The organism is Bradyrhizobium lablabi, from assembly GCF_018129385.1.
GTDB classification, from domain to species: Bacteria; Pseudomonadota; Alphaproteobacteria; order Rhizobiales; family Xanthobacteraceae; genus Bradyrhizobium; species Bradyrhizobium lablabi_C.
In genome coordinates, this window is record NZ_JAFCLN010000004.1 from 227,606 (window position 1) to 451,261 (window position 223,656).

General features: G+C 62.6%; 232 protein-coding genes and 2 pseudogenes (2 of these 234 only partly in view). 119 read left to right on the plus strand and 115 right to left on the minus strand.

Annotated features, from left to right (window positions below; genetic code table 11):
* On the plus strand, window positions 1-534 hold the final stretch of the coding sequence (locus JQ628_RS10595) for a tripartite tricarboxylate transporter permease (protein ID WP_212222486.1). Its footprint begins 972 nt before the window's first position; the window shows 534 of its 1,506 coding nt (coding positions 973-1,506); its start codon lies beyond the left edge, outside the window; its stop codon occupies window positions 532-534.
* A gap of 120 nt (window positions 535-654) precedes the next feature.
* Here the strand turns inward: JQ628_RS10595 and JQ628_RS10600 are convergent, their stop codons facing one another.
* Window positions 655-1,026: a DUF1330 domain-containing protein gene (locus JQ628_RS10600; protein WP_212222487.1), complete on the minus strand. Its 372-nt coding sequence runs from the start codon at window positions 1,024-1,026 to the stop codon at window positions 655-657.
* A gap of 198 nt (window positions 1,027-1,224) precedes the next feature.
* On the opposite strand from JQ628_RS10600, the gene oxlT reads away from it, so the two are divergent.
* The 6 genes from oxlT to JQ628_RS10630 all read left to right on the plus strand — a co-directional run bounded on the left by oxlT (window position 1,225) and on the right by JQ628_RS10630 (window position 6,855).
* Window positions 1,225-2,520, plus strand: coding sequence for an oxalate/formate MFS antiporter (gene oxlT, locus JQ628_RS10605; protein ID WP_212222488.1), 1,296 nt, complete (start codon window positions 1,225-1,227; stop codon window positions 2,518-2,520).
* 264 nt (window positions 2,521-2,784) lie between these two features.
* Window positions 2,785-3,216 carry a CBS domain-containing protein gene (locus JQ628_RS10610; protein ID WP_212222489.1) on the plus strand — a complete coding sequence of 144 codons (432 nt, stop codon included), beginning with the start codon at window positions 2,785-2,787 and terminating at the stop codon, window positions 3,214-3,216.
* Between the two features lie 104 nt (window positions 3,217-3,320).
* Window positions 3,321-4,343: a 2-dehydropantoate 2-reductase gene (locus JQ628_RS10615; protein ID WP_212222490.1), complete on the plus strand. Its 1,023-nt coding sequence runs from the start codon at window positions 3,321-3,323 to the stop codon at window positions 4,341-4,343.
* On the plus strand, window positions 4,340-5,113 hold the full coding sequence (locus JQ628_RS10620; RefSeq protein ID WP_212222491.1) for a fumarylacetoacetate hydrolase family protein: 774 nt from the start codon (window positions 4,340-4,342) through the stop codon (window positions 5,111-5,113). The genes JQ628_RS10615 and JQ628_RS10620 overlap by 4 nt, the downstream gene beginning before the upstream one ends.
* 430 nt (window positions 5,114-5,543) lie before the next feature.
* Complete coding sequence (locus JQ628_RS10625) at window positions 5,544-5,867, plus strand: hypothetical protein (protein WP_349628046.1); 324 nt, start codon at window positions 5,544-5,546, stop codon at window positions 5,865-5,867.
* Window positions 5,868-6,060: 193 nt separating this feature from the next.
* Window positions 6,061-6,855 (plus strand): response regulator transcription factor, encoded by a 795-nt coding sequence (locus JQ628_RS10630; protein WP_249127730.1) that lies wholly within the window; start codon window positions 6,061-6,063, stop codon window positions 6,853-6,855.
* Window positions 6,856-6,898: 43 nt separating this feature from the next.
* Here JQ628_RS10630 and JQ628_RS10635 read toward each other — a convergent pair whose 3' ends face one another.
* The 7 genes from JQ628_RS10635 to JQ628_RS10665 all read right to left on the minus strand — a co-directional run bounded on the left by JQ628_RS10635 (window position 6,899) and on the right by JQ628_RS10665 (window position 14,634).
* Complete coding sequence (locus JQ628_RS10635; RefSeq protein ID WP_212222492.1) at window positions 6,899-8,404, minus strand: HlyD family type I secretion periplasmic adaptor subunit; 1,506 nt, start codon at window positions 8,402-8,404, stop codon at window positions 6,899-6,901.
* Between the two features lie 50 nt (window positions 8,405-8,454).
* Complete coding sequence (locus tag JQ628_RS10640; protein WP_212222493.1) at window positions 8,455-10,245, minus strand: type I secretion system permease/ATPase; 1,791 nt, start codon at window positions 10,243-10,245, stop codon at window positions 8,455-8,457.
* Between the two features lie 118 nt (window positions 10,246-10,363).
* Window positions 10,364-10,873, minus strand: coding sequence for a hypothetical protein (locus JQ628_RS10645; protein WP_212222494.1), 510 nt, complete (start codon window positions 10,871-10,873; stop codon window positions 10,364-10,366).
* Window positions 10,874-11,164: 291 nt separating this feature from the next.
* A complete protein-coding gene (locus JQ628_RS10650; protein WP_212222495.1) occupies window positions 11,165-12,364 on the minus strand; it encodes a hypothetical protein in 1,200 nt (399 codons plus the stop codon).
* Between the two features lie 248 nt (window positions 12,365-12,612).
* Window positions 12,613-13,218 carry a hypothetical protein gene (locus JQ628_RS10655; RefSeq protein WP_212222496.1) on the minus strand — a complete coding sequence of 202 codons (606 nt, stop codon included), beginning with the start codon at window positions 13,216-13,218 and terminating at the stop codon, window positions 12,613-12,615.
* On the minus strand, window positions 13,215-13,883 hold the full coding sequence (locus JQ628_RS10660; protein WP_212222497.1) for a hypothetical protein: 669 nt from the start codon (window positions 13,881-13,883) through the stop codon (window positions 13,215-13,217). The genes JQ628_RS10655 and JQ628_RS10660 overlap by 4 nt, the downstream gene beginning before the upstream one ends.
* Window positions 13,873-14,634 (minus strand): MotA/TolQ/ExbB proton channel family protein, encoded by a 762-nt coding sequence (locus tag JQ628_RS10665; protein WP_212222498.1) that lies wholly within the window; start codon window positions 14,632-14,634, stop codon window positions 13,873-13,875. The genes JQ628_RS10660 and JQ628_RS10665 overlap by 11 nt, the downstream gene beginning before the upstream one ends.
* A gap of 211 nt (window positions 14,635-14,845) precedes the next feature.
* On the opposite strand from JQ628_RS10665, the gene JQ628_RS10670 reads away from it, so the two are divergent.
* From JQ628_RS10670 to JQ628_RS10705, 8 genes are all read left to right on the plus strand, one after another.
* Window positions 14,846-16,216 (plus strand): sensor histidine kinase, encoded by a 1,371-nt coding sequence (locus tag JQ628_RS10670; RefSeq protein WP_212222499.1) that lies wholly within the window; start codon window positions 14,846-14,848, stop codon window positions 16,214-16,216.
* Window positions 16,217-16,228: 12 nt separating this feature from the next.
* Complete coding sequence (locus JQ628_RS10675; RefSeq protein ID WP_212222500.1) at window positions 16,229-16,882, plus strand: response regulator; 654 nt, start codon at window positions 16,229-16,231, stop codon at window positions 16,880-16,882.
* Window positions 16,883-16,994: 112 nt separating this feature from the next.
* Window positions 16,995-17,318: an ArsR/SmtB family transcription factor gene (locus tag JQ628_RS10680; RefSeq protein ID WP_212222501.1), complete on the plus strand. Its 324-nt coding sequence runs from the start codon at window positions 16,995-16,997 to the stop codon at window positions 17,316-17,318.
* Window positions 17,315-17,749 (plus strand): SRPBCC family protein, encoded by a 435-nt coding sequence (locus JQ628_RS10685; RefSeq protein WP_212222502.1) that lies wholly within the window; start codon window positions 17,315-17,317, stop codon window positions 17,747-17,749. Before JQ628_RS10680 ends, JQ628_RS10685 begins: the two co-directional genes overlap by 4 nt.
* Complete coding sequence (locus JQ628_RS10690; RefSeq protein WP_212222503.1) at window positions 17,746-17,952, plus strand: hypothetical protein; 207 nt, start codon at window positions 17,746-17,748, stop codon at window positions 17,950-17,952. The genes JQ628_RS10685 and JQ628_RS10690 overlap by 4 nt, the downstream gene beginning before the upstream one ends.
* A 98-nt stretch (window positions 17,953-18,050) precedes the next feature.
* Complete coding sequence (locus tag JQ628_RS10695; RefSeq protein WP_212222504.1) at window positions 18,051-18,530, plus strand: DUF1801 domain-containing protein; 480 nt, start codon at window positions 18,051-18,053, stop codon at window positions 18,528-18,530.
* Window positions 18,531-18,549: 19 nt separating this feature from the next.
* Window positions 18,550-19,290 carry a DUF695 domain-containing protein gene (locus JQ628_RS10700; protein WP_212222505.1) on the plus strand — a complete coding sequence of 247 codons (741 nt, stop codon included), beginning with the start codon at window positions 18,550-18,552 and terminating at the stop codon, window positions 19,288-19,290.
* Window positions 19,291-19,333: 43 nt separating this feature from the next.
* On the plus strand, window positions 19,334-19,813 hold the full coding sequence (locus JQ628_RS10705; RefSeq protein WP_212222506.1) for a DUF1801 domain-containing protein: 480 nt from the start codon (window positions 19,334-19,336) through the stop codon (window positions 19,811-19,813).
* Window positions 19,814-19,881: 68 nt separating this feature from the next.
* Here JQ628_RS10705 and JQ628_RS10710 read toward each other — a convergent pair whose 3' ends face one another.
* Window positions 19,882-20,619: a carbonic anhydrase gene (locus JQ628_RS10710; protein WP_212222507.1), complete on the minus strand. Its 738-nt coding sequence runs from the start codon at window positions 20,617-20,619 to the stop codon at window positions 19,882-19,884.
* A gap of 275 nt (window positions 20,620-20,894) precedes the next feature.
* On the opposite strand from JQ628_RS10710, the gene JQ628_RS10715 reads away from it, so the two are divergent.
* From JQ628_RS10715 to JQ628_RS10730, 4 genes are all read left to right on the plus strand, one after another.
* Entirely contained in the window at window positions 20,895-21,890 is a 996-nt protein-coding gene (locus JQ628_RS10715; protein ID WP_212222508.1) for an NAD(P)H-dependent flavin oxidoreductase, read from the plus strand.
* A 23-nt stretch (window positions 21,891-21,913) separates the two neighbouring features.
* Window positions 21,914-22,882, plus strand: a complete 969-nt coding sequence (locus JQ628_RS10720; protein WP_212222509.1) for a zinc-binding dehydrogenase — start codon at window positions 21,914-21,916, stop codon at window positions 22,880-22,882.
* Between the two features lie 173 nt (window positions 22,883-23,055).
* Entirely contained in the window at window positions 23,056-24,444 is a 1,389-nt protein-coding gene (locus tag JQ628_RS10725; protein ID WP_212222510.1) for a cation-efflux pump, read from the plus strand.
* 218 nt (window positions 24,445-24,662) lie between these two features.
* Window positions 24,663-26,984 (plus strand): sensor histidine kinase, encoded by a 2,322-nt coding sequence (locus JQ628_RS10730; protein WP_212222511.1) that lies wholly within the window; start codon window positions 24,663-24,665, stop codon window positions 26,982-26,984.
* A gap of 5 nt (window positions 26,985-26,989) precedes the next feature.
* On the opposite strand, the gene JQ628_RS10735 is transcribed toward JQ628_RS10730, so the two are convergent.
* Entirely contained in the window at window positions 26,990-29,158 is a 2,169-nt protein-coding gene (locus JQ628_RS10735; protein ID WP_212222512.1) for a VCBS domain-containing protein, read from the minus strand.
* A gap of 356 nt (window positions 29,159-29,514) precedes the next feature.
* Between JQ628_RS10735 and JQ628_RS10740 the strand changes: the two genes are divergently transcribed.
* Window positions 29,515-30,159 carry a FecR family protein gene (locus JQ628_RS10740; RefSeq protein WP_212222513.1) on the plus strand — a complete coding sequence of 215 codons (645 nt, stop codon included), beginning with the start codon at window positions 29,515-29,517 and terminating at the stop codon, window positions 30,157-30,159.
* A 3-nt stretch (window positions 30,160-30,162) separates the two neighbouring features.
* On the plus strand, window positions 30,163-31,005 hold the full coding sequence (locus tag JQ628_RS10745) for a tetratricopeptide repeat protein (RefSeq protein ID WP_212222514.1): 843 nt from the start codon (window positions 30,163-30,165) through the stop codon (window positions 31,003-31,005).
* Between the two features lie 12 nt (window positions 31,006-31,017).
* Here the strand turns inward: JQ628_RS10745 and JQ628_RS10750 are convergent, their stop codons facing one another.
* Window positions 31,018-31,908: a LysR family transcriptional regulator gene (locus JQ628_RS10750; RefSeq protein ID WP_212222515.1), complete on the minus strand. Its 891-nt coding sequence runs from the start codon at window positions 31,906-31,908 to the stop codon at window positions 31,018-31,020.
* A gap of 378 nt (window positions 31,909-32,286) precedes the next feature.
* On the opposite strand from JQ628_RS10750, the gene JQ628_RS10755 reads away from it, so the two are divergent.
* Genes JQ628_RS10755 through JQ628_RS10775 form a run of 5 tightly spaced genes read left to right on the plus strand, consistent with a single transcriptional unit; the run spans window position 32,287 to window position 38,253 of the window.
* A complete protein-coding gene (locus JQ628_RS10755) occupies window positions 32,287-32,775 on the plus strand; it encodes a formate dehydrogenase subunit gamma (protein ID WP_212222516.1) in 489 nt (162 codons plus the stop codon).
* Window positions 32,772-34,328 (plus strand): formate dehydrogenase beta subunit, encoded by a 1,557-nt coding sequence (locus JQ628_RS10760; RefSeq protein WP_212222517.1) that lies wholly within the window; start codon window positions 32,772-32,774, stop codon window positions 34,326-34,328. The genes JQ628_RS10755 and JQ628_RS10760 overlap by 4 nt, the downstream gene beginning before the upstream one ends.
* Before the next feature lie 10 nt (window positions 34,329-34,338).
* Window positions 34,339-37,212 (plus strand): formate dehydrogenase subunit alpha, encoded by a 2,874-nt coding sequence (fdhF, locus tag JQ628_RS10765; protein WP_212222518.1) that lies wholly within the window; start codon window positions 34,339-34,341, stop codon window positions 37,210-37,212.
* 2 nt (window positions 37,213-37,214) lie between these two features.
* On the plus strand, window positions 37,215-38,051 hold the full coding sequence (fdhD, locus tag JQ628_RS10770) for a formate dehydrogenase accessory sulfurtransferase FdhD (RefSeq protein ID WP_212222519.1): 837 nt from the start codon (window positions 37,215-37,217) through the stop codon (window positions 38,049-38,051).
* Window positions 38,035-38,253, plus strand: coding sequence for a formate dehydrogenase subunit delta (locus tag JQ628_RS10775; protein ID WP_212222520.1), 219 nt, complete (start codon window positions 38,035-38,037; stop codon window positions 38,251-38,253). The genes fdhD and JQ628_RS10775 overlap by 17 nt, the downstream gene beginning before the upstream one ends.
* A 137-nt stretch (window positions 38,254-38,390) precedes the next feature.
* On the opposite strand, the gene JQ628_RS10780 is transcribed toward JQ628_RS10775, so the two are convergent.
* The 13 genes from JQ628_RS10780 to JQ628_RS10840 all read right to left on the minus strand — a co-directional run bounded on the left by JQ628_RS10780 (window position 38,391) and on the right by JQ628_RS10840 (window position 54,350).
* Complete coding sequence (locus JQ628_RS10780) at window positions 38,391-41,342, minus strand: bifunctional [glutamine synthetase] adenylyltransferase/[glutamine synthetase]-adenylyl-L-tyrosine phosphorylase (RefSeq protein WP_212222521.1); 2,952 nt, start codon at window positions 41,340-41,342, stop codon at window positions 38,391-38,393.
* Window positions 41,339-42,805: a sensor histidine kinase gene (locus JQ628_RS10785; RefSeq protein ID WP_212222522.1), complete on the minus strand. Its 1,467-nt coding sequence runs from the start codon at window positions 42,803-42,805 to the stop codon at window positions 41,339-41,341. Before JQ628_RS10785 ends, JQ628_RS10780 begins: the two co-directional genes overlap by 4 nt.
* A gap of 3 nt (window positions 42,806-42,808) precedes the next feature.
* Window positions 42,809-43,489 (minus strand): response regulator transcription factor, encoded by a 681-nt coding sequence (locus JQ628_RS10790; protein ID WP_212222740.1) that lies wholly within the window; start codon window positions 43,487-43,489, stop codon window positions 42,809-42,811.
* 393 nt (window positions 43,490-43,882) lie between these two features.
* Window positions 43,883-45,472: a Do family serine endopeptidase gene (locus tag JQ628_RS10795; RefSeq protein ID WP_212222523.1), complete on the minus strand. Its 1,590-nt coding sequence runs from the start codon at window positions 45,470-45,472 to the stop codon at window positions 43,883-43,885.
* A gap of 171 nt (window positions 45,473-45,643) precedes the next feature.
* Window positions 45,644-46,153 (minus strand): cytochrome c-type biogenesis protein, encoded by a 510-nt coding sequence (locus JQ628_RS10800; protein ID WP_212222741.1) that lies wholly within the window; start codon window positions 46,151-46,153, stop codon window positions 45,644-45,646.
* A 105-nt stretch (window positions 46,154-46,258) separates the two neighbouring features.
* Entirely contained in the window at window positions 46,259-48,241 is a 1,983-nt protein-coding gene (locus tag JQ628_RS10805; protein WP_212222524.1) for a heme lyase CcmF/NrfE family subunit, read from the minus strand.
* On the minus strand, window positions 48,238-48,726 hold the full coding sequence (ccmE, locus tag JQ628_RS10810) for a cytochrome c maturation protein CcmE (RefSeq protein ID WP_212222525.1): 489 nt from the start codon (window positions 48,724-48,726) through the stop codon (window positions 48,238-48,240). The genes JQ628_RS10805 and ccmE overlap by 4 nt, the downstream gene beginning before the upstream one ends.
* A 6-nt stretch (window positions 48,727-48,732) precedes the next feature.
* A complete protein-coding gene (ccmI, locus tag JQ628_RS10815) occupies window positions 48,733-49,836 on the minus strand; it encodes a c-type cytochrome biogenesis protein CcmI (protein ID WP_212222526.1) in 1,104 nt (367 codons plus the stop codon).
* Between the two features lie 123 nt (window positions 49,837-49,959).
* Entirely contained in the window at window positions 49,960-50,265 is a 306-nt protein-coding gene (locus JQ628_RS10820) for a hypothetical protein (protein WP_433996123.1), read from the minus strand.
* A gap of 26 nt (window positions 50,266-50,291) precedes the next feature.
* On the minus strand, window positions 50,292-51,698 hold the full coding sequence (locus JQ628_RS10825) for a hypothetical protein (RefSeq protein ID WP_212222527.1): 1,407 nt from the start codon (window positions 51,696-51,698) through the stop codon (window positions 50,292-50,294).
* Between the two features lie 115 nt (window positions 51,699-51,813).
* Window positions 51,814-53,190 (minus strand): sensor histidine kinase, encoded by a 1,377-nt coding sequence (locus tag JQ628_RS10830; protein WP_212222528.1) that lies wholly within the window; start codon window positions 53,188-53,190, stop codon window positions 51,814-51,816.
* A 167-nt stretch (window positions 53,191-53,357) separates the two neighbouring features.
* Window positions 53,358-54,029: a response regulator transcription factor gene (locus JQ628_RS10835; protein WP_212222529.1), complete on the minus strand. Its 672-nt coding sequence runs from the start codon at window positions 54,027-54,029 to the stop codon at window positions 53,358-53,360.
* A 168-nt stretch (window positions 54,030-54,197) separates the two neighbouring features.
* Window positions 54,198-54,350 carry a hypothetical protein gene (locus tag JQ628_RS10840; RefSeq protein ID WP_212222530.1) on the minus strand — a complete coding sequence of 51 codons (153 nt, stop codon included), beginning with the start codon at window positions 54,348-54,350 and terminating at the stop codon, window positions 54,198-54,200.
* Window positions 54,351-54,627: 277 nt separating this feature from the next.
* On the opposite strand from JQ628_RS10840, the gene JQ628_RS10845 reads away from it, so the two are divergent.
* Window positions 54,628-55,599 (plus strand): Ku protein, encoded by a 972-nt coding sequence (locus JQ628_RS10845; protein ID WP_212222531.1) that lies wholly within the window; start codon window positions 54,628-54,630, stop codon window positions 55,597-55,599.
* 62 nt (window positions 55,600-55,661) lie between these two features.
* On the opposite strand, the gene JQ628_RS10850 is transcribed toward JQ628_RS10845, so the two are convergent.
* A complete protein-coding gene (locus JQ628_RS10850; protein ID WP_212222532.1) occupies window positions 55,662-55,826 on the minus strand; it encodes a Flp family type IVb pilin in 165 nt (54 codons plus the stop codon).
* Window positions 55,827-56,051: 225 nt separating this feature from the next.
* On the opposite strand from JQ628_RS10850, the gene JQ628_RS10855 reads away from it, so the two are divergent.
* The gene (locus JQ628_RS10855; protein ID WP_212222533.1) at window positions 56,052-56,219 is read left to right on the plus strand and encodes a hypothetical protein; all 168 of its coding nucleotides are present in this window, start codon (window positions 56,052-56,054) and stop codon (window positions 56,217-56,219) included.
* Window positions 56,220-56,228: 9 nt separating this feature from the next.
* On the opposite strand, the gene JQ628_RS10860 is transcribed toward JQ628_RS10855, so the two are convergent.
* Together JQ628_RS10860 and JQ628_RS10865 are read right to left on the minus strand one after the other, a co-directional pair.
* Window positions 56,229-57,857 (minus strand): porin, encoded by a 1,629-nt coding sequence (locus JQ628_RS10860; RefSeq protein WP_212222534.1) that lies wholly within the window; start codon window positions 57,855-57,857, stop codon window positions 56,229-56,231.
* 74 nt (window positions 57,858-57,931) lie between these two features.
* Entirely contained in the window at window positions 57,932-59,554 is a 1,623-nt protein-coding gene (locus tag JQ628_RS10865) for a porin (RefSeq protein ID WP_212222535.1), read from the minus strand.
* Window positions 59,555-59,925: 371 nt separating this feature from the next.
* Here JQ628_RS10865 and JQ628_RS10870 point away from each other — a divergent pair, with 371 nt between their 5' ends.
* Both JQ628_RS10870 and JQ628_RS10875 read left to right on the plus strand, forming a co-directional pair.
* Window positions 59,926-61,560, plus strand: a complete 1,635-nt coding sequence (locus tag JQ628_RS10870) for a thiamine pyrophosphate-requiring protein (RefSeq protein WP_212222536.1) — start codon at window positions 59,926-59,928, stop codon at window positions 61,558-61,560.
* A gap of 146 nt (window positions 61,561-61,706) precedes the next feature.
* Entirely contained in the window at window positions 61,707-65,846 is a 4,140-nt protein-coding gene (locus tag JQ628_RS10875; RefSeq protein ID WP_349628047.1) for a GAF domain-containing protein, read from the plus strand.
* Window positions 65,847-65,934: 88 nt separating this feature from the next.
* Here JQ628_RS10875 and JQ628_RS10880 read toward each other — a convergent pair whose 3' ends face one another.
* From JQ628_RS10880 to JQ628_RS10915, 8 genes are all read right to left on the minus strand, one after another.
* On the minus strand, window positions 65,935-66,939 hold the full coding sequence (locus JQ628_RS10880; protein ID WP_212222537.1) for an ABC transporter substrate-binding protein: 1,005 nt from the start codon (window positions 66,937-66,939) through the stop codon (window positions 65,935-65,937).
* A 285-nt stretch (window positions 66,940-67,224) separates the two neighbouring features.
* The gene (locus tag JQ628_RS10885) at window positions 67,225-67,845 is read right to left on the minus strand and encodes a TorD/DmsD family molecular chaperone (RefSeq protein WP_212222538.1); all 621 of its coding nucleotides are present in this window, start codon (window positions 67,843-67,845) and stop codon (window positions 67,225-67,227) included.
* Window positions 67,846-67,886: 41 nt separating this feature from the next.
* The gene (locus tag JQ628_RS10890) at window positions 67,887-68,576 is read right to left on the minus strand and encodes a DUF3306 domain-containing protein (RefSeq protein ID WP_212222539.1); all 690 of its coding nucleotides are present in this window, start codon (window positions 68,574-68,576) and stop codon (window positions 67,887-67,889) included.
* The gene (locus tag JQ628_RS10895) at window positions 68,573-69,061 is read right to left on the minus strand and encodes a DUF3305 domain-containing protein (RefSeq protein WP_212222540.1); all 489 of its coding nucleotides are present in this window, start codon (window positions 69,059-69,061) and stop codon (window positions 68,573-68,575) included. Before JQ628_RS10895 ends, JQ628_RS10890 begins: the two co-directional genes overlap by 4 nt.
* Window positions 69,058-70,065, minus strand: a complete 1,008-nt coding sequence (locus JQ628_RS10900; protein WP_249127732.1) for a formate dehydrogenase subunit gamma — start codon at window positions 70,063-70,065, stop codon at window positions 69,058-69,060. The genes JQ628_RS10895 and JQ628_RS10900 overlap by 4 nt, the downstream gene beginning before the upstream one ends.
* Window positions 70,066-70,242: 177 nt before the next feature.
* A complete protein-coding gene (gene fdh3B, locus JQ628_RS10905; RefSeq protein WP_212222541.1) occupies window positions 70,243-70,839 on the minus strand; it encodes a formate dehydrogenase FDH3 subunit beta in 597 nt (198 codons plus the stop codon).
* Window positions 70,840-70,850: 11 nt separating this feature from the next.
* Window positions 70,851-73,805, minus strand: coding sequence for a formate dehydrogenase subunit alpha (locus JQ628_RS10910; protein ID WP_212222542.1), 2,955 nt, complete (start codon window positions 73,803-73,805; stop codon window positions 70,851-70,853).
* Window positions 73,806-73,816: 11 nt separating this feature from the next.
* Complete coding sequence (locus JQ628_RS10915) at window positions 73,817-74,026, minus strand: hypothetical protein (protein ID WP_212222543.1); 210 nt, start codon at window positions 74,024-74,026, stop codon at window positions 73,817-73,819.
* A 543-nt stretch (window positions 74,027-74,569) separates the two neighbouring features.
* Between JQ628_RS10915 and JQ628_RS10920 the strand changes: the two genes are divergently transcribed.
* Entirely contained in the window at window positions 74,570-74,923 is a 354-nt protein-coding gene (locus tag JQ628_RS10920; protein ID WP_212222544.1) for a DUF3551 domain-containing protein, read from the plus strand.
* A gap of 39 nt (window positions 74,924-74,962) precedes the next feature.
* Here the strand turns inward: JQ628_RS10920 and JQ628_RS10925 are convergent, their stop codons facing one another.
* The 3 genes and pseudogenes from JQ628_RS10925 to JQ628_RS10930 form a co-directional block, all read right to left on the minus strand.
* Window positions 74,963-76,234: a tetratricopeptide repeat protein gene (locus JQ628_RS10925; protein WP_249127734.1), complete on the minus strand. Its 1,272-nt coding sequence runs from the start codon at window positions 76,232-76,234 to the stop codon at window positions 74,963-74,965.
* A gap of 153 nt (window positions 76,235-76,387) precedes the next feature.
* A pseudogene (locus JQ628_RS34940) lies at window positions 76,388-76,642 on the minus strand (winged helix-turn-helix domain-containing protein); the annotation flags it as partial.
* A gap of 170 nt (window positions 76,643-76,812) precedes the next feature.
* Window positions 76,813-77,682: a VOC family protein gene (locus JQ628_RS10930; RefSeq protein ID WP_212222546.1), complete on the minus strand. Its 870-nt coding sequence runs from the start codon at window positions 77,680-77,682 to the stop codon at window positions 76,813-76,815.
* 243 nt (window positions 77,683-77,925) lie between these two features.
* On the opposite strand from JQ628_RS10930, the gene JQ628_RS10935 reads away from it, so the two are divergent.
* The 3 genes from JQ628_RS10935 to JQ628_RS10945 all read left to right on the plus strand — a co-directional run bounded on the left by JQ628_RS10935 (window position 77,926) and on the right by JQ628_RS10945 (window position 82,321).
* Entirely contained in the window at window positions 77,926-78,414 is a 489-nt protein-coding gene (locus JQ628_RS10935) for a hypothetical protein (protein ID WP_212222547.1), read from the plus strand.
* A gap of 141 nt (window positions 78,415-78,555) precedes the next feature.
* Window positions 78,556-80,802 (plus strand): TOMM precursor leader peptide-binding protein, encoded by a 2,247-nt coding sequence (locus JQ628_RS10940; protein WP_212222548.1) that lies wholly within the window; start codon window positions 78,556-78,558, stop codon window positions 80,800-80,802.
* A gap of 142 nt (window positions 80,803-80,944) precedes the next feature.
* Window positions 80,945-82,321: a SagB/ThcOx family dehydrogenase gene (locus tag JQ628_RS10945; protein WP_212222745.1), complete on the plus strand. Its 1,377-nt coding sequence runs from the start codon at window positions 80,945-80,947 to the stop codon at window positions 82,319-82,321.
* A gap of 658 nt (window positions 82,322-82,979) precedes the next feature.
* On the opposite strand, the gene JQ628_RS10950 is transcribed toward JQ628_RS10945, so the two are convergent.
* Together JQ628_RS10950 and JQ628_RS10955 are read right to left on the minus strand one after the other, a co-directional pair.
* Window positions 82,980-84,560, minus strand: a complete 1,581-nt coding sequence (locus tag JQ628_RS10950; protein WP_212222549.1) for an MDR family MFS transporter — start codon at window positions 84,558-84,560, stop codon at window positions 82,980-82,982.
* Between the two features lie 159 nt (window positions 84,561-84,719).
* Window positions 84,720-85,238, minus strand: coding sequence for a YcgN family cysteine cluster protein (locus tag JQ628_RS10955; RefSeq protein WP_212222550.1), 519 nt, complete (start codon window positions 85,236-85,238; stop codon window positions 84,720-84,722).
* 307 nt (window positions 85,239-85,545) lie between these two features.
* Here JQ628_RS10955 and JQ628_RS10960 point away from each other — a divergent pair, with 307 nt between their 5' ends.
* The 3 genes from JQ628_RS10960 to JQ628_RS10970 are packed head-to-tail and all read left to right on the plus strand — an operon-like array spanning window position 85,546 to window position 89,026.
* Window positions 85,546-87,834: a transglycosylase domain-containing protein gene (locus JQ628_RS10960; protein ID WP_212222551.1), complete on the plus strand. Its 2,289-nt coding sequence runs from the start codon at window positions 85,546-85,548 to the stop codon at window positions 87,832-87,834.
* Window positions 87,835-87,839: 5 nt separating this feature from the next.
* The gene (locus JQ628_RS10965) at window positions 87,840-88,418 is read left to right on the plus strand and encodes a DUF1214 domain-containing protein (RefSeq protein ID WP_212222552.1); all 579 of its coding nucleotides are present in this window, start codon (window positions 87,840-87,842) and stop codon (window positions 88,416-88,418) included.
* Entirely contained in the window at window positions 88,415-89,026 is a 612-nt protein-coding gene (locus JQ628_RS10970) for a DUF1254 domain-containing protein (RefSeq protein ID WP_212222553.1), read from the plus strand. The genes JQ628_RS10965 and JQ628_RS10970 overlap by 4 nt, the downstream gene beginning before the upstream one ends.
* A gap of 41 nt (window positions 89,027-89,067) precedes the next feature.
* Here the strand turns inward: JQ628_RS10970 and JQ628_RS10975 are convergent, their stop codons facing one another.
* The 3 genes from JQ628_RS10975 to JQ628_RS10985 form a co-directional block, all read right to left on the minus strand.
* Window positions 89,068-90,924, minus strand: a complete 1,857-nt coding sequence (locus JQ628_RS10975; RefSeq protein WP_212222554.1) for an FG-GAP-like repeat-containing protein — start codon at window positions 90,922-90,924, stop codon at window positions 89,068-89,070.
* A gap of 146 nt (window positions 90,925-91,070) precedes the next feature.
* Window positions 91,071-91,838, minus strand: coding sequence for a hypothetical protein (locus JQ628_RS10980; RefSeq protein WP_212222555.1), 768 nt, complete (start codon window positions 91,836-91,838; stop codon window positions 91,071-91,073).
* A gap of 16 nt (window positions 91,839-91,854) precedes the next feature.
* On the minus strand, window positions 91,855-92,055 hold the full coding sequence (locus JQ628_RS10985) for a hypothetical protein (RefSeq protein ID WP_212222556.1): 201 nt from the start codon (window positions 92,053-92,055) through the stop codon (window positions 91,855-91,857).
* A gap of 247 nt (window positions 92,056-92,302) precedes the next feature.
* Between JQ628_RS10985 and JQ628_RS10990 the strand changes: the two genes are divergently transcribed.
* Window positions 92,303-93,277, plus strand: coding sequence for a DUF2336 domain-containing protein (locus JQ628_RS10990; RefSeq protein WP_212222557.1), 975 nt, complete (start codon window positions 92,303-92,305; stop codon window positions 93,275-93,277).
* Here the strand turns inward: JQ628_RS10990 and JQ628_RS10995 are convergent.
* From JQ628_RS10995 to JQ628_RS11005, 3 genes are read right to left on the minus strand one after another with little or no spacing between them, the layout of a single operon-like run.
* Window positions 93,274-93,618 carry a DUF1491 family protein gene (locus JQ628_RS10995; protein ID WP_212222558.1) on the minus strand — a complete coding sequence of 115 codons (345 nt, stop codon included), beginning with the start codon at window positions 93,616-93,618 and terminating at the stop codon, window positions 93,274-93,276. The two genes, JQ628_RS10990 and JQ628_RS10995, sit on opposite strands and share 4 nt — an antisense overlap.
* A gap of 34 nt (window positions 93,619-93,652) precedes the next feature.
* Window positions 93,653-94,339 (minus strand): peptidoglycan-binding domain-containing protein, encoded by a 687-nt coding sequence (locus JQ628_RS11000; RefSeq protein ID WP_212222747.1) that lies wholly within the window; start codon window positions 94,337-94,339, stop codon window positions 93,653-93,655.
* Between the two features lie 28 nt (window positions 94,340-94,367).
* Complete coding sequence (locus JQ628_RS11005; RefSeq protein ID WP_349628048.1) at window positions 94,368-96,191, minus strand: PAS domain-containing sensor histidine kinase; 1,824 nt, start codon at window positions 96,189-96,191, stop codon at window positions 94,368-94,370.
* A 421-nt stretch (window positions 96,192-96,612) separates the two neighbouring features.
* On the opposite strand from JQ628_RS11005, the gene JQ628_RS11010 reads away from it, so the two are divergent.
* Together JQ628_RS11010 and JQ628_RS11015 are read left to right on the plus strand one after the other, a co-directional pair.
* Window positions 96,613-97,104 (plus strand): DUF5330 domain-containing protein, encoded by a 492-nt coding sequence (locus JQ628_RS11010; protein WP_212222559.1) that lies wholly within the window; start codon window positions 96,613-96,615, stop codon window positions 97,102-97,104.
* A gap of 84 nt (window positions 97,105-97,188) precedes the next feature.
* Window positions 97,189-97,614 carry a SufE family protein gene (locus tag JQ628_RS11015; protein WP_212222560.1) on the plus strand — a complete coding sequence of 142 codons (426 nt, stop codon included), beginning with the start codon at window positions 97,189-97,191 and terminating at the stop codon, window positions 97,612-97,614.
* A gap of 1 nt (window position 97,615) precedes the next feature.
* On the opposite strand, the gene JQ628_RS11020 is transcribed toward JQ628_RS11015, so the two are convergent.
* Both JQ628_RS11020 and JQ628_RS11025 read right to left on the minus strand, forming a co-directional pair.
* Entirely contained in the window at window positions 97,616-98,029 is a 414-nt protein-coding gene (locus tag JQ628_RS11020) for a MucR family transcriptional regulator (RefSeq protein ID WP_212222561.1), read from the minus strand.
* A gap of 134 nt (window positions 98,030-98,163) precedes the next feature.
* Window positions 98,164-99,021 (minus strand): DUF308 domain-containing protein, encoded by an 858-nt coding sequence (locus JQ628_RS11025; RefSeq protein ID WP_212222562.1) that lies wholly within the window; start codon window positions 99,019-99,021, stop codon window positions 98,164-98,166.
* Window positions 99,022-99,349: 328 nt separating this feature from the next.
* Between JQ628_RS11025 and JQ628_RS11030 the strand changes: the two genes are divergently transcribed.
* From JQ628_RS11030 to JQ628_RS11065, 8 genes are all read left to right on the plus strand, one after another.
* Window positions 99,350-100,999, plus strand: coding sequence for a glycosyltransferase family 39 protein (locus JQ628_RS11030; RefSeq protein ID WP_212222563.1), 1,650 nt, complete (start codon window positions 99,350-99,352; stop codon window positions 100,997-100,999).
* 217 nt (window positions 101,000-101,216) lie between these two features.
* Complete coding sequence (locus tag JQ628_RS11035; RefSeq protein ID WP_212222564.1) at window positions 101,217-102,611, plus strand: ABC transporter substrate-binding protein; 1,395 nt, start codon at window positions 101,217-101,219, stop codon at window positions 102,609-102,611.
* Between the two features lie 16 nt (window positions 102,612-102,627).
* Window positions 102,628-103,539 (plus strand): carbohydrate ABC transporter permease, encoded by a 912-nt coding sequence (locus tag JQ628_RS11040; protein WP_212222565.1) that lies wholly within the window; start codon window positions 102,628-102,630, stop codon window positions 103,537-103,539.
* Window positions 103,536-104,375 carry a carbohydrate ABC transporter permease gene (locus JQ628_RS11045; RefSeq protein WP_212222566.1) on the plus strand — a complete coding sequence of 280 codons (840 nt, stop codon included), beginning with the start codon at window positions 103,536-103,538 and terminating at the stop codon, window positions 104,373-104,375. The genes JQ628_RS11040 and JQ628_RS11045 overlap by 4 nt, the downstream gene beginning before the upstream one ends.
* Entirely contained in the window at window positions 104,372-105,424 is a 1,053-nt protein-coding gene (locus tag JQ628_RS11050; protein WP_249127737.1) for an ABC transporter ATP-binding protein, read from the plus strand. Before JQ628_RS11045 ends, JQ628_RS11050 begins: the two co-directional genes overlap by 4 nt.
* 4 nt (window positions 105,425-105,428) lie before the next feature.
* Window positions 105,429-106,193, plus strand: a complete 765-nt coding sequence (locus JQ628_RS11055) for a GntR family transcriptional regulator (RefSeq protein ID WP_212222567.1) — start codon at window positions 105,429-105,431, stop codon at window positions 106,191-106,193.
* A gap of 33 nt (window positions 106,194-106,226) precedes the next feature.
* Entirely contained in the window at window positions 106,227-107,867 is a 1,641-nt protein-coding gene (locus tag JQ628_RS11060) for an arylsulfatase (protein WP_212222568.1), read from the plus strand.
* Window positions 107,868-107,934: 67 nt separating this feature from the next.
* On the plus strand, window positions 107,935-108,846 hold the full coding sequence (locus JQ628_RS11065) for a formylglycine-generating enzyme family protein (RefSeq protein WP_349628049.1): 912 nt from the start codon (window positions 107,935-107,937) through the stop codon (window positions 108,844-108,846).
* Here the strand turns inward: JQ628_RS11065 and JQ628_RS11070 are convergent.
* The 3 genes from JQ628_RS11070 to JQ628_RS11080 are packed head-to-tail and all read right to left on the minus strand — an operon-like array spanning window position 108,843 to window position 113,228.
* On the minus strand, window positions 108,843-110,237 hold the full coding sequence (locus tag JQ628_RS11070) for a M20/M25/M40 family metallo-hydrolase (protein WP_212222570.1): 1,395 nt from the start codon (window positions 110,235-110,237) through the stop codon (window positions 108,843-108,845). The genes JQ628_RS11065 and JQ628_RS11070 overlap by 4 nt on opposite strands.
* Before the next feature lie 10 nt (window positions 110,238-110,247).
* Window positions 110,248-111,585 (minus strand): glycosyltransferase family 87 protein, encoded by a 1,338-nt coding sequence (locus JQ628_RS11075; protein WP_433996124.1) that lies wholly within the window; start codon window positions 111,583-111,585, stop codon window positions 110,248-110,250.
* Complete coding sequence (locus tag JQ628_RS11080) at window positions 111,585-113,228, minus strand: helicase HerA-like domain-containing protein (RefSeq protein ID WP_212222571.1); 1,644 nt, start codon at window positions 113,226-113,228, stop codon at window positions 111,585-111,587. Before JQ628_RS11080 ends, JQ628_RS11075 begins: the two co-directional genes overlap by 1 nt.
* 333 nt (window positions 113,229-113,561) lie before the next feature.
* On the opposite strand from JQ628_RS11080, the gene JQ628_RS11085 reads away from it, so the two are divergent.
* From JQ628_RS11085 to JQ628_RS11130, 10 genes are all read left to right on the plus strand, one after another.
* Window positions 113,562-113,927 (plus strand): DUF2267 domain-containing protein, encoded by a 366-nt coding sequence (locus JQ628_RS11085; RefSeq protein ID WP_212222572.1) that lies wholly within the window; start codon window positions 113,562-113,564, stop codon window positions 113,925-113,927.
* Window positions 113,928-113,974: 47 nt separating this feature from the next.
* Entirely contained in the window at window positions 113,975-114,382 is a 408-nt protein-coding gene (locus JQ628_RS11090; protein ID WP_212222573.1) for a DUF4332 domain-containing protein, read from the plus strand.
* 155 nt (window positions 114,383-114,537) lie between these two features.
* Window positions 114,538-115,395: a dihydropteroate synthase gene (gene folP, locus JQ628_RS11095; RefSeq protein WP_212222574.1), complete on the plus strand. Its 858-nt coding sequence runs from the start codon at window positions 114,538-114,540 to the stop codon at window positions 115,393-115,395.
* Complete coding sequence (folB, locus tag JQ628_RS11100) at window positions 115,392-115,772, plus strand: dihydroneopterin aldolase (RefSeq protein ID WP_212222575.1); 381 nt, start codon at window positions 115,392-115,394, stop codon at window positions 115,770-115,772. Before folP ends, folB begins: the two co-directional genes overlap by 4 nt.
* 4 nt (window positions 115,773-115,776) lie before the next feature.
* Window positions 115,777-116,268 (plus strand): 2-amino-4-hydroxy-6-hydroxymethyldihydropteridine diphosphokinase, encoded by a 492-nt coding sequence (gene folK, locus JQ628_RS11105; protein ID WP_212222576.1) that lies wholly within the window; start codon window positions 115,777-115,779, stop codon window positions 116,266-116,268.
* Window positions 116,269-116,443: 175 nt separating this feature from the next.
* Window positions 116,444-118,309 carry a methylmalonyl-CoA mutase family protein gene (locus JQ628_RS11110; protein ID WP_212222577.1) on the plus strand — a complete coding sequence of 622 codons (1,866 nt, stop codon included), beginning with the start codon at window positions 116,444-116,446 and terminating at the stop codon, window positions 118,307-118,309.
* 2 nt (window positions 118,310-118,311) lie between these two features.
* Window positions 118,312-118,776 carry a GFA family protein gene (locus JQ628_RS11115; protein WP_212222578.1) on the plus strand — a complete coding sequence of 155 codons (465 nt, stop codon included), beginning with the start codon at window positions 118,312-118,314 and terminating at the stop codon, window positions 118,774-118,776.
* Between the two features lie 30 nt (window positions 118,777-118,806).
* Window positions 118,807-119,166 carry a hypothetical protein gene (locus tag JQ628_RS11120; protein ID WP_212222579.1) on the plus strand — a complete coding sequence of 120 codons (360 nt, stop codon included), beginning with the start codon at window positions 118,807-118,809 and terminating at the stop codon, window positions 119,164-119,166.
* Window positions 119,163-121,319 carry a methylmalonyl-CoA mutase gene (scpA, locus tag JQ628_RS11125; protein ID WP_212222580.1) on the plus strand — a complete coding sequence of 719 codons (2,157 nt, stop codon included), beginning with the start codon at window positions 119,163-119,165 and terminating at the stop codon, window positions 121,317-121,319. Before JQ628_RS11120 ends, scpA begins: the two co-directional genes overlap by 4 nt.
* Window positions 121,320-121,363: 44 nt before the next feature.
* Window positions 121,364-122,140, plus strand: coding sequence for a DUF3298 and DUF4163 domain-containing protein (locus JQ628_RS11130; protein WP_212222581.1), 777 nt, complete (start codon window positions 121,364-121,366; stop codon window positions 122,138-122,140).
* Window positions 122,141-122,146: 6 nt separating this feature from the next.
* On the opposite strand, the gene JQ628_RS11135 is transcribed toward JQ628_RS11130, so the two are convergent.
* Window positions 122,147-122,617 carry an SRPBCC family protein gene (locus JQ628_RS11135; protein ID WP_212222582.1) on the minus strand — a complete coding sequence of 157 codons (471 nt, stop codon included), beginning with the start codon at window positions 122,615-122,617 and terminating at the stop codon, window positions 122,147-122,149.
* 204 nt (window positions 122,618-122,821) lie between these two features.
* Here JQ628_RS11135 and JQ628_RS11140 point away from each other — a divergent pair, with 204 nt between their 5' ends.
* The 6 genes from JQ628_RS11140 to JQ628_RS11165 all read left to right on the plus strand — a co-directional run bounded on the left by JQ628_RS11140 (window position 122,822) and on the right by JQ628_RS11165 (window position 129,167).
* Entirely contained in the window at window positions 122,822-123,817 is a 996-nt protein-coding gene (locus JQ628_RS11140) for a tripartite tricarboxylate transporter substrate binding protein (protein ID WP_212222583.1), read from the plus strand.
* A gap of 47 nt (window positions 123,818-123,864) precedes the next feature.
* Window positions 123,865-124,347, plus strand: a complete 483-nt coding sequence (locus JQ628_RS11145) for a tripartite tricarboxylate transporter TctB family protein (protein ID WP_212222584.1) — start codon at window positions 123,865-123,867, stop codon at window positions 124,345-124,347.
* 4 nt (window positions 124,348-124,351) lie between these two features.
* Window positions 124,352-125,857 (plus strand): tripartite tricarboxylate transporter permease, encoded by a 1,506-nt coding sequence (locus JQ628_RS11150; protein ID WP_212222585.1) that lies wholly within the window; start codon window positions 124,352-124,354, stop codon window positions 125,855-125,857.
* A gap of 47 nt (window positions 125,858-125,904) precedes the next feature.
* Window positions 125,905-126,897: a methylmalonyl Co-A mutase-associated GTPase MeaB gene (gene meaB / locus JQ628_RS11155; protein ID WP_212222586.1), complete on the plus strand. Its 993-nt coding sequence runs from the start codon at window positions 125,905-125,907 to the stop codon at window positions 126,895-126,897.
* On the plus strand, window positions 126,894-127,547 hold the full coding sequence (locus JQ628_RS11160) for a pyroglutamyl-peptidase I (protein ID WP_212222587.1): 654 nt from the start codon (window positions 126,894-126,896) through the stop codon (window positions 127,545-127,547). The genes meaB and JQ628_RS11160 overlap by 4 nt, the downstream gene beginning before the upstream one ends.
* Before the next feature lie 249 nt (window positions 127,548-127,796).
* Window positions 127,797-129,167, plus strand: a complete 1,371-nt coding sequence (locus tag JQ628_RS11165) for a TIGR03808 family TAT-translocated repetitive protein (RefSeq protein WP_212222588.1) — start codon at window positions 127,797-127,799, stop codon at window positions 129,165-129,167.
* 148 nt (window positions 129,168-129,315) lie between these two features.
* Here JQ628_RS11165 and JQ628_RS11170 read toward each other — a convergent pair whose 3' ends face one another.
* Window positions 129,316-129,804, minus strand: coding sequence for a TIGR03809 family protein (locus JQ628_RS11170; protein WP_212222589.1), 489 nt, complete (start codon window positions 129,802-129,804; stop codon window positions 129,316-129,318).
* A gap of 426 nt (window positions 129,805-130,230) precedes the next feature.
* Entirely contained in the window at window positions 130,231-130,392 is a 162-nt protein-coding gene (locus JQ628_RS11175; protein WP_212222590.1) for a hypothetical protein, read from the minus strand.
* A gap of 119 nt (window positions 130,393-130,511) precedes the next feature.
* Here JQ628_RS11175 and JQ628_RS11180 point away from each other — a divergent pair, with 119 nt between their 5' ends.
* The 13 genes from JQ628_RS11180 to JQ628_RS34710 all read left to right on the plus strand — a co-directional run bounded on the left by JQ628_RS11180 (window position 130,512) and on the right by JQ628_RS34710 (window position 134,599).
* Window positions 130,512-130,691, plus strand: a complete 180-nt coding sequence (locus JQ628_RS11180; protein WP_212222591.1) for a hypothetical protein — start codon at window positions 130,512-130,514, stop codon at window positions 130,689-130,691.
* Window positions 130,692-130,779: 88 nt separating this feature from the next.
* Complete coding sequence (locus tag JQ628_RS11185; protein ID WP_212222592.1) at window positions 130,780-130,986, plus strand: hypothetical protein; 207 nt, start codon at window positions 130,780-130,782, stop codon at window positions 130,984-130,986.
* Window positions 130,983-131,204 (plus strand): hypothetical protein, encoded by a 222-nt coding sequence (locus JQ628_RS11190; protein ID WP_212222593.1) that lies wholly within the window; start codon window positions 130,983-130,985, stop codon window positions 131,202-131,204. Before JQ628_RS11185 ends, JQ628_RS11190 begins: the two co-directional genes overlap by 4 nt.
* A 237-nt stretch (window positions 131,205-131,441) precedes the next feature.
* Window positions 131,442-131,756, plus strand: coding sequence for a hypothetical protein (locus JQ628_RS11195; protein ID WP_212222594.1), 315 nt, complete (start codon window positions 131,442-131,444; stop codon window positions 131,754-131,756).
* A gap of 20 nt (window positions 131,757-131,776) precedes the next feature.
* A complete protein-coding gene (locus tag JQ628_RS11200; RefSeq protein WP_212222595.1) occupies window positions 131,777-131,989 on the plus strand; it encodes a hypothetical protein in 213 nt (70 codons plus the stop codon).
* A gap of 12 nt (window positions 131,990-132,001) precedes the next feature.
* The gene (locus tag JQ628_RS11205; RefSeq protein ID WP_212222596.1) at window positions 132,002-132,241 is read left to right on the plus strand and encodes a hypothetical protein; all 240 of its coding nucleotides are present in this window, start codon (window positions 132,002-132,004) and stop codon (window positions 132,239-132,241) included.
* 268 nt (window positions 132,242-132,509) lie between these two features.
* Entirely contained in the window at window positions 132,510-132,728 is a 219-nt protein-coding gene (locus JQ628_RS11210) for a hypothetical protein (protein ID WP_212222597.1), read from the plus strand.
* A 1-nt stretch (window position 132,729) separates the two neighbouring features.
* Window positions 132,730-133,038, plus strand: coding sequence for a hypothetical protein (locus JQ628_RS11215; RefSeq protein ID WP_212222598.1), 309 nt, complete (start codon window positions 132,730-132,732; stop codon window positions 133,036-133,038).
* A 24-nt stretch (window positions 133,039-133,062) separates the two neighbouring features.
* The gene (locus JQ628_RS11220; RefSeq protein WP_212222599.1) at window positions 133,063-133,281 is read left to right on the plus strand and encodes a hypothetical protein; all 219 of its coding nucleotides are present in this window, start codon (window positions 133,063-133,065) and stop codon (window positions 133,279-133,281) included.
* A gap of 23 nt (window positions 133,282-133,304) precedes the next feature.
* Window positions 133,305-133,520 carry a hypothetical protein gene (locus tag JQ628_RS11225; RefSeq protein ID WP_212222600.1) on the plus strand — a complete coding sequence of 72 codons (216 nt, stop codon included), beginning with the start codon at window positions 133,305-133,307 and terminating at the stop codon, window positions 133,518-133,520.
* A 257-nt stretch (window positions 133,521-133,777) separates the two neighbouring features.
* Window positions 133,778-134,032, plus strand: coding sequence for a hypothetical protein (locus JQ628_RS11230; protein WP_212222601.1), 255 nt, complete (start codon window positions 133,778-133,780; stop codon window positions 134,030-134,032).
* Window positions 134,033-134,264: 232 nt separating this feature from the next.
* The gene (locus JQ628_RS11235; RefSeq protein ID WP_212222602.1) at window positions 134,265-134,474 is read left to right on the plus strand and encodes a hypothetical protein; all 210 of its coding nucleotides are present in this window, start codon (window positions 134,265-134,267) and stop codon (window positions 134,472-134,474) included.
* Window positions 134,471-134,599, plus strand: a complete 129-nt coding sequence (locus JQ628_RS34710; RefSeq protein WP_283815784.1) for a hypothetical protein — start codon at window positions 134,471-134,473, stop codon at window positions 134,597-134,599. The genes JQ628_RS11235 and JQ628_RS34710 overlap by 4 nt, the downstream gene beginning before the upstream one ends.
* Before the next feature lie 66 nt (window positions 134,600-134,665).
* Here the strand turns inward: JQ628_RS34710 and JQ628_RS11240 are convergent, their stop codons facing one another.
* Window positions 134,666-134,947, minus strand: coding sequence for a DUF6378 domain-containing protein (locus tag JQ628_RS11240; protein WP_212222603.1), 282 nt, complete (start codon window positions 134,945-134,947; stop codon window positions 134,666-134,668).
* An 80-nt stretch (window positions 134,948-135,027) separates the two neighbouring features.
* Here JQ628_RS11240 and JQ628_RS11245 point away from each other — a divergent pair, with 80 nt between their 5' ends.
* Window positions 135,028-135,342, plus strand: a complete 315-nt coding sequence (locus tag JQ628_RS11245; RefSeq protein WP_212222604.1) for a hypothetical protein — start codon at window positions 135,028-135,030, stop codon at window positions 135,340-135,342.
* A 271-nt stretch (window positions 135,343-135,613) separates the two neighbouring features.
* Here JQ628_RS11245 and JQ628_RS11250 read toward each other — a convergent pair whose 3' ends face one another.
* From JQ628_RS11250 to JQ628_RS11440, 39 genes are all read right to left on the minus strand, one after another.
* Entirely contained in the window at window positions 135,614-136,561 is a 948-nt protein-coding gene (locus JQ628_RS11250) for a metallophosphoesterase (protein ID WP_212222605.1), read from the minus strand.
* Between the two features lie 374 nt (window positions 136,562-136,935).
* Window positions 136,936-137,289 (minus strand): hypothetical protein, encoded by a 354-nt coding sequence (locus JQ628_RS11255; protein WP_212222606.1) that lies wholly within the window; start codon window positions 137,287-137,289, stop codon window positions 136,936-136,938.
* Between the two features lie 112 nt (window positions 137,290-137,401).
* Window positions 137,402-137,599 (minus strand): hypothetical protein, encoded by a 198-nt coding sequence (locus JQ628_RS11260; protein ID WP_212222607.1) that lies wholly within the window; start codon window positions 137,597-137,599, stop codon window positions 137,402-137,404.
* Complete coding sequence (locus JQ628_RS11265) at window positions 137,596-137,970, minus strand: hypothetical protein (protein WP_349628050.1); 375 nt, start codon at window positions 137,968-137,970, stop codon at window positions 137,596-137,598. Before JQ628_RS11265 ends, JQ628_RS11260 begins: the two co-directional genes overlap by 4 nt.
* Before the next feature lies 1 nt (window position 137,971).
* The gene (locus JQ628_RS11270; protein WP_212222609.1) at window positions 137,972-138,175 is read right to left on the minus strand and encodes a hypothetical protein; all 204 of its coding nucleotides are present in this window, start codon (window positions 138,173-138,175) and stop codon (window positions 137,972-137,974) included.
* Window positions 138,175-138,312 carry a hypothetical protein gene (locus tag JQ628_RS11275; protein WP_212222610.1) on the minus strand — a complete coding sequence of 46 codons (138 nt, stop codon included), beginning with the start codon at window positions 138,310-138,312 and terminating at the stop codon, window positions 138,175-138,177. Before JQ628_RS11275 ends, JQ628_RS11270 begins: the two co-directional genes overlap by 1 nt.
* Before the next feature lies 1 nt (window position 138,313).
* Complete coding sequence (locus tag JQ628_RS11280; protein WP_212222611.1) at window positions 138,314-139,036, minus strand: hypothetical protein; 723 nt, start codon at window positions 139,034-139,036, stop codon at window positions 138,314-138,316.
* A gap of 312 nt (window positions 139,037-139,348) precedes the next feature.
* Window positions 139,349-140,407: a tail fiber protein gene (locus tag JQ628_RS11285; protein ID WP_249127741.1), complete on the minus strand. Its 1,059-nt coding sequence runs from the start codon at window positions 140,405-140,407 to the stop codon at window positions 139,349-139,351.
* 3 nt (window positions 140,408-140,410) lie between these two features.
* Complete coding sequence (locus JQ628_RS11290) at window positions 140,411-141,109, minus strand: hypothetical protein (RefSeq protein ID WP_212222612.1); 699 nt, start codon at window positions 141,107-141,109, stop codon at window positions 140,411-140,413.
* A 147-nt stretch (window positions 141,110-141,256) separates the two neighbouring features.
* On the minus strand, window positions 141,257-143,269 hold the full coding sequence (locus JQ628_RS11295) for a hypothetical protein (RefSeq protein WP_212222613.1): 2,013 nt from the start codon (window positions 143,267-143,269) through the stop codon (window positions 141,257-141,259).
* Window positions 143,269-144,609 (minus strand): hypothetical protein, encoded by a 1,341-nt coding sequence (locus tag JQ628_RS11300; protein WP_212222614.1) that lies wholly within the window; start codon window positions 144,607-144,609, stop codon window positions 143,269-143,271. The genes JQ628_RS11295 and JQ628_RS11300 overlap by 1 nt, the downstream gene beginning before the upstream one ends.
* An 8-nt stretch (window positions 144,610-144,617) precedes the next feature.
* The gene (locus JQ628_RS11305; RefSeq protein ID WP_212222615.1) at window positions 144,618-145,508 is read right to left on the minus strand and encodes a tail fiber domain-containing protein; all 891 of its coding nucleotides are present in this window, start codon (window positions 145,506-145,508) and stop codon (window positions 144,618-144,620) included.
* Window positions 145,508-145,915, minus strand: a complete 408-nt coding sequence (locus JQ628_RS11310; protein ID WP_212222616.1) for a hypothetical protein — start codon at window positions 145,913-145,915, stop codon at window positions 145,508-145,510. The genes JQ628_RS11305 and JQ628_RS11310 overlap by 1 nt, the downstream gene beginning before the upstream one ends.
* Window positions 145,916-146,209: 294 nt before the next feature.
* The gene (locus JQ628_RS11315) at window positions 146,210-147,685 is read right to left on the minus strand and encodes a hypothetical protein (RefSeq protein WP_212222617.1); all 1,476 of its coding nucleotides are present in this window, start codon (window positions 147,683-147,685) and stop codon (window positions 146,210-146,212) included.
* Window positions 147,686-147,688: 3 nt separating this feature from the next.
* The gene (locus JQ628_RS11320) at window positions 147,689-148,129 is read right to left on the minus strand and encodes a hypothetical protein (RefSeq protein ID WP_212222618.1); all 441 of its coding nucleotides are present in this window, start codon (window positions 148,127-148,129) and stop codon (window positions 147,689-147,691) included.
* 15 nt (window positions 148,130-148,144) lie between these two features.
* Window positions 148,145-150,142: a hypothetical protein gene (locus tag JQ628_RS11325; RefSeq protein WP_212222619.1), complete on the minus strand. Its 1,998-nt coding sequence runs from the start codon at window positions 150,140-150,142 to the stop codon at window positions 148,145-148,147.
* A complete protein-coding gene (locus JQ628_RS11330) occupies window positions 150,143-150,325 on the minus strand; it encodes a hypothetical protein (protein ID WP_212222620.1) in 183 nt (60 codons plus the stop codon).
* 17 nt (window positions 150,326-150,342) lie between these two features.
* A complete protein-coding gene (locus JQ628_RS11335; protein ID WP_212222621.1) occupies window positions 150,343-150,996 on the minus strand; it encodes a phage adaptor protein in 654 nt (217 codons plus the stop codon).
* On the minus strand, window positions 150,984-151,304 hold the full coding sequence (locus tag JQ628_RS11340) for a hypothetical protein (protein ID WP_212222622.1): 321 nt from the start codon (window positions 151,302-151,304) through the stop codon (window positions 150,984-150,986). Before JQ628_RS11340 ends, JQ628_RS11335 begins: the two co-directional genes overlap by 13 nt.
* On the minus strand, window positions 151,304-151,600 hold the full coding sequence (locus tag JQ628_RS11345; protein WP_212222623.1) for a hypothetical protein: 297 nt from the start codon (window positions 151,598-151,600) through the stop codon (window positions 151,304-151,306). The genes JQ628_RS11340 and JQ628_RS11345 overlap by 1 nt, the downstream gene beginning before the upstream one ends.
* 1 nt (window position 151,601) lies before the next feature.
* Window positions 151,602-151,982 (minus strand): hypothetical protein, encoded by a 381-nt coding sequence (locus JQ628_RS11350; protein WP_212222624.1) that lies wholly within the window; start codon window positions 151,980-151,982, stop codon window positions 151,602-151,604.
* Between the two features lie 61 nt (window positions 151,983-152,043).
* Window positions 152,044-153,006 (minus strand): DUF5309 domain-containing protein, encoded by a 963-nt coding sequence (locus JQ628_RS11355; protein ID WP_212222625.1) that lies wholly within the window; start codon window positions 153,004-153,006, stop codon window positions 152,044-152,046.
* 9 nt (window positions 153,007-153,015) lie between these two features.
* Window positions 153,016-154,089: a hypothetical protein gene (locus JQ628_RS11360; RefSeq protein WP_212222626.1), complete on the minus strand. Its 1,074-nt coding sequence runs from the start codon at window positions 154,087-154,089 to the stop codon at window positions 153,016-153,018.
* A gap of 14 nt (window positions 154,090-154,103) precedes the next feature.
* A complete protein-coding gene (locus tag JQ628_RS11365) occupies window positions 154,104-154,400 on the minus strand; it encodes a hypothetical protein (RefSeq protein WP_212222627.1) in 297 nt (98 codons plus the stop codon).
* Window positions 154,397-156,088 carry a portal protein gene (locus tag JQ628_RS11370; RefSeq protein WP_249127742.1) on the minus strand — a complete coding sequence of 564 codons (1,692 nt, stop codon included), beginning with the start codon at window positions 156,086-156,088 and terminating at the stop codon, window positions 154,397-154,399. Before JQ628_RS11370 ends, JQ628_RS11365 begins: the two co-directional genes overlap by 4 nt.
* Window positions 156,089-156,123: 35 nt before the next feature.
* Window positions 156,124-156,672, minus strand: coding sequence for a portal protein (locus JQ628_RS11375; protein ID WP_249127743.1), 549 nt, complete (start codon window positions 156,670-156,672; stop codon window positions 156,124-156,126).
* An 8-nt stretch (window positions 156,673-156,680) separates the two neighbouring features.
* Window positions 156,681-157,994 carry a PBSX family phage terminase large subunit gene (locus JQ628_RS11380; protein WP_212222629.1) on the minus strand — a complete coding sequence of 438 codons (1,314 nt, stop codon included), beginning with the start codon at window positions 157,992-157,994 and terminating at the stop codon, window positions 156,681-156,683.
* A complete protein-coding gene (locus JQ628_RS11385; protein ID WP_212222630.1) occupies window positions 157,960-158,229 on the minus strand; it encodes a hypothetical protein in 270 nt (89 codons plus the stop codon). The genes JQ628_RS11380 and JQ628_RS11385 overlap by 35 nt, the downstream gene beginning before the upstream one ends.
* Before the next feature lie 6 nt (window positions 158,230-158,235).
* Window positions 158,236-158,460: a hypothetical protein gene (locus JQ628_RS11390; protein ID WP_212222631.1), complete on the minus strand. Its 225-nt coding sequence runs from the start codon at window positions 158,458-158,460 to the stop codon at window positions 158,236-158,238.
* Window positions 158,457-158,741 (minus strand): hypothetical protein, encoded by a 285-nt coding sequence (locus tag JQ628_RS11395; protein ID WP_212222632.1) that lies wholly within the window; start codon window positions 158,739-158,741, stop codon window positions 158,457-158,459. Before JQ628_RS11395 ends, JQ628_RS11390 begins: the two co-directional genes overlap by 4 nt.
* Window positions 158,741-158,929: a hypothetical protein gene (locus JQ628_RS11400; protein WP_212222633.1), complete on the minus strand. Its 189-nt coding sequence runs from the start codon at window positions 158,927-158,929 to the stop codon at window positions 158,741-158,743. Before JQ628_RS11400 ends, JQ628_RS11395 begins: the two co-directional genes overlap by 1 nt.
* A 1,449-nt stretch (window positions 158,930-160,378) precedes the next feature.
* A complete protein-coding gene (locus tag JQ628_RS11405; RefSeq protein ID WP_212222634.1) occupies window positions 160,379-160,972 on the minus strand; it encodes a DUF6456 domain-containing protein in 594 nt (197 codons plus the stop codon).
* A gap of 1 nt (window position 160,973) precedes the next feature.
* On the minus strand, window positions 160,974-161,747 hold the full coding sequence (locus JQ628_RS11410) for a hypothetical protein (RefSeq protein WP_212222635.1): 774 nt from the start codon (window positions 161,745-161,747) through the stop codon (window positions 160,974-160,976).
* The gene (locus JQ628_RS11415) at window positions 161,731-162,102 is read right to left on the minus strand and encodes a GIY-YIG nuclease family protein (RefSeq protein WP_212222636.1); all 372 of its coding nucleotides are present in this window, start codon (window positions 162,100-162,102) and stop codon (window positions 161,731-161,733) included. The genes JQ628_RS11410 and JQ628_RS11415 overlap by 17 nt, the downstream gene beginning before the upstream one ends.
* Window positions 162,065-162,499, minus strand: coding sequence for a RusA family crossover junction endodeoxyribonuclease (locus tag JQ628_RS11420; RefSeq protein ID WP_212222637.1), 435 nt, complete (start codon window positions 162,497-162,499; stop codon window positions 162,065-162,067). Before JQ628_RS11420 ends, JQ628_RS11415 begins: the two co-directional genes overlap by 38 nt.
* A gap of 169 nt (window positions 162,500-162,668) precedes the next feature.
* Entirely contained in the window at window positions 162,669-162,980 is a 312-nt protein-coding gene (locus JQ628_RS11425; protein WP_212222638.1) for a hypothetical protein, read from the minus strand.
* The gene (locus JQ628_RS11430; protein ID WP_212222639.1) at window positions 162,977-163,405 is read right to left on the minus strand and encodes a GcrA family cell cycle regulator; all 429 of its coding nucleotides are present in this window, start codon (window positions 163,403-163,405) and stop codon (window positions 162,977-162,979) included. The genes JQ628_RS11425 and JQ628_RS11430 overlap by 4 nt, the downstream gene beginning before the upstream one ends.
* Window positions 163,406-163,461: 56 nt before the next feature.
* A complete protein-coding gene (locus JQ628_RS11435) occupies window positions 163,462-163,719 on the minus strand; it encodes a hypothetical protein (RefSeq protein ID WP_212222640.1) in 258 nt (85 codons plus the stop codon).
* An 11-nt stretch (window positions 163,720-163,730) separates the two neighbouring features.
* A complete protein-coding gene (locus JQ628_RS11440; RefSeq protein ID WP_212222641.1) occupies window positions 163,731-164,099 on the minus strand; it encodes a hypothetical protein in 369 nt (122 codons plus the stop codon).
* A gap of 69 nt (window positions 164,100-164,168) precedes the next feature.
* On the opposite strand from JQ628_RS11440, the gene JQ628_RS11445 reads away from it, so the two are divergent.
* Window positions 164,169-164,396 (plus strand): hypothetical protein, encoded by a 228-nt coding sequence (locus JQ628_RS11445; RefSeq protein ID WP_212222642.1) that lies wholly within the window; start codon window positions 164,169-164,171, stop codon window positions 164,394-164,396.
* A gap of 170 nt (window positions 164,397-164,566) precedes the next feature.
* On the opposite strand, the gene JQ628_RS11450 is transcribed toward JQ628_RS11445, so the two are convergent.
* Window positions 164,567-164,779 carry a hypothetical protein gene (locus tag JQ628_RS11450; protein WP_212222643.1) on the minus strand — a complete coding sequence of 71 codons (213 nt, stop codon included), beginning with the start codon at window positions 164,777-164,779 and terminating at the stop codon, window positions 164,567-164,569.
* A gap of 304 nt (window positions 164,780-165,083) precedes the next feature.
* Here JQ628_RS11450 and JQ628_RS11455 point away from each other — a divergent pair, with 304 nt between their 5' ends.
* Complete coding sequence (locus tag JQ628_RS11455; RefSeq protein ID WP_212222644.1) at window positions 165,084-165,341, plus strand: hypothetical protein; 258 nt, start codon at window positions 165,084-165,086, stop codon at window positions 165,339-165,341.
* Window positions 165,342-165,343: 2 nt separating this feature from the next.
* Here JQ628_RS11455 and JQ628_RS11460 read toward each other — a convergent pair whose 3' ends face one another.
* On the minus strand, window positions 165,344-165,604 hold the full coding sequence (locus JQ628_RS11460) for a transcriptional regulator (protein WP_212222645.1): 261 nt from the start codon (window positions 165,602-165,604) through the stop codon (window positions 165,344-165,346).
* A 42-nt stretch (window positions 165,605-165,646) separates the two neighbouring features.
* Between JQ628_RS11460 and JQ628_RS11465 the strand changes: the two genes are divergently transcribed.
* From JQ628_RS11465 to JQ628_RS11550, 18 genes are all read left to right on the plus strand, one after another.
* A complete protein-coding gene (locus JQ628_RS11465) occupies window positions 165,647-166,333 on the plus strand; it encodes an XRE family transcriptional regulator (RefSeq protein WP_212222646.1) in 687 nt (228 codons plus the stop codon).
* 558 nt (window positions 166,334-166,891) lie between these two features.
* Entirely contained in the window at window positions 166,892-167,107 is a 216-nt protein-coding gene (locus JQ628_RS11470; protein WP_212222647.1) for a hypothetical protein, read from the plus strand.
* 39 nt (window positions 167,108-167,146) lie between these two features.
* Window positions 167,147-167,491: a hypothetical protein gene (locus tag JQ628_RS11475; protein ID WP_433996125.1), complete on the plus strand. Its 345-nt coding sequence runs from the start codon at window positions 167,147-167,149 to the stop codon at window positions 167,489-167,491.
* 5 nt (window positions 167,492-167,496) lie between these two features.
* Window positions 167,497-167,796: a hypothetical protein gene (locus tag JQ628_RS11480; protein WP_212222648.1), complete on the plus strand. Its 300-nt coding sequence runs from the start codon at window positions 167,497-167,499 to the stop codon at window positions 167,794-167,796.
* Window positions 167,797-167,801: 5 nt separating this feature from the next.
* The gene (locus JQ628_RS11485; protein ID WP_212222649.1) at window positions 167,802-168,023 is read left to right on the plus strand and encodes a hypothetical protein; all 222 of its coding nucleotides are present in this window, start codon (window positions 167,802-167,804) and stop codon (window positions 168,021-168,023) included.
* A gap of 16 nt (window positions 168,024-168,039) precedes the next feature.
* A complete protein-coding gene (locus JQ628_RS11490) occupies window positions 168,040-168,240 on the plus strand; it encodes a hypothetical protein (protein WP_212222650.1) in 201 nt (66 codons plus the stop codon).
* Window positions 168,237-168,464 carry a hypothetical protein gene (locus tag JQ628_RS11495; RefSeq protein WP_212222651.1) on the plus strand — a complete coding sequence of 76 codons (228 nt, stop codon included), beginning with the start codon at window positions 168,237-168,239 and terminating at the stop codon, window positions 168,462-168,464. The genes JQ628_RS11490 and JQ628_RS11495 overlap by 4 nt, the downstream gene beginning before the upstream one ends.
* Entirely contained in the window at window positions 168,461-168,658 is a 198-nt protein-coding gene (locus JQ628_RS11500) for a hypothetical protein (protein ID WP_212222652.1), read from the plus strand. Before JQ628_RS11495 ends, JQ628_RS11500 begins: the two co-directional genes overlap by 4 nt.
* Window positions 168,655-169,062 (plus strand): hypothetical protein, encoded by a 408-nt coding sequence (locus tag JQ628_RS11505; protein ID WP_212222653.1) that lies wholly within the window; start codon window positions 168,655-168,657, stop codon window positions 169,060-169,062. The genes JQ628_RS11500 and JQ628_RS11505 overlap by 4 nt, the downstream gene beginning before the upstream one ends.
* An 8-nt stretch (window positions 169,063-169,070) precedes the next feature.
* Window positions 169,071-169,529, plus strand: coding sequence for a hypothetical protein (locus JQ628_RS11510; protein ID WP_212222654.1), 459 nt, complete (start codon window positions 169,071-169,073; stop codon window positions 169,527-169,529).
* On the plus strand, window positions 169,526-169,954 hold the full coding sequence (locus tag JQ628_RS34840) for a putative HNHc nuclease (RefSeq protein WP_212222655.1): 429 nt from the start codon (window positions 169,526-169,528) through the stop codon (window positions 169,952-169,954). Before JQ628_RS11510 ends, JQ628_RS34840 begins: the two co-directional genes overlap by 4 nt.
* Window positions 169,951-170,247, plus strand: a complete 297-nt coding sequence (locus JQ628_RS11520; protein WP_212222656.1) for a hypothetical protein — start codon at window positions 169,951-169,953, stop codon at window positions 170,245-170,247. Before JQ628_RS34840 ends, JQ628_RS11520 begins: the two co-directional genes overlap by 4 nt.
* A 46-nt stretch (window positions 170,248-170,293) precedes the next feature.
* Complete coding sequence (locus JQ628_RS11525; RefSeq protein WP_212222657.1) at window positions 170,294-170,626, plus strand: hypothetical protein; 333 nt, start codon at window positions 170,294-170,296, stop codon at window positions 170,624-170,626.
* A gap of 253 nt (window positions 170,627-170,879) precedes the next feature.
* On the plus strand, window positions 170,880-171,287 hold the full coding sequence (locus JQ628_RS11530; RefSeq protein WP_212222658.1) for a hypothetical protein: 408 nt from the start codon (window positions 170,880-170,882) through the stop codon (window positions 171,285-171,287).
* Complete coding sequence (locus JQ628_RS11535; protein ID WP_212222659.1) at window positions 171,284-172,723, plus strand: hypothetical protein; 1,440 nt, start codon at window positions 171,284-171,286, stop codon at window positions 172,721-172,723. Before JQ628_RS11530 ends, JQ628_RS11535 begins: the two co-directional genes overlap by 4 nt.
* Before the next feature lie 312 nt (window positions 172,724-173,035).
* Entirely contained in the window at window positions 173,036-173,569 is a 534-nt protein-coding gene (locus JQ628_RS11540) for a hypothetical protein (RefSeq protein ID WP_212222660.1), read from the plus strand.
* 37 nt (window positions 173,570-173,606) lie between these two features.
* Window positions 173,607-174,260, plus strand: coding sequence for a hypothetical protein (locus tag JQ628_RS11545; protein ID WP_212222661.1), 654 nt, complete (start codon window positions 173,607-173,609; stop codon window positions 174,258-174,260).
* A gap of 163 nt (window positions 174,261-174,423) precedes the next feature.
* Complete coding sequence (locus JQ628_RS11550; RefSeq protein ID WP_212222662.1) at window positions 174,424-175,470, plus strand: tyrosine-type recombinase/integrase; 1,047 nt, start codon at window positions 174,424-174,426, stop codon at window positions 175,468-175,470.
* 190 nt (window positions 175,471-175,660) lie between these two features.
* Here JQ628_RS11550 and JQ628_RS11555 read toward each other — a convergent pair whose 3' ends face one another.
* Genes JQ628_RS11555 through JQ628_RS11565 form a run of 3 tightly spaced genes read right to left on the minus strand, consistent with a single transcriptional unit; the run spans window position 175,661 to window position 178,690 of the window.
* Window positions 175,661-177,397 carry a S8 family serine peptidase gene (locus tag JQ628_RS11555; RefSeq protein WP_433996126.1) on the minus strand — a complete coding sequence of 579 codons (1,737 nt, stop codon included), beginning with the start codon at window positions 177,395-177,397 and terminating at the stop codon, window positions 175,661-175,663.
* A 28-nt stretch (window positions 177,398-177,425) separates the two neighbouring features.
* Complete coding sequence (locus JQ628_RS11560; protein WP_212222663.1) at window positions 177,426-178,124, minus strand: hypothetical protein; 699 nt, start codon at window positions 178,122-178,124, stop codon at window positions 177,426-177,428.
* Entirely contained in the window at window positions 178,121-178,690 is a 570-nt protein-coding gene (locus tag JQ628_RS11565; RefSeq protein WP_212222664.1) for a sigma-70 family RNA polymerase sigma factor, read from the minus strand. Before JQ628_RS11565 ends, JQ628_RS11560 begins: the two co-directional genes overlap by 4 nt.
* A 409-nt stretch (window positions 178,691-179,099) precedes the next feature.
* Between JQ628_RS11565 and JQ628_RS11570 the strand changes: the two genes are divergently transcribed.
* The gene (locus JQ628_RS11570) at window positions 179,100-180,248 is read left to right on the plus strand and encodes a GGDEF domain-containing protein (protein WP_212222665.1); all 1,149 of its coding nucleotides are present in this window, start codon (window positions 179,100-179,102) and stop codon (window positions 180,246-180,248) included.
* A gap of 65 nt (window positions 180,249-180,313) precedes the next feature.
* On the plus strand, window positions 180,314-181,423 hold the full coding sequence (locus tag JQ628_RS11575; RefSeq protein ID WP_212222666.1) for a DUF2336 domain-containing protein: 1,110 nt from the start codon (window positions 180,314-180,316) through the stop codon (window positions 181,421-181,423).
* A gap of 114 nt (window positions 181,424-181,537) precedes the next feature.
* On the opposite strand, the gene JQ628_RS11580 is transcribed toward JQ628_RS11575, so the two are convergent.
* Entirely contained in the window at window positions 181,538-182,176 is a 639-nt protein-coding gene (locus JQ628_RS11580; protein WP_212222667.1) for an NrsF family protein, read from the minus strand.
* A gap of 2 nt (window positions 182,177-182,178) precedes the next feature.
* Entirely contained in the window at window positions 182,179-182,724 is a 546-nt protein-coding gene (locus JQ628_RS11585; RefSeq protein ID WP_212222668.1) for a sigma-70 family RNA polymerase sigma factor, read from the minus strand.
* A gap of 347 nt (window positions 182,725-183,071) precedes the next feature.
* Here JQ628_RS11585 and JQ628_RS11590 point away from each other — a divergent pair, with 347 nt between their 5' ends.
* Both JQ628_RS11590 and JQ628_RS11595 read left to right on the plus strand, forming a co-directional pair.
* The gene (locus JQ628_RS11590; protein WP_249127744.1) at window positions 183,072-183,773 is read left to right on the plus strand and encodes a hypothetical protein; all 702 of its coding nucleotides are present in this window, start codon (window positions 183,072-183,074) and stop codon (window positions 183,771-183,773) included.
* 107 nt (window positions 183,774-183,880) lie between these two features.
* On the plus strand, window positions 183,881-184,660 hold the full coding sequence (locus JQ628_RS11595) for an enoyl-CoA hydratase (RefSeq protein ID WP_212222669.1): 780 nt from the start codon (window positions 183,881-183,883) through the stop codon (window positions 184,658-184,660).
* 310 nt (window positions 184,661-184,970) lie between these two features.
* On the opposite strand, the pseudogene JQ628_RS11600 reads toward JQ628_RS11595, so the two are convergent.
* Window positions 184,971-186,820 (minus strand): annotated as a pseudogene (locus JQ628_RS11600) (acetyl-CoA hydrolase/transferase C-terminal domain-containing protein).
* A gap of 230 nt (window positions 186,821-187,050) precedes the next feature.
* Here JQ628_RS11600 and JQ628_RS11605 point away from each other — a divergent pair.
* The 6 genes from JQ628_RS11605 (at window position 187,051) to JQ628_RS11630 (ending at window position 191,724) form a co-directional block, all read left to right on the plus strand.
* A complete protein-coding gene (locus JQ628_RS11605; RefSeq protein ID WP_212222670.1) occupies window positions 187,051-188,469 on the plus strand; it encodes a TolC family outer membrane protein in 1,419 nt (472 codons plus the stop codon).
* Between the two features lie 118 nt (window positions 188,470-188,587).
* Window positions 188,588-189,556: an alpha/beta fold hydrolase gene (locus JQ628_RS11610; protein WP_212222671.1), complete on the plus strand. Its 969-nt coding sequence runs from the start codon at window positions 188,588-188,590 to the stop codon at window positions 189,554-189,556.
* A 32-nt stretch (window positions 189,557-189,588) separates the two neighbouring features.
* On the plus strand, window positions 189,589-190,008 hold the full coding sequence (locus JQ628_RS11615; protein ID WP_212222672.1) for a hypothetical protein: 420 nt from the start codon (window positions 189,589-189,591) through the stop codon (window positions 190,006-190,008).
* Window positions 190,001-191,101 (plus strand): hypothetical protein, encoded by a 1,101-nt coding sequence (locus tag JQ628_RS11620; RefSeq protein WP_212222673.1) that lies wholly within the window; start codon window positions 190,001-190,003, stop codon window positions 191,099-191,101. The genes JQ628_RS11615 and JQ628_RS11620 overlap by 8 nt, the downstream gene beginning before the upstream one ends.
* Entirely contained in the window at window positions 191,091-191,429 is a 339-nt protein-coding gene (locus JQ628_RS11625) for a hypothetical protein (RefSeq protein WP_212222674.1), read from the plus strand. Before JQ628_RS11620 ends, JQ628_RS11625 begins: the two co-directional genes overlap by 11 nt.
* 43 nt (window positions 191,430-191,472) lie before the next feature.
* Complete coding sequence (locus JQ628_RS11630; protein ID WP_212222675.1) at window positions 191,473-191,724, plus strand: hypothetical protein; 252 nt, start codon at window positions 191,473-191,475, stop codon at window positions 191,722-191,724.
* A 102-nt stretch (window positions 191,725-191,826) separates the two neighbouring features.
* Here JQ628_RS11630 and JQ628_RS11635 read toward each other — a convergent pair whose 3' ends face one another.
* Window positions 191,827-193,422 (minus strand): FAD-binding protein, encoded by a 1,596-nt coding sequence (locus tag JQ628_RS11635; protein ID WP_249127745.1) that lies wholly within the window; start codon window positions 193,420-193,422, stop codon window positions 191,827-191,829.
* Between the two features lie 100 nt (window positions 193,423-193,522).
* On the opposite strand from JQ628_RS11635, the gene JQ628_RS11640 reads away from it, so the two are divergent.
* Window positions 193,523-194,236, plus strand: coding sequence for a 3-keto-5-aminohexanoate cleavage protein (locus JQ628_RS11640; RefSeq protein WP_212222676.1), 714 nt, complete (start codon window positions 193,523-193,525; stop codon window positions 194,234-194,236).
* Window positions 194,237-194,294: 58 nt separating this feature from the next.
* Entirely contained in the window at window positions 194,295-195,263 is a 969-nt protein-coding gene (locus tag JQ628_RS11645) for an amidohydrolase family protein (protein WP_212222677.1), read from the plus strand.
* Between the two features lie 130 nt (window positions 195,264-195,393).
* Here the strand turns inward: JQ628_RS11645 and JQ628_RS11650 are convergent, their stop codons facing one another.
* The 5 genes from JQ628_RS11650 to JQ628_RS11670 form a co-directional block, all read right to left on the minus strand.
* Window positions 195,394-196,257 carry a hypothetical protein gene (locus JQ628_RS11650; protein WP_212222678.1) on the minus strand — a complete coding sequence of 288 codons (864 nt, stop codon included), beginning with the start codon at window positions 196,255-196,257 and terminating at the stop codon, window positions 195,394-195,396.
* A 15-nt stretch (window positions 196,258-196,272) separates the two neighbouring features.
* Window positions 196,273-197,703, minus strand: a complete 1,431-nt coding sequence (locus tag JQ628_RS11655; protein WP_349628051.1) for a hypothetical protein — start codon at window positions 197,701-197,703, stop codon at window positions 196,273-196,275.
* Between the two features lie 124 nt (window positions 197,704-197,827).
* A complete protein-coding gene (locus JQ628_RS11660; protein ID WP_212222679.1) occupies window positions 197,828-200,953 on the minus strand; it encodes an efflux RND transporter permease subunit in 3,126 nt (1,041 codons plus the stop codon).
* Window positions 200,954-200,978: 25 nt separating this feature from the next.
* Window positions 200,979-202,223, minus strand: a complete 1,245-nt coding sequence (locus JQ628_RS11665) for an efflux RND transporter periplasmic adaptor subunit (RefSeq protein WP_212222680.1) — start codon at window positions 202,221-202,223, stop codon at window positions 200,979-200,981.
* Between the two features lie 143 nt (window positions 202,224-202,366).
* Window positions 202,367-203,764 (minus strand): CoA transferase, encoded by a 1,398-nt coding sequence (locus JQ628_RS11670; RefSeq protein ID WP_212222756.1) that lies wholly within the window; start codon window positions 203,762-203,764, stop codon window positions 202,367-202,369.
* A gap of 112 nt (window positions 203,765-203,876) precedes the next feature.
* Here JQ628_RS11670 and JQ628_RS11675 point away from each other — a divergent pair, with 112 nt between their 5' ends.
* Window positions 203,877-204,164, plus strand: a complete 288-nt coding sequence (locus JQ628_RS11675; protein WP_212222681.1) for a hypothetical protein — start codon at window positions 203,877-203,879, stop codon at window positions 204,162-204,164.
* Window positions 204,165-204,255: 91 nt separating this feature from the next.
* On the opposite strand, the gene JQ628_RS11680 is transcribed toward JQ628_RS11675, so the two are convergent.
* The 3 genes from JQ628_RS11680 to JQ628_RS11690 are packed head-to-tail and all read right to left on the minus strand — an operon-like array spanning window position 204,256 to window position 210,027.
* Window positions 204,256-207,717, minus strand: a complete 3,462-nt coding sequence (locus JQ628_RS11680; RefSeq protein WP_212222682.1) for an error-prone DNA polymerase — start codon at window positions 207,715-207,717, stop codon at window positions 204,256-204,258.
* Complete coding sequence (locus JQ628_RS11685) at window positions 207,714-209,339, minus strand: Y-family DNA polymerase (RefSeq protein ID WP_212222683.1); 1,626 nt, start codon at window positions 209,337-209,339, stop codon at window positions 207,714-207,716. The genes JQ628_RS11680 and JQ628_RS11685 overlap by 4 nt, the downstream gene beginning before the upstream one ends.
* Window positions 209,230-210,027, minus strand: a complete 798-nt coding sequence (locus tag JQ628_RS11690; protein WP_212222684.1) for an ImuA family protein — start codon at window positions 210,025-210,027, stop codon at window positions 209,230-209,232. Before JQ628_RS11690 ends, JQ628_RS11685 begins: the two co-directional genes overlap by 110 nt.
* A 160-nt stretch (window positions 210,028-210,187) precedes the next feature.
* On the opposite strand from JQ628_RS11690, the gene JQ628_RS11695 reads away from it, so the two are divergent.
* The 6 genes from JQ628_RS11695 to JQ628_RS11720 all read left to right on the plus strand — a co-directional run bounded on the left by JQ628_RS11695 (window position 210,188) and on the right by JQ628_RS11720 (window position 218,589).
* Window positions 210,188-211,426 (plus strand): putative DNA modification/repair radical SAM protein, encoded by a 1,239-nt coding sequence (locus JQ628_RS11695; protein WP_212222685.1) that lies wholly within the window; start codon window positions 210,188-210,190, stop codon window positions 211,424-211,426.
* A gap of 130 nt (window positions 211,427-211,556) precedes the next feature.
* Entirely contained in the window at window positions 211,557-213,002 is a 1,446-nt protein-coding gene (locus JQ628_RS11700) for a UdgX family uracil-DNA binding protein (RefSeq protein WP_212222686.1), read from the plus strand.
* A 464-nt stretch (window positions 213,003-213,466) separates the two neighbouring features.
* Entirely contained in the window at window positions 213,467-215,107 is a 1,641-nt protein-coding gene (locus JQ628_RS11705) for an inorganic phosphate transporter (protein ID WP_212222687.1), read from the plus strand.
* A gap of 259 nt (window positions 215,108-215,366) precedes the next feature.
* The gene (locus JQ628_RS11710; RefSeq protein WP_212222688.1) at window positions 215,367-216,104 is read left to right on the plus strand and encodes a GntR family transcriptional regulator; all 738 of its coding nucleotides are present in this window, start codon (window positions 215,367-215,369) and stop codon (window positions 216,102-216,104) included.
* Window positions 216,105-216,143: 39 nt separating this feature from the next.
* Window positions 216,144-217,112, plus strand: coding sequence for a Bug family tripartite tricarboxylate transporter substrate binding protein (locus tag JQ628_RS11715; RefSeq protein ID WP_212222689.1), 969 nt, complete (start codon window positions 216,144-216,146; stop codon window positions 217,110-217,112).
* Window positions 217,113-217,122: 10 nt separating this feature from the next.
* Window positions 217,123-218,589, plus strand: a complete 1,467-nt coding sequence (locus tag JQ628_RS11720; protein WP_212222690.1) for a sulfatase family protein — start codon at window positions 217,123-217,125, stop codon at window positions 218,587-218,589.
* Window positions 218,590-218,631: 42 nt separating this feature from the next.
* Here the strand turns inward: JQ628_RS11720 and JQ628_RS11725 are convergent, their stop codons facing one another.
* Window positions 218,632-219,804: a M20 aminoacylase family protein gene (locus JQ628_RS11725; protein WP_212222691.1), complete on the minus strand. Its 1,173-nt coding sequence runs from the start codon at window positions 219,802-219,804 to the stop codon at window positions 218,632-218,634.
* A 176-nt stretch (window positions 219,805-219,980) separates the two neighbouring features.
* Between JQ628_RS11725 and JQ628_RS11730 the strand changes: the two genes are divergently transcribed.
* Both JQ628_RS11730 and JQ628_RS11735 read left to right on the plus strand, forming a co-directional pair.
* Window positions 219,981-221,600, plus strand: a complete 1,620-nt coding sequence (locus JQ628_RS11730) for a GMC family oxidoreductase (protein WP_212222692.1) — start codon at window positions 219,981-219,983, stop codon at window positions 221,598-221,600.
* A 4-nt stretch (window positions 221,601-221,604) separates the two neighbouring features.
* Window positions 221,605-222,501 (plus strand): alpha/beta fold hydrolase, encoded by an 897-nt coding sequence (locus JQ628_RS11735; protein ID WP_212222693.1) that lies wholly within the window; start codon window positions 221,605-221,607, stop codon window positions 222,499-222,501.
* 16 nt (window positions 222,502-222,517) lie between these two features.
* Here the strand turns inward: JQ628_RS11735 and JQ628_RS11740 are convergent, their stop codons facing one another.
* The 3 genes in view from JQ628_RS11740 to JQ628_RS11750 are tightly spaced (at most 51 nt apart) and all read right to left on the minus strand, a layout consistent with a single transcriptional unit that may run on beyond the window.
* A complete protein-coding gene (locus JQ628_RS11740) occupies window positions 222,518-222,931 on the minus strand; it encodes a DoxX family protein (protein ID WP_212222694.1) in 414 nt (137 codons plus the stop codon).
* Window positions 222,931-223,416, minus strand: a complete 486-nt coding sequence (locus JQ628_RS11745) for a tetratricopeptide repeat protein (protein WP_212222695.1) — start codon at window positions 223,414-223,416, stop codon at window positions 222,931-222,933. Before JQ628_RS11745 ends, JQ628_RS11740 begins: the two co-directional genes overlap by 1 nt.
* Before the next feature lie 51 nt (window positions 223,417-223,467).
* On the minus strand, window positions 223,468-223,656 hold the final stretch of the coding sequence (locus JQ628_RS11750) for an MBL fold metallo-hydrolase (protein WP_212222696.1). The gene runs 783 nt beyond the window's last position; the window shows 189 of its 972 coding nt (coding positions 784-972); the start codon falls outside the window, past its right edge — the gene reads right to left on this strand; the stop codon is at window positions 223,468-223,470.

Below are 223,656 nucleotides of genomic sequence, written 5' to 3' on the forward strand. Positions count from 1 at the left end.
CCGGGCTCGCCAACCGCAGCCGTGCTGCTCGGCGGCCTGTTGATCTGGGGCCTACAGCCCGGACCGATGCTGTTCGTCGAGCAGAAGGAGTTCGTCTGGGGCCTGATCGCCTCGATGTATCTCGGCAACCTCGTCGGCCTGCTCGTCGTGCTGACCTGCGTGCCGGTGTTCGCCGCGATCCTGCGCGTGCCCTTCAGCATCATCGCGCCGCTGATCCTGGTGCTGTGCGCGATCGGCGCCTATTCGGTGCACTCCTCCACCTTTGACGTGGTGTTGATGCTGGTGTTCGGCGTGATCGGCTATCTCCTGAAGAAGTGCAACTATCCGCTCGCGCCGCTGGTGCTGGCGATCGTGCTCGGCGACAAGGCGGAAGAAGCCTTCCGCCAGTCGCTGCTCGGCTCGGGCGGCTCGCTCGGCATCTTCTTCTCGAACGGGCTGGTCTCTTCGATCATGGTGCTCGGCCTGATCGCCCTGTTCTGGTCGGCGATCCAGGAAGGTTGGAGCCGCCTGCGTCCGCCGGCGGCTGTGGCCTGACGGGCATTGGCCAAGAAGCCAGGAGCGCGATGACTGTTACCGGTCATCGCGCTCTTTCTTTTTGTGCGGGCGAGATTTCGCATATCGAGATTTCGCAAATGAAGGCCGCCAACGGCGCAGCTACGTGCACCCGTCGGCGAGCACCAGCTTGCTCGTCGTCGTAGCGTGTCGCACCCTGAACAGGTCCTGCGTTTCAGGGTCGCTCAAAAACGCTTCTGCGTTCTCACGTTCCGGAAATTCGATGATGACCATGCGTTCGGGTTTCCAATCGCCCTCAATGGCCGTCGGCTGAACTCCTTGAACGATGTATTTCCCTGAATGCTTTGCAATGAAAGCGGGGATCTCGGCGATGTATTTTCTGAAGCCCGCAAAATCATTCACCGACAGGTCGAGCACCAGGTACGCTTTCATCCCTTGAACCTCGCGAACCAATCCGCGCTGATCTTCGAAGGCTGCGCGCTCGCGCGCTGATGCCGCCCTGGCGAACCGCATCACGCACTTACGTCAGGTCAACCCACCACAATCACGACATTGCGCACGGCGAAATTTACTTGGCTTTGCAACACTTTCGGTCTTAAAGCGACGTGCCTGCGACATTTTGGCAAAAATTCTCTTGTCTGCTGGCATATAATATACCAGACTGCCTCCCGGCTGTCAGATCTAGATAGAGCAGCGCTTTGGGAGAAGATGATGACTGATACGGTTCAAGGAGCGGCGCCGACGAGTGCGGCGCGCGTCAGCGATACCTTTCGCTGGACGCAGCTGGCGATCGGCGTGCTCGCGATGGTGATGATCGCAAACTACCAATATGGCTGGACGTTCTTCGTTCCTGACATCCAGAAGAAGTTCGGCTGGGATCGCGCCTCGATCCAGTGGGCCTTCACCCTGTTCGTGCTGTTCGAGACCTGGCTGGTGCCGATCGAAGGCTGGTTCGTCGACAAATACGGCCCGCGCATTGTGGTGCTCGTTGGTGGTATTTTGTGTGCCATCGGATGGGCCATCAACGCCGAGGCGACGTCGCTGAGCGGTTATTACCTCGGCATGATCATCGCGGGCATCGGCGCCGGTGCCGTCTACGGCACCTGCGTCGGCAATGCGCTGAAATGGTTTCCCGACAAGCGCGGCCTCGCCGCCGGCATCACCGCGGCCGGATTCGGCGCGGGCTCGGCGCTGACGGTCGCGCCGATCCAGGCGATGATCAAGGATTCCGGCTTCCAGGCCACCTTCCTCTATTTCGGTCTCGGCCAAGGCATCATCATCGTGATCCTCGCCTTCCTGATGTTCTCGCCGAAGCCCGGCCAGGTGCCCGCCGTCGTGCAGAATGCCAACATCGTCCAGAGCCGGCGCAACTACCAGCCGACCGAGGTGATCCGTCAGCCGATCTTCTGGCTGATGTACTTCATGTTCGTGATCGTCGGCGCCGGCGGATTGATGGTCACCGCCAACCTCAAGCCGATCGCGGCCGACTGGAAGATCGACAACGTACCCGTGACGGTGATGGCCGTGACGATGACCGCGGTAACGTTCGCCGCCACCATCGACCGCGTCCTCAACGGCCTGACACGTCCGTTCTTCGGCTGGATCTCCGACATGATCGGACGCGAGAACACGATGTTCATCGCCTTCGGCATGGAAGGCATCGGCATCTGGGCGCTCTACATGTTCGGCCACGATCCATTCTGGTTCGTGATCCTCTCCGGCTTCGTGTTCTTTGCCTGGGGCGAGATCTACTCGCTGTTCCCCTCGACCTGCACGGACACCTTCGGTGCTAAATTCGCAACCACCAATGCCGGCCTGCTCTATACGGCCAAAGGCACAGCGGCGCTGCTCGTGCCGGTCGCCAACTACATGCAGCAGTCATCGGGCAGTTGGGACTCGGTGTTCCTGATCGCCGCCGGCGCGAACATCCTCGCCTCGCTGCTCGCGATCGTGCTGCTGAAGCCCTGGCGCAGAAGCGTGGTGACGGCCGCACAGACCTCCGCCTGATACGGACCTCCCTGAAGACTTGAAGACGCGCCCATTCCTCCCGGATGGGCGCGTTTTTTCATGCGCTCTCTGGCATACCTGAGCGCTTCCGATGGCCTCTATCCCGTTGCGCCGCGTTCATCACTCGGAGCGCAGGAATTCAAATAACGTCAGTATTACTGGCATTTCTTGCGATACCTGCTCGCAAAAATTAGCCTCTGGCCCGTTGACAATTGGCATATTGTATACCAGACTTGCGCATCGATTGAGCCCATGGAGGTTGCGATGCAAGTCGGAGATATCCTGCGCAAGAAGGCTGCACGTGTTGCAACGGTTCGGATGAACGAAACGGTCGCAATCGCCGCGCAGCTGATGCGCTCCAGCAATATCAGCGCGCTCGTGGTCAAGGACGTGGTGCGCACCGAAGGCAATACGCCGGTCGGCATGTTCACCGAGCGCGACGTGGTCCGCGCGATCGCGCAATACGGCGCGGCCGGCGTGCACATGAAGGTGTCGCAACTGATCTCGGTGCAGCAGCTCGTCTCCTGCTCGCCGACCGACACGCTCGAGCATGCGCGTCACCTCATGAACATGAATCACATCCGCCACCTCCCCGTGATCGAGGAATACAGCCTGATCGGGGTGGTCAGCATCCGCGACATCGCGACCGCGTTCGATGAAGAGGCAACTGCCACCAGGCAGAAGGTGCCGGCCTGACGAAGATATCGTCGGGTGCGCTACCCGCGCCTGCCTGAGACCTCCCGCTTCAAGCGCAGGCGCGCCCCCTTCTGCATCTTCATTTTTCGCGTTCGAGAGATTCCATGAAAATCTGTATCTACGGCGCCGGCGCGATCGGCGGCTATCTCGGTGTGCAGCTTGCGCGCGCCGGCGTGGACGTGAGCCTGGTGGCGCGTGGCGCGCATCTGGCCGCCATGAAGGCCAACGGCCTGAAACTCCTGATCGGCGACGAGGAGCGCGTGGCGCATCCGCGCTGCACCGATAATCCCGCCGAGCTCGGCGTGCAGGACTTTGTCGTCATCTGCCTGAAGGCGCATTCGATCACCGGCGTGCTCGACCAGATGCAGCCGCTGCTCGGGCCGCACACACGCGTCGTCACCGCCGTCAACGGCATCCCCTACTGGTATTTCCACAAGCACGGCGGCGCCTATGAGAATTCGATGCTGGAAAGCATCGATCCCGGCGGCCGGCAGTGGCGCGAACTCGGCGCCCATCGCGCGATCGGCTGCATCGTCTATCCCGCAACCGAGATCGAGGCGCCCGGAATCATCCGTCATGTCTATGGCGACCGCTTTCCGCTCGGCGAACCCTCGGGCGAAACGACCGACGACGTGCAACGCTTGTCGGAAATTTTCACCAGGGCCGGCATGCAGGCCCCTGTCCTCGACCGCATCCGCGACGAGATTTGGCTAAAGCTGTGGGGCAATGTCTGCCTCAACCCGGTCAGCGCCCTCACCCACGCGACGCTCGACGTGATCTGCTCCGATCCGGCCACGCGCGCGCTGTCGAAGGCGATCATGCTGGAGGCCCAGTCGATCGCGGAGACTTTTGGCGTCAAGTTCCGCGTCGACGTCGAGCGCCGCATCGAGGGCGCGCGCAAGGTCGGCGCGCACAAGACCTCGATGCTGCAGGATCTGGAACGCGGCCGTCCGATGGAAATCGATCCGCTGGTGACCGTGGTGCAGGAGATGGGTCGCCTGACCGGCATCCCGACGCCTGCGCTCGACACGGTGCTGGCGCTGGTCGCGCAGCGCGCCAAGATCGCCGGGTTGTATGACGGCACGGTTCGTCCCGCCACTCAAACGCAAGCGCCCGCTTTCGCATGACCGCCTGGGTACGTTTCCAACATCATGGCGAGAGCGGCTTTGGCACGCTCACGCCATCGGGCATCGCCGTATATGACGGCGAAATGTTCGGCGCTGCTACGCCGATGGGCCGGACGCTGGCACTCGAGGATGTCGAGTTGCTGGCGCCGACCGAGCCGAGCAAGATCGTCGCGCTGTGGAATAATTTTCACGCGCTGGCCGCCAAACTCAATCAGCCGGAACCGCCGGAGCCGCTGTATCTCCTCAAGGCCACCACGACGGTCGCCGCACCAGGCGCCGTGATCCGGCGCCCCGCCTCCTACAATGGCAAGACCACCTATGAAGGCGAGCTCGGCATCGTCATCGGCAAGACCTGCAGCGAAGTCTCTCCCGGCGAGGCCGACGACTTCATCTTCGGCTATACCTGCGTCAACGATATCACCGCCAACGATATCCTCACCCGCGATCCCACTTTCGCGCAGTGGGCGCGCTCCAAGGGCATCGACGGCTACGGGCCGTTCGGCCCGGTCATCGTTTCCGGCATCGATCCCGCAAAGCTGGTGGTGCGCACCATCCTCAACGGTGTGGAGCGCCAGAACTACCCGATCTCGGACATGATCTTTTCCGCGCAAGAGCTCGTCAGCCTGATCTCGCGTGACATGACGCTGTTGCCGGGCGACCTGATCGCCTGCGGCACCTCGATCGGCGTCGGCGTCATGAAGGAGCCGGTCAACACGATAACGGTCGCCATCGACGGCATCGGCGAATTGACCAACGAGTTCCGGCAATAGGCGGCCCGCCGCGCTTGCAGCAAAAGTTCGGGGCGGTCGCGCGTTTAACATGCAGTTAATACTTTTGCGCAAAGGATAAAGAACCAGCGCAACATTGTTAGATCGCCGCAAGAAGTGCGGGCGGAACTCAGGCTCCTGATGAGGGATTCGCATGAGAACGCTAGTCGTTGGTACTCTAGCTGTGACCCTGGTTGGCTGTAGCTGCCTTTTACCGCCACAAGAAAACGCGGACATATGCACGGACCCGAGCGGTTTCGGCTGTTTCAACAGGACGGCGGCCAGTCGGCCGATTGAACCGACGCCGGCGTCAACAAGAACCAGCTCCGCGACAACAAGAGCCAGGCCCGCCGTTGCGGCGAAGGCGGAAGAGCCGTCGACTGCCCGTGTCCGCGACAAGCCCCAGCTCGCTGCAAAACAAACAAAGCCCGCCGTGGTCGAAGCGAAAGCCGAGACTCCGGCATCAGCTCGACCCGCCGAGGATCCGGTCATTATCAAGGCGAAGACCACGATTGCCGCAAAGCTGGAAGACCCAACGTCTGCGGAGTTCGTTGAGATGAATCGGGCCATCCGCAAGAATACGCTCGGAAAGTCCGTCGACACGATTTGCGGCCTCGTCAAAGGAAAGAAAGCGTCAGGCGAAGATACCGGAGACAGGCCATTTCTGTATCTCGTCAAGGACGACGATGCATACGTCGTCGATGGCTCCGCGAATTCGGCGGCGGCGAGCGCGTATCGCAATATTTGCAGCAGCTAACCCGGCACGACGGAACCGCTGCCAGGATCCGCTGCAACAGACCAGAAGGTCCCTCGACGACGTTCCTGCGAACGAATTTGAAAGTCGGAAGCACGTCGCGATCAGCAGCAATTCGCTGTGACAGACTTCGCTCTATGGAAATGGAAATCAAACTGGTGGGGTGACTGAGCTATTCTCTGAATTCGGGGATATCATGGACGATTTTACCAATACCGCAGAACCAGGCCAAGCATCACAGAACCTGAGATCACAGAAACCACCGGTTCTCGTGATCATCGAGCAACATGTCCTGGCGCGCACCTGCATCATCAATATCCTCAAGAGAGAACTCACCGGGTTCGAAATCGTCGAGATGGCAACGACGAGTGGTCTGAGCTGGTTCTCGGGCAGGGATATCCGCCTGATCGCGCTGAATGTCGGAGACAAGGAGATCACCGACCCTGTGATTGAGGTCAGTCTCGCGTTTCTCGCAGAATTCTGTCCGAAAGCGTCCGTTGCCCTGCTATCAAACCGTGACGACGAGCCGACGATTTCAGCCGCGATGCGGCGGGGGGTCCGTGGCTTTTTCCCGAAATCGATTCCGGTCGAAGTAGCGATCGCCGGATTGCGCCTGGTTCTTGCCGGTGGGGTCTACCGACCCTTGCCGATCGTTGGGCAAAACGGTTCATCGAGTCCCAAGACGCTTTCGGAACACCTCGACGTTGCCGAAGTATCCGAAATCCACGAAGGCAACGGCGCAACGACGCCTGCGCCGGAGCGGACGATGGTCGACCTTACGCCACGCGAACAACACGTGCTCGACGCGCTGAAGCTCGGTCTACCCAACAAATTGATTGCTGTCAGGCTCAACCTTTCGGAAAACACCGTAAAAATGCATATCCGGCGCATCATGCGAAAATGTTCCGCGCGCAACCGCACCGAGGCGGTGATTCGCTGGAGCCGACGCACTAACGGTCATGCGCCACCCGCACGAGTGCCGTCATCTTGAGGTTGTCTGCGCTCGCCGGGCAGGTCTTCGTTCGAAACGCGCGCTAATCCTCGCGGAACGCACTGTTGAAGCTGTCGAGCAGAGGGCTGAGGGCGTAGAGCGCCACTGTCCCGCGACCAGTCTTGATGAACACCTGGGCCGGCATTCCCGGAACTATCTGGACTCCATGGATGCCGGCGACCGCCGTATCCTGCACGCGGATCTTCGCTGCGTAATAAGGTTGATCCGTGCGCTTGTCGACCAGACGGTCGGCAGAAACATGCATCACAATCCCGCGGCGCGGCGGTACCCGGCGTTGATTGTAGGGCAGAAGATTCACATCGGCGCTCAGTCCGGGACGAACCACATCGATGTCCTCGGGCCTGACGCGTGCAATCACGATGAGCCGATCATGCCGGGGCACCAGATCCACGAGAGGTGCGCCAGCGCCGATCACGCCGCCTGGTGTATGAATCCTCAGATCGGTTACCACGCCGTCCTCAGGCGCCTTGACCACCGTTCGTGAGAGTTGGTCCTCGGCCGCCTGTAGTCGCTCGCGCAACTGAAAAATCTGGTTTTGTACCTCGCGCAGCGACTGCGCGATCTCGTTTTGACGGTCATTCTCCAGTTTGAGGAGAAGTGCCTGGGATTCGTTGATGACCTGCCCGGCGCGCGAGATCTGCGCGACGATCTCGCCCCGCCGTCCCTCGATGTCGGCGATTTCTCGCTCGAGGTTGAGAAGCCGCGGGCGCCGCTCAAGCCCTTTGTTGACGAGCATGGCGACGGTCGCAGCTTCGTCGCGAACGATTTCGATGCGCCTCGATGCTGCGCTTTCCTGCGCCTGGAGACCTTCGATCTCCTTTTCCACCTGCGACCTTTTTTCCCGGTTCACGGCCGCTTGCGATTGAAAGACCTGCCGGCGCGTTTCGAAGATGGCTAGCTGGCCGGCAAGAATATCCGTGACCGATCGATTGGCGCGCTGTGCCGTCTCCAGCCTCGCCGGAAACGACACCCGCTCTTCTCCGTGCTGTTCCGCCTGTAGCCGCGCTTCTCGCGCCATCGCCTCCCACAACTGGCCCTGGAGGCTCTGGGCTTCGGCACGGGCCTTGGTATCCTCCAGCACGATCAGTGTTTGTCCCGTGCGGACAACGTCGCCGTCCGCGACCAGAATTTCCCTGATGATGCCACCCTCGAGGTGTTGAATCGTCTTGCGGCTCGACTCGGATTCGACGGTGCCGACAGCGATGGCGGCGCTCTCGAGGGGGGCATAGGTTGACCAGGCGCCGAGACCAACGACAAAGCCGAAAACCAGCAGATTTCCGGTCCAGGTGACACCGCGAAGCCGGTCGCGGAGCGCCGGCGGTGCCGATCTCAACCACCGTGGGGCCTCCCAAACCTCTGCGTGAGCGAACGCAATTTTCACACGATCCCAGCCTCTTTGGGCAATGAGATCAAAATGCCTGGTGTGAATCCAGATGATACGGCGCCACCGATCGCAGAACGCCGGCGCCCCCAATCTCAACCATCGTGAAGCCTTCCGAATCCAGATCCGGGCGAATGCAATTTTCATGCGATCCCGTTCCCTTCGGGCAAAGCGATAGGGAGAAGGCGTGCCGCCACTCATGGCGAGATCGGTTGCGGCGAGGCGCCAAGGCTGCCTTCGCTGTTCTGGTCCGAACGACCACACACCGGTTCGCGCGAAGCAACTTGCGCGCGGGCCAAACACCTCTCGAAAACTTCCCTGCTCTCGCCGAAAGCCGTAACCGCGCCGTCCTGCATGATGGCGATCTTGTCCGTTACGCCGAGGATCCCGATCCGGTGAGTAATGATGATGACGGTGATATTGGCCGCCTTCAGCCATTCAATGGCGTCGAAAAGCATGCGCTCGCCGAGCGCGTCGAGGCTGGAGTTCGGCTCGTCGAGGACCACGAGGTGCGGGTCGCCAAAGAACGCCCGTGCAAGGCCGAGCCGCTGGCGAAGCCCGCGCGGCAGATTGGCGCCTCCGCCAACGACGACCGTATCGTATCCCTGCGGCAGCCGGACGATCGTCTCGTGAATGCCGGCCAGCTTCGCCGCTTCAATGACCTTCTGCAAATCGGCGTCGTCCAGCCGTGCAATGATGTCCTTTATGGTTTCCCCGAAGAGATCGATATCCTGCGGCAGATATCCAACGCGCCGGCATTCGCCCGAATCCCGGATGGCTGAAATGTCGACACCATCGAGCAGGATAGAGCCTGCCGTTGGAGCGGAGATCGCAGTGATGACCTTGCCAAGCATGGATTTGCCTGAGCCGGATGGACCGATAATGCCCAGGCATTCACCGGGCGCGAGACGGAACGACACATCCTTCAGGAACATGTGGCTCGATCCCGGCAGTACGGCGCCGACATTGCTGACGATAAGATCGCCCCTTGGCCGGTCCGGGACGGCCTTGACGTACCTGACCGGGGTGACAGCGGACAGGATGTCGTTGAGCCGGCGGCAGGCGGCGAGAGCCATCGCGAATGCTTTCCAGCCCACGATCGCCCCTTCAATAGGCGCGAGCGCGCGTCCGAACAGCAAGCTCGTGGCAAAGATGATGGCGGGACTTCTGCTCTGTTCCAGGACAAGCCAGGCGGCAGCCCCCATGATCAGCACCTGCGCCAGCGCCCGCGCCGGTTTGGAAATCATCATGATGGTCTCGTGGCGGCGCTGGACCGTCCCTTGCTCGCTCCTCGCGTCCTGCGCAGCCTGGCCGATCAGGCGCGCGGCAGCGTCGAGCATTCCCATGGCCCTGATCACGTGAAGGTTTCCGATGGTCATGCCGAACCATCCCTGGCTCCTCGTTAGCGCGGCCGCCGACCGCGCCCGCGGGCCTTCCGTGAGCCAATCACCGGCAAGCCCCAGTCCGAGCAGGAAAAGCGCACTGAGCGCACCTATCGCTCCCAGCAAGGGATGTACGAGGAAAAGAACGCCAAGGAAGAGCGGCGTCCAGAGCGCGTCAAACAGGGTTGAACAGGCCCCGGACTGAGCGAACTGACGCAGGGCCGTGAGGTCGCGATAGGCCTCCGACGCCCGCACCCGATCGGCTTCATAGGCATATTTGAAGCTCGCCGAGAGCGCTGCCGGATGGAGTTCTTCTTCAAGCCACTCGCCCATGCGGCCCAAAGCAGCGCGGCGCAGTGCATCAAGCACGCCGCCGACCACGACGGCAAAAGCAACGATGAGCGTCAGCATCAGCAGCGTATCGCCGCTGCGGCTCGACAGCACGCGATCATAGATCTGAAGCAGATAGATGGAAGGCGCGAGCAGAAGAAGATTGTAGCTACAGCTATACGCGAAAACGAGTCCGAACGATCCCGCGCAAGCCCGCAAGGCTGCCTTCAGCGGCGTTCGCGGTGGTGACATCGTTTGCAGGCGAAGCGGTGGCATTGCGTTCCCGCCAGATATCTGAAGTCCGATCCTTCCCGTCCCGTTGTTCGCCGACTTCGCCGGCAAAGTGAGAACCGGCAGCCCCCGGCCGCCGGTTCTCTACTCTCGGAGGCGTCGATCAGCCGTGCCCCATGCCTGAATCGTCGATATAGTAGGTCTCGTGACTGTTGAGCGAGTCGCTCAGGATATTGACGTCAACGTCGCCGCCTTTCGCGGTGTTGTGGTCTCCGCCATTGCCGCCGACGCCGGCCCACACGTTCTGGCTCATGTCGGCCTTGAGATAGTTCTTCTGATAGGCCGACGTATCGGCGTCCACATAGGACTTGTTGTGGCCGCTGTCCGAGTCCTGGTCGCCATTCGATACGGCCTTTCCACCCTCTGCCTTGGAATACTTCTCCGCCTTCGCATTCGCGCCGCCGGCGTCCCAATAGGCCTTCTGATGAACCTGATCGCCGGTCTTGACGTCGACGTCGGCGCCATCAGCCTTGTTGTAGGGGTTGAATTCGATACTGGGCTTGCTGGTGATGTCTCCCTTGTTGACGCCGTCTCCGCCGTTTCCTGCGCTGTTGCCGCCGGTCGAAATCTTGAGCGCGATCGTGTCGGAAGGAAATGCCTTTGCCTTTGTCATGTCAGTCTCCCTGAGCTGGTTTGCACACTGTGCGTCCCAATGTGGACAGCAACGATTTTGGATTTCGATGCCGGATCGATCTAGCTGCCAAAGCTGATGCCATCCTTTGCGTACGGTGTACGCCTGAAATGCTGCCGCTCTCGCCGCCGGGATCTGGCGAACGCCAATGCCGCCAGCGCGTTTTCAAGCGAAAACCCACCCCGGGGCCTGGTCCGGGGTGGGTTCGGTCAAGAAAACGCGTCAAACAAGAGTCCGAAGGCCTCGCTTCGATTCTATCGAGACGGAAAAGCGCTAGGCATGATCGAGCAAGTGAAGGTCCGACAGCAACTGCATGGCGAAATCGCCGCCGAACGCGGCGTTGCCGTGGCCGCCGTCGCCACCGATTCCGGCCATCTGGATCGTGCTCTGATCGAACTGGACGTCGTTGGTCTGATGTGCGTCGGCGGTCGAATTGTAGCCGGCGACTGCAATGTTGATCGGGGCGTAGATGATCACATCGATATCGACGAGGCTTCCTGCGAAATGGCCGTCGCCGCCGTGGCCGGCGCTGTTGTTGCCGGTCTCGATGGCGTCAGAGCCAATCAAGTCGAGGAAAGAGAAGCTGCCCGCGGCCCCGCCACTCGCGGCGTTGTCGTTCCCGCCATCACCGCCGACGCCGGCCATCTGAACAGCGGATTGATCGATCACCACATTGTTTGTCTGATCAGCGTGAGCAGTGGAATTGTATCCCGCTATTGCGATGTTGATCGGATAGTAAAACGCAAACGTCGCGTGAACGAGGCCCCCATATGCGTATCCGTCGCCGCCATTTCCGGCGCTGTTCTCACCTGTACTGATCGCACCCGAAGCGCGAGACTCGAACGCGCCGACGCTTCCGCCTGATGCGGCATTGCCATCGCCGCCGTCACCGCCAACGCCCGCGATCTGGGTCGCGGACTGATCAAAATACGCGATGTTCGTCTGATGCGCGTCGGCCGTCGCATGGGAGCCCGCCACCGCAATGTTGATCGGGTTATAAACCGCGACAGGAGCATGCACCATGGCTCCGGAGAAATGGCCATCGCCACCATTACCAGCGCTGTTGTCACCAGTACCGATCGCGCCCCAGAGGCCGGGGAGGCCGAACCCGGGGACGCCAGCTCCGAACGCGCCGACGTTTCCTCCCGATGCGGTATTCCCATCGCCGCCATCACCACCAACTCCCGCGATCTGGGTCGCGGACTGATCAAAATACACAATGTTCGTTTGATAGGCGGCGCCTTTTGCATGGACGCCCGATTGCGCCACATTGAGTGGCTCGAAAGCAATATGGCGGCTGTCGATCAGGCTTCCGGAAAAATAGCCGTTGCCGCCATCGCCGGCGCTATTACCTCCCGTGTGGGCCGCGACTCTTGAGATCGGGTCCGCTAAGAACCACCAGCCTGGCACATCGTGCTTGAGCAGATGCTCACCCTCCATGCGGCCGCCGTCCCACACACTCCGATGATTCATGGCTGTTGTCCCACCGAGATCGCTTCGCGCCGACTGGACGGACGCCTCCCGCACTCGAGAAAAGAATGTGACCTCGGCAAGCGAAAAAGCCGAGTCGCCAATTCGGATCGCAATCGTTCGGACGTCAGACGCGATTTCGTCTACGTCCGTTCGGGTGTAGATGCCTCGCCCGGGCGGTCAAATGGGACTAGCAACCAGAGCACCCGCAAGGATCAAGACGCGGCCTCCAAAACGCGCAAGCCGCAAGATTACTGCTCGTCCTTCGGCGGCATCCGCGGCGGCAGTAATGGGGTGAACGAAACGGCCTCGCCGCTGCGCGGGGCGCTCAATCCTCCCCCCGTCGAGGGATCGCCCCCCGATGTGTCGATGATCGCGGTCGGCGTGATGTACTCCCTGACCGCTTCGAGCAGAGTGCCCTCGCCGGCGCCAAAGTCGGCGGCGCGGCCGCCTTGCGGGCGTCCTGCTGCAATTTCTCCGACGGCCCTGTCGGTCTTCTCGGCCAGAGCGCTGTTGTAGGGAAGCCGATAAGCCCTGGGAAGTCCGCTCGGCCGATTGCCGTCGTCGAGGGTTTCGACCCAGAGATAGATCGAACCGGGGTCCCCTTCGAGCGAGTGCGGCTCGACAATGCGCGCCTGCAACAGCTTGAAGGCCGCGGGCAACCTGTCTTCGCTGGCCCAGCCCATCAGGCTGCGCGCGCCGACGAAGCTGGCGATGTAAAACGCACTCGTCACCACCACCGCCACGGCTTTGACCGGCCAGGGCAAGCGGGCATAGACCAGAACGGCGAGCAGCAGCGCGCCGATCAGCGCATAGCCCACTGACAATGTAACGACGACCGATTGCAGGTTACTCACCGCGACATCCTGACGCCTGTCTTTGGATCGAGATCCGCCCCGTTGGATCGGGCGTTGCGGAAGGTTTCCAGCAGGGATTTCGGCCGCTGGTGCACATCGACCACCTTGCCCTCGGCATCGATCACGAAGCGCATTGCCGTCTTCTCGTGGCCGGTGTGATCGACCATCACCTTGTTGTCGAAGATCACCTGCGCCGTTGGATTGAGTTTCTGAACTTTCACCGATGCCGCCACCGGCTGTCCGGTCGTCGCCTGAAAGTGCGAAACATTGACGGTATACTCGCCGGCGACGATGCCGCGCACGGTGACGATTTCCTCGCGGATGGGAGTTGCAATCTTCTTTCCGTTGACGACGATGAAGTCGTTCGCGCCACCGCGGTCATCGCGGTCGAGCGTCAGGAAGCCGGCCTCGCGGCGGCGATACCAGGCGACGTTGCCGGCGGGATCCTGCACGAACAGGTCGAGGTCGTCGGGATGATTGTCGGGCCAATCCATCGTGATGATGAATTCCGCCTTTGAATCGATCTTGCCCTCCTTGGCATCCGGCGCGACGGCGAGCAGCGCCAGAAAGAACAGGAACGCGACGACCTGCAGCGCCTTGAACAGCATCACGCCGAGCGGATCGAACGCCTCCTCGCGCGGGTAAAGGCCGAATTCATCCATCATGGCGGCGTTCCAGTGCCGGCGTGACGTAGGTCTCCGTCATCATGACAGCGTCGGAAAACACCCGCTGGGTCGCGACATCGAGCATGTAGTACTGAATTCGGATCAGGATGGAGCCGGCCAAACCCGCCAGCGTCGTGTACATGGCGACCGCCATGCCATCGCTCATCAGCCCCATCGAGGATTTCATGGCGGCCTTGTCGGCCGCATCGAGCGTGGCGATCGGAGCCAGCATGATGATGAAGCCGATGATCGTTCCGAGCAGGCCGAGTTTCATCAGCATGTCGGAAACAAAGGCGCCAAAGCCGTTCGAACCGCGCAGCCGGTCGGCCAGCGCCCGCAGCAGCAGCGTCTGGTCGATCTGGCCAAAACCCTGCGCGGCGGCCTTGGTCACGAGGCTGCGGATATGATCCGGCACGAGGCCTTTCGGCATATTTGCCACGTCGCGATCGAGCGCCGCATCGGCGCCTTGTGCCGACAACAGTACGCGGCACCGCCTTGCCACCTCATCTTCCCGCGCGATCGCACGGGTGCGCCAGAAGCAATGGCCGCACGTGACGAGATAAAGCGCGACGATGACGCTCGAAATGTAGGTACGATCCGAGACCGCCATCAAATGGATCAGCCCATATCGCCACAACAGGACAACCGCAAAGATGGAAAGCCCGGTGAAAATCATCCACCGCAACAGGGCGCCGCGCTCGGGCGCGTTGATGTCAAGCACCGCGGCGCCAGCGCCGTTCGGGGAACCCATGCTGCTTCCTCCCTGGCGGGCGGCCTCATTGCGGCAGCCGCAAGGCTGCCGCCTGACTTGAGCAGTAGAACAGAGCCGGCCGGCGCGGTCTCAGGAGACCCGCCTGCGGTGGGCCGGGAAATCTTCCCGATCTTGCCCCCATGCAAGCTTGCGATTGGCAACCATTGACGCTGTTGCTACTGTGATGCGCTCGTCGTGGAGAGGTGATCGCATGCGCCTCGTGCTTCAGCTCGTCGGCCGTCTGATTCTGATCGTCGCTCTCTGTCTGGGCGCGACGACGCTCTGGGCCACGATCGATGCCTATCGCAGCGTCGATCGGGCGACCGAGGCTTCCGCCCAACGGGTCGCGCTGGCCATGGAGGCGCTCTACTGGCGCGAATTGCTGCTGCGCAGCAACCGCACGCGCGAACGTCTCCTGCCGGTGCCCGAATGGCGCACCATCGAAACGATGAAACTGATTTCGCCGGGCATTTGCGTTCAATTCGAACCGATGGGTGCGTTCGAGAAACCGCTCTGCGGCCAGAGCAAGGGCATCGGCCTTTCGCCTCCGCGCTGGTTCGCAGCCGGCGTGCAGACGCTGCTCGGAAACCATCCGCCCGTCGTCGTGCCGATCAGCGCCCGCGCTGCCGACGCGGGCACGGTATCGGCGACCGCCGATGCCGATGCGGCGATCGCGCTGGCGTGGGAACGCATCCTCGATAACATCGGCGTGGCATTGCTGATGGCGGTCGCCATCGCCCTGCTCGCCTCGCTCGTGATCGCGCATACGCTGGCACCCGCACGATCGATCGTCGCCGCCCTGCAGCGCATGGCGCACGGCGAATACAGGACACAGCTTCCGGCCTTCCGATCCATGGAGCTTGCCATGATCGGACGGGCCGTCACCGATCTCGGAGACCGCCTGACGCAGGCCATGGAAGAACGGGCGGCCCTGACCGAACGTATGCTAGAAATCCGCAACGATGAACGGCGCGCGCTGGCGCGCGAACTGCACGACGAATTCGGGCAGAACCTCTCGGCCATTCTCGCCTTTGCCAATACGATCGAACTTGCCAGCGCGCGGCATCCGGATCAGAGCGGCATCAAGCAGGACGCGCGGATGATTTCGCAGGCCACCCATCGGATCATGGCGTGCCTGCGCGGCACACTGAACCGCTTGCGCCATCCGCCCGCCGAGGAACTCGGGCTGGAAGCCAGCCTTATCAATCTGGTCGAGAGCTGGCGATCGCAGAATGCGGCGCGGCCATCGATACAGCTCGACCTCCAGGGCGACCTTGCCGGCGTACATGGCGTCGTTGCCGTGACAGCCTATCGGATCGCGCAGGAGTGCCTCACCAACTCGCTGCGCCACAGCGCAGCACGCGAGATCCTGCTGCGGATCGAGCGGCGCGCCGGCGCCGAGAACGCGCTTCTGATCCGCGTCGAGGATGATGGCGGCGGCGATGCCGCCAAAGTCATGCCATCCGAAGGGATCGGCCTGATCGGAATACGCGAACGAGTGGCCGCGCTCGGCGGGTCCGTTTCGATCGCGCGCGAAACGCGCGGCGTGAGCGTCGCGGCAACGATTCCGCTCGCAGCCTGAGGCCATTGCTGCATGACGGCTTCACAGACAAAGGGCATCTCGATTCTGCTGGTGGACGACCATCCGGTCGTTCGCCAAGGCTATCGCCGGGTGCTGGAAACCCAGAGCGACTTCGATGTAACAGCGGAAGCCGAAGACGCGACCAGCGCGTATGCCGCCTTCAAGGCGCACTTGCCGGATGTCGTGGTGATGGACATATCGATGCCGGGTGCCAGCGGCCTCGAGGCTATCAGGAATATCCGCCTGCGCGCGCCCCGCGCCCGCATTCTCGTCTTCAGCATGCACAGCGAAGCTGTGCTGGTGAAGGCGGCATTCAAGTCGGGGGCGAGCGGCTACGTCACCAAGAGCAGTGAGCCGATGGTGCTGGTGCAGGCGATCCGTTCGGTTGCGCGCGGAGAGCGCGCCATGAGCGACGACGTTGCCCACGTTCTGGCGCTCGAAAGCCTGAGCCCGTCGGCGTCAGTGTTCGAGCAGTTGGGAGAACGGGAAATCGAGATCTTGCGGCAACTGGCTGCCGGCTCGACGCAGGAACAGATCGCTTCAAATCTCAATATCAGCATGAAGACGGTTCAAAATTATCAGTCTCTGATCAAGACCAAGACCGGCATGCGGACGGACGCGCAGCTCGTTCGTCTGGCCGCCGAGTACGGGTTGACCAGTCTCTAGAGCCCGATGAGCTTCGCCAGTTCCACCCCTGCCCTTTGTCGTTTTCACCGGTTGACTCACGCATAACTCTGCGGTTATACGTCGATCAATAACCAATGGGTTATTGATCGAGATGGCAAACGCTCACGATGTGCTCTTTCGAACGCTGGCCGATCCGACGCGGCGGGCGATCTTCGAGCGGCTGTGCCGCGACGGCGAGCAGACGGTCGGCGCGCTGACGGCGCGGGCCGGCGTCTCGCAGCCGGCTGTCTCAAAGCACCTTGGCGTTTTGAAGGAGGCCGGCCTGGTGCGCGACCGCCACGAAGGCCGCCAGACCCACTACAGCGCGCAGCTCAGCGCGCTGGCGCCGCTGATCGACTGGACCAGCCGGATGACCGGCTTCTGGGAAAAGAGGTTCGACGACCTCGAAAATTTGCTCAAGAGGATGGATCAATGACTGCAACAGCAACCGAAACGCGGACCGTCGTCGTTGAACGCGAGATGCCGCATCCACTGGAAAAACTCTGGCGCGCGCTCACGCAGCCGCATCTGATGGAGGAATGGCTGATGAAGAACGATTTCCGGCCCGTGGTCGGCCACCGCTTCAATCTTCGCGGCGAATGGGGCGGCGTGCTGGACTGCGAGGTGCTGGAGGTCGAGCCGAACAGGACACTCTCCTACACCTGGAATTTTGAGCACGAGGATGCGGCCTTCAGTCTCAAAAGCGTGGTCGTTTTTACGCTGACACCGACTGCTGCCGGAACCCACCTGCGCATGGAGCAGTCGGGCTTCCGGCCGGATCAGAAGCAGGCTTTTGGCGGCGCGCATGCCGGTTGGAAACAGTTCTTCGAGAAGCTGGACCAACTGCTGGCGAAGGAGGCTCCATGAACTGGAATATGTTGATCCGGCGGGTTCACCGCTGGCTGTCGATTGCGTTCACCGTCGCCGTCATCGCCAACGTCGTCGCGATGGCGCAAGGTCAGCAGATCGTGTGGGTGGGCATCCTCGCTCTGATCCCGCTCATACTGTTGTTGCTCTCCGGCCTCTACCTGTTCATGCTGCCTTGTGCCGCCAGATGGCGCAGTCCGTAGGGCGGGTTAGGCGAAGCCGTAACCCGCCGAATGGTGGCGCGAAAACGGCGGGTTACGCTCCGCTAACCCGCCCTACGCAGCGGTTGAGAAGGAGGGCCATGGCCGTCAAGAAATCCACCAAGTCAAAAGCTGCGAAAAAAGCTCCCGCGAAGAAAGCCGCAGCCAAACGCGCCGGCGAGCCCGTCCTTCTCTCGGGCGGCAATCCGCAAATTCCGAAGGGATATGGCGATGCGCCCGTGCAGGCCTACATCGCGGCAATGCCGGGCTGGAAGCGCGACGTCGGGCGAGAGCTCGATGCGCTGATCGTGCGCGCCGTGCCCGGCGTGCGCAAGGCTGTGAAATGGAACTCGCCGTTCTACGGCATGGACGGCGAGAGCTGGTTTCTCGCCTATCATTGCTTCACGAAATACGTCAAAGTGACATTCCTGCGCGGCGCCTCGCTGCGCCCTCTCCCGCCCGGCGAGTCCAGGCACAAGGATGTGCGTTATCTCGACATCTACGAGGACAAGCCGCTTGATGAGGCCCAATTGGCCGACTGGATCAAGCAGGCCAGCCGGCTGCCCGGCGAGCGCATGTGAGTAAACGAGATCCGCAGAAATGAGCGACTACTGGGACTTCTATCTTCAGCGGGTCGATGATCGGCCGGCGTCGATCTTTGTCGATTTGGGGATTAAAAAAGAGGCGCCCCTCGGAACCCATCCGACGATGGGCTACCTGCGGGTCCTGATGCGTCGTCCGCGGGAGGACGGCCTCTCCAGTCAGGAGGAATTCGACGAACTCATTGCCTTGGAGGACCGAGTTACCGAAAAGATCGCCGGAGTTGGAACGGCCATCTTCGTTGGCCGAAACACATCGGATGGAAACAGAGACTTCTACTTCTATGTTACCGACCCGGCCAAATTCGAGCAGGCTGCCCAGGCCGCAATGCGAGACTTTCCGGCCTACCGGTACGAAACCGGGACGCGAGAGGATCGGGATTGGCGCGTGTATTTCGATTTCCTGCATCCGTCGAAGATCGACTTGCAGCGCATCCTGAACCGCCGCGTCTGTGAACGGTTGCAAGAGCAGGGCGACAATCCGAACAACCGGCGCAAGATCGCTCACGTTGCCCTGCTTCCGAGCGCGGAAGCACAGGCAGCTCTTGGCGGATACGTCAGGGCCAACGGGTTCGCCGTCGAGAGCGCTCCGCGCGAGGCGGACGCTAAAGGTCGCTTCAGTGTGGAGTTCTCCAGAAACGATCAGCCCGCCCGCATTGACGAGATTGTTGAGCCCCTGTTTCAAAAAGCGGTTGAGCTAGGTGGCGTTTACGACGGCTGGGGCTGTCACGTTTCGCCCTGAAGTAAACGTGGCCAGCATCATGAGAACATGACCGACAACAACCATGAAGCAAGCGACAACGGCAAGACCAAAGAGCGGTGCGAGCGAAGGCAAGGCGGCAGAGAACCCGTCAAAGCTGATCGATGCCAGAATTAAGAAGATGAGCGACTGGCGCGGCGAGACCCTCGCCCGCGTCCGGGCGCTCATCAAGGCGGCCGATCCTGATGTGGTCGAGGAAGTGAAATGGAGGAAGCCGTCGAACGGCATGCTCGGCGTTCCCGTGTGGGAGCACGAGGGAATGATCTGCACGGGCGAGACCTACAAGGCCGCCGTGAAGCTGACATTTGCACATGGCGCTTCGCTGAAGGACCCGTCAGGTCTCTTCAACGCAAGCCTCGACGGCAATGTCAGGCGCGCGATCGATTTCCACGAGGGCGACAAGATCGACGAAAAGGCGTTCAAGGCGCTCATTCGATCCGCTGTGGCGCGCAATATCGAGCAAGCGGCTGCCCGCCCTGCCCGCTCGAAGAAAAAGACTGCCTAGAGTGCGCTGACGCCTCAAGGGAATGTGAGGAAGTCAGGGACGCCCGGTGCGTCCCGACTATCCAGAATTCAATTTAGAAGCTCCACCCTGCCGGTGCTGAGCCGGTAAATACCGCCGACGACCTTCAGCTTGTTCTGCTCGACGGACGCACTGAGGATAGGCGTCGCCGATTTCAGCTTGTTGACGTTGTCGACCACGTTCTGCTTGATGGCATTGTCCAGCGCGTTTCCGCTCTGTTGCGCTGAGGCCTTCACCGCAGGTGCGATGGCTGCGACCAATGACGGGATGTGTCCCGGCGGCGGCTTGTTGTCCTTCAGGGACTTGATTGTCGCATCGACCGCACCACAGCTGTCATGCCCCAGCACCAGAATCAGCGGTGAGCCCAGGACCGCGACGGTATATTCCATGCTGGCGATCGTATCGTCATTGGCGAAGTTGCCGGCAACGCGGCAGACGAAGAGATCGCCGCGCCCGCTATCGAAGGCATATTCGGGCGCGATGCGCGAGTCCGCGCAGCTCAAGACGGCCGCAAAGGGATTTTGACCTCCGACCAACGCTTCCCGTTCGTGTTTGAAATCGTGGCGCCGCGACACGCCCTCGACGTACCGCTTGTTTCCCTCCATCAATCGCTTCAGCGCGGCATCCGGCGACAACACGTTTTCCGGCTTCGGCGGAGCTTTTGCTTCCTTGGCGCTGGCGGCGGCACTACCGAGCATCAGGCCGAGCGCCGATGCGCCGAGCAAAACAAACGAACGCCGGGAAGGCGCGAGCGGTTGAACGATATCTCGGGCGCACTTTTCGCACATGTCACTTTCCTGCCTGCGTGAGCGACGTAAAGCGCCGTGATACGCTACTTTAGGTTAAGTTTCGGTTGGCGCGCGCGGCGGGCGGTCCGTTGGCGGGCTGTTGCCGTACCGCATCCAAAAATGTCCGCGCTGCGGAAACAAAGCCCCGCTTTTGCATGAGGGCGATGCCTTGGCCTCCGGCGCCCCCCGTGGACATTTGCGGGGGGTGACGGCATCCTGACCGGCGAAATCTTCAGAAAATCGGGCGCATGGCGCCGGGAAACAGAGGGCAGGAAATGTTCAAGACCAGGTTCACCGAACTCGTCGGCGTCGAGCACCCGATCGTCCAGGGCGGCATGCAATGGGTGGGACGCGCCGAGCTGGTGGCCGCGGTCGCCAATGCCGGCGCGCTCGGCTTCATCACCGCGCTGACGCAGCCGACGCCGGAAGACCTGACGAAAGAAATCGCCCGCTGCCGTGGCATGACCGACAAGCCCTTTGGCGTGAACCTGACCATCCTGCCCGCGATCAAGCCGCCGCCCTATGCGGAATACCGCCAGGCCATCATCGAGAGCGGCATCAAGGTGGTGGAGACCGCCGGCAACAAGCCGCAGGAGCATGTCGACGAATTCAAGAAGCACGGCATCAAGGTCGTGCACAAATGCACCAGCGTGCGCCACGCGCTGTCCGCCGAGCGCATGGGCGTCGATGCGATCTCGATCGACGGCTTTGAATGCGCCGGCCATCCCGGCGAGGACGACACGCCCGGCCTGATCCTGATCCCCGCCGCCGCCGACAAGGTCAAAATACCGATGATCGCCTCCGGCGGTTTTGGCGACGGCCGCGGCCTCGTCGCCGCGCTCGCGCTCGGCGCCGAAGGCATCAACATGGGCACGCGCTTCATGTGCACCAAGGAAAGCCCGATCCATCAGCTCGTGAAGGAGCAGATCGTCGCCAATGACGAGCGTCAGACCGAGCTGATCTTCCGCACCATGCGCAACACCTCGCGCGTCGCCAAGAACGCGATCTCAACCAAGGTGGTGCAGATGGAAAAGGAAGGCGCCAAATTCGAGGACGTGCGCGAGCTCGTCGCCGGCGCCCGCGGCAAGATGGTCTATGCAACAGGCGATTCCGACGAGGGCATCTGGTCGGCCGGCCAGGTGCAGGGCCTGATCCACGACATCCCGACCTGCGCTGAACTCGTCTCGCGCATCATCCGCGAAGCCGAAGCGATCGTCCGCGAGCGGATGGAAGGCATGCTGTCCGGCGCGCGGCGTCAGGCCGCGGAGTAACTGCAAACAAAGAAGAGCTGTCCATGAAAGCCTATGTCTACGGCGCCAACGGCGCTGAAATATCCGATGTCGCAAAACCCTCGCCGAAGGGCACGCAGGTGCTGGTCAAGGTTCACGCCTGCGGGCTGAACCGCGCCGATCTCGGCATGACCAAGGGCCATGTCCACGGCTCGGCCGGCGGCGTCGGCACCGTGCTCGGCATGGAATGGGCCGGCGAAGTGGCGGAGCTCGGCCCCGATGTGAAAGGCGTCAAGGTCGGCGACAAGATCATGGGCTCGGGCGCTGCGGCGTTCGCCGAATACACGCTGGCCGATCACGGCCGGCTGTTCCGTGCGCCCTCCAACATGAACTTTCAGGAGGCGGCGACGCTACCCGTCGCGCTCGCGACCATGCACAACGCCGTCGTCACCAACGGCGCGCTACAGGCGGGCCAGACGGTGCTGATCCAGGGCGCGAGCTCCGGCGTCGGGCTGATGGCGATGCAGATCGCCAAGCTCAAGGGCGCCAAGCTGGTGGTCGGCTCCTCCACCGATGCAATGCGCCGTGGCCGCTTGAAAGAATTCGGCGCCGACCTTGCGATCGACTCCTCCGATCCGGCCTGGGTCGACGAGGTGCTGAAGGCGACCGGTGGGGAAGGCGTCGACCTGATCGTCGACCAGATCTCGGGCCCGGTCGCCAACCAGAATCTGAAGGCGACGAAAGTGCTCGGCCGCATCGTCAATGTCGGCCGGCTCGGCGGCACCCATGGCGACTTCAACTTCGACCTGCACGCCGCGCGCCGCATCAGCTATATCGGCGTCACCTTCCGCACCCGCAGCATCGAGGAGATCCGCGAAATCTTCGACGAGGTCCGCAAGGACATCTGGAGCGCGGTGGAATCGCGAAAGCTGCAATTGCCGATCGACAAGGTCTACAATTTCGCCGACATCGGCAAGGCGTTCGAGCACATGGAAGCCAACAAGCACCTCGGCAAGATCGTGGTGACGTTGTAGCCCCCGCTCTCGTGTCCCCGGACGCGGTACGGCGCGTAGCGCGGCGCCGCAGAGCCGGGGAACACCGGCTTTAATCATAACAATTCGCAACACACCTGCTTCTGCGAGCGAGTTGCGACTGCGCCTGTGGATGGCGGCTTGATGTTGCCGGTCGGCCTGCTAAACCGCCGCCCATGACCGCTACCCACGCGCACAAATCCAGCACCAAGACATCGGTCGCGGCGATCTCGATCCTCGCGAGCGGCAGCATGGCCGTGGCCAAGCTGGTGGTCGGCATCGCCATCGGCTCGCTGGCGCTGATCTCCGAGGCGCTGCACAGCGCGATCGATCTGGTCGCCACCATCATCACCTGGGCGGTGGTGCGGGTTTCCGACCAGCCGGCGGATGCCGAGCACCATTACGGCCACGGCAAGTTCGAGTCGCTTTCGGCGCTCGGCATCACCGCCCTGCTCTACGTGCTGGCCGGCGGTATTTTGGTCGAGGCCTATGGCCGCCTCAGCGAAGGCACGCCGCCGCCGACCATTTCGGCAATCCCGTTCATCGTGCTGGTGATCGATATCGCCATCAACTTCTGGCGGGCCCGCGCGCTGCACCGCGCCGCGCGCGAAACGCGCAGCCAGGCGCTGGCCGCCGATGCGCTGCATTTCGCCTCCGACGTGCTGGGCTCCACCGCCGTCATCGCCGGCCTCATTCTGGCCGGGCTCGGCTTCTGGTGGGGCGATGCGGCAGCCGCCGTCGCGGTGGCCGTGATGATCGGTTTTCTGGGCCTGAAGATGACGCGCGCGACCGTCGAAACCCTGCTCGACCGCGCGCCCGAGGGCATTACCGAAAAGGCGGAAGCTGCGATCCGCTCGGTGAGCGGTGTCGTGGATGTGGACCGCATGCGCGTGCGAATGGTCGGCCCCACCTATTTCATCGACGCCATCGCAAAAGTGCCGCGCACCTACCCGATCGACCGCGTCGAGGAGATCAAGCGCAAGGCGCAGGCCGCCGTCAGCGAGGCGCTGGGCGATGCCGACCTCACCTTCACCGCAGTGCCGGTCGCACGCGACAACGAGACCGTGCGCGACCGCGTGATGGTGATCGCGCGCAATTCCGGCCTCGCGGTCCATCACGTCACCGTGCACGATCTCGGCAGCAAGCTGATCGTCAGCCTCGACCTCGAGGTCGACGGCGAGATGCCGCTGACATCTGCGCACGACATCGCCCACAACCTCGAGCGCAGCATCCGGGAAGAGTTCGGCGAGGACGTCGAGGTCGATACCCACATCGAGCCGCTGGAACCGGAATTGCCGCACGGCACCGACGCGCCGGCCGAACGGGTCGAGGCGATCAAGAAGGCGCTGACCGGATTTGCCGCCAACGGCGCCATCCATGACATCCACAATGTGCGGGTACGCGACACCGACGCCGGCGAGATCGTCAACTTCCACTGCCGCGCCGCGCCGTCGATGAGCGTCATCAAGGTGCACGAATGCGTCGACGAGATCGAGCGCGCACTGCGCCGCGCGTTCCCCTCGATCAAGCGCGTCATCAGCCATGCCGAGCCGCCGCGCGCGTAGTGCTTCGTCAAACCGAAAAGGCGTAAATCCACGGGCGCGTTCCTGTTTCGGACTCGTCCGTTGAATCACGATTCCGCGTTGGACAAGATTTATTTCGCATTAACGAATCGTTGACTCTCGACACCACGGGAAAACTGGATTCAAATCGCTGTGATTCGGAAGCACGTGGGGTACTTCCGAAAGACGGTGCAAACAGATTTCGGCGGGGGTCTAAAGGCATGGCGCGTGCGCATGCGGCGAACGCGTGCGTCCAATCCGATTCGATCAAGGGATTGGCGCAGTCGATCGCGAAGCCGGCCTATCTCAGGCTCCTGACTGCCGAGCCTGCGCTGCGACGCGCTGTGCCAACGCTGATCATCGCCTTCCTCGTCACCATCTGTCTCGGCGCCTTTGTGCAGGTGATCGATCATAGCCGGCAGAAGCGCGCGGTGATGAAGCGCGACATCTCCGCGCTCGCGGACATCATCGCCGATCGCATCGATCGCATCACCTCGGTCCGGCAGGATCGCGCCATCAGCATCGAGCGGCTCCAGGCCATCCTGCCGGGCCTGATGCCGTCCTGGGGCGGCGCGGCTGGCCGGCACGTCATCGTCGTCAGCGCCGACCAGCGCGTCCTCGCCCGCGTTCCGCTCGAGACCGGCCTCGAGCCCGACCGCGTTCTCGACGTGATCTCGACCGCGCAGTTGCTGGCGACGCCCGGCTCGCAGAATGCCGTCACCGACATGACCCTGCCGGGTGGAGGCGGCGCGCTGGCCACCCAGCGCATGATCAAGTCGCTGCCCGGCCAGGTCATCGTGATCCAGGAGAAGAACGAACCGATCTGGGGATCGGATGCGGCGCTCTCGGTGACGCTGTCCGCCACGACAGGCTTTGTCGTGCTGATCCTCGGCTTTGCCTTCCACTGGCAATCCACCCGCGCGCGCGAAGGCGACCTGATCAACGATGCCGTGCGCGGGCGCATCGACACCGCGCTCAACCGCGGCCGCTGCGGCCTGTGGGACTGGGACCTGTCGCGCGGCCGCATCTTCTGGTCGCAGTCGATGTTCACCATGCTGGGGCTGGACAGCCGCAGCGACCTCCTCACCTTCGGTGAGGTCAACGCGCTGGTGAACTCCGACGACATCGACCTCTTTGCGATCGCCGACCAGCTTATTTCGGGCAAGATCGCCCACATCGACCATTCCTTCCGCATGCAGCACAGCGGCGGCCACTGGATCTGGCTGCGCGTCCGCTGCGAGCTCTCCAGCGGCGCCGCCGATGCCGGCCTGCACCTGATCGGCATCGCGCTCGACATCACCGAACAGAAGAGCCTTGCCGAAAAGTCCGTGGAAGCCGATCTCCGCCTGCGCGACGCCATCGAAACCATCCCGGAAGCATTCGTGCTGTGGGACGCCGACGATCGCCTCGTGCTGTGCAACTCGCACTTCCAGCGCCTGCACCGCCTGCCCGATTCTGCGGTGGCTCCCGGCACCTCCTACGAGACCGTGATCGAGGTCGGCAGCATGCCGGAGGTGCGCACCCGCCTACAGGACGCCGGCAACCAGGCGCCGGGCGCGCGCACTTTCGAGGCGCAGCTCGACAGCGGAAGCTGGCTGCATATCAGCGAGCGCCGCACCAAGGATGGCGGCTATGTTTCGGTCGGCACCGACATCACCCGCATCAAGGAACATGAGCAAAAGCTGGTCGACAACGACCTGCGCCTGCGCGCTTCCGTGATCGACCTGAAGCGCTCGCAGACCGAGCTCGAGCGTCAGGCCATCGAGCTCGCCGACCTCGCCGAAAAATACTCCCAGGAAAAGAACCGCGCCGAGGAAGCCAACCAGGCCAAGTCAAAATTCCTCGCCAATATGAGCCACGAGCTGCGCACCCCACTCAATGCCATCATCGGCTTCTCCGAGATCATGGGCAGCGGCATGTTCGGCGCGCTCGGCTCGGAAAAGTACCGGGAATACTGCCATGACATCCTGACATCAGGAAAATACCTGCTGGAAGTCATCAACGACATTCTCGACATGTCGAAGATCGAGGCCGGCCGCATGAAGCTCGACCTCGAACCGCTCGACCTGTCGAAGATATTGGCGGAATCTCTGCGCGTGGTCTCGGGCCGTGCCGAGGACAAGAATTTGACGCTCGATGCCGATATCGCCAATACGATTTCGGTGATCGCCGACCGCCGCGCGGTCAAGCAGGTCATCGTCAATCTCTTGTCGAACGCGGTCAAGTTCACGCCGGAGGAAGGCAAAGTGGTGGTGCGCGGCCAGATGCTGAACGACTCGATCGTGCTGATGATCGCCGACACCGGCATCGGCATCGCGCCGGAATCGCTGCGGCGCCTCGGAAAACCGTTCGAACAGGTCGAGAGCCAGCTCACCAAGACCTATCAGGGTTCCGGGCTCGGTCTTGCGATCGCCCGCTCCCTCACCGATCTGCATGGCGGCACGATGAAGCTGCGCTCAAAGCTCGGCGCCGGCACCGTGGTTCGCGTCACCCTCCCGCTCGATGCGCGGCATATCAAGCCGCGGCTGCCGACGGCGGCGTAGCGCCCTCACACCATCAGATCATGCGTAACGGGACCGGCAGCCGGCCTGGGATCTGACACCGCGTTTGCATCGACGTGAGCAGCGGCTGCTTCGTGCTCCCAATCCCAGTGATCGTGATGCTCGTGGTGGCTGTGGTCGTCGGCGCCGTAAATGGTGATCTTTATGACCTGCTCGGTGCCGTCTTCCGTCGTCACCGTAAAGCTGTCGGTGAGCGTGTCGCAATCATCGAGCGACTGCACGGCGCAATTGTTGTTGTCGAGCGTATAGGTCCACTTGCCGTCCGCCGTCATCGTGAAGGTGCCGTAGCCGCCATCGCTCGCCTGGCATTCGACCGGTGTGAACGTGTCGGACGGATTGTCGATGTCCGTGCTGATGAGGCATCCTCTCGCAGTCGGGATACCCCAATCCTTGCAGCCGGCCTCGACCACTGCGCCGCGCTTGTCGCCGGAAATATCGGCGGCATCGTTGGTGCCGCCGATGATGATCGTCACCTCCTGCTCGGTGCCGTCGACGGTGGTTACCGTGAAGGTGTCGATGAGCTGGTCATCGACATTGAGCGCCTGCACTTCGCAGTTGTCGTTGTCGAGCGTGTAGGTCCACTTGCCGTCCGCCGTCATCGTGAAGGTGCCGAAGCCGCCATCGCTCTGCTGGCATTTGACCGGCGTGAACGTATCGGACAGGTTGTCGATATCGGCGGCGGTAAGGACGCCCGTCGCGGTCGGGATACCCGGATCCTTGCAGGCGGCCTCGACCACCGCGCCTTCCGTGTCGCCGGAAATGATCGCGGCATCGTTGATGCCGCCGATGACAATCGTCACCATCTGCTGTGTGCCATCCACGGTGGTCACCGTGAAGGTGTCGGTGAGCCGGCCGCCGACATTGAGCGCCTGCACCACGCTGTTGCCGTCATCGAGCGTGTAGGTCCACACGCCATCCGCCGTCATCGTGAAGGTGCCGTAGCCGCCATTGCTCGCCGTCGGCGTATCGACGGCCGTGAAGGCATTGTGCGGATCGTCGACGTCGGTGCTGGTGAGCGTGCCACTCGCGCTGCGCGGGGCTGGTGCCGCCGGTGCGAAAGCCATGGCAAGGCGGGCGCCGCCGCCGCTGTCGCCGCCCCCCTCGGTCAACGAGCCGGAGGCATTGCCGGAAATGACGGCATCGTCATTGACGCCGTCGATGTCGATCGTGAAGGTCTGGTTGGCCGAGATGGTGCCATCCGACACCGTAACGAGAAAGTTCTGCTCCGTGGGTGTCTTGAGCGCATTGATCGCATCATCATCCGGCACGAAGGTATAGGCGCCGGTCGCGCTGTTGACGTACAGCGTGCCGAACTGGCCCGCCTGCGATACGTTATAGGTTATCCCGTCCAGCACCGTCGCGCCGGGCATTCCCCCGCTGATGCCGTAGCTCAGTGTGGCCGCGTTGTTGGAGCTGCTGGCCGAAAAGATTCCGCTGGTCGAGCCGAAAGTATCGAACGCGAACGTATCGATTTCGGTCGGCCCCGTGCCGAGGGCCAGCGTCAACGTCGGCGTCGGCTCCGGAAGCGACGCGCGTATGAAGGTGAACTCGGGTATCGGCTGAATCGATGGCAGCGCGGGAAGCGCGTCCTGCGCCTCCGCAGAGCCCGGCGGGACGAAATTGATCGGTTGCAGCACCGTCGGATCGATGAAGGTAGGGGCGCCCGAGCCGTGCGTGCCGTACCCTTCCGTCAGGTTGGCGTACACTTCCTTTTGCGCCGCCTGTAGCTCTTCCATGCGCGCGGCATTGTTGGTGAACTGGCTGACGCTGACCGAGGAGCCGGTGCGGCTCAGGACGATGGTCTCTCCGGGATCCCCGACAATGATAGAGCGGGGGACCGCTTCCTTGGTCACAAGCTCGAACGTGCCGTGCTGCAAATCCTTGAATGCGATGCTGTCGTCGTCGAGCAACGTGAGATTCGCATCCGATGCCCACGCGTCCTTCATGGTTGCGAACGTCAGGGCCGTGAGCGACAGCAGGCCAAACCGGTTGCCAACGGATTTGCGAGCCAGCCGCCCCGCAGCACCGCTCCCATGGTTGAGGGTGTCGATCGCGGCTCTAATGTTGCCAGTGGCCTGGTCGCCAGCGGGTTGCGGATGCAGGGTCGCGGCGGCCCCGCCTTCATCCCCGGACTGTAAGCGGGGTTCCCTGAACATTGGTATCGACCTCGCCTGGCGAATATTCAGGCTCGCCCCGCCAAAAATCCCTGATCCAAATAAGCCAACCCATTCCGGACGTAGGCGCATCCAGCGACACTCAACCAGACGGTGATGCCGTCGCCGCGCCGTAAGACAGGCCCTCTCCCTTGGAAAGCCTCTTTGATTATTCAAGGGCGGAACAGTGACCCTTTCGTCGCCGCCAATCAGCCAATAGGATTAGGCCGGCATACCCGGTTGGCTGAAATGGCCTGCGGTCTCCGGTCTGACATTATGCGCGAAGGCAGACCGGACAATTGCTTTGGCAAACCATCGGCCGGGCCGGAACAACGAGATCTTCTCAGAAGGAGGGGATCATGCGCGCACATGCGATTAGCGTGTTGGTGACGGGACTTGCCCTGGCGCTGGCCGGTTTCTCGCCCGGCCGGGCCCAGACACCGACAGAGCCGGCACGGCCTGCCGTTCAGAACGTCGAAGCAAAACCCATCGGGAAAGTCGTGACCGTGTCGGGCTCCGTCACGATCGAGCATGCCGGTGCGGTCGTCGTGCAGGCCGCCGTTTCCGCCGGACAGACCAAGGTCGGCGATCTCGTCTACCTCGGCGATGTCGTCAAGACCGCAGCGGATGGCAAAGTAGGCCTCAACTTCACCGACGGCAGCTCGTTCAATCTGTCGAGCAACGCCCACATGGTGTTGAACGAGTTCGTGTACGACCCGAACGGAAAATCCAACTCCACCTTGTTCAACCTGACCAAGGGCACGTTCACCTTCGTTGCCGGCAACGTCGCCAAGACCGGCGACATGAAGATCGACACCCCCGTGGCCACCATGGGCATTCGCGGCACCACGCCGCGCGTGGAAATCTCCGACGACGGGTCAGTCAGATTTTCCACCCTGATCGAGGAGACGGCCAGGGTTGCGAAGAAGGCCGCAGGCCCCGCCCCCCGGCAGCCCGAACAGGTAACACCGCAGCCCAATCTCAAGATATGCCGGGGGTGCTAGCGCATGATCCGGACCCGGCTGGCTGCATTGGCGTTCGCGCTGCCGTTGCTTGCAACACCTGCGGCGGCGCAGGATGCGAAGAACGACAGCTATCTGAAAAATATTGAACTGTGCAACAGCATGGACCGCACGGCGCTTGACGCGCGGATCGGCGGCTGCACCGCGCTGATTGATGCCGGCTACGGCACGACAACCGCCCTCGCCATCGCCTTCAACAATCGCGGCAATGTCTATGTCGCGAAGGGCGACTTCGACCGCGCCATCCAGGACTTTGAGCGATCAATCACGCTCGATCCGGCCTACATCAAGCCCCACAACAACCGCGGGGTGGCCTACATGAAGAAAGGCGAGCACGACCTTGCCATCGAGTCGTTCGACGCGGCGATCAAGCTCAATCCCAACTACGGCGGCGCCTTCGCCAACCGGGCCGCAGCCTATGTCAAGAAAAACGAATTTGCTCGCGCCGCGCAGGATTATGACGAGGCCCTTCGTCTCAATCCGGGCCTGGAGCACGTCTGGCACGGGCGCTGCTGGGCCCGCGCCGTCCTCGGCGAGTTGCAGGCGGCGCTGGAGGCCTGCAACAGGGCGCTACAGTCGGGATTGCACAATGCGGCGACCTACGACTCGCTTGGATTGATCCACCTGAAGATGGATCAGCACCAGGTCGCCATCGATCACTACAATTCGGCGCTACGGCACGATCCGAAACTGGCGGCTGCCCTTTACGGACGCGGGCTTGCCCGGCTCAAGGCCGGCGATCAAGCGGGCAGCGATGCCGATATCCTGCAAGCCCGGACCATCGCGGCCGGGATCGGCGACGACTTCGCGCGCTATGGCGTGAAGTAGCGCCCTGCTCCACTACTGAAGCGTCGGCGCAACCTCGCGGGCCGTCTGCACCAGGGCGGCCATCAAGGGCGTCATCGGATCGCGCTGGGGCAGCACGAGGCCAATACTGTACTCGACCACAGGATCGACGATCGGAATGCTGCGGACGGTATCGGCAAGTCCGAGCGTTTCGGCGAGCTTGGCCGGCATCACGCTGGCCCAGCGCCCGGTCTTCACGTGGGTGTAGAGCACCAGCAGCGAATTTGACGTCAGCGTCGGCGTTGCCTCCCCTCCGACCGATAGCAGAGCGCGATCGATGATGCGGCGGTTCTGCATGTCCGGCGTCAGCAGGCACAGAGGCACCTGCGCGACTTCCTTCCAGGTCACGGTCTCGCGATCGCCGAACATCGCATCCGGCGCGGTCAGCAGGCGATAGCTCTCATTGTAGAGCGGGATGGTGCGAACCTTGCCGATCGGCTCGTTCTCGATATAGGTCAACCCGACATCGACCTCGAGGTTTTCCAGAAGGCCCAGCACGTCGACGGAAGTGCAGGACTGGATGCGAAAGCTAACGTCGGGGTGACGGGCCCGAAACGGCGTCGTGAGCTGCGCCACCATGCCGAGCACGGTTGGAATCGCCGCGATCCTGATCTCGCCGGAAAGCTTGTGCTTGAGGCTGTTGATCTCCTGCTTCATCGCGCGGGCATCGCCGACGATGCGGCGCGCCCAGTCGAGCGTGCGCTCGCCCTCGGGCGTAAAGCCCTGGAAGCGCGAGCCGCGCTGCACCAGCATGACGCCCAGAATTTCCTCGAGCTGCTTGAGGCTGGTCGACATGGTCGGCTGGGTGACGCCGCAGGCTTCGGCCGCCCGGCCGAAATGACGCTCCTTTGCGAGCGCCAGCAGAAGTTCAAGCTTGTCGATCAAGAAGAAAACCTCAGGAAAATAGCTGTTCCGGTTGCGTTCAATTGGCTGCCACAAGTAGCACGACCGCCAACGAACCAATACGCCAAAAGCGGCGCCGGCCTGAGGCTAATTTCATTTTCGTATCGTCCAATTTTGCGCGCCTATGGATCACTTTTTCGGCGGTAAAGGGAGCCTATGGACTATGCGGAACTGGGGCCGCGCGTTGATCGCAGCACGGATAGCAGAAACCGTCCCGTTAACAGCGCCATCGCACCCATAGGCTTTGCCTATGCAGAGTTCTGATCACCATACGCTATCGCAGCATGAGACAGCTTTATTGATGTTTTGAAGAATTCCAAGTCTCTTCGGGGACAAGAAAATCTCTGAATGAGAATGCGAATGACAACCGCCTACGATGCGCCTTACGAACCCTGGGATTCCAAACGCGCCACCGAAATCATTTCAGAGCATAGCGGCATCGAAGGCGCGACGCTGGTGATTCTGCATGCGCTTCAGGAGGCGTTCGGATATGTGCCGGAGCCGGCGATTCCGATGGTTGCCGAAGCGCTCAACCTGTCGCGCGCCGAGGTGCACGGCGTCTTCACGTTCTATCATGATTTTCGCAAGGAGCCCGCCGGCCGGCATGTGCTGAAACTGTGCCGCGCCGAGGCCTGCCAGGCCGCCGGCGGCGACGCACTGGCCGCGCACGCGGAAGCCAGGCTTGGCGTCGCGATCGGAAATACCAGCGCCGATAATCGCGTCACGCTGGAGCCGATCTATTGCCTCGGCCTGTGCGCCACCGCGCCGTCGGCGATGCTCGATGGCCGCGTGGTCGGGCGATTGGACGAAAAGCGGCTCGATGCGCTGCTCGCGGAGGCACAACGATGAGCCTTCGCGTTTTCATTCCGCTCGATGCGGGTTCTGTCGCGGTCGGTGCCGATGACGTAGCGCTCGCACTGGCTCAGGCCGCAAAGGCGGGCAACATTGCGATCGATATCGTCAGGACCGGCTCGCGTGGCCTCTATTGGCTGGAGCCGATGGTCGAGGTCGCGACGTCAGCCGGCCGCATTGCGTTCGGTCCGGCTACCCCCGCAGACGTGCCTTCCCTATTGGATGCTATCACCGGCAACGGACAACATCCGCTGCGCCTCGGCATCGCCGATGAGATCCCGTGGTTGAAGCGGCAGACCCGCCTCACCTTCGCTCGCTGCGGGATCACCGATCCGCGCTCGGTCGAGGATTATCGCGCCCATGGCGGTTACAAGGGCCTCGAACGGGCGCTGACACTTTCCTCCGACGACATCCTCGCTGACGTCACAGCCTCCGGCCTGCGCGGCCGCGGCGGCGCGGGATTCCCGACCGGCATCAAGTGGAAGACGGTGGCGCAGGCTCAGGCCGATCGCAAATTCATCGTCTGCAACGCCGACGAAGGCGACAGCGGCACATTTGCCGATCGGATGATCATGGAAGGCGATCCCTTCGTCGTGATCGAAGGCATGACGATTGCCGGCATCACTGTCGGCGCCACCAAAGGCTACATCTACATCCGCTCGGAATATCCGCATGCGGTGATCGCGATGAACGCGGCGATCGCGGCCGCCAAACGCGCCGGCTATCTCGGCACGAAAGTTGGCGGCTCGGCGCATAGCTTCGATCTCGAAGTCCGCGTCGGCGCCGGCGCCTATGTCTGCGGCGAAGAGACGTCGCTGCTGGAGAGCCTCGAAGGCCGCCGCGGCATCGTGCGCGCCAAACCGCCGCTGCCGGCGCACAAAGGCCTGTTCGGCAAGCCGACCGTGATCAACAACGTGCTGTCGTTCGCGGCCATCCCCTTCATCCTCGACAACGGCGCCAAAGCCTATGCCGATTACGGCATGGGCCGCTCGCGCGGCACCATGCCGATCCAGTTGGCCGGCAACATTCGCTATGGCGGCCTGTTCGAGACCGCCTTCGGCATCACGCTCGGCGAACTCATTGACGATATCGGCGGCGGCACCTTTACCGGCCGTCCGGTTCGCGCGGTGCAGGTTGGCGGTCCGCTCGGCGCCTATTTCCCCCGCGCGCTGTTCGATACACCATTCGACTATGAGGCCTTTGCCGCGCGCGAGGGCCTGATCGGCCATGCCGGAATCGTCGTGTTCGACGACAGCGTCGACATGGCAAAGCAGGCGCGCTTTGCGATGGAATTCTGCGCGGTGGAATCCTGCGGCAAGTGCACGCCGTGCCGGATCGGCTCCACCCGCGGCGTCGAGACCATCGACAAGATCAGGCGCGACGAGCGCGTCAGCGAGAATCTCACCGTGGTCGAAGACCTCTGCAACACCATGAAGTTCGGCTCGCTCTGCGCGCTCGGCGGCTTCACGCCCTACCCCGTCATGAGCGCGCTAAAGCACTTCCGGGAAGACTTTGGCCCGGCACCGGCCCGCCTGCAGGCCGCGGAATAAGGAGATCAAGATGTCGTTGATCCAGGAAATCGATTTCGGCACGCCGCGTTCAAAGTCCGAAGCGATGGTGACGCTTACCATCGACGGGCAGAGCGTCACTGTGCCCGAGGGCACCTCGATCATGCGCGCGGCGATGAAAGCCGGCACGCAGATCCCGAAATTGTGCGCCACCGATATGGTCGACGCCTTCGGCTCGTGCCGGCTATGCCTCATCGAGATCGAGGGCCGCGCCGGCACGCCGGCCTCCTGCACCACGCCGGCGATGAACGGCCTTGTGGTTCACACCCAGAGCGAGCGGCTGAAGAAGCTGCGCAAGGGCGTGATGGAACTGTACATCTCCGACCATCCGCTGGATTGTCTCACCTGCGCCGCCAACGGCGACTGCGAATTGCAGGACATGGCCGGCGCCGTCGGCCTGCGCGATGTGCGCTACGGCTATGAGGGCGAGAACCACGTGTTCGCCAAATCGGGCGGCGCGCCCAATGCGGCGTGGATGCCGAAGGACGAATCGAATCCCTACTTCACCTACGATCCCTCAAAATGCATTGTCTGCTCGCGCTGCGTCCGCGCCTGCGAGGAGGTGCAGGGAACGTTTGCGCTGACGATTTCCGGCCGCGGTTTTGACAGCCGCGTTTCGCCCGGCATGAGCGAGAGCTTTCTTGGCTCCGAATGCGTCTCCTGCGGCGCCTGCGTGCAGGCCTGCCCGACCGCGACGCTGACCGAAAAGTCCGTGATCGAGATCGGCCAGCCCGAACACTCTGTCGTCACGACTTGCGCCTATTGCGGCGTCGGCTGCGCTTTCAAGGCCGAAATGCGCGGCGAGGAAGTCGTGCGCATGGTGCCCTACAAGGACGGCAAGGCCAATCGCGGCCATTCCTGCGTCAAGGGCCGCTTTGCCTGGGGCTATACTACCCACAAGGAACGCATCCTTAAACCCATGATCCGCGAACGGATCGAGGACCCCTGGCGCGAAGTGTCGTGGGACGAGGCCTTCAACTTCGCCGCGGCGAAGTTCAAGGGCATCCAGGCCAAATACGGACGCGATGCCGTCGGCGGCATCACCTCCTCCCGCTGCACCAACGAAGAAACCTATCTGGTGCAAAAGCTGATCCGCGGCGGTTTCGGTAACAACAACGTCGACACCTGCGCACGTGTCTGTCATTCGCCAACCGGCTACGGGCTGTCGCAGACCTTCGGCACCTCGGCCGGCACCCAGGATTTCGACTCGGTCGAGGATACCGACGTCGTCATGGTTATCGGCGCCAATCCGGCCTCCGCGCATCCCGTGTTCGCTTCCCGCCTGAAGAAGCGGCTGCGCCAGGGCGCAAAACTGATCGTGGTCGATCCGCGCCGCACCGAAATGGTGGAATCGCCGCATGTGAAGGCGCTGCATTTGCCGCTGATGCCGGGCACCAACGTCGCCGTCCTGACGGCGCTGGCGCATGTGATCGTCACCGAGGGCCTCGTCGATGAAGCCTTCGTGCGCGAGCGCTGCGACTGGAGCGAGTTCGAGGACTGGGCGGCCTTCGCAGCGCTACCCCAGAACAGCCCGGAAGCCACCGCGATCATGACCGGCGTCAATCCGAAGGATCTGCGCGAGGCGGCGCGGCTGTTCGCCATCGGCGGCAACGGCGCGATCTATTACGGGCTCGGCGTCACCGAGCACAGCCAGGGCTCCACCACCGTGATCGCGATCGCCAATCTTGCGATGGCGACAGGCAACATCGGACGGCCCGGCGTCGGCGTGAACCCGCTGCGCGGCCAGAACAACGTGCAAGGCTCCTGCGACATGGGCTCGTTCCCGCACGAATTGCCGGGCTATCGCCACATTGCGGGCGATACGGTGCGCGAGCAGTTCGAGGCGATGTGGAACGTCAAGCTCAACCCCGAGCCGGGCTTGCGCATCCCCAACATGTTCGACGCCGCCATCGAAGGCACCTTCATGGGCCTTTACGTGCAGGGCGAAGACATCCTGCAGTCCGATCCCAACACCAAGCATGTGGTGGCGGCGCTGTCGGCGATGGAATGCGTGATCGTGCACGACCTCTTCCTGAACGAGACCGCCAACTACGCCCACGTCTTCCTGCCCGGTTCCACCTTCCTGGAGAAGGACGGCACCTTCACCAACGCCGAACGCCGCATCCAGCGCGTGCGCAAGGTGATGACGCCGCTCAACGGCTACGCCGACTGGGAAGTCACCATCATGCTCGGCAAGGCGCTTGGCTTCGATATGAAGTACAATCACCCCTCCGAGATCATGGATGAGATCGCGGCGCTGACGCCGACTTTTGCCGGCGTTTCCTACGCCAAGCTCGACGAGCTCGGCTCGGTGCAGTGGCCGTGCAACGAGAAGGCGCCGGAAGGCACGCCGGTCATGCATATCGGCGGCTTCGTGCGCGGCAAGGGCAAGTTCATCATCACCGAATATGTGGCGACCGATGAGCGCACCGGTCCGCGTTATCCGCTGCTGCTCACCACGGGACGCATCCTCAGCCAGTACAATGTCGGCGCGCAGACCCGCCGCACTGGGAATGTCGTCTGGCATGCCGAGGACCGGCTGGAGATCCATCCGCACGATGCCGAGCAGCGCGGCGTGCGCGACGGCGACTGGGTGCGGCTGGCGAGCCGTGCCGGCGAGACCACCCTGCGGGCACTGATCACCGACCGAGTCGCGCCCGGCGTGGTCTACACCACGTTCCACCATCCGGACACGCAGGCCAACGTCATCACCACCGACTTTTCGGACTGGGCGACGAACTGTCCGGAATACAAGGTCACCGCCGTGCAGATCTCGCCCTCGAACGGACCGTCCGAATGGCAGAAGTCGTATGAGGAGCAGGCGCGCCACTCGCGGCGCATTGCGCCGGCGGAAGCCGCGGAGTGACGATGCGCGATCCCGTATTCAAGGCTGAGCGGCAGCTCTGGCGCGACGGCCATTTGAGCCGTGGCGCACGCCTGATCCCCGAGGAAACGGCGCTGGCGCTCACCTACAATGGCGGCACCTATGCCGTGATGATGGGGACGCCGGAAGACCTCGGCGATTTCGCCATCGGTTTCTCCCTGAGCGAAGGCATCGTGCAGTCGGCGGACGAGATCGAGACGCTCGACATCGTCGAGCTCGATGACGGCATTGAGCTGCGGATGTGGCTGGCGCCGGGCAAGGCCAGGACGATCAGCGAACGGCGGCGGCACATCGCCGGCCCCACCGGCTGCGGCATCTGCGGCGTCGAGTCGATTGCAGCGGCGGTCCGACCGGCGGCGATCGTGCCAAGGGGACGCGCCTTCTCGCCGCGCGAGATCATGACGGCGATGGCGGCGGTGGCGCCGCTGCAGGAAATCAACCATCAGACCCGCGCGGTGCATGCCGCCGCGTTCTGGACGCGGGGGCGCGGCATCGTCGCGCTACGGGAGGATGTCGGCCGCCACAACGCGCTCGACAAGCTTGCCGGCGCGCTGGCGCGGGACAAGGTTTTGACCGCCGACGGTATGGTGCTGCTGACCAGCCGCGTCTCGGTCGAGATGGTGCAAAAAACCGCCGCGATCGGCGCGCCCTTGATGGTGGCGGTCTCGGCGCCGACCGCGCTCGCGGTGCGGATGGCGGATGCCGCCGGCATCACGCTTTGCGCCATCGCGCGCTCGGACGGGTTTGAAGTGTTCACGCATCCGGAGCGGATTGCCGCCCAAACGGAGCTACAGGAAGCCGCCCATGTCGTCGTCGCCTGAAAAACTGGTCTACATGGCCAACCAGATCGGAAAATTCTTCCAGAGCCAGGGTCACGACAAGGCCGTGCCGGGGATTGCCGAGCATATCAAAAAGTTCTGGGACCCCCGGATGCGCAAGCAGATTTTTGCCCATCTCGACACCGGCGGCGCCGGGCTCGATCCCAATGTGCTCGAGGCGCTCACGACGTTGAAGAAGGCGTAGCCGGTTCGGTGGCTTCATCCTTCGAGACGCGGCCAAGCGGCCGCTCCTCAGGATGAGGTCTTAGACCCTCATGGTGAGGAGCGCGGCAACGCCGCGCGTCTCGAACCACGAGGCCACTGAGCTCGCCGCCCGAACTCTCACCCCACCAGCGCGCGAAACACCCGCCGCACCTCGCTCTGCGTCTCCCGCACCCGTGCCTCCAGCGCGGAAAAGTCCGGGGTGTCGCCGGCGCGGGCCATCACGCGGCGCAAGTCTTCGCCTGCGGTTTCCGGATTGAACTTCCCGGTGACGCACAGCCGCAGGATTTGCGTCAGGTCGTGATAGAGCCGCGTCGCGGAGCGCAGGATCTCGGCTTCCGATTGCGGCAGCACGCCGAGCTTTGCGGCGTTGTCGAGCACAGCAAGCGTCGAGACATTGAGGATGTCGGGCTTCTGCGCGGCGTGCACGAGCTGGAGATATTGCGCGATGAAATCGATGTCAGTGATGCCGCCAGCGGCGTTCTTCAAATCCCAGATGTCGTCCTCGCCCTTCTCCTCGGCGATCGCGCAGCGCATGTCGGCAACGTCGACCGCGGTAGCTGCGGCATCGCGCGGCCGCATCAGCACCGTGCGGATGACGCCCTCGATTTGCTTGCGGAAGTCAGGCGATGAGGAAATGACGCGCGCCCGGGTCAGCGCCATGTGCTCCCAGGTCCAGGCTTCCCGCTCCTGATAGTCGGCAAATGAATCGAGCCGCGAAGCCAGCGGACCGGCGCGGCCGGAGGGCCGCAGGCGCATGTCGATCTCGTACAACACGCCGTAATTGGTCCGCGTCGTGAAGGCGCTGATCAGGCGCTGGGTGAAACGCGCGAAATATTGCGCGCCGTGCAGCGATTTTGCGCCGTCGGAATCCGGTTGCTCATGGTCGTAGTCGTAGAGCAGGATCAAATCGAGATCGGAGGAGGCCGTCATCTCGCGGCTGCCGAGCCGGCCCATCGCGACGATCGCAGTCTCCTGATCCCTGATCCGGCCATACTGCGCGGCGAACTGATCGGTGACGAGGCCGTGCACGGTGTGCACGATGCCCTCGGCGACGTCGGCAAAGGCGATGCTGGCCTGCTGCGCCGTAACCGTGCCGGAGAGGATCCGCGTGCCGATCAGGAACAGGCTTTCCTGCCCGAACAGCCGTAGCCGGTCGAGAAAATCCTCGTAGGAATCGGCATCCTTCAGCGTCGTTGCGAGGCGCTCGGACAGTTCCTTCTGATCGGGCATCGCGCCGAAAAAGCGCGGGTCGATCAGCCCGTCCATGATCTGCGGCTTCCGCGCCAGCATGTCGCCGAGCCGGGGCGCCGCGCCCAGGATCAGCGCCACCAGGGCGACGAGATCGCGGTTCTGGCTGAGCAGCGAGATCAGCCGCCCGCCACGCTGCAGCGCTTGCAGGAAACGGTCGAATGCGGCGACTGCATCGTCCGGCTCCTCGGCATGTGCCAGGCCGTCGATCAGCCCGGGCACGAACTCGACAAAGGCGTTGCGCGTGGCTTCAACGCGCAGCGCGCGATAGTCTTCAGTCAGCCATTGCTTCACCGTGGCGGCGACCACGACCGGCTTCTTGAAGCCGAGCGACGCAAGGTGCTTGAGCAGGCGCTGGTCGTCCGGGCCGGCGCCGTAATCCACCTCAGGCAGTTTTGCCGTGCCGGTCGGATCGCCCTCGAACAGCCGGCCATAGTGCCCCTGCACGATGTTGAGATGGCCGATCAGCTCTTTGGCAAAGGCGTCGCGGCTTTCATAGCCGAAGAAGTGGGCAAAGCGCTCGACGGCGGCAATGTCCTCGGGCAACGAATGGGTCTGCTCGTCCGCGATCATCTGCAAGCGGTGCTCGACCCGGCGCAGAAATTCATAGGCCGCGGTCAGTTCATCGCAGGCCTGATAGGTGATCCAGTTACTGCCGGCGAGCACGTTCAGCGCCTGCAATGTCGGGCGCACCCGCAATTCGGGGTGGCGGCCGCCCGCGATCAGTTGCTGGGTCTGGGCGAAGAACTCGATCTCGCGGATGCCGCCGCGGCCGACCTTGACGTTATGGCCCTCGACGGAGATTTCGCTCTGGCCGCGATAGGTCTGCATCTGCCGCTTCATGTCATGAACGTCGGCGAGCGCGGCAAAATCGAGGTGCCTGCGCCAGACGAACGGCGCGATCTCCGCGATGACGGCTTCGCCCGCCTTCAGATCGCCCGCGCAAGGCCGCGCCTTGATCATGGCCGCGCGTTCCCAGGTCCGCCCTTCCCGCTCGTAGTAATGCAGCGCAGCTTCGGTCGAGATCGCTACCTGCGTGGATGCCGGATCAGGACGCAGGCGCAAATCGACGCGGAACACATAGCCCTCGCCGGAGCGCTGCTGTAGCAGCCGTGCGATGCCCTGCGTGACCCGCACGAAGAACGGTTGCGGCTCGATATCCGACGCCAGCGACGTCGCATTGCGGTCGAAGAACACGATCAGGTCGATGTCGCTGGAATAGTTGAGCTCACCCGCGCCCATCTTGCCCATGGCCAGCACGATCAGGCCGCTGCCCTCCTCCGGCCGGTCCGGATTCGGCGCATGCATCCGCCCGCGCGAACTCTCCTGTCGCAACATGAAGCGCAGCGCCATCTGCACCGAGGCGCCGGCCAGGTCGGTGAGCGCCGCCGTCACCCGCATCACCGGCCAGACGCCGCCGATGTCGCACAGCGCGATCAGCAGCGCAGCCTCGGCCTTCAGGCGGCGGAGCAGGATCATCACGTCGGCTTCGCTGGAGGCCGCCATCACCTCCATGGAGGCTTTTTCGATCAGCCCTTGGAGATGCGGCTCCGGATCGCATGCGAGCAGCCGGATCAGGCGTGCCGCGTCGGCACGGGCGAGGTCGAACAGGTAGGGAGAAAATTCAGCGATGCCGAGCAGGATGTCTTTGGCTCGGGATTGACCGATCAGCTCGCTGATCGCAGCCGACTGCGCGGGCTCGATGTCAGCGAGCCAGTCCTTCAGGCGTTGTTCGGCGTTGTCGGGCGTAGGGACGTACGGTCCGTCCACGAAGCGCGCGGCCAGACTCCTGTCCGCGTTGCCCGGCGCGGATGAGATCATGCCGCCTTCTGTGGCACATCCTGTGTTTGAGCCGCAAGCCTGTCGCTGGAACCGGCCCGCGCCGGGATCGCCAGCGTCGCAACCAGTCCCGGATGCGCATCGCCGAGCCGCAGCTCGCCGCTATGCAGGGTCGCAACGGCCGACGCGAGACTGAGCCCAAGCCCGGAACCGGGCAATGTCCGGCTCGCTTCCAGCCGCACAAAGCGCTCGACCGCATGCTTGCGGTCGCTCTCGGGGATGCCCGGGCCGCGATCGGTGACGCTGAGCAGCACGGTGTCGCCCTCGCGCCGCGCCTCGATCAGGATTTCCCTGGCAGCGCCGGCGGCGTCCGCGTCGAGCGGCTGCACGACCGGATTGGGCTTGCCGTACTTGATGGCGTTCTCCACCAGGTTGGCGAGCGCCTGGCTGATCAATTCGCGGTTGCCGTGCAGCGGCGCTGGCGCGGTCTTGACCCTCAAGGTCATGCCGTCGTCTTCGGCAAGCGGCTCATAGAGCTCGTAGATGCCATTCGCGACGTCGGCGGCGTCGAAATCGTCCATATTGCCGCGCGCCTGCCCGGACTCCGCGCGCGCGATCATGAGCAGCGCGTTGAAGGTGCGGATTAGCCCGTCGGACTCCTCGATCGTCCGTTCCAGCGCGGCGCGGTAATCGCCCTCGCTCCCGGCGCGCGCCAATGCCTCCTCCGCGCGGTTGCGCAGCCGCGTCAGCGGCGTCTTGAGGTCGTGGGCGATGTTGTCGGACACCTCTTTCAGGCCGTTCATCAGCGCTTCAATGCGCTCCAGCATGGCGTTGAGGTTTTCCGCGAGGCGGTCGAGCTCGTCACCGCTGCGCCCGACCGGCAATCGGCCCGACAGGTCACCCGCCATGATGCGCTGGGTCGTGCCGGTCATGGCGTCGATCCGGCGCAGCACGCGGCGCGAGACAAAGATGCCGCCGCCGATGCCGAGCACGATCACGACCAGGAAGGACCATTGCGCGGCCTTGGCGACGATGCCGAACAGCCGCCGCCGCTCGTCGAGGTCGCGTCCGATCAAGAGACGAAAGCCGTTGGAGAGTTCCGAAACCTTCACCAGCGCGCGGTGCTCGGCGTTGTCGCCCTCGTCGAGCCGCCGGTAGGCGGTCTCCGACCAGCCGGTCGTCCCCATCACACCCGGCGCAAGCGAACCGACGTTGCCGCCGAACGCCACGCCGTTCGGTGCGGTGAGAAGATATAGATTGGCGCCCGGCCGCAGCGCGCGGCGACCGATCGTCCAGGTAAGCCCGCTCAGGCCGCGCCGCAGATAGATCTCGTTGATCTCCGAGGCTTCGGCATTAACCGTGGAGGTGATCTGTTCGGTGATCAGCCGCCGCGTATTCCAGGCGAAATAGCCGAGCAGCGAGGCGGCAAACAGCGAAAACAGAAACAGATAGACCAGCGTCAGGCGAAACGCCGTGGTGCGGATCAGTTTGCCGAACGCTGTCACAGCTTACCGGATGCCGTCGCGGATCATGTAGCCCGCGCCGCGGATCGTGTGCAGCAGCGGACGGTCGAATCCCTTGTCGATCTTGGAGCGCAGCCGCGAGATATGCACGTCGATCACGTTGGTCTGCGGATCGAAATGATAATCCCAGACGTTTTCCAGCAGCATCGTGCGCGTCACCACCTGGCCGGCATGCTTCATCAGATATTCGAGCAGACGGAATTCGCGCGGCTGTAGCGTCAGCTCTTCCTTGCCGCGGACGACGCGGTGCGACAGCCGGTCGAGCTCGAGGTCGCCGACGCGGTAGACGGTCTCTTCCGCAGGTCCTCCGTGGCGGCGCGACAGCACCTCGACGCGGGCCAGCAGCTCGGCGAACGAATAGGGCTTTGGCAGGTAGTCGTCGCCGCCGGCGCGCAGGCCCTTGATGCGGTCGTCGACCTGGCCGAGCGCGGAGAGGATCAGCGCGGGCGTACGATTGCCCTTTTCACGCAGCGTGCCGATGACGGACAACCCGTCGCGCTTGGGCAGCATGCGGTCGATCACCAGCACGTCGTAGTCGCCGCTGTCGGCGAGCGCGAGGCCCTCCTCGCCGTCGCCGGCCAGATCAGCGACATGGCCGACCTCGCGAAACGCCTTCACGAGGTAGTCGGCGGATTCGCGGTCGTCTTCGATAATCAGAAGGCGCATGTTGGGGTGGTTGGTGGTGGCGGTAACGGGATTGAGATTTTCGGTCACCATGGCGCGACTGTCACTTTCGTGCAAGGCAGGCTGCCACCCTCTCGATTAAGTGAAAAAAGCGGGCGGTGAAGCTGGGGGACTTCACCGCCCTTAGACCCTTCCGACGGAGGGGGGCGTTTTCCACCGGAAGGAAGGCTAAGGGAGCGAGCTTTGGACCCGCCCCCCGGAAAGCGCCGTCGGCGGGGGCGACTGATGCCGGCGACACCTTCCATCCCTTCGGTCCTGATCCGATCCAATCGGATCACGACCTCATCTCTCGTGGGCATGATCCCGGCGCAAACGCTTCGCGTTTGTCGCATGGAAAACCGGTTTCCACTTTTCCGGATCATGCGGACTCCTCAGTTAACCCTTGGCAATCGGCACCGCCACGAACCGCGACGAACCGCCGCTCTTCACGCGCATCAGCACGCTGTTCTTGTTGTCGGTGCGCGCCGCGTCGATCGCCTCGCGCACTTCGCCGGCGGTGGTGACGCTTTTGCCGCCGACTTCGAGAATCACGTCGCCTTCCTTGAAGCCGCGTTCCGCAGCCGCGCTCTTCGGGTCGACGTCGGTCACGACGACGCCTTCCTTGCCGGCGCCGGCCACGCTGTTGGCGGGGGCAACCGTCATGCCGAGCTTCGGCACGTCGACACCCTTCTTGGTGGGGCCGCCTTTGTCGTCGTCGGTCGAGGCCTTCGCCTCAACCGTGTTCGGCAACTGGCCGAGCGTCAGGTTGAGGACCTTCTCCTGGCCCTTTTGCAGCACGTTCAGCTTCACCGCATTACCCGGCGCGAGACCGCCGATGGTGCGGGCGAGTTCGCGCGCATCCTTCACGGGCTCGCCGTTGACGCCGGTGATGACGTCGCCGGACTGGATGCCGGCCTTGGCTGCCGGGCCGTTGGCCTGCGGTTCCGCAACCAGCGCGCCTTCCGCCTTCTTCATGCCGAGGCTGTCGGCGATGTCAGCGGTCACCGGCTGAATCTGGACGCCGATCCAGCCGCGGCTGACCGTGCCCTTGTCCTTGAGCTGGGCGATCACGCTCTTCACCGTCGAAGCGGGGATCGAGAACGCGATGCCGACGCTGCCGCCGGACGGCGAATAGATCGCGGTGTTGACACCCATCACCTCACCCGACACGTCGAACGCCGGACCGCCGGAGTTACCCTTGTTCACGGGCGCGTCGATCTGGATGAAATCGTCATACGGGCCGTTGCCGATGTCGCGGCCGGAGGCCGAGACGATACCGGCGGTCACGGTTCCACCGAGGCCGAACGGATTGCCGACCGCGAGCACCCAATCACCGATACGCGGCTTGGCGTCGGAAAGTTTCGCGAACGGGAAGTCGGTGCGGCCAGAGACCTTGATCAGCGCCAGATCGGTGCGCGGATCGGTTCCGATCACCTTCGCGGAGTAGGTCTTGCCGTCGTCGGTCGTCACCTCGACCTTGTCGGCGCCATCGACCACATGGTTGTTGGTCACGGCAAAGCCGTCCGGCGAAATGAAGAAGCCGGAACCCTGGCCCGTCACCGGACCGCGGCCGCCGCGCGGACCCTTGAAGCCCGGCATGCCATCGGGGCCGCCGAAGCGACGGAAGAAGCGCTCCATCGGCGAGCCCGGCTGGAACGGCGAATCGTCGTCCTTGTTGGCGCTGTCGTCCTTGGCGAGCTTGTCGCCGATATTGACCTTCACCGAAATCACAGAAGGCTTTACGCGCTCGACGATGTCGGCAAAGCCGACCGGCTGCGCGACCTTGCGGACTTCATTGTTGACCTGCGCGTGTGCCGCGCTGGAGAAGACATCGACCGGGCCTTGCGGCGCGAAACCATAGACTGCCGCGCCCAGTCCGGCGACGACGGAAGCCATCAGTGCGAACTTGCGCGCCGAAAACAGCGAGCGCTTCGGGGTGCCGGAGCCATAGGACGGAAGGGACGAGAGGTCGGGGCGTTCGGTCATTGAGCAAATCTCCAAGAGAGCCAGAATGAGAGCAGAACTCGGGGTGCGGGGGCTGCACCAGACAATGCAGAACATGGGGTTTGTCGCCTTACAGCGCGCTGGCGACGGAGTTAAACTTTTGTAATGAATCGCAATCCGGATGCGGCAGTTTAGCGCAGCCGGTTCAAACACTTAGCCGTGCGGATCCTTCGGTGCGACCGACGGGTCGGATTCCAGCAGCCGTTCCAATCGTGCTTTTTCGTTATCGGTAAGCTGCAAGCCGGCATCGCCAACCCCTGCCGCCGCGATTCGGCGTCGGCTGTAGGCCCACAGCGCCGCCCCTCCCCCGATCAGGATCAGCGGCGGCAGCAGCCACAGCAGCAGCGTGTGCGGGCTGAAGCGCGGTTTCAACAGCACGAACTCGCCATAGCGCGCCACCAGGAAGTCGATGACCTGATTGTCGCTGTCGCCGGCCGCGATCCGCTCGCGCACCAACAGCCGCAGGTCGCGCGCCAGCGGCGCATCGGAATCGTCGATCGACTGGTTCTGGCACACCATGCAGCGCAGCTCGCGCGACAGCTCGCGCGCGCGGGCTTCCTTCGCCGGATCGGCCATGATCTCGTCCGGCTGCACGGCATAGGCCGATGCGCCCGCAAACGCCGCGCATGCCACCACAACCAAAATCGCAATCAGCTTCCGCATATTCATCCCTCATCCTGAGGAGCATCCGAAGGATGCGTCTCGAAGGATGGCCAGATACTCATCCTTCGAGACGCCGCTACGCGGCTGCTCAGGATGAGCAAAGAGTTATTCCGCCGCCTGCAACGCACGGGCGGCTTTTGCCGGCTTCGGCGCGCCGACGCGCAAGCGCCGGTCCGACAGCGACAGCAGGCCGCCGAACGCCATCAGCACCGGGCCGAACCAGATCAGGAGCACCAGCGGCTTGTGATAGATGCGCACGGCGATGCCGCCGTCGGCGCTCGCCTCGCCGAGCGAGATGTAGAGCTGGCTCACCCCGCGCGTCAGCAGCGCCGCTTCCGTGGTCGACATGCCGCGCGTCGTAAAGCTGCGCTTGGACGGGGTCATGACCTGCAACGGCCTGCCGTCGCGGCTGACGGAAAACTGCGCGATCATCTCGCGGAAATTCGGGCCTTGCCGCTGCGAAATGCCGTCGAGCTTCAATTCGTAACCCGCGACCTTTGCGACCTGATCGGGCTTCATGGTCGCGATGTACTCGCTGTTCCAGGTGGTCTCGCAGACGACGCCGATCAGCGCGACGCCGACGCCGGCATGGGCAAACGCGCTGCCCCAGGCCGAGCGCGGCAATCCCTGCGCACGGCGGAACGACACCGCCAGCGGAAGGCGGAACAGTCCGGTGCGTTCGGCGAGATCGGTGAGCGCGCCCGCAATCACGAATACCGCAAGGCCAATCGCCAGCGGGGCCAGCGTGGCGCCGCCGCGCGTCCATGCCCACAGCACCGCAATCGCGACCAGCGCAGCGATGCCGGCCGCGGTCAAACGCTGCGCGGCGCCATAGAGATCGCCGCGCTTCCAGGCCAGCAGCGGCCCGAACGGCACCGCCAGCATCAGCGGCACGAACAGCGGGGCAAAGGTCAGATTGAAGAACGGCGCACCGACCGAGATCTTGTCGCCGGTCAGGACCTCCAGCGCCAGCGGATACAGCGTGCCGATGAAGACGGTGGCGCAGGCCGCCGTCAGGAAGAGATTATTGAGCACCAGCGCGCCCTCGCGCGAGATCGGCGCGAACAACCCGCCCTGCTTCAGCGAAGACGCCCGCCAAGCATAGAGCGACAGGCTGCCGCCGATGAAGATGCAGAGGATGAGCAGGATGAACACGCCGCGCGCCGGATCGGTTGCGAACGCGTGCACCGAGGTCAGGACACCCGAGCGCACCAGGAAGGTGCCGAGCAGCGACAGCGAGAATGTCAGGATCGACAGCAGGACGGTCCAGACCTTCAGCGCATTGCGCTTTTCCATCACGACGGCGGAATGCAGCAGCGCGGTGCCGGCAAGCCAGGGCATCAGCGAGGCGTTTTCCACGGGGTCCCAGAACCACCAGCCGCCCCAGCCGAGCTCGTAATAGGCCCAGTACGAGCCCATCGCGATGCCGAGGGTGAGGAAAATCCATGCCACCAGCGTCCATGGCCGCACCCAGCGCGCCCATGCCGCATCGATGCGGCCCTCGAGCAGCGCCGCCACCGCGAACGAGAACGAGATCGAGAAGCCGACATAGCCGAGATAGAGCATCGGCGGATGCACGGCGAGGCCAATGTCCTGGAGCACCGGATTGAGGTCGCGCCCCTCGATCGGCGGATTGGCGATGCGCAGGAACGGGTTCGACGTGAACAGGATGAACAGATAGAAGGCGCTGGCGACCCAGGCCTGCACCGCCAGCACATGGGCGCGCAGCGACAGCGGCAGATTGTTGCCGAAGGCGGCGACCAAGCCGCCGAACAGCGCCAGGATCGATACCCACAGCAGCATCGATCCTTCGTGGTTCCCCCAGACGCCGGTGATTTTGTAGATCAGCGGCTTGAGCGAATGCGAATTCTCGAACACGTTGACGACGGAAAAGTCCGAGATCACGTGCAGCGCCACCAGCAGCGCGAACGAGGCGCCGGTGAACAGAAGCTGCGCCAGCGCGGTCGAGCGCGCCACGTTCATCAAGGCGACATCGCCGCGGCGCGCACCGACCAGCGGCACCGTCGACTGGATCAGCGCCAGCGCCAGCGCCAGCACCAGCGCGTAGTGTCCGGTCTCCGCGATCACTTCGACGCCCCCTGCATCGGCTTGGCGGAAGCTGCGGAAGGCTTTGCGCCGTAATCGTCCTTCCAGTGCCCCTGCTTCTTCAGGGCATCGGCGACTTCCTTGGGCATGTACGTCTCGTCGTGTTTTGCGAGCACGGTATCGGCCCTGAACACGCCGGATGCATCGAGCGCGCCCTCGGCAACAACGCCCTGCCCTTCGCGGAACAGGTCGGGCAGAATTCCCTTGTAGGCGACCTCCAGCGTCTTGCTGCCGTCAGCCACGGCAAACGTCACCGCCAGATTATCGCCGCGCACCAGCGAGCCTGGCTGCACCAGGCCGCCCAGCCGGAAGCGTTTGCCCGCCGGAATCTGCTTTTCGGCCGCCATCGACGGCGTCGAAAAGAACACAATCGAATCGCGCATCGCATTCAGCACCAGCGCGGCCGCCACCGCGAGCACGGCCAGCGAACCGCCGATCATCGTCAAACGCCGTTGCTTGCGCGTCATCGGTAATTATCCATCCAGCCCGAGGTTCTTCAGGCCTTCGTTCAATTGCTTCAACCGTTCGGCATTGTTGGCGACCGCCTGCCGCGCATCCGACTGCGCGCCCAAAGCCTTGTCCCGCTCACCCATCACCATATAGGCGCGCACCAGCCGCAGCCATCCTTCGACGTCATCGCCGTTCTGCTTCAGCCGTGTGGCAAGCCGGTCCACCATGCCGCGGATCATGGCGTTGCGATCGGTCTCGTTCATATCCTTGGCCGCAGCCATCGTCTCGTTCGAGAGCGCCGGCGCGACCGTCACCCCGACCCGCGACAGTGCGTCCTGCACCAGCGGACGCCACGGTGCATCGGCCGGCGCCTTTGCCAGCATCGTTTTCCAGATCGAAGCAGCGTCGTCCGTGCGGCCATCCTGCTCGGCGGCAAGCCCCAGGAAATAGTTCGCCTTGGCATCGTCAGCGTTCATGGCCGCCGCGCGTTCGAACTCGGCCTTGGCTTCAGTGGTGACGACGCCGCCGGCGGCGGCCGTCAACGCCTCGCCGAGATCGGCGCGCCGTTCGGAACTGTCGCCGCCATAGGTGATCGCGTTGCGCCAGGCCCTGACCGCATCGTCATAGCGGCCGAGACGCGCGAGCACCGGCGCCAGCACAGTCCAGCCGCGGCCATCGGTCGGGTTCTTCTCCAGGTGCGCCTCGACCTGGGCAACCAGATTGTCGAGCGGCTGCGTCGCATCGGCGGTTCGCGAGCGCGCGGCAAGCGGGAAATCAGCGAGGCCGGGCGATCCCAGCGGCAGGTAAATCGCGACCGCCGCCAGCGGCAAACCGACCAGCGCAACAATGGAGGCGACACGGCGCAATCCAGGGCTCGGCTGGGCAGGCATATCGCGCTGCTGGTCGGCGGCAGCCAGCAGGCGCCGGCCGATCTCGACCCGTGCCGCTTCCGCTTCGGTGGCGCCGATCAGGCCGCCGGCGAGATCGCGGTCGATCTCCGCGAGCTGATCGCGATAGACCGACGCCTCGCTCCCGCCGCTTTGCAGCGCGCTGCGCCGGCCAAGCGGCCACAACACGGCAAACACCGCCGCGACCGTCATCAGCGCGAACACAAACCACAAATTCATCAAGCGGGTTCCGGGTGGAGCGGCACAAAGGGGCGCCGCTCGCGCCGCTTTATACTACCGGCCGCGACCCCGGCAATTGACATTTGTCATGGCAAAATGGCGCAAAAATCGACCAAATTCCGCTCAAGCCACGCAAAATTGAATGCTCTGAGCGGCCTCCTTGCCGTGCCCATTGAGCGCACGCAGGAAATACGCGCCAGGTTTTACCGAAGCCGGCAGCCTGATCCGCAGCGAACCACTGGGCACGGGCGAGGTAATCCTGGTGACGGGATCCGGCAGTTGATCGCCACTGGCCACGTCGACCAGTACCACCTGGGCTCCGATCATCAGATTTCGATATGTCGCCGAAATAACCTGGTTCTCAAATTCAATGAAATTGATCATCGACTTCATGACCAAAGCAATATGGTCGGCGGCGAGTCCCGTCAACCAAAAATTGCATATCTAAAATTTTATCACTTTTGCGCGGCACGCGCCGGCTTGCGCTCGCCGGTCACGGCATTCTCGGCCGCCCGGCTCATCAGCGAGGCATAGTCGGAGCCAAACAACACTTCGCAGAAGCGGATCGCGGCCTGCACCTGCTGCTGCCGGTAGGCGCGCGCCTTGGCATCGCCGCCGCGCAGCGACTGCACCAGCGCCTCGGTGGATTGCTCGACGTAATGCTGGAGGTCCGAATAGGTCCGTAAGGTAACCTCGTTGATGGCGAGCTCGCTCGCATAGGTGCGGCACACCGCCACGAAATCGATCAGCGATGCGGTCTCGTCGACCTCGGACATATCGACCTTGGAGACGGCGGAAATGTCCTTGTCGGCGCGCTGACGCAGGATGCGGCGGACGCGGCCCGGCACGCTGTCGATTTCCGATTGCAGCGAGTTGGAGATGTCGGCCCGGATCGAGGCCAGTTGCCTGCCCCACGTCGAATCCTGGCGCAGGTCGAGCTCGGTGCGCAGGCCGCGCACGCCGTCATGCAGCGACTTGAGCTGCTCGGCCACATTCTCGAAGTGCCCCCGCCTGATATCGGTGCGCAGGCAGGCTGCGAGGTACGACAGGTCGTGCAGCGCGATGGTGACGGCAACGCCGTACGGCGTCGCGGCGACGCGGATCTCGTCGTCGGAGGCCGCCATCTTCAGCGCAAGGCGGATGATCTGCCAGGGCGCGGTCAGGCGCTGCATGATCAGCGAAAGCACGAACGGCAGCAGCAGCGGCGTCTGCAACGAGGGCACGTTCAATGACGCGATGGTCGAGGCCACCTGGGGCTCGCCGAACATCCGAAGGTAGCCCGGCAGCTTGCCATTGAAGGTTTCGAACGCTTCGCGCGCCATCAGCACCGCACCGATCGCCGGCAGGTCCTCGACGACATTGGGCGGACCGACCCGGGCAAGGGCGCGCTGATTGTCCTGGCCGGGCACCGGCGTCACGAGCTTTGTGATCGCGTTGGCTGCCGCGAGCTGGAGCTTGCGCACCGCCGGTTCGATCGCACTGTCGCTGTCGCGGGCGGCCGACAACGCCGCCTCGAATTCGCGCGCCGCGTCCGGCACCCCGTCGCGGTTCAGCCATTGCCAGACCGGCGACAGCGACGCGCGCCTGACCTGCCCCGGCCGGATCGGAAAATTGCCATCGACCAGAAACGGCTCGAGCGGGCGGAACAGTAGCCGCGCCGGATCGTCGGTCCGGGGCCTTGCCGGATCGTCGTCCGCGGCGTTGCGCACGATCTTGCGCAACTGCTCGAGCACCAGGGTCGCGACCGCGGTGTCATCGCCGCGTTCGATCGCGCGCTCGAACTCGCGCATCAGCAGCGCCTGCGATTGCGGCGGAAGCTGAGCGAGATAGTCGCGTAGACGTTCTGTCGGTGTCTGGCTCATGCCCCGGTATGCATGCGTGCGTGATCGGCGGACGGCGAACGCGTCCACCGCGCATGATATGGGCGCCCGCGTTAAGAACTCGTTTAGGAAACTTCGCGGCGGCCTGCGACGGCTCTTACACACCCGGCAGCGCCAGTTCGGCCCTGAGGCCGCCAATGGGAGCGCTGCCAAGCTTGAGGCTGCCGCCATAGAGCCCGGCGAGATCGACCACGATCGCAAGGCCGAGCCCCGAGCCTGGCTTCGACTCGTCGAGCCGCTGGCCGCGCCGCGCCACCTTGGCGCGCTCCTCTTCCGACAGGCCTCGCCCGTCATCGTCGACCACGATCAGCAAGCGGTGTCCTGCGCCCGGCTCGGGCGGCTGCTCCACCAGCACCGCGACAAGGACCTGCGAGGCCGCCCATTTGCAGGCGTTGTCGACGAGATTGCCGACCATCTCCTCCAGATCCTGCCGCTCGCCGCGGAATTTTGCCCGCGCGTCGGCCTTGACCTCGATCGCGATGCCGCGGTCGCGATGGATTTTTTCCATGGTCCGGCGCAGCGCCTCGATCGCAGGCGCCACTTCCGTGACCGTTGCGACGACCGTGACGCGGGCGGCGATACGGGCGCGCTCCAGATGATGGGCGACCTGGTCGCGCATCACGCCTGCCTGCTCCAGCACCTTGCCCGAGATCGACTCGCTGCGGTGCGCGGAGGCCTCATTGACGATCACCGATAGCGGCGTCTTGATGGCATGGGCGAGATTGCCGACATGGGTGCGCGCGCGCTCGACGATTTCCCGGTTGGCATCGATCAGCGCGTTGGTTTCGCGCGCCAGCGGCGCGATCTCGACCGGGAATTCACCCTCCAGCCGCTCGGCGCGGCCGGAGCGGATATCCGCGATCGCCTCCGAAATCCGCTTCAGGGGGGCAAGCCCGAACCGCACCTGGAAGATGGTGGTGAGCAGCAGCACGATGCCGAGCCCGGTGAAGGTGACGCCGAGATAGAGATCGAAGCCGCGGGTCTCGTCGAAAATCTCGGCGGCATCGCCCGCGACGCTCACGAGATATTTGCCGTCGGCGCCGAGATCGACCGGCCGCTCGACCATTCTCAGCGTCTGGCCTTCGGGACCGTCGACATAGCCGATGCGAATGCCGGCCGCGGTCAGTTCGGCACCCGCGTCCTCCAGCTTCGGCAGCTTCTTGTCCCACAGCGAGCGCGAGGCGCGCGTCTCCGGCTTTTCCTGGTCGGTCCGTGTGATTTGCCAGTACCAGCCGGACAGCGGCAGCTCGAACAGGGGCTCGCCAAGCGACTGGAACTGACGGTCGGCCGGCTCGTCCGGGGTCGCGACTTCGGCGATCAGGGTGCGCAGGTAAAGGTTGAGACGGCGGTCGAAGGCGCGCTCGGTGGCGTCGCGATAGACCGAGGAAAGCACGAAGCCGGTGACGGCGAGGATTACGACCAGCCACGCGGTCGCCGAGAGAAACAGTCGGTTGGCGAGCGAGCTGCCGCGCATCAGGGCGCGATCCCGAATGGCGCGCCCTCGGGCGCCGAGCCGATGGAGGCTTGCCGGTTTCCGGACACGGTCATGCCATGACAAAAGATCAAGCGTCGACACAGGTCAACGCCTTATATCCAGCTCGTACATGATCTTATCGGAAAACCTTCGGATCACGCTTGAGTTCAGGTGCCGGCCGTGGGCGGCGTCAGCAGATAGCCGAGCCCGCGCACGGTCTGGATGATGTCGACCTCGAGCTTCTTGCGGATGCGGCCGACGAACACCTCGATGGTGTTGGAGTCGCGGTCGAAGTCCTGATCGTAGAGATGCTCGACCAGCTCGGTGCGCGAGACCACGCGGCCGACATGGTGCATCAGGTATTCGAGCAGATTGTATTCGTGCGAGGTCAGCTTGACCGGGTTGCCGCTGACCGACACGCGCTTGGTGCGGGTGTTGAGCGTCACCGGCCCGCAGGTCAGCTCGACCTGGGCGTGGCCGGTCGAGCGGCGCAGCAGCGCGCGGATGCGCGCCAGGATTTCCTCGAGGTGAAAGGGCTTTGCGACATAGTCGTCGGCGCCGGCGTCAAAGCCCTGCACCTTGTCGCTCCAGCGGTCGCGCGCCGTGAGGATCAGCACCGGCATCACGCGCTTGTTGCGGCGCCAGGCTTCCAGCACCGAGATGCCGTCCATCTTGGGCAGGCCGATGTCGAGCACGACGGCGTCATAGGGCTCGCTGTCGCCGAGAAAATGCCCCTCCTCGCCATCGAAGGCGCGGTCCACGACATAACCGGCATCGGTCAGCGCCGTGGTGAGCTGACGGTTGAGATCCGGGTCGTCCTCAACGACGAGCAAACGCAAGCTGGCCTCCGATGGTGAGCGTCACGATAGCTACATCATGGGGCTCACCGGCGTGAACCGGTCATGAACAGACGCAAGCCGAAACGTTACTTTTTGTTCATCACCGCGGAAGGCCGATGCCTAGCACGGGGAATCGAAAGGCCAAAATTGCCCCCACCCAGCGCGTCCTTAGACGCGGAAAAATGCGAACCAGACCACGCCCAGGATCAGCACCGCGAGGCTGGTCGATGCTGTCAGCAACGCGAGCACGGAGGGGCCCGGTTCGGCCTGGCGCGCTTCCGTCGGCGTTTCGACGATGCGGCCGTCTCGATGTGTCGCCATGGTAACCTCTTTCGCTAAGTCCCTGTATTGCCAGCCAATGACTGCGGCACCGGCTGTGCAGGGCCAACGCCGGATCGGGAATGATTGTTCCGGCTCGCCGAGGCTATCGACAGCCCGAAATGGCCCGGAAAGTCGCAAGTTTCCGGTCGTAAACGCCGAGAACCAATGCGACGTGGAACGGTTAACGCCGTTGGGAGATTCCCCGGGCCCTCGCGTTCAAAACGGGCGGCCAGCGTGGTATCCTTAACGGTCGCTGTTGCGTTTTCGGAGTTTTTTCATGGCCCCCCGCGCCAACTGGAAGGGTTTTTTGCGCCTTTCACTGGTGACCTGCCCGGTCGCGCTCTATCCGGCTACCTCGGATACCGAGAAGGTCTCGTTCAACCAGATCAACCGCAAGACCGGCCACCGCATCAAATACCTCAAGGTGGATGCCGACACCGGCGAGGAAGTCGCCAACGACGACATCATGAAGGGCTACAAGGTCGACACCGACACCTATCTCGAGGTGACGAAGGACGAGCTTGACGACATCGCGCTGGAATCGACCCGCACCATCGAGATCGACGAATTCGTGCCGCGCAGCGACATCGACAGCCGTTACGTGATCCGCCCCTATTATCTCGTGCCCGACGGCAAGGTCGGCCACGACGCCTTTGCGGTGATCCGCGAAACCATCCGCAGCATGGACAAGGTCGCGATCGGCCGCGTGGTGCTGACCAACCGCGAGCACATCATTGCGCTCGAGCCGCTCGACAACGGCCTGATGGGAACGCTGCTGCGCTACCCCTACGAGGTCCGCAGCGAAAAGGAATATTTCGATGACATCCAGGATGTGAAGATCACCAAGGACATGCTGGATCTGGCTAAACACATTGTTGAGCAGAAATCGGCCGACTTCGAGCCCGAGAAATTCGAGGACCGCTACGAGGACGCGCTGGTCGAACTGATCAACAGGAAGCGCAACGGAATCAAGATCGCACCAAAGGCCGCGCCGAAATCCGACGGCAACGTCATCAACCTGATGGATGCGCTCAAGCGCAGCCTTGCCGGCGGCAAGCAGGCGGCCCCTCCGGCCCAGAAGGCTGCCAAAGGCAAGAAGCCGAAGAAGCGCGCCGAAGGCCAGCGCGAGATGCTGCTGCCGATCAGCGGCTCCGGCAAGCGCGCCGCCAAGGAAACTCCAAAGGAAGCGCCCAGAAGGGCCGCAAAGCCGGCGCGTGCGCCCGCTGCCCGCAGCCGGAAGGCCGGCTAATCGTCAGGACATCCGGCGGCCGCTGTTCGATCCGCCGCCAATATCATGCCGGCCGCGTCGCGCTATTTGAGTGAGCTATTCACCGAGGTGAAGCTGGCATTCAGCGTGCTGCCGATGCCGTTGACGGCCACCACGATCACGATGCTGATGCCGGCCGCGATGATGCAATATTCAATGGCGGTCGCGCCGGATTGATCGCCCAGAAATCTCGAAATCAAATTTCGCATTATTGAAAACTCCTGTCGACGCCCGCGAGCTTCTCCCGCACCGATGCCTGCCGGCGGAATTTAGGTTTTGGCTGGTTACCGGCCGGTTCAGGAACAATCTGAACGATTGGTTAAACCGGCCCGCCCCCTGTTTTCACGGCGGTATTCATACGGAGCGAAAAATTAACCCTCGATTGGGGACACCACTCCATGCTGCCCGGGTCGGCGGCCTCGGAGTGAGCGCAAATGCCCGCGCAGAAGCGTGAAACAAAGAGAAACTACATCGGCCTCCTCAGCGACGAGGCCGAACAACAATTCTCCGCCAAGACGCAGCCGCAGGGAGGCCCGCCGATGAAGGATTACCTGCGCGTCCTGCTCGCGGCGATGCTCGGATTGCGCCGCGAGTTGCGCTAACCGCCGCCGTCAGAAGTTGCGCTGCGCCCGCAATTGCAGATGCACCGAGTCCTGATCCTTGAACTCGTACAGCGCATTCGGTTTCGGCGCGGTCGCGGTGAAGATCGAACTGCCGGACATTTTCTGGTCGAGATGGAACCACTGCACTTCGGCCGAAAACGTCAGGTTCCTGACGGGGGACCATTTGGTCACGACGCCGAGCTGTGAGGCGTTGTAGTCGGGGTTGCAGGTGTAATTGCCGACGGTATTGCCGGCCGCGGCCTGCCCCGGATGAGAGGCTGCGAAGGCGGCGCAATAAGCGCCCTTGGCGGTGGTCGTTCCAAGACCGTTGATGTTGTCGTTGGTGCCGCCGTCATAGCGGATCTGTGCGTAGCCGCCATAGAGGCTGGTGGTCCAGTACGCATCCCAGTTGTGATTGAATGCGCCGCGAATGCCCCAAGCCTGCGTCAGGATGATTCCGTTGGTGCCGCCCAGGCCCGGCATGTAGAGGCCATCGGCCGTGGCGCCAAAACCGACGCTCTGGTAACCGAAGCCGCTGCCCGAGAACAACGCAAAGTTCGGCGAGGTCGAATCGGTCGCGATGATGTATTTCGAGGCGCCCTTGGCGTAGCTCACGTCCAGCTTGATATCGTCGCCTTTGCCGGTCGGCAGGTTCTTGATCTGCAACGCCGCCATCACGGCACCGCCCCATTTGGTTTCGGGATGGCCGCTGATCTCGGAGAGATTGGTCGGCGCCGCGCTGGCGCCGAGGGTGTTATAGGAGCCGCTGACCTCGTGCGCGGCACCCGAAAGCTGGAACAGGCCCCAGGCCTGATCGACCTTGATGTTGCCGACGACGTCGGGCGCACGTGTGCCGGCATAGGCACTCGCGCCGGTGCCGTTGGCGCCGATCGCGCCCGGGATGCCGAGATTGTAGACCGCGGTGCGGTCCCACACCGTCGGCTCGTCGAGGCCGATGCTGGCTGAGACGCCGTCGCCGAATTCCATCATGTACTGGATGTTGTTCGGCCCGCTGTTATCGCTGGCATGGCCACCAATCAGGAATGAGGAGAGGTTGCCGCCCGGATTGCCCTGCCAGGGCGTTGCGTAGGCGGAAGCCGACTTGCCGAAAGTGAATCCCGCAAACTGGATGAACAGATCATAGATGGCGACATAACCGCCGCCTGCGGTGCTGAGCAGCGACCCGTTGAGGCCGCCGGGGCTGCCGGCCGACGGCGAGGCCGGAGCTGCGCCCAGAGCCGCCGGATTGCTGGTGTTGAAGCTGTTGAACTGGAATTTGGCCGAACCGAAGGTACGGACCACACCGTATTCGGTCTGGGTACGGGTATCGACCGAAAGCAGCATGCGCGAGCGGTCGATGAAATAATCGCGAAAGCGGTTCTGCTGGCCGGAATCGCCGCTCCACGCCGGCTGGCCATGGGCGCCGCCGGTGTTGAAGCCCACGTCGGCTCGCACATAACCACCGAACTTGATGCAGGTATCGGTGCCGGGAATGTAGAAGAAGCCGGCACCGTAGCCGGTGCAGATCTTCATGTATTCGATCGGTTTGGCCTTGACGGGAAGGTCCGCCGCCTGCGCGCCGCCGGCGATGACCAGGCCCGCCGCCGAGCCCAGGATAAAAGTGCGAAGCGATTTCATGTGAGTCCCTGCCCCGATTCATTCCGGCCTGCCTGCCGCCGTGCTCGAAAGGCGCGGCGCGCCGGTTGCCACCGTCAAAAATTACGCTGCGCCCGCACCTGTAGATGCACTGTGTCCTGATCCCTGAACTCGTAAAGCGCATTCGGCTTCGGCGCGCTCGCGGTGAACACCGAACTGCCGGACATCTTCTGGTCGAGATGGGTCCACATGATTTCAGCCGTGAACGCCAGATTCTTGATCGGCGTCCAGCGGGTGAGGAAGCCAAGCTGGGAGACGTTGAAGTCGGGGTTGCAGGTGTAGTTGCCGGCGGTGTTTCCGGAAGCGGCCTGACCCGGGTGGGAAGCGGCGAAGGCGGCGCAATACGCTCCCTTGGCAGTGGTGCTTCCGAGGCCGTTGATGTTGTCGTTGGTGCCGCCGTCATAGCGGACCGACGAATAGCTGCCGAACACGCTGCTGGACCAGTACGGGTCCCAGTTGTGGTTGAAGGCGCCGCGAATACCCCAGGCCTGCGTCAGGATGATCCCGCCGGTGCCGCCGAGGCCCGGCAGGTAGATGCCATCCGTGGTCGCGCCAAATCCGACGCTCTGGTAGCCAAAGCCGCTGCCGCCAAACATCGCAAAATTCGGCGAGGTGCCGCCTGTCGCGATCACGTTCTTGGTGTCGCCTTTGGTATAGCTGACGTCGACCTTGATGTCGTCGCCGGGGCCGGTCGGCAGGTTCTTGATGTTTAGCCCCGCCATCACCGCCCCGCCCCATTTGGTTTCGGGGTGACCGCTGATTTCGGAGAAATTGGTCGGCGCGGCGGACGCGCCGAGAATGTTGTAGGAGCCGCTGACTTCATGCGCGGCGGCCGAAATCTGGAACAGGCCCCAGGACTGATCGACCCGGATTCGGCCGACGATGTCGGGGGCATGCGTGCCGGCATAGGCATTCGCGCCGGTGCCGTTGGCACCGATCGCGCCGGGGATGCTCAGATTGTAGACCGCCGTTCGGTTCCACACGGTCGGATCGTCGAGGCCGACGCTGACGGTCCAGCCGCTGCCAAGCTCGGCGGTGTACTGGATGTTGTTGACGCCGGTGTCGGTGTTGTGGCCGCCGATCAGGTTCGACGAGATGTTGCCGGGAAACATCTGCCAGGGCGTCGCATAGGCCGACGCGGATTTGCCGAAGGTGAAGCCGGCGAACTGGAGGAAGATGAACTCGAGCGCGACATAGCCGCCGCCCGCCGTCGAGAGCAGGTTGGAGTTGAGGCCGCCGGGACTGCCGCTCGACGGGCTCGCGGGAGCAACGCCGAGCGCTGCCGGGTTGGCCGTGCCGCCGCCGACATTGTTGAACTGGAAATAGGCCTGCGCGTAGGTGCGAACCACGCCGTATTCGGTCTTGGTGCGCGTATCGAAGGCGAGCGCCATGCGCGAGCGGGACACGAAGTAATCGCGGAAGCGATTGCCCTGGCCAAAGTCGCCGCTCCAGCCCGGCTGGCCGTGGACGCCCGCGTTGAAGGTCGTGTCGGCGCGCAGATAACCGCCGATCCTCATGCAGGTGTCGGTGCCGGGAATGTAGAAGAACTGCGTGCCGTAATCGGAGCAGATCCTCATATATTCGATCGGCTTGGCCTTGACCGGAAGGTCGGCCGCCTGCGCACCGCTGACGATCAGCAAGGCCGCCGATCCCAGCATGAGGGTACGAACTGCCTGCATCTGAGCCTCCCGCCGCGCGATTCATGCAAATGCATGTCTCGATTCTTAACTAGCGCAAAAGATGAACACGGTAACGGCAAGGCCCCGTGATCCCATCATTTTCGGCCGGCGATGTGATGTTTCCGCAACGCCCGGTTGGCCAAATCCGGCAGGGCCGGTGATTTTCGTCTCTGACGCAGATCGCCGGCAGCAAATCATTTCCCGGGCCAGCCCTCGTCTGCCGCGCCGCCGTGGCAGTCGACCGCCGGCCAAACGCATATCAGCATTCCACCCGCAGGCGCCCGCCTCGGCTTTACCGGGCCGGGAAATCCTGTTCCAACTTCCTGTCAAATCGGCCGGACCAACCGGCCTGCACAGGGAGAAAGACCGCCATGAAGCTCGGCACTGCGATCGCGGAAATCATGAAGCGCGAGGGAATCGAAATCCTCACGGGCTACCCGGTCAATCATCTGATCGAACATGCCGCCGCTTCCGACATCCGCCCGATCATGGTGCGTCAGGAGCGCATCGGCGTGCATATGGCGGACGCAATTTCCCGCGTCACGTCAGGACAGAAGATCGGCGCCTTCTGCATGCAGCATGGCCCCGGCGCGGAAAATGCAATGGGCGGCGTTGCCCAATGCTACGGCGAATCCGTGCCGGTGCTGGTGCTGCCGATGGGTTACGCCCGCCGGCTCTCCAACATCGACCCCAACTTCAACTCCAGCCAGGCGATGAAGGCGTTCTCGAAGTCCTCCGAGCCGATCATCCTCGCCGCCGAGGTCTGCAACATCTTTCGCCGTGCCTTCACAAAACTGAAGAACGGCCGCGGCGGGCCGGTGATCGTCGAAATCCCCGCCGACATGTGGAACGAGGAAGTGCCGGAGCCGCTGAACTATACGCCGGTGCTGCGCACCCGCTACGGCGCCGATCCCGTGCACGTGAAGGAAGCGGCAAGCCTGCTGCTCAACGCCAGGCGCCCGGTGATCTATGCCGGCCAGGGCGTGCACTATGCGAAGGCGTGGCCGCAGCTCAGGCGTCTTGCCGAACGGCTGGCGATCCCCGTCACCACCAGCCTTGGCGGAAAGTCTTCATTTCCCGAGACGCATCCGCTGTCGCTCGGCTCCGGCGGTCTCGCCGTGCCGCGCGCGGTGCCGAAATTTCTGGGCGAATCCGACGTGATCTTCGGCATCGGCTGCTCCTTCACCGAGACCTCCTTCGGCATCGCCATGCCCAAGGGCAAGACCATCATCCATTCGACGCTCGACCCCAACCATCTCAACAAGGATGTCGAGGCCAAAGTCGGCCTGGTCGGCGATGCGGCCCTCGTGCTCGATGCATTGCTGGAAGAGATCGGCAAGACCGTCACATCGGACCGCGATGCTTCGGCGGTTACCGCCGAGATCGAAGCTTCCCACAAGGAATGGCTGGCAAAGTGGATGCCAAAGCTGACGCACAACGATGCGCCGCTCAATCCCTATCGCGTGCTCTGGGATCTTCAGCACACCGTCGACATCAAGAACACCATCATCACCCATGACGCCGGCTCACCGCGCGATCAGCTCTCGCCGTTCTGGAAGGCGGTCGAGCCGCTGTCCTATATCGGCTGGGGCAAGACCACGCAGCTCGGCTATGGCCTTGGCCTCGCCATGGGCGCAAAGCTGGCAAAGCCGGACAAGCTCTGCATCAACGTCTGGGGCGATGCCGCGATCGGCTTCACCGGCATGGATTTTGAGACCGCGGTGCGCGAGCGCATTCCGATCATGTCGATCCTGCTGAACAATTTTTCGATGGCGATCGAGCTCAAGGTGATGCCGATCTCGACCGAAAAATATCGCTCGACCGATATTTCCGGCGACTATGCCGCGATGGCGCGCGCCTTCGGCGGCTATGGCGAGCGGGTGACCAGGCCTGAAGACATCATCCCCGCGATCAAGCGCGGCATCCAGAAGACGCAGGAAGGAATTCCGGTGCTGCTGGAATTCATCACCAGCAAGGAGACAGAGGTCTCGCGTCCGGGAACCTGATTCGGACCGATTCTCAACGCAATATCAGCAGGAAAGCGCCCGACGGTGCTGGCTCGGACGCTCCGGAGATGAAATAATCGAAGCCAAGAGGCCGGGCGGCGAGACAGCTCGCCCGCCTGCCCGCGCTTTGCGCATGGATTCTCTGAATGGCGCTGCTTCCCGAAGATATATCGGTCGATCTCAAGGCCGCGATCGATGAGCTGGAATCAGCCATCACGGACATGGAGTCGCGCCTTGAATCCACCCGCGCCGAGCGCGACGAGGCGAAGGCGCGCGAGGTCGAACTCGAGATCGAGAATGCCAATCTGCGGCGCGGCCTCGCCCTCGCCCGCGAGCAGCAGAGCGCCAGCGCCGACATCCTCGGCACGATCGCCCATTCCTCCGACAATGCCGAACACGCGCTGCGGCAGATCGCCGAGACCACCATGCGCCTGTTCGGCGCGCCGAGCGCGACCATCCATATCGCGGAAGGCGATGGCTGGTCGCAGGTCATCCGCGTCGGCGACAGCTCAATGCGAGTCGGTGCCGGCGTGCCCGAATCGCAGCTCAAGATCGGCGGCCGCAACATGCCGGGCACGATCGTCGGGGATAACCGGCAGGTTCACGTGCCCGATCTCGACAATGTCGACCCTGACATCGCGGATTGGCCCGGCCTTCCCTATGTCCGCGCCGCCGGCACACAATCGATGTCGGGCTCTCCTCTCAGGAGTGAAGGCGAGGCAATCGGCGCGCTGATCGTCTATCGCGACCGGCTCTGGCCCTTCACCGATGCGGAACTCGCGCTTCAGCAAAGCTTTGCGGACCAGGCCGCGATCGCGATCGAGAATGCGCGGCTGTTCACCGAGACGCAGCAAGCGCTGGCGCGGCAGACCGCCACCTCCGACATCCTGCGGGTGATCGCCGGTTCGCCGACGGACGAACAGCCGGTGTTCGACGCCATCGCCGAAAACGCCAGACGCCTCTGCGGCGGCCTCACATCGACCGTCACCCGGATCGCGGGCGACATGGTTCATCTGGCTGCCGCCAGTTCCGAGAGCGACGCCGGCGTCGAAGAGATGCAGGCTTCATTCCCCTCCCCGCTTTCATCCGAAGGCATTCACAGCCGGGTCGTGCGCAGCGGAGAGCTTGCCTTCCGCTACGACATGGAAAACGAGCCTGACCTCACGGAAGGCATGAAGCAGACGGCGCGCGCGCGCGGCTATCGCAGCATCCTGGTGGTCCCGATGATGCGGGAGGGTGTCGCCATCGGCACGATCGGTGTGACGCGGCCGGAAGCCGGGCAGTTTCCCGATAAATTCATCGAATTGCTGCGCACTTTTGCCGACCAGGCCGTGATCGCGATCGAGAATGCCCGTCTGATCCGGGAGACGCAGGAGGCGCTGGAGCGGCAGACCGCGACGGCCGATATTTTGAAAGTGATCGCCTCCTCGCCCGCGGACGTGCAGCCGGTGTTCGAGGCGATTGCGGTCAGCGCCAAACATTTGCTCGGCGGGTTTTCCGCCACCGTGCTGCGCTTCATCGCCGACGAGCTTCATCTGGCCGCGTTCACGCCGACCAATCCGGCGGCGGATGAAGGCCTGAAGGCGTCGTTTCCGCGGCGCGTCGGCGAATTCCCGATCTTCGGGATGGTTCGCAGCGGCGCGACCATCCAGTTTCCCGATACGGAAGCCGATAACGTACCACCGATGAACCGCGATCTCGGCCGGCTGCGCGGCTTTCGCAGCGTGCTGTTCGTGCCCTTGATGAACCAGGGCAAGCCGGTCGGCATTCTCAGCGTGACCCGCACGGCTCCCGGCGCGTTCGCCGAGCACCATGTGCGGTTGCTCCAGACCTTTGCCGACCAGGCGGCAATCGCGATCGAGAACACGCGTCTGTTCAACGAGACCCGCGAAGCGCTGGAGCGGCAGACCGCCACCGCCGAGATATTGAAAGTCATCGCCGCCTCGCCGTCCGATGTGCGGCCGGTGTTCGATGCCATCGTGCATAACGCCAACCGTCTGATCGGCGGCTTTTCCGCTGCGCTGTTCCGCTATATGGACGGCAGGATTCATCTGGCGGCCTTCACGCCGACCGATCCGGAAGGCGACGCCGTCCTGCAATCCTCGTTCCCGGTCCCGCAGGATCAGTTTCCGCCCTACCAGCTCACGCGCGAGGGAGCGCACGCGGAGCTGCCGGACACCGAGTTGGAGCCCGCGGCACGCGACATTGCGCGGGCGCGCGGCTATCGCAGCATGCTGTTCGCCCCGCTGATGAACGACGGCGAGGCCGTCGGCATCATCACTGTCACCCGCACAGCTTCTGGCTCGTTCGGCGAACAGCATGTCCGCCTGCTGCAACTGTTCGCCGATCAGGCGGTGATCGCCATCGAAAATGTCCGGCTTTTCAACGAGACGCAGGAGGCGCTGGAGCGCCAGACGGCGACGGCCGACATCCTGAAAGTCATCGCCAGCTCGCCGTCGGATACCACGCCGGTGTTCGAAGCCATCGCAAGCAGCGCCAACCGTCTGCTGGGCGGGTTCTCCACAGCCGTCTTCCGCTTCGCCGATGAAGCCGTCCATCTGAGTGCGTTCACGCGGGTCAATCCGGACGCCGACGCAGTTCTGGAATCGCACTTCCCGAGGCCAATCGCCGGTTTCGAGGCAGCCAGGCTCGCGCAGCGGGGGAGACCTGTTCAGATACCCGACACGGAAGATGCCGAGGACGCACAGGTCAGGCAAACCGCTCGCTCGCGTGGCTTCCGTAGCCTGCTGTTCGCACCTCTAATGAGCAACAGCGTACCGATCGGGGTAATCAGCGTTACGCGCGCCATGCCGGGTTCGTTTGCCGAGCATCACATCCAACTGCTTCAGACTTTCGCCGACCAGGCGGTGATCGCCATCGAGAACACGCGGCTGTTCAACGAATTGCAGCAGCGCACCGAAGATCTCGCCGAATCGTTGCAGCAGCAGACCGCCACCGCCGATGTGCTCAAGGTCATCAGCCGCTCGGCCTTCGATCTACAGAAGGTGCTCGACACGCTTTCGGAGTCGGCGGCCGGCCTGTGCGAAGCCGATATCGTCATCATCCATCGCAGGGTCGGCGAAGGTTTTCCGGGTGCATCGAGCTTTGGCTTGCCGGAACAGCATCACCGCGCCGTCACCGCGCTCGATCACAAGCCGGGACGCGGGTCGCTTGGCGCGCGCGTCCTGCTCGAAAATGCACCTGTGCTGATCGAGGACGCCGAAAGCGACCCCGAATATGACCTGGCCTTGGCGCGGCAGGTCGGCGTACGAAGCATGATGGGCGTGCCGTTGCTGCGTGAGGGCGCCGCAATCGGCCTGCTGCTGATGTTCCGCAGGACCGTGCGGCCTTTTACGCAGCGGCACGTCGAGCTCGCCCTGACTTTTGCCGACCAGGCCGTGATCGCGATCGAGAACGTCCGCCTGTTCGACGAAGTGCAGGCGCGCACCCGCGAGCTTTCCAGGTCTCTTGACGACCTGCGCACTGCGCAGGATCGTCTGATCCAGACCGAGAAGCTCGCTTCGCTCGGTCAGCTCACGGCGGGCATTGCGCACGAGATCAAGAACCCCCTCAACTTCGTCAACAACTTCGCCGCGCTTTCGGCCGACTTGACCGACGAGCTGAATGACGCGCTGAAGCAGGCCGAAATCGCCGACAAGATCCGCGCGGATGTCAATGAAGTGACCGGGCTTTTGAAGGACAATCTTCAAAAGATCGTCCATCACGGCAAGCGCGCCGATTCCATCGTCAAGAACATGCTGCTGCATTCGCGCGAGGGCACCGGCGATCACCGGCCGGCGGATATCAACGCGCTGGTCGATGAAAGCCTCAACCTCGCCTATCACGGCGCCCGCGCCGAGAAAGCCGACTTCAACGTCACGCTGGAGCGCGATTTCGATCCGGACGCCGGCCTGATCGAGGTGTTTCCGCAGGAAATCACCCGCGTGTTCCTCAATCTCGTTTCAAACGGATTTTATGCCGTCACCAAGCGGCGAAAGGAGAATGTCGAGGCTGGCTTCGAGCCGACGCTGCGCGCGGCCACGAAAAATCTTGGTGAAACCGTCGAGATCCGCATCCGCGACAACGGCACCGGCATTCCGCCCGAGGTGAAGGACAAGATGTTCAATCCCTTCTTCACCACCAAGCCGGCGGGCGAAGGCACCGGGCTCGGGCTTTCGATGAGCCACGACATCATCGTGAAGCAGCATGGCGGCACCATCGACGTCGATACCGAGCCGGGCCGTTTCACCGAGTTCCGCATCGTGCTGCCGCGTTCTAGAGCATAATCCGGACAAGCAGGGCCGGTTAGCGCAACGTGGACACCGGTCTTCCAAAAAAGGTCATGCTCAAAACAAAAGATGACCTGCACTCCGTTCACTCAATCATCTTGTCTGCACCGACAACGAGCGCGGGAGGTACGGTAAGTCCCAATTGTCTCGCTGTCTTGAGGTTGACGGACAACTCGAATTTGGTCGCCTGATAGAACGGGATCTCGCCGGGCTTTGCTCCCCGGAGAATGGCGTCAATGTTGTTGGCCGCGCGCTTGTATAATTCGATCAGATCGACGGAATAGGCCATCAGGCCTCCAGCCTCGACACCTTCCGCAAAGGGAAACATCGCCGGAAGTTTCTTCTCGCTGGCCAGCTTCGCGATCGTAGCGAAGTTCTGGAAAAGCTCAGGCGAGTCGACGACCATGACGGCGCTAGCAGCGTCGCTCGAGATGCGCTCGATCGCCGTCCGGTAGCCGGCTTCGCCGGCGCCGTGTTCCACCAAGGCTACTGCGAGTGCAAGCCCCGCCATCTCGGCCGCCGCGCGAATTGTCGGAGCATAGTGTCCCTGCTCCCACTGCGACCGAAGAACGAGGCAGCCAAGTTTCGACATCGCAGGAACGATCTCGCGCAACAATTCGATCCGCTTGGCATGAATGGATGAACCGGCGTCTATGCTGACTCCCGTGAAATTGCCGCCGGGGCGAGCCAAGCTCTCGGCGATTCCTATTTTGACGGGGTCGGCAGCTATCGTAACAATCGGAATTCGCGGCGTCAGCTTCTTAAAGACAAGCGGATAAGGGCCAACGATGAAGATGACGTCCGGGTTGCTCTGAACGACTTCCGCCGCCAAAGCCTCGGGGCCGGACGTGCTTTGCTCCCGGGCGTACCGCTCTACCTTGAGGTTTTGTCCTTCCACTTGGCCCAACCGACGAAGCTCGGCAAACAGGGCCCGGTTGAATTTGTTTCCACCTCGCTCATACAAATTCGCGCCTTGCTCTGACGGGCTGAAGATAGCAAGACGCTTGCTCCGGGCGCCCTGCTGCGCCGCGCCGGCGAACGACCATGCCAGAACGCCACCTGCAACGCTGAGAAAAACCCGCCGCTTCATGCACGCACCGGGGCAAGGAACCACAAGTTGCGTGACAGAAGCTAGCACACCGACGGCGAGCCTTACACAATTTAATTGCCGCCCAGTCTCGCCGCCGTGTCAGGTTCGCTTTGGCACAACCGGCAACAACAAAAATGACTCGCCGTCCGGCCCCGTATGATTGTCGTTGTCCCGGCAAAAACGCTTGCTGGTCGGACGGATCATCGTGCAGCCACGAAATCCCGGCCTCGGCTGCCACATCGTCAGGGGTGATGTCGCTGGCTCTCGCACCGCGATCGGTCGACGTCAGACGCTCAAAGCCGACCGGGCAAAGGCCTCTCTTTCAACCTCGACGAAAACGCGGCCAAGCAAGCCCACGCTCGCATAAAACGGAGCCCGGTCAGCCCGTTCGAGATCGGCAAAGAAACGTCCGATCCAGGGGTCGAGATGCTGTTCGAAGAATTCACGATCAGCGCCGGACGGACTTGAAAAGGTTCCGATGATGAGACCGGTCATGACCTCGCACAGGATCGCGGCGTGATCTTCCGGCTCCGAATTACCTTCGGTTTTTTCAATGCCAAGAAGCCCGAGGGTTTGGCGCAGTCTCGCGAGCGGCCGTCCGTAAAGCGTGCCCGCCAGATAGTGCGACGCGTACGGCAAGAGCAAACCCCTTCCGGGACCGGCAAACAGATCGAAATATTCCCGGCCTGCCTCCTCTTCATTCGTCCGCGCCGCGGCTTCGCCAAGTGCGCGGTGCGCCAGTCCGATCGGGCTTGCATCGCCGTCGAGCCGGGCCAGATGCGAGAGCAACCGCTCGTCCGGGCTGCGCGAGAGCAAGGTTGCCAACAGCGCATATTGCTGCGCGCGGCCGAGGTCGGTCTCGTCGACGACCCGTTCGGAAGGACTATGGTTACTCAACTCCAGCATGATCTGCACCCATCACAGCCAGGCAACGGCAGTGCCGTCATTCAACGCGGCAACGCGCTGCCGTGACGACGGCGGTTTCGGCTATTGTCGTGACCGTCAACAGGTACCGCCGGCTCCGTCTCCGGATCTGTTGCGCGCGGCTGGTTCGATAAACGGCAGGCGTCCGTATCGGCCGAAGCCAATTCCACGACCTTCTGCTCCCCATGCTCCGCGGGATATGAGGCGACAGTCTCGCGCGAAGGGGCCAACGCTTCAGACGTCGACGGTTGCGACGACGCCTCAGGAAGCTTCTCAAACTCGCCGAGGATTTGCGTAAGACGAGCCGGTTTGTCGCCCGCGGCCCCCAGGGGACCGAAGCCGGGAATGGAATTCGGATCGTTGAAATCCCATTGATTCTCCGCGATGCCGATGAAGTCACGAATGGCCGGATCGCTGGTCCAGGCCCGGCGCAGCGCCGCTATCGATAATTCGAGGGGCACCCCGCTTTGCAGAAATCCCCTTATGTCCGTTTCAGCGGTAATGGCTTCGATCGATGGCAGGGTGGATGGATCAAAAGGCTCGCCAGCAGCCGCGTCGGTTGATGGCTGCGCAGCGGCTGCTTCGGAACGGGCCGGAGCCGTTCCTTGCGGCGCTGAACCCATTGGAGGATGACCATCGTCGATTTCATGGCGCGCGTTCGACTCGCGCTTCAATCGCGCCCAGCGCAAGAGAAAATTGTCAGTCCCGGTCATCCTCCGTTCTCCCTCTCCGGTGCGGAGGCCTTCCGGTCACGTTTGACGAAGGGGCGCTCGACATGATGCTGGGCGATGAAACGAGCAACGGTTTCCATCACCTCGGGCGGCATCGGCACAGCTTCGACCACATTACTGCCGGCGTCGGTGAACGCCTCGCCCTCCGCCGGATCTGCGGTCACGGCGAGAATCTCATATGGCTGCTCCGAGGAAACGGGGCACAATGCCACCCACAAAGCGGGCGCGCCCGACGCGAGATTCTCCCGATAATTCGCCGTCTCGGTCCGGTGCAATTCGATCGTGGCCTCGCCCGCAAAGAACAAGGCCGTTTCCGCGTCGGCTGCGAGCGGTGTCCAGGGAGCGGCAGATGGAGTTCCGGCCAGCACCGAGACCGGTCGCCACAGAAAATCAACCCACTTGCTCCTGGCCTTGCGGCGCTCGACAACGACGCCAACCGGAATCTGCGCAAGCGCTGTCGATCTCAATTCACCGCCTCCTGCCTGGATTGCACCCGCCGTCCTTCGCGTTCGAGCTGGGCAAGCCACTGATCGTGATGTTCCTTCGCCCAGTTGAGATCGACATCGCCACGAGCCATCGCCTCGAACGCGCCCTCCATTCCGAGCGTACCGATGTAGATATGAGCAATGATCACCGCGACAAACAGCAGGGCGATCACGGCGTGCACGACCTGCGCGATCTGCATCCCCTCGATATCAGTCACGTAGAACGGGAACATCAGCAGCCCTCCCGAAATGATGACTGCAATTCCGGCACCGAGGGCAAACCAGAAGATCAGCTTCTCGCCGGCATTGAAACGTCCGGAAGGCGCATGCTTCGTCTTGATGAAGCCGCCGCCTTGCCTGATCCAGTCGATATCGACTTTTCGCGGGATGTTGTCCTTTATCCAGAGCGCGACAATCAGTATCAGGCCGATGACGAATGCGACGCTGACGAAATTGTGCACGTACTTCGCCGCCTGTGACAGGCTGCTGAACGCCTCTGGTCCGACCACCGGCAGCAGCAAGATCTTCCCGAACGTGATGTTCAACCCTGTCAGGCCAAGCACCACAAACGACACCGCCGTCAGCCAATGGGAGAAGCGCTCGAAGGAATTGAAGCGCGGCACCTTCTGCCCGGAGCGCCCCTTCGAAATCCGAAGTCGCCCCATGATCAGGTAAGCGGCGCCCAAAGCTGCGATCATGCCGAGAATTGCGATCGCGCCGAGCCAGCGCAACGTGATTTCATGGAAATGATCCCAAAGCCGCCCGGCGGGCTGCATCAGGACACGCTCCCTCTCGTTTGGCTGGGCGATATGTCCGACGATTCGCGGCACTTGTTGAAGAAGCTGCTGCTCGCTCGCAACGCTCGCGGTTGGATTGGGCGCACCGTCGGGGCCGAGTTGCTGTGCGAGCAGCGGTGGTGCGGCGGCCATCAGTATTGTCGAAGCGAGGATCGCGACGGAGCAAATGCGGGCAAGGCGCCTCATCATGGTCATTCTCTCGTTGGCTCGCATGTAAAGCCTCCCGGCTTCTCGAAGGCTGCTAGAGCATGATCCGGAAAAGTGGGCACCGGTTTTCCCAGCGACAAACGCGCAGCGTTTGCTCGGAGATCATGCTCAAACAAAAAGATAGAGCGGGATGACGATTCGAAGAAAAGTCATCCTGCTCTAGACTGCAATGCCCTCGTGATAGGCTGTGGTCCAACCCCAGGCGCCCGACCCGTAGCCGCGCTTCATCACGCGCTCCTTGTAGATTTCGGCGATGATCGCGCCGTCGCCGGCCAAGAGCGATTTGGTCGAGCACATCTCGGCGCAGATCGGCAGCTTGCCTTCGGCGAGGCGGTTGGCGCCGTATTTGGCGTAGTCGGCCGGCGTCGAGCCGTCGTCCGGCCCACCGGCGCAGTAGGTGCACTTGTCCATCTTGCCGCGCGAGCCGAAATTGCTGACCTTCGGATATTGTGGGGCGCCGAACGGACAGGCGTAGAAGCAATAGCCGCAGCCGATGCAGAGATCCTTGGAGTGCAGCACGATGCCGTCAGCGGTGGTGTAGAAGCACGACACGGGGCAAACTGCCGCGCACGGCGCGTCGGTGCAGTGCATGCAGGCCATCGACACCGAACGCTCGCCGGGCTTGCCGTCATTGATGGTGACGACGCGGCGGCGATTGATGCCCCACGGCACCTCGTGCTCGTTCTTGCAGGCGGTGACGCAGGCGTTGCATTCGATGCAGCGATCGCCATCACAAAGGAATTTGACGCGAGCCATGTCGTTCTCTCTCACGCCGCTCTGACTTGACAGAGCGTTGCTTTGGGCTCCTGCATCCCTGTGGCAGGATCGAACCCATAGGTCGTCAGCGTGTTGACGCTTTCGCCGAGCACGATCGGATCGGAGCCTTTCGGATACTTGCTGCGCAGATCGGCGCCTTCGTAATAGCCGGCGAAGTGGTAGGGCATCCAGACCACGCCCTTGCCGACCCGTTCGGTCACGAATGCCTTCACCCGCGTCCTGGAATTGCTTTCGGCGCCGGTGACCCAGACCCAGCCGCCGTCCTTGATGCCGCGTTCACCGGCATCGGCGGGATTGATCTCGACGTACATGTCCTGCTTCAACTCGGCGAGCCAGCGGTTCGAACGGGTCTCCTCGCCGCCGCCTTCGTATTCGACCAGCCGGCCCGAACTCAGGATCAGCGGAAACTGCCTGACGATGCCCCTGTCGACGGCGGACTTCTGAACGGTGAAACCGATATTCGGGACCCGGAACTGTTGGGCGTCCGGACGCGTCGGATATTTTCCGACGAGATCGGGCCGCGACGTGTAGATGACTTCGCGGTGCACCGGGACCGGATCCGGCAGATTCCAGGCGATCATGCGCGCCTTGCCGTTGCCGTAGGGACTACAGCCGTGCTCGATCGCCACGCGCTGGATACCGCCGGAGAGATCGACCGCCCAGGAAACGGCATCGGGATTGGCTGCGTTCACGCGCTCGATGATCGCCATCTCCGAAGCGGTGAGGTCCTTGTCCCAGCCGAGCTTCTTGAGGACGCCAAGGGTGAACTCGGGATAACCATCCTTGATTTCCGAGCCGAGCGAGTAAGACCCTTCCGAGAGCAGATTGTCATGCTGTTCTCTTTCCACTTCCTGCCCGTTCTGCATCACCTTGCGCTTGACGACGCGCTCGACGCCGAAGCGGGCCCGGAACGTCCCTCCTCCCTCCTTCACCGGCAGGCCGGTGTTGTACAATATGCCGCTCCCGGGATGCCGGAGCTCCGGCGTTCCCCAGCACGGCCACGGCAGGCCGTAATAATCTCCGCCAACTTCGGGATCGTCCTTTGGCGCGCGCAGGGTAACCAGGTCGAACTTTGCCTGGTTCTTCATGTGCGCCTTGAGGCGCTCCGGGGACTGACCGCAATATCCGGTCGACCAGCCGCCGCGATTGATCTCGCGCAGGATGTCCTCCGCCGAGACCGCGCCGTTCTCCACCTTGATGTTCTTGAACATCCTGTCGGCGAAGCCGAACTTCTTTGCCAGCATGTACATCACGTCGTAGTCGTTCTTCGCTTCGAAGATTGGCTCGACGATTTTCTCGCCCCATTGCAGCGAGCGGTTCGATGCCGTGCGCGAGCCATCCATCTCGAAGCTGGTACAGGCCGGCAGCAGATACGTGCCGTTCTTGCGCTCGGAGAGCACGGACCATGCCGTCGGGTAAGGATCGCACACGACCAGCAGCTCGAGCTTTTCGATTCCGCGAACGGCCTCCGGCATTCTGGTGATGGTGTTGACGCCGTGCCCCATCACGAACATGGCCTGCAAGCTGTCGGGCTGGCTGACCTGCGCTTTCGGCAGCAGCGTGGCGTCAAACCAGCGCGTGCTCGGGATCCCCGGCGCTTCCATCAGCGTCTTGCTGGCGAAGCGGGAGCGCATCCAGTCGATATCGACTTCCCACACCCGGCACCAATGCTGCCACGCCTCTTCGGACAGACCGTAATAAAGCGGCAGCGTCGTTACATCGAGACCGAGATCGGTGGCGCCCTGCACGTTGGTGTGGCCGCGGAAGATGTTGGCGCCGCCGCCGGCATGGCCCACATTGCCGGTCGCAAGCACCAGAATGCAGCTTGCCCGTACGTTTGCCGTGCCCGTGGCGAACTGCGTCTGGCCCATGGCCCAGATCAGCGTGGCGGGCTTCTCGTGGGAAAAGAGATAGGCGATGTGCTTGACCTGGGCTTCCGGCAGGCCGGTGACGCGCTCGACCTCGTCAGGCGTCCATTTCGCAACTTCCTTGCGGATTTCCTCGATGCCGTACACGCGCTGATGAATGAATTCCTCGTCTTCCCAGCCATTCTCGAAGATGTGCCAGAGCATCCCGTAGATCGTGGGGATGTGAACGCCCGGCCGCACCCTGACATATTCGGTGGCGTGCGCCGCCGTTCGCGTCATCCTGGGGTCGACGACGATCAGGTTGGCGCGGTTGAGTTCCTTGCCTTCGAGAATGTGCTGCAACGAAACCGGATGCGCTTCAGCGGGATTGCCACCCATGATCAGGATGGTCTTGGAGTTGCGGATGTCGTTATAGCTGTTGGTCATCGCACCGTAGCCCCAGGTATTGGCGACCCCGGTGACCGTGGTGGAATGACAGATGCGCGCCTGATGATCGGAATTGTTCGTTCCCCAAAAGGCCGCGAGCTTGCGGTTGAGGTAGGCGGCCTCGTTGGTGAATTTGGCGGAGCCCAGCCAGTAAACCGAATCCGGTCCTGCCTTCTGACGGATATCCAGCAGCTTGTTGCCGATCTCCTCGATGGCCTCGTCCCAGGAAACACGTTTCCACTGGCCGTCCACCAGCTTTTGCGGATAGCGCAGGCGGCGGTCACTCAGCACGTCGTCTCGAACGGCCGCCCCTTTGCAACAGTGCGATCCGCGATTGATCGGGCTGTCATAAACCGGTTCCTGCCCGATCCACACGCCGTTCGCGACTTCGGCGATGACCGAGCAGCCGACCGAGCAATGCGTACAGACATTCTTGCGGTTCGTAACTGTCGCACCGGCCGGAGGCGGAGGACCGGCCTCTGCCTTCCTCAGGCCGCCAAGCGGCAGATTGCCGAGCATCGCCAGGGCGCCCCCGGCTATGCCGGAGCGCTTGAGGAAGGTGCGGCGATCCAGGCCGCCGGCCGGGCTCGCCTCCTGGGCGGCAGCGGCGCCGCCGCGAACCCGACGACCTTGCGACTTTCTTATCAGCACGAGTGTCTTCCTTATGGTCGGGGATAAGAGTTGACGCGATAGAAATTCCGAACCTCGGGCGAATCCGCTTGAAAGCGTGCCTTGCGCTTGTCCGCCGGCTCGTCGCGTTTCGCGCCCCTCCGTTCGGCCACCACGGCGCCCGCGGTCGCCGTTGCGAGGCCGGCCACGGCAACGCCGAGCAGGTGGCGCCGGCGAATAATCAACTTGGCGTGTTCCTTCATGGAAGCCGGTTCCTCAATTGAATTACCGAGCCATCGACGGCGCGCAGCCTGTCTGACCGCTATTGTCTTGCTCAAGCTGCGCATCACGGATGCGACAAATTTCAATCACTCAATCGGGCGCGACTTGCGCAACGCTGAATGAGGACCATGCATTCCGGAATGCCGGGAGCAGAATCCAACCGGCAATCCCGGCATTCGTCCTTCGAAAAGATCAACCCATTTTCGAAATTGCACGCTGCCTTGCGTTGCCATGCGCATATCGGCGCGCCCGGCAGGCAGACGTGCGAACGCAAAAGGCGCATTCAAAACGGGAAGAACCCTCCGTTCGAAATATTAGGGTCATCCGCCCGGAAGGTTTTCGACATGACGCAAGCCGCAACGGCGCGGACAAAGGCCAACCCGATGACGCGGCAGGCGCGTCCGTGATCTCATCATGCAAGATGGCACAGCATCCGGGCCGTGCCCCACACCGCTGGTCGACGACCGAAGGCGATAGTCTGAGCAGCTCCCCCGGAACTGAACAAGTCAATGTTGGAGAAATCCATGCCCACAGCTTACAAGGCCGCGACAGTCGCCGGACTCGCGCTTTCAGCATTCGCACTCGCCATGACGGCGGCGTCTTCGGTGCAGGCTGGACCGATCGTCCCTTCCGGCCACTACTGTATGACCTGGGACATCGGCGGTTCCGATTGTAGCTTTACCAGCTATGAGCAATGCCTGGCGACCGCGGCAGCCCTCGATGCGGAATGCTACGGCCTTCGCGATGACAGGGATTCGCAGGACGAAAGCCATCGCGGCTACAATTCCCGAGCCCAGATGCGCCAACCTGGCCAAAAAGCGCCTGCTGCCGCGAAGCGGGTGGTCGGGAGTTCATACCACGCGAAGTATCCGAGTTGATCGCCCACACCCTCGCGATTTCATGCGACCGTTGTCCGTTCACTGTTGCGAAAGACTGGCCAGCCGCAGGCCTCGAACAAATCGCTCCAGAAGATCGGCATCGTTGCAGTAGAACAGCTCCTGCCGGGCGGTATCGGCGTTGTAGTTCGGCTTGCGCTGGAGCAGTTCGGCAACCGCCGCCTCGGCCTGCGCCTTCTCGCCGAGAAGGCCCAGCGAAGCGGCAAGCGGCGCAAATGCCTGATAGGTGGCGTTGCTCTGCCGCGTTGCCCGTCGGGAAAACTCGACCGCTATGTCATATTCGCCCAGGGAAAAGTGTGTCCAGGCGCGCACATGATGAAAGCTCCAGAGATGGTTGTCGCGCGGACTGAGAACGGTTGCGCGGTCGAGCAGGGTTTCAGCCTCCGTCTCCCGGCCATGCCACAGCATGTTGAAGCCTTGTGCGAAATAGGCTTGCGCGAAACTCGGGTTCAACTCCAGAGCCACATCGAGAGCCGCCAGCGCTTCGTTATTCTGATGCGTCAGGCACAGAACCCGTCCAAGCGCGCATTGGCAAAAGCAGTCAAGTTCATCCAGAGCCACGGCCTCTCGCGCCTGCCGCAGGGCCGTTTGAAGCCGCACCGCGCGAACCTTTGGTTCGTCCAGGAACGAGCGTTGCAGATTGACGTAACTGAGAGCTCCGTGTCCACGAGCGAACTGAGAATCCTCCGCGATGGCGCGCTTGAAATATTCCTCGGCGGAGTCGAAACCGGGCGTGGTAAATCGCCACAGATTCCACAGGCCGCGCTGGTAGCAGTCCCAGGCGTTCAGGTTCTCGGGCGCCTTGCGCGCGGCGAGTTGCTGCTCGACCTTGGATAATTCGGGTTCGATCGTCGCGGCGATCTGCCTCGCCATCTCATCCTGGATGTCAAAGATGTACTCCAGATGCAGATCGTACTTGTCCGACCACAATTGCTGTCCATCGGCTGTCCGGACCAGTTCCGCCGTGATGCGCACAGCGTCACGATTTTTGCGGACGCTTCCGAGCAACACATATTTTACACTCAGCTGTTCGCCGATTTCCCGGGCATCCATCGCTCGCCCCTGGAATGCGATGGTCGAATGCCGCGAGATCACCGACAGCCACCGATTGCGTGCGAGAAGTCGAATGATGTCCTCTGTCAGACCATAGCTGAAGTAATCGTTCTCCGGATCATCGGACATGTTTTCGAACAGCATGACGGCGATCGACAACCGCGCAAGAGCCTCTGCCCTGACGGATTCCGAGACGATGTTCTCGAGGCTGGATACTTCTGCCGCGACGGAGAAGTTCACGGGGGTGCCTCCGGATGTGCTGCCGGGCTCCGCAACAATCGGACGCCCTTCGTCGTCCGATTTCGCCGCTTCGTCGACATGAACGTCCCCGATGAAGCGAAAGCCGCGCTTGTGCAGCGTCCGAATGAGCGCCTGGTCGTTCCCATTGTCGCCGAGCGCGCGCCTCGCAGCGTTGATCCGGCTGCTGAGCGCAGCTTCCGAGATGATTCGACCGTGCCAGATCGCCTCGATCAGCTCATCCTTGCTGACGATCCGGTCGTGGTTGCGCACGAGATAGGCAATGAGGTCGAAGACCTGAGGTTCGACATGAACGAATTCGCCTCGCCTGCGCAGCTCTTGCTGGCCGAGGTCGATTTCGAACCCGCCGAACCTGTATTTCAGCAATTCCTTCGGTAATGCCGATACCACGCTGAAGCCTCATTGCGAGAGATCGCAAAAAATACGCTGGATCGATTTTATCAACGCCGCCGTTGTCGTTCAAATGATAGACGACTTGAGCGGAAAATTGGGGCTTGCTGAAACGGTTGGCGTTTCCGAGCCCGAGCACGGACAAGGCGGCAACCAGCGAATGCGCCAGTCTAGCGCTTCGTCTTGGGAAGCAGCATCCTGCCCTGGGACGCAATATCACCCCACTTGGCCGACCAGGTGACTTCCGAGGCGGAGGGTTGCTCGGCGTCATGGTGACCCCCGGCGCCCTGGAGCGCGAACAGGCCTCCCTGCGGATCGACGCACCGGGCGATCCAGCAACCATCGGTCAATTCGATGGGACCCTGGAGGACCCGGCCGCCGGCCTTATGGACGCGATTGGCCGCCGCGCCGATATCGTCGACATTGAAGTAATAGAGCCAGCACGGCTGCGGCACGCTCGGAAGCTTGGTGAGCATGCCGCCGACCGTCTGCCCGCTTGCGGAAAACAATTGATACAGGTCCTCCGGATCGGTCTCGCCGGAGTCCTTCTGCCAGCCAAAAAGCGCGCCGTAAAAGTCAAAGATCTTGTTCCGGTCCTCAGCCAGCAACTCGTGCCAGCCCACGCGCCCGGGCTGATCCAGCCCGCCGGGTTGCGCATGGCGATAGGTGAGACCTGAGACCAGCGCAAACGTCGCCTTTTGCGGATCGGCGACCACGGAAACCCGGCCGATATTGCTGTCGGTCGGCGGGAGCAGCACGGCGCCTCCAAGACGCCTGATCCGTGCGGCCGTCGCATCCATGTCATCGACCGCGACGTAGCCCAGCCACCTCGGCGTTGCCCCCAATCGCCGCCCCTCTTCCGGGAGCTCCATGAGCCCGCCTACCGGAACGTCGCCGGCACTGAGCACCGAGTAGGTCAATTTCGAAGTCGACGCATCCTGCACGCCCCAGCCGACAACCTCGCCATAAAAGGCGCCTGCTGCCGCAAGGTCAGTGGTCAGTAGTTCGTACCAGGCGAACTGTCCGAGCTGATCGGCCAACTATTTACTCCGCACACGCCCGGACTGGATTGCGCACTGCACCAAGTCGCACGCGGCGCAATCGCTCTACGGGCGCGGGTGATTGTTGCCATGGAGTAAAATGCGGCAAAAAACGTTCATGAAGATGAATGCTATTCAGACGAGCGTTACATTTTCGTGTGCGCATGAATCTTGCCTGCCTTGTTTGGTCGGCGTAGCATCCGCCCGATAAATATCCTTCTTGCAATGTTGGAGGATGCGACCATGGCTCGGTTGAAGCAAGCGTCGAAAAAGAAGCGGATAACCAAAACCGCCGTGCCGGTGCTCGGAGTTGCCGGACTGACTTTCTCGGCGGCGGGAAGCGCATTGGCATCGGCCGTACCGACCGGCGACGTTCAGCAGCGGACGAATTTCGCACCCGGCATGATGATCACGCTCGGCGAAGAGGAGCTTGCCGACGTCAGCCTCGCCACCTTCCGCCTCTTCGATGACGACGATATCTCCGCCGCGGGCATCCAGCTCGCGCGCGGATGCGGCGGCTGCCGGGGATGTGGCGGATGTGGTGGCTTCCGCGGATGCGGCGGCGGCTTCCGTGCATGCGGTGGTTGTCGCGGCTGTGGAGGCTGCGGATGCAGAGGCTGCCGATGCGGCGTCGGTTGCGGTGGCTGCGGCGTCGGCTTTATCGGGCTCGGAGTGCCTTGGGTCGCATGCGCCGGTTGCTGTGCGTCGTGGGGCGCCTGCCGCTGGTGTTAGGCCGCGGCGCCTTCTGACTGTGTACGACAAGGCACGATTTCATTGGCCGGGCTCGCGATCGACCCGGCCACTTTCTTGTTTCTTCGAAAACGTCGGCCTGCCGGCAAGGGCGATAGGCAACAGGATACGCGTGCTGACCCGATGACAGCCAATCGCAAGAGCCGCGTCGTGAAGCAGACCCGCAAGGATATTTTGCGATTCGCGCCGAACTTCACGGCCTATGTGCTGCCTCCCGATGTGGTCTGTCTCTATTCCGAGGACCGCAAGTTTTTCCTGCACGGCGAATTGTATTGCGCGCTGGCTACAGTGATCGGCAAGGATGGAAAGGCTGCCCCGGAGATCGTTCGCCGGCTTTCGAAGAATTTTCCCGCCGACAAGATCGAGGAAGCGATCAAAAGGCTGGTGGAGCGCCGATACGTCGTTAGCGGAGCATCGCACGCATTCCCGGGCGCCGTTGCCGGATATTGGGCAAGCCTCGGCCTGCCTCCCGCCGTTGCGGAACAGAATCTTCGCGATTGTCCCGTGCAGGTGGAATCCATCAACGTCAAGGGCGCAAGGCAACTTGCTGCTGCCTTGAGCCAACTCGGCGTTCAAACCGCCAAGCGCTCGCCGAAGCTCGTGATCACGCTGGTGAACGACTATCTCGACCCGCGGCTGATCGAGATCAACCGCAAGCGCGTGGCCGATGGAACACCGTGGCTGCTCGTGCAGCCGTCCGGCGTGTTTCCGCTGACAGGCCCCGTCTTCAAGCCAGGCGAGAGCGCATGCTGGACGTGCCTGTTCGATCGCATGATCCGTAACAGGGAGATCAAGGGATTCCTCAACCGCGGACCGGCGCAGCCGGTCGCCATATCGCCTCTGGTCCAGGACTCCGTCGGACAGACCGCCATCCACTTCGCCGCCGTCGAAATCACGAAAGCGATCGCCTCCGGTTTTCGCACCGACCTGCGCGATCACATTGCAAGCTTCGACCTGACCGGTGCGGTCATCGCCAAGCATTACGTCGCCAAGCGTCCGCAATGTTCCACTTGCGGCAGCAAGAAGCTACAGAACCCGCGCCGGACGGCAACGCCGATCGAGATCGCCGAAGGCCGAAAGCTCATCATGACCAGCGGCGGATACCGCACCGTGACGTCGAGGGCCACCGTCGCGCGCTTCCGCAAGCACGTCAGCCCGTTGACCGGCGTGGTCACGCGGCTCGAGCGGATCGAGGCCGATCTGCCGATGAACACCAATTTTTTCGCTCACCACAATTTCTCCGCGCCCGCCTTCAGTGTCGATCAGCTCCGATCGGGACTGAGCGGCGGCAGCTTCGGCAAGGGCTCCACCGCCGAGCAGGGAGAGGCCAGCGCGCTGATGGAGGCGATCGAGCGCTACTCCGGCATTTTCCAGGGCGACGAGATCAGGGCGGAGCGCCGCTTTACCGATTTCGCCCCCGGCGATGCCCTGCTTCCGAACGACGTCCAGCTCTTCAGCGACACGCAGTTTCAGAACAGGCATGCGCCGCAGCCGGACGATATGCATCCGGTTCCCGAACCGCTCGATCCCTCGAGCAGGACCGAGTGGTCGCCGGTCTGGTCGTTGCGCGACCGGCGTTTCAAATATCTTCCAACCGGCGTGCTGTACTTCTTCTACGGCGGCTTCCACACCGATTCCAACGGATGCGCGGCCGGCAACACGCGCGAGGAAGCCATCGTGCAGGGCTTCCTCGAACTGGTCGAACGCGATGCCTACGCCATCTGGTGGTACAACCGGGTGCAGCGTGCCGAGGTCGACCTCAGCCAATTCCAGGATTCCTACGTCCAGGACCTGCAAGCCCAGTTTGCCGATGCCGGGCGCAGGATCTGGGTGCTCGACATCACCAGCGATCTCGGCATCCCCGCTTACGTGGCGATCACGCACTGGATGCAGAACGGACACGAGAATATCGAGTTCGGCTCCGGTGCGCATTTCGATCGCCGCATTGCCCTGCTGCGTTCCCTCACCGAGCTGACCCAGTTCATGTCGATCGGCATGATGGGCGGCGGAAGCGGCGAGAAGCCGACGCTCGACGGTGTCACGCCGCTCCGGCTGGAGGATTATCCGTTCCTGATCCCCAGCGACAATCCGATCGTGCCGCCGGCGCCGAGCCTCAAGGTTCCCGACAATACCAGCGGCCAGGTCAATGCCTGCATCGAGATCGCCACCGGCGCAGGGTACGATTTCCTCGTGCTCGACCAGACGCGGCCCGACGTCGAGGTCCCCGTCGTCAGGGTGCTCGTTCCGGGCTTGCGGCATTTCTATCGCCGCTTCGCACCGGGCCGGCTTTACGACGTTCCGGTGAAGCTTGGATTGCTGGATCGCCCGCGAACGGAGAGCGAACTTACGCCGTTCCTTCCGCACACCTGAAGGCGGGTCTTCCGTGAGCGCTCCCAGGAAAAAGCTGAAGAAAAAGCTGAAGAAAACGCACACGAAGACGCAGACGAAAAAGCAAACCAGCAAGGTGTCCTCGGTCCTCGCCGTCCGATTGAACGGCCGTTTTTCCCTTCACATCCAGGCAGACGGAAGTATCGCCGCCACGCTGGGTGCCTATTCGGCCAGTTTGGGACAGTTCAGTGCGGCCGCGATGGACCGTGCGAGACATCTGACCACAGGCCTGCCGCTCGCCTCCTTTGCAGGCAAGAGCGCCCTCGCAAGGCAAGTGCAGGTCCTGGTGCACCGATTGGCGCAGAACGGGCTCCTCGAATACCGCCTGTCCTCTCCGCGCGGCGAGACGGATGTCGTGGTGATCGAGCCGCAGATCCCCGAGTACTGGCCGCAACCCGCAAAGCTCGGGAACGGCGATACGATCGTGCTGTCGCGCTTTGCCTATCTGCGCCGGCGCGGTAACGAGATGGTGCTGGAATCGCCGCGCGCCGGTGCGCTGTTTCGGATCGGCGATCCCGCGATCGCTGCCACCCTCGCCACCCTGTCGCGGCCGCAAAAAATCAGCACGCTTCGCCGCCAGTCCGCCTCCCTCAACCTCGATCTGCTGGGGTTGCTGCTCGACAGCCGGATTCTGCTCAAACTCGACGCGAAAGGCGGCGACGGCCTCCGGCCGAACGAAGGCGACGGCGATCTTGTTCTCTGGGATTTTCACGATCTGATGTTTCACACGCGAAGCACGGAGGGCAGGCACGCCAATCTGCTTGGCGGCACTTACGCCAATGCGAGCGCGGTTGCACCGCTCCCCGCGGTGCGCCCGCATTGGCCGGGCAAGAAGATCGACCTTGGCAAATTCTCCGCGCGGGAGCCGATCTCGCCCTTCGCAAACTTGTTGCGCGAACGTCATTCGATACGGGATTTCGACGACGAGCATCCGCTCACGCTCGCCGAACTCGCGCAGTTTCTCGAAACCTCGGCCCGCGTGCTGTCGGAATGGAGGAGCGAGGCGAATTTCGACGGCGGCCCGGAAGTCGCCTACAGCACGAGGCCCTATCCCGCGGCGGGCAGCGCCTACGAGCTGGAATTGTACCTTGCGGTTTCAAACTGTGAGGGACTTGTGCGCGGCTTCTACCACTACGACGCAGGCGGCCACGCCCTGACAGAGATTGATGCCTCCCCGCAGCAGCTCCAGGCGCTGTCGACGGCGGCCGTGTTTGCCATGGACGCGTCCGGTCCGCCGCAGGTCCTGATCACGATCGCCGCGCGCTTTGGGCGGATCTCCTGGAAATACAGCTCGATCGCATATTCGCTGATCCTGAGGGACGTCGGCGCCCTGATCCAGACGTTCTATCTGGCGGCAACCGATATGGGCCTCGGCGGCTGCGCCATCGGCATCAGCAACATCGATCTCTTCGCAAAAATGACGAAACTCGAATTTCACGTCGAGGGCCCGGTCGGCCAGTTCGCGCTCGGGCGGCCCAGAAAGGCGCCGGCCGCCGGCTAGAGAGCGGGCCCGCTGGCCCGACGTGCAAATCCGATTCTGATTTTCAGAATCAATGTCAAGCCCTCAAATCAAAAATATTCCTCTTGTCAATTTCGGCAAATCAGAATTATAACAACGGCACCTCATCCCCGAGGAGGGGCGTTGGCCGTCGCCACCAAACGTTGGGATGGGATGCGGTGGACGCGCTTGTTCAGCAGACGACTGAGCAAGGGCGTACGGCGAAGTCGTGTGGTCCTGGCGCCGCGACGCTGGCGTTAAGTCGGTGGGAGCAATCCCGCAGGCGATGGTGACAACAAGCCCGCTCACCAGGGAGAGCGCGATATAAGTCGTAAAACCATTGCGCAGGGGATGTCGGACTGCCTCCGCTCACCTGTATGCTCGTGTGCATTTCTTTTTTGCGCAAGCAAAGCACACGAGACCGCGGGTGCAGCGCGCACCCGGCATTCCCTGCGCCCTCTATCGTTAGAGGCGCGATTAGGTTTGCAAAGCTCGGATGCAAATTGCACCGCGAGAACGCTGACACATATTCAGTCGTCGTCCCCCCGGCTTGACCGGGGGACCCAGTATTCCAGAGACGCCAGTGATTGAACCGATAAGCCGCGGCGTACTGGTTCGCCCGGTCAAGCCGGGCGATGACGACGGTGGGTGTTTGACCGCCCTACTCCGCCAACTCAGCCGGCGTCGCGGGGCCGGCCAGCGGCCGTTCTTCCATGATGGTCAGGCACAGCACGGCGCCCGCCATCAGCGCGGTGGCCGCGCCGAACACGAAGCGGAACGCCGTGACCATGTCGGCGGCCGGGATCGAGTTCACGGGGCCGCGGTGCTCGCCGACCGCAGCGGCGATGTCGGCTCCAAGCACCATCAGCAGGATCGCGGTGAAGGCGGCGACCGTAAACGACGCCATCAGCGCGCGGAAAAAGTTCATCGCGCCGGTGACGGTGCCGATCTGCGGCCGCGCCACGGCATTTTGCAGCGACACCACGCTGACCGGAAACGTCGTGCCGAGCCCGAGCGCAAACAGCGACAACAGCAGCAAGAGGCCCCAGAGCGGCAATGTGGTGAACGTGAGCCCGGCGCCGCAGATTGCGGCGAGCGACGTGCCTGCTATCGCAACGCGCTTGTAATGTCTGGCGCGTGCCATGGTACGCCCGGCGATCGCCGCGCCGCAGGTCGAGATCGCCGCCAGCGGAATCAGCGCGAGGCCGGCCTCGCTGGCGGACAGGTGGTAGACCACCTCGTAGTAAAGCGGCAGATGCACGGTCAGCCCGACGATGACGCCGAGCGCGCAGCCGCCGGCGGCCATCGCAAAGGGCACCACGGTGCCGCCGAGCAGCGGCAGCGGCAAAAACGGCTCCTCGGCATTGCGGGCGTGCCAGATGAAGGCGAACACCAGCGCCACCGAGGCGCCGATCATCGACATGATCACCGGCGACAGCCAGGCATAGTGAGTGCCGCCCCAGCTCAGCACCAGCATGAACACCACGGCCGAGGCCATCAGCAAGATACCGCCGAGCCAGTCGACCTTGCGCCGGCGATGATAGACCGGGATCCTCTTCATCTTGGGCAAGAGCAGCGCGAGCGCGGCGAACGACAGCGGCAGGTTGATCCAGAAGATCATCGACCAGTGCAGGTGCTCGGCGAACACGCCGCCGACCACCGGACCCAGAATGCCGCCGGCCATCCACACGCTGCTGAAATAGGCCTGGTATTGTCCGCGCTCGCGCGGGCTTACCACGTCCGAGATCACGGTCTGCACGACCGGCATGATGCCGCCGCCGCCAAGGCCCTGGAGGCCGCGCGCCAGGATCAGCACCGGCATGTTCGGCGCGACCGCGCACAGCACGGAGCCGGCCACGAACAGGCTGAGCGAGGTGATGATCATCGCGCGCCGGCCATAGATGTCGCTCAGCGTGCCGAACACCGGCGCCACCGCGGTGGAGGCGAGCAGATAGGCCGTGATCACCCAGGACAGGTTGGTGACGTCGTTGAACTGCCGGCCGATGGTCGGAAGCGCGGTCGCGACGATGGTCTGGTCGAGCGCCGCCACGAACATCGTCAGCATCAGGCTGATGACGATGGTGCGGACTTCATCCTTGGCAAGCGGCGCCGGCGGCGCAAGCGGCGGCGCATCGCCGATATCGATGACCTCGGTCGGGAGGCGGCAAATCTCTTCGGCGATCGTGTCGGACGAATCGTCCTGGTCGGCGGACCGGCGGCCCTGCCGTTCGAAATCGTTCATCTCTGCAATTTGGTCATAAGCCCGGGAGGACCCGGAGGTGATTCATTCTCTTCATTCGATACATTAAGGGACAATTTCGCACTGCGGCACCCGGCCCCCTGCATGGGAGCATCCCGCGAGCGTATCCTCGCATGCGCAGCGATCCCGAAATCGAAACGATCAGAGCTTCGATGGCCGCTTCTTCAGCCGCGCCCGCTTCGGCAACAGTGCCGGCCATTGCACAATGTGGTCTTCCAGCTCGGCGTCGGGAATCTCGTCCTCTGTTCCGTACACCCGTCCCCGCACCGAAACGCCGGCTTCATGCACCGTGTTGGGATCGCCCGATATCAGCGGATGCCACCAGTAAAGATCGCGCCCCTCGGCAACCAGCCTGTAGCCGCAGCTCGGCGGCAGCCAGTTCAGGGTGCGGACGTTTTCCGGGGTCAGGCGGACACAATCAGGAACCTTGTCGGAGCGGTTCGGATAGTCCTTGCAGGAACAGAGCCCGGCATCGAGCAGCTTGCAGGAAACATGGGTGAAATAGATCTTGCCGGTGTCCTCGTCCTCCAGCTTTTCCAGACAGCAACGGGCGCAGCCGTCGCACAGGCTTTCCCATTCCTCGTTGGACATCTCTTCCAACGTCTTGGTTTTCCAGAAGAATCCTTCCTGGCCCGAAGGTCGTTTGAGCGGTGCGGTCATCGGCTTTCGGCTGGTTCGGAATTGTTACGGTACTGCCCTAATAGGGGGTGCGATGGCACCGGCGCAACCCGCCCTCGTCCGGAAGCCACAATCCTCATGTGGAGCATTAGGCCTGTCGTCCAAAATAGCAGCAACAGCATTGGTTTATGGCCCTCGCTCGGCTAGAACAATGCCTGAGTCCCCAAACGCGCAAAAGCGCCTTGGGTTTGCCGCAACACTCCCGCAAGACGTCCCGATGGCGCCCCCTGGGGGCGCCGGGGCGCTGTTGAACCGGCCAAAGAATAGCCAAGGTTAGCCAAGGGTCCTCGTGCGCAAGATCTTACCACCGGCCTGGAAGAAGAAGATCCAGAACACGATGCTGGATATCGATGCGCGCATCGATTCCACGCTGTTCTCGTCTGCCAAGGGCCTGCGCGAACTCTACGAGCGCTACTCGACCTTCATGGACCGTTTCTATGTCGGCCGCTGGAAGCGCTGGGTCTTCATCGAGCCGGCCTCGGAAGCCGCCACCATCGGGCTCGGCGGCATGGTGCTGATGCTGGCGCTGGCGATCCCCGCATTCCGCGAAACCGCCGACGACGACTGGCTGAAGAAATCGGATCTCGCCGTCTCCTTCCTCGATCGCTACGGCAACCCGATCGGCAGCCGCGGCATCAAGCACAACGACTCGATTCCGCTGGAGGATTTTCCGGATCATCTGATCAAGGCGACGCTCGCCACCGAAGACCGCCGCTTCTACGATCATTTCGGCATCGACTTCCCCGGCACCGCGCGCGCGCTGGTCACCAACGCGCAAGCCGGCGGCGTGCGCCAGGGTGGATCGTCGATCACCCAGCAGCTTGCGAAAAACCTGTTCCTCAACAACGAACGCACCATCGAGCGCAAGGTCAAGGAAGCGTTCCTCGCGATCTGGCTGGAAACGCGGCTGACCAAGAACGAAATCCTCAAACTCTATCTCGACCGCGCCTATATGGGCGGCGGCACCTTCGGCGTCGACGGCGCCGCGCATTTCTACTTCAATAAGTCGGCGCGCGACGTGAACCTTTCGGAATCAGCGATGCTGGCCGGCCTGTTCAAGGCGCCGACCAAATACGCTCCCCATATCAACCTGCCCGCGGCGCGTGCCCGCGCCAACGTGGTGCTGGACAACCTTGTCGATGCCGGCTTCATGACCGAGGGTCAGGTGTTCGGCGCGCGGCGCAATCCCGCCTACGCCGTCGACCGCCGCGACGAGAACTCGCCGAACTACTATCTCGATTGGGCCTTCGACGAGATGCGCCGGCTGGTCGACACTTTCCCGAAATCCTACACCGAGCGCGTGTTCGTCGTGCGCACCTCGATCGACATGAACGTGCAGCGGGCGGCGGAAGCAACGGTGGAAAACCAGTTGCGCCAGTTCGGCCGCGACTACCACGCAACGCAGGCGGCAACTGTGGTCGCCGATCTCGATGGCGGCGTGCGCGCGATGGTCGGCGGCCGCGACTATGGCGCCAGCCAGTTCAACCGCGCGACCGACGCCTACCGCCAGCCTGGCTCGTCGTTCAAGCCATACGTCTACGCCACCGCGCTGATGAACGGCTTCACGCCGAACTCGAAAGTCGTCGACGGCCCGGTCTGCATCGGCAACTGGTGCCCGCAGAACTACGGCCATTCCTATTCAGGTGCGGTGACGCTGACGCAGGCGATCACGCGCTCGATCAACGTCGTGCCGGTAAAACTGTCGATCGCGCTCGGCGGCAAGGCGCCGAACCCGGCCAAGGTCGGCCGCCAGAAGATCACCGAAGTGGCGCGCCGCTTCGGCCTTACGGCGCCGCTGCCGGACACGCCGTCGATGCCGATCGGTTCCGACGAAGTCACGGTGCTCGAACACGCGGTCGCCTACGCGACCTTCCCCAACAGAGGCAGGTCGGTCAAGCCGCATGCCGTGCTGGAAGTGCGCACCGGCGCCGGCGATCTGGTCTGGCGCTTCGACCGCGACGGCAAGAAGCCGGTGCAGGCGATCCCGGCCTCGGTGGCATCAGACATGGCCGAGATGATGAGCCACGTCGTCACCGAAGGCACCGCGCGGCGCGCCGCGCTCGACGGCATTCCGGCCGCCGGCAAAACGGGAACCACCAACGCCTATCGCGACGCCTGGTTCGTCGGCTACACCGGCAACTTCACCTGCGCGGTCTGGTACGGCAATGACGACTATTCGCCGACCAACCGCATGACCGGCGGCTCGCTGCCGGCGCAGACCTGGCACGACATCATGGTCGTCGCCCATCAGGGCGTCGAGGTGAAGGAAATCCCCGGCGTCGGCATGGGCCAGAAACTGCCGCCGACGGCGCAAAATGCCGCCGCGATGGCGGCCGGCGCACCGAAGATCATCGACACCAAGCCGGGACCGCCGCCGGTGCTGACCAAGCGCGGCGCCGACATCCTGGTGCGGGTGGAGAAGCTGCTCGACGAAGCCGGCAAGACCGCCGCCAAGACATCGGCGAGCGAACCGCCGAAGCCGGCAAGGCCGTCGTCATCGAGCTCCCTCGCCTTTCCTGAAAGCTTTGCGGCGGCGACGCCTGGCGATCAGCCCGCCCCCGCCCCTCGCAAGAACTAGCTCCCGTGCGGCTCGTCTTCATCACGCTGCTGGCGCTGATCATCGCCTCGGGCATCGGGCTCGGCTCGACCTACATGACCGCGACCCAGGGCACCGATCTCGGCACGCTCAAGATCGGCGCCTGGACAGCACGGCCGAAGTCCGGCACCTCTGATATCGATCCCTACTCCCGCGCCACGATCGCGCGTAACGGCGAGCTGCCGATCGGCACCGGCGACGGCGTGGCGTTCACCGCCAACACCGACGACAAGGACAAGCCGCTCGACGGGCGCTGCGACGTCGTCGTGTCGGGCGTGACGCCGGCCGCACGATTCTGGACGCTCACGCTGTACGACACCAAGGGCCAGCTCGTCGCCAACACGCTACAGCGCTACGGCTTCACCAGCCAGGAAGTGATCCGGGGCGCCGACGGCACGTTCGAGGTGCGGATGGCCTCACGCTCGCGCGCCGGCAACTGGCTGCCCACCGGCGGTATTGAGCGCTACACGCTGATGCTGCGTCTCTACGATACGCCGGTCGGCGTCGCCACGCGCACGCAGCGCGACGCGCCGATGCCGCAGGTCGCCACGGTGGGCTGCCCATGATCCGCCTGCTGTTCACCATCATCGCAGGCGTGCTGCTCGGCGGCATCGTGCATCTCGTCGCCGTGCTGGCGCTGCCGCGCATCGCAACGCAGGACGCCTATTCGCGGCTGACGCCGATGACCAAGCTCAATGCGGTGACACCGCTGGCGGTCGCCGAGCCCGGCAATACGCCGATGCCGTTCATGGATCCGGCCTTTGCGGTCGCGGTCTGCCGCTACGACCTGTCGGGCGGCCCGATCAAGCTCACCGTGCCGGTGAGCCAGGCCTACACCTCGGTGTCGTTCTACACCCGCAACGAAGTCGCCTATTACGCCATCAACGACCGCTCGGCCGGCCGCCGGGTGATCGAGCTCGACCTGATGACCGAAGCGCAGCATTCCGAACTGCCGGAGGAGGAGGACGTCACCTCGGCGGACCGGCTGATCATCGACTCGCCGACCACCACCGGCCTGATCGTGATGAAGGCGCTGGCGCCCGAGCCCGGCCTGATGCTACAGGCGCAAGCCTCGCTCGCGGCCTCGAAGTGCAGCGTGCAGACCGAGCCGCCCGCCCCGAAGCAGGCCGAAGCACCGCCGCCCCCGCCGCCACCGGCGAAGAGCAAGCGCTGAGCGGCGCTAGTCGCCATGAGCCTGTTCGCTCGGCGGATTCGCTAGGCGATGATGTGCCAGTTGGCCGGTATCACACCGAGCGAATTGGCGTGCAAAACGGCGCCGTCATTCATGGCCCATATCTGGGCGGCGCTGGCGGTCTCGTTACGCCACAACAGGTCGCTCTTGTCGTCGCCGTTGTAGTCGCCGGTGCCGGCAAGCGTCCAATTGGTTGGTATCGTTCCCAGCGGACTGCTGTGAAGAATCGTTGCATCGTTCATGGCCCAGATCGACGTGGCGCCGGCGTCGTTGCGCCAGACGATGTCGCTCATGTGGTCGCCGTTGAAGTCGCCGACACCGAGGACATGCCAGCCAGCCGGAATAATGCCCAGCGAATTGGCGTGTAAAATGGCGCCGTCATTCATGTCCCAGATCTGGGCTGTTCCGGCGGCCTCGTTACGCCACAGCAGGTCGCTCTTGCCGTCGCCGTTGAAGTCGCCGGTGCCGGCGACCGTCCAGTTGGTCGGTATCGTGCCCAGCGGACTACTGTGAAGAATCGTTGCATCGTTCATGGCCCAGATCGACGTTGCGCCGGCGTCGTTGCGCCAGACGATGTCGCTCATGCCGTCGCCGTTGAAGTCGCCGACTCCGAGCGCATGCCAGTTGGACGGGATGATGCCCAGCGAGTTGGCGTGCAGAACGGCCCCGTCGTTCATGTCCCAGATCTGGGCGGCGCCGGCGGCCTCGTTGCGCCACAACAGGTCGCTCTTGCCGTCGCCGTTGAAATCGCCGGTGCCGGCGAGCGTCCAGTTGGACGGTATCGTGCCGAGCGGACTGCTGTGAAGAATTGTGGCGTCGTTCATGGCCCAGATCGACGTGGCGCCGGCGTCGTTGCGCCAGACGATGTCGCTCATGTGGTCGCCGTTGAAGTCGTTCGGCGTCGCGCTGGAGCCGCCAACATTCACCGTCCGGTCCACGAACTGGAATGACTCGACGTTGAGCACCGTGTCCGTGCCGTCGGGACCGACCACCCGGATGCCGCCTGCGATATTGGTCAGCGTGTAGGACGCGTAGTAGCCGGAGAAAATCGCGGTATCTCGGCCTCCTCCACCGTCGATGGTGTCGTTGCCGAGCTCGCCACGCAGCGTGTCATTGCCTTCGCCGCCGTTGAGGATGTCGGTGAGCTCGGTGCCCAGGACCCACTCGGAAGCCGCGGTGCCCGTGCGCGTCACCGTCAACGTCGCCGGGTCCCAGGTTGTCGTCAGGTCCTGGACGCCATAGTAGTACTGGCTCGCCTCGACATCGACGGTACCGAGCGTCGTCGTGGAGTTCGGGCGGTTGTATGACAGCACCGTATAGCTGCTATTGTCATGCGATGGATCGATCGTCGGCGTGCCTTCAAACGGATGCTTGAAGCCGATTGCGTGTCCAAGTTCATGCAGCAGGATCGAGTAGCCGCGCTGCCCGGGTGCCATGCTCGCATCGTTGCCGGCGTAGATATTCGCGTTCAGGAACACGTCGCCGCCAAGGCTATTGAAGTATGGCGAGTAGGTCGTCACGCCACCGACGGTCCACCCCGAATAATATGGCAGGTAGGCAAAGCCGCTCGCTTGCTGGCCGACCGAATTCAGGACTCCGGTCATGTCGTAGAGACCCAAACGGATCTGGCCACCGACCGCCTCGGGCACCTCGACGAACGAGATTCCGGAGACGGCGGCCCAAGTGGCAAGCGCCTGCCGTGCATAGCTTTGCTGGGCCGCCGAAAAGCCTGTGAACCCCGGCCGTGCCGTGGAGTCGTAGGAGGCTTGCGTGGTCGAAAAGCTGTAGGTTACGACAACCGAGGTACCGACCGGAGCCGCCACATTCCAGCGGGTGAGTTGCGTCGTCCCTGTCAGGGCCAAAACATCCGGCGATGGCATCTATCCGCAATCCATTGTCAAAAATAAATTGCCGCAGCGCTGACTGCTATCAATATCGCTGATTTACGTGAGACATTCCCTCAGGTCAAGAAATGGTCTGTCGGTGTCGGTAGCTCGGCGACGGCGGATATTCCCGCAGCCCAGGATCAGCCCTTCACCACCACCGCGCGCCCGCCGCCCGGGTCCACCGGCGGATTCGCCGTAAGCACGGCGAGCTCCTTGATCAGCCGATCGGCGTCGGCGGCAATGCTGTCCGGCGCCTGGATCACCAGCCGCTCCAGCGCCCAGCGGTAGGACGAGATACGCCGCTCGAGGCATTGGTGCACCCACTGCACGATCAGGCTGTTCTCCTGCATGCGCGCGACTGCGTCAGCGCGCTCGCGCGGTGACAGTTCGGACACCAGCTTCATGCTGGCGTCGCGCTTGCGGTCGAGTTCGATGACACGCGCGGCGGAGGCGTAAAACGGCTCGAACCGGGTGATGTCGTTGCGCACGTCGTCGATCAGCACGGCGTAGCGCGAGGTGTGCGAGCGGTGCGGCTCGTCGATCAGGTTGCGGCCATAGGCGGTGCGGTCGAACACGACCACCTGACGCCAGGGCGACGGCAGCGGCTTGTAGTCGCCCCACACGCTCTTCCATGCCGGGCGCGACAGCGGCGGCTCGATGATCGGATAGGCGAGATCGCGAAGCTGGCGTTCGTTGTCGGTGAGCTGGAATTGCGAGGCCTTGACGCCGACGCTGCCGGTCACTTCGGCGCCCAGCCAGCGATGCATGTCGTCGCTGCGCATGTCCTGTCGGGTACGTCCGAAATCGCCGCCGCTACAGCCGCCGAGCGCAGCGCCAATCAAAAAGACAGCCAATGCCGGGAAGGATCGCCGAATCCCGGATGCCCGGATCGGAAGCGTCTCCGGCATGTCAAAAATCCGCGGGTCAGGTGCGCCGACGACGACGGCGGCCGGGAGCTGTACCTTCCGCCGGTCCGCGGCCGTCATTCGTCTCGTCGCCCTCGCGCTCGATCCGCACAACAGGAAGGATCAGGATGGTCCCCATGCCATCGTGTGATGCGCCATCCATGCCCAGTGCCGGCCGCCGCGAAGCCGCATCCGCCGGAAAATCGATGATGGTGCCCATGTTCCGTTCTCTCTGGCTGCCGCGCGGCGATGATCTTGCCGGCGACACGATGATTAAGAACAAACGTGGTTAACGGCATCTTAACGCGCAGGGATACGTCGTACTGCTACGGAGAACCGCGACCGCAAAGGCACACTCTTAAAATGCGACCGAGAATCTTCACGGGCCGTTTTCCTTAACCGCGTCTTAAAACGATCCATCCTAGGCTGGCCGGCAAGGATTCTTACGAAGTCGCGTACCGCCAGACATGACCGCAGCTCCATTGTTTCCGGGTTTCGACGGGCTGATGACCCTGTCGCGCCGCGAGGGCGTCGATATCCGCCCTACGCTGCTGCGCGTGCTGACCGATCTCTATGTGCAGGCGCACAAGCATACGCCGGACGAAGAACGGCAGTTCGTCGAGCTGACTTCGCGCCTGATCGAGCAGGTCGATGACGCCACGCGCGCCGCCGTGCGGGCGCGGCTTGCGATCTATCCGGGTACGCCGCTGAAGACCATGATCCAGCTCGGATTGAAGCCGGCGCATCCCGGTGATCGCGTGCCGCTGGCCGAGGAGATCCCCGCAGCGCCCCTGCCCGAGCGGCCGGCGGCGCCCCCGACCGAAGCGCAACTGCGGATGCAGGCAAGTCTCTCGATGCGTCCCAATGACGCCGCGGAGATCAGCGACATGTTCTTCGCGGCCAGTGCGAGTGAGCGCGCGCTGATCCTGCACAATCTGGATGACACGCCGCTGAAAGCGTCGGCGCGCATCCCCGCCCATCGCGCCAACCGCGCCATCCATATCCTCCAGATGGCCGCGTTCGCGCAGGACGCCGAGAATTTTGCGCTTGAGCTCGGCGAAGCGCTGATCCTGCCCTCGCGCATCGCCATTCAGGTGACCAACGACCCTGGCGGCGAGCCGCTGGCCTGTGCGATGAAGGCGCTGGAGATGCCGAGCCCGGAATTCCAGCGCGTGCTGCTGTTCCTCAATCCCGAGTTCGGCTCATCCGTGAACGACGTCTATCGGATTTCGCGGCTGTACGATCGGCTGACGGAGCGCTCCGCGCTGGTGATGCTGACCGCCTGGCGCGGCTCCACCATGGCGGTGACGCGCGCGAAATACCGTCCCGCACTCCATGACGATGAGCGTTATCGCGCCCGCGCCGCGAGCGGCGAGCGGCGCCCCGCGCCGCAGCCGGGCACTGCGCCCGTGCACACGGGCACCGAGCGCAAGAGCGGCTAGGCCTTCGCAAGATCCAGAAAGTGCCGCCCTGCCCGGTCCTCGGTCTCGACGATCCAGGCGTCGGGATCGAAGCGCAATTCCTTGGCAAGGCGCTCCTCGACCTTCTGCTCCGGCACGGGCTCCGGCGACATCGCCGCGAACACACGCTCGGCCGGGCGGCTGTCATCATAGGCGGTCTGCGGCGCGGGCGCGTACAGCATCGCATTGCCGTCCATCAGCGCCACCTTAACGAACACAGCACCGGCCTCTTCCGCGCCGCGCTTGCGCACGGCGCCGAAAATTCCTTCGGTCTGGCAGCGGCGCAGATAGGCCGCCACCCATATAGCCGATTTCAGTCGCATGGCCGGACGATATAGGCCAGCCGCAGAAACGAAGCTAGTCGATCGGACGTCCCGTCATCGCCGCGAGCTCCTTCACCAGGCGGTCCGACATCTGGCCGGTAACCGGAAGCTTGCGGTCGCGCTCGAATTTGGCGATTGCGGTCTGCGTGTCGGCACCGATGGTGCCGGTCGGCTTCAACTGGCCGTATCCATTCTCGGTGAGCGCGCGCTGGACGCCGGCGATACGGCGGGCGGCGGTCGATTGCGGAATCGGCGCCGGGGGACGCGTGACATGCTGGTTGGGCGTAGCGGCAGCGGGCGCAGGCGCAGGCGTCGTGGACTTCACCACCAGATTGGTCATCGCGTCATTTTTCGAATCGGTGTGCCTGGCCTCGCTCCTGGGCTCGGCGCTCTTCTCGGCGCTCCTGGCCTCGACCGGCTTCACCGGCTCCGGCGGCGCCAGCGGCTCGATCAGGCGTGCGGCCTCGGCCGGGCGCGGACGCGGCAGCGGATTGGCAAGCACGGGCGCCGGCATCGCGGTGACGGTGCCGAACATCGGCGACGGATGGCGGCCGGCCTGTAGGAACAGCGCATTGGTGATGATGGCGCTGACCGCGGCAGCCGCAAGCATACCCGCGATCATGTCCTTCGGGCTGTGCAGCAGCATCCGCATGACGAGGCCGCGCTCTTCCTCGGGCTCGACCGCAGCCGCCTTGCTGCTGCGGCGCCGGCGGCGCGGCATCTCGTCGTCGTCGTCAAGGTCGATCCGTCTAGGCACGCTTTTTCACCTGGTAAGATTGCACTTCGGAGGCGGCACGCGGCGCGGGCGCCAGCGTCGCGATGTTGCTGGCGGGCAGCCGCAAGGCGGGCGGCGTGAACACCATCGGCAGCGCAATCGCAACCGTGGTGCCCTCGTCGACCCTGCTCTGCACATTCATCTCGCCGCCATGCAGGGCGACAAGGCTTTTCACGATCGAGAGGCCGAGGCCGGTGCCTTCATGGCGGCGCTCATAGGTCTTGCCGGCCTGGAAGAAGGGGTCGCCGATCCGCTTGAGATCGTCGGCGGCGATGCCGACACCGTTGTCGCTGACGCGCAGCACGAGCCGCGCGCCCTCGATGCCGGCGGACGCCGTCACGGTGCCGCCGCGCTCGGTGAACTTGATGGCGTTGGAGACGAGGTTGAGCACGATCTGCCTGAACGCGCGCGGATCGCCGGTGATTTCGGGCAGGTCGTCCGGCACGCGCGTGACGAGCTCGACGCCGTTATCGCGCGCCTTCAGTGCCAGCAGATTGCAGCAATTGACCAGTGCCGCGCTCGGTGCGAACGGCTCCGCCGCAAGCTCGTAATTGCCGGATTCCATCTTCGACATGTCCAGAATGCCGTTGACGACCGACAACAGATGCTGACCGGAATCGTTGATGAGCTGGGCATATTCCTTGCGTTTGGCGCCGTCCACCATCAGCACGTCTTCCTGCACGATCATCTCGGAAAAGCCGATGATGGCGTTGAGCGGCGTGCGCAGCTCGTGGCTCATGGTGGCGAGGAAACGGGTTTTCGAGGCATCGGCCCGCTCGGCCGCCAGTCGTGCTTCTTCGAGCGCCTGCTCCTGGAGCTTGCGGTCGGTGACGTCGCGCATCACGGCGACCACTTCGGCTTCCGACAGCAGCGTCATCTCATCAAGCGGACGGCAGCGCATTTCAACCCAGATGAAATCGCCCGTATTGTTCTGACCGCGTGAACTGTCGCGGCGCAGGCGGAATTCAACACTGCGGGATTCGCCGCCGCGCCCCGCGTCCGATAGCGCGGTCAGATAGGCCGGGCGATCGGCGACATGGACGCGGTCGAACAGCCCGTGGCCGAGCAGACGCGATGCGGGCGCACCCAGCATCCCCTCCGCGGCCGGCGAGATGAATTGGACGGCGCCGTTCTTGCGATGGCGCGAGATCACGTCGCTCATGTTGCGCGCCAAGAGACGATAGCGGTCTTCCTCAAGATAAAGCAGCGAGACGCTGGTGCGCGCCAGCGACTCTGCGCCGAAAGCAAGGCCCGCGGCATAGAGCGTCGCGGAAGCCACGCCAAATCCCATCAGCGCCTCGCTCATGTCGATGCCGGTTTCCTGCGGCGGCAACATGTCGAAATGTCCAAGAGTGATCAGAAGCGTGGCGCACGCCAGGGCAAGGCCACAGGCAAATGCCACTACGCGGCGCGAGGCAGAGAGCGAGGCTTCCAGCGGCACGACCACCAGCCAGATCGCGGCAAAGGATTCGATGCCGCCGGTGGTCAGCGCGACCATCATGATGAGGCTTGCCAGCGCCAGCGACGACAATACATGCGCGGCCTCATAGCGGCCGGTGCGCGAGAGGAACCAGGACAACAGGATCGGCGCGATCAGCCAGGCGAAGGCCGCGACCTCGAGCGCTGTCGGCGCGCCGCGCAACGCAAGATACACCGGAAAGGCTGCAAAGGCCGCGAGGCTGCCGAGCAGCCGCGGCGCCATGAAGGCCCGATGGCGCGCCCGCGTCAGCGCGTCATAGCGCGCGGAGGGATGCAACAGTGCATCGAGACAGTCACGGATGATACTCAAAACACTCACAGTACTCGCGCTTCGGCTTGTTCGTCGTGAAGACGCGCCGGAACGCCCCCTTTATCTTTGGCCCAAAGTGTCAGAGCGGAATTAAATGAACGCTAAGGCGCGGCTGGTTGCAGGCCTGGTCGCTGGTTTGTGCGGCTTTTCGCATGCACGCGGCGGCCGAATTGACGCGGATGGTGAACACCGGGTTTCCAGACCGGTGCGGCTATGGTTTCGAAATCGTGCACGCGCTTTCCGGCGGTTCCGAAGCTCCGAATCGGTCATCAATCGAAAATTTACGGCGAATCGAACCGGCAGAATTTTCCGCCAAATTTCGTCGAGTTAATCTCAATGCAAACACTTGCGATTTATCACAGGCCAGTAGTCGTGAGCCGTGCGCGTTTTCGGGCCGCAATGGCCGCGAACGGACGACCGGGTTTGCGAGATGTGGTTCCTGCTGCGTTTGACTTTCTGGCTCGGGCTGGTGCTGGTGCTCCTGCCCAGAGACAAGACTCCCGAATCGGAGAAGCTGCCGCAGATCAGCACCTCCGAGGCGGTGCAGGCTGCGACTGCGGCGGTGTCCGATATGAGCCAGTTCTGCAAGCGTCAGCCCACGGCCTGCGAAGTCGGCGGCCAGGCCGCGACCGTGATCGGCCAGCGCGCAGCCGACGGTGCGCGCAAGGTCTACGGCATCATTACGGACAAGACCGAAAAGGCCGATCAGCCGGACAAGCCCGATAAGGTCGAACAACCCGAGAAGATTCAGAGGATCGACAAGAAAGCACCGGCCGCCGCAAAGCCCGACAAGAAGGCTCCCGACCATACCGGCTCGATCGGCAATCTCGCAGATGCCGAGCAGGCGATCAGCCCCGAGGCCCCGCGCGACACGCTGACGGCGGATGACCGGACCTTGGAGTGGCGCGTGCCCGAAAATTAGGACTGGAACCAGGCCCGTATTTTCATCGTATTTGGCCGCCCGCCACCCTATATAGGGCTCATGGAGGACGGGATTCCGACACCGATGACGATCGACGAGATCAGGGACAATTTCGAGTTGCTGGAGGAGTGGGACGACCGCTACCGCTACGTGATCGAGCTCGGCCGCACGCTAAAACCGTTGCCGGAAGAAGAGCACAATTCCGAAAACAAGGTGCAGGGCTGCGTCAGCCAGGTCTGGCTGTCCAGGCAGATCGATCGCGCGGGCGGCGAGCCGCGGCTGAACTATCTCGGCGACAGCGATGCGCATATCGTGCGCGGCCTGATCGCAATCCTGCTCACGCTGTATTCGGGCCAGACGCCAAAGCACATTCTTGAAACCGATGCGATCAAGGTGTTCGACGAATTCGGCTTCCGCGATCATCTGACGCCGCAGCGCTCCAACGGCCTGCGGTCGATGGTGGAGCGCATCCGCAACGATGCGCGCGAGGCACTGGCAACAGCGTCCTGATCTACTTGCGCCGCCGGCGTTGCTGGCCGAGGCCCATTTCCTTGGCAAGCTGCGAGCGCGCCACCGCGTAGTTCGGCGCCACCATGGGATAGTCCGCCGGCAGGCCCCATTTCTCGCGATATTGCTCCGGTGTCATGTTGTACTGCGTGCGCAGATGGCGCTTCAGCGATTTGAAGCGTTTGCCGTCCTCGAGACAGACGAGATAATCGGGCGAGATCGATTTCTTGACGGACACCGCGGGCTTTGCCGGCTCCATCGGCGTCTCGGGGCGGCCGGACGAGACCCGCACCAGGGCGGCATGGATCTGGCTGATCAGGCCGGGAATTTCCGCGGCCGGCGTCGGATTATTGGACAGATAAGCCGACACGATGTTGGCGGTGAGGTCGATGAAATTCTTGCCGGCCGTATCGCTCATGATCCGCGTCCCAACGTCGCCCGTACGAAAGTACAGATAGTATCCGTACCACCCCAATACATCGGGGAATGCCGAACTACTTGGCGAATATGAGCGGATTACCGGTGGCCTGACAAGAACGGCGGCGCTTTATTTCACGGCCGCTGGTCGAGGTGAGCGCGCAGTTCGTCGATCGAGGCAAAGCGCATCATGCCTTCCGGCATCTGCGCCTCGATCGAGCCGTCGGAATACAGCGAATAGGCCATGCCGTCGACGACGCCCGATTTGAGCACCGTCACCTGCGGCGTGGGTTCACGCGGCGCAGGCGGAGGGACGCTGCCTTCCGCGGCGGCCGGCGGCGGCATGCGGGTGCGCCGCGGCGGCGGCGCTTCGCCGGGACGTGCGGCGCGTTCCGGCTTTGGCCAGGCATCCTCGAAGGTCGGCGGTGCAGGAGGCACAGCCGGTTCGATTGCGGGCGGCGCCGCCGATGGCGGCGGTCGAAGATCCGGCGAAAGCAGGTCGGGCGCCAACGGCTCGCCGGCGCGCGATGCCGCGCGCTCGCGGTCCTTCCGCGACGTCGAGGTGAACAGCAGATTGCGCCGTTGCCTTAGCTGCGGCGCACCCTCGGCCGGCGGTGGCGGCGCGTCGGGTGTTGCCTCCATCGGCCATGGCGGGGGCACCGGCCCGGCGGCCGGCATTTCCATCGGCGGGGCCTCGCGGCCTGGAATCAGATTACCGGGTTCGGCACGCGGCGCCGGTGGCGCAACGCTTGCTTCCAGCGGGTGCCCAAGCGGCGCAACCGGGAATTCCCCACCCAACCTTCTGGCAATGCTCTGTAGTTCGCGCCCGACCACCCCCAGGGCGAATATGATCAAGCCCGAACAAGCGGTCACCGCGCCCGAGATGATCAAGGCGTTGCCGAAGCTGAAATCCTTGATCAGGATGCCGTAGGCAAGCGCAGCCAGCCCTGCCAACAGCAGGCCGACACCAGCGCCCAACAGCACAACCATCATCGCAGCTACCCCAGGGACCATCGGCCCGCAACCGCCGATGCCACGATACCGTCATATTGTGGACAGCGCCAACCACGAAGTGCGCGCCCTTTGGAAAACTATCCGGATTTCTACGGAATTGCTCCCGATCCTTGGGATGTTAGTTCAAGACACCGGCGCAAGTGCGGCCAGTTTTCCGCCAAGCAACCCTTTGCTGCGTTGCACTAGGTGAATTACGCCACAATTGCCAATTACTTGGAAAGGGAACTGCGCTATATGGAAGCCGGGGAATGAGGCTCAGAGGCGCTACTCACGCTTGGGCCATAGGGACGCCGGGTTACCAGTAGCCATGACTTCCATCACGACTTCGGCCATCGATACGCCCGCGCGGCGCTCGGTGGAGCGGACTTGCGATGACCTCGCCGCCATTGTGCTGGGCGCGGTCGCGCTGATCGCTGCGCTCACATTCCGCGACTATGGGCTCGGATGGGACGATTATACCCACGCCGAATATGCCGATCTCCTGCTGCGGATGTTCGGTTCCGGTTTCAAGGACACCGCCGCGCTGTCGTTCGCCAATCTCTACATGTATGGCGGCGGCTTCGACATGGCGGCGGCGCTGCTGCACAAGATCATTCCGCTGGAACTGTTCGAGACGCGCCGGCTGCTCGGCGCCATCGTCGGCATCATCGGGCTGGCTGTGACCTGGCGACTCGGCCGCCGTGTCGGCGGTCCACTCGCAGGCCTTGCGACGCTCCTGATGCTCGTGCTTTGCCCGACCTTCTACGGGCACATGTTCATGAACCCGAAGGACGCGCCGTTTGCGGTGGCGATGGTCGTTCTGTTGCTGGGCCTCGTGCGTCTGGTCGAGGAATATCCGGCGCCCTCGCCGCGCACCATCCTGATCATCGGCATCGGCGCGGGCCTCTCGATCGGCTGCCGCATCCTCGGCGGCCTTGCCATGGTCTACGCGCTGGTCGGCTTCATGCCGCTGCTGCTCGAGGAATTCCGCAAGCAAGGCGCGCGCGAGGCGACGCGCCGCTTTGCGCATGTCGTCTATGTGCTGCTGCCCGGCCTTGCCTTCGGCTACCTGCTCATGGGCCTGGTGTGGCCATGGGCGATCATGGAGCCCGGCAATCCCTTCAAGGCGCTGACCTACTTCTCGCACTTCTTCGAAAAGCCGTGGAAGGAGATGTTCGAGGGCGCACTGGTGTCCGTGCCGGATATGCCGTGGTCGTATCTGCCGACGCTGTTTGCGCTGCAATTGCCCGAGGTGCTGCTCGGCCTTCTGCTGGCGGGCGTTGCCGGCACGTTCATCGCGCTGCCGCGCAAGGACGTCACCGCACGCCGCAAGACCATTCTGCTGATGCTGACGCTGGCGGCTACGCTGCCGCTTGTCATTGCGATGGTGAAGCGGCCAGCGCTCTACAACGGCATCCGCCACTTCATCTTCGTCATTCCGCCGATGGCGGTGCTGGCCGGCGCTGCCTTCGCCAAGGGCATGGATTGGCTGAAGGATAACGGCCGCATCTGGCAACCCGCCGCGCTGGCGGTATTCATCTTCGGCCTGCTGCTGCCGCTTGCCGAGATGATCCGGCTGCACCCCTATCAATACACGCACTTCAACCACATTGCCGGCACGGTTCGCACCGCCGACAATCTCTTCATGCTGGACTATTGGGGGCTTGCGCTGAAGCAGGCATCCGACGGACTGCGCGAGGAACTGGTGGAGCGGCAGGAGGTCCCGCCGCAGGGGCGCAAATGGAAGGTGGCCGTCTGCGGCCCGCAGCGTCCCGCGCAGGTCGCGCTCGGCCCCGACTTCACCATCGGCTGGGATTCCAATGCGGCCGACTTCGCCATGACGCTCGGCGAATTCTACTGCAAGGGCCTGACCGCGCCGGTCATGGTGGAGATCAAGCGCGACGACGTGGTGTTCGCCCGCGTCTACGACATCCGCGGCCGCAGCATTTCGAGCCTGCTGGCGATCCCGGCGCCGTAAGCGTCATTGAAATTTGACTGAAACGGCTTAGTCTCTTCACCAACAACCTCTGCACTACCGAATCAAACGCCGCCCAATCCCGGGCGGCGTTTTTGCGTTTGGGCCTGCCGGTGTGCACAGGCGGAACCGCCGGTTTGACATGTTATAACATTTGCGCAAATGTCCTAACTAACCGGCCAAAGCCGGAGCCAAAGGGGAAGCCAAGGGAGGACAGGAAATGCAGTCATTCAAACCCACCAGACGGACATTCCTAAAGACCGGCACGGCGGCCGCGGCGCTGATCGGATTTGGTCCGGCGGTGCTGCGCGGAGCGGCGGCACAGGAAGCGGATCTTGCGCCCTACAAGTCCGCCAAGATCGACTGGCAGCAGGCGTCCGGCGAGACCATCACGGTAGCGGTCATCCCCGCGAGCTATTTCGAGAACCTGATTACGCTCGCGCCGCAATTCAAAACGCTGACCGGCATCGACGTCCGCTTTGAAAAGATTCCGCCGGCGCAGATCCGCCAGAAATGCGTGATCGACCTGACCTCGAAGACCGGCACCTACGCCACCCACGCCGCCGATCCCATGTACTATTCGCTCTATGCCGCGAACAAATGGGTCGAGCCGCTCGACGGCTATCTCAAGGACAAATCGCTGACCGATGATGCCTGGTTCAAGTTCGACGACATCATTCCGGCCTGGCGCGCCGCCGACAGCATCGACGGCAAGCTCTATGGCGTGCCCTATGACGGCGAAGTCACCATTCAGGTCTATCGCAAGGACCTCTACGACGCGAAGGGTCTGAAGCCGGCCGATACGCTCGAGGCCTATGTCGCCAACGCAGCGGCGCTGAACAATCCGAACGACCGCATCTGGGGCGCCGCGCTCCGCGGTGTCGCCGGCGCCGGCCAGAACATGTACATCTATCCCTCGATCTTCCGCGAGTTCGGCGGCGAGTGGTTCAAGGGCGGCAAGCTGACCGTCAACGGCCCGGAGGCGGAAGCCGCGCTCGCCTGGTATGTCGACCTGATGCGCAAATACGCGCCGACCGCCGCGGCCAACTGGAACTGGCCCGACATCGCGGACGCGTTCTCGCAAGGCACTGTGGCGAACTACATCGACGCGCATTCATCCGCGTCCGTCGTCAACAATCCCGAAAAGTCCAAGGTGATCGGCAAGGTCGCCTATGCGCGCTGGCCGAAGGGACCGTCCGGCAAGCGCGTGACCTCGATCTGGAACTGGGGCTTTCCGATCAACGCCGCGCTTCCCGAAAAGCGGAAGAAGGCGACGTGGCTGTTCATCCAATGGGCCGCCAGCGCCGAGACCCAGGCTCGCACCGCGCACCGCTTCGCGGGTCCCACAAAACGTTCCGGCGTCAATCGCACCTCGATCTGGAAGGATGCGGACTACGTCAAGCTGATGAACGGTTTTGGCAGCAATTTCGTCGAAGCCACCATGCAAGCACTCCAGGAGGACACCGACGTCGATTGGCGGCCGCGCGTGCCGCAATGGCCGGCGATCGGCGACACGATGGCGACCGCCATCCAGTCCGCCCTCTCCGGCCAGGCGACCGTGAAGGCTGCGCTGGACGATGCGCAAAAGCGCATCGAGCCGATGATGCGCGGCTAGGTCGTTCGGCCGAGCGATGACGCAGGCGGCAACAACCACCGCAAGAGACTTCGGCCGCGTGCTGGCGCAGCGCGAGCGCCGGTTCGCGGCCGCACTGCTGGCGCCTGCGTTCCTCGCTCTTATGGCGACGACCACGTTTCCGCTGTTCTTCCTGATCTGGACCAGTGCGTTCCGGATGGATCTGGCGATGCCGTTCACCAACGGTTTTGTCGGATTCGAGAACTACAGCGTGTTGCTTGCGGATGAGCGGTTCTGGACCTCGCTGGTGGTCAGCCTGGTCTACACCGTCTCGACGGTTGTCCTTCAGGTCGTCATCGGCCTCGCGCTGGCCCTGCTCGTGATGGACATGAAACGCGGCCAGGGCCTGTTTCGCCTGATCGCGATCCTGCCGGTGGTGCTCTCGCCGGCCGTCGTCGGCATGATCTGGCGCACTTTCATGCTGGCGCCGGAATTCGGCATCGTCGACTTTCTCGCCATCAATGCCGGGCTCGGCAGCAAGAACTGGCTCGGCGATCCCCTGCTGGCGATGATCTCCGTCATCGTCATCCACACCTGGCAGTGGACGCCGTTCGCCTTCATGGTGCTGCTGGCCTCGCTCGCCTCGCTGCCGGAGGATATCTACGAGGCCGCGCGGCTCGATCGTGCCACTGCGTGGCAGCGTTTCCGCCGCATCACCCTGCCCTTGCTACGCCCTGCGATCGTCATGGTGATCATCATGCGGACCATGGTGGCGCTGACGGCGTTCGCCGCGATCTTCACGGTCACCGGCGGCGGGCCGGGCACTGCAACGGAAATTCTCAACCTGTATGCCTACCGAAAATCCTTCACGGAGCTTTCGATCGGCTATGGCTCGGCGCTCGCCGTCGCGCTCTTGATCGTGACGATCCTTATCTCCGCAATCCTGTTTGCGATGCGGAGGGCGAAATGACCGGCAAGCGCCTTCGCGTCTTCGCGCTGCTGGCGATCTCGCTGGTGTTCCTGCTCGCCTGGGCGTTTCCGGTGCTCTGGAGCGTGCTGAATTCCCTCAAGACCGATCGGGACGCCCTGGCCTATCCGCCAAAACTGATCTTCACGCCGACCTGGGAAGCCTATCACGACGTGCTGTTCGGCTCGGCGTCGATCCTGCCCAACCTCGTCTCCAGCATGGTGATTTCGGTCGGCACCACCGTCGTCACCATGCTGATGGCGATCCCCGCCGCCTATGCGCTGGCGCGGCTGCGTTTCCGCGGCAAGAAGTTTGCCGGCTTCTACGTGCTGGCGACGCAGATGCTGCCGCCGGTCGGCATCATCATCCCCTACTTCCTGGTGCTGCGTAACATCGGCTGGATCGACACCTATCAGGGTATCATCCTGATCTACCTTTCGTTCTCGCTGCCATTCGCGATCTGGCTGCTGGTCTCCTACTTCGAGGACATCCCCTTCGAGATGGAGGAAGCCGCCTATCTCGATGGCGCGAGCCGCCTGCGCACGCTCTGGCGCATCATCATCCCGCAGGTGCGCGGCGGCATCGCCGTGACCGTCGTGTTCGTGTTCCTCAATGCCTGGAATGAATTTTTGTTCGCCGTCGTGCTGAGCGGCAACACCGTGCGGCCGGTGACGGTTGCGATGTTCAATTTCGTCTCGGTCGAGCAGACGCTGTGGGCGAAGCTTGCAGCGGTTTCCGTGCTGGCGATGCTGCCCGTGGTCGTGCTCGGGGTCGTGGCGCAGAAGCATATCGTCAAGGGCTTGACGGTGGGCGCAGTCAAAGGCGGAGGGCGCCGATGAGCGGCCGCGGTCAAGTCCAGTTCAGGGATATCGTCAAGATGCACGGCGACTTCGCTGCGCTGAAGGACGTCAGTTTCGAAATCAAACCGGGCGAGTTCTTCGCCCTGCTCGGCCCGTCCGGCTCCGGCAAAAGCACGACCTTGCGCATTTTAGCCGGGCTCGATGCGCCGACCAGCGGCCGCGTGTTCATCGACGGCAAGGACGTCACCTCGACCGACGCGCGCGACCGCGACATCGCGATGGTGTTCCAGAGCTACGCGCTCTACCCGCACATGACGGTCGCCGAAAATATCTCCTTCCCGCTCGAAATGGCCAACATGCCGAAGGCGGAGATATCAGCCGCGGTAAAGGACGCCGCGCGAAAAGTGCGGATCGACCATCTGCTCGACCGCAAGCCCGGACAATTGTCCGGTGGACAGCAGCAGCGCTGCGCGCTGGCACGCGCTATCGTCCGCAAGGCCCGCCTGTTCCTGCTCGACGAGCCGCTCTCCAATCTCGACGCAAAACTTCGGCTGGAAACCCGCGCGGAACTGAAGAAGTTGCAGCGTTCGCTTGATGTGACCGCCGTCTACGTCACGCACGACCAGGAAGAAGCGATGACGCTGGCCGACCGCATGGCGGTGTTCATGGCCGGTGAAATCCAGCAGGTCGGCACCCCGGCGGAAGTGTTTGCCCGGCCGAACTCGATCGAGATTGCCGGCTTCATCGGCAACCCGCCGATGAACCTCGTGCCGGCCCGCTATAGCAACGGCGACGTCATCATCGCCGGCCACCGCTTCAAGACAATCATGCAGGCCAGCGGCGAACGCGACGTGGTCGCCGGCATCCGTCCCGGCGCGCTTCGCGTCGCGCCGAGCGGGCTGTCCGCGCGGGTCGAACTCGTCGAGGACCTCGGCGATACTGCCGTGCTCGATCTGGATTGCGCCGGCACACTAATCCGCGTGCGCGTCAGCGACGAAAACGTTCCGCGCGAAGGCGACACGATTTCCATCACCGCGCGCGCCCAGGACATCCATCTGTTCGATCCGACGACAGGAAAGCGGCTGTAAGGTCATGGCCCTCCCCACCCGCAAGAAGAGCGAGACTGTGAACGGCGCCGAGCCGCCGGCCGTGCCGCTGCATATCCAGGTCCGCGAAACCATCCGCCGCCAGGTCAAGGAAGGCGCGCTGATCGACAAGACCGGCCGCCTGATGACCGAGGCTGAACTCGGCAAGCACTTTGGCGTCAGCCGCATCACCATCCGCAATGCCATCGCGCCGCTGGTCAGCGAAGGCATGTTCGCGCGCGAGCGCGGGCGCGGCACGTTTCTGCGCTCCAACCAGCCGGAAAACTGGGTCGGCCGTCTGATGGGCTTTTCCGAAACCATCCGGGATGCCGGCTATCACGCCGGCGCGAAGGTGTTGCAGCAGGGCATGACCAACCGGCACGATGCCGAGGTGCGCGAACAGTTGCAGGAACGTGCGGTGTGGCAGCTCAAGCGGCTGCGCCTCGCCGACGACACGCCGATCGCGATCGAGCATGCTTTCTATCCGCCCGATATCGGCCTCGAACTGGAGAAGCGCGATCTGACCTCGATCATCATGTACCGCGTATTCGAGGAAGAACTCGGCCACCCCATCAAGGAAGCCAAGCAGACCATCGGCGCATCGCTTGCCGATTCCGCCAGCGCCAAATTACTCGGCGTGAAAGCCGGCAGTCCCCTGCTCGCCATCGAACGCCTGACGCTCGGCACCGGGGGCCGTCCGCTCGAACTGCTGCGCTCGGTTTATCTCCCCGACTATTTCCGCCTCAGCATCAGCCTGACGCGGCATTCCTGATCACTCGCGACGCGACCAAAGGACAACAACACCATGGCAAATGGCAAGGCATCCGACAGCCCGAACATCCTGATCATCCTCAACGACGACATGGGCTTTTCGGATATCGGCTGCTACGGCGGCGAGATCGAAACGCCCAACCTCGATCGCCTCGCGGCCAACGGCCTGCGCTATTCGCAGTTCTACAACACCGCCCGCTGTAGCCCGTCGCGCGCCTCACTGCTGACCGGCCTGCATCCGCACCAGACCGGCATCGGCATCCTCACCTACAGCAACGGTCCCGAAGGCTACGCCGGCGACCTCAACAAGAGCTGTATCACCATTGCCGAGGTGCTGAAGCAGAAGAAATACAAGACCTATCTGTCCGGCAAGTGGCACGTCTCCAGCAACCTGACTCAGCCGACCGATTCATGGCCGATGCAGCGCGGCTTCGATTACTTCTTCGGCACCATCATCGGCGCAGGCAGCTTCTATCACCCAAGCACACTGACCCGCGGCAACGACAATATCGAGCATGAAGCGGAGAAGGATCCATCCTTCTTCTATACTGACGCGATCAGCGATCAGGCCGCCACCTATATCCGCCAGCACAAGAAGGACAATCCGAACGCGCCGTTTTTCCAGTATGTTGCCTACACCGCGCCGCACTGGCCGCTGCATGCGCATGACGAGGACATCGCAAAGTACAAGGGCCGCTTCGACGCCGGCTGGGACAGGCTGCGCGAGCAAAGACTCCAGCGGCTGATCGACGACGGCATCATCCATCCGAACTGGCAACTCACCGATCGCGATCCGACCCAGCCGCCGTGGACGGAAGCGCAGCATCGCGAATGGACCCTGCGCTGCATGGAAGTCTATGCCGCGCAGATCGACCGCATGGATCAGGGCATCGGCCGCATCATCGCTGCGCTCGAGGAGACCGGCCAGCTCGACAACACGCTGATTATCTTCCTGTCCGACAATGGCGCCTGCGCCGAGGACATTCCGGAAGGCGTGACCGCCAAGGAGCTGGTCGACCAGTTGATGATCGCCAAGGCAAAGACCCGCAAGGGCGAGCCGGTGCGGTTCGGCAACGATCCCTCACTGATGCCCGGCGGCGAGGATACCTATCAGAGCTACGGCACCGCCTGGGCCAATCTCTCCAACTCGCCGTTCCGGCTCTACAAGCACTGGATCCACGAAGGCGGCATCGCAACGCCGTTCATCGTGCACTGGCCGCGCGGCATCAAGGAAAAGGGTGGCTTGCGGCACAATCCCAGCCAGTTGCCGGACATCATGGCGACCATCGTCGACGTCACCGGCGCCACCTACCCCAAGGAATACAACGGCAACGCCATCCTGCCGCTGGAAGGCGAGAGCCTGGTGCCATCATTCTCGTCGGCCTACGGCGGGCGCGGGCCGCTGTTCTGGGAGCATGAGGGCAACGCCGCGGTGCGCATCGGCAAGTGGAAGCTGGTGCGGAAATATCCAGGCCCGTGGGAGCTCTACGACATGGAGACCGACCGCACCGAGATGCACGACCTCGCCGCGGAGCATCCGGAGCGGGTCCGCGAGATGACCGAGCAGTACAACGCGTGGGCCAACCGCTGCGGTGTCATCCCGCGCGAGAAGATCCTGGAGCTCATGAAGGCCGAAGGCGGCACGGCATTCTGGGAAGAAGAGAAGCAGAAGTAGCCGTAACGCCGAGATGACCGAGAGCAAATCCCGTTGCTGCATCCAGCGTCCCGCCGGAGATTCTTCGGTGGACGCTGGCGTGGTGCGCGGGATCGTGCCGAGCCCCGTAGAAATCCCTCGACGCTGGAGCCCGCTGATCGGCGGCTCCTTCCTGATGGGATCGAACGACAAGCGCTTCCCCGAGGACGGCGAAGGGCCGGTGCGGTCCGTTACCGTGACGACCTTCGCCATTGCCTGCCATGCTGTCAGCAATCTGGAATTCGGCGACTTCGTCCGCGCAACCGGCTACACGACCGACGCCGAGCGTTTCGGCTGGAGTTTTGTATTCGAAGGTCTGCTGCCAGACAATGTCAGGCAATCGATCGGCAGCCGCGCCGCCGAAACACCATGGTGGGTGCCGGTGTCGCACGCCTACTGGGCTCAGCCGGAAGGCCCTCCCAGCACGGTCCTCGATCGCCTCGATCATCCCGTGGTTCATATTTCCTGGAACGATGCCAAGACCTACTGCCAATGGTCGCGCACGCGGCTGCCGACCGAAGCGGAATGGGAAATAGCCGCAAGGGGCGGTCTCGAGCAGGCGCTCTATCCCTGGGGCGACGAACTCACGCCCGCAGGACAACACCGCTGCAATATCTGGCAAGGCAATTTCCCTGACCTCAACGCCGCCGATGACGGTTACACCGGCACCGCGCCGGTCCATGCGTTCCCGGCAAATGGATATGGCCTGCACAACATGGCGGGCAACATCTGGGAATGGTGCGAGGATTATTTCTCGCCTCGCTATCATCTCGCTACCGCCGCGGAGGATCCGCTGAACCGCGAGCCCGCCCCTCACCGCTCACTGCGCGGTGGCTCGTTCCTCTGCCACGACTCCTATTGCAACCGCTACCGCGTCGCCGCCCGCAGCTCGAACACGCCGGAAAGCTCGACCAGCAATATCGGTTTCCGCGTCGTGCGAGCAACGCAAGCCGCGCGTTAGCCCTCCGCGAACGCCGCCAGGATCCGCGCCCAGGAGCGGATGCCCTTGTGAAAGCTCTTCAGGTCGTACTTTTCGTTCGGCGAATGGATGTTGTCGTCGTCGAGGCCGAAGCCGACCAGCACGCTGTCGAGGCCGAGCGTGTTCTTGAAGTCGGCGACGATCGGGATCGAGGCGCCGGAGCCGATCAGCAGCGCCTCCTTGCCCCATTCATCGGTGAGCGCGCGCTTGGCGGCAGCGAGCGGCTTCATGTTCCAGTCGAGCGCGATCGCCGCGCCGCTGGAGTGCTCGGTGAACACGGCCTTGCAGTCGCCGGGCAGCCGCGCTGTGACGTAGTCGCGGAACGCCTTCTTGATTTTTTGCGGGTCCTGTCCCGGGACAAGGCGGAATGACACTTTTGCCGAGGCCTCCGCGGGGATCACCGTCTTCGAGCCCTCGCCGGTATAGCCGCCGACGATGCCGTTGATGTCGCAGGTCGGCCGAGAAGATATCTGCTCGATCAGCAAACGGTCCTTCTCGCCGGCGGGAATTGAAAGCCCGATCGGCTTGAGGAACGACTCCGGCGTCAGATTGAGATTCTTCCACTGCGCCAGGATGTCCGGTGGCAGATCCTTCACGCCGTCATAGAAGCCGGGAATGGTGATGCGGCCGTTGTCGTCGAACAGGCCGCCGAGGATATGCGTCAGTACCCGGATCGGGTTGCGCGCGCCGCCGCCGAACACGCCGGAATGCAGGTCGCGGTTGGCGGCCTTGATGGTGACTTCGTCATACATCAGCCCGCGCAGCGAGGTGGTGATGGCCGGCGTGTTCTGGTCCCACATGCCGGTGTCGCAGACCAGCGCGAAATCGGCTTTGAGTTCGTTCTTGTTGGCTTCCATGAACGGCACGAAATTCTTCGATCCGACCTCTTCCTCGCCCTCGATCAGGATGGTCACGTTGACCGGCAGTGATCCCGTCACCTTCTTCCAGGCGCGGCAGGCCTCGACGAAGGTCATCAACTGTCCCTTGTCGTCCTCGGCGCCGCGCGCAACGATGATCTTGCGGCCGTCGGCGTGGTCGGTGACGACAGGCTCGAACGGCGGGCGGTGCCAGAGATTGAGCGGGTCGACGGGCTGCACGTCGTAGTGCCCGTAGAACAGCACATGCGGCTTGCCGGCTTTGCCATTGGCCTTGGCGACGATCGCGGGATGGCCGGCGGTCGGGCGCACCTCGGCCTTGAAGCCGAGCGTCTCGATATCCTTGGCCAGATGATCGGCTGCCTTCTTGCAGTCTTCCGCAAAGGCCGGATCGGCCGAGATCGACTTGATGCGCAAGAGGTCGAACAGCCGCGCAAGGCTGTTGTCGAAATCGGCATCGATATGGTCGAGGACCGGCTGGAGCTGCGCGTTGGCCATGGCGGTTTCCTTAATTTGAGGCGCTGACGGCGTCAGGTTGTAGCGCGCCGGACGGCGGAGACAAGACCGGCGGCGGATTGCGCAGGTGCCAGGCGAGCCCCACCGCCAGCACGGCCGTGGCGGCGAGATTGTTGCCATAGGCCTGAATGTCGGTCGGGAACAGCGGCAGCGACAGCAGCATCAGCCCGCCGGCAAGCGCCATCAGGATCCATGTGCCGGCCTGCACACGTGGCCGTGGATCGTAAGCGGCGCGATGGGCGAGGATCGCGATCGGAAAGAACAGCCACATGAAATAGTATTGCCGTGCGAGTGGCGAGGCCACCGTCATCAGGCAGAACAATATGCCGAGCTCTTCTGCGTCCGACCGTTCGGTCCGCCGCGAGGCCGGCGGCATCACCGCGATGAAGCCGAGCCCGATCAAAAGCGAAATCGCGACCACCACATAGTTCGCCGTCTTGAAATCGAAATTGGCGATGTTCATCGTCCGCGGCGGCTTGTTCGGATCGTCCTGATTGTAATTGACCGGCCGCGTCAGGCGGTGCGTCACCGCAATGATCGACTGGTTCACCCACGACCAGTTCTGCTCGTCGCGCTGGCCAAAGCCCTTTTCGGAACTGCTGCCGACCATGCCGCGATACCAGGTCTTCAATTCAGCGGCATTGTGCTCAAAACCGCGAAACGGCGCCGGCACCACGAACAGGAACAGGCCGAGGAACACCAGCGTGCCGGCCGTTGCCTTCCATTGCCGCCGCCACACCAGGTACGGCAGCACCGCGACCGGAAACACCTTGATCGCGGTGGCAAGCGCAAACATGCAGCCGGCCATCCACGGCCGCGCGCGCTGCAACAGCCAGAAGCCGTAGAGCATCATCGCAAGCAGCATGAGGTTCGGCTGGCCGAGATCGAACTGGTCGAAGATGAAGGTGATGGTGGCAAAGCTCGGCAGCGCGAACAGCCATGGCCCCGGGATGCGGCCGGAACCGGTCATCGCATTGGACAACTGGCCGACCATCCACCACGCCGCGGCGTTGAGCAGCGACAGGCTGAGATAGAGCGGAATTTTTCCGAGCCATGCCGGCGGCGCGAGCAGCACGGCCGGCAGGGGCGGATAAATGAACTCAAAGATCTTGCCGAGGTTGGCGGGATAGAGGTCGCCGCCCGACAGCACCTGCTGACCCGCCCAGTACCACAGCGGATAGTCCTTGGTCTTGCCGTGGCCCCAGATTTCCGGAACCAGCACGTCGGCGGTCAGCGCGATGCAGCAGACGATAAAGAGAACGTCGAGCGGATTTCGCAGCGACGGCCACCTCAGCGCAGCCTTTTGGGAGTCGGGAGAAGCGCGCAACACTACCGCCGCAAGATCCCGCCGAGCGCGCCGCGCACCAGCGCGCGGCCGATCGAACCGCCGAGCTGGCCGCCCACCGACTTGCCGATATCGGCCACCACGCCGCCGACCACCTTGTTGGTGACCGAGCGCGTGACATTGCGCGCGATCACCTGGCCGGTGGTCAGCCGGCCGCGCCGGGTGCCGGGGCCGGTACCGAAGATGGTGCCGACGATCGCGCCGAGCTGTCCGAGGATGCCGCCGCCCCCGCCCGCGGCAGCGCCGCCGGCGCCGACTTCATCGGCATCGGCCGCCGTGCCGTCGATCCGCTTCTGAATCATCTCATAGGCGGACTCGGCATCGACAGCGGAATCGTATTTACCTTTCACGGGGCTCTTGCCTATGATCGCCTTGCGCTCCTCCGGCGTGATCGGCCCGATCCGCGCCGACGGCGGCCGGATCATCACACGCTCAACCATGGTCGGTGTGCCGCCGCCTTCGAGGAATGAGACCAGCGCTTCGCCTTTGCCCAGTTCCATGATGACGCGGGCGGTATCGAGCTTCGGATTGGGCCGAAACGTTTGCGCGGCGGCCGCAACCGCCTTCTGGTCGCGCGGCGTGAAGGCGCGCAGCGCATGCTGCACGCGGTTGCCGAGCTGGGCGAGCACCTTGTCCGGCACGTCGATCGGGTTCTGCGTAACGAAATAGACGCCGACGCCCTTGGAGCGGATCAGCCGCACCACCTGCTCGATCTTGTCCATTAGCGCCTTCGGCGCATCGTTGAACAGCAGGTGCGCCTCGTCGAAGAAGAACACCAGTTTCGGTTTCGGCAGGTCGCCGGCCTCCGGCAGTTCCTCGAACAGCTCTGACAGCATCCAGAGCAGGAACGTGGCGTAAAGCCGCGGGCTCTGCATCAGCTTGTCGGCGACGAGGATGTTGACGTAACCGCGCCCGTCGCTGTCGGTCTTCATAAAGTCCTTCAGCGTCAGCGCGGGCTCGCCGAAGAATTTTGTGCCGCCCTGGTTCTCCAGCACCAGAAGCTGACGCTGGATGGTGCCGACCGTCGCCTTGCTGACATTGCCGTAGCTTTGCGCCGCCTTCCGTATCGCTTCCAGCGGATCGTCTTCGTCGTCAGGGCTTTTCTTGCCACCGCGGGGAACGATCGCATCGAGCAGCGAGCGAAGATCCTTCATGTCGATCAGCGTCAGGCCGTTTTCATCCGCGACGCGGAATGCAACGTTGAGCACGCCTTCCTGGACGTCGTTGAGGTCGAGCATGCGCGACAGCAACAGCGGTCCCATTTCCGTCACGGTGGCGCGAACCGGATGGCCCTGCTCGCCGAACACGTCCCAAAACACCGCCGAAAACTGATCGGGCTCGAATTTGAGGCCCATCTCGGTCGCCCGCTTGACCAGAAAGTCCTTGGCCTCGCCCACTTCGGCGATACCGGAGAGGTCTCCCTTGATGTCGGCGGCGAACACCGGCACGCCGGCGCGCGCAAATCCTTCCGCCATCACCTGCAACGTCACCGTCTTGCCGGTTCCCGTGGCTCCGGTGACCAGCCCGTGCCGGTTGGCAAGCGCCAGCGTCAGCCAGGCTGCCTCGTCGCCCTTGCCGATGAAAATCTTGTCTGCTGTATCGGCCATCGTGCTGTCAGACTTAGCCATCGCATCGCCTCTTCGCGCGCCTTAGAAAGGTTCGAACGTCACCTAACACACTTATACTGCATTCCGTCAGTCGATTGAAACCGCCGGAAGGCGTGCTCATCCTGGCGGTCGCGAACGACGCCGCATGCCTACTTTCCTCCAATTCAAGCGAAAAAATCGCCGAGCATTGGCACAATCGCGTGTTCACTCTTGCATTGCTGCAACACTTTGCAATCGATGTAGGGCGATTCGTGATGTTCAAACCCGCCATCGCTTGTAATTCCAAACGCGCAGGCTCAAGATAATTTTCTAAGCAAGGAGCCGGAAAAAGAAGTCGGCTGAGGCGGGGCCAATATGGACGAACTGACGGGGCGGCTGGCCGTGCAGGCCGGCATCGATGGTGCCGTGGCTGAAAAGACCGTCGGCATTATCCTGGATTTCCTTCGCCGCGAAGGTCCTTCCGACAAAGTCCAGGCCTTGATCGACACGATTCCGGGCGCCGAAGCTGCGATCGCGGCTTCAAAAGAAGGCGGCGGCTTCTCCCGGCTGATGGGCGGCGGCTTGATGGCCGTCGGCACGCGGCTGATGGCACTCGGACTGAGTGTCGGCGAGATACAGAACATCGCGCGTGAACTTTTCAGGTTCGGCCGCGACAAAATCGGAGCGGATCAAATGGGCGAGATCATTTCGGGGACGCCGGGGCTCAGCCAGTTCGCTTGACATCCTTGCAGCGCACGCACCTTTTGCATCGGCATTATCGAGTACCCATGACATATTCCCTTTCCGAGATTGAAGGCCTTGGCGCCTACGCTGCTTCGAAATTGAAATCGCTGGGGATACGCACGACGGACGCACTGCTGGAAGCCGCCCGCACCGTGCGGGGGCGAAAAGAACTCTCGGCAAAAACCGGAATCAGCGAGCAGCAACTGCTCGAATGGGCGAACTTTGCCGACCACATGCGGATACCCGGCATGGGCAAGGGCAAGATCGGGCTGATCCGCGCCGCCGGCGTCTCTACCGTGCGCGAGCTCGGCCTGCGCAACCCGGTCCGCCTGGCGCAGAGCATGAAGGAAGCCAATACGAGGCGCAAACTGGTCCACGTGCTTCCTTCCGAAAAGTCGGTCGAGCAGTTGATCGAACGGGCGCGCAAGCTGCCGCCGAAAATCAGCTATTAAAGCATTTTCGAGCGAAAGGCTGCCCCGCACTTGATGCGGGGTGGATACCGGTTCGCGTCAAGAAAACGCGTCAAAAACAATACCCCCGGCCAGACCGCCGTTCGGGACTCTTCCTCCACCTTGACTTGCCGTCACGGACCGCGCAAAGCGACCGCATGATGGCGACCACTTCCAGAACCGCCCCGGCGGGCTCAGTCGGTCATCCGCTGCTGCCGGCCTTGCTGGCGCGGCCCTACCCGGCCGTGATGGGGGTGCTCAACGTCACCCCGGACTCGTTCTCTGACGGCGGCGCTTTCATCGCGCCGGAGAGCGCGCTGGCGCAGACGCGCCGAATGATATCCGAAGGCGCCGACATCATCGATATCGGTGCGGAGTCCACCCGCCCCTATGGCGGCGCGGAGGCGGTCTCGGCCGAAGAAGAAATGCGGCGATTGCAGGGGGTGCTGTCCGAGGTCGTCTCGCTCGGCGTTCCCGTCTCCATCGACAGCATGAAATCGTCTGTTGTGGCCTGGGCGCTCGACCATGGCGCCGTCATCGTCAACGATGTCTGGGGTTTGCAGCGCGACGCGCGTATGGCGCCTATGGTGGCCGAACGCAAGGCGCCCGTCGTCGTCATGCATAACCGCGAGGCTGCCGATCCGACCATCGACATCATGCAGGATATCGCCGCCTTCTTCGCTCGCTCGCTCGAGATCGCGGCGAAGGCCGGCATCGCCACCGACAACATCGTGCTCGATCCCGGCATTGGCTTCGGTAAGACGCCCGAGCAGAGCATGATTGCGCTGGCGCGACTCTCGGAGCTTCGCTCATTCGGCCTGCCCCTTCTGGTCGGCGCGTCGCGAAAACGCTTCATCAGCACGGTGTCGCCATCCGAGCCGCAGCAGCGCCTGGGCGGCTCGATCGCGGCTCATCTGATCGCTGCGCAAGCCGGCGCAAGGATCATCCGGACCCATGACGTGGCCGAAACCGTGCAGGCGCTGCGTGTCGCAGCGGCAATCGAGGAACAGGGATGACCGATACCATCTTCATCAAGGGTCTCGTCATCCATGCCCGCCACGGCGTGATGGAGCACGAGACCGAGGTCGGCCAGCGCTTTGTGATCGATCTCGAGCTCATGTCCGATCTCACGGAATCCTCGCGCTCCGACCACCTGTCCGACACGGTCTCCTATGCGAATGTGGTGACGACCGCGGTCGCTGCCTTCAAGAATACCAACTACAAGCTGTTGGAGCGCGCGGCGGGCGCCGTGGCCGACGCTGTCCTGGCGGCCTTTCCGCGCATCCGCGCCGTCAAGGTCACCGTGCACAAACCGCACGCGCCGATCGCCGCGATCTTCGAGGATGTCGGCGTGGTGCTGACGCGCTCACGGCACCCGCCCGCCCAGGGCTAGCCAAATGGCCAGCGTCCTGATCGCGCTCGGCGGCAATGTCGGCGATGTCCGCGGCACCTTTCCGAAGGCGATCGCAAATATCTGCGGCATGACGCAAGGCGCGCTGGTGGCGCGGTCGTCCGACTACGCCACGCCGCCCTGGGGCGAGGAGAACCAGGCCCGCTTCATCAACGCCTGCATCGAGATCGAGACCCGCCTCGATCCGCATGCGCTGCTGTTCACGCTTCACAAGGTCGAGAAAAAATTCGGTCGCGACCGCGCTGCCGAGACGCGCTGGGGCCCGCGCACCCTCGATCTGGATATGCTGGCTTATGACGACGTCAAACTCGACAAGCCGGAACTGACGCTGCCGCACCCCCGCCTGTTCGAGCGCGCCTTCGTGCTGGTGCCGCTGGCGGAAATTGCGCCGGACCGTGTCATTGCGGGACGCCGTGTCGCAGACGCGCTGGCCGGGCTTTCGACCGACGGTATCGAGCGGCTCCCCGACGTTCCCTAGCGGTGCACCGCAGGGGCTAAACACAAAATCGCGAAAACAACCCCATGCACAGTAGAAAGAGCCCCCGGGGTCGCGGCCGATCTGGCCCGGAAATGGGCCAAAACAGGGTTTGGCTTGGCCGCCGCCACGTGGCAATTTCCGGCCGCAACAAAGAAGATAAAAGCTTTAGGAAACGATGACCTCCACGACTGAAGATCTGGCCCTCGCAGCGGATTTCGCGCCGGCGACCTACGACGACTGGCGCAAGCTGGTCGATGGCGTGCTCAAAGGCGCCCCGTTCGAAAAGCTGGTCGGCAAGACCTATGACGGGATCAGGATCGACCCGATCTATCCGCGCGCAAAGGGCGCCTCTCCTGTCGTCGGCCGTGCGGCTGCGGCGCCCTGGCAGATCATGCAGCGGATCGATCATCCGGACGCCACTCAAGCCAATGCGCAGGCGCTGCACGACCTCGAAAACGGCGCGACCGGGCTGACGCTGGTCTTTGCCGGCGCCAATGGCGCGCACGGCTTTGGGCTCGACCCATCGGCGGAAGCGGTCGAAAAAATCCTCGACGGGATCTTTCTCGATGCCGGCATCGGGATCGAGTTGCAGATCGGCCCGCAATCGCGGATGGCCGCCATCCATGTCGCCGAATATGTCAAGCGCAAGGGCATCCCGCCCGCGGCCTGCGATATCCGCTTCGGCCTCGATCCGCTCGGCGCCGGCGCTGCCTGGGGCTTTAGCCCCTATGCCTGGGCCGACATCGTGCCCGCGGTGACGAGCGCGGTGAAGGGCCTCGCGGCCGCGGGCTTCAAGGGACCGTTTGCCGCCGCCGACGGCCGCGTGATCCATGATGCCGGCGGCTCGGAAGTGCAGGAGCTGGCCTTCGTGCTCGCCTGTGGCCTCGCCTATCTGCGCGCGATCGAACAATCCGGCATTGCGCTGGAAGACGCGCAAGGCATGGTCTATGCGCGACTTGCCGCGGATGCCGATCAATTCCTGACGCTGGCCAAATTCCGCGCGTTGCGGCTTTTGTGGGCGCGGATCGAGAAGGCCAGCGGCCTTGCACCAAAGCCGCTGTTCATCGCGGCCGACACGTCGTGGCGGATGCTGACCCAGCGCGATGCCTATGTGAACATGCTGCGCGCGACCATGGCGACGTTCTCGGCCGGCCTCGGCGGCGCCAATGCGATCACGGTGCTGCCGCATACGCTGGCGCTCGGCCTGCCCGACCCGTTCGCGCGGCGCGTGGCGCGCAACACCCAGCTCGTGCTGCTGGAAGAATCCAATCTCGCCAAGGTCGCCGATCCCGCCGCCGGCTCCGGCGGCATCGAGGCGCTGACGCGCGAACTCTGCGAAGCGGCGTGGGCGCTGTTCCAGGAGACCGAAAAGGCCGGCGGCATTTTTGCCGCGCTGGAGCAGAACCTGCTCCAGCCAAAGGTTGCCGCGACCCGCAAGGCGCGCGAGGCCAACATTGCCAAACGCCGCGACGTGCTGACCGGCGCCAGCGAATTTCCGAACCTGCGCGAGGCCGATGCTCCGGTGCTGCCGGCCAAGCCGATCGAGCTTGCGCCCTATGGCAAAGCGAAATTCAAGTTCGATCCGCTGCCGCCGATGCGACTCGCCGCCCCCTTCGAGGCTCTGCGTGACAAGTCCGACGCGATGCTGAAGAAATCGGGCGCGCGGCCAAAAGTGTTTCTCGCCAATCTCGGCACTGCCGCCGACTTCACCGCGCGTGCCACGTTTGCAAAAAGCTTCTTCGAGACCGGCGGCATCGAGGCGATCGACAACGAGGGATTTTCTGATGCCGGCACGCTCGCTGCCGCCTTCAAGGCGTCCGGCGCGGGCGTGGCCTGCCTGTGCTCGTCCGACAAAGTCTACGCCGCGCAGGCAGAGGCCGCTGCGCGGGCCCTTCAAGGCGCGGGCGCAAGGCATATCTATCTGGCAGGCCGCCCGGGCGAGCAGGAACCGGCGTTTCGTGCCGCGGGCGTGAACGATTTTGTCTTCGCCGGCGGCGATGCGCTGGCAGCGTTGCAGGAAGCCTGGCGGCGAATGGAGTGAGCATGAGCGCGGACCGAAAGCCTGTTCTCACCGGAGGCTGCCAGTGCGGCGCCGTGCGCTTTGCGGTCTATGCAAGCCCGGTGCGGATCGGGCTTTGCCATTGCCGGATGTGCCAGAAGGCGGTCGGCGGTCCCTTCATTTCGCTGGCCGAAGTCAAGCACGAGGATTTTGCCTGGACCCGCGGCAAGCCAGGATCGTTCCGTTCGTCGACCATCGCCGAGCGCGATTTCTGCGCCGCCTGCGGAACGCCGCTGAGCTACCGCCAGATCGGCGGCCCGGTGATCGAGCTCACCACCGGCAGTTTCGACCGCCCCGACCGCGTCGTTCCGACCTACGCCACGGGAACCGAATCCCATCTTTCGTGGGTCGGCCGCATCGCCAGCCTGCCCGGCAAGAGCACGCTGGAACTAGCAGGCGCCGAAACGCTCGGCCGTATCGTCAGCCACCAGCATCCGGACCATGAATGAGGATTGGCGCCAACCTCGTGAGCACGCACCATGCCCGACCAGAACGAACTGGCTCAACTCGAAGCGGAGCGCGACCGGCTGCTGTCCATGATCGCGTACCACAACGGGCCGTTCTATCGAATGAGTTCAGCGGCGCAGACGCCGGTATGGTTTTTCGTCATTGCGGCGATCATCATCTGCGCGGTCGGAATTGCCATGGTCGCGGGGGTTTTCGCCGGCCAGATTTCCGCTTCCGACTTCCTTTTGCTGGTAGTGTGCCTGCCACTGTTGGCGTACTTTGCATCACGGCTGACAGGGGTGTTGGACCAGCCGGCTGGAGAGCCCCAGGTCCGTCAGCGTCTTGCCGAATGTGAGGCCCGAATAATGAAATTGAAGGAAGGCCGCCCGTGAGCAGAATTCCCAATTTCGCCGATATCGCGTTTGAGCACGTTGCCGCGGCTATGCCCGCCGGCAGCGCCGAGCCGTGGCTGACGCCTGAGGGTATTCCGGTCAAACCCGGCTACAGCGAAACGGACCTCGGCGGCATCGATTTCCTTGAGACCTGGCCGGGCACGGCGCCCTATCTGCGCGGCCCCTACCCGACCATGTATGTCAACCAGCCCTGGACCATCCGGCAATATGCCGGCTTCTCCACGGCGGAAGATTCCAACGCGTTTTATCGCCGCAATCTCGCCGCCGGGCAAAAGGGCCTGTCGGTCGCCTTCGATCTCGCCACCCATCGCGGCTATGATTCCGATCATCCGCGCGTCTCCGGCGACGTCGGCATGGCAGGTGTGGCGATCGATTCCATCTACGACATGCGCACGCTGTTTGCGGGTATCCCGCTCGACCAGATGAGCGTGTCGATGACCATGAACGGCGCGGTGCTGCCGATTCTCGCGCTGTTCGTCGCGGCCGCCGAGGAACAGGGCGTGCCGCCGGAAAAACTGTCGGGCACCATTCAGAACGATATTCTGAAAGAGTTCATGGTGCGCAACACCTATATCTATCCGCCCGCGCCCTCGATGCGGATCATCTCCGACATCTTTGCGTTCACCTCGCAGCGGATGCCGAAATACAATTCCATTTCCATTTCCGGCTATCACATGCAGGAGGCCGGCGCGACGCAGGACCTCGAGCTCGCCTATACGCTGGCCGACGGCGTCGAATATCTCCGCGCCGGTCTTGCCGCCGGGCTCGACGTCGACCGCTTTGCCCCGCGACTGTCGTTCTTCTGGGCGATCGGCATGAACTTTTTCATGGAAGTCGCCAAGATGCGCGCGGCGCGGCTGCTGTGGGCAAAGCTGCTAAAACCGTTCAATCCGAAGGACCCGCGTTCGCTGTCGCTGCGCACGCATTGCCAGACTTCCGGCTGGTCGCTGACCGCGCAGGACGTCTTCAACAATGTGATGCGCACCACCATCGAGGCGATGGCGGCGACGCAAGGCCACACCCAGTCGCTGCACACCAATGCGCTCGACGAAGCGCTGGCGCTGCCGACGGATTTTTCCGCCCGCATCGCCCGCAACACGCAGCTCTTCCTCCAGCAGGAGAGCGGCACCAACCGGATCATCGATCCCTGGGGCGGCTCCTACTATGTCGAGCGGCTGACGCGCGATCTCGCGCAAAAGGCCTGGGGCCATATCCAGGAAGTCGAGGAGCTCGGCGGCATGGCGAAAGCCATCGAGGCCGGGGTGCCAAAGCTGCGCATTGAAGAGGCGTCCGCCAAGACGCAGGCGCGGATCGATGCCGGCAAGCAGGCGGTGATCGGCGTCAACAAGTACAAGCCGACAGACGAGGCGCCGATCGAAATCCTGAAGGTCGAGAACTCTACCGTGCGGCGCCTACAGGTCGACAAGCTGAAGCGGCTGCGCTCCGAGCGCGACCAGAAGGAAGTGGATCAGGCGCTCGCCGCGCTGACCCGCAGCGCCGGCGAAGGCAACGGCAACCTGCTGGCGCTGGCGATCGACGCGGCGCGCGCCAAGGCCACGGTGGGCGAAATCTCCGACGCGATGGAAAAGGTCTTCGGCCGTCACCGCGCCGAGATCAAGTCCATCACCGGCGTCTACAAGCGGGAGGCGTCCGCCATGTCGGACAAGGTTGGAAAAGTGCAGGCGCTGATCGATGCCTTCGAGGAAGCGGAAGGCCGCCGCCCGCGCATCCTCGTCGCAAAAATCGGCCAGGACGGCCACGACCGCGGCCAGAAGGTGATCGCATCGGCCTTCGCCGATGTCGGCTTCGACGTCGATATCGGACCGCTGTTTGCCACTGCCGAGGAAGCCGCGCGCCAGGCCGTCGAGAACGACGTGCATATTCTGGGCGTCTCGTCGCTGGCCGCCGCCCACCTCACCGCGGTGCCCGAGCTGAAGGCCGCGCTGAAAAAGCATGGCCGCGAGGACATCATGATCATCATCGGCGGCGTGGTGCCGCCGCAGGATTACGATGCGCTCTACAAGGCCGGCGCCGAAGCCATCTTCCCGCCCGGCACCGTGATCTCGGACGCCGCCGAAGAGCTGATCCACAAGCTCAACGCGCGCTTGGGGCACAGCGAGGCGGCGGAGTAGTCCGGCTCTTTTTCAAAGGATCCTCCTTGCGCAACTCTGTGTTCATGACAGCCCGGAGCGCTGGCTTTGCGGGCGCGATTGCGTGCGCGGCGGCGCTCAGCAGTGCCCTCGCCGCCGAGACCAAGCCGGACTTCGCCATCACGACCAAGATTGTCGAGATCGGCGTCACGCTCGATCCTAAAATCAAGGCTGATCCGGCGCTGGCAGCCGATTGCCTTGCGGAAGGCAAGAGGTGGGCTGCCGCACGCCGGGCCGAGGCCGAGAAGGAGCGCAAGCAGGACCCCGAAATGTTTCGCAAAGCGTGGGCGTATGATCGAAAATACGAAACTCGCTCGGTGGTGGATGGCCGCTATGTCAGCATCATCAGGGGCGACTACCAATATATGGGCGGGGCGCATCCCAACACTTCGTCCAACACGATCCTGTGGGACAGATCGCTGGGCAAGCGCATCAGCATCCGTCCGTTCTTCACCGAAACAGCCGACAGCGGCCCGACGCTGAAAGCGATGCGGCAAGCCGTCATCGCCTCGCTCAAGGAAGAGAAAAAGGCGCGCGGCGCGGAAGGCCTCGATACGGACGCCATCGAAGGCATCGAGCCAAAACTGCTCAAGATCGGGCCGGTTGCGCTGGCGCCGTCGACCGAGGAAGGCAAGAGCTCCGGCCTCAACTTCTACTACGATCCTTACGCGGTCGGCTCCTACGCCGAAGGCGCGTATGTCGCCTTCGTGCCTTGGGAAATGCTGAAGCCGTATCTCACGCCGGAGGGGGCCAAAATCTTCGGCGGCGCGCGGCCAAAGGACGATGTCGAAGCGACGCGGTGAACGCCCTCACCCCGCCCGCCGCGCCAATGCCCTCGCCAGCGAATTCGTCCACTCCGGAATCCATGACTGGAACAGCGTGCGCCAGCGCTCGGCATCCTGCGGCGCCGGATCGAGTGCAACCGACCATTCGATGAAGGTGCGGTTGCCGTCGGTGATGCGCGTGAGCTGCATGGTGCCTTCGTAAGGCGTCGGCGACACCGCGCCCTGCGCATCGCCTGTCGGAAACGGCAGCGGCTCGATGCCGGCATAGGTCAGCAGATGGTCGTCGTCGGAATGCACGGCGAGGCGCTGGCGCACCCAGTTGCCGAGATAGCAGAAGCGCCTGATGGCGCCGACCTCGTCGCCACGCCTGTCGTCCTCGATCGCACTTTCGCTGACGCCTTCGATATAGGCGGGATAGTTGTTGAAATCGCGGATCAGCGACCACACGGCCTCGATCGGGTGGTCAAGCACGGTGCTGTAGCAGGCGGTGGTCATGGTGCTCTCCAGATTTGCTTGCTCCGATATGCAGCCGCTAACGCAGAAAACCCACCCGGTTTCCGATCAGGCGAAAGGAGCCGATGCGCACCGATTGGGCATCGGCTGCCTGCGACACCGTGCCTTGCGAGCCCAGCACAAAGCCGCCTAGAATGACGCATCACAAGAGCGCCCGACGTCACGGGCGCCGCAGGGGAGAACGCCATGTCCAGGAAGATTTCGCGCCGCGCTTTTGCGGCTTCATCCGCAGCCGCGGCGGCCGTCGCAGGACTGGGTCTCAAGCCGGCATCCGCGCAGGCCTATCCGTCGCGCCCCGTCACCGTGATCGTGCCGTGGGGCGCGGGCGGCGGAACCGATGCCACTGCGCGCATTGTGGCGGCACTGCTGGAGAAGGACCTCGGCCAGCCCTTCAACGTCGTCAACCGCACCGGCGGCTCCGGCGTGGTCGGCCATTCCGCGATCGCGACCGCCCAGCCCGACGGCTACACCATCGGCATGCTGACGGTGGAAATCTCGATGATGCACTGGCAGGGCCTGACCGAGCTTGCTCCCAAGAGCTACACGCCGCTTGCGCTGATGAACGAGGACCCGCCGGGCATCCAGGTCTCTTCGACCTCGCCCTACAAAACGGTGAAGGAACTCGCCGACGCGATCAAGGCCGCGCCTGCCGGCAAGCTGAAGGCGTCCGGCACCGGCCAGGGCGGCATCTGGCACCTCGCGCTGGTCGGCTGGCTACAGGCGATGGGGCTCCCCGCCAACCATGTCGCCTGGGTGCCGTCGAACGGCGCCGCGCCCGCCATGCAGGATCTCGCCGCCGGCGGCCTTGACCTGACCACCTGCTCGGTGCCGGAGGCCCGCGCGATCATCGAGGCCGGCAAGGCGCGCAGCCTCGCCATCATGGCGCCTGCGCGCAATCCCGCCTTCCCGGACGTACCGACGCTGAAGGAATCGATGGGCATCGACTATGCGACCGGCGCCTGGCGCGGCATCGCCGGCCCCAAGGGCCTGCCCGCCGACGTCTCCGCAAAGCTGACCGCATCCCTGAAGAAGGTTTACGACTCCAAGGAATTCAAGGATTTCATGAGCAACCGCGGCTTCGGCACCGTGTGGGGCAACGCGGCCGAGTTCGCGGCCTTCATGGACAAGGGCGACGCCCAGATGGGCGTGGCGATGAAGGCGGCCGGCCTGTCGAAAGTATAAATCCGTTTCGGCGGCTTTCTTCTCTTCGAAGCGGACAGGATTCCTTCATGCGTCTTCCCGATAGCGTCACGGGATTGTTTCTCGTTGGCCTCGGTGCGGCCGCCGCCTATGGCGGCTGGCAGTTGCCGCCCGTGCCAGGCCAGCCGGTCGGCCCCAATGTCTTTCCGCTGGTGATCGGCAGCGGGCTCGCACTCTGCGGGCTCGCGATCGCCTTTGGCATCGGCCGCACCTTCGAAGAGGAAGAGGAGATCATCCCGGTCGAGGGCGAGAAGCCCAAGCCGCAGAGCAAGCTTTATGGGCTGCGCGCCCTGCTGCCGCCGGCGCTGCTGCTCTTCTACGTGGCGGTGGCCGAACGCGTCGGGTTCATCATCACGGCAGCGATTATCGTCTTTGTCACCTCGACGGCGCTTGGCGCACGATGGCGGCTGGCACTTCCGCTCGCGGTGCTGGCCCCGATCGTCGTCCACCTCATCTTCAGCAAGCTGTTGCGCGTGCCGCTTCCGATCGGGCTGCTGCCCATGCCCTGGTGAAACGATGTTCAACACCCTGATGCAGGCGTTCAGCCTGATCTCGACATGGGAAGTCATTATCGCGATGCTGGCGGCATCGGTGTACGGGCTCGTGATCGGCTCGCTGCCCGGGCTCTCCGCGACGATGGCGACGGCGCTGCTCGTCCCCGTCACATTCTACCTTTCTCCGATCGCCGCGATTGCCGTGATCGTGGCGGCGTCCACGATGGCGATCTTTTCCGGCGACATTCCGGGCGCGCTGCTGCGCATCCCCGGCACGCCCGCCTCGGCGGCTTACGCGGATGAAGCCTATGCCATGACCCGCAAGGGCGAGGCCGAACTCGCGCTTGGCGCCGGCGTCTGGTTCTCCGCGGTCGGCGGCATCGCCGGCACGCTTTCGCTGATGATCCTGGCGCCGCCGCTCGCCGAGATCGCGCTATCGTTCTCGACCTTCGAATATTTCTGGCTCGCCTTCCTCGGCCTGATGTGCGCCACGCTGGTGGCGCGTTCCTCGCCGGTAAAAGCCATCGCCAGCATGTTCATCGGCCTTCTGGTGGCGTGCGTCGGCATCGAAAATCCCGGCGGCGTCCCGCGCTTCACTTTTGGAGTTACTGATCTGTTCGGCGGCATCGAGCCGATCCCGGCGCTGGTCGGCGTGTTCGCGGTCGCGCAGGTGATGCGCGCGATGCTGACGCCGGAGCCGCCGCCGATCCCGCGCCGCAAGTTCGGCAGCATCCTGGCGGGGCAATGGACGCTGACAAAGAAATATCACTGGCAGATGACGCGCGGAAATATCATCGGCATCATCATCGGCGTGCTGCCGGGCGCCGGCGCCGACATGGCTGCCTGGGTCAGCTATGCCATGTCGAAGCGCTTTTCCAAGGAACCTGAGAAGTTCGGCACCGGCCATGTCGAGGGTCTGGTGGAGGCCGGCGCCAGCAACAATGCCAGCATCGCCTCGGGCTGGGTGCCCTCGCTGCTGTTCGGCATTCCCGGCGACACCATCGCCGCGATCGCGATCGGCGTGCTCTACATGAAGGGCCTCAACCCCGGCCCGACGCTGTTCACCGAAAAAGCGTCGAGCATGTACGCGATCTATCTGATGTTCATCATCGCCAACATCCTGATGATCCCGCTCGGCATCGTCATGATTCGACTCGCAGCGTTCGTGCTGCGCGCACCGCGCTCCAGCGTGATGCCGGTCATCATGCTGTGCTGCGCCGTCGGCTCGTTCGCGATCGGCAACAACACGTTCGGCGTCGTGACGGTCGCGACCTTCGGCGTGATCGGCTACGTCATGGAGGAGAACGGCTACCCGGTCGCCGCCATGGTGCTCGGCATCGTCATGGGCACCATGGTGGAGCAGGCCTTTGTCACCTCGCTGATCAAATCCGACGGCAGCATTTTGCCGTTCTTCGAGCGGCCCATTGCGGCGATCCTCGCCGCGATGGCGATCGGCGCGTTGATGTGGCCCGTGCTGGTCTGGATCGGCCGGCGGCTGAAGCGGCCGTCGCCGGCCCCGGCGGAGTGAGGGCGCGGCCCCTCGCCTGCCGCGCCCAGCCGTTGTAAACGGAAGGCATGCCCTCGCCAAAAAGCTCTTCCGCCGACATCAAAACCCTCGCCAAGGACCTCCGCGCCGGCAGCCGCGCGGCGCTGGCGCGGGCGATCACGCTGATCGAGAGCCGGCGCGCCGATCACCAGGCCGCAGCGCGCGAACTGGTGCAGGCGCTGCTGGCCGATACCGGCAAGGCGATCCGCGTCGGCATCACGGGCTCGCCCGGCGTCGGCAAGTCCACCACCATCGATGCGCTCGGCATGTTTTTGATCGAGCGCGGCCACAAGGTGGCGGTGCTGGCGGTCGACCCTTCGTCCGCGCGCACCGGCGGCTCGATCCTCGGCGACAAGACGCGGATGGCGCGGCTTTCGGCTTCCGACCACGCCTATATCCGCCCCTCGCCTTCGTCCGGCACGCTCGGCGGCGTCGCCGCAAAAACGCGCGAGGCGATGCTGCTGTGCGAGGCCGCCGGCTTCGACGTCGTGCTGGTGGAAACCGTCGGCATCGGCCAGTCCGAAACCGCGGTCTGCGACATGACCGATTTCTTTCTGGCTCTGATGCTGCCGGGCGCCGGCGACGAATTGCAGGGCATCAAGAAGGGCCTCGTCGAGCTCGCCGACATGATCGCGATCAACAAGGCTGACGGCGACAACGTCAAGCGCGCCAACCACGCGGCCGCCGACTATCGCAGCGCGCTGCACATCCTCACGCCGCGGTCGGAGCACTGGCATCCGCCGGTCGTCACCTATTCTGCGCTGACCGGCAAAGGCCTGGATGAGCTCTGGCAAAAAATCCTGGATCATCGCACGGCGATGAATGCTTCCGGAGAGTTCGCTGCACGGCGGCGTGAGCAGCAGGTGAAATGGATGTGGTCGATGCTGGAGCAGCGGATGATGGCCCGGCTGCGCTCGGACGCGGCGATCCGCGCCAAGGTGAAGAAGGCCGAGGCCGACGTCGCCGACGGCCGCATCTCGCCGGCGGTCGCCGCCGAGCAGCTCGCGGAGATGCTGCGGTGAGCGGCAAGCTACGCGTGCTCGTCACCGGCTTCGGCCCGTTTCCCGGTGCGCCCTTCAATCCGACGCAGCCGCTGGTGGCGCGGCTGACAAGGCTGCGCCGGCCGGCGTTCGACGACATCGAATTCTCAAGCCACATCTTTCCGGTGACTTACAAGGCGGTCGACCGCGAATTGCCGGGGCTGCTGAAACAGCATCGCCCGCAGGCGCTGTTGATGTTCGGCCTTGCCGCGCGCACCGCGCACATGCGGGTCGAGACCCGCGCCCGCAACGCCGTCACCATGCTGTGGCCGGATGCGGCGCAGAGCCGCTCGCGCAAGGGCTCGATCGCGTCAGGCGCGGATGCCGCGATGTTCGGCCCGCACACCGCAAAACTGCTGCGCGCCGCACGCGCCACCGGCATCGACGCACGGGCCTCCCGCGATGCCGGCGCGTATCTGTGCAACTATCTGAGCTGGCGCGCGATCGAGGCGGTCGATGGTAATGACGATCTTCATCTGTCCGCGTTCGTGCACATCCCGCTGCTCCCGCGCGACAGCGCATCAATGCGCAAGGGCAACGCGCGCATCACGCTGGAAGAGCTGGTCGATGCCGGCGAAGCGATGCTGCTGGAGATGGTGAAGCTGACGCGCGGCGCGGTGCGGTCCGCATAGTCTTCGTAGGATGGGTAGAGCGAAGCGAAACCCATCAACTTTCATCCGGACTCGAAATGGTGGGTTTCGCGGAGCCTGTCATCGGGCGCGCATTCGCGCGACCCGTTGGCTCTACCCATCCTACGCTCTATACGCCCGACATTAACCCTACCCTCAACAATCGCTGCGTCCCAACCATGCGTTCACCATGCCTGGCCGCATTTCCGGGATAATTGAATCCATTGACACGTCCGCGAGGGAAACACGGTCATGGACGTCAACCGCCGCCATCTGATTGGAGCTTCCGCCGCGGGTGCAGCGAGTGCGCTCGCGACGATGCCTGAGCCAGCGCGCGCCGCGCCCCTCACCTCCACGCTCGGCCGCGACGCCACGCAATACGGCGTGCGTCCCGGCAGCCCCGATGACCAGACCCGCGCCCTTCAGCGCGCGATCGACGAGGCGGCGCGTGCGCAAATGCCGCTGGCGCTGCCGCCGGGCGTTTACCGCACCGGCATGCTTCGCCTGCAAAACGGCTCGCAAGTGATTGGCGTGCGCGGCGCCACAAAACTCGTTTTCACCGGCGGCGCCTCGATGTTCCAGGGCGAAGGCGCCGGCAGCGTCGGCCTCTCCGGCCTCACGCTCGACGGCGGCAGCATTCCCCTGCCCCAGCGCCGCGGCCTCGTGCATTGCGCCGGCGGCCGCGACGTCCGCATCCATGCGTGCGCAATCGCCGCCAGCGGCGGCAACGGCATCTGGTTCGAACAGGTATCCGGCGACGTCAGCGACAACATCTTCACCGATATCGCGACCACGGCGGTGGTGTCGTTCGACGCGCTCGGCCTGATCGTGTCGCGCAACACCATTATCGGCACCAACGACAACGGCATCGAAATCCTGCGTACCGCCATCGGCGATGACGGCACCCAGGTCCTCGACAACCGCATCGAGGACATCAAGGCCGGGCCCGGCGGCTCCGGCCAGTACGGCAACGCCATCAACGCATTTCGCGCCGGCAACGTCATCGTGCGCGGCAACCGCATCAGGAATTGCGACTATTCCGCGGTGCGCGGCAATTCGGCCTCCAACATCCAGATCACGGGCAACAGCGTCAGCAATGTCCGCGAGGTCGCGCTCTATTCGGAATTTTCCTTCGAGGGCGCCGTGATCGCCAACAACACCGTCGATGGCGCGGCGCTCGGCGTCTCCGTCTGCAATTTCAACGAAGGCGGCCGCATTGCTGTGGTTCAGGGCAACATCATCCGCAACCTCATTCCGAAGCGCCCGATCGGCACCGCGCCGGACGACGATGCCGGCATCGGCATCTATGTGGAGGCGGATACTTCGGTCACCGGCAATGTCATCGAGAACGCGCCGGCGTTCGGCATCATCGCCGGCTGGGGCAAATATCTGCGCGATGTCGCGATATCAGGCAATGTGATCCGCAACGCCTTTGTCGGCATCGGCGTGTCGGTCGTGCCGGGCGCGGGCACGGCGCTGGTCAACAACAACATGATTTCGGAAGCGCCGCGCGGCGCCGTGGTCGGGCTCGATCACGCCCGCCCGATCACGACGGATCTTTCCGCCGAAGGCGCGCAGCGCTACGCGCAGGTGGTTGTCGGCACCAACGCGGTGCGGCGCTAGGCAACGCCGGGGCTTCATCCTTCGAGACGGCCGCTTCGCGGCCTCCTCAGGATGAGGTCGGAGAACCAGGCGAAATGCCAGACCCTCCTGGTGAGGAGCGCGGCAAAGCCGCGCGTCTCGAACCACGAGGCCATGATGCCGCAGCTAACTACAGCGCGTTGCGCAGCAGCGGGTAGCGCTCCTGCATCGCGACGATGTCGAGCGTCAGCGCCACCGTTTTCGCCAGCGCGTCCTGTTCGGGCGCGACGGGTACTTCATCCGCCAGGACCGGCTCGGGTTCGGCGGCGATCGGCGCAACGTGCAGCGGCGCCGGTATCTCCGCAGGCGGCGGTTCGAAGCCGCGGGCCTCGGCCCGCGCTGGCTCACGGCGCGGCGGCAACATCACCCCGCTCCGGCCGAGCCAGGAGATGTCGATCGGGCTGTTGTCCAGCGAGGCTTCGCGCGTCAGCAATGCTTGCCAGGTCTCGACGGCGGCTTTGGCTTCCCTGATGTTTTCGAGAAAAGCCGTTTCGCTGTGGAAGCGGCGCCAGCGGCCGGTTTCGAATAGTTCGGTGAGGTATTCCAGCCGCTGCTCGGCAAGGACGCACCAGCGCGCGACAATGTCGCGCCCGCGTGCCGGATCGGTCCGTTGTGTCATCAAATTGCCCGTGAGGAGAGAAACGGACGCAGACGCAACCAACCGAATCAGTCTGAGTGTGACGGGGATATTCTGTGGAAAACGTTAACGATGTCTAGCTGCCGAAATTACGGGAGCGCGACGGCCGTCTAAGCGGCCGGTTCCACGCGGGATTCTCGTCAACCCTGTGCGCCGGCATGGCCGAAGCGCGAAACCGTTTTCCCGATTGTGCCTCGGCACCTGATGCCAGCGGTGCCGAATCGAACACGAAAAGCAGCGCTGAAAATAAAAGACCCGTCCGGGGGGACATATAGGCAGTGCCCCCGAAGCAAATTCTCAAGCAATTTCGGTACTTAGCTCTCCGGATGTTGCCGGAACTTGCGAGAACGAACCTCGAACCTGCGGCAAGTCTGACGCGTATTTGACACGCGGCCGTTCGGCGGGCGTTCACCCCTTCTCCTTGCGCTCGCGGCGCTTCAGCTCACGCTCGACAGCCTCGCGGATGAAGGCAGCCATCCCCTGCTCGCCCACGAGATCGCGTATCCGCTCCCGGACCTCTTCCGAGAGGCGGACCAGTGTCGGCTTGATTCCAAGCGGCGGCCTTCCCATGCGCCGGGAAGTATCCGGTATCGGAAAAGTTGTCAAAACGTCCTCCTAAGCGATATCGGTTATTGACGATATAAACGATATCGCTTATAAAGGCAATATCAACAACGGGAGACCGACAAATGGGTACGCCGCAAGCCAACGAAATCCGCCGCCTCCATCGGGTCGTGCGCGAGAACAACCAAACTGACTTCATGAGCTTCTGGGAGACGTTAAACGGTCTGCTCAAGTCTCGCGGCTTGCCAGAGTTGGGTTATAGCGAGGCGCGCGGCTATTACGCCGACTACAGGGCTCAGTGGTGAATAGCGACACGGCACAGGCGATCGCGTTGCTCTGTTACGCGATCGCCCTTTTTCTTGCAGGGCTCTCATTTTGGCTTGGAGCATCCCCATGACCACCCTCTCCAACTTCGAACGCGAGATGAAGGCAGAAGCCCGGACGGCTCCGAACAAGTTCGTTCGTGAGCGCCTCCTGACAATGGCCCTGCTCGCAAGGAACCTCGCCGATCCCGTGGACGCGAAGCACAGGGCCGACATGGCCGCGTGTCTTGCGCATCAAGCAACCGGGATCGCCGCGATGAAGGGAGGCGGACAATGACACCCACGCACGCTCAAACTGAATGGCTCAAGGCGAACCCCAAGTTTGTCCAGACGGAGAACGGGGTGGCATATCGTGAAATCGGAGCGGTGAGCCCGGATGGTCGGTTCATGCAGATCAAGATGCGGCACCCGACCATCTTCCAGCGGGAAAGAGATTGGATGGGCGTTGGCGTGCCGCTCGCCGCCCACCGCCAGGCACAGGGAGGCGGGCAATGAGCCGATGGCCTCGCCGATTCCGAACCTTCTGGTGCGTCACCGACAAAAGAGGAAACGTTTACGTCGGGAGCGCCAGAAGGACGCGCTCAGCGTCAATCGCCGCCTTTCTGAGCGACAACGAGGACAGCCAAGTCACAATCGACCAACCTTGGGCGACGTGGCGCCGCTGGGGTTTCGTTTGCCAGCGCTGCGACATCAAAATTCGCAATGCCGCCTGACACACCAGGGAGAGGACTGATGAAGTCAAAAAAATACGGCCCTTATCCAAAATGCACATGCGACGACCACCACCCAGTTAATGCGCGACGAGGTGACGGCATGGCCGTGGCGCAATGGTCCTGCCCCCAGCATGGGAATACGTTCGAGGAAATGCCGCTCGGGATTAGCCTGACGCACGAGCAAAACGAAGTGCTTCGCGTCATCAAGGAGCGGCACGATGCCGGCCTTCCAGCCGACGCCGACACAGTTTCCAAAATCCTAAACTACTCAACATGGCGCACCGACAGGGCGTTTGCAGTGCTGATGTCGGTCGGGTTCATCGAGCGCACGTAGCACATTGGAGAGCAACGCAGATGATCTACGCACAGATCAAATCCGGCCGGAAGCTGCACCTCGTTTGCGAGGCCGGCGAGGAAGACCGAGGCAGCATCGTTCGGTACGGATACCTCGGCGCCCCGCTGTGCGGCCAGCACATGGAGGGCAACTACCGAATGACCATCAATGTGCCGCTCGGCAATGCCTGCAAGAAATGCCGGTTAGCCTACACCCGGCGCACACATCAGTAGGGAGTGCAGGCTATGGGCCTCAGCCAAACAGAAATGATGCGCCAACTGCATGCTTATGCACACGCTGAAATGCGCAACCGTGGCCTTGAAGCTGCTGCGCAGCTTGTTGAGCGCCAATATGCAAGAAGCAGTACCGAGCGTTTCGATAGGACTCAGACCGCCGCCGCAATTCGCGCGCTCAAGACTGATCCCAATGCACACTTAACCGCATGGTGGTCCGATGAACCGCCCGCACAGACGAATGGAGAGTGAGGCATCGATGCCCAGTGACGACAAACATAACGCCCCATGCACCGAAGATTACGCGGAATCCATTCGATTGTTACGAAAATATAGAGTTCGATCCGGAGAGACCATAGGTCAACTTCTCGCCCGCATTGATCGGCCGAAACGAGACGATTTGAGAAAGATGCTGGGGGCTTGGCAATTCTGGGGCGAGCTTGGCCCAGAGCTTCAATCCGAGCTGCTCGACTGCATCGAACACACCTATCGGCGCTGCTGACCGAAGAACGAGGACAACATGAGCGAGAGACCCGCTAACGCCGAGATGATCGAGGGCTTCATGGACGGTTACGACCTGACCGCGCCGGAGCCATCCGGCAATCGAAGCAACAGCTACCGGCACGGCTTCATGGTCGCGCGGATCGACAAGGGCGTGATCCCCTATCGCGGCCCCGCGGATCATCTCCGGAAGCTAGCCGACGCAGCGATGGAAGCCGACGAACCGAGAGGAATTTGAAATGAGCGAGACAATCGACCGAGAGGACACCAGCATCGGCGGAGTTACGTGGCATTGCAGCGACGAGGACAGCGGTCCCGATGTCGGGATCAGCGTTTATCTCGGGCCTGATGACCGCCTCTGGTGCGGCGAAGTTAGCCGCCAGTTGTTCGATGGCGCCGATGGGCAAAAGCATTACCGAGACGACTATGGTTGGTTCATCGTTCGCTATCGCGGCAAAGAGACGATTCTGCTCGCGAAGTGCGCCGGAGAGGAAGCCGCACGGGAATTCATTGAGCAGATCGGCATCTGGGTTCGCGCCGCGGCTTGAAGCACTTGAGCAGGGAGCGCAGCCATGAAGCATATCTATTGCTGTGATTGCGGGGCGGAAACTGAAATCCAGGCCCATCAAATGGCGATCGGAAGCACCATGCAGTGCCCGGCCTGCAAGAAAGTTGGGGCGCGCGTTCTGTCAAGAGGCCGCGGTTCGTGCTGGATAACGGTCGATCCGAAAGAGGTTGAGTTCTACGACATACTCGGCGTCAGGTACGACGGTGAGGACGCCGCAGTCTGACGCTGATAAACAGGGAGAGACAGATGCAATTCGAGCCAGGCTGGCTGATGAAGACCTGCCGCGCCGCGCATATCAGTTCAATGATGCAAAACTCACCCAGCCTGATCCGATCGGTTGGGCTGAACGCTGATACACCAGTTCCGGACGACGAAGCAGAAGAGCTATTTGCCCTGATGAATTCCCGATTCCGAGCGTGGACCGGGCGCAGCTTGGCTGAGCAAATGCAGCGAAGCACTTAAGCCAGATGTGCAGAGGCGGGGTGAGGTTGGAATGCTCACGCGGAGAGCGTCACGCTCTCCTAGGGCGGTAACAAGCCAGCGGGGCTTCCGTCCCCGCCGCCGGAGTAGCGAACGGCCACCCCACCCCTGCACATACCCTGAGCCACCTTCGACTCCCCGGCCCCGCTCTGGTAGGCTTGGATGGTTTTGGACAATGACCAGCGGAGAGGACGAGAGTTGGCCACTGGTGATCAGAGACTACCGATGAGGAGAGAAGGATGAGCGACCTGCCCCCCACTTGGAAGGAAGACGAGGTTGTCACAGCACACAATTGCTTCGTGATCGGAGATTTCCCAACCATAGGCATCATTGGCTACGACGCCGGCTATGCGAACCTAACCGGCAGTAACAACGTTTGGCTCGGCCCGGATGGCGATCTGGCTTACAAATCCAGAGAACGGTTGAACGAGTATTTCGAGGACTTCAAGAAGCGCCTCGCTGCGGCAAGAGCTAAGTACGGATTGGAGCCTTGAGACCCATCCTGCTGTTTTGGTAGCCTTATGGGATGGCCAAGGACGATCCGATCAGAATCCTCCGACACAGCGTCATTCTGGACTGTGGCAGCTTTGAAGTCCGGTTTAAGGACGGCCGGCCGAGCGAATACTTCTATTGGGATGATAATCCTGGAAGACGTTCGATCACGAGAAAGATGGATCAGGCTGAGGCAATGGAGGCGGCCAAGAGGTTCGCAAGGAGCCAATCCTAATGCCCCGCAAACAGTTGGAAATTCCTCCAGAGGCCGCCCAAGAGTTCATTCGGGATATGAAGGCGTTCTTTGAAGCCAAAGGCCAGCTTGAAGGGGATGAAATAGCCGCTACCGCCCTCTGGAAATTAAAACAGCACCTGCCACGAGGAACAAAAATAGGGCTGACCCGCGTTAAGGAATTGTTCCATGCGATGAGGGATGAACTGTGAAGGTCTGGATTTACGAGAAGGGGCGGCCGAACGAAAGGCGCTTCGCCTCGGAGGAAGAGGCACAGCGCTGGCTTGAAAAACATGACCCCGAAGGTGTGGCTTTTGCTTATGAAGTGATGGAATGAGACCCTTCAGGATTGAGATTGTTATTGCTGTTTTGGTCCTGTGTGGATGGGGAGTGTGGAGGTGGCTTATCGCTTAGCTGCCGCGATTTCTCCAGCACAGGCAATGTACCCGATCGCGTCGATTGCGTCGTCGGGGTTGACTTCGCCGGATTGAGTCCGTGCGATCTTTAGAAGGGCCATCATGTGGCCGACATCGGAGGCGTCAAGAAGCTTCCCGCCCTTGGTCTGGATGTATGCGTTCCAATAGAGCGCAATGTTCGCAAAGTTTCGATGCTTGTCGCCATGGGTCTTGGCGCGGTCGCCGCCGACGAGTTCTTGAGCCTTCGCGATCAGTTCGACTGCTTGCATTTTCTCACCGTTGTTTCGCAGATCAAGCTACCACAGACTCGTGTTTCATGCTATAAAAATAGTGGTTTTTGGAGATTCACATGGACATGATTGATAGGGTCGCGGCAGCCATCATGCTCGCCGTAACCGATGGTCACGGCTTCCAAGCAAACTGGAAGGAACAGCCAGACGACGTGAGGGGTTTTTGGCGCACGGTTGCCCGCGCCGCCATAGAAGCAATGCGCGAGCCAACGGACTGCATGTGCAGGGCTGGCGCAGCTAAGTGGGATGATGATTGGTGTTCCGAAACCAACGCGCTGAATATGTGGAGCGGCATGATCGACGCCGCGCTATCGGACAAGAACCCACAGGCCGATATTGCTGAAAGCATAGCCAGCATAGACAACCCCCATTGAAGGATTACTGAGATAGAACTGCTCAGCGGCTATGTAGGCATAGATCAGGCCGACGAACGCGACCAAGGCGGGAGACATCATTTGTCTTTCTCGAATTTGAACTTCTTGCGGGCTTCCTTGGTGGCCCTCTGACTCTGACGGGCTCGAAATAGAAGCTTTCCGTTCTCGACCTTGAAGTCAGTGATATGCACTAGCCCACAATGACAGCACATATCCCGCTGCCCGGTCCAAGAGGCTTCGTACCATTCCCCGTCGATTACCTGCGTGTATTTCATACCCGGATCAGCGCCCCTCTAAACCAAACCGTCTTGGCATCCATCTTCGTAATAAGCTCCGGCGGCATCAGTATCCCGTCACGATACGTCAGGAGCGCAAAGCCCGATCTCCAATCCAGTGCCGAATCCTCTGTATAGCTGAACGCCCTATGTTCCTTGTCAGCCACACAGCCAGTATCGACGCCATAACGATCAAAACGACGATAGTCAGAAAGAGGTCGAACATTCTGCGAGTGAAGGTGGCCCGTGACCATCGAGACGCCGGCATTGAGAGTGTTCGCCCTGGTGGCTCCTTGTCCTGATTTCCATCGATGCTTGACCATCGTCGCCCCGCCCTCGATGCTTTCGTTGATGAAGCAGGACATGGCCTTGGTCCAACAGCCGAAGTGGTCGGAGAGATGAACGCCCTTGATACCCCGATACTGCGGAGCAGCGTTGGCTATCATTTGCTCGAACCGGGCATCGTGATTACCCAAGGTCCAGAGCTTGCGGGCGCCGCGCTTGCAGCGGGATACGATGTCGTTGAGATGGTCCTGCGCGGCCTCGATTTCTTCTTGAGGATCGGGCGCGGATTCCCAGTTCTGGGGATGGCGGGAAATACGAGGAAAGTCCATCACGTCACCGTTGAGGATGACGGCGGATGGTTTCAGGTCTTCAACGAACTTCTTAAAGGCGCGCAGACAGGTTGAAGCCTCGCCGGGCCAGATGTGGAAGTCCGAGCCGATGAGGACCGAGCCGTTCCGGATTTCGAGGGAAACGCGGCCGGGGTATTGGAGGGGAATGTTTTGGGGGACAGTGACTGGCTGGTTAAGCTTCTTTTCCAGCCGCCGCCGTCGATAGTTCACATTGCGGGTTGTGGTTCCGATGATCTTTGCTGCCTGTGCTACGCCGTATCTACGAACAGTTTCGAGAAATTCTCTGTCCGTGCATGCCGCCGCGACCATTCAATCTCCTTGGTTAGAGGCAAATCCCTTCAGCCGTTGAACAGTGCGGCCCCATGTCGTGGCGCTCTGTGTAGTCGGCAAATAGAATCCAGAGAGAGATTAGAAGAAGAGGAAGGAAGAATTTCATGGGGACCATGACCGCTTTTTATGCTAAGCTTTCAGCCGACTGGTGATCAGAGACCACCGACGAGGAACGAAGATGAGCGCTATTCCCACCGGAATGATTGCGGCTTTCCCTGAGAAGAATGACTGCTATTGCGGCGAGCCTTCGCCGCATCGACACGCGTATGACGCGATTTGGGACGGCAAAAATTGGCTCCCCGTCACATCTCAGGCCGGTATTGAATTTTATGTTCGATGCATGTCGGGCAACTTCAAGTCATCGATCCCGGGATAAAACACCGAATGTGCGTCGAGCCATCCATGTACTTCATCGGCCAGACCAGCGTTCGGCCATCGCGGTTCGGCTCCTTGAGAACCGCTTCGTCAGGAACATCAATCCACTCGCCATCGATGCGCACGCGGAAATGACCGTCTTTGGTCTCCCAATCAGCGTCTGCAAGGTGGGTAGCGTCTACACCGGGACCATCGCAGCAAGGCTGCCTGCCGCTCTTGAGGCCCTGATACCAACTATCGAGGCCGGGGCGCGCGTGATCGTGAGCAACTGCAATAGAGACGAACGCAACAGTAAACAACGCGACGACAACGAAGCCGCGGACGTTAATCATCGACGACGATCCTTTTTCCAAAGGTGATATTCGCGAAGGGCTGCGGCGACCGTAAGCAGCGCGACGACAACCAGGAACGCCGCGAGCCAGTACAGCCAGAACTGCGGAGGCACTATTTCTTCTTCCAATAGGTGGTGTGAATCTTGATCGCGATCTGCACGACAAGCCACGCAATGCCGAACCACGGCAGGAGGTCGCGGCCTAATCCAGACATCTCATGAAGCCATAGCGGGGAGGAAACAGCACCGAGCGCAACGGCATCACTGGCGGCCTCTGCTTTCGTTTGAGGTAATAGGTCGAGGAGGTTCATTTGCGAAGCCTCGCGATGATTTCGCCGCCCGCCTTGCCGATGAACAAAGAGCCTACTATCGCCCCCATCCATTGATCGAGGGGCGCGGGAAGAGCTGCAATGGTCCATGTCTGCGGGAACGCACACAGCTTGCAGAACAGGATCGAATAGACACACACGGAGGCAAACCAGAGCCCTGCTGGCACAAGAAAGAGCAATGGGAACCACCATCCCCTGCCCGTCAGGATCGAGGCCTGCGCCATCAGATACGACTTCGCCAGATCGGCCTTGACCTGCTCTCGCGTCGTCTCGTTGTTGACCGCGTTGTCCACTGACTTAAGCGCGCGATCTAGCGGGCCGGAGAACAGCCAAGTGAGGATGGTTGATAACACGCTACTGCCCCCACCCATGCTTGCGAGCCAGATACCACCAGCCCTCGCTAAGGAACGCGAGGCCGCCAGCCATCAAGAAATACGCAAGTTGCTGAATGTCGGGATCAGTCGCGGTTGAGGGATCAACGTTGTATCCCTTGGCCGCCAGAAACCCGACGACGTAGCGCAGCCCCACACGGGAGAGAGGCCCGGCGAGATCGTTCATCACGACTTCAGCTTGTTGATCTTGTCGTTCAGAGCGCCGACATAATCTTCGACGCCCTTGTACCAGATCGTCACCGGCTCACGCGCGAACCAGATCAGAGCGCCACCAGCGAGGAATCCGAGTGCGAACGTAAACATGCTATTTCCCTTTCTTGATGAGGATGAATGCGACGAGAGCGATGATGGCCGCGACGCCGCCTACCAAGAGCCAGACAGTCGGGTCCCAGCCCTGATGGACGCCAGCGGCAACTGTGCCGGCTGATGCGATGACGGCGCCTGCGGTCTTCGTGGGGAGAGATGAGGGTTTGCCGAACTTGATCGATGGGTCCAGCGCCATCATCGCGAGGATGAGCCCGGCACACCCCGGCTGCTGGTCAACGTGGCTGGGATCATAGACGCCATCCGCCACGAACTTGCCGGCGGAATACTGATTGGTCCCTGCCCAGACATACGGAGATGGCTTGTTGCGCATCGCATAGCCCGCACCGTTGTACAGCTCCAGGTTCACCAGCGTTCCACCGACGCTCCAATCCTTCTTCTTGGACAGATACGGGTGACAGTTCACCAGCGCGTCGATTGCGGCCTCTTCCCATGACTTGAACGGCCCTCGCCCCGCCGGGACACGAACAGAGACGCGATTCCATGGGTCTCCTTGCGCCAGTGAGCGGTCCCAGTTCTGTGAGGATTCCCGCATGTGGATCACGGCAATGACGAACCATGGAACGCCAGTCTTCGCTTCGACGGCCCGATAGCGGGATTTCGCCGCCACCAGACGCTTGGCGATAGCCGAGACGTCGCGGGTTACCTTGGCTGCGGCCCAGCGCTTCTCATTCGCCGCCTTCAGGGCTGCGGTATCGACCATGCTTCAACGTCCTCGATGATTGGGTGACCGATAGGTGCTTCAGAGAGCGCGGTGGTAGATTGAACCAAACAAGACCGCGCACACGGCTATGACGGCAGCCGCAAAGCCGCCCTTCTTGGCTGTTGACATCTATCTTGCTCGGGTTGGTTGTGGGTGGTAGAGAGGCGGGATGGATCAAAAGCGACCCACCTACAGAGAAATCATGGAGCATCACGCGCTATCGACTATCGACAGCGGGTTTGCTTTCTACGTTGTGGCGTTTTTGATGTTCGTCGGGCTGATCGCTTATGCGATCTCAAAGCTTGTTTTTGGCTAGATAACCCGCAAAATATGATTGCAGATTATCGTCGGCTGCACCGTGCGATGGGCGTTGCCGCTGGTGTTGTTCGAGGTGACGGAAATCGAGTTGGCCGTGGTGCCGGAAAGCGTTCCGGCATTGCTCCACGCGCCGTTAGAAGAGCTTTGCGGCCCGGTGGCCGAGCCGCCGCTGGTGACGTAGGCCGCGAAAGTAACGTTCTCCGCTGGATTAGTGGGAGCAGCCAGTTTGCGGCCCGATGCTTCAGTCACAGTCACCGAAATATTTTGCGATGCATTCGCAGAGGTTATCCCGGTAGGTAGTTGAGCGAGCGTCAGGGTATGACTCTCTCCACCACCGACAGCACCCAACGCCGCAGCGCTCGTGCCAAAATATGAAGAGGTCAGCCGGGACGCCGCACTGCCTCCCATATCATCTCTGCCGGCGAGCACCCGTCCACGAAGATCAGGAACATTAAACGTCGTTGACCCGTCACCACTTCCGAACGTCGTGCTGACAAGCGCGAAAAAGCTGGCATAGGTAGTGCGAGAGATCGCCTGCCCGTAGGGAAAAACGAACGCAGAACTTGGGGTTGTCGAGCCGAAATATTGCATGCATCCCCCAAGCGGGATGCCATAGGTGTTGCCGCCAAGGGCTTGCAGATAAAATTCCTGGTTGGTGCTGTGGTAGTAGCAGCAATAGGGCGTACCCGCGACGAGTGTGTTCGATTGCAGTTCGACGCCGGGAGCAAACCGCAGCGGCTTGGCTGTCAATCCGTCCACAGCGAGCGTTACCGTCGCATTGTTGGCAACGTGCGGCGTGAATGCGATCAGCTTGCCGTGCATGTTGGCGAGCGAGTCGAAAACCTGATACGTGCCCAAGGTGTAGGCGCTCGCGCTGCCGCCCGTGACGGTCGCGCCGGAGATGTCATCACGAAAGCCCGCCACGGAGGCCATCATTGCCCTGCCGGAGTCGTTCACGGCAGAGGGCGCCATTCCTTCGGCCCAGTTCACGGCCGAGTCCGCCGTAGCGTTGCTGGCGGCGGTTTTGGACCATTTGTAGAAGAACAGTGCCATTCGTTATCCTCGATAGAACAGAGGCGCTTTGATCTGCGCTTGAAGTTTGGTGAGATCGATCGGCCGCCGTTGCGGGAAGGTCAGCGGCGGGGCCTGTGGGGCAGGCATTTGAGAGAAGATGTCGCCGCCGCCCTGTTGAGGCGCAGCGGCTTGCTGTTGCTGCGGAGCCGCCGGAAAGATCGGAGCCTGCCCTTGTGGAATGGCCATAGGAGCCGCAGGGGAAGGCACTGGTGAGGGTTGCGGAGCCGGGGCACCACCTCCCATTTTCCGGTCCGCCCAAGCCCTGAGATCGCCCACAGTCATCTTGGCGAGGAAGGGATTGGCCTTCATCGCATCGGGTGAAAGGACCGATGAAACAGGCGCGGAAGGGTCGGCTTGTAGGACCGAAACAGCCCCTTGCGGGCCTGCAAAATGGGCCAGATAGGTTGTTCCGGCCGTGACTGGCAGCCCGGCATTTGATAGAATCCTGCCGTTCGCAGCGGCGTAGGCTTCTGTCATCTCCCGCGAGAGTTGGGGATCGGCACGAAGCGCAAGCAGTTCCTGATCCGACCTGCCCTGTGCAATATCGGGTCTGGCGGTTTTGATGGTGTCGAGCCAGGTTGAATTGATGAACTGGCCGGCACCCATCGCAGACGAATTAGGGTTGCGGGCTGTTGGGTCTCCCCCACTTTCCGCCCTGATGATGGAGTCGATTAAGGCCATGCCGGATTTAGACCTTCAGCCTCACGAGTGGAATTCCGACCGCGAGAAGCCGAAGGAACCAATATTCGGCCCCGGCCTGCCCGCTGCCATTGGCTGGCTCATCTCATTCGCCTTCACTGTTGCGATTACCTATTATGTGCGCGGGTACTAGCGCCGCGCTTCAGTCGCTGCCGGCGTGACCGAAAGACCACCAGCCGCTGCCCGTCCCATCGATCGGGTAATCATCTGGATCTGCTGAATACGCCGGGTCGTTTCATCAACCATTCGCTGAAGCGCCGCAGGGCTCATGTTTGAGCCGCGCTGGAGAAGGATATCTGCGACCGCCTGACGAACCTGGGCAGTGTTGCCCGTCAACGCATTCTGGCCCGCAGCAAGCGAAGTTCGCAGCGCGCCACTCCAGTTACCAGAGAGAAGCTGACCGACCAGAGTTGGACTGACGCCCATGGCCGCGTCGTCGTTCAGGTTCTCGGCCGTCTTGGAATTGCCGACCGAGGCGTGTCGGGTCTGGAACATTGTGTTTTCGCGACCGATGCGCCGCTGCATCATGGCATTGCCGGGAGCCATAACCGCAGCCTCGTCGGCGAAGGCATCGTTGATGAGCGGCCGCGCCTTATTGGCGCCGAACGCCGAGCCCTGCGTCTGAGCGATCAGCGGATCAACGTAGCCGGCTCGGTAGGCCGCCTGCTGATCCGGCCGCATGGTCGCATAGGCCGGGATCACGTCTTCAGTCCGGCCGCGCATTGAGGCATCGCGTCCAGTGCCGACAGACTCGATCGCTTGGCTTTGCTGGCGGAACTGGTTGCGCGCTGCGGCGTATGGCGCGGAAGCCTGCTCAAGCTGACGGTCAAGAGCGTTGCGCACAGGAATCAGAACGCGCTGCATCGTCGGGCGCGCGTTGTCGATCATGTTATCCAGCTCGGTCTTGACCCTGAACGCCTCCTCAAACCGAGACACCTGAGATCGGCCGTCAGTGAGCAGCCCCCTAGCGCGGCGAAGCGTCGCCTCAATAGAGTCGTCAGCGATATTGGACTGCGGGTTAAACAGCCGGCTAACGCCGGGCTGCAAAGTCCGGTCAATCTCTTGGATTGCTGGGGTGACATTTACCGAGCCCGCCTGTTGCCGCGCGGCACCATACGCTGCATCGGCATCAGCAGCCCTCTGGGCCGTCAATCTTGCTTCCGTCTGTGCGGCCGTCTGCGGCGCGTCGAAGCCCTCTGATAAGGCGCTGGCAATCCGGCGTCCCTGCCCGGCCTGCCGCTGATCCAGGAACTCAAGAACATCAGTTCTCGCCCTGCCCGGTGACCGAGTAGTCGTCGCAAGCATGCGTTGGCCGGCGTTGCCCAGCGCGTCAGCCAGCGTATAGGCACCCTGCCCTTCGTTGGCAGCCTGCACCATGTCGAGGCTGAGTTGGTTCGGCGTCAGGCCGCTTTCCTCTACCGCTCGCGCAACCTGACTTTGGGCAAAGCCCTGCGGATTGAAGCGAGCGCGAAGATTGCTGATGACCGGAGAAGCAACCTGTCCAATAAGCGAGGTTAACCCCGGCGCAACAAGACCAATGCCGCCGCCGACTAAGCCGCCCAACAAAGCATTGTTGAACCGCTCCTTGATGCCGCTTCCCTCACCGGCACCAGCCAGCGCACCAAAGGCCGCGCTATCACCGGCAGAGGCAAGAGATCGGCTGAGAATCCCGGCATTCTGGGGAAGGTTTCGCGCGAAGGTGAGCCCAGCACGCAATGCGCCCGCGCCAGCACCAACGCCGCCGCCGATTTCTACCGCGGTTCCGAGAACGCCCGTGTTCTGGCGGGCATCGTCAAGGATCAGGTCTTCCCGCGCCTTCGCGTAGTTGTATCCCTCGCGCGGGTCGAATGTGCCGCGCTTGACCATCTCCAACGGAGTAGACAGGCCAGCAAGGACTTCATCGGCGAAGTTTAGCGTTGCGCCCTGAGCCAAGCGGCGAGTGTACCCGGCGCCGGTATCGATGCCCTTAGCCTTCAGCGCGTCTCGCTCTTCAATGGCCGCTTGCTGGTACTTGTCGGGCTTCGGGGCCTCGGGCGTCCCGCGCAACCGAGTTATCTCGCCGGCAAGAACACGAGCGGCCTCCACGTCTCCAGCGGCATCAGCGTTAATAAGAGCGCGTTCTAGCGCGGCAGTATCTGCCATTATTGGCCGCCGTACTTCTTCAGGAGGTCGTTGACAGAAGGTGTTGCCGCGGCAGGAGTAGCAGGAGCCGCCGACCCGCCTCCAGCTTTGGCCTTCAGCTTATTGACGCCCGACTCGATAGCGTCGCGGAAGTCTTGCAGCGCCTGCTTGAAGACCTCTTCGCTCTGAGCGCGATCGAGGCGCGCCATTGCGGCCTCGGCCTTCTTGCCTTCAATATCGGTGATTGCGCCACCGCCCTTGAGCAGATTGTACGCCTGAAGGAAGGCTTGGCCCTGCAACTGTTTGTAGCGCGCAAGAGCGTCGTTGCCCTTCTCGCCCAGCATCCAGGTTGGGCGGTATTGATCGAGCGAACCGACGATGGAGCTAAGGCCCTCGTGCTTCATCAGTTCGTCAATCTTGGCCTTGGTGGCCTCCGCATCAGCAATCGCGCCCGGCACTGCGGCCTGAGCCTGCCCCTGAGCCTTGCCGCGCTCTTCCGCCGCCTCTTTGCCCTGAAGGTCTTTTGGCTGCTGCCCGACAAGCTGTCCCGTGCGCTTGTCTATGATGCCCCAAGTCGTGCCGAGGTCCACCTTATCGACACCGCTCGAAATCTTCACGCCTTCGGGAAGCTTGGTCTGGATGGCCTCGCCGCTCTTGCCAGTCTGGATCAGGACCGTATTGCCATCCTTGTCCGTGCCGTACTGCGGCGTCAGCGAGTATTCACCAGATACCGCCCTCTTTCGTTGCATGAACTGCTGGAAAGTAAGATTCGGCTCTTCACGCTTGGCAAACTGATATTCCTTGATGTCGTCAGTCTGACCGCCGCCAAGCAGGTTTGTGGCCGCCTGCGGATTGAGGACAGCAACCATTGCTTGGTTAGGCGTGAGACCAGCCCCGACATACGCCTGAAACAACTGGCGCTGATTCTGCTGCTGTACCGACCGCGGATCGTTGTAGTTGCCCGTAAGCGCACTGATAAGACCGCCACCGTTCGCAACGCTTTGGATGCCGCGCAGGATTGGATTTTCAGAGAAGCCGGGGCCAAATGAAGGCTGTTGTGCAGGAAGCTGGCCTTGCGCAGGCTGCGCGTTCGGAGGAATAGTTGCTTCTCCGGTCGGAACGGGAGTGAAGTCCGCCATCTGACCAACGCGCGGCATTTGATTGTTGCCAACAGCGATCGGAGTAGCCTGACCGGATGGCGCCCCAACGGGGCCATATGGCCACTGAGCGCTATCGATCGGATTCGACTGATCAAAGCCTTGCGACTGCGGAATCTGGCTAAGGCTCGGCTGCAAGCGAGACAGCAACCCGCCCTGTGAGTAGGTTCCGGGATCAAACAAATAGTCGAGCAGACCCGCCATCTATGACCTCAGCCGAAAAGCTTGAAGATGTTGCCGGCCGTCGTGCCGCCACCGCCGCCGAACAGATTGCTCAAGCCGCCAGTAATGCCCATGAACTGCTGGACGCCCGACATCTGGTTCGTCGTCGTGCCAGTTCCGGAGGACTGCCCGCCCAATCCAGCAATCGGAATACCGATGTTCGCCAGCAGGCCAAGGTTCTGAACCGGAATGCCGCGCCGCGCCGCCTCTGCTGCAAGGGTCGCATTCGCGCCCGCATTTGCCGCGTCGTTCGCTGCACTCGCTGCACCAACGCCCGCACCCTGGTTCGCAAGGTACTGTTGCTGAAGGCCCGCAAGCAGGCCGGCGTTCGTGTTGCCGGCGTTGTAGAGATTGCCAGCCGCCGTCTGCTGGTTCGCAACGTTCCGATTATACTGATCCTGAATGATCGGCGCGACGCCCTGCATGATGCCGCGGCCGAGCGCCTGAGAGTTGGCGCCTGAGAAATCCCTACCGGCCGCCGCGAACTGGCCATTCGTCGCGTTGGTGATATCGCTTATGGTCGTGTTGAGAACGTCGCTAAAGCCCGGCGTATTGCGCGGATCATAGTTCGTATTCGAGGCGAGCGGGTTGGTTTGACTAACATAGCGGTCATAGCCGGACTGGATATTGCCGGTCTGATTGAGCGCGCCGCCGCCACCCAGCAGCGTAGTTGCATAGTCCTTGATGGCAGGTGCGAACTGGCCCGCGGTCTGTGCGTTCTGCGTCAGTTGGTTGAGCGCAGTGTTCTCGTTCGAGGTCAGGCCGGTATTGGAAAGGTTGCCCTGAAGCTGGCCGAGGATGCCTTGTAAAAGAGGCTGAGCCGGCGCCCATGGATTGGTCTGGCTCTGCTGCGTCGTCTCTTGCTTGCTAGTACCGCCCATTAGCTATCCAGTCTTCGTTCGAGCGTGATCCACGCAACGTCATAGTCCCTGAAAATCCGCTTCCAGCCCTCGCGGCCTGAAATGCGGGAGATGACGCAACCTTCATTGCGCCCGTAGTCCTCAATCTCTTCGTACAGTCCGCGCCAGTCCTGTCCCTCGCCGCCGCACGCGACGACATCGAGAACCAGGCCGCGCGGGTCATGCACTAAACGAGTGACGCAGGCGGCCTTCAGCGACCCATCCCAGACGATCCAGAGCAGCGCTCCCTTATCGATTTCGCGCTTTACCTCGCCGATGGACCATGAACCGCACCGCTCGGTTGCCTTCTTCAGCAAGGGCTCGGCGTGAGGCCAGAACTCGTCAACTTGCGGCGGGTATACGCAGACGAGATCAGCCGATGATCGCATACGAGAACGTCCGCGAGGCTGTCGCTGAATTGGCATGTGTCACAGTGAACGACCCGTTCGCTGTTGCAGAGATGTAGATCGTTCCCGCTCCCATCTCAGCGCCCGCATTCGCCGTCGTTGGCGTAATCGAGATGTGCGAGCCCTCTGCGCAATTCTCGTTTGTAACCGTCGTCGTCGCCGCGCTCGTCGTGCAAGTAAACGTTCCCGTCGCATTCGACCGGCCGGAGGCCAGTTGCTGGAGCGAGAGCGCGAACTTGTAGAGGTCTTTCTCAGTTAGGCCCGGGACGTATGCGGTCACAATTGCCCCGTCTGCACGAAGTCAGGCACAACGCCCGCGAAGTATGTCCACGTCGTACCGGAGGGGATGCGAAGCCTCATGCGGGCGTATCGCGTGTCCCTGATCTGCGGATCAATGCGGCCTGTGCGCGAGCTGATCGAAACCTCTGCGTCATCGTTCGATGCCTGCCCTTGCGTCAGGCGATGCGAGACAAGACCAAACACCGATGCCGAGTCTGTGACGGGACGAAAGCCGCGAACCGTGATTGTTCGCTCATCCGTCCCCTGCTCTCCGGTCTCAAGCGTTGCCTCTAAATTCGATCCCCGGAAGAAGCTCAGCTTATGACTGCTGTCGAACTGCGCGATTTCAGGCTGAACCGCGGTAGCATAAGCATCAAGGCTGATCGTCAGCGCATCAATCGAGCCCGAAATGCTGTCCAGAGATTCCAGCGTCAGGCCCGTTTGAGAAATGCCAAGCAGATATTCACCCGAGACAGACAACGGGAAGAACCTGTCCAGCAGGATGTCATAGCCCAAAATCTTGTCGAACAGCCCCGTTGTGCCGTTCACCGACTTGTAAGCCCAATAAACCCGAGGGCTCCGGGGATCTGAGGCACCAATGAACAGTTGCAAACTGCCCTTGTCGAGGTCGGCAATAAAGGTGCGGTCTACTTTTTCTCTCCCTATCGGCTCCGGATACCCGCCCGGCGCGATCTTCTGGAAACCCTGCGAGGAATAGAACAGGATATTCTCGCCTGCTCTTACAATCGAGTAAGGCGCATAGAGGCCCTTGTCTTGCGCGATGCGATCGATCTGAAAGATGATCGGCGAGCCCGGCACGTAAGACATGCGCCGGATGGCCTGATCTTGAAAGATAATCCCGTACTCACCGCCAGCGACACCGCGGACAATGCCACCATCCGGGAAGTCCTGAAAGTCAGACCCTCCTACCCCGCTCGTCCAGCTATCGGCGGCGTTGAAGTTGTTCAGCCCCGACCATTGGATACGAAAGGGCGCCGAATCCAGACCAGACAGAACGAGGAAGCGGCCCACAACACTGATATAAGAGGCCTGCGGCGGCGATCCGAGCGCATCAACGAACGTCGAGGGCGACGCAAGGTCAAAAACCTGGAGCGGCGCATTCCTCTGTGTGGCCCAGACCAAACTTCCCGTTTGGGCGAACTGCCATTGAGCATCGGACGAAAGATCGGTGTAGGCCACTCCTCCCTTGGAAACATCGCCCCATGAGAGGTTGGTGTTGCTCATCTTGTAGAGACGGTTCGACGTACCGGCGAATGTCGTGACTGATCCATCGTCGTTAAGAGCATAGAACGCCCCACGGCAGGGCGCGGCTATCGCTTGCGAGAATTCTTGAGCGGCAGGAAACGGGCCATAGCCATCACCCCTCGGAATAACGTTCAGGATGCTCTTCGTTGCCTGCGCTTCGTAGTCGGCAACGTCAGGCCGGTACTCTCCGATTTGCAGAAGCGGCATGTGTTAGGCCGACGCCCTTGCGCACGCTGCCATGATGGCCTCAGCAAAGGCGGACAGCCTGTCACGGAGTTTTTCGTTTTCGATTGCCGCCGCCTCGACGCTCGCCTTTAGAGCGTCCTTCTCCGCCACTAGGCCGGCTTTGACCGTCTCGAAGTCGGCAACAAGCTTTTGCTTCTCGGTCGCCGCCTGCGCCCGCTCCTCAGAAAGCTGAGCCAGAAAGACGGCGAACTTCTCGCCAAGATAGGCTTGGGCCTCCTCTGCCGTCAGGTCTTTGGCCTTGTCTGGCGCGAAGGGCGCGGCCAACTCGTTTTTGTCGGTGTTGACCAGCGCCGTGCCGGTCTGGAGTTGGTATGTCTTGATTGTGCCTAGTGCGCCGTCCTGCGGATTCCAGTTGCCGCGGATCAGCAATTCATAAAACACGCCTTCGTGCTGTTCGATGGGCATTGTGTTCCTTTTCCCTTAAGCGATAGCGGTAACGTTGGTGCCGGCGATCTTCCACGCCGAGCCGTTGTATGTGACAAGGCCGCCAGTGCCCGCGCCTACGCCTTCTTGTGTGCCAGCGCCGTTGAATACGCGGCAGTTCGAGCACCACACCGCTGAGCCAGCAGTGCCGGCCGGCAGGCCCGCAACAGTGAAGGAGCCGGCCTTCAGAAAGGTGGTCGCCGTAACGGACGTGCCGGAAGCGATCGCCTTTGCGGCGTAGATGCCGCCAAGCGTGTTGATTGCGCCCGCTCCGGTGCCAATATTGGCGTCAACCGTTGATGCAAACGACACGCTATCGTCGGCAATCGATAGCCGCATGGTTCGCGCTGACGTATTGGCATTGAAGTATTCAAGGTCACTGCTGGTGCCGGTTGCCTCAATCGCGGATACATGACCCAGAAACCAAATCGTCCCCGCAGTCGCGTTTTTGCGCCAAGAGACAAAGGCGCCCTGCGCAGTCGCGTTCGCACCATTTAAGGCAAGGAAGGCGTTAAGGGCGCCAGTGCCGCCCGGCCCAATCGTTGCAGTTTGCCCGCCACCGCCTGCTGTGAGAGTGGTAAAGGTGCCCGCCAGCGGCGTCGAGCTGCCGATAATGACGTTATTGATCTGGTTGCCGCCACCGGAAACGGTGCCGCCAAGCGTAACGGCGGGAATCGTCCATGCGCCTGAGGCTGTCCATGTGCCCTTAGCGACTGACGCATCCAGCGTCTTGTTGTCGAGTTCCTGCGTTGCGTCCAGCGTGACCAGCGTCCCGCTGGCGTCCGGCAGCGTCAGAATCCGCGAGGTCGTCAGCAACACCGGATCGATCTTGAAACTGATGCCCGTCGTCTTCAGCCAAGAAGGGCGCTCGGATGCGTCCGTGTAATATCGGTTGCCAGATGCGGGCGCGCCGGGAGAGCCCGACTGCGCGGGCATCTCAAGATAGCCCTCGCCGGCCGTTCCGCTGAGATAGACCTTTGGCGCCCGCACCGTTCCAAAAAGGAAGGTGGTGGTATGGTTGGAATTGCCCAACACCACCTGATTGCTTGCCGTCGCCTTGGCGCGATGGCCAATCATGATGCAGTTGTTGAGGTTCTGAATGCCGCCCGTGAAGCTGGCGCCGAACCCAACCGCGACGTTTTGCGAGCCCGTCAGGTTCTGGTTGGTTGAGGCGTCCGTGTGATCGTCGCCATAGAGCGAGTTTCGCCCAACCGCAACGTTCTCGTCACCCGTCGAATTGCCCGGATTGGAATCGACACCAACGCTGGTGTTGGATTCGCCATCCGTGTTCGAATAACCGGAGTCGCGCCCAACAAAGGTATTGTTGCTGCCCGTGGTGACGTTGTAGCCGGCTTGCAAGCCGAGCGCAGTGTTATGCCCGCCGGTCGTGATCTTGTAGAGGGTGCTGAGACCAACGGCCGTGTTTGCGGTCGCCGTTGATCCAAAGCCCATCGAGTTGTCGCCGATAGCAACGTTGCTGTTGCCCGTCGAGAGCGACGGCATGGCGCCGTAGCCGATGGCGACGTTGGAATATCCTTCCGTAACCGCCGGCAAGGTTTGATTGCCAATGGCGACGTTGCGATAGCCGGTCGTGAGGTTGTGCAGGGCATTTATGCCGATGCCCAGATTTTCGGAGGCGAGAGTTGACGCACCACCACCAGGCGAAAGCGTGTCGTTGCCCGCATCCTCGCCGGCAAAGATGTTGTCGCCGTCTGCGCCGGTCGGGTTGATCGTCCGCCAGAACGTAAGATCGAGCGTTGCCAGCGTGCCGGTGGTCGGCAGCGTGAGATTGGTTTCGGCGCTGACGTTAAGCGTTATCGCATACGCGCCGCTAATCGTGATCGTGCTGGCGTCGTCGTTGGCAACGCCGGTGCCGCCCTGTGAGGGCGTCCAGGGCCCATCCTGGTCGTGGTCAGCGTCCCACTTCGGGCCGTCGATCAGCGCGGTATCGTCAGGAGGTGCGCCAGTCTGATCGCGATGCCTGATCTTGCCCATTTATTGCGGCATCCACGTCGTTGATTGCTGAGTGCTGGCGTCCCAAACCTCGACGCCCCCGGCTGGGTTGCCGAGCGCGAAGACGCGTTTGCCGTTGTGAAAAGCATGGGAGAAAACAAGGGTGCTGAAGACGTGCAGGCCGGCGTCCTCGTTCGACCATCTTTCAACCTGAGCCTTGGACATGCTAGTTGTCCAAGTCGTCACGGAGCGACCCCCGAAACCCGCATAGTGAGCGGACCAGCGTTGAACGTGGAGGTCATACCAAGATTGTTCAGCGCATCGATCGCGTTCGAGAAGCCCGCAGCCCAGACCTGAATGCGCTCATCGTTCTTAAGGTAAGGCGTAGCCTCCAGCAAAGTCCCGTAGAGATACGCATCGGGCGCCAGATCAAGCAGCCAGTTCGTGGTATTGGAGGACAGTGCGGGGATGTTCTTCCGATAGACCATCTCTACGTCGTAGTTCTGATCTGGCGTCGGGAGCAGTTCGATCTCGTCGCCCATGATGGTGAAGAACTGAGGCCGCCCAGATACATTCGCAGCGCTGTACCTGATCTCGTCCATTTGAGTGCCGGAGCGAAACTCAAGACACGGCTTGCCGGAGACGCTGGAGAGCCGGATGCGCCGCATCGACTGGAAGTCACTCGGCAGGGATACAAATTCCGGATCGGTTGTCCCGGTATCGAGCGTCGTGACTGATCGCTGCTCCATCTGCCGGACAAACAGCGTCCGGTTCAGCTTGGCTTCGCAGAGCTGGATAAAGCTCGGGATACGCGCAATCAGCGTCGTGTCCTGATCTCGGCCCAGGTATTCAGTCGCCGCCGTTTGCAGAGTCGTGTAATTGGTTATCGTTGCCACGACCAACCTACTTGCAATGCGGGCTTGTCAACGCGAAGATATGCCCATTCCGGGTCTTCAAGCTTCCTCTGAACGATCGCGTCAAACTCGGGGGTGAACATCCGCAAGGACGTGTTGCCCTTGCGGTGTTCTTCATCAAGCCACCTGACATAGATCACGTTCGGGATGCGCGCGACGTGGCGCCCCCAATCGCTGCGCTGCTGCTCAGTGCGTGCAGCCCTATTCCATTCAAGGATGGGCTCCACGTCCTGAACGTGCTGGACTGTGAGGTCTTGGCCGTTGCTGTCGAGATGAAAGCGAACGTCCATCAGGCAAGTTCCGTCACCCAGAGCGTTCCGGCCGTTGCCGTCACGAGGCCGCCGGTCGCCGCCTTGATGGCGGAGATGCGTTGGCCCGGCGTAACCGTCACATACTCGATCCAGTTAGCTGGCAAGAACGGGTCCGAAACAGTTGCAGTCTGCGCGCCGTCGCCGATCTTGAAGTGACAGGCAGAGTTGGCAACCAATCGGAGCTGATAGGTCTGGGCACCAAACGCATTGGTGATCGCCGTCGAGGCATCGTAGGCGATTACCTGCGTGGTGCTGTTGCGGGCAGACTGCTGCATCTTAGCTCACCAGGATGTCGGCGTAATAGGTCGCAGGTACCGTGCCTGATCCGGCACCATCGGAAATGAACTCGATGTTGTTGCCGGCATCGCCCAAGTTGGCTCCGCTCGGCACAACCTCTGAAACCACTCCGGCTGCGGAGCTGGTATGGCTCTGAGTCCATGTCGGGATGGTGATCGCCGTTCCCGCCGAGCCTGACACGCCAATCTTGGCCGTCAGGACGTTTGGCGCGGTGGTGACGGCGGCGTGAATGACGCAGCCGAGGAGAACGATCTTGCCGCGGACAGGCATCGTCGAGAATGAGCTGCCAGCGGTCGAGATATCGGCATTGTAGGAAAACACCCGAACGATATTGAGCGGGCGATTGACAGGAAGTGCCATTTAAGCCTCCAAAGAAAAGGCCGCCCCGTGAGGAGCGGCCATAAGGTTGATGTTGAGAGGCTTACGAGGTGGTGTTGTCGAACACGCCACCGGAGGCCTTCTCGTTGCGCGCAACGAGGGTGTACTCCGACAGAACCTGACGACGCTCCGAGTCGCCCGTCCGAGCCAGCGGGATGGAAACCATCTTGCGGCCGTTCAGATAGGCAATGGCCCACTTTTCCATCTCAAGAACGAGCACGTCACGGGAGCGCTGGAAGCGGTTCGGAACCACCTTCAGTTTGCCGAAGTCCGACTCGTAGGCATCGACAGAGGCTACGATCTTCTTCGACTTCGCCTCTTCCATCGGGGTGCTGCGGCCGGTGAAGGTCGAGAACACCTGCTTGTTGAAGGCCCCGGTAAAGATGGTGTCCGGCTTGCCGCCATTGGTCCAGATGGACGAAAGGACGGTCTTCAGCCGCGCCTCGGTGAACGCAAGCTGCGTACCGTCCGTTCGAGTGCCGGTGCCGTCAGCCGCGGAAGGATCAGCGGCGCCGCCGGCCACACCCTTCGACGTGTTGGTCTTGATCCAAGACAGAACCGAAGCCACCTTGCGCGCGGTGCCTTCGGCGCCGACGTTCTTGGCCTGGTTGGTGCCGACAAGGATGGTCTCCATGTCGCGCTTCAGTTCGAGGCCCTTCAACATCTCCTGATAGGCCAGTTCGTTGTCGCGGCCGGCATGCTCGACTGCCTGCTGGGTGCCGGAAACGCGGGCAACCTTGTCCGAAATCTGGCAGATATTGCCAAGACGAACGGTCGGGGTTGCGGCATCGGTCGTGGCGTCGTCGCCTTCCAGAACCGCATTGGAGCTGGAAGCGGCAGCGAGTGCCTGGGTCTGCCATTCATGATTGACGGCGGAGGCCTTCTCGCGCTCGGCGCCGGTCATGAACGGGGTATCGGTCGGATCGATCCGATAGATCATATCCGACAGGTCTTCGCGATTGCCGATCGCGTCGTAGGTGAGGAAGGTATCTGCATCAACAGCCATTGTAGTCTCCTATTTCCGGCGCATCTGCGCAGCACGTAGGGCTTGCGCGTCCTTGAGCGATCCGGACTGTTCAAGTTTTCGGGTGAGGGCTTGGATTTGCTCGGAAGCGGCATGGCCTGCTGGCCGCGCAGTTCCGGGCTGCTGAACGGGAGGAAGGTTCGGCTTGACGACGGCCTTGGGCGCGTTCTGGATGTCCCGCAGCTTCAAAGAGTCGGCGAGGAGTCGCTGAATGCGATGGTCATAGATGGAAAGACGCTCCTTCCCACTAGCCAGCTCTGCGAGTTCGCTTTCCTTGAAACCAAGATCGTGGAGAACTTCCTTTACAACGCGGTTACGTAGCTTGGCGCCCTTCTCCTCGTCTGCAAGTTCGGGGATCAGCTCGGCCGCCTTAGCGTTTTCCGCCTGGACGTGATCGTTCCATTTGGTCTGCGCTTCGGTCGTCTTGCGCTGCTCGGCCTGCTGCAGCTCGGCCTGCACGCCCTGCATCTTCCACTGGTAAACCTGGAACTGCTGGAAGCGGAACGGGTCTTCCGCCTGCATCCTTTCCACGTCTGCCATTGACTTGATGTCGGCGAACGGGCTGGCGTCATGCAGCGCCTGCATCAAGGCCGGGAGCTTGGCCTCGTACTGTTGCCTTGCTTCATCCGCTTTCTGGCGTTCGGCCTCGACGGCCTTGCGCTGTTCAGCGACTTCGTTCTGACCTCGGCGAAACTCACGCTCCCTCTCCTGTTCGCGAGTGTGCAGGTATTCCTGCGTCTCGCGAGGCAAGGACTGGAAACGTTCCTTTTCTGCCTGCGTCCAAGACCTCGGCGGCTCGATGGGCGGCAGTTCTGCCGGTTCGTTCGCCTTGGTTACTTCAGCGGGGTCCGTTGCCGGGTCGCTGTTGGCTTGCGCCAATTCGGGTTGCTCAACCGGAGCCTTGGGCTCGACGGGAGCGGGTTCTTTCGGCTTGTGCCGGGCCGTTGCGAGGGCTCGCGCGGCCTGTGAAATGGAAAGGTCTGCGCCGGTATCGGCGGCGGGAGTGATGACAGCAATGGGGGCGGGCGCCGCTTCCGCGACGGGAGCGCCGGCTACGTCAGACATCGATTTTCCTTGTGTTAGCGCCGCCCGAACAGGCGTTTGCGCTCTGCGGTTTCGGCAAGGGCCTTCAATTCAGCCGCTGCCAGCTTTCCGTCGCTCACCACCTTGTTGAGGTGATCGCGGACCTTGCCGACGATGTTGATGGCGAGGAATAGCTTTTCCCGGCCCGATACATCGTCAATCGTGGTATTGCGCCATGCGCTCGTATAGGACGTTTCCAGCCCCTTGAAGGCTTCGACCAGCAATTCATCATCAAGCAGGCGCTGCGCTCTGGTGGCCTTCGCCTGTGCCTTGGAGAGGGCTTCTTCGCTCACTTGTCGCCTTTCGGCTTGGCCTTGGCTGCCTTGTCTGCCAATTCCATCTTCTGGTTATGCGCTTCTTGGCCCTGCACGGTCTTGAATACGCCCGCCTCCATCTGCTGGCGGTGCTGCTCTGCGTTCTGCGCCATCTGCTGCTGGTGCATCTCGCGCTGCATGTTCAGCTTCTCGGTCTCAAGCTGGCGCTGCAACTCGAACTCAAGCAGCGCAAGCTCCTTCTTAAGCTGGAACTCCTGCTGAGATTGAATCATCTCGGCTTCGGTCTTGCGGTTCTGCGTCGCAATGTCGGCCTCGGCCTGCGTCGCCTCAATCTGGGCCTTGCGCTGATCCGCCCGCTCATCAAGCTGAGCCTGAACCGCCATGTTCTGCTGGTCGGTCTGCGCCTTCATTTGTGCGACCTGCACAGCCTCTGGAACTGGCGGCGGCGGCGGCGGATTGAGCAACTGACCTGTTTGCGGGTCTTTCGCATCCGGGTCCTTGAAGAACTTATCCGGGTTCTTGTGACCCATGATCTTGGTCAATTCGGCGGCCGTGTTGTAAAGCTCACGATCCCCAACCAGGTTGGTCTTGCCGGCGGCCACGATCTCCTTCTGCACATTGGCCAGCGCCATCTGCTGGGCAAACTGCTGCGCTTTGCCGCCAGTCCCAAGGCCGACATTGATGGTCATGTCGTCGCGCGTTTTCCAGTTCCGCGGATCGACGTTGACCCATGTATTGCGGAGCCGAACGGTCTGCGCTTGCTGGCCGTGCTTGCGAATCGTGCCGTGCAGCAGCGAGAAGATATCCCGCACGCCCTCAGCCATAATGCGCGCAATCAGCTTCACCCGCATTTGAGATGCACTGAACACCTGCGCAACCGCCGTCGCGCTCTGGTTCTGCAAGGCGTCCGCGTCGATGCCCTGTGTCTGCTTGGAAAGGCCCGTGCGGGTTTCCAGCTCGGCATCCAGGTACTGCATCATCGGATAGATCGATGACGTGATGTCGGGCACGACCTGCCAATTCAGCCCGCCAGCAGTCTTAGTACGCACAACGCCGCCGGGCCGAGAAACCAGGAGGTCATCAAGAGTATTAGGACCAGCGTTGGCCTCTGCAACCTCGACCCTCGGATTGTTGTGCAGATACAGGTTATCCAGCGCCGCGCGCTTGAGCGCCGTCTTTTCCCTTTGCAGGGGCATTACAAGATCGGCAATCGACCGGCCAAAGAACCGATGCGTCATCGGGACCGGCGTTGTCGCCGCGAACGGAACGGCGTCGTACTGAGTTACGCACTCCTTGCCGTCCTTGCGGAGTATTTCGCCCTGCTCGCCCCCGGTAATGACCTGGTACAGTCCGGGCTTGCCGTTGCCCTCGTAATCCATCCGAACATAGTGCTCGGTGATCTTGACGAAGCGGGCGGATGGGTTGGCGGTGGAGCTACCTGCCCCTAGATTCTCCTGCGCCGTGTCGCGTGCCGTGGTCTCGATGTCGTTGTTGCCGACATAGGCCTGCAAGCCACGAATCTGGGCCTCGTCAAACCCTTCCGCGATCAATTGCGCTTCGGTCTTGGTGACAACCTCGTGGAAGCAGTAATTCGAGTCCTTGACGTTCCTGGCGCCGCGCTCGATCCCGAACTCCTCGGGGGGCACGCCCATAACCTTAGCGCACGAATATTTCTTGGTCGTGACGACCGTGACGTCGTGCAGCATGGGCGCGACTTGTGCGGCGGGCGCTAAAGCGTCCATCAGTAAGCCGCCTCAGTCATCGGCTTGGCCGTATGCTCCACGATCTCCAGCGCTCCGTTAGAGTCTGCGACCGTCTGCGCCAAGGTCAAATACTGCTCTTCCGTCAGGTCTCGATAGGTCTCGCGCTGCTCTTCCTCGCGCTCTTCCCACCAAATTTTGACAATGCCAACCTTGGACAACAAGGCATCCTTGATGAAGGAATACAGCACCATAAAGCCCGGGTTGTTCTGCATGAACACATGGTTCACGTAGTCGGTTTCCTGCTGCGCCGCCTCCTCGTCCTCGGGACCAACCGGCTCAAACCTGACAACCTCGTCCGAGCCTGCAAAAATATCCATCAGGTTCGGCATCAGGCCTTCAACGGTATCGGCGACGTCCGTTGATACCGTCCGGGACCGCCCCTCTTGCGCCGGCATGTCCTTGCGCATGTCGCCGAGGTAATAATCCATCGCATCGGCCCGCTCTTCTGCGAGCTGGGCAGCAGACATGGCAGCAAGCGCATCCGCCTTTTGGGCGCCGAGCATGGCCTTGAGGTCGGACAGCGGCATTTTAGCCATCAGCGCCAGCCCGCGTTGGCGTATTGGATCGTTCGGTTAAACGCCGCACTGGCGCTGGGCTCCTGATAGCAAATTGCCATCAGACCGAACGCATCCGCCGCATGGCTCGACCAGTCATGCTCAGGCCCAAGTCCGACATTCCGCTGCTCGTCTTTCTTCTCGTGATAGAAGCCTAGTGCGTCACGACCAGCTTCAGTGGTTGCCTCGTTGAACCACATCTTGGGGCCGAGCCTGCGCACGGCTTCAATGCGCATTGCCGCGGCGCCACGGCCCTGGTTCTTAACGGGCGGTTCAACGGTGAAACCGGCTTCGCGTAAGTGGTCCTCGTAACGCTTGCCGGTGACGTTATTCTCGTTAACGCCATCGTGCGGTAGATACAGAATGGCTTTTTGATATCCTCGTTCACGCAACCAAGCGACGTGATAGGCCAAAACCTGTCCGACAGACTCGTAGTAGTCGAGGACTCGAATTTCCTGTCCGACCCACTGGACAATCCAGATGGTGAAAGCGTCAGCGTTAGCGCCAGAGCCGCCGATATCAATGAAAGCCCGCAAAGGCAGTAGAGGATCGGCCTCGACACGCCCTATCCTTCCTTTTGCCTTGGCTTCAGCAAGCAGTTTGGCGAAGTATGCGCCCTCGAAGGCTGTCGCATAGCCGCCCTCCCACACATGATCGTAGCGCTCTGGATATGCCGCCAGATCATGCTTGCGCTCCTCATCAAGAACGCTCGGAAACCACGGATTGTCTTTCCAATTGGCTTGGACAACCTGAGCATTGCCCGGCTTGTTGGCCCTCAGGAAGTCGTCGATCGCGTCGGACTTGCGCCGCGGGTTCCAACTGGCCCAGATCTCCGATCCTTCCTTGCGGATGGTCGGGCGCAACATCATCAGGCTTCGCGCCGTCAGCGTCTGGGCTTCCTCAATCCAGGATCGATGGAAACCTTCCAGCGACTTGATCGATTCCGCCGTGTAGTCCTGCATGCCCCGGAAGATGATAACGCCATCCTTAGGGGTCTGGATTACGTCCTTGAAGACCCTGAAACCGTCAGCCTCGCCAAGGCCGAATTGCTGTAGCTTGTCCTCAATCAGGAGCTTGGCCGAGTCCTTGAGGTCTTTCATCACCTCGCGGATACAGACCATGCGGAGGCCTTCCCCGCACTCACCCGGCATTCTCAGGCCGTCTTCAACACTTAGACCAGCGAAGAAGTGAGATTTCCCAGAGCCGCGTCCGCCGTGCGCCCCCTTGTAACGGGCGGGGTGCAATAGCGGCTCGAAGACCTTAGCTGTCGGGATTTCCAGGGTTCGTGATGACACGGGCGATTTTGTGAATGACGTTTAGCGGGTTTTCGTCGTCGCCGCTGATCTGGGTTGCCGCGAGGTCCGGCATGACCTTTTTCAAAAGGCCAAGCCCGGCAGATACTTGGGTGGCGCTCATCTCTCTTTCGCCACAAGCGTGAGCGATAAGGGCGCTGAGAATGTTGGAGTTTTGGATTTTAACCCGGTGCTCGTCCGACATGCGGAAACCGGCAGTTCGACCACGCTCAGCCATGGCTCGTTACGCCGGCCCGCCGTTGCTGAACTCGGCAAATTCCTGGAGAGCATCGTCCGCTTCCTTCTCAAGCTGCCCGGCCACCCGCTCGATCTCTGCGCTCACTTCCTCGTGCTTCTTGCCGGCGTCCTTGAGCTTTGAAATAGCTTCATCTCGCCTTTGACGGCCACGCTCCTTGATGGCCTGTAGCCGCTCTCGGATGGCGCCGGGCTGATATCCGGATATGCTCATTGGCTCTGTTCTTTTTTTTTAGTCTCGAGAAACGGGCTCGCCAGCGCAGCGCGGATTTCAGCCTCTCCTGCGGTCGGGCCAACCTCTACTGATCGATCGCCGATGTTGAAGATTTGGCTTCTGCCGCCAGCGCCATACCCCATGGTCAGAGATGACCCGCCGGGGATGTCAGCCAGCCTTTTACGCAGATCGAAGATGCCCATGCGGTTGATCTCGTTGATGTCGATTACGGCTTCAGCAAGCGAGCGGTTGAACTCGACGAAGAAGTTGGAGGAAAGCACTAAGCCGGGTCTTTGTCTGGTGCAGTGTACGGCAACCCATCAATGCCGTCGTGATATCCAAATACAGGAATGTTGTGAAAGGCTTGCCCGATTGTCTCGTTGATCTTGTTCTGCTCTTCAAGAGCTTGTCGGGCTCTCTCTGATGCTGCTTTGGATTGATAATCACGGAGTTGAAGTAGTTCGCCCATGTTTCACCGCACCAGAGAATTCGCGTTGAGAGTCATCGGTCACCCCGCAATTCCGATGCCTCACCATCGTCTTGGTACCGCTCGATCTCGCGATTCAAAAACAGAATGCTGGCGCTAAGGCGATAGGTCTGCCGCTCACAGAACCAGCGAATCCCCTCGCCGAGGGCAAGGATAAGCGCGCAGATGATGGCAACGTATAGGTAGTCCATGCCTCAACACGTCGGCTTCATTTGAACGGGACAGCGCTGATTGCCGCAGACAAAGCCGTAGGCCTTGCCGTAATCGAATTTCGCGCCGCACTCTCCACACTGAGAGCCAAGCTTTGTTCCGCACGGGCCATCGCTCGGCAGCGGCGGAACGAAATCATATTTCGGATCGGGCTGCACCTTCCCGACATACGCCGACCTCACCGCTTGAGCCAGCCCGCGAAAGGAGTTGATCTCACTCATGGCGCGTCAAACTCCTCTGTCTGATCACCAGTGGCCATGCCTCCGAGCATTCCGCTGGTAGTGGTCCCCATCCTTTACCGATAGGTATTGCGGAGCCACGGTGGCTCGGTGGCTCGGTGAAACAGTATCCCGCGCCGTTGTCCCGTCCTTCTTGGCGATCAACCCAAGCGGTCTCGGTTTTGTTCGCGGGGGCGACTGGACATAGCCCTACACGGGATACCCAGTCATAAGCCGGTAGCATCGCGGTCATGAGCCGTGAGAGGCGTTCCGACAACCTGTTCCGGGCGGATCATCAGCATATACAGCGCTCTCGGCACCTAGGGCCGGCAGGGGTTTTGGGGAAGCGCGTTGGTTGCCAATGTCCGCCCGAACTCTGAAAAACACGAAACCCGCCGCGATTTCTCGGGCGGGCTCGGAAGTGTCGCAGGCAAATCACTTGCGACAATGACCTCTGTAAGGCCTGTTACCCCCGGTGTCAAGCGAAACATACAGAGGTGTATGGTGCTCAACTCTAAAAACTACCGCCGCCGGAATCAAAGCTGGACGAACTGCTGCTTCCGCTGTCGTAGCTACTGCTGCTACCACTGTCATAGCTTGACGACGACCATGAAGAGCCGCTGTCGTGGCTGCTGGACGGCGCTGGCGGGTCATACGACGGAGATGGCGCGGGGTCGGGCACATGATGTGAACGCGCCGGGTCAGTGTGCAGCGCAGCCCCCAGCGCCGCTCCGATGCTAACCCCGCGCGATGGGCTCAGGGGAATGCCGGTCATCATGCCGATTGCAAACCCGGTGTGATCGAAGCCATCATCATCCCTCGCGCTCAATGCAGAGTTTACAGGCGACGCGGCGGGCGCCGCCCCAATCCCCGCGCCACATCGAGGGCAGCGCTTGCGGAGAAAAGCATAGAAATCGTGACCGCAATTTTCGCATCTAGTCATCGCATTCTCCTCTGTTTTTCCTAGCACATTTCGTAAAAATCTGATACAAGAAAATGCAAGTTAGCCAATGTTTTCAGGCATAACTTGAATTCTCTGCTTCCCGGTTTTCTCAGTTGCAAACCCATACACCCGCGCAAGACAATGCAAACATTCCCGCACGCGCTTGCCGAAATACTCGTCCCAAGCTCGCCCCTTCAGCCCGCGGCGCTCGGCAATCTGCGCCATCGTCCTGCCGCTGATTAGGAAGTCGCTCATGAGCGCAGAGCCGTCCACGCCTAATTCCCAATGTGCCCGCGCCAAACGCTTGGTTGCCCGCCGCTGGCGCTCTGTGATGGGTTCTGGAATCCGTCCGCCATCAACCGCCTCTTTGGAAGGATCGATCGCACGCGGCCCGCGCTCGGCAATCTCGAAATCCTTCTGAAAGGCCCTGCCCCCTTCGTACTGCGCCTCGTCGATATGCTTCCTCGAATGAAAATCCCCCAACGGGTCATCTCGTGTTGACCGCATGACAATCAATCTCCCCCCAAGCTCCATTGGATCGTCTACTTCAATAGGCTGGACATGCTTTCCTATTCCACGATTGAACTCAGTGGCCCTGCGGTCGTGGGCGGGGTTGAAGGGCTTGCCACGTCGGCGGCGGATTTGTGCGTTCATTTCAGTGCCCCTGTGATGCTATCTTTCGCCCGTCAGGCAAAAGGCCGTGCTTGGTAAGCAACTCAACTGGCACTTGGGAAACATCGGTGAATGGCGAATGCCGCGACCAACTTCCCAGCTTGGCAAACTGCGCAACAGCCTGCTCCGGCGTTTGCCGCTCGGACGGCACGAAGGCCGGGCTGGCATCCGCCGGCTGATCCAACCAGCGATCCTGGTGCAGCCAGGTTGCCGGATTACACCATTGCCGGTCTTTCGGTTTGGTCCGCACGTAGGTTCGCAGCCCGCCCATGACGAGCGCCCACTCAACGCCGCGCTTGCGGACGGCTTCCAGCTTCTGGATCGCAGCCGACTTCCCGACCCTGTGGGGATACTCAGCCCAAAACTTTTCCCTGAAGTCAGAAGGCCAATCGTCCGCGCGCGCGTCTCTCTCTTCTCTCCTCTTCTCTCCCTCTTTCTCTAGGCTAGCATCGCGCTTGCAGTCTGCTAGCGCTTCGCTATCAAGGAAGAAACCTGAATCAATCAAAGGCTTTATGGCGCTCCGCAGCTCAGCCGGCGAAACCCGGAACCGAAACGCCATTTCCTCCATCGAGGCGGTGATGACACCATCCTCGTACTCACTCGCTAGCAGCCACAACATCGGCGCTAGCGCTCTGCTAGCGACCGGCAAGCGGTGGTAGTCGAAGTTATCCAGCAGGCCGCGATGCAACTTGATCCAGGCTGGCGAGCGGTCCTTGTAGTGCTGGAATTCCCCCCAGTTCTTAGGCGTGATGCTCAAAGACTTCCCCCGCCCAAGGCCAGATATTCAGTTCGGCAGCCATCCTTTCGAGCCGCGCTTCATTCTCGAAATACTCCTGAAACTCGAAATCACAGTCCACGCTCTCGATCGCTAGATCGGCCTCCATGTCGAACCACTCGCCGGCCAATCTCGTGCCGCTGTGGACATCATGGAATATCTGCTCATGACGGAGGGCATCGTTGCGATCGCGGCACTCCCGCAGATGCAGGATTTCGACCCGGAATGGGCACCCGGTTTGGATGGTCGATAGCCTGCCCCCCGGCGAGGACGTAATGCCGACCTTTACCGGCCCCTCTTCACGCCCGATGACGTATATGTAATGCCGCTTGTTCATGGTCCTGCCCGTCTGGTGATGCCTGTGATGCTGACGCAGACGCAACTGAGAACAAAGGTTCAATCGTAATCCGGCAGCCCTCTACTTCATCGGACCAAGCCAGATTGATCTTACGGACTACTGAGTTGTTGTCGGCCTCGATCAGTCCATGGGATACAAGGAAATCCAAAGGGGCCTTGGCGAGGTTGTCGAGGTCGCGCAGCCGCTTGTCAGGCTCCTTGAACTCAAGGGTGAGATTGACCGGCCCGCCCACCTTAGCCGGCCGCTGGCGCAACAGATCCACCCTAGCTTCCATCAGCCAGTAATCATATCGCTGCGAGCGAATCCGGCCCTTCTTCACGTTGATGAAGAGGTTATTCGTCGAGGGCGGGAATGGAAGGCGAAGAACGGTGCTCATGCCGCCCTATTCTCCTTCCGGAGCTGCGCCGTCATTTCATCCCGCAACAAATGCTCAAGTTCTTGCCGGCGGATGGAACGCACTGGAAGATCAAGGATGATCGATCGCAAATGTGCTATCCGGTGATGACGAGGTAACCGCTTTAGTCGGGTGATGGTCTGGTAAAGGGTCATGGCGAAATACCCTGTTGGACAAACGGGGGGACCGCAAGCGGCGCTTCGGGTGAAGTCGATCGCCTGCGCGAGGTCGCAACCCGGTAAATCTTCCGCGCTCGCATATCCGGCTTAAGCCAGTACCGCACGGTGCTGCGATCTCGACGCATCACGAGCGCGATTTCACAATGATTTAGGCCCGCGGCCTTCAGGCGCTTGATGGCATCGATCCTGGCGGACAGATGCTCTTGCCGCTTCGACTTGAAGAAGTCTTCTTCGCCAAGCCTGTGCTCGGCCATGACGGAACGAACGAGTTTGTATCCCTTCATGACAGCCTCGCCGTGTTCTGCACTGCCTGAGCCAACATCGCCCGCAACTCGCCCTTGGTCATCTCAGGCATAAGGGGAAGATGCTTGCGGTATTCGGCAGACGTTCGGCTGGCGCCGCTGGCGAGGAACATTGCTCGGACGCCGCGCTTGGTGCTGAGCGACTGTTTGCGCTTGGCCCGATAGCGATCCTGCCGGAGCCTCGCGTTGGCCCTGGTGATCTCGGCCGGCTGGCGGGTATAGACGCGATTGCGTGGGCCGCCCCGCTTCTTGACCATGGGCTGGGGCTCGCGGAGCCTGTAGAGCTTGCCGAGTACGGAGTTACGGGTGCATCGCAGTTTGGCTGCGATGTCTGTTGACGATTCTCCTTCAGCCCATAGCCGTTTAAGCGTGGCTATGCGCTCGTCAGTCCAGAAGTCGATTCCCATTCCCTACCCCGTCTCCTAGGTTTGCCGCGCTTCGTGATGTCGGGCGGCGGGTTACTTCACTGAGCGGTCATTGGTTGCGTTTCGAGAGCCTTCAGAGCGGTCTTGCTCGCGGATTCATGCATAACCCTGAAGACTCGCTGCATTGCCTCCTCGTAATCGTGCGGCTCAGTAACCAGGATGGTCGCCATCAAGCATCCCAGAACAGCCGCAACCGAGTTGACCGCCCTTGCCGTCGCATCGATGTCGCACGCCAGAAGTTCTGGCTCGTGCTCGAAAATCAGCTTCGTCAAATCCATTGGCAGGCTCTTGCTCATCTCACCCTCCCCTATCGTCGTCCGGCAGAATTGCTTCCGCCCATTCGAGAAGTCGCCTCCCGCAGGCCGTCAATATCCGCGCGATAGAAGTCCGTATCGCCCGAATTAAGCCTCGCCTCCAACCTCGCGAGGATGAGTTTCGCTTGCTGTAGTTCATTCCGCGCTGCCCTTTCGTTCTTGATGCGCAACGCTTCCCTGATCTGGTCGAGTTCATATTCCTCGACTGTTCTTGCTTTGCGGTACCAGAGGTCAAACGTCCTCCAGTATTGAAGCCGAGCCATCCGCGCCGTGCGGTCAATGACGCTCTTGATCCGCTCGCCAGAAGCCCATGGCTCCGACAGTTCACGCAGTAGTTCCGACGCCAGAACAAGGTCGCTCATGACGTCCTCCCAACGGTTTTGGGAGTGTTCTGGTTTCCCTCCCAACGGTTGAGCTTCAGTTTCTCACCCATGACGCAACTCCATAACGATGTGGGACAAATGGCCTTTGGATCGATCGGCTTTCACGCCGCACTTATTATCAACCGCCTGCGAACACAGGCGCAGCTCACCTCAGGTCGCCAGGATCATGACGAGGATTGCGAGTGGAACGCTGGACGCGAGCGCAACGATGAACAGAAGCCCGACAGCGAGGGCGGCTCCGTCGATCAACGCTTGAATAAAAGAGGCGGGCTGTGAAGCCGCGCCCAAGTTGGAGGGCGCCGCCTGTGCACGGCTCTCCCTCGGGAGGAACGGAATGATGTTTTGGTCGGCATGAATGTATTGCGTCGTGCCGATGCGAGAGCGGTCCGGTGGTTGTGCCCCCGACGCCGGACCGCTCGTCTCTTTTCTGATGGAGCGCCAGTGGGTCACTTCGGCGGGTCCTTGAGCTGTACCGCGATTTCACCAGAGGCGATGCGAAGTCCGATGATCTTTGACGCCAATGATTGCGCCCGATTCCAATCGCTCGCGAGAACCGCAGCTTTGAGACTGACGCGCGATGCCGCGATCTCATCGATCATTCGAGAAATCGGCCAGTTTCGAAGCGCGCCGTCTCCAAAGGGCATCGTCAGAATAGTCATGCAGCAATCTCCCCTCTCGGATCACCAGTCGTGACGGCGCAACTTGTTCGGTGGGAATGGTCCAAACGCCTCGTCATGCCGCACCACTTTGTTGATCTGCGTCAACGAGGCGCGGCACGAACTGCATGTGTGTTTCAATGCGAGACAATGCACGATGAACAACACACGGAACTGTATCCGTCATTTTGCGGTCACAATCGCGTCGGGTTTTTGATGACAGCGCGAACATTGTCTGCCACATTATCCCGCTCAACCTTCGGATGCGGGCGGCGACCATCCGTACAAGCGCTGGGGAAGTGCGGAAATGGGAATGGTAATGCGGGGGCCCCGGGACGTGGATGTTCCGGAGATTTTCGTCGATTGGTTCGAGCAACATCAAATTGCGAACGGCGTTCTGACCTGTCTCGCCGTGCGCTGTCACAACGGAATCATTCACCCGACCGTTCGCATTACGATGCCGTCGTCTTACCTGGGCCGCTCGATAGAGGGCGCCATGAAGGCGGCCGATCCCGAGCTGATGGAAATGATCAGGCGACATCCATTGCATCGCTTGATGAGCTGACATCAGGCGACCCCAACTTCGTGGGAGGTGTTCGTGCCCTCGCTTGAGGGATTGTCGGCTGGCGTCCACAGATCAGGACGCAGGGCTGACTTCGAAATCTCGCCTTTCGTGAAGTCGTCGATCGCCAAAGCCAGCTTCGGGCCTGCACGCCCGGATTTCTTGGCCTTGTTGATCAAGGGCTGAGACAGCCCAGTCTTGCTTGCCAGCTTGGCCTCGGAGCCGCCGGCGAGTTCGATAGCGCGTTCTATGAGATTGCTTCCCATAACCATTATTCATAACCGGGGTTATGGGAAAGTCAAGAACCAATGTTATCGAGACTCGATATAACTAACGTTATACCGTCCACGGGTATGGAACCCGGTGGAATCATCAGAGAAGCGCGCAAAAAGAAGGGCTGGTCCCAAAAGGAACTGGGGGACCGGATCGGCATTTCGCAGCCGGCCGTCAAGAAGATTGAGGACGGCGCCACCAACCAAACCAAGTTCCTGCCGAAAATTGCTCAACTCCTTGGGCTGGATCTAGCCGAGCTGGATTCGTCGCTGAACAGCCAGATGGTTGAGGAGCCCCCTCCTCCGTTCCAGACCACTGGCCGGCCGGATTTCAAAATCTACGCATCGGCAGAAGGCGGGCCCGGCGAGATCGTCCGCTCGCCTGAGCCCGTGGATTTCGTTCCTCGCCCCACCCACCTGATCCACGTTCGGGACGCCTATGGCCTCCTGATTACTGGCTCGTCGATGGAGCCTGAATACAAGGCCGGGGAAATGGCGATAGTCGAGCCGTCAATGCCGGTCATACCTGGCGAGGTCTACATTTTCTACGCGGAAAAGGACGGCGAGGCCCGGGCGACCATCAAGCAGCTCCGCAGAGCCACGAGCGATCGATGGTTGGTGACCCAGCATAACCCGCCGGAAGGGGTCGCGGCCGATTTCTCGCTGTCCAAAAAGGAATGGACAGTCGCCCACAGGGTAACCGGCAAATTCGCCCGGAGATAATCTAATAACAATTCGTAGAGACCATTCCCCCGCCAAGCGGCATGGAGGTGCAATGCGTGGCGGCGGCTGCGGGCGCCTGCACGACTACGGGCGGCTTGTTTTGGCCGGCCTCTAACTGGGCCCGGCAAGCTACGTAGGCGTCTGAGCCGGGTTTTGCCCCATAGGATTGGCACTTCTGATCATCAAAATATAACTGCCGCGCGACCGGACTCACGGCCAACAGAGTTGCCTTTTCCTTGGAGAGCCCCTGAGAAATGCCAAAATCGAACATGGCCTGTTGTTCGACCGTAAAGCCTGAGGAATTGGGCGCACGCGCGGCTAGGCAGCCGCACAGCAAGATCGGCAAGAACAAGCCCGCGAGAAGACCTCTCATCACCCGAATCCTCCGCCCGTGGCTTCGGGCAACAACCAAAAACCACAACCAAAGCACGCAGTAAATCGCCTAGGCACGCCGAATTGTGCGTCGCATCATAACTTTTTTCTGCTCCGATAACTTTTCTTATTGACGGTTATCATAACCTAAGTTATCGTGCTCTCACCAAATCAGGGGAGCACCACATGGCCATCACCGAAACCCGCAAAGACCTTCTGGAAGCGCTCTGCCAAATCCAGAACCACCCGGCTCACAATCACCACGACATCCTGACGATCACCGGCTGCGGCATGTCGGACGAGGAAGTCCGGGCTCACATCGAAGCCAACGTCCAGCAGATCATCGACTGGAACATGGAGCAGGCCAACAAGCCCGCTCGCAAGAGGAAGGCGGCTCACTAAGCCGCCCCACCACCCATCCATAGAAACAGAGACGAGCCAATGTCAGTCCGAACCGTCACCTTCTCCTACTACGTCGTAATGCTCAGCTACGGCCCGCGCTATGTGGATGGCATCCGCGTTGCAGTCGGCGGCCGGGAAGCCATCGTCGATCCGGAGGTTACCCGGCGCGAAGTAATCGACCGCATCCGTTCCGGTGAATATCGCGCCGACGAGATCGACTTCATCCACCACATCACGATGAACGACGCCCCTCGGGACGTGAAGGATGAGCTGATCGCAGAAGCGCAGGTTCGCGTCTTTCCCGATGTCCCCGAGTTCGACCATCAGTCCGCTCGTTTCGACCACCAGCGCGATCTGCGCAAGCACTACTCGGCGGCGGAGTAACGGGGATGGCGAAACCAAGCCTTAAGCGCGGAATTTCCGGACAGGCCAATGCTGCGAGCCAACCTTTCCGCATCAATGGTTGGGCGCCCGACTGGCAGGCCCGCAAACTGAACGTGAACGCGCTCTCGAAAGCGCCTTCCTCCGGCTCCCGCACCATGCAGGGCCTTGTCGGCGGCTTCCTTGCCGAAAGCCTTGGCCTCGGGAGGGTGCGTGGGGATTACGAGCGCGCCGTTGCTCATGCGCAAACCCGCGTCACGCATCCGCTTCTGCGTGACGACGAGCAGCAACGCGAAGCCGCGGAGTGACTGCCATGCAGCCCCGCGACGAAGAGATCGTCTCCCTTTGGCAAGCCTACCGCGATCAATCCGGCGTAGCGATCGCCAATGCTCACCTCTCAGTTTTCATGCAGCCGCCAGAATACACGGCGCTGATGAGCGAGATCGAAGAGTTAGTCAGTGAACGGGATTTGCGTACATGTGTGATGCCAACGTCTTTCTCGCGATTGCCGCCACAGTACTTGGAAGCGTTTTGATTGGGAGGCTCCTGATATGGGCGACCTTGGCAATATGACCTACGGCATTCGCGCCAACGCGGCTGATGTTTGCGATGTCTGGATGAAAGACCCGATGCGGCGTCATGAGTTCGGCCCTCGTGAAATCCATGACATTCGAGAAGCAGTATTCGGCCTCAAGGCTTTGTTGGACGAGTACGACCGGCGGAATGCTCCGCATGTGGTCTACCGCCGATGATCCCCACCCCCTGCGAGAACTGCGACAACGTGCACGCGGAAACGCGCAAGCAAGGTCCGGCTCGCTGGGTGTGCGTGAAATTCCCCAGGCTGGAAGGGCTGTCACCCGTGGCGCCGACAGCCTGGATCGATAAGGAGCCGTACATGCGTTGCGTAGGAATTAACGGCGGCTTCTGCCCGATGTTCGTGAAGCGCCGCGAGGGCCAAAAAGACAACGGCCTGTGAGCGTTCAAGACAAGTACGTAGAGGCCGCTGTCGCGGTCATGAAGCTGGCGAAGACCGATCAAGAGTTGGTCGATTGGTGGAAAGGAGAAAAGCAGAACCGAGAAACCCTGCAACTGAGCCCGGACACATCGCCCGGCCTCGAACTCTACGAAGAACTCAAATCATTCCGCAACACACTGAAAGAACCAACATGAAAATTTCCGAAGAATTTCCGAGTCAATACCTGAAGGCCTCCGACCTTGGAGGGCGGGAAATTCGCGTCACCATGGGCCGCGTCGAGCGTGAAGAGATCGGACAGGACAAGAAGCTGGTTCTGTACTTCAAGGGCAAAGAAAAGGGCATGGTCCTCAACAAGACCAATGCCAACACTATCGGCGACCACTACGGCGACGATACCGATGATTGGTACGAGCAGCCGCTGATCCTGTTTGCGATCAAGACTGAGTACCAGGGCAAGCCCGTGGATGGTCTGCGCTGCCGTGTCCCGACCGCGAAGGATAATCGCGAGGCCCAGCCCCGGCGCGATGATCCGATCACGACCGGCCGGCAGACCGGCGGCATCAGCGACACGCAGCTCAACGACGACGTGCCGTTCTGAGGCCCGCCATGAACTCGCCAGTGGCATTCAAAGCGACTTACAGCGACTTCAAGCTCGTGAAAACGCGCGCTGTCGTGCAGGTCATCTTTGAAGTGCCGCTGGCGGATTCAAATGAAGTTCTGGATATCCTTGGTGGCATGCCCAACGCAGCAAATGAGCGATGGTTTGGGATTGCCCCTCTTCGAGAACCGATCACGGACGCTCCCGAAGGCAAGCAGAGCAAGAACTGGCGCGAGCTGTTGCCGTCCGCGCAAGCGGGCATCCGGTGCGCGGAGCCGATCTTCTGGGCCTTCCTGAGGGAAGAGATGAACATGAGGGAGGAAGGAAGCGCGGACAACGCAGCATCCTTCGTCAGAGCGCATTGCAAGGTGAACTCCCGCGCTCATTTCAATTCGAACCCGGCCGCCAAGGCGGTTTGGCAGTCGCTGGATAATCAATTCCAGGCTTGGAAGGCAATTCAACTGTGACCGCACAACGCATCATACGCCCCGCCACGGCTTTCTCTGTAGCTTCAACAAAACAGAAGCGCCCCCGCGAACGGGACAACAATCATCTGGCGTTCATTCGCTCCTTGCGTTGCTGCATTTGCGGCGCCCCAGGTCCGGACCCGGCTCACATCCGATCGGCAAACCCTGTCTACGGAAAACGAGAGACAGGCGGCGGCGAGAAGGCCTCCGACAAGTGGACGGTCCCGCTATGCCGAGCGCATCACAACGAACAGCACGCCTATTGCAAAGCGCCCACCACACATTTCGACCCGATCACGGCAGAGCTTCGATGGTGGGCCAGCATGGGAATTGACCCATTCGGCCTTGCGCTCTCGCTCTACGCAGCAACCGGCGATGACGAAATCGCGGACGGAATCTTGCGAGCGAACATGAGGACAGCATGACGACACCGGACCCCCTCAAAAACCCATTCAGCCCGGAGTTCTACGAATCCGCCCTGCCCGGCAACGAGACATTCACCGAGGCTGGCTTGGATTATTTCAAGGCCAAGGCGCTGGCCGATCAGATGCCCGCTCTCTATCGGGAACGGGTCTCACAACTTGTCATTCAGGCATTCGAGGAATCGAAGCCGCTGCCCGTCACCGAGACGATGCGGGATGAGGTTGAGGGTCATTACGGCAATCCGGGATTAGCAAAGCTGTGGGGGTGGTTGAGACCATTCCCACCGAGAAATTAGCACGGTCACGACTGGTGATCAGAGACCTTTAACGAGGAGAGAAGAGATGGACGCTGAATTGAAAGCGAAGTGGGTTGAGGCGCTACGGAGCGGGAGATACGAGCAGGACTCGGGGTCACTGATTTCTCGCGTCGGTCGCCGATCGTCGTTTTGCTGCCTTGGCGTCCTTTGCGACACGCAGGGGACTCAGTGGGGTGAGATTGGTGACGCAGGACTACTTGATGGGATCGAGGTCCGCGACGCGGGCCGGTCTTATCTGTCTCCTTTCGCACTTGCCCGCTTTGGCCTCGACGAAAGCCAGCAACAGAAGCTGGCGGGCATGAATGACGCTGGGCGCTCCTTCGACGAGATCGCCGACTACATCGAAGCCAATCTTTGAGGCTGAGCAGTGAAAGACGAAGACCTCAAGATCAACGGCCTAGCGAAGTGCATCGACGCAAGATGGACCGACTTGCTTGTCGAAGGGAAGGACTACCCCGTCCGTGAATTGCATGGGCGGTACATCACGATTGAGAACGGCGGGCGAGACAAGGGCTGGAGGGCCAGCAGGTTTGTGTTTCACCGCACCACCGAACCCGCGTCTGCACCTATCGGTCAGGCATCACCGTCTTTGACGCAACAGGAGAAGTGAAATGCTCGCACAGAATTTCAAGACGGCGGAAGACCTCGACATCACAGAGCCGCAGAAGGATGCGCTGATCAAGACGCTGGTGTTGCTTGAGACAGGGAAGCTGGTGCACGACCGCGGCCATTTCCAGGCTGCTGAGCGAGAGGAAATGGGGACAATAAACCGTTTCAGCATGCGTCTCGTTTTTGCGAAGGGCGATTGCGGCACGGTTGGATGTATCTGCGGAATCGCAGAGACGCTTGGCGGGGAAGGTATCGGCACACGCTACGGGCATGCGCTGGACAATCTTTTCTGCCCACCCTCAAAAATCGTTGGAAATTGGGCCAACATCACCCCCGCGCAAGCCGCCACCGCCCTCCGCAGTTACCTCACGACCGGCGACGCTCGCTGGGATTTGGCGGTGACGTCATGACCAATCCCCGCCCCGGCATCCTCAGAAGCGAAGCCGACATAGACAATGAACGTTGCGCTCGCAACGCCCAATCCCGCCAGCACGCCGGCCAGGATCACGTCAACCCGAACAAGGGCGTGAGGACGAGCGACCAGCTCCCTGTCGATGTAGCTCCTGCCCAAGCTGCTACAGATGACGCAGAGGCTGTCACCGTTCTGGCATACCTACGCAATTGCGCCGACCATTGGGACGGCAGCGCGCGCCTGATCGGCGATGCTCGGGCCCGAGATATTTCGCGGGTCTGCACGATCGCAATAAAGGCCCTTACTCCCACCCCTCCCCCGCCAGTCGAAGGACGAAGGGAGGAGCGTGCCCTGCTGCTCTATCTAGCGAACCGAATCGAGGAAATCGAGCCTTCATGGCTGCCAATTTCCGGACACGTTCGGAATGTCACTTTTACGCTCAACGAAGCCGACGCGATCATCACGACACTTCGATCTGCCGCCCTCACACCCTCGAAGGATTCAGAACTGGGCGGCTCTCGTTCAGGGGAAGTGGTGGCGTGGCAGTGGTTCTGGAAGAGCCGTGGCAAGTGGTGCGATCTAAAGGACCCAGACCCGAAGGATATTCAAGAACTTCGCGACAACGGAACGCCAATCCGAGCCCTCTACGCCCATCCCTCAGCGGAAATGGAGGCGTTGGAGCCTCTCAAGGAACAGCTTGTAGAGCTTTTCAACTTCATCAATGAACCACCACAGTACGAAGACCAACGGATGGTTCGCGACTATCGACACGAGCTTGCGCGGAAATTCCTGCCGTTCTTCGATAAGTTGAACGCCGCCCTCTCACAGCAGTCAAGCACTGAGCCGCGATCTGCGGGGCGATGTGACAACAGCCTGGCCAACGCGATAAAGGTCATCAAAGCCGAGGAGTGCCCATTCAAAGACGGCCCCATGGCGGATGGCTGGGCCGAGGCATGGGCAACCTTCCTGAATCGTCTTGGCGACGAAGATGGGACAAACGAACTTTTCGCCAATAGCGCTCCGAACATTCCCGGGCTCAGCGCAGACGAACACTTGAAGATGATCCTGGCGTTTGCCAGATCGATTAGCGAAAGCAACTTCAAGGACATCGCCTTGCATATCCGGCGGCAGGCCGAGGATGCGCTTCGAAGCTGTCCCGTGGTCAACGACAAGCCAGGCGGGCCGATGTCGGTTGACGATCTACTGTTTGCCTTCCGCCATTGGAATTTTGAGGCTGGAGGCCCGTGGAATAGTCACGATCGCGCTCTGCGCTGCATGACGCGAGCAGTCGAAATCATCGAGTCACTGCAAAAATCGGGGCAAAACCTCGTTGATGAGATCGCCCGCAGCGGCACGCATGAACGATGGAAGCAGCTCGCGAACGCGCTTCATGCTTGTCGCATTCCGGCTGAGTGCTCGGAGGCCGGCAAATGAGCGAGCAGCTTACGAAGCGAGAGCAAAAGTGCTGCCATCTCGGAGCATGGGGGCTCGACGGGCAATCGCTTTCGGCTTGGCGCAAGGAATTCAAGGCAATTCCGACGTCTGAGCACTGCAAGGATTGTCCTGCCCGCGTCAGCGACACGGAGGGCGGGCGATGAACCGCCTCCTCGATTGGACCGGCTACCGCCTCCTGATGCTTCTCCCGCTGTCCTGGTGCGATCCTGACACGCGGTTCGGGGTCTGGGTGCTTCAGCGCGCCGGCAGCTTTGCGCATCCATCGACAATGCTTCATCGGGAGGATGGCCGGTGAAGCTCGGATACGCTGACCCTCCCTATTTCGGCTGCGGCAAACTCTACGCCGAGCACCACCCGAACGCGCTCGATTGGGACGATCCAAATACCCACCTCGAGCTGGTGGACCGGCTTGAGGCGGACTATGCCGGTTGGGTGCTGCATGCCTCTGCGGCCCCGGAGAGCATTGCCCTATATGCCCCGCTGGTCATCAAGACAGGCGCCCGCTGGTGTTCCTGGGTGAAGGGATTTGCGGCCTTTAAGCGCAACGTGCCCGTGGCTTACGCCTGGGAACCCGTCATCATCAAGCCGGCGCGCAAACCCGTCGTCAGCAAGCGTCTGGTGATGCGGGACTGGATTCAGGAGAGCGTCACACTGAAGCGCGGCCTGACCGGCGCCAAGCCTGAGGCCGTCGTTCACTGGGCCCTCGAGCTGGCGGCGGCACGCCCCGACGATGAACTGGACGATCTTTTCCCCGGCACTGAAGCCGTGACGCGCGCGTGGGCGACTTGGCGCGGGAAATTCGTTTTGCCGGAGGCCGCCGAGTGATGAAGCATTCTCCGCAACAACGCGAGGGAGCGGCCGAATGACAACTAACCGCTCCAGCGAGGAACTGTTGATGCGCGAGCACGTCGAGGCTTGGGGCCGCAAGCGGTGGCCGAGTGCTCGCGTTTTCCACGAACTGGTTGCGGGTGAGTGTCGCATCGATATCGCCTTTATCTGCCCGAACGATCTGATCGGCGTCGAGATCAAGTCGAGCAAAGATGTGCTGACCAGGCTCGATAAGCAGGCCCGCGTGTTCCGCGACTGCTTCCCTGAATTTTGGGTCGCTATCGCGCCGAAGTGGAAGGACTCGCCCGACAAGCCCTATTTCCACAACGAGATTGTGGTAGGAGAAGAAGGGATTGTTCCCTCGCAGTGGCACAGCATTAGGCCGCAACGGAATAAGGCGCCCTACAACGCGATGCTTGGGCTGCTGTGGGCTGACGAGGCTCGCGCCATTGCGGCGAGGAAAGGATGCCTTTCCGGGAAGAGAACGCCGCTGCACACCGTGCTGCCGGAGCTGGCGCTGCGGTTGACGGGCGCAGAAATCCTCAACGAGGTTTGCAGAGAGCTGCGCGGCCGAAGCACCAAGTTCAAGGCCGACGAACCGATCCGGCTTGAGCCGCAAGCATCGGCAGTACCAAATCTTTTCCGTTCCGAGCCCGCACTGTTTCCGCAGCAGCGGGGCGCCGAATGAGCATCATTCCGCCCACGGTATCCCCCCGCGAGCTGGCCGAAAGCTACGGCTGGTCCGAAAGAGATGTGCGGGAAACCGCACGGCGGCTCAATGCCTGTATTGGCAGCGGGCGGCTGATGCGGCTTACTAAGGAGGATGTTGAGGCGATTTTGGAGGCGAAACGATGCCCCTCAAGCTCAAGAAGCGCGATGGCGTCTGGCACTACGAAGGGACGCTCCTCCCTGGAGATCGACTCCGCGGGTCTACTCGCACAACTAACAAAGAGATCGCCGCGCAAATCGCCGCCAAGATCGAATCCGACTACTGGCAACGTCATCTCCATGGAGAGAAAGCGGTCCTGACGTTCCCGCAGGCGGTCGCCCACTACCTCGCGGCCGGCAAGGGCCAGTCACGTCAGGAGCAACTCTATCTGAGGCGCATCGTCACCTATTGGTCCGAGAAGGCAAAGAAGGCACGCAAACCCGAGATGCTCGTGAAGGACATGACCGGCGGCGACATCAAGCAGAGCGCGATCGACATTCATCCGAATGAGAGCGGGGCGACGCGCAACCGCCAAGTCATCACGCCGACGCAGGCGATCATTAACCACTGCGCCGAAAAGGATCTGTGCGCGCCTGTCCGGATCGAGCGGTTCAAGTTCGAGAAGAAGATCAAGCCGCCGGTCACCTTGGAGTGGATCATGGCCTTCTGTGCCCACGCTCGCCCCCTCATAAAGGCTTTGGCGCTGGATATGTTCGCCACCGGCCGGCGGATCAGCGAGGCTATGCGGGCGGATTGGCCCGACTACGACTTCAAGGCCAGGACCATCCTGATACGGGACACCAAGACGGCGACCGAGCGCCTAGCGCACATGCCGGACCCGCTCCTGGTAGCACTGGCTAATCTGCCGCGGGAGACCAAGCCCTTCGATTGGTCAGAAAGCTCGCTGCGCCGGTTCTGGGATGAGGATATAGAGACAGCCGCCAAGGCCGTACCGGGTTTCAAGCGCTTGACGTTCCATTCGTGCCGGCACGGCTTCGCGACAAAGCTGTTGCAGGATGGGCTAGACGTGGTGACGGTGGCGAAGCTGGGCGGATGGGCGTCGGCCCAGCAAGTGCTCGACACCTACGCGCACGCCATCAATAATTCGCGGCTCACTGATCGGCTTTTTGACACGCCATTGACACGCGAAGGCGCACAGTCGCCGCAAGTATCTGAAAAGAAAGGGTGATTAAAATGGAAAAGACCCGTCCGGGGGGACAACCGGACGGGTCAAGCCATATGGGCGCTTGGGGTGGATGGGCGCTCGCGCCGAATACAGCCGATGGGGAGGGATAACCGCTCCCACACACATAAGTCGCGAGGGGGGCGCCGGACGTTCAAACGGCCGGCGATTTTTTTAAGCTTTTCGGAGCGGTATTTTACTGCGCGGCAGGCTGATTTCCGCCGCCAACGGCCGGTTTTTCGGACGAAAGCGACGCCGCCGTGTCATTCATCGCGCGGCTCACGGAAACGTCATTGCCACCGGCCGCATCGGCCGGCTTCGGCGGCGCCGCGGCCATCGGAACCGCCGCTGCGCCGGCCGCGGTCACGGCGGCAAAGGCATCGGCCTGGCCGGCACCGAACAGTTCGTCCCTGCCCGGCGCGCCGAGGTCGCGCGCGGTCTTCTCCAGAATGGCCCGCACATCGTTCGGCTTCAACGCGGGATTGCGCTCCAGCATCAGCGCCGCGATGCCGGAGACGTAGGCGGCGGAAAACGAGGTGCCGGACGTCATCTGATATTTGCCGTCGGGCGCCGGCAGGAAGACATCGGTGCCGGGAGCGGCCAGCGCGATGTGGACGCCGCGGTTGGAGGCGGGGAACAACCTGTCCTGCGAGTCCGTGCCGCTCACCGCGATCACGTTGGGATTGGCGGCGGGATAAAGCGGCGGCGATTTCGGACCGGCATTGCCGGCCGCCGCGATCATCAGCACGCCGCGCTCGGCGGTCGCGATGATGCCGCGCTCGATCAGCGGATCCTTTGGCCCGGCAAAGCTCATATTGACGATCTGCGCGCCGTGCAGCACGGCGTAGTTCAGACTCTTGACGATGATGTAGGACGAGCTCTCCGCGCCCGACGAAGACGGAGCGAAGGCGCGGATCGCCAGAATGCGAGCCTCCGGCGCGCTGCCCATCAGCTTGGCATGGGCGGCAATCGCGCCCGCAATGCCGGTGCCGTGCACATGCGGGCCGTCCTTGCTGCTCAGCGCGTCAAAACTGTCGGCGATGGTGTTGGCGAGTTCAGGGTGCCTGGCGTCGATGCCGGAATCGATCACGGCGACCGTGACGTTCATGCCGTGCGCCAGCTTGTGCGCCTGCGGCAGGCGAAGTTTCGTCACGGCATATTGCGCCGGATCGCCCTCGCTCGTCTTCTGTTGCTGCAACCAGTAACGGAAATTGAACTGGACGTCGCGAACGCCGGCCGCCGCGGCGAATTCGCGGCGGACGACGTCGACGGGACGGTTATCGGTGATGCGGAACAGCCCGATGGTGGCGCCTATAAGCGGAAAATTCTGCGATTCGATCCGTACCAGCCCGTGACGGCGCGCCAGTTCGTCGGCCTGCGTATCGCTCAAGGCGCCGTCGAGCTCGGCGACAATCTGGTTGGGGTAAATGCGCCGGTTGGTGCTGGCCAGGGTCGAACCGGCACCGCCGCCTCCGCCCTTGCCCTTCTTGGCCGATTTCCCGCCGCCACCCTTACTGGTGCCCTTGCCGCCGCCGGAGTCCGCCGTTTTGCCGCTGCATTCGCCGCCGCTGTCGCGATCGGCGGCGTCGCAGGACGGATAGAGGTTCGGCGAATAGCGCGCGACGGGCATCGTCGCATTGGGATTGACGCGCGCGGTCGTACGCGGCGTGGTCGGCGCCAGATTCACCCGCGAAGGCGTCCGATCGACGCCGGTCACGACATTGGTTCGCCCGGCGACGTTCAGATCGACCCGCGGCGCGACGTTTGGATTGATGGTGGGGGTCCGGGGCGCGATGTTGAGGTTCGGCGTGCGCATGATGGCTTGCGCGAACGCCGCCGGCGCATCCAGCCAGACAAGCGGCAACGCCACGATGGCAAGAGCCATCGCGGCGTGTCCGCGCTTCATCCGCCGATTGATGCGACCGATCAACATGGGACCTCGGCTGCCGGAAACGCCGCCGTTACGGCGCGGCTTCCGCGAGACTGACGATCTTCTCGCTGCGCAGCTTGCCGATCAGGCTTGCGGCCTCGTCCTGACCCATCGGCTTGCCGAATTGCAGACGGAACACGCCATTGGCACCGCCTACGATCGAGGCCTGATAGCTGTCGAGCAGCGCATTGATATCGGCCATCCTGGCGTCCGGCGCAAAGCGCACCAGCGCGCGGGGCAGCGATGCCGTCGCGCCCAGCTCGCGGGTGATCGGCGCGCGTTCGCGCATGTCGAGCGAGGCGGTCTGGTACGAGGCACCCTGGTTCTTCATTAGCACCGCGCCGATCACACCGGCCTGCAAGAGCAGCACCAGTGCCGCCGCGCCAGCCGACCAGGCCATGGTCCGCGGCGACAGGCTCGAGAAGAATGCTGCGATCTGCGTCGCCATGCGCGACGTCGCCGATGGCTTGCGCACGGGCTCTCCATCGATCGCTTCGAACAGCTTTTGCATGGCGCGCATGGAAGGAGCGCCCAGGCTTTCGTTAAGGTGAATGGTCTCGGCGTATTCTTCCCGGATCACCGCATACTGCCTGGCCAGCTCGGGATCGCGGGCCAGCGCCTCATCGACGCGGCGCGTATCGCGCGCGTTCAACGTGCCGGCGGCATGCCATGGCAGCAGCATCTCGATCTCGCCGGGCTCCTCCGGCATCTTCTTGCTCATCGCCATCATGGCCAGCCTCGTTCAATTCCCGCTGCCTTGAGCAGCTCCGCCAGTTTCTTGCGCGCATAGAACAGGCGCGTCTTCACGGTGTTCTCGGGAATGCCGACGATCTCCGCGACCTCCTCCACGGACTTCTCGTGGTAGTAGACGAGATCGACGATCTCCCGATGTTCGGCGGAAAGTCCCGTCAGGCATTTCCGCAACGCTTCACTGGTATCCTTCTTCTGCACCGCGACTTCCGGATCGTCGGAAGCATCCTCGATCGCGTTGGCCGCCTCGTCGTCCAGCTCAGCGTCCTTCCTGCGCCGCAGCGCAGACAGGGCCTTGAACCGTGTAATCGCCAAGAGCCAGGTGGATACGGCAGATCGGCCTTCAAACTTGCCGGCCTGACGCCACACATCGAGAAAAACCTCGCTGATGAGATCTTCCGCGACCTGTTCGTCCCGAACGAGCCGAAGCCCGAAGCGGAACACCCTGACATGGTGCCGTCCGTACAGCACCTGCATGGCGAGCCGGTCGCCTTGAGCGATCCGGGCGATCAGGACTTCGTCCGTAGCCGCCTGTGCCGCGCTCAATGGCCGTCTCGCAAGGTTGGTATGGTGGGGTTGCCGTGGGGTTCGAAGAAGAAGGCAAGATTCTTCGAATTATCAGACTTGCAGCGATGCATATGTGACGTACCCCACAAAAAGCCTTTATCGCGCGAAAATCGCGCCAGGGACCGCCTGGATATCCCGGTCGATGGTATCATGGTAGAGGAAAACTTCCTTCGAGCGGCCCTCACGACCTTAGCAAGGCCGTGCGCGCCAAAACAGCGTCCTTCTACCCCGGCCAGACGATGGTGGCTTGCGCAACCGTCACGGGCGGATTTCCCGTTGCGGAACAGTGCAATGACCGGGTTTTGACGGATCGGATTCGGCGCCGAAAGATACCAAACCTAAAGGCTTTGCCACGTAGATTTTTGCCGAGTTCCACGACGGCGAGACGATGGGCAACGCTGCGTCCTCTTTCCTGAATCCGATTGCAGCCGAGCTGGAAGGAGCCCCTTCCCGCCCGAACGCATTGACGTTGGCGCGCCGCGCCAGGCAGCGCCGTGGCATTCAGGGAATGATCGGCGTCAGCTACGTCATCGACGCGCTGATCCTGCTGCTCTACGCCTATGCCGGGACGATCCCGCTGATGATCGGTCCGCTCTATGCGATCGCGGGCCTCAGTCTGGTGGCGGTCAGCATCCTGCTTTCGGAGGCCGGCTTCAACGAGCGCTTTCGGGATCATTATCTGATCGCGCCGACGTCCGCCGCCAACATGGCGATCATGCTGGCGTTCACCTATACCGCGCCGCAAGTCGGCGTGATGTTCCTGTGCACCCTGTTCACCGTGTTCAGCTTCGCCTCGCTGCGCTCGACGCCCGTACAGACCGCGGCGATCTGGACCGCGATGGCCTTCGGTCTCGCCGCGCTGTTCCTTTTGACCGACAAGCCGATCGCGATGCCGCACAACGGTCATCTGGAACGCTTCGCAACCATGCTGGTGTTCATCCTGACCATCGGCCGCTGCATGTTTCTCGGCATCTTCTCGGCCTCGATGAAGAAGTCGCTGTATCAGAGCGGGCAAAAGCTGAAAGAGGCCTACAAGCGCATCGAGGAGCTGGCCGAGCTCGACGAGCTGACCGGCTCGTTCAATCGCCGCTGCATCATGCGCATGCTGGACGAGGAGATCGCGCGCGCAGGTCGTAGCGGCTCGCCCTGCTCGATCGCGCTGATCGACCTCGACTATTTCAAGCGCATCAACGACGCCTTCGGCCATCCGACCGGCGACGAGGTGCTGCGCACCTTCTCCATCACCATGTTCGCTAATATCCGCTCGATCGACCGCTTCGGCCGCTATGGCGGCGAGGAATTCCTGCTGATCCTGCCCGGCATGACGAGCGAAGGCGCAAGCCGCGCGCTCGACCGGCTGCGGGCGATCGTCGCCGGCCTCGACTGGAGCGCGTTCTCGCCGGGCATGAAGGTCACGCTTTCCGCCGGCGTTACAACACTGAAGCCGGAAGAGACCCCCGACACGCTTCTCGCGCGCGCCGACAGCGCGCTTTACGCAGCCAAGGCCAAGGGGCGCAACCGCATTGCCAGCGCCTGACGATGTTTTCGCTTTTTTCCGGCACGGGAGAATCCGGCGCCGGTACAACGCTCCAGGATAGAGTCATGAGTTCGAAGCCCGCCACCATCGCTCCCGACAACCTGCTTGATGAATTGCAGGCAACGCTCGCGCACGGCACCGTCGCACGGCGCGTGGAGACGCTGCGCCGGGTGACCGATCTGTTCCTGGGCGGCGCGGTGGACTATTCCGACCAGCAGATCGAGCTGTTCGACGACGTGTTCCAGTGCCTGTTGCTGCATATCGAGACGTCGGCCAAGACGCTGCTCGCCAACCGCCTTGCGGCGATCGACCACGCGCCGCGGCAGACGATCCGGACGCTGGCGTTCGACGATGTGATCGAGGTGGCCGGCCCCGTGCTCTCCCAGTCCAACTGCCTGGACGACGAAGCGCTGATCGAGACCGCGCGCAACAAGAGCCAGGCACATCTGATGGCGATCTCGACCCGCAAGACGCTGAGCGGGGCGGTGACCGATGTGCTGGTGCTGCGCGGCAACGACGAGGTGATCCGGTCGACCGTCAATAATCCCGGCGCCGAATTCACCGAGCGCGGCTTTACCCGGCTGGTCCACCGCGCCGAGGGCGACGACGATCTTGCGACCTGCATCGGCCTGCGCCCGGCCATTCCGCGCCATCTCTATCTGAAACTGCTCGCGAAAGCCTCCGACACCGTGCGTCAGCGGCTCGAAGCCGCCAATCCGGAACACGCCGCGGAAGTGCCGACGGTGGTCAAGGAAGCCACCCGCCGCGCCCGCACGGCCAAATCGGCCATTACCGAGCAGACGGCGATCGCGCATGCGCTGGTGAGATCGCTCTACGAGGACGGCCGGCTCGACGAGTTCCAGGTCGCGATCTTTGCCGAGGCAGGTAAGTTCGACGAGACCAACGCCTCGATCGCGGCGCTCGCGAACGTACCGGTAGCGGTCGCCGAAAACATGATGATCGAAACCCGCGCCGAGGGCCTCATGATCCTCGCCAAGGTCGCGGGTATGTCCTGGTCGACCGTGCGCGCGGTCATCAACATGCGCGACGACCTGTCGGGCATGGAGCCGACCGATCTACAGAGCTGCAAGGAAACCTACGAGCGGCTGCGGCCCTCGACCGCTCAGCAGGTGCTGCGTTTCCACCGCATGCAGCAGCAGAACGTGCTGGCCTGAAGCATCGGTTCAGAACCGATGCTCCAGATTCCTTTTTTGACGCGTTTTCTTCACGCGAACCGGTGTCCATCCCGCATCAAGTGCGGGACAGGCTTTCGCTTGAAAACGCTCTAACTAGTACCGCAGCAGCCTCGATCCCACGAGCGCGCCGACCGCCGCCATCAACGCGGTCGCGAGCGTGTACCAGGTCGCCACGAACAGCGGCGAATCGTCCGTGCAGTGCGCGGCATAAAGCGTCGCGGCAAGTCCGGCCGACAGCATTCCCGCAATCGCGCCCGACAGCGCAGGCCGAGCCGGAGCCCCGTGGCGGAGCCCGATCAGCGCGGCCAGCAACAGCGGCAGCGAGATCGCCGGAATAAACGTCAGGCAGTACCTTGAATTGTTGCCGATGAGACGCGTCATCATCGGCGCGCGCTGCGGCATCATCATCTCGCCGCTGATGCCGGCCACGAGCAGTCCGGCCGGAATGAACAAATACCAGCCGAAACCGCGCAGCGAGGCCTCGGGGCGCGACAGATGCAGCGCGACCGCAGCGGCTGAGATCGCCAGCGCCAGCGTCACCGCGAATTTCAAGTCGAAGAACGGATTGCGCATCGCCGTCATGACGTCGGGCCGCACGCCGAGCTCGGCGAAGAAGATCAGCAGCGACACGGGAGCTGCCGCCAGCAGCGCCAGCATCAGCACAAATCCGACGGAACGGGCGCGGTGCGAATTGTCGGCCGCAAGCGTCTTGATGAGCTGATCGGTATCCATCGTCAGTTTTCCCGCAACTTCGCCGTCAGGCTGGCAAGCCCGCGATGCAGCGCCACCCGGACTGCGCCCTCGCTCATCGAAAACTTCTTCGCGGTATCCTTGATCGAGGCGCTTTCGACCGCGATCGATTGCAGCACCTCCCGCTGACGCGCCGGCAGCGTGTTCAGTTGCGCCGCGATCTCGCCGGGTGGAACCGTCTCAGCCGGCGCCTCGCCGGGCAGCGTCTCGGCGAAATCGTCGATATCGACAAAGATCCGGCGCCCGCGGCGGCGCAGCGAATCGATCAGCTTGTTGCGGGCGATTGCGAACAGCCAGGGGGCGAACGGCGCGTTCGTATCCCAAGTATGCCGCTTCAGATGCACCGCCAGCAAAATATCCTGCACGATATCCTCGGACTGATCGACCGGCTGCCCGGCGCGCGCCAGCCCGCGGCGCGCCGCCGCCCGGAGCACGGGCGTGACGGCCCTGAGCAGGCGGTGATACGCCGCATCGTCGCCGGAAATGGCCGACCGCATCAGGCCGGTCCATTCGTCCTCACGTTCGCGCACGCGCGCTCCCACCTGACAATTCGGTCAATCTTTCAACTTGTTACGCGAGCAAATGACGATCACGAACTCGTGATCGAGACGCCCGAGGCCGAGGAATCGCGAAAGCCGCAAAGCCCGCTGGTGCGCTCATAACATCGATCGGCGAGACCCGCATCTTTCGGCATTGGCGAGGCAACAGGGCGACGTTCCCGGCGCTCCGCGCGCACGGCCGCGGGTCATGTTGCATTGCCCCCTTTTCGCCCGCTGTTGCCCGAAGATTCCCTCTTTCTGCCGCGTTGAGAACATTTGGCGGGGTCTTGTTGCGACTTGATGCGACTCAGGGGGCGGGGCAAATGGGGAGATTGCCAATGATAATCAAAGCCAGCAGGCGCTCGGCGTTGATGGTCGTAACGGGTCTGTTCGTGTGCGTGGCAGGCGTTGCGTACACCGGCGCGGCCTCCGTGGCCGCCGGCTCGAAATCGGAAAGCGCGACCGAGACGAAATCCGCCAAGCATGGCACGCGGCACTGGAAGCGCTATGCGCACCGCAAATACAACCGTACCGCGCAAAAATCCTCCGCCAAAAAGACCGAAGCGACAGAGGTCGCCGATGCTTCCGGCGAGATGCCGGTTTCGCTTCCGCCTGAAGTCGCGAACGCCAACGCCCGGATCGACGCGCAGCTTGATGAGCCAACCGGCGCCACCAAGGCGATGACCGAGCGCGCCAACGCAATCCTGCTGGCCCAGGCTGATCCGAGGCCAGCCGATGCGCCGGCCGCGGTTCCCGCCCCTGCCCCTGCCGAGCAGGCCGCCGCCCCCGATCAACTCAACGAAGCCGACCGCACGCTACAGGAACCCCAGCCGGCGCCGCAGGCCCAGGCGGCGCCCGGCTCGCCCTCGCAGACGGTCGCGATGGCGACCACCGCCATCAAGGCCGGCCCGCCGGCCCAGCCGCCGGCTGCCGCCAGTGACAGTTCGACCTGGGATCAGACCTCGCTGATCGGGAAGATTTTTATCGCGATCGGTGCGCTGCTGACCATCGCCTCCGCCGCGCGAATGTTCATGGCGTGACCGCACTCGGTGCCCCGGATTACCGCGTCCGGGGCACCACCTTCCAGCCCACTTGAAGCCCATCCCGCCAGCGGGCACATTGCCGCGAAATTTTTGCGGGGTGGCTTATGAGCACGTTTGAACACATCATCGTCGAGAACAAGGGCGCGGTCGGCATCATCACGCTGAACCGGCCAAAAATGCTCAATGCCCTCTCGTTCGGCGTGTTCCGCGAGATCGCGGCGGCCGTCGACGACCTCGAGGCGGACGAGGCGATCGGCTGCATTGTCGTGACCGGCAGCGAAAAGGCCTTTGCCGCCGGCGCCGACATCAAGGAGATGCAGCCCAAAGGTTTCATCGACATGTTCTCGTCGGATTTCGCGGCGATCGGCGGCGACCGCATCGCGCGCTGCCGCAAGCCGACGATTGCGGCCGTCTCCGGCTACGCGCTCGGCGGCGGCTGCGAGCTGGCGATGATGTGCGACATCATCATCGCCTCCGACACCGCCAAATTCGGCCAGCCGGAAATCACGCTCGGCACCATCCCCGGCATCGGCGGCACCCAGCGCCTGACCCGCGCGATCGGAAAGTCCAAGGCGATGGATCTCTGCCTCACCGGGCGGATGATGGACGCCGCGGAAGCCGAGCGAAGCGGCCTCGTCAGCCGCGTGGTGCCCTCAGACAAGCTGATGGAGGAAGCGCTGTCGGCAGCGGAAAAGATCGCCTCGATGTCGCAGCCCGCCGCCGCCATGGCCAAGGAAGCCGTCAACCGCGCGTTCGAGACAACGCTGGCGGAGGGCATGAACGTCGAGCGCAACCTGTTTCATTCGACGTTTGCGCTGGAAGACCGCTCGGAAGGCATGGCGGCGTTCATCGAGAAGCGCAAGCCGGTGAACAAGAACAGGTGATGGCCGTCGTCCTTGCGAACGCAGGGACCCATAACCACCGCCGGTGGTTGTTGGAAGAAAGCCGTCCTTCATCGCGCAAAACAACAATGGCCGCGGCGTATGGGTCCCTGCGTTCGCACTAGTGCATGCACACATCTTCCGGAGTCATATCAACGACTTGCATCAAGAACGCCGCGAAAGAGGCATTCCTGCGAATGCTGCACTCGCCAATTTTCGTTACCTACTAGCAGCCAAGTCCTTGATTAAGAGTCGATTTTTTCGCTCCAAAGATGTGTGCATGCACTAGTGCGTTCGCAGGGACGACGAGGCACTATTTGCTCCGCGCCAACGCTGCGCTGATCAGCGTGCGATAGATGCGCTCTTTCAGATCGGAAGGCTTATCGAGCCCCAGCCGCGCCAGGCATTCCTCGTCAGCCGCATCGGGCGTGCGCATAAACCCTTCCCACAACAGCCCCGGCAATTGCAGCGGCGTGCGCTGCGCGGCCTGGAGCAATTGCAGCGCCGGGATCAGCCGCTGCTCGACATCGGTGAAATCGCTGCCGAACGGGAATGATGGCAACAGGCCCGCCTCGCGCGCAGGCTTTAGCGCGGCCGAAGTCCGCTCCGGAAAATTTTCGCGGTGCGCGGCGGGAATTTCGAAATTCTTCGGCAGCTTGCCGGCGTCCTTGGCGGCCCGCGCCAATTCGCCCTGGAAGCGCGAATCCGCGATCGACAGCATCGCCGCAATCGTTTCGGCATCCGATTTTCCCCTGACATCGGCAATACCATACTCGGTGACGAACACATCGCGCAGGTGCCGCGGAATGGTCTGGTGACCGTAGCTCCAGCGGATATTGGACTGCGCCTTTCGTCCCACCCAGCGCGCCGCCTCCAGCGCGAGGATCGAGCGCGCGCCGTCCAGCGCAAAGGACTGCGCCACGAAATTATACTGGCCGCCGACGCCGCTGATGACCTGGCCGTCTTCCAGACCGTCGGACACTGCCGCACCCATCAGCGTCGCCATCATCGCGTTGTTGACGAAGCGCGCATCGAGCCGCGCCCGCCGCTTGGCGTCCTCCTCACCATAGAGCGCGTTGGTAAAGGACACCGGCATCATCCGGATGCGCGCGATCTCTTCCGGCTTCATCTCGCGCAAGCTCCGGTAAAACGCCTTCGGCCCGAGGAAGAACGCGCCGTGCAGGATCACGCCGTCCTCGACCTCGCGCTTCAAAATGCCGGCTCGATCAGGCCGACAAAAGCCTCGAACAGCATCTCGCTGACGCCGTAGAGCCCTTGTTCGAACGGCCCGCTTTCGCGCGGCTCCGCATGCGGCGCGAGCCGCTTCATGACCGCGCGAAACTTTTCGTTGTCGCGGTGGCGCACCACCAACCCCTGCGCCAGCGCATCGCCGACCTGCCCGATGCCGATCTGCAGCGTGCCGCCATCGCGCACGAGGCTCGCCGCATGAAGCCCGATGGCGTATTTGGTGTCGCTGATCGGCTCGGCCGGCGGCGCGAACAGCGGAAAATCCGTCTCGGGACTGTCGAGCACCGCGGAAAATTCGCTCCCCGGCAGATCGCCGGGACCGGGCATGAACGGCAATTCGGAATTGACCTGCCCGATCAGCCTGAACGACGCGCGGCCCTCGTTGCGCGCGCGCAAAATGTCGAGCGTAGTGTCGGTATTGCAGCTCAGGCTGTAGCGCGTCTCGCCATTGATCACGCGCCTGGCCACCAGTTGCGTGACCACATTGAGCCCGCGCGCCAGGATGTAGGATGCGGCATGGGTGTAATTGGCGGAGATATAATGTTCCTGCGCATACGGCACGCGCAGCCATTTGCCGGCGAGGAAGAAGAACTCGATCACTTCGATATTCGGCGGCAGCTCGCCTTTATGCAGCGGCGCGGCATAGGCGAGATCCGGATAGCAGCCGAACAGCCGCTCGATCACCGGTGTGATGAAGCGCCGCTCAAGCAGATTTGAAGGCCGCGGCTTTTCCAGCGTCAGCGCGGAGAAGAAGGTGAGCTTGATCGAGCGATCGGAGGCGGCGCGCGCATAGAGCGCGTTGATCACGTGATTGGCCTTGCCGAGACCGAGCGGCAGCCCGACCACAAGATTGGTTCCGACGTCGCGGATGATGTCTTCGGCGATCGCCTCGGGGTCGGAGAACAGTTTTGGCATCAGGTTCGCAACCCGGGACGTAACGACCGCGCCCCTTCGGAATCAGGCGCCTGCGCCAAAAAGCTATAGCCTATTTTCCACACAAAATTCGCCTGTGACGTACCAGCAACAGCCAAGCACTGATTTAATGTGCTGATGTCGCGCGGCGGATTGTCAGTGGCGGGCCCTCCCCCTAACCGGTAGATGTTTCGAGGGGCGTCGGCGGGGCCTGTCCCGGGGTAGTAGTGAGAATGGATGAACGTGCCGCTCAATTTGGCCACGTTAAAAGGCGCGTGCTTCGATCGGGCATCTGCCTTGCAGCACTGACTTGTGCCGCGTTTGCCGCAACGGCAGCGCAGGCGGAATCGCTGCATGAGGCGCTCGTAAAGGCTTATCAGAACAACCCGCAGCTCAATGCGGAACGGGCGCGCCAGCGCGCTACCGACGAGAATGTGCCGCAGGCATTGGCGGGCTACCGGCCGCAGATCGCCGCCAACCTTAGCGCCGGCTTGCAGTCGGTGCGCGATCTCTTGCCCAACAACACCATACAGTCCGGAAACCTGAAACCCTGGCAGATCGGGGTCACGGTCACGCAGGTGCTGTTCAACGGTTTCAAGACGGCCAACAGCGTGCGGGTGGCGGAGCTCCAGGTCAAATCCGGCCGTGAAGCGTTGCGCAATGTCGGACAGGGCATCCTGCTCGATGCAGTGACGGTCTACACCAACGTGCTGGCGAATCAGTCGCTGGTCGAGGCCCAGCGCGCCAACGTCGCCTTCCTGCGCGAGACGCAGGCGATCACGCAAAAGCGCCTCAACGCCGGCGACGTAACGCCGACCGATACGGCGCAGGCCGAGGCGCGGCTGAACCGCGGCCTTGCCGATCTCAACGCCGCCGAGGTCTCGCTGGCGATCAGCCAGGCCACCTACGCGCAGGTGATCGGAAATACGCCTTCGCAGCTCCGCCCCGCCGAGATCGTCGACCGTCTCGGGCCACGCAGCCGCGATGAAGCCACCGGCATGGCATTCGGCCAACACCCCGCGGTGATGGCAGCCGCCTTCGACGTCGATATGGCCTCGACCACAATCCGCGTCGCCGAAAGCAGCCTGATGCCGAGCGTCACCGTGCAGGGCAGCGTCAGCCGCGCCCGCGATAACGACCCGACACTCAGCGTGTTTGGAACGGATCAGGCCTCCATCGTCGGCACACTGAACCAGCCGATCTATGACGGCGGCACCGCGGCCTCGCAGACCCGGCAGGCCAAGGAAATCACCGCCCAAAGCCGGCTGGTGCTGGATCAGGTCCGCAACCAGGCCCGCACCGCGGCGATCAGCGCCTGGGTCGCCAATGAGGGCGCCAAGATCGCGATGGCGGCGTCCGAGTCTGAGGTGAAAGCCGCGACCGTCGCGCTCCAGGGCGTGCAGCGCGAGGCCGCCGGCGGCCAGCGCACCACGGTCGACGTGCTGAACTCGCAGCAGGATTTGATCCTGGCCAAGGCCCGCCTGATCGGCGCGCAGCGCGACCGCGTGATCGCCTCCTACACCCTGCTCGCCGCGATCGGCCGGCTGGATGTCAAGACGCTGAACCTGAACACGCCGGACTATCTGCCCGAGGTGCACTACCATCAGGTGCGCGACGCCTGGCACGGATTGCGCACGCCTTCGGGGCAGTAATTCATTAACCGCAGCGCCATCGCCGCGGGATTTTTCCATCCCGCGGCTCGTGGCCGTCGGCTAGACTGAGCCGCGCTTTCAACTCGATTCCATTTTGACGCCGCCATTGCGAGGCCTGGTGATTTCAAAAATCCTGCGCTGGTCCGCCAAGATTCTTGCCGTCCTGTTGCTGCTCGTCGTTGCGGCCGTCGCCGCGTTCCGGCTGTCCGCGGCCTTCCGCGAAACCGCCGATCGCGCGACGCTGGCGCCGTCCTCCGGTCATCTCGTCAAGACTTCTTCCGGCAGCGTGTTCGTGCAGGAAAAAGGCCCGCCCGACGGCATCCCCGTCGTGCTGTTCCACGGCACGGCGGCATGGAGCGAATTATGGTGGCGCACCAGCGATGCGCTGGCCGCTTCCGGCTTCCATGTGATCGCGCTCGATCTGCCGCCGTTCGGTTTTTCGGACCGGCCCGGCACCTACACGCGGCGCGACCAGGCCGCGCGGATCAACGAGGTGCTCGGCGCGCTGAAGGCTGCGCCCGCGATCATTGTCGGCCATTCCTTCGGCGCGGGCGCCGCGACCGAACTCGTGATGCGCTATCCGGATCGGGCGCGCGCCCTCGTGCTGGTCGATGCGGCGCTCGGCCTGACGGCCGACCCGTCGGACCCGCCTGCGGTGCTACAGCCAAAATGGGTGCGTGAAATTCTGGTGTCGCTGACCATCACCAATCCGCTGGCCACGAAATGGCTGCTGCGGTCGTTGATCGCCAAAAAGGAGCGCGCGCTCCCGGAATATGTCGAGATCCTTCAGCGCCCCACCAGCCTTCGCAACAGCACCTCCGATATCGCAGACTGGGCCTATTACTTCCTCAGTGCCGATCGCGACGCCACCAGCGCCGACCGCGCCGCCTATGCGCGGCTGAAGCTGCCCGTCGCGATTCTCTGGGGCGACAGGGATACGGTGACGCCGGTCGATCAGGCGCGAGACCTGCAAACACTGATTTCGCAGGCAAGCCTGACATTGCTGCCTGGCCTCGGCCACATTCCACAGATCGAGGACCCGCCGCTGTTCAACGAAGCCCTGCTCAAGGCCCTCGCAAAATTCTAGACTCGCACGAGATTCGAGGCCGCGGAGACACCATGGACATCATCAGACTATGCGCCTTCGGCTACGCCGCCTTGCTCGGTTTTGTGATCCTGACCGGCTACATCCCCGCCTTCATCGACGCCAACGACATGATCTTCGGCCTGTTCCGCCGCACCTGGTACGCCGACGGCCTGCATCTGGTCTCCGCGCTGTGGGCGGCGGTCGCCGCCTTCGCCTCGCGCCGGGCGTCGGAACTGTTCTTCCAGCTGTTCGGCGTGTTCTACTTCGCCGACGGCGTGCTCGGCCTGTTCACCGGCAGCGGCTATCTCGATTTCGGCATCCTGATCAACGGCGTGCTCAACCTGCCGCTGTCGACGCGGTTCTTTGCCAATGCCCCGCATCTCACCCTCGGCGGCGTCGCGATCCTGATCGGATACCTGCTCGCGCCGCGGACGCGCGCCGCCCATGCTTAGGCGCTTGCGGCGGATTTTTACGGCGCTCGTCGTTCTGATCGCGCTGTCCGTGCTGGTGCCGCTCGCCTATATCGAGGCGAATTGCAGGCCGGCATCGAATGCAGCGGCGACGGCTGCGCCTACGCAGGTGCTGCCTGCGATCGACGAAAAGGGCTATCGCCGCAAGCTCGACGATTCTTTCTTCACCTTCCCAGAATGGTACATCGTCTATTCGTTCGAGGATTTCGGCCGCTTCCTCGACCGCTCGAGCGAAAGCCATTTCAACTATCTCGGCCACATCCTCGGCTTCTGGAAAAGCTTTTGCACCATCAATCGCGCGATGCCGCCGGCCACGGAGTCGCGGACCGAGGTCAAGACGATGATCTACATCATCGGCATCAGCTATTCCGCCGAATACGCCATCAAGGGGCTTTACGAGAACACCATCGGCCGCCTGTTCGAATGGATCAGGGGCGACGCGCGTACGCCGCAGGATGACTATGCCCGCACCGTGCTCCAGGACTATTCGGCGTTTCTCTACACCGTCCCCTGGTTCAAATATCCGTTCCGCGAGAAGCTCGACGGCCTCTTCGCGATCACGGCACCGACACCAAGCACCGTGCGCACATGGGAGCGCGATTTCGCGCTTGGCACGGAATATTTCGTCAAGATCGGCTACGCCAGTCTGATCCAGAAGCTGCTGGATGCCTCCGGCGATGACACACCTCGCGATATCATGTTCGTGGTCGCGACATTGCCGCCGGAGGTCATCGCGAAGGAATCGCGCATCAAACCCATCCGCGCGCTCACGCCGGAATGGCAGTTGGTGCAGACGCCGCGCTACAAGGATTTTACGGAGATCATGCTTGGCCTGCTCGACAAGGGAAGCGGCATCGCCGAGATCGCGGGAAATCGCGAAATCTTCGTCACCGTGATCGCGCCCGATGGCGCGAAGCTGGATGTGAACGGCACCACGGAACTGTTTTCCTTGGAACTCGACGCCAAACCCGGCTTTCGCCGCGCCGGCCTGAGGGCTAGGATCGACCGCCTGGTCGAGATCAATCGCGACCTCAAGGCCAAAGGCGTAAGCATCGAGCACTTCTATGATTACTAGCGGCCCGTTTCGCGCCATAGGCAGGATATCAGGCGCGATCGCACTGGTCGCCGGTGGCTGGCTCGCCATCGTCGTTGCGCTCACCTTTGGTTCGGCCCCCGGAAAGTCGATGGCAATCATCGGCCCGCCGTCGCAGGCGCTCGCTGCCGTGGCAAAGGCCGGCGGCCGTGTGCTCACATCCGGCGACTACGTCACCATCGCGCGCTCCGACGATACCGGATTCGTTGCGCATCTCTACGCGGCAGGCGCCCTGCTCGTGCTCGACGCCGAGCAGGCCGGCGGCTGTAGCGGTCTGCCGCCGAAGCGGACCGCGCAACTCACCTTGTAGGATGGGTAGAGCGAAGCGAAACCCATCGCCATGAACTCGGAGCATGATGGGTTTCGCTTCGCTCTACCCATCCTACGAAGCTTCACGCTTAGGGAATGAGCGCCGCCGGCATCGGTCCCGTCGGCAATGGGACGAATTGGGGCTGATGCTGCTGATGGTGCTGTCCTTGCACCATCGCAATCAGCCCAAAAACAATCGCAAAGGCAACCAGCAGCCTGGGCACGAAATTCAAACAGGTTTTGACAATGTATTGGTCCACCAACGTGGCCTCACGATCGCGATGCCCGCAGGCTAACACGACGTTTGCGAAGGGGCTGTGAACCCGTTCACAACGAACGCCGATCACCTCGCGCGCGGAGATTGCGACACGCACATTTGATGGGCAAAACGCTGCGTCTTACGACGCATACTTCTGGTAAAACGTATTCGTGAAGACACCATCTGGATCGTACTTTTTTTTCGCCGCAAAGAACTCGTTGATCTGCGGATATGACCGCTGCAACTGATCGCGCGAATAATAGAGCTGGTACGGCAGGAAGAAACGCCCCTTGTGCGCGATGGTGAGGTCGATCAGCTCTTCCGTGACCTTCTTCATCCGCCGGTTGCCCTCATCGTCCGTGCTCTGGTTGATGTAGAGCACCAGCGAAAATGCCGGCTCCGGCGAATAGGTCAGAAAATTCTCCTCCTGGTGCACCACGCGCACCGACGCGTTCAAAAGATTGGTCTTGTTGTCGGTCATGATCTTGCGCATGCCGTCGACGAAGGAGACGAACTGGCTGCGCGGAATGAAATATTCGTGCAGGATGTCAGTGTCTTCGGCCAGCGCGTTGCGCAGGTATGGGACGGAATCATGCATCGGATCGTTGCGGTTGACGAGGCAGGCTTCGGCCGAGCCGATCGCCTGCGCCCGCGTCACCGTGCAGTTCTCCATGCGATGCTCGATGTGTTTTTCGGAGAACCACTTCATCTCCTGGAACAGCGAGCCCTGCTTGGAGAGATTGACGGTGAGCCGCCGCAGTTTTACGCCGCTGACTTCGCCGAGCGGCTCGCGCTTGAAATCAGTGCCGTCGACTTTTGTGTAGGTATAGAGCAGCAGCTCTCGCAAGAAGGTGCTCGGCGCGGTCGAGAGATGGCCGTACATCAGGCCGATATTCTTGTCCTTTTCGATCTCGCCGGAAAACAGCGCGGGAAATTCCTTGTAATCCAAAAGTCGCCGTCCGGTCTGATAGACAAGGTTGTCGGCAATATCGAGCTCGGCCTCGACGATCACGCCGAACAGGCCGTAGCCGCCGACCACTAGGTTGAATAGCTCCGCGTTTTCGGTCGGCGACACCGTCTTGATCGAGCCGTCCGCGAGCATCACCCGCATCGACTTGATCGATTTCGCCAGCGCCCCGGCCTGATGATCCATCCCATGCGCGTTGACCGAGATCGAGCCGCCGACGCTAAAAATGTCGGTCGATTGCATGGCGCGCACCGCAAAGCGCGGGTGCAACGCGTTCTGGATGTCGTGCCAGGTCGCGCCCGGCTGCACCGTCACCGAGCGCGCGCTTTCGTTCAGCACGATCTTGTTGAAGCTGCGCATGTCGAGCACGATGCCGCCCTTGCGAAAGGCCTGCCCGCCCATGCTATGGCGCACGCCGGCGGTGGTGACCGGAAGCTTGTTGTCACGCGCGAACTGGAGCGCCTTGGCGATGTCCTCGACGCTCCGTACCGCGACGATGCCGTAGATCTCGGTTCGATTGAGGCAGCTTGCATCGTTGATGCTGCCGCCGAGTTGAGACCATTTTACGCCCTGTAGCGGCGCGATCGCCTTGATCTGTTGCAGATCGATCTTGCCTTGCCCGTCCCCTTCTGCCGGCCGGCAATCCTTTTCGCCGGTGGGGTCGGCGGCCAGCGCCTGCAACTTCCGAAAGCCGTAGACGCCGAACAGCACCACAAGCACGGCGACGGCGGACGCGCCGGTTTTGAACTTGCTTGAAAATTTCCGCATAAATTGATTCCAGTGAGACTTGGATCATCCGGACGCGCCCTGCATTAGTCAAATCCGCGAGCTTCCGGTTCGAAAGCTTTGTAAACGCGAGGTTTCCTCAATGCTGCAAGCCTGCCTGAACGGCGGCCGTGACCGCGCCTTCCACCCTTCTGTCCCGCTGTCGCCAACCGAACTGGCCGATGATGCGAGGTCCGTGATTGAGGCCGGCGCACAGCAATTGCACCTCCACGTGCGCGACCGCGCGGGCAAGGAAAGCCTGCATCCCGATGACGTCGCCAGCGCGCTGCAAGCGGTACGGGCCAGCGTGCCGGGCATCCCGGTTGGCCTGTCGACCGGCTGGTGGATTCCGCCCAAGGGACGCGCGCGTCAGGAGCACATCAAAGCGTGGCACGTGCTGCCGGATTACGTCTCGATCAACCTGATCGAGGAGGATTCCGCTGAAGTGATCGATCTCGTGCTTGCCAAAGGCATCGGCGTCGAGGCCGGGCTGTGGTCGGCAGTGGACGCCGAAAAGTTTCTTAGCCACCCGAGCGCCGCAAAATGCCTGCGGGTTCTGATCGAGCTCAACGAGCAGGACCTTCCGGCGGCAGAGCAGGCACTGCGCGATATCCAGGCCATCCTCGACCGGGCCGGCATGAAGCTGCCGCGGCTGGTTCACGGCCTCGACCGCACGGTCTGGCCGCTCTATCGCGAGACGCTCCGGCTCGGGTGCGATGCCAGGATCGGGCTCGAGGACGGAAAGCACCTGCCCTCCGGCGACCTCGCCGAGAGCAATGCTGCATTGATACGGGCGGCACGTGCGCTTGCGGCCTAAGCTGCTATGCTCCCTGCACAAGCGCAGCCAACAATGCGCGGAAACAGGGAGAGGAAAAATGCTGACACGACGCAGTATTTTGCTCGGCTCCATCGCAGCCGGAGTGCTCATGCAGAACAGGGATGTGCTGGGGAAAGCGGCGCAGCCGTCGACGCCGATCAATTTCGAGCTTCCGCCGGGCGCATGCGATTGCCATACCCATATCCACGGCGACGTCGAAAAATTCCCGTTCTTCGCCGGGCGCGTCTATACGCCGGAACCCGCCTCGCCCGAGGAGATGTCGGCGCTGCACAAGGCGTTGCATATCGAACGCGTGGTGGTGGTGACGCCGAGCGTCTACGGTACCGACAACTCCTCCAGCCAGTACGGCATGATGGCGCGCGGCGCAGGTGCGCGCGGGGTTGCCGTGATCGACGACAAGACGCCGGAGAGCGAACTCGACACGATGCACAAGGCCGGCTTCCGCGGCATCCGGCTTAATCTCGCCACCGGCGGCACCAACGATCCCAATGTCGGGCGCGCGCGCTTGCAGGCCGGCATCGACCGCGTCAAGGCGCGCGGCTGGCACGTTCAGATGTACACCAACCTCGCCATGATCACGGCCATCAAGGACATCGTCGCGACCTCGCCGGTGCCGCTGGTGTTCGACCACTTTGGCGGCGCGCAGGGAGCCCTCGGCGTGGAGCAGCCGGGCTTTGCCGACCTGCTGGAACTGGTGAAGTCAGGCAAGGCCTATGTAAAAATCTCGGGCGCCTATCGATCGTCGAAGCAAGGGCCTGAATACAAGGACTGCATCCCGCTCGCCCAGGCGCTGATCGCAGCCAACAACGATCGCATCGTCTGGGGCACCGACTGGCCGCATCCGGATTCGGTGACGCCGCCCGGCAGGAAGCCGACCGAGGTCACGCCGCTGTTCCAGATCGACGACGGAAAGCTGCTCAACCAGCTTCCGGTGTGGGCGCCGGACGCGGCGGTGCGCAAGAAGATTCTGGTCGACAATCCGGCGCGGCTTTACGGGTTTAGCTGAATCGCGACCTGCTCCCGGTCATCACCATCCGTCATTGCGAGGAGCGAAGCGACGAAGCAATCCATCTCCCCGCACGGGGATAGATGGATTGCTTCGCTTCGCTCGCAATGACGGTGGAAGCAAAGAGGGCTCATCTCGCCGACACGGCGAGCGGATCATGGTCGAACTCGCGCAGCCAGTTCCCCGATTTCCTCAAGCCCCCGAACGGAAACAAATGAAATCCGGCAGTCGGCTCCGTCACCGCCGGCGGCGCCGCGCAGAGGCCGCGCACGACGTCATCGGGCCCGTTATCGGTCAGCAGCCGCCCGAACCGCCCGATCTGGCCGCGCAGCGCCCGCATCGAGTTGCCGATACCGCAGCGCAGCCCGAATTTTGTGAGCGTCGCCAGCGTCGCGGGCCCCGCAAGACCGACGGTGACGGGAAGCTCGATTCCGCGGGCGCGCAATTCGCCGATCCAGGAAAGGATCGGCGCGCTTTCGAAACAGAACTGCGTCACGACATCCACGCGCACCGACGTGCGGCGGCCCCAGTCTCGCCAGGCCGCGAGGCCCTTGAACGCATGCTCGTCATCGAGGAACGGATGTCCTTCGGGGTGGCCTGCAATGCTGACGGATGCGATGCCGTGTGCCTCGATCAGGCCGGATGCGGCGGCGTCGAAACTCGACTTGAACGGCCCCCTCGCCGCAGCGACGTCACCGGCGATCAGCAGGATACGGCTGACATCGGCCTCGCCGCGGGCGCGGGCGAGGAAATCACCGAGCGCTTCGCGTGAATGCATTTCGCGCGCGGCGATGTGCGGCACCGGATTGAAACCGGCACGGCGGACCGCCGCCGCGGTCTCGACATTGTGGCGATAATTGTCGCCGGGCAGAAACGTGATCGTGACGTCGGTCCCGCGCGCAAAGTGCTCCGACAATTCCTGCACCTGCTGTCCGGTCGAAGAGATTTCGACGGAGGCGTTTGGCAATAGTTTTGCGAGATCGGACGTGGTCATGGACGTCCCCGCACGTCAGGCCGGCGCGCGGCGGCGCGAAACCACGTAGGTTTCGTCGTTGAACCACAGGCCGCCATGCTTCTTCAGCACCCGGTCGGTGGCTTCGAGGTAGCGGCCGTCGCGCACCACTTCCGACAGTCTGATATCCTCGATCTGCGCGACATAGATCGCGGCGTTCCAGGCGGCGAACAGCGTCGAGGTGCCGATCGGGCCGTTCACCTCGTCCGGCAGCGTATGCATGTTGTAGCGGAAGATCGATCGCGCGTCGGAAGAGGCGTTGAAATTGTAGTGCCGCGCCGCAGAGCCAAGCTCATGCTTGACCTGGCGCAGGATCGCGTAGCGGTCGGTCTTGAAGGGATCATCGCCCGGCCAGACCTGCTCGATGATCTCCATGCCCGGGTCCTTGCCATGGGAATGGATGCCGATGAGGCGGCCGCCCGGCCGCAGCGATTTCACCAGTGGCGTGATCACCTTCGAGGCCTTGAACTCGACGCTGGCCCGCGCGCGATAGGGCTGCGAAGCGATGACGAGGTCGTAATCCGCCATCACCCGGCCCGGCCGCGGCATGATCGGATCGAGCAGGAAGGAATGATCCTCGCGCCGCAGGGTCAGGATGATCGGCCTCGTGTAGACCGGGTTGCCCGACGTTTTGCTGATCCCTGCCCGCCAGTTCTCCGCCAGAAATCCCTCGAGCTCGGCGATCTGCTCGGCAAAGCCGTGCGCCGTATTGCCTGACAGCGTGACGTCCTTCCAGATCAGGCCTTGCGCGGCGGAGGCCGAACGCGGCGTCAGCCATGGCGCTTCCGCGTAATAGAGGTTGGTGACGACGAGCACGGTGGCCGGATGCTCGAACAGCCGGTCGGCCATCTTTTCCAGCATCAGCCGCACGTCCTCGTAGCTGATTTCCTTCGCCACGACATAAAGCGGCATGGTCGGAAAGCGCGCATGCACCGCGCGCATCACGCGCGAGAGCACGGTGCCGTCGCCAACGCCGGCATCGAAGATGCGAAGTGCGGGAGGAGCCGGCTGAAGATTGCCGAGCTCCAGCGAAATCCGGCTGCCGATTTCGGTCTTCTCGCTACAGGTCGAGACGAACAGCAGGTATTTCTGCCGGTTGTCGAAGAAGCGAAAACCGGGCGGCGCGATCTCGGCGGCTATGACAGCGCCGTTGGCCGGCCTGGCCTGTGGCAGATGCCCATTTGGCGCAGGCAGCGACGCAGGGCGATGCTCGGACAGATAGGCGCGCACCTTGTCGAGCGTGCCGGTGGTGATGCGCGCGCCGTCGCGTAGGCGCGATACCAGCTTGCCGTCATTGACGACGAGCCGGCCGAACGTGGATTCCGCCGTCTGCGTCGCGCGGCAAAATTCCCTGATCTCGCCGAGTATCTGGTCGGCGGTGGGGGTGACGTGTCCGTGGATGTTTTCTTGGCGTTCCTCGATCCGCACGGTGTTCTCCCCGCGGTTTTCCCTCGTGCAATCAAGGGACGGTCCGCAAGGGACGTCAACCACAAACCGAGTGGGCAGGAATCATGGGCAGATGCCCACAGCCGTGCGGGTCCGGATTCTGCTGCTACCGCAGGCGGCGGCGCGAGAAGAAGGAGATCAGGACCGGCAGCGTCACCAGGATAACCAGCGGCGCCAGCAGCATGCCGGTGACCACCACGACGGCGAGCGGCTTTTGCACCTGCGAGCCTATCCCTTCCGACCAGGCCGCCGGCAACAGGCCGACGCCTGCGACCGCGCAGGTCATCAACACCGGGCGCAATTGCAATTCGCCGGTGCGGACGATCGCCCGCATCCGCTCATAGCCTTCGTCGATGAGCTGGTTGTACTGCGACAGGATGATGATGCCGTCCATCACGGCAATGCCGAACAGGGCGATGAAGCCGATCGCGGCCGAGACGCTGAACGGGATGCCCGATATCAGGAGCCCGAGCACGCCGCCGAAAATCGCCATCGGGATCACGCTCATGGCCAGCAGCGTGTCGGCGAGCGATCCGAAATTGAACCACAGCAGCACGCCGATCAGCGCAAGGCTGATCGGCACCACGATCGACAGCCGCCGGATCGCGTCCTTCAGATTGCCGAACTCGCCGACCCATTCGACCCGCGATCCCGGCGGAAGCTGGACCTTCTCGGCGACCTTTTCCTGCGCTTCCAGGATCGCGCTGCCGAGGTCGCGGTCGCGCACCGAGAACTTGATGGGCAGGTAGCGCTCCTGCCCCTCACGATAGATGTAGGCGGCGCCCGAGATCAGGTTGATCGAGGCGACCTCGCTCAGCGGGATCTGCGTGATCGATCCGCCCGCCCCCGCAACGCCGATGCGCAAATTCTGGATCGCCTCCGCGCTCTTGCGATATTCCGGCGCAAGGCGGACGATGATCGGGAAATGCCGGTCGCTGCCGGGCTCGTAGAGGTCGCCGGCGCTATCGCCACCGATCGCGACCCGGATGGTGGCGTTGATATCGCCGGGCGAGAGGCCGTAACGCGCAGCGCGGGCGCGGTCGATATCGATCTGGATGGTGGGCTGGCCGAGCGAGGTGAATACCGCCAGATCCGTGACGCCCTGCACAGTCGACAACACCTGCTTGATCTTGTTCGCGGTGTCCGTCAGCGTTTGAAGGTCGTTGCCGTAGAGCTTGATCGAGTTCTCGCCCTTCACGCCGGAGACGGCTTCGGAGACGTTGTCCTGAAGGTATTGCGAGAAATTGAACTCGACGCCGGGAAATTTTTCCTGCAATTGCGCGAGCAGTTGCGCCGTCAGCTCCTCCTTGTCGCGGGTGCCCGGCCATTCGCTTGCCGGTTTCAGCGGCGCGAAGAATTCCGCGTTGAACAGGCCGGCGGCATCGGTGCCGTCGTCGGGACGGCCCTGCTGCGACACCACCGATTCCACCTCGGGGCGCGCACGAATGACCTTCCGCATCTCGTTGACATAGGTGTTTCCCTCCTGGAGCGAGATGGTCGACGGCAGCGTCGCCCGGATCCAGAGATTGCCCTCCTCCAGCTTGGGCAGGAATTCGAGGCCGAGCAGCCGGGCGAAGATGATGGTCAGGACCACCAGTCCCGCGGCGCCGGTCATCACGATCCTGCGGTTGGCGAGCGCCCAGTTCAGCACCGGCATGTAGAGCCGGTCGAGGAACCTCATGATCCGAGTCTCGGTCTCCTCGATATGCGCCGGCAGGATGATCGCGCTCAGCGCCGGCGTCACGGTGAAGGTGGCAAGCAGGCCGCCGAACAGCGCATAGGCATAGGTGCGCGCCATCGGCCCGAAGATGTTGCCCTCGACCCCGCTCAGCGTGAACAACGGAATGAACGCGGCGATGATGATGGCGGCGGCAAAGAAGATCGAGCGTGACACGTCGGCGGCGGCGGACAGGATGGCATGGCTCTTGATACCCATCACCGTCTCGTAGGACATGTGGCTCTGCTCGACTTCCGACAGCGCCGTGGTCTGCGACAGGCGCCGGAAGATCGCTTCCACCATGATCACGGTGCCATCCACGATCAATCCGAAATCGATCGCGCCGACCGACAAGAGGTTGGCGGACTCGCCGCGCAGCACCAGGATGATCACGGCGAAGAACAGCGCAAAGGGAATCGTCGCGCCGACGATCAGCGCGCTGCGCAGGTCGCCCAGGAACATCCATTGCAGCAGCACGATCAAGAGGATGCCGGTCAACATGTTGTGCAGCACGGTGTGAGTGGTGATGTCGATCAGATCCTTGCGATCGTAGATGCGCTCGATCCGCACGCCCGGCGGCAAAATGCTGGAATTGTTGATGCTGTTGACGAGCTGCTCGACGCGGGCGATCGTCGGCGAGCTCTGCTCGTTGCGGCGCATCAGCACGATGCCCTGCACGATGTCGTCGTCCTGGTCGATGCCGGCGATCCCGAGCCGCGGCTTTTCGCCGATCGTCACGGTCGCGATATCCTTGACCAGCACCGGATTGCCGCCGGATTGCGACACCATGGTGTTGTTGAGGTCGTCGATCGAGCGGATCAGGCCGACGCCGCGCACCACGGCCGATTGCGCGCCGATGTTGACGGTATTGCCGCCGACATTGATGTTGGCATTGCTGACGGCCTGCATCACCTGCGGCAGTGTCAGGCCGAAGGCAATCAGCTTGTTGAAATCGACCTGCAACTCGTAGGTCTTGGACTTGCCGCCCCAGCCGACGACGTCGATCACTCCAGGCACGGCTCGGAAGCGGCGTTGCAGCACCCAGTCCTGTAATGTCTTGAGATCGAGCACGCTGTAATTCGGCGGGCCCTTGAGGCGGTAACGAAAAATCTCGCCGATCGGGCTGATCGGCGAGATGGTCGGCTGCACGCTGCCCGGCAGCGGCGGAAGCTGCGCCAGGCGATTCAGCACCTGCTGAAGCGCCTCGTCATAGGTATAGTCGAAGGAGAATTGCAGTTTGACGTCGGACAAGCCATAGAGCGAGATGGTCCGGATGGTGCGCAGGTTCTTGATGCCGGCGACCTGGGTCTCGATCGGGATGGTGATGTAGCGCTCGATCTCTTCCGACGACAGCCCCGGGCTTTGCGTCACGATGTCGACCATCGGCGGGGTCGGATCGGGATAGGCCTCGATGTTGAGGTGCCGGAATGCGAAGAGCCCGCCGACGAGCACGGCGATGAACATGCCGACCATCAAATAGCGGCGGTGGACGGCAAGAGCGACGAGACGATCCATTCAGACCGGGTCTTTCGATAAGAGATCAGCTACCCGAGGCCGCCCGGTCGATGAAAAGACTGCCCTTGGTGACGATCATCTCGCCGGGCCTCAAATTGCCGACCACCTCGACCAGATCGCCGTTGGTAAGGCCCGGCCTGATCGAACGCAGTTCGATCGACTTGTCGGCGTGCGCCACCCAAACGCGGACCTGGTCGGCCTCATAGATCAGCGCCTGCTTCGGCACGCCGACCGCGGGATGATCGCTCGGCGAATAGATCGTGACGTTGGCGAACATTTCCGGCTTCAGCAGCCGGTCCTTGTTGTCGATGGTGGCGCGGACCAAGAGGCGGCGCGTCGCCGGATCGATCGCGGTCGCGACATAGTTGATGCGCGCATTCAGCGTGCGGCCCGGCAGCGCCAGCACGTTGAACGAAATCTCCTGCCCGACAGCAACGGTTGCCGCATCGCTCTCTCGCACGAAGGCGGTGAGCCACACGGTGGAGAAATCGCCGATCACGTAGACGGGATCGGCGGCGCCGGAATTGACGTATTGGCCGGGGCCGATCTTGCGCTGGACCACGGTGCCGCCGATCGGCGCGAAGATCGTGGTCTCCGGATTGATGCGGCCCTTGTCCTGGAACGAGGCGATGTCCTCGTCGGACAGCCCGAGAATTTTCAGCTTGTTGCGCGCGGCTTCCAGCGCCGTTTGCGAGGAGCGCATGTCGTTCTGCGCCTGGATCAGCGTGGCCTGGGCCTGCTGAAAATCCTTCAGCGGCACCGCCTTGCCCTCGAACAGGTCGCTGGCGCGCTTGTTCTGGATTTCAGCGAGCGCGAGCGCCGACTTCGCCTTGTTCATCGCGGTCATCGCCGCGATGAAATCATTCTGCGCCTGCACGGTATCGGCGGCCTCGATCACGAACAGCGACTGGCCCTTGACGACGGCATCGCCCGGCCGCACCAGCAATCTCGTGACGCGACCGGCATAGGGCGAGAACACCGGTGTGGAACGGTCCTCATCGATCGCGATCTTGCCTTCGGTGACATGCTCGGCGCGAAACGCCTTTTCGACCACCGGCTGGATGCTCAGGCTGGCCCATTCGGCCGGCGTCGGCACGTAGCGGGTCAGGCTCTTGCGCGACTGGCTCGACACCTCGGAATGGCCGGTCCTGGCTCCGCTGCTATGCAAAAAACCGTAGGCAGACGTGCCGGCGAGCAATAGCAAGGCAACGCCGACGGCCCGCGACCGAAGGCTAAGCGATTGCAATTGCTGTAAAAATTCTTTGCGCATGCGACCCGGTCTTGTTTCCCAGCGACGAAATGCCTCATCACTGCGCTAATAGTGCTCAATTCCTGTTCCAGACAACCTAAAAATCGCAAATAGCCTTGGCGGCGGCCGTTAAAATTTGGACAGAGCGCAGCCCGGCAATGCTGTCAGCCGCGCGCCGGCCATTTTGGCGGATGGCTGCCAAGCGGCATCGAGGGCCGGGCCCACCAGGCCGGCGTCCTCGACAGGATCGCCGACGGCTTGACCGAACTCAGCGTGCCGAAGCCGGACCCCAGTTCTTCTAGCAGGGGTTTTACGCTCTCGCTTTTCAAATCCCCGGTTTTAAATCCGTCGGGAACGCGCCCGAGATTCCATAGCCACCGCCCGGTCCGCGCCAGCGACACCCGGACATGCCAGCTTCCGCCCTCGCGCGCCTGGCGCACCTTCGCCATCATGGCGCCGAACGCCATGAAGTAGCCGGTGGCGTGATCGAGCATCTGCGCCGGCAATTCCTTCGGTCCGTCGACGCCTGCCGCCTGACCCTCGGCATGGTTGAAGCCGGTCGATGTCTGCACCAGCGAGTCAAAGCCGCGGCGATCCGCCCATGGCCCGGCATGGCCATAGGCCGACAGCGTGACATAGACGATGCCCGGATTGAGCTTTGCCGTATCCTCCGGCGAAAAGCCGAGCGCGGCGAGCGCACGCGGCCGATAGCCCTGCGAGAAGATGTCGGCTTCACGCAGCAGGTCGCGCAGCGTGCTGCGGCCCTCTTCGCTCTTGAGGTCGATAAAGCTCGAAAGCTTGCCGCGGCTGTTGTCGATGGTGAGCCATGAGATCGCCGGCAACTCAGGACTGGACACCAGCATCACATCGGCGCCGTGCGCCGCCAGCGTGCGGCCGGCGACGGGACCGGCAATCACCCGCGACAAATCGAGCACGCGAATGCCGGCCAGCGGCCGCTCGCCTTCCGGCCAGGGTTTTGGCGCGGCCTCGCCGATCTTTTCAATCGAGATCAGCGGCAGTGTGGCCAGCGCCTGCGCGTGCGGCGTTGCCGACCATTCTTCATACGAACGCATCATCGCGACCACGCAGCCGCCGGCATAGGCCGCGCTCTCGAACGCTTCCGCATCCCATTGCAGCAACGCGGCCTGAACCTCGTCGCGCTCGGCGTTGCAGTTCAGCACCTTGCAGACGGCGTCGCGATGATGCGGGAAGTTGGTGTGCAGGCGGACGAAGCGCTGGTCGCGGGTTTTATAGATGCCTGCGATCGCATCCCACGCCGGCGGCGGCGGTTTGCCGTCGACGCGCAAGTAGCGCTCGCTCCGGCATTCGACCACGGCATGGCGCATGTCGACCGTGACGTCCTGCGCTTCGCCGCTGCGCAACTTCCAGATATGCGCCGCGGCCAGTCCCGTGGCGGCAACGCTCGCCTGCGCCGCGGCGGCGACGCGAAACGATGACGGCAGTTGCGGCTCCTCGCCTCTGAGTGTGACCGCATCGAGCACGGTGGGATCGCCACCGACGGAAGTCCAGATGTCGTGGAGAATCTCGCGCGGGCTTTGCATAGCCATCGTCCTTGCCTACCCTGAAAGCTCTGCGTCTTTTGTTTTAACGCGTTTTCCTCACGCAATCCGAATCCACTCTGCTCGAAAACGCTATCGCATGGAAGGAGTTGCAATGGCTGCGATCGATCCCTTGACCGCAGGAGCCGTGTTGCTGGCCACGGCCGCGACGGACGCGGTCTATGTCATGTTCACCGCGTCGGTCGTGGCGCGCAGGCGCGTGCCGGCGGCGACCTGGAGCAGCATCTGGTATGTGCTCTCCTCCTATGCGGTGATCAGCTACACCGAAAACTGGATCTATATCGCATTTGCCGCCGCGGGCTCGTGGGTGGGCGCGTATCTGACGATCACATTCCTGCACCGCCCGCCGGGCGGGCCGCCGGTCGGCGCGGCGCCGGAATAAGTCTCACGTCATTGCGAGGAGCAAAGCGACGAAACAATCCAGAATCCCGCCCGCGACTCTGGATTGCTTCGCTTCGCTCGCAATGACGGCTTCAATGAAAATCCCGCGACGGCGGCAGGATGCGGACATTGCGCGGGTGGCGGATTTTTTGCGCGGGCATATCGGGATGATCGCGGAGGTCGTCGTTGAGCGGCTCGACCAGCGCGGTGGCGACCGGCAAAACATGCTTGCGGGCAAGCGCGTCATCGGCGAGCCCGATCAGGTCGCGCGAGCGGTCGGTGAGCCGTTGCGCGACCAGATGCGTGACTTCCTCCGGGCTGCTCTGGATATAGCCCTCGACCAGGATGAGGCGCGCGCCCATCACCTCCTTGCGATACTTCTCCATCACCTTCGGCCACACCACGATATTGGCGATGCCGGTCTCGTCCTCCAGCGTCATGAACACGACGCCCTTGGCGCTGCCCGGGCGCTGGCGCACCAGCACCACGCCGGCGCAGCGCACCGAGCGCTTGTCATTCCCATGATTGACGTCCTTGCAGGCAACGATGCGCTCGCGCGTAAATTTTTCGCGCAAAAATTCCATCGGGTGTCCCTTGAGCGACAGGCGGATGGTTTGGTAATCCGCGACGACCTGCTCGGGCAGCGGCATCTGCGGCAGCGGCTTTGCGTTCTCGTCGGGCTGCTCGCGCGCAGTCGCCGCCTCGAACAACGGCAGCGGCACGTCATCGGGCAGCCGCCGCACCGCCCATAATGCCGCGCGGCGGTCGAGTCCGATGGAGCGGAACGCATCCGCATCCGCCAGCAGGATCAGCGCACGCTTTGGCAGACCGGTGTCGCGGGCAAAATCCTCCAGCGAGGTGAAGGGCCGGCGGTTGCGGGCGGTGACGATGCGGTCGGCCCAGTCGAGCGCCCTCTCTCCATCGTCATTCCGGGGCGCGCCACTTGGCGCGAGCCCGGAATCCATAACCACCATCGGGAGTATGGATTCCGGGTTCTCGCTTCGCGAGCCCCGGAATGACGGTTGTAGTTGCTTCAGCCGCTCCTCATCCTCGTCGAGCCAGTGAAATCCGTCGATCTGGCGGAAGCCGAGCCGCACCGCGCAATATTTGGTGCCGCTCTCCTCCAGCGTATTCTGCGCAAAGCTGAAGGACACGTCGACCTCTCGCACCTCGACACCGTTCTTGCGGGCATCGCCCACAATCTGCGCCGGCGCATAAAAGCCCATCGGCTGCGAGTTCAACAAACCGCAGCAGAAGGCGTCAGGGTGATAGTGTTTCAGCCATGACGAGACATAAACGAGTTGCGCAAAGCTCGCGGCATGGCTTTCCGGGAAACCATAGGAGCCAAACCCTTTTATTTGCTCAAAACAGTTCTTGGCGAATTGCGGATCGTACCCCCGCCTGATCATGTTTCCGATCAGCTTCTCCTCGAAATTACCGATTGTTCCGACGTTACGAAACGTCGCCATCGCGCGGCGCAATCCGTTCGCTTCCTCCGAAGTGAACCCGGCAGCCTCGATCGCGATCCGCATCGCCTGTTCCTGGAACAGCGGCACGCCAAGCGTCTTGTGCAGCACCTTGTAGAGTTCGTCCGGCGGCCCGTGTTCGGGTGACGGCGATGGATAGTTTTCCTTCTCGATGCCATTCCGCCGCCTGAGATATGGGTGCACCATGTCGCCCTGGATCGGCCCGGGCCGCACGATCGCGACTTCGATGACGAGGTCGTAAAATGTCTTCGGCTTCAGGCGCGGCAGCATGTTCATCTGTGCGCGGCTCTCGACCTGGAACACGCCGAGCGATTCGCCGCGCTGAAGCATCTTGAAAACATCGTCATCATCGATGGCCTTGATGTCCGACAGCACGTAGCGCTCGCCCTTGTGCTCCGCGATCAAATCGAAACACTTGCGGATGCAGGTCAGCATGCCCAGCGCCAGTACGTCGACCTTCATCATGCTCAGCGCGTCGACATCATCCTTGTCCCATTCGATAAAAGTGCGGTCGTCCATCGCGGCGTTGCCGATCGGCACATAGGTGTCGAGCCGGTCTTGCGTGAGCACATAGCCGCCGACATGCTGCGACAGATGGCGGGGGAATTCGATCAGTTCGGTCGCCAGCGCAACCGCAAGCTCGACCATCGAATTTTGCGGATCGAGCCCGGCCTGCCTGACCTGCATCTCGTTGAGGCCCTTGCCCCAGCTTCCCCATACGGTATCGGCAAGCGCCGCGGTGACGTCCTCGGTCAGGCCAAGCGCCTTGCCAACGTCGCGGATCGCGCTGCGCGGGCGATAGTGAATGACGGTGGCGATGATCGCGGCGCGGTGGCGACCATAGCGGCGGTAGACATATTGCATCACCTCCTCGCGCCGCGAATGCTCGAAATCGACGTCGATGTCCGGCGGCTCCAGCCGCTCCTTTGAGATGAAGCGCTCGAACAACAGATCGACCTTGGTCGGATCGACCGAGGTGATGCCGAGCACATAGCAGACGGCCGAATTCGCTGCCGATCCCCTGCCCTGGCAAAGGATGTTCTGGCTGCGCGCGTAATGCACGATGTCGTGGACGGTCAGGAAATAATGCGCGTATTTCAGCTCTGATATCAGCGCGAGCTCCTTCTTCAGAGTAGCGCGCAGCGTGTCGTCGATGACGCCCCCGAAATATGTGTCGACGCCGGCCCAGGTCAGGTCTTCCAGATGCTGCTGCGCCGTCTTGCCGGGCGGCACCGGCTCGTCCGGATACTGGTATTTCAGTTGATCCATCGAAAAACTGATGCGGCCGGCAAACCGCATGGTTTCCGCGATCGCCTCCGGATAGTCGCGGAACAGCCGCGCCATTTCCTGAGCGGGTTTCAGATGGCGCTCGGCATTGGCCTCCAGCCGCTTGCCGATGGCCTCGATCGTGGTCTTCTCGCGGATGCAGGTCAGCACGTCCTGTAACGGGCGGCGCGCCGGATGGTGGTAAAGTACTTCGTTGGTCGCCAGCAGCGGCACCTTTGCCGAGAGCGCAAGGCGATGCAGCCGTGCCAGACGCCGCTTGTCATCGCCGCGGTAAAGAAAACTCGCCGCGAGCCAGACGCCATCGGCGCGGCTGCTGTCGCGCAACCGCGCCAGAACCTTTGCCGCATCCGATGTCTCGAAGCGATGCGGCAGCGTCAGGATGAGTAGCTGGCCTTCGGAAAACTCCAACAGATCATCCAGCTTCAGATGACACTCGCCTTTCTCGATCCGCTCGATATCGTCGCCGCGCTTTCCCCTGGTGAGGAGCTGGCACAGTCTCCCGTAGGCCGCGCGGTCTCGCGGAAAGACGAAAACATCAGGCGTGCCGTCGATGAAGACGATGCGCGAACCGATCAGCAGCTTTGGCTTGTGCGTGACATCAGGGTTGTCGAGTTCCTTGTAGGCCCGCACCACGCCGGCCAGCGTGTTGTGATCGGCAATGCCGATGACGGGAATTTTCAGCTCGCTCGCCTGATGCACATAGGCGCGCGGATCCGATCCGCCGCGCAGGAAGGAAAAATTGGTGGTGATGCCGATCTCGGCATAGGCAGGCGTATTCATGCGAACAGCCCGTGCACATACCAGTTGGCCGGCAGGGACTCGCCCTTCTCATCAGCAAGTTCGCTGCCGTAAAGTCCGTCGCGAAAGATCCAGAAGCGGCGGCCCTCTTCATCCTCGATGCGAAAGTAATCCCGCGTCAGCGTCTTGCCGTCCTGCTTCCACCATTCCATCGCGATGCGTTCGGGGCCCTCGACGCGGGCCACCACATGGGTGGCTCTGCGCCAGGTGAAATGATGCGGTGGTCCGTCGGGGACGGTGGCGAACGGCACCTTGATGGGCTCCGGTCTTTCGAACAGCCGCAAGGGCCGCAGCGGCGGCTCGCTCTCGGTGCGCTCCGGCCACGCCGCCACGGTTGCTGCGGCCAGCGAATGCTGCGCCGGCACGGTTGCTGCGGCCAGCGAATGCTGCGCCGGCACGGCGAGCGCCGCGCGTTCGGGGATGTGGGTGTCCTGCGGCAGATGCACGACCACGCGGCGGCCGCCGATGCGCGCGGCGATGCGGTCGATCAGCGCGGAAAGTTCGTCATTGTCGTGCACATGAGCATCGAGATCGCGCTGCTGTTGCACCACGATTTCGGCGCGGCTGGCGGATAGCCGCACGAGATCGAAGCCAAAACCGGGATCGAGCGGATCGTTCAGGGCTTCCAGCCGCTCCCGAAACAGGCGGCAGATCATGTCGCTTCGCGTCACGGGCTGTCCGGTGTCGACGGCGATCGCGCGCACGGCGCCGTCGGTACGGAAGAAACCTGCTTCCAGCCGCCGCGCGCCCTTGCCCTGCCTGTCCATCGCCTTGATCAGCATTTCTGCAAGACTCAGAAGCGTCATCGAGATCACGGCTTCGGTGGCGATCGGTTCGGCAAAACGCTTTTCGACGATGTAATCCGGCAGCGGTTTTCGCGGGCTGATCGGCGCATCGCCCTCGCCGAGTGCATGTTCCAGCAGCGTCGTGAAGCGCGCGCCGAACCGAGCCGAAATTTCATGACGCCCTCGCGCGGCAACATCGCCGATGGTTTTCAGTCCCGCCCGGCGCAGGCCCGCGGTGATGCCATCATCCGTGCCCAGCGCTGCCACCGGCAACGAAGCGATGGCATCGGCCTCCCCGCCATCGGCCACGATGGTGCCGGACGCGCAGCGCGTCAGCGTCCGCGCGCAGATCGAGGTGGCTGCGATCGCCGCGCTGACCGCAAAGCCCTGCCGAGTCAGCGCGCTCGTGAGTTGCCGCAGCAGCGCCGCCTCGCCGCCGAACAGATGTGCGCAGCCGGTGATGTCCAGGAACAATCCATGCGGCGGATCGAGCGCCACCAGCGGCGTAAAACGGTCGCACCAGTCGGCGATATCTTCCAGCATCTTGCGATCGGCGGCTTCATCCGCATCATGCACGATGAGTTCGGGACAAATCGCGCGGGCATTGGCAAGCGGCAACCCGATAGAAAGACCCGACCTGGCCGCCATCTCGTCGATGGCATACAGCAGCAGCGCATTGTGATCCTTCGCGACGACAACGCTCGGAAATTTATCCAGCGCGTCGTTGACCGCTATGGATTGCCGCTTGATGCGATCGATGGGCAGGCGTGGCAGCCACAGGCTGAGGATACGCCGACGGTTCTCTGAAAAGGCACTCATCACATTTCCATTCCATGATCCACCGCCCGACCGGGCCATGACGGTTGCGAATGAGATGCGCGTCGAACACCGGCGCGCCCCACGCACTCCAGGGCGCCACCGCCGGCGGCGAATGCGCCGCGCGCACGATCCATCGCGTTTCCGCCGTCGACGGCGCCGGCTGCGCCGCTACCCGCAGCAGCAAAGCGGTGACGCCGGAGGCTTGCGCGGCGAGCGTCAATTTTCGGCTGGCGACGAGATCGAGCTGGCGTGTCTCGCCCCATACCTCCAGCACGACAGTGCCGACCGCGTCGCAGACCAGTGCATCCGCCGCAGCGCGCAGCGCGCTCTCGGCATCGGCCGCGCGCACGGTCACGACCAGCCGCGGATCGAGGCCGAGTTCGCAAAGTCCACTCATCGACAGCGCGCCGGATTCCACTTCCGCAAAATCTTGCCGCACCCAGACCAGCGGCTTTCGTCGCGAAATCCGCCCCGCCATGGCAGCGACAAAACCGGTCGCCGCCGCGCTTTGATGTCCTTCGGCAAACACCTCATGCAGCGCAGCCACCGCGAGCCCGCCGCGCAGCATCGCATCCGCACCCGCATGACCAAGCGCAACGCGATTGAGGGCGCGCGCATCACCGTTCGCCTCGAGGCGCTCGATACTGCCGCGCAAAGACGCAAGCGTGCTTGTGCGTGCGCCGTCCATAGCGTCGCCGTCCTTAAACTGTGAGCCAGTCGTTTCTCAGGGAGAACCAGAAGCTGGCTCATTTGTTCATGATATGTTCTAATATAAAGCTAACAGGCCCTGCGGAGTCAATCGGGATTCCTACGCAGGCGATTCATGAGCAGAATCAAAGGGATTCAACATGGACGTGCAACGCAAACTGGAAATCCTGGCGGACGCCGCAAAGTATGACGCCTCCTGCGCTTCCAGCGGCACCGAACTGCGGGATTCCAGCGACGGCAAAGGCCTCGGCTCGACCGCGCCCGGCATGGGCATCTGTCATTCCTACGCGCCGGACGGTCGCTGTATCTCGTTGTTGAAGGTGTTGCTCACCAATGCCTGCAATTACGATTGTCTTTATTGCGTCAACCGCACCTCCAGCAACGTGCCGCGGGCGCGCTTCACCGTCGACGAGGTGGTGAAGCTGACCATCGACTTCTATCGCCGCAACTACATCGAAGGCCTGTTTCTCTCCTCCGGCATCATCCGCAGCGCCGATTACACTATGGAGCAGGTGGTGAGCGTCGCGCGCAAGCTGCGCGAGGAGCATCATTTTCGCGGCTACATTCATCTGAAAACCATTCCGGAAGCCGACGATGCGCTGATCGCGGAAGCCGGCAAATATGCCGATCGCCTCTCGATCAACATCGAGATGCCCTCGGAAAACAGTCTTGCCAAACTCGCGCCGGAAAAAGACGTGCGCGCGATCCGCCGCACCATGGGACGCCTGCGGCTGAAGCTCGACGAAGCCGAAGAAGCAGGCAAGGCTGTCACGAAAGCAAAACCGCCGCGCTTTGCGCCGGCGGGCCAGAGCACGCAGATGATCGTCGGCGCAGATGCCGCCAGCGACCAGACCATTTTGCACACCAGCGCCAATCTCTACGGCTCCTACAAGCTCAAGCGCGTCTACTATTCCGCCTTCAGCCCGATCCCCGACGCCAGCCGCGCCCTGCCGCTGGCGCCGCCGCCTTTGGTGCGGGAGCACCGGCTCTATCAGGCCGACTGGCTGATGCGCTTCTATGGTTTCGATGCCGGCGAGATCGTCGATGAAGCCGAAGGCATGCTGCCGCTCGACATCGACCCCAAGCTCGCCTGGGCCTTGCGGCACCGCGACCGCTTTCCACTCAATGTCGCAACGGCCAGCCGCGAGGATCTGTTGCGCGTGCCCGGCTTCGGCACCAAGGCGGTCGACCGCATCATCGCAACGCGCCGTGTCACCTCGATCCGCCTCGCCGATCTCGGCCGGCTGCACATCCCCAGGAACAAGGCCTTGCCGTTCATCGTTCTCAGTGACCACCGCCCTTCGCCACATCTGCTCGATGGCGTGGGCTTGAAGGAACGGTTCAGAGCAAAGCCTGCGCAATTGGGCTTTGCTTTCTAAGCCGTCATTGCGAGCGAAGCGAAGCAATCCAGCTTTGCCGCAGCAAGAAAGCTGGATTGCTTCGCGGAGCCTGTCATCGGGCGCGCATTCGCGCGACCCGTTGGCTCCTCGCAATGACGTGGAGGATGCAATGCACGTCATAACCCTCGACAGCGAAACGGATTTTGATGGCTGGCGAAAGGCCGCCCGCGCTCTGGCGCTGAACGGCGTCGACCCGCGCGGGGTGACCTGGACCGTACGCGGTAATGAGCCGGAGCTGTTCGAGGCCGAACCTGACACTTCGCTTGAAGAAACGCCCGGCACCTTCAACGTGCCTGCGAAATTCGTTGAGCTCGCAAAGATCGCAATCCTTCATCGCAATCCCGAGCGCTTCGCCCTGCTCTATCGCCTGTTGTGGCGGCTGCGCAGCAACCATGACCTGCTCGAGATCGCGACCGATCCCGACGTGGCCGAGATCGGCGCGATGGCAAAGGCCGTCCGCCGCGACGAGCACAAGATGCATGCCTTCGTCCGCTTCCGCGAAGTCGGCCGCGAGAGCAAGTCGCATTTCGTCGCCTGGTTCGAGCCGGAGCATCACATCGTCGAGCTGGCCGCGCCGTTCTTCGCCCGCCGCTTCGCCGACATGCCATGGTCGATCCTCACCCCCGATCTCTGCGCGCATTGGGACGGCCATGCCGTCGCCATTACGCCGGGTGTCGCCAAGTCGGAGGCGCCGACCGAGGACCGGCTGGAGGAAGTCTGGCGCAGCTACTACGCCAGCATCTTCAATCCGGCGCGGCTGAAGGTGAAGGCGATGCAGAACGAGATGCCGAAGAAATACTGGAGGAACCTGCCCGAGGCTTCGCTGATTAAACCCCTGATCGCCGAGGCGGAGCGCACGACGGCCGCCATGGTCGCCAACGCGCCGACGGAACCGCATAAGGCGCAAAAACGGGTGGAAGAAGACATGCCACGCAAGGCCGCAAGCTCGTCGGACAGCATCGCCGCCTTGCGCAGCGAGGCCGCCGATTGCCGCGCCTGCCCGCTCTGGAAGAACGCCACCCAGACCGTGTTCGGTGAAGGCCCGAGCCGTGCGCACATCATGCTGGTCGGCGAGCAGCCCGGCGACAAGGAAGACCTCGCGGGCAAACCGTTCGTGGGACCTGCCGGGCAGATGCTCGACCGCGCGCTCGAAGAAGCCGGCATCGACCGCACAAAAGTCTACGTCACCAATGCGGTCAAGCACTTCAAATTCGTACCGCGCGGAAAGATCCGCCTGCACCAGAAGCCGAACACGCCGGAAATCAAGGCATGCCGGCAGTGGTACGAGCGCGAACTCGCCTCGATCAAGCCGGACCTGGTGGTGGCGATGGGCGCAACCGCTGCGCAAAGCGTGTTCGGCAAGATCACGCCGATCAACAAGAGCCGCGGCCGCCTGATCGAGACTGGCGAGGGAACCCGCGCTTTGGTGACGGTGCACCCGTCCTATCTGCTGCGGCTGCCGGACGAACACGCCAGGGCGCGCGAGTATGAGCGTTTCGTCGATGATTTGAAGATCGCGGCAAGGTTCCTGCGAAAAGCCGCGCATGCGGCCTGATGTTACCGTTTGCAAATTCCTGTGGTTCCAGCGAAATCCGCAAAAATAAAGCTACAACCTTTAATTGATAGATGATAGCGTGGCATTTTCGGCATGAGTTGGAGCGCTAAGACTTGGACCGGCGTTCCGACCTGGTGAGCGCGCTGTGCAGCAGCTAGCCCCGGACTGCGCGGCGCGCCACCCCTTGCCGGGCCTGTTCATAACTTCCAACGTCCCTGCACCTTCAGCAAATGCTGCGCTGCGTTCGCGGCATGGCGATCGCATCAGGCAGCCGCCGCTTCGCGCATAATGTCGCAACGATTCCAAAAGGAAACGCGGGAGAACAATTGCGCTGGCGGGATTCCGTTGCGCGCCAGTTCCGGCGCGTCATCATTTTGACGCGCGACAATCCGCGCCCTTGTCATCTAACCTTCAAGTCCTTCGGCGAAAACAGAGCCCTCATTGTACCCGACGGGGGCGTCACCATGGCCGATGTTACACTCAATTCTCCCAATGCAGCTTCGCTAGCCGACTCCGGGCCGATTCAGCCGGCCTCGCGGCCCAATCTCGACAAGGGTTTTAACCCGCTGACCATGATCCTGTTCTTCGGCGTTTTGGCCGCGGGATTGCTCTATGTCGCCTACAGCATCTATTCCGACGTCGATGCGACCGGCACCAAGATCACGACCCTTGTGCCCTACATCCTGCTGTTCGTCGCGCTGCTGATCGCGCTCGGCTTCGAATTCGTCAACGGCTTCCACGACACCGCCAACGCGGTGGCAACCGTGATCTACACCCACTCGCTGCCGGCCGAATTCGCAGTGATGTGGTCGGGCTTCTTCAACTTCCTCGGCGTGCTCCTGTCCTCGGGCGCGGTCGCCTTCGGCATTGTCTCGCTGCTGCCGGTCGAGCTGATCCTGCAAGTCGGAAGCAGTGCCGGCTTTGCGATGGTGTTCGCGCTGTTGATCGCCGCCATCATCTGGAACCTCGGCACCTGGTATCTCGGCCTGCCGGCCTCCTCCTCGCACACCCTGATCGGCTCGATCATCGGCGTCGGCGTTGCCAACGCCGTGATGCGCGGCCGCGACGGCACCTCGGGCGTCGACTGGACCAAGGCGACCGAAATCGGCTACGCGCTGCTGCTGTCGCCGCTGTTCGGCTTTTGCGTGGCCGCGATCCTGCTGCTGCTGCTCAAGTTCATCGTCCGCAATCCGGCCCTGTACCAGGCACCGGAAGGCAACCAGCCGCCCCCGCTCTGGATCCGTTCCATCCTGATCGCCACCTGCACCGGCGTCAGCTTCGCGCACGGCTCGAACGACGGCCAGAAGGGCATGGGCCTGATCATGCTGATCCTGATCGGCACGGTGCCGACCGCCTATGCGCTCAACCGCGCGCTGCCGGAATCGCAGGTCGCGCAGTTCCAGAAGACCTCGGACGCGGCCTCGAAAGTGATCGCCGCCAAGGGCGCCGGCCACAGCATCATCGGCGATCCCCGTCCCGCCGTGACGCAATACGTCTCTGCGCGAAAAATCAGCGAAGGCACCTATCCCTCGCTTGCGGTGCTGGTGAAGGAAGTCGGCGATCAGGTGCAGAAGTACGGCACCCTGAACAAGGTCCCGGCCGAAGCCGTCGGCAACACCCGTAACGACATGTACCTGACCTCGGAAGCGATCCGCTTCCTGATGAAGGACAAGGAAAACGACCTCAACAAGGAAGACCTCGCGGCCCTCAAGGACTACAAGGCCTCGCTCGACAACGCGACCAAGTTCATCCCGACCTGGGTCAAGATCGCGGTCGCGATCGCGCTTGGCCTTGGCACCATGGTCGGCTGGAAGCGCATCGTGATCACCGTCGGCGAAAAGATCGGCAAGTCGCACCTGACCTATGCGCAGGGCGCCTCCGCTGAGCTCGTTGCCGCCGGCACCATCGGCGCCGCCGACGTGTTCGGCCTGCCGGTGTCGACCACGCACGTATTGTCATCGGGCGTCGCAGGCACGATGGCTGCCAACGGCTCGGGGCTCCAGATGGCCACCATCCGCAACCTCTTGATGGCCTGGGTGCTGACCCTGCCGGCCGCGATCATGCTGTCGGCCAGCCTCTACGTGCTGTTCGCGAACATCTTCTAAAGTAGTAGTATCGGGTCACCTGAGAAGGCAAAGGCCCGCGCCACCGGCGCGGGCCTTTCTTTATTGTCGGCATCGCAGCGGGCGAATTTGCCGTCCGCCGGCGATGCAGCCCCCGGCTCAGGGATTGATCCCACCTGGCTGTGCGATCGCACCACCGGGCGCTCGACTTTTCCGCTGGCCGGAACCATAGGAAACCGTTATAGTGCTGAAAGTCCTATGTATAGGATGTTAAGACATAGTCCGGCGGCAGCGAGCCTCGATGAACGAAATTGGTCACCGCATCTTCGGTTCGACGCCCATTCCCCGCTATGTGCAACTGGCGGACCTGCTCCGGCAGCGCGTCGAGAAGGGGGAATGGCAGCCGGGCAGTACGCTCCCGTCAATCGACGAACTGATGGCGCAGTTCGACGTCGCACGCGTGACGATACGCCAAGCCATTGCCCTGCTCGCCGACGAGGGCCTGCTGTCGCCGCAGCGCGGACGGGGCACGTTCGTCACCGACAAGGCGCGAGCACGGCGGCAGCTTCGTGTCGAGACGACGCTCGCCGATCTGGTCCAGATGTATCGCGGCGACCACCCCGAGCACGCGACGGTGGAAGAAGGCGTGGCGAACCCCATTATCAAGGCTCGCGAGGGCACCGCCGCGCCGAAATATTTCCATATGCGGCGCGTCCACTCCAGGGACGGCGAGCGCTACTGCGTCATCTCGATGTACATCGACTATCGCGTATTCCGGCGAGCGCCCGCGCGATTCCGGCGCGAACTGGTGCTGCCGGTCCTGACATCGCTGCCCGGCGTGAAAATTACCTCGGGGCGGCAGACGCTCGCCATCACAAAGGCCGACGTCGAAACCGCGAAGCTGCTCGGGATCGCCGTGAATACGCCGATGGCGGAGGTGCGCCGCATCCTTTGCGGCGTCGACGGCACCGTCATCTATCTCGCCGACGTGAACTATCGCGGCGATTACATCCATCTCGAGATGGACCTGCGGCCATGACGCCGGTCTGATGCGGAGATCAAGGGAGGAAGGAAGAAAATGCGGCTTGTTCGTCTGATGATTGCCTCGGCCTGTACGCTATTGCTCTATGCGTCTGCCGTCTCGGCGCAGCCCTATCCCAGCCGCATCATCAAGCTCGTCGTGCCCTATCCCGCTGGAGGGGCCGTCGACATCACCGGCCGGTTGCTTGCCGAATACCTGCAAAGGGAGCTCAAGGGCACCATCATCGTCGAGAACAAGGTCGGAGCCGGGGGCACGGTGGGAGCCAATGCCGTCGCAAAGGCCCAGCCCGACGGCTATACGATCCTGCTGAGCGGCGCAGCCACGCACGCCTTCGCGCCGTGGCTGTTCAAGGCCTTGCCGTACGATCCGCTCGCCGATTTCGCGCCGATCACCCAGGTGTCGGAAGGCTACCTCGCCCTGGCGGTGAAAGCCGATTCCGGCATCAAGGATCTCGCCGGCTTCATCGCGACGATGAAGGACAAGGGCAGTTCCAGCAACTACGCCAGCAACGGCTTCGGCACCTATCCTCACCTTGCCATGGAGCTTCTGAAGCAAACCGCAGGCATCGAGCTGGCGCATGTCCCGTTCAAGGGCGGCAACGAATCGGTGACGGCGCTGCTTGGAGGACAGGTGCAGGTAACCCTCAATCATTTGCCGGTGATCCAGCCGCAGGCCGACGCCGGCGCATTCCGCGTGCTCGCAACGTCGGGACCTGCGCGTGCGCGGGCGTTCCCTGACGTGCCGACGCTGAAGGAATCCGGCTACGACGTCGTGGCGTCCGCCTGGTTCGGCCTGTTCGCCCCGGCCGGAACGCCACGAGAAATCATCGATCGGATCCATGCGGCGGTCGCCAGCGCTGCGAAGACTCCGGAACTGCAAGAGAAACTGCGCATCCAGGGCGACGAGGTCCGGGTCGAGGGACCGGACAGCTTTTTGACGCTCCAGAAGAGCGAGCTGGCGAAGTGGAAGACGGTGATCGAAAAAGCCAAAATCGTCATTAACTGATTGTGCCCCGATGAGCCTGCCCAACATCATTCTTATCATCACCGACCAGCAGCGCGCGGACACCGTCGCGGCGCTGGGCGCCCCCTGGATGCACACCCCGCATCTCGATCGACTGGCGCGCGAAGGCACCGCCTTCACGCAATGCTTCGTCACTTCGCCCGTTTGCGTGGCATCCCGTGCCAGCCTGTTCACCGGCAAATATCCGCACAGCACGCACGTCTTCACCAATTTCGAACCGTGGCAGCCGACCTGGGTCAGCTCTCTCGCCGCGCAGGGCTATCACTGCGTCAATATCGGCAAGATGCACATCAACCCCTATGATGCTGCAGGCGGCTTTCACCAGCGCTTCGTCGTCGAAAACAAGGATCGGCCGCTGTTCCTGGAGGAGCGCGACCGCGCCATCTATGATGAGTGGGACAAGGCGCTACGCGTGCGCGGGCTGACCAAGCCATCGCGGTTCAACCGCTATGAAGGTGACCCCGACGGTTACAAGCGTGCGCTGGGCGCGTTCGCCTGGCATCTCGATGCCGACATGCATCCGGACAATTTCGTCGGCAATACCGCGTGCTGGTGGATCGAGGATCGCAAGTGCCCGGACCCGCTGTTCCTGCAAATCGGTTTTCCCGGCCCTCACCCGCCCTACGATCCCCTGCCCGAATGGCTCGACCGGTACGCGGAAGCCGACATTCCCTTGCCGGAGGTCAGCGACTCCGAACTGCAACGCCAGCCGCGCGCCCTGAAGATGCTGCGCGAGAACATGACCCGGTTGAACTTCGATTCCGTCAACTGGCGCACCGACATCAGCCGCGAGGATCTGCTCCGGTTGCGCCGCCACTACGCCGCCAACGTCTCGATGATCGACGCACAGGTCGGCCGCATCATGGCCGCGCTCGATGCGAAGGGGTATCTCGACAACGCCATCGTGATCTTCACGTCCGACCACGCCGATGCCCTCGGCGATCACGGACATATCCAGAAATGGACGATGTACGACACGGTGCTGCGCGTGCCGCTCGTGTTCTGGTCGAAGGAAAGGATACCGGGCGGCCGCCGCCGCGACGAGCTCGTGCAATTGATCGACATCGCGCCCACCATTCTGGAAGCGGCCGACCTGCCGGTGCCACCCGACTTCGAGGCTCGCTCGCTATGGGGAGCGCTCGAGGAGCGTGCCGACTACGTGCCGCGGGACGTCGTCTATTCGGAGGTGGCGCGGGACCACGTGCAGACCGGGGCCGAGTTCATCGTCATGCGACGCTGCCGGGATTGGAAGCTCGTCGTCTATCTCGGTGAGGAGGAAGGCGAACTCTATGACCTCAAGGCCGACCCCGACGAGAAGTACAACCTTTGGCACAAGCCCGAACTTCGTGATCTGCGCGACAGGATGGTCGGCGAGACCCTGCGCTGGTCCGTCGCCGGCTCCTTGAAGGCGCATCGCCGCCCCACCCGCGCGCCGCAGAAGCCAATGCCGGTGTCGTGAGGCCAGCGCATCGCCACTGGCTTCTTGCCATCCAGCCCGAATTCACGCCGCCAGCGTGTTCTCCACCAGCTTGATCCAGTAGGAGGTGCCGTAGACGATCGCCTCGTCGTTGAAATTATAGGCAGGGTGATGCAGGCCGGCGCTGTCGCCATTGCCGCAGAAGATGAAGGCGCCCGGCCGCGCTTCCAGCATGTAGGCGAAATCCTCGGCGCCCATCAGCGGCGGGGTTTCGTTCACGCCGTTCTTGCCGGCCACCTCTTCCGCTACACGGATGGCCATGTCGGTCTGCGCGGCGTGGTTGACGGTCACGGGATAGCCGCGCTCATAGACCAGATCGATCTTCGCGCCAGTCACCTGCGCGATGCCGGCGACCACCTCATGCACGCGCTTCTCCACCAGCTCGCGCACCTCGGGCGTCAGCGTGCGGATGGTGCCGCGCAGTTCGGCGGTCTGCGGGATCACATTGCGCGCATTGCCGGCGTGGAATTCGCACACCGAGATGACAGCCGATTCCAGCGGATCGACGCTGCGCGAGACGATCGATTGCAGCGCGTTGATCACCTGCGCGCCGACCAGCACGGAATCGATGCAGATGTGGGGCCGCGCCGCGTGGCCGCCAAGGCCGGTGATCTTGATGTCGATCGCGTCGGTCGCCGCCATGATCGGGCCGGGCCGGATGGCGAACTGGCCGATCGGGATGCCGGGGCCGTTATGCATGCCGTAGACCTGCTCGATGCCAAAACGGTCCATCAGCCCGTCCTTGATCATTGCGGCTGCTCCCGCGCCGCCCTCTTCGGCGGGCTGGAAGATCACGACCGCATTGCCGGCAAAGTTCCGGGTCTCGGCGAGATAGCGCGCCGCGCCGAGCAGCATCGCGGTGTGCCCGTCATGGCCGCAGGCGTGCATCTTGCCCGGCGTCTTGGACGAGTAAGGCAGATTGGTCTCTTCCTCGATCGGCAGCGCATCCATGTCGGCGCGCAGGCCAATCACCTTGATGTCGCCCTTGCCGGCCGGTTTCTTGCCCTTGATGACGCCGACGACGCCGGTCTTACCGAGGCCGGTTGCCACCTCATCGCAGCCGAATTCCCGCAACCGGTCCGCCACAAATGCCGCGGTGCGGTGAACGTCGTACAGAAGCTCGGGATGTGCATGAATATCCCTCCGCCAAGCCTGAATGTCGGGTTGCAGATCGGCGACGCGGTTGACGATGGGCATGGAATTCTCGGGTCCGTTCTGGTTGTTATTTTGTCATCTGTAGCACGTGATCTCCCCTCCCCCAACACTCGCTGCAATGCAGGAATCGTACCCGGGGCCGTCATGGCCGGGCTTGTCCCGGCCAGCCACGTCTGCCTATTAAGCAGGAAAGACGGATAATGTGCCGGGTTGGAAGCATGCGACGCCTTGAAGGTGATTTCGACTATATCGTCGTCGGCGCGGGCACGGCCGGCTGCATCATGGCCAACCGCCTGTCCGCCAATCCCCACAACCGCGTGCTGATCCTGGAAGCGGGCGGCAGCGACAACTGGATCTGGTTTCACATCCCGGTCGGCTATCTCTTCGCGATCGGCAATCCCCGTTCCGACTGGATGTTCCGTACCGAGGCCGAGCCTGGCCTGAACGGCCGCTCGCTTGCCTATCCCAGAGGCAAGGTGATCGGCGGCAGTTCCGCCATCAACGCCATGATCTCGATGCGGGGCCAGGCCGCCGACTACGATCACTGGCGGCAACTTGGCTTGACGGGCTGGGGTTATGACGACGTCAAGCCGGCGTTCCTGCGGCTGGAGGATCATTTCCTCGGCGCCAGCGAACATCACGGCGTCGGCGGCGGCTGGCGCATCGAGGCGCCGCGGCTGTCCTGGGAGATCCTCGATGCCGTCGGCCATGCCGCCGAAGAAATGGGCATTCGGAAAATTCCCGATTTCAATACCGGCGACAATGAAGGCGTCAGCTATTTTCACGTCAACCAGAAGCGCGGCCGGCGCTGGTCGTCGGCGCGCGGCTTCCTCAAGCCGGCCTTGAGCCGGCAAAACCTGCGTCTCGAAAAGAACGTGCTGGTCGATCGATTGATCGTCGAAAACGGCCGCGCCGTCGGCGTGCGCTTCATGCAAGGCAGCGAAGTCGTCGAAGCCCGCGCAAAAGGCGAAGTGATCCTGTGCGCGGGCGCGATCGGATCAGTCCAGGTGTTGCAACGCTCCGGCATCGGTCCCGCCGACTGGCTGACGCCGCTCGGCATCGATGTCGTGCTCGACCGGCAAGGCGTGGGGCGCAATCTGCAAGACCATCTTCAGCAGCGCGCGATCTACAAGGTGAACGGCGTGCGCACGCTCAACGAAACCTATTGGTCGCTGTTCCGCCGCGGCATGATGGGCCTCGACTACGCCTTCCGCCGCCGCGGGCCGCTGACCATGGCGCCGTCGCAACTCGGCATCTTCACCCGCTCCGACCCGCGCCGCGAGCGCGCCAACATCCAGTTCCACGTGCAGCCGTTGTCGCTCGACAAGTTCGGCGATCCGCTGCATCGCTTCCCCGCGATCACCGTCAGCGCCTGCAATCTACAGCCGACCTCGCGCGGCACGGTGCGGATTCGCTCGGCGAGGCCGGACGAGGCCCCCGCGATTGCCCCAAATTATCTGTCAACGAATGAAGACCGCACGGTCGCTGCGGACGCCATTCGCACCACGCGCCGGCTGATGCAGCAGAAGGCGCTCGCCAAATATCATCCAAGCGAATTTTTGCCCGGCCCTTCCGTCGGCGATGACGAAACCTCGCTCGCGAAAGCCGCGGGCGACATCGGGACCACCATCTTCCATCCCGTTGGCACCGCCAAGATGGGTATCGCGAGCGATCCCACAGCCGTGGTTGACGAGCGCCTGCGCTTCCACGGCATCGCCGGACTGCGCGTGGCGGATGCCTCTGTCATGCCGACCATCACGTCCGGCAACACCAACACGCCGACGGCGATGATCGCGGAGAAGGCGGCGGCGATGATCCTCGAGGATTTGCGCCGCTAGCCCCATGATCCGTCAACGCCGCTTCTCGATCGGCTCGGCCGGGGACCGCATCGCGCTGGTCCAATGGGGTCAGAGCAAGCCGCCCGCGCTGCTGCTGCATGGCACCGGCTTTTGCGCCGACGTCTGGGATGAATTCGCGCACGATCTCGCTTCCGAATACACGGTCTACGCCGTCGACCGCCGCGGCCACGGCGACAGCCACAAGCCGGCGGCGGGCCACTATCACTTCGCGGATTATGCCGAAGACCTCCGCCGCGTGATCGAGACGCTCGATCTGCGCGACATCTACGGTATCGGGCACAGCGCCGGAGCAACCGACCTGCTGCTGTCGGCCAAACTGTTGCCGGAGCGTTTTGCGCGCCTGTTCGTGATGGAGCCGACCGCAATGGACCCGCGCGCGGCGCGCGAGGCGGCACTGAGCGAATGGGGCAACAACGCGGTCTACGGCGTGCTGCGCCGCCAGGCCGAATTCGACAGCCATGATGCCGCCTTCGCGCGCTTTCGCGCAGCGCCCGCCTTTGCCGACTGGACGGAAGCCTCGCTGCGGACATTCATCCAGCGCGGCTTCACACCTGTCGATAACGGCCGCATCCGGCTGCTCTGCATGCCCGAAACCGAGTCCGCGATTCTGCGGCCGATCATCGAGGCGATGGAGCAAATCTACCAAGGCGATGCGCGCGGCAATCCGTTCCTGTGGCTCAGCGAGATCGACTTGCCCGTGCGCGTAACGACGTCGGAAAAATCCTGGCCGATCTACAAGGAGATGGCATCCAGGGCCGTTTCGCTCATACAAGGCGCCAGCACGTTGAAGTTCGACGGCTGCGGCCATTGCGTGGTGCAGGAAGCCCCAACGCTCGTACTGGAGGCCGTGCGGGAGTTCGACGGCCGCGCGCGCGGCTGACGGCGGCGGGCGGCGGTCAGTCCCTCAACGCAGGCATCAGGCGCCGGCCAATTGACCAGCTTCCCGGCCCGCAGCACGCGAGCACCAGAAACCCGCCGGCAATCGCCAGATCCTTTTGAAGATGCAGCACCTGATTGCGATCGGCCAACTGCCAGTGGAACAGGATCGCCGTGAGCACGCAGAAGGCTGCAAACAGCAGCGCCACGAACCGCGTGCCAATCCCCGCCGCGATCAGCAGTCCGCCGCCAAGCTGGAGGGCAATGACGGCGGGCAGCAGCAACGCCGGCACGCCGGATTTTTGCATATAGGCAACCGCGCCGGCATAGTTGCCCATCAGCGTCCAGCCCTCATGCACGAAGAGGAAAACCAGCAGAAGCCGGCCCGCAAGCAGGCCGGCTTCTCTCAGGGTGCCTTCGAATGCGGCTGGCATCAGTTGGCCTTTGCGGCCGACTTCGCAAGCACCTTCTCCAGGTCCTCGCGCTCCTCGCAGCCTTGCGGGCACAGCTTTGTCAACACGGCGAGCTGCTCCCGGGCCTTCGGCAGGTCGCCCGTCTCGACATAGAGCTCGCCGAGATATTCGTGCGCACCCCTGTGGTCCGCGTTGAAGTCGAGCGCCTTCTTGTAGAAGGTCAGCGCCGCCGGATAGTCGCCGAGCTTGCGCAGGCTGAAACCCATCAGGTTGTAGACGTCGGCATGCTGGTTGGTGTCGGCGAGAACCTTGAGTTCAGCGAGCGCGCCGCGATAGTCGGCGGCGTTGATCTTGGCCCTGACTGACGTCAGATCGGGCGCATCCGACGAGTTCATATTGTCGACGGCGAGTGCCGCGGACGAACCGACGATTGCGGCGACCGGCACTGTCGCAAGACGAAGCGCCAGGAGCAGTGCGTAACGGGTACGAAGTCGAGTGGGACGCATGGGAATTTCCTGTGTCAGTTCAGAAGTTGCTGGTGTGGTGTCGCGTACCGCCTATGCCTGCACGGGCGTGAATGCGTAGCCGGCGCCGTCCTTGGCGAATGAGCCGGCGCCGGGGAACGGGAAATGCGCGCCGCAGATCGCCATTTTTTCGGCGATGACGCGGTCGAGCAGCTTGCGGCGGGTTTCGACCGCGAGCGGTCCGTCTTGATCGTAAGCGCCCTGCCATTCCGGATGCGGCGC

What these genes read in the sequence shown, in the direction of transcription:
- JQ628_RS11490 (WP_212222650.1), top strand. Translation starts at nt 168,040, where the DNA reads ATGGGCGACCTTGGCAATATGACCTACGGCATTCGCGCCAACGCGGCT.
- JQ628_RS11205 (WP_212222596.1), top strand. Translation starts at nt 132,002, where the DNA reads ATGGGCCTCAGCCAAACAGAAATGATGCGCCAACTGCATGCTTATGCA.
- JQ628_RS10635 (WP_212222492.1), bottom strand. Translation starts at nt 8,404, where the DNA reads ATGAAAATTGCATTCGCCCGGATCTGGATTCGGAAGGCTTCACGATGG.
- JQ628_RS10845 (WP_212222531.1), top strand. Translation starts at nt 54,628, where the DNA reads ATGGCCCCCCGCGCCAACTGGAAGGGTTTTTTGCGCCTTTCACTGGTG.
- JQ628_RS11020 (WP_212222561.1), bottom strand. Translation starts at nt 98,029, where the DNA reads ATGAGCGATACGGCCGGCAAGAATTTCATCGACCTCACCGCCAACATC.
- JQ628_RS10710 (WP_212222507.1), bottom strand. Translation starts at nt 20,619, where the DNA reads ATGTGCGAAAAGTGCGCCCGAGATATCGTTCAACCGCTCGCGCCTTCC.
- JQ628_RS10670 (WP_212222499.1), top strand. Translation starts at nt 14,846, where the DNA reads ATGCGCCTCGTGCTTCAGCTCGTCGGCCGTCTGATTCTGATCGTCGCT.
- JQ628_RS10860 (WP_212222534.1), bottom strand. Translation starts at nt 57,857, where the DNA reads ATGAAATCGCTTCGCACTTTTATCCTGGGCTCGGCGGCGGGCCTGGTC.
- JQ628_RS11295 (WP_212222613.1), bottom strand. Translation starts at nt 143,269, where the DNA reads ATGGCAGATACTGCCGCGCTAGAACGCGCTCTTATTAACGCTGATGCC.
- JQ628_RS10740 (WP_212222513.1), top strand. Translation starts at nt 29,515, where the DNA reads ATGCGCGCACATGCGATTAGCGTGTTGGTGACGGGACTTGCCCTGGCG.
- JQ628_RS11040 (WP_212222565.1), top strand. Translation starts at nt 102,628, where the DNA reads ATGACGCAGGCGGCAACAACCACCGCAAGAGACTTCGGCCGCGTGCTG.
- JQ628_RS10610 (WP_212222489.1), top strand. Translation starts at nt 2,785, where the DNA reads ATGCAAGTCGGAGATATCCTGCGCAAGAAGGCTGCACGTGTTGCAACG.
- JQ628_RS11705 (WP_212222687.1), top strand. Translation starts at nt 213,467, where the DNA reads ATGGCCGATGTTACACTCAATTCTCCCAATGCAGCTTCGCTAGCCGAC.
- JQ628_RS11235 (WP_212222602.1), top strand. Translation starts at nt 134,265, where the DNA reads ATGCCCCGCAAACAGTTGGAAATTCCTCCAGAGGCCGCCCAAGAGTTC.
- JQ628_RS11665 (WP_212222680.1), bottom strand. Translation starts at nt 202,223, where the DNA reads ATGCGCAAAGAATTTTTACAGCAATTGCAATCGCTTAGCCTTCGGTCG.
- JQ628_RS11360 (WP_212222626.1), bottom strand. Translation starts at nt 154,089, where the DNA reads ATGTCTGACGTAGCCGGCGCTCCCGTCGCGGAAGCGGCGCCCGCCCCC.
- JQ628_RS10700 (WP_212222505.1), top strand. Translation starts at nt 18,550, where the DNA reads ATGAGCGACTACTGGGACTTCTATCTTCAGCGGGTCGATGATCGGCCG.
- JQ628_RS11355 (WP_212222625.1), bottom strand. Translation starts at nt 153,006, where the DNA reads ATGGCTGTTGATGCAGATACCTTCCTCACCTACGACGCGATCGGCAAT.
- JQ628_RS11605 (WP_212222670.1), top strand. Translation starts at nt 187,051, where the DNA reads ATGGATGAACGTGCCGCTCAATTTGGCCACGTTAAAAGGCGCGTGCTT.
- JQ628_RS11060 (WP_212222568.1), top strand. Translation starts at nt 106,227, where the DNA reads ATGGCAAATGGCAAGGCATCCGACAGCCCGAACATCCTGATCATCCTC.
- JQ628_RS11150 (WP_212222585.1), top strand. Translation starts at nt 124,352, where the DNA reads ATGTTCAACACCCTGATGCAGGCGTTCAGCCTGATCTCGACATGGGAA.
- JQ628_RS11435 (WP_212222640.1), bottom strand. Translation starts at nt 163,719, where the DNA reads ATGAGCAAGAGCCTGCCAATGGATTTGACGAAGCTGATTTTCGAGCAC.
- JQ628_RS11645 (WP_212222677.1), top strand. Translation starts at nt 194,295, where the DNA reads ATGCTGACACGACGCAGTATTTTGCTCGGCTCCATCGCAGCCGGAGTG.
- JQ628_RS10650 (WP_212222495.1), bottom strand. Translation starts at nt 12,364, where the DNA reads ATGAATCATCGGAGTGTGTGGGACGGCGGCCGCATGGAGGGTGAGCAT.
- JQ628_RS11165 (WP_212222588.1), top strand. Translation starts at nt 127,797, where the DNA reads ATGGACGTCAACCGCCGCCATCTGATTGGAGCTTCCGCCGCGGGTGCA.
- JQ628_RS10715 (WP_212222508.1), top strand. Translation starts at nt 20,895, where the DNA reads ATGTTCAAGACCAGGTTCACCGAACTCGTCGGCGTCGAGCACCCGATC.
- JQ628_RS10870 (WP_212222536.1), top strand. Translation starts at nt 59,926, where the DNA reads ATGAAGCTCGGCACTGCGATCGCGGAAATCATGAAGCGCGAGGGAATC.
- folB (WP_212222575.1), top strand. Translation starts at nt 115,392, where the DNA reads ATGACCGATACCATCTTCATCAAGGGTCTCGTCATCCATGCCCGCCAC.
- JQ628_RS11690 (WP_212222684.1), bottom strand. Translation starts at nt 210,027, where the DNA reads ATGGACGGCGCACGCACAAGCACGCTTGCGTCTTTGCGCGGCAGTATC.
- JQ628_RS10665 (WP_212222498.1), bottom strand. Translation starts at nt 14,634, where the DNA reads ATGGGTTCCCCGAACGGCGCTGGCGCCGCGGTGCTTGACATCAACGCG.
- JQ628_RS10600 (WP_212222487.1), bottom strand. Translation starts at nt 1,026, where the DNA reads ATGCGGTTCGCCAGGGCGGCATCAGCGCGCGAGCGCGCAGCCTTCGAA.
- ccmI (WP_212222526.1), bottom strand. Translation starts at nt 49,836, where the DNA reads ATGAATTTGTGGTTTGTGTTCGCGCTGATGACGGTCGCGGCGGTGTTT.
- JQ628_RS10880 (WP_212222537.1), bottom strand. Translation starts at nt 66,939, where the DNA reads ATGAAGCGGCGGGTTTTTCTCAGCGTTGCAGGTGGCGTTCTGGCATGG.
- JQ628_RS10955 (WP_212222550.1), bottom strand. Translation starts at nt 85,238, where the DNA reads ATGACCGCACCGCTCAAACGACCTTCGGGCCAGGAAGGATTCTTCTGG.
- JQ628_RS10920 (WP_212222544.1), top strand. Translation starts at nt 74,570, where the DNA reads ATGCCCACAGCTTACAAGGCCGCGACAGTCGCCGGACTCGCGCTTTCA.
- JQ628_RS11290 (WP_212222612.1), bottom strand. Translation starts at nt 141,109, where the DNA reads ATGGCCTTAATCGACTCCATCATCAGGGCGGAAAGTGGGGGAGACCCA.
- JQ628_RS11175 (WP_212222590.1), bottom strand. Translation starts at nt 130,392, where the DNA reads ATGGGAAGGCCGCCGCTTGGAATCAAGCCGACACTGGTCCGCCTCTCG.
- JQ628_RS10840 (WP_212222530.1), bottom strand. Translation starts at nt 54,350, where the DNA reads ATGGCGACACATCGAGACGGCCGCATCGTCGAAACGCCGACGGAAGCG.
- JQ628_RS10900 (WP_249127732.1), bottom strand. Translation starts at nt 70,065, where the DNA reads ATGATGAGGCGCCTTGCCCGCATTTGCTCCGTCGCGATCCTCGCTTCG.
- JQ628_RS11330 (WP_212222620.1), bottom strand. Translation starts at nt 150,325, where the DNA reads ATGTCCAAGGCTCAGGTTGAAAGATGGTCGAACGAGGACGCCGGCCTG.
- JQ628_RS11055 (WP_212222567.1), top strand. Translation starts at nt 105,429, where the DNA reads ATGGCCCTCCCCACCCGCAAGAAGAGCGAGACTGTGAACGGCGCCGAG.
- JQ628_RS10985 (WP_212222556.1), bottom strand. Translation starts at nt 92,055, where the DNA reads ATGGGCACCATCATCGATTTTCCGGCGGATGCGGCTTCGCGGCGGCCG.
- JQ628_RS11345 (WP_212222623.1), bottom strand. Translation starts at nt 151,600, where the DNA reads ATGCAGCAGTCTGCCCGCAACAGCACCACGCAGGTAATCGCCTACGAT.
- JQ628_RS11085 (WP_212222572.1), top strand. Translation starts at nt 113,562, where the DNA reads ATGGACGAACTGACGGGGCGGCTGGCCGTGCAGGCCGGCATCGATGGT.
- JQ628_RS11485 (WP_212222649.1), top strand. Translation starts at nt 167,802, where the DNA reads ATGCAGCCCCGCGACGAAGAGATCGTCTCCCTTTGGCAAGCCTACCGC.
- JQ628_RS11370 (WP_249127742.1), bottom strand. Translation starts at nt 156,088, where the DNA reads ATGCTGCACGACGTCACGGTCGTCACGACCAAGAAATATTCGTGCGCT.
- JQ628_RS11710 (WP_212222688.1), top strand. Translation starts at nt 215,367, where the DNA reads ATGAACGAAATTGGTCACCGCATCTTCGGTTCGACGCCCATTCCCCGC.
- JQ628_RS11305 (WP_212222615.1), bottom strand. Translation starts at nt 145,508, where the DNA reads ATGGGCGGTACTAGCAAGCAAGAGACGACGCAGCAGAGCCAGACCAAT.
- JQ628_RS11740 (WP_212222694.1), bottom strand. Translation starts at nt 222,931, where the DNA reads ATGCCAGCCGCATTCGAAGGCACCCTGAGAGAAGCCGGCCTGCTTGCG.
- JQ628_RS11425 (WP_212222638.1), bottom strand. Translation starts at nt 162,980, where the DNA reads ATGAAGGGATACAAACTCGTTCGTTCCGTCATGGCCGAGCACAGGCTT.
- JQ628_RS11440 (WP_212222641.1), bottom strand. Translation starts at nt 164,099, where the DNA reads ATGAGCGACCTTGTTCTGGCGTCGGAACTACTGCGTGAACTGTCGGAG.
- JQ628_RS11070 (WP_212222570.1), bottom strand. Translation starts at nt 110,237, where the DNA reads ATGGCCAACGCGCAGCTCCAGCCGGTCCTCGACCATATCGATGCCGAT.
- JQ628_RS11560 (WP_212222663.1), bottom strand. Translation starts at nt 178,124, where the DNA reads ATGATGGCGATGAGCAAGAAGATGCCGGAGGAGCCCGGCGAGATCGAG.
- JQ628_RS10685 (WP_212222502.1), top strand. Translation starts at nt 17,315, where the DNA reads ATGACTGCAACAGCAACCGAAACGCGGACCGTCGTCGTTGAACGCGAG.
- JQ628_RS11285 (WP_249127741.1), bottom strand. Translation starts at nt 140,407, where the DNA reads ATGGCACTGTTCTTCTACAAATGGTCCAAAACCGCCGCCAGCAACGCT.
- JQ628_RS11050 (WP_249127737.1), top strand. Translation starts at nt 104,372, where the DNA reads ATGAGCGGCCGCGGTCAAGTCCAGTTCAGGGATATCGTCAAGATGCAC.
- JQ628_RS10725 (WP_212222510.1), top strand. Translation starts at nt 23,056, where the DNA reads ATGACCGCTACCCACGCGCACAAATCCAGCACCAAGACATCGGTCGCG.
- JQ628_RS11620 (WP_212222673.1), top strand. Translation starts at nt 190,001, where the DNA reads ATGCTTAGGCGCTTGCGGCGGATTTTTACGGCGCTCGTCGTTCTGATC.
- JQ628_RS11025 (WP_212222562.1), bottom strand. Translation starts at nt 99,021, where the DNA reads ATGATGGTTGTGCTGTTGGGCGCTGGTGTCGGCCTGCTGTTGGCAGGG.
- folK (WP_212222576.1), top strand. Translation starts at nt 115,777, where the DNA reads ATGGCCAGCGTCCTGATCGCGCTCGGCGGCAATGTCGGCGATGTCCGC.
- JQ628_RS10660 (WP_212222497.1), bottom strand. Translation starts at nt 13,883, where the DNA reads ATGATGGATGAATTCGGCCTTTACCCGCGCGAGGAGGCGTTCGATCCG.
- JQ628_RS11700 (WP_212222686.1), top strand. Translation starts at nt 211,557, where the DNA reads ATGCACGTCATAACCCTCGACAGCGAAACGGATTTTGATGGCTGGCGA.
- JQ628_RS10950 (WP_212222549.1), bottom strand. Translation starts at nt 84,560, where the DNA reads ATGAACGATTTCGAACGGCAGGGCCGCCGGTCCGCCGACCAGGACGAT.
- JQ628_RS10760 (WP_212222517.1), top strand. Translation starts at nt 32,772, where the DNA reads ATGAGCCTTCGCGTTTTCATTCCGCTCGATGCGGGTTCTGTCGCGGTC.
- JQ628_RS11575 (WP_212222666.1), top strand. Translation starts at nt 180,314, where the DNA reads ATGAGTTCGAAGCCCGCCACCATCGCTCCCGACAACCTGCTTGATGAA.
- JQ628_RS11170 (WP_212222589.1), bottom strand. Translation starts at nt 129,804, where the DNA reads ATGACACAACGGACCGATCCGGCACGCGGGCGCGACATTGTCGCGCGC.
- JQ628_RS10675 (WP_212222500.1), top strand. Translation starts at nt 16,229, where the DNA reads ATGACGGCTTCACAGACAAAGGGCATCTCGATTCTGCTGGTGGACGAC.
- JQ628_RS10825 (WP_212222527.1), bottom strand. Translation starts at nt 51,698, where the DNA reads ATGAGCCAGACACCGACAGAACGTCTACGCGACTATCTCGCTCAGCTT.
- JQ628_RS11730 (WP_212222692.1), top strand. Translation starts at nt 219,981, where the DNA reads ATGCGACGCCTTGAAGGTGATTTCGACTATATCGTCGTCGGCGCGGGC.
- JQ628_RS11510 (WP_212222654.1), top strand. Translation starts at nt 169,071, where the DNA reads ATGAACTCGCCAGTGGCATTCAAAGCGACTTACAGCGACTTCAAGCTC.
- meaB (WP_212222586.1), top strand. Translation starts at nt 125,905, where the DNA reads ATGCCCTCGCCAAAAAGCTCTTCCGCCGACATCAAAACCCTCGCCAAG.
- JQ628_RS11030 (WP_212222563.1), top strand. Translation starts at nt 99,350, where the DNA reads ATGACTTCCATCACGACTTCGGCCATCGATACGCCCGCGCGGCGCTCG.
- JQ628_RS11505 (WP_212222653.1), top strand. Translation starts at nt 168,655, where the DNA reads ATGAAAATTTCCGAAGAATTTCCGAGTCAATACCTGAAGGCCTCCGAC.
- JQ628_RS11480 (WP_212222648.1), top strand. Translation starts at nt 167,497, where the DNA reads ATGGCGAAACCAAGCCTTAAGCGCGGAATTTCCGGACAGGCCAATGCT.
- JQ628_RS11420 (WP_212222637.1), bottom strand. Translation starts at nt 162,499, where the DNA reads ATGAGCACCGTTCTTCGCCTTCCATTCCCGCCCTCGACGAATAACCTC.
- JQ628_RS11185 (WP_212222592.1), top strand. Translation starts at nt 130,780, where the DNA reads ATGACCACCCTCTCCAACTTCGAACGCGAGATGAAGGCAGAAGCCCGG.
- JQ628_RS10615 (WP_212222490.1), top strand. Translation starts at nt 3,321, where the DNA reads ATGAAAATCTGTATCTACGGCGCCGGCGCGATCGGCGGCTATCTCGGT.
- JQ628_RS11445 (WP_212222642.1), top strand. Translation starts at nt 164,169, where the DNA reads ATGACGCAACTCCATAACGATGTGGGACAAATGGCCTTTGGATCGATC.
- JQ628_RS11140 (WP_212222583.1), top strand. Translation starts at nt 122,822, where the DNA reads ATGTCCAGGAAGATTTCGCGCCGCGCTTTTGCGGCTTCATCCGCAGCC.
- JQ628_RS10620 (WP_212222491.1), top strand. Translation starts at nt 4,340, where the DNA reads ATGACCGCCTGGGTACGTTTCCAACATCATGGCGAGAGCGGCTTTGGC.
- JQ628_RS11590 (WP_249127744.1), top strand. Translation starts at nt 183,072, where the DNA reads ATGATAATCAAAGCCAGCAGGCGCTCGGCGTTGATGGTCGTAACGGGT.
- JQ628_RS10850 (WP_212222532.1), bottom strand. Translation starts at nt 55,826, where the DNA reads ATGCGAAATTTGATTTCGAGATTTCTGGGCGATCAATCCGGCGCGACC.
- JQ628_RS11625 (WP_212222674.1), top strand. Translation starts at nt 191,091, where the DNA reads ATGATTACTAGCGGCCCGTTTCGCGCCATAGGCAGGATATCAGGCGCG.
- fdh3B (WP_212222541.1), bottom strand. Translation starts at nt 70,839, where the DNA reads ATGGCTCGCGTCAAATTCCTTTGTGATGGCGATCGCTGCATCGAATGC.
- JQ628_RS10690 (WP_212222503.1), top strand. Translation starts at nt 17,746, where the DNA reads ATGAACTGGAATATGTTGATCCGGCGGGTTCACCGCTGGCTGTCGATT.
- JQ628_RS11660 (WP_212222679.1), bottom strand. Translation starts at nt 200,953, where the DNA reads ATGGATCGTCTCGTCGCTCTTGCCGTCCACCGCCGCTATTTGATGGTC.
- JQ628_RS11230 (WP_212222601.1), top strand. Translation starts at nt 133,778, where the DNA reads ATGAGCGACCTGCCCCCCACTTGGAAGGAAGACGAGGTTGTCACAGCA.
- JQ628_RS11405 (WP_212222634.1), bottom strand. Translation starts at nt 160,972, where the DNA reads ATGAACGCACAAATCCGCCGCCGACGTGGCAAGCCCTTCAACCCCGCC.
- JQ628_RS10885 (WP_212222538.1), bottom strand. Translation starts at nt 67,845, where the DNA reads ATGCTGGAGTTGAGTAACCATAGTCCTTCCGAACGGGTCGTCGACGAG.
- JQ628_RS11320 (WP_212222618.1), bottom strand. Translation starts at nt 148,129, where the DNA reads ATGCCCATCGAACAGCACGAAGGCGTGTTTTATGAATTGCTGATCCGC.
- JQ628_RS11595 (WP_212222669.1), top strand. Translation starts at nt 183,881, where the DNA reads ATGAGCACGTTTGAACACATCATCGTCGAGAACAAGGGCGCGGTCGGC.
- JQ628_RS11535 (WP_212222659.1), top strand. Translation starts at nt 171,284, where the DNA reads ATGACCAATCCCCGCCCCGGCATCCTCAGAAGCGAAGCCGACATAGAC.
- JQ628_RS11720 (WP_212222690.1), top strand. Translation starts at nt 217,123, where the DNA reads ATGAGCCTGCCCAACATCATTCTTATCATCACCGACCAGCAGCGCGCG.
- JQ628_RS10640 (WP_212222493.1), bottom strand. Translation starts at nt 10,245, where the DNA reads ATGCCACCGCTTCGCCTGCAAACGATGTCACCACCGCGAACGCCGCTG.
- JQ628_RS10695 (WP_212222504.1), top strand. Translation starts at nt 18,051, where the DNA reads ATGGCCGTCAAGAAATCCACCAAGTCAAAAGCTGCGAAAAAAGCTCCC.
- JQ628_RS11135 (WP_212222582.1), bottom strand. Translation starts at nt 122,617, where the DNA reads ATGACCACCGCCTGCTACAGCACCGTGCTTGACCACCCGATCGAGGCC.
- JQ628_RS11280 (WP_212222611.1), bottom strand. Translation starts at nt 139,036, where the DNA reads ATGGTCGATACCGCAGCCCTGAAGGCGGCGAATGAGAAGCGCTGGGCC.
- JQ628_RS11530 (WP_212222658.1), top strand. Translation starts at nt 170,880, where the DNA reads ATGCTCGCACAGAATTTCAAGACGGCGGAAGACCTCGACATCACAGAG.
- JQ628_RS10780 (WP_212222521.1), bottom strand. Translation starts at nt 41,342, where the DNA reads ATGATCTCATCCGCGCCGGGCAACGCGGACAGGAGTCTGGCCGCGCGC.
- JQ628_RS11200 (WP_212222595.1), top strand. Translation starts at nt 131,777, where the DNA reads ATGATCTACGCACAGATCAAATCCGGCCGGAAGCTGCACCTCGTTTGC.
- JQ628_RS10755 (WP_212222516.1), top strand. Translation starts at nt 32,287, where the DNA reads ATGACAACCGCCTACGATGCGCCTTACGAACCCTGGGATTCCAAACGC.
- JQ628_RS10705 (WP_212222506.1), top strand. Translation starts at nt 19,334, where the DNA reads ATGAAGCAAGCGACAACGGCAAGACCAAAGAGCGGTGCGAGCGAAGGC.
- JQ628_RS10795 (WP_212222523.1), bottom strand. Translation starts at nt 45,472, where the DNA reads ATGACCGAACGCCCCGACCTCTCGTCCCTTCCGTCCTATGGCTCCGGC.
- JQ628_RS10745 (WP_212222514.1), top strand. Translation starts at nt 30,163, where the DNA reads ATGATCCGGACCCGGCTGGCTGCATTGGCGTTCGCGCTGCCGTTGCTT.
- JQ628_RS11615 (WP_212222672.1), top strand. Translation starts at nt 189,589, where the DNA reads ATGGACATCATCAGACTATGCGCCTTCGGCTACGCCGCCTTGCTCGGT.
- JQ628_RS11080 (WP_212222571.1), bottom strand. Translation starts at nt 113,228, where the DNA reads ATGGCTAAGTCTGACAGCACGATGGCCGATACAGCAGACAAGATTTTC.
- JQ628_RS11215 (WP_212222598.1), top strand. Translation starts at nt 132,730, where the DNA reads ATGAGCGAGACAATCGACCGAGAGGACACCAGCATCGGCGGAGTTACG.
- JQ628_RS10975 (WP_212222554.1), bottom strand. Translation starts at nt 90,924, where the DNA reads ATGCCATCGCCGGATGTTTTGGCCCTGACAGGGACGACGCAACTCACC.
- JQ628_RS10790 (WP_212222740.1), bottom strand. Translation starts at nt 43,489, where the DNA reads ATGCGCCTTCTGATTATCGAAGACGACCGCGAATCCGCCGACTACCTC.
- JQ628_RS11415 (WP_212222636.1), bottom strand. Translation starts at nt 162,102, where the DNA reads ATGAACAAGCGGCATTACATATACGTCATCGGGCGTGAAGAGGGGCCG.
- JQ628_RS11115 (WP_212222578.1), top strand. Translation starts at nt 118,312, where the DNA reads ATGAGCGCGGACCGAAAGCCTGTTCTCACCGGAGGCTGCCAGTGCGGC.
- JQ628_RS11675 (WP_212222681.1), top strand. Translation starts at nt 203,877, where the DNA reads ATGGCTGCGATCGATCCCTTGACCGCAGGAGCCGTGTTGCTGGCCACG.
- JQ628_RS11570 (WP_212222665.1), top strand. Translation starts at nt 179,100, where the DNA reads ATGGGCAACGCTGCGTCCTCTTTCCTGAATCCGATTGCAGCCGAGCTG.
- JQ628_RS11725 (WP_212222691.1), bottom strand. Translation starts at nt 219,804, where the DNA reads ATGCCCATCGTCAACCGCGTCGCCGATCTGCAACCCGACATTCAGGCT.
- JQ628_RS11460 (WP_212222645.1), bottom strand. Translation starts at nt 165,604, where the DNA reads ATGGGAAGCAATCTCATAGAACGCGCTATCGAACTCGCCGGCGGCTCC.
- JQ628_RS11715 (WP_212222689.1), top strand. Translation starts at nt 216,144, where the DNA reads ATGCGGCTTGTTCGTCTGATGATTGCCTCGGCCTGTACGCTATTGCTC.
- JQ628_RS11210 (WP_212222597.1), top strand. Translation starts at nt 132,510, where the DNA reads ATGAGCGAGAGACCCGCTAACGCCGAGATGATCGAGGGCTTCATGGAC.
- JQ628_RS11555 (WP_433996126.1), bottom strand. Translation starts at nt 177,397, where the DNA reads ATGTTGATCGGTCGCATCAATCGGCGGATGAAGCGCGGACACGCCGCG.
- JQ628_RS11010 (WP_212222559.1), top strand. Translation starts at nt 96,613, where the DNA reads ATGTGGTTCCTGCTGCGTTTGACTTTCTGGCTCGGGCTGGTGCTGGTG.
- JQ628_RS11465 (WP_212222646.1), top strand. Translation starts at nt 165,647, where the DNA reads ATGTTATCGAGACTCGATATAACTAACGTTATACCGTCCACGGGTATG.
- ccmE (WP_212222525.1), bottom strand. Translation starts at nt 48,726, where the DNA reads ATGACGCGCAAGCAACGGCGTTTGACGATGATCGGCGGTTCGCTGGCC.
- JQ628_RS11315 (WP_212222617.1), bottom strand. Translation starts at nt 147,685, where the DNA reads ATGCCGCTTCTGCAAATCGGAGAGTACCGGCCTGACGTTGCCGACTAC.
- JQ628_RS11015 (WP_212222560.1), top strand. Translation starts at nt 97,189, where the DNA reads ATGACGATCGACGAGATCAGGGACAATTTCGAGTTGCTGGAGGAGTGG.
- JQ628_RS11400 (WP_212222633.1), bottom strand. Translation starts at nt 158,929, where the DNA reads ATGGGCGAACTACTTCAACTCCGTGATTATCAATCCAAAGCAGCATCA.
- folP (WP_212222574.1), top strand. Translation starts at nt 114,538, where the DNA reads ATGATGGCGACCACTTCCAGAACCGCCCCGGCGGGCTCAGTCGGTCAT.
- JQ628_RS11275 (WP_212222610.1), bottom strand. Translation starts at nt 138,312, where the DNA reads ATGTTTACGTTCGCACTCGGATTCCTCGCTGGTGGCGCTCTGATCTGG.
- JQ628_RS11670 (WP_212222756.1), bottom strand. Translation starts at nt 203,764, where the DNA reads ATGCAAAGCCCGCGCGAGATTCTCCACGACATCTGGACTTCCGTCGGT.
- JQ628_RS11130 (WP_212222581.1), top strand. Translation starts at nt 121,364, where the DNA reads ATGACAGCCCGGAGCGCTGGCTTTGCGGGCGCGATTGCGTGCGCGGCG.
- JQ628_RS11520 (WP_212222656.1), top strand. Translation starts at nt 169,951, where the DNA reads ATGACGACACCGGACCCCCTCAAAAACCCATTCAGCCCGGAGTTCTAC.
- JQ628_RS11110 (WP_212222577.1), top strand. Translation starts at nt 116,444, where the DNA reads ATGACCTCCACGACTGAAGATCTGGCCCTCGCAGCGGATTTCGCGCCG.
- JQ628_RS11240 (WP_212222603.1), bottom strand. Translation starts at nt 134,947, where the DNA reads ATGCAAGCAGTCGAACTGATCGCGAAGGCTCAAGAACTCGTCGGCGGC.
- JQ628_RS11450 (WP_212222643.1), bottom strand. Translation starts at nt 164,779, where the DNA reads ATGACTATTCTGACGATGCCCTTTGGAGACGGCGCGCTTCGAAACTGG.
- fdhF (WP_212222518.1), top strand. Translation starts at nt 34,339, where the DNA reads ATGTCGTTGATCCAGGAAATCGATTTCGGCACGCCGCGTTCAAAGTCC.
- JQ628_RS10830 (WP_212222528.1), bottom strand. Translation starts at nt 53,190, where the DNA reads ATGCGCGGCAGCTCGCTCGCCAACCGACTGTTTCTCTCGGCGACCGCG.
- JQ628_RS11245 (WP_212222604.1), top strand. Translation starts at nt 135,028, where the DNA reads ATGGACATGATTGATAGGGTCGCGGCAGCCATCATGCTCGCCGTAACC.
- JQ628_RS11475 (WP_433996125.1), top strand. Translation starts at nt 167,147, where the DNA reads ATGTCAGTCCGAACCGTCACCTTCTCCTACTACGTCGTAATGCTCAGC.
- JQ628_RS11390 (WP_212222631.1), bottom strand. Translation starts at nt 158,460, where the DNA reads ATGAGCATATCCGGATATCAGCCCGGCGCCATCCGAGAGCGGCTACAG.
- JQ628_RS11495 (WP_212222651.1), top strand. Translation starts at nt 168,237, where the DNA reads ATGATCCCCACCCCCTGCGAGAACTGCGACAACGTGCACGCGGAAACG.
- JQ628_RS11550 (WP_212222662.1), top strand. Translation starts at nt 174,424, where the DNA reads ATGCCCCTCAAGCTCAAGAAGCGCGATGGCGTCTGGCACTACGAAGGG.
- JQ628_RS10680 (WP_212222501.1), top strand. Translation starts at nt 16,995, where the DNA reads ATGGCAAACGCTCACGATGTGCTCTTTCGAACGCTGGCCGATCCGACG.
- JQ628_RS11145 (WP_212222584.1), top strand. Translation starts at nt 123,865, where the DNA reads ATGCGTCTTCCCGATAGCGTCACGGGATTGTTTCTCGTTGGCCTCGGT.
- JQ628_RS11250 (WP_212222605.1), bottom strand. Translation starts at nt 136,561, where the DNA reads ATGGTCGCGGCGGCATGCACGGACAGAGAATTTCTCGAAACTGTTCGT.
- JQ628_RS11000 (WP_212222747.1), bottom strand. Translation starts at nt 94,339, where the DNA reads ATGCCGCGCCGCCGGCGCCGCAGCAGCAAGGCGGCTGCGGTCGAGCCC.
- JQ628_RS11745 (WP_212222695.1), bottom strand. Translation starts at nt 223,416, where the DNA reads ATGCGTCCCACTCGACTTCGTACCCGTTACGCACTGCTCCTGGCGCTT.
- JQ628_RS11260 (WP_212222607.1), bottom strand. Translation starts at nt 137,599, where the DNA reads ATGAACCTCCTCGACCTATTACCTCAAACGAAAGCAGAGGCCGCCAGT.
- oxlT (WP_212222488.1), top strand. Translation starts at nt 1,225, where the DNA reads ATGACTGATACGGTTCAAGGAGCGGCGCCGACGAGTGCGGCGCGCGTC.
- JQ628_RS11195 (WP_212222594.1), top strand. Translation starts at nt 131,442, where the DNA reads ATGAAGTCAAAAAAATACGGCCCTTATCCAAAATGCACATGCGACGAC.
- JQ628_RS11035 (WP_212222564.1), top strand. Translation starts at nt 101,217, where the DNA reads ATGCAGTCATTCAAACCCACCAGACGGACATTCCTAAAGACCGGCACG.
- JQ628_RS11255 (WP_212222606.1), bottom strand. Translation starts at nt 137,289, where the DNA reads ATGATTAACGTCCGCGGCTTCGTTGTCGTCGCGTTGTTTACTGTTGCG.
- JQ628_RS11455 (WP_212222644.1), top strand. Translation starts at nt 165,084, where the DNA reads ATGGGAATGGTAATGCGGGGGCCCCGGGACGTGGATGTTCCGGAGATT.
- JQ628_RS11640 (WP_212222676.1), top strand. Translation starts at nt 193,523, where the DNA reads ATGCTGCAAGCCTGCCTGAACGGCGGCCGTGACCGCGCCTTCCACCCT.
- JQ628_RS11350 (WP_212222624.1), bottom strand. Translation starts at nt 151,982, where the DNA reads ATGGCACTTCCTGTCAATCGCCCGCTCAATATCGTTCGGGTGTTTTCC.
- JQ628_RS10865 (WP_212222535.1), bottom strand. Translation starts at nt 59,554, where the DNA reads ATGCAGGCAGTTCGTACCCTCATGCTGGGATCGGCGGCCTTGCTGATC.
- JQ628_RS11220 (WP_212222599.1), top strand. Translation starts at nt 133,063, where the DNA reads ATGAAGCATATCTATTGCTGTGATTGCGGGGCGGAAACTGAAATCCAG.
- JQ628_RS11650 (WP_212222678.1), bottom strand. Translation starts at nt 196,257, where the DNA reads ATGACCACGTCCGATCTCGCAAAACTATTGCCAAACGCCTCCGTCGAA.
- JQ628_RS10980 (WP_212222555.1), bottom strand. Translation starts at nt 91,838, where the DNA reads ATGCCGGAGACGCTTCCGATCCGGGCATCCGGGATTCGGCGATCCTTC.
- JQ628_RS11300 (WP_212222614.1), bottom strand. Translation starts at nt 144,609, where the DNA reads ATGGCGGGTCTGCTCGACTATTTGTTTGATCCCGGAACCTACTCACAG.
- JQ628_RS11630 (WP_212222675.1), top strand. Translation starts at nt 191,473, where the DNA reads ATGATGGGTTTCGCTTCGCTCTACCCATCCTACGAAGCTTCACGCTTA.
- JQ628_RS11735 (WP_212222693.1), top strand. Translation starts at nt 221,605, where the DNA reads ATGATCCGTCAACGCCGCTTCTCGATCGGCTCGGCCGGGGACCGCATC.
- JQ628_RS10735 (WP_212222512.1), bottom strand. Translation starts at nt 29,158, where the DNA reads ATGTTCAGGGAACCCCGCTTACAGTCCGGGGATGAAGGCGGGGCCGCC.
- JQ628_RS11120 (WP_212222579.1), top strand. Translation starts at nt 118,807, where the DNA reads ATGCCCGACCAGAACGAACTGGCTCAACTCGAAGCGGAGCGCGACCGG.
- JQ628_RS11525 (WP_212222657.1), top strand. Translation starts at nt 170,294, where the DNA reads ATGGACGCTGAATTGAAAGCGAAGTGGGTTGAGGCGCTACGGAGCGGG.
- JQ628_RS11270 (WP_212222609.1), bottom strand. Translation starts at nt 138,175, where the DNA reads ATGAACGATCTCGCCGGGCCTCTCTCCCGTGTGGGGCTGCGCTACGTC.
- JQ628_RS11340 (WP_212222622.1), bottom strand. Translation starts at nt 151,304, where the DNA reads ATGGACGTTCGCTTTCATCTCGACAGCAACGGCCAAGACCTCACAGTC.
- JQ628_RS11180 (WP_212222591.1), top strand. Translation starts at nt 130,512, where the DNA reads ATGGGTACGCCGCAAGCCAACGAAATCCGCCGCCTCCATCGGGTCGTG.
- JQ628_RS11045 (WP_212222566.1), top strand. Translation starts at nt 103,536, where the DNA reads ATGACCGGCAAGCGCCTTCGCGTCTTCGCGCTGCTGGCGATCTCGCTG.
- JQ628_RS11385 (WP_212222630.1), bottom strand. Translation starts at nt 158,229, where the DNA reads ATGGCTGAGCGTGGTCGAACTGCCGGTTTCCGCATGTCGGACGAGCAC.
- JQ628_RS10855 (WP_212222533.1), top strand. Translation starts at nt 56,052, where the DNA reads ATGCCCGCGCAGAAGCGTGAAACAAAGAGAAACTACATCGGCCTCCTC.
- JQ628_RS10730 (WP_212222511.1), top strand. Translation starts at nt 24,663, where the DNA reads ATGGCGCGTGCGCATGCGGCGAACGCGTGCGTCCAATCCGATTCGATC.
- JQ628_RS11580 (WP_212222667.1), bottom strand. Translation starts at nt 182,176, where the DNA reads ATGGATACCGATCAGCTCATCAAGACGCTTGCGGCCGACAATTCGCAC.
- JQ628_RS11310 (WP_212222616.1), bottom strand. Translation starts at nt 145,915, where the DNA reads ATGCGATCATCGGCTGATCTCGTCTGCGTATACCCGCCGCAAGTTGAC.
- JQ628_RS11225 (WP_212222600.1), top strand. Translation starts at nt 133,305, where the DNA reads ATGCAATTCGAGCCAGGCTGGCTGATGAAGACCTGCCGCGCCGCGCAT.
- JQ628_RS10875 (WP_349628047.1), top strand. Translation starts at nt 61,707, where the DNA reads ATGGCGCTGCTTCCCGAAGATATATCGGTCGATCTCAAGGCCGCGATC.
- JQ628_RS10720 (WP_212222509.1), top strand. Translation starts at nt 21,914, where the DNA reads ATGAAAGCCTATGTCTACGGCGCCAACGGCGCTGAAATATCCGATGTC.
- JQ628_RS11375 (WP_249127743.1), bottom strand. Translation starts at nt 156,672, where the DNA reads ATGCCGCTGTCCGACCTCAAGGCCATGCTCGGCGCCCAAAAGGCGGAT.
- fdhD (WP_212222519.1), top strand. Translation starts at nt 37,215, where the DNA reads ATGCGCGATCCCGTATTCAAGGCTGAGCGGCAGCTCTGGCGCGACGGC.
- JQ628_RS11090 (WP_212222573.1), top strand. Translation starts at nt 113,975, where the DNA reads ATGACATATTCCCTTTCCGAGATTGAAGGCCTTGGCGCCTACGCTGCT.
- JQ628_RS11325 (WP_212222619.1), bottom strand. Translation starts at nt 150,142, where the DNA reads ATGGGCAAGATCAGGCATCGCGATCAGACTGGCGCACCTCCTGACGAT.
- JQ628_RS11695 (WP_212222685.1), top strand. Translation starts at nt 210,188, where the DNA reads ATGGACGTGCAACGCAAACTGGAAATCCTGGCGGACGCCGCAAAGTAT.
- JQ628_RS10995 (WP_212222558.1), bottom strand. Translation starts at nt 93,618, where the DNA reads ATGCGACTGAAATCGGCTATATGGGTGGCGGCCTATCTGCGCCGCTGC.
- JQ628_RS11685 (WP_212222683.1), bottom strand. Translation starts at nt 209,339, where the DNA reads ATGAGTGCCTTTTCAGAGAACCGTCGGCGTATCCTCAGCCTGTGGCTG.
- JQ628_RS10990 (WP_212222557.1), top strand. Translation starts at nt 92,303, where the DNA reads ATGACCGCAGCTCCATTGTTTCCGGGTTTCGACGGGCTGATGACCCTG.
- JQ628_RS10970 (WP_212222553.1), top strand. Translation starts at nt 88,415, where the DNA reads ATGATCCGCCTGCTGTTCACCATCATCGCAGGCGTGCTGCTCGGCGGC.
- JQ628_RS11635 (WP_249127745.1), bottom strand. Translation starts at nt 193,422, where the DNA reads ATGCGGAAATTTTCAAGCAAGTTCAAAACCGGCGCGTCCGCCGTCGCC.
- JQ628_RS11430 (WP_212222639.1), bottom strand. Translation starts at nt 163,405, where the DNA reads ATGGGAATCGACTTCTGGACTGACGAGCGCATAGCCACGCTTAAACGG.
- JQ628_RS11190 (WP_212222593.1), top strand. Translation starts at nt 130,983, where the DNA reads ATGACACCCACGCACGCTCAAACTGAATGGCTCAAGGCGAACCCCAAG.
- JQ628_RS11680 (WP_212222682.1), bottom strand. Translation starts at nt 207,717, where the DNA reads ATGAATACGCCTGCCTATGCCGAGATCGGCATCACCACCAATTTTTCC.
- JQ628_RS10940 (WP_212222548.1), top strand. Translation starts at nt 78,556, where the DNA reads ATGACAGCCAATCGCAAGAGCCGCGTCGTGAAGCAGACCCGCAAGGAT.
- JQ628_RS11545 (WP_212222661.1), top strand. Translation starts at nt 173,607, where the DNA reads ATGACAACTAACCGCTCCAGCGAGGAACTGTTGATGCGCGAGCACGTC.
- JQ628_RS10775 (WP_212222520.1), top strand. Translation starts at nt 38,035, where the DNA reads ATGTCGTCGTCGCCTGAAAAACTGGTCTACATGGCCAACCAGATCGGA.
- JQ628_RS10890 (WP_212222539.1), bottom strand. Translation starts at nt 68,576, where the DNA reads ATGACCGGGACTGACAATTTTCTCTTGCGCTGGGCGCGATTGAAGCGC.
- JQ628_RS10915 (WP_212222543.1), bottom strand. Translation starts at nt 74,026, where the DNA reads ATGAAGGAACACGCCAAGTTGATTATTCGCCGGCGCCACCTGCTCGGC.
- JQ628_RS10630 (WP_249127730.1), top strand. Translation starts at nt 6,061, where the DNA reads ATGGACGATTTTACCAATACCGCAGAACCAGGCCAAGCATCACAGAAC.
- JQ628_RS11470 (WP_212222647.1), top strand. Translation starts at nt 166,892, where the DNA reads ATGGCCATCACCGAAACCCGCAAAGACCTTCTGGAAGCGCTCTGCCAA.
- JQ628_RS10645 (WP_212222494.1), bottom strand. Translation starts at nt 10,873, where the DNA reads ATGACAAAGGCAAAGGCATTTCCTTCCGACACGATCGCGCTCAAGATT.
- JQ628_RS10935 (WP_212222547.1), top strand. Translation starts at nt 77,926, where the DNA reads ATGGCTCGGTTGAAGCAAGCGTCGAAAAAGAAGCGGATAACCAAAACC.
- JQ628_RS10800 (WP_212222741.1), bottom strand. Translation starts at nt 46,153, where the DNA reads ATGCGGAAGCTGATTGCGATTTTGGTTGTGGTGGCATGCGCGGCGTTT.